General features: G+C 72.6%; 169 protein-coding genes, 2 tRNA genes, 10 pseudogenes and 1 riboswitch. Of the genes and pseudogenes, 89 read left to right on the top strand and 92 right to left on the bottom strand.

Annotation, left to right across the window (positions count from 1 at the left end):
- Nucleotides 1–255: pseudogene (locus tag ABZY57_RS01910) on the bottom strand (hypothetical protein); the annotation flags it as partial.
- Between the two features lie 435 nt (nt 256–690).
- Here ABZY57_RS01910 and ABZY57_RS01905 point away from each other — a divergent pair.
- Nucleotides 691–2,139 carry a M20/M25/M40 family metallo-hydrolase gene (locus ABZY57_RS01905; protein WP_356507134.1) on the top strand — a complete coding sequence of 483 codons (1,449 nt, stop codon included), beginning with the start codon at nt 691–693 and terminating at the stop codon, nt 2,137–2,139.
- Between the two features lie 38 nt (nt 2,140–2,177).
- A pseudogene (locus ABZY57_RS01900) lies at nt 2,178–2,402 on the top strand (YfcC family protein); the annotation flags it as partial.
- Between the two features lie 116 nt (nt 2,403–2,518).
- Here ABZY57_RS01900 and metG read toward each other — a convergent pair.
- Together metG and ABZY57_RS01890 are read right to left on the bottom strand one after the other, a co-directional pair.
- A complete protein-coding gene (gene metG, locus ABZY57_RS01895; RefSeq protein ID WP_356507132.1) occupies nt 2,519–4,234 on the bottom strand; it encodes a methionine--tRNA ligase in 1,716 nt (571 codons plus the stop codon).
- A 309-nt stretch (nt 4,235–4,543) separates the two neighbouring features.
- Complete coding sequence (locus tag ABZY57_RS01890) at nt 4,544–6,637, bottom strand: hypothetical protein (protein WP_356507130.1); 2,094 nt, start codon at nt 6,635–6,637, stop codon at nt 4,544–4,546.
- 232 nt (nt 6,638–6,869) lie between these two features.
- On the opposite strand from ABZY57_RS01890, the gene ABZY57_RS01885 reads away from it, so the two are divergent.
- Nucleotides 6,870–7,475: a sigma-70 family RNA polymerase sigma factor gene (locus ABZY57_RS01885; protein WP_356507128.1), complete on the top strand. Its 606-nt coding sequence runs from the start codon at nt 6,870–6,872 to the stop codon at nt 7,473–7,475.
- A gap of 833 nt (nt 7,476–8,308) precedes the next feature.
- Nucleotides 8,309–9,028: pseudogene (locus ABZY57_RS01880) on the top strand (IclR family transcriptional regulator C-terminal domain-containing protein); the annotation flags it as partial.
- Nucleotides 9,029–9,469: 441 nt separating this feature from the next.
- Here ABZY57_RS01880 and ABZY57_RS01875 read toward each other — a convergent pair.
- Nucleotides 9,470–11,125 (bottom strand): serine/threonine-protein kinase, encoded by a 1,656-nt coding sequence (locus tag ABZY57_RS01875; protein ID WP_356507164.1) that lies wholly within the window; start codon nt 11,123–11,125, stop codon nt 9,470–9,472.
- A 197-nt stretch (nt 11,126–11,322) separates the two neighbouring features.
- Between ABZY57_RS01875 and ABZY57_RS01870 the strand changes: the two genes are divergently transcribed.
- The 5 genes from ABZY57_RS01870 to ABZY57_RS01850 all read left to right on the top strand — a co-directional run bounded on the left by ABZY57_RS01870 (nt 11,323) and on the right by ABZY57_RS01850 (nt 19,121).
- Entirely contained in the window at nt 11,323–14,535 is a 3,213-nt protein-coding gene (locus ABZY57_RS01870) for an NACHT domain-containing protein (RefSeq protein ID WP_356507126.1), read from the top strand.
- Nucleotides 14,536–14,596: 61 nt separating this feature from the next.
- A complete protein-coding gene (locus ABZY57_RS01865) occupies nt 14,597–15,178 on the top strand; it encodes a TetR/AcrR family transcriptional regulator (RefSeq protein WP_356507124.1) in 582 nt (193 codons plus the stop codon).
- A 148-nt stretch (nt 15,179–15,326) separates the two neighbouring features.
- Nucleotides 15,327–16,502: an agmatine deiminase family protein gene (locus ABZY57_RS01860; protein WP_356507122.1), complete on the top strand. Its 1,176-nt coding sequence runs from the start codon at nt 15,327–15,329 to the stop codon at nt 16,500–16,502.
- A gap of 100 nt (nt 16,503–16,602) precedes the next feature.
- A complete protein-coding gene (locus tag ABZY57_RS01855) occupies nt 16,603–17,361 on the top strand; it encodes an urease subunit gamma (protein WP_356507120.1) in 759 nt (252 codons plus the stop codon).
- 80 nt (nt 17,362–17,441) lie between these two features.
- Nucleotides 17,442–19,121: an urease subunit alpha gene (locus tag ABZY57_RS01850; RefSeq protein WP_356507162.1), complete on the top strand. Its 1,680-nt coding sequence runs from the start codon at nt 17,442–17,444 to the stop codon at nt 19,119–19,121.
- 48 nt (nt 19,122–19,169) lie between these two features.
- Here ABZY57_RS01850 and ABZY57_RS01845 read toward each other — a convergent pair.
- Together ABZY57_RS01845 and ABZY57_RS01840 are read right to left on the bottom strand one after the other, a co-directional pair.
- A pseudogene (locus tag ABZY57_RS01845) lies at nt 19,170–19,360 on the bottom strand (GNAT family N-acetyltransferase); the annotation flags it as partial.
- 13 nt (nt 19,361–19,373) lie between these two features.
- Nucleotides 19,374–19,943, bottom strand: a complete 570-nt coding sequence (locus tag ABZY57_RS01840; RefSeq protein ID WP_356507118.1) for a TetR/AcrR family transcriptional regulator — start codon at nt 19,941–19,943, stop codon at nt 19,374–19,376.
- Nucleotides 19,944–20,195: 252 nt separating this feature from the next.
- Here ABZY57_RS01840 and ABZY57_RS01835 point away from each other — a divergent pair, with 252 nt between their 5' ends.
- The 7 genes from ABZY57_RS01835 (at nt 20,196) to ABZY57_RS01805 (ending at nt 28,012) form a co-directional block, all read left to right on the top strand.
- On the top strand, nt 20,196–21,209 hold the full coding sequence (locus ABZY57_RS01835) for an agmatine deiminase family protein (protein WP_356507116.1): 1,014 nt from the start codon (nt 20,196–20,198) through the stop codon (nt 21,207–21,209).
- A gap of 119 nt (nt 21,210–21,328) precedes the next feature.
- The gene (locus ABZY57_RS01830) at nt 21,329–23,098 is read left to right on the top strand and encodes an ABC transporter substrate-binding protein (protein ID WP_356507114.1); all 1,770 of its coding nucleotides are present in this window, start codon (nt 21,329–21,331) and stop codon (nt 23,096–23,098) included.
- Entirely contained in the window at nt 23,095–24,054 is a 960-nt protein-coding gene (locus ABZY57_RS01825; protein WP_356507111.1) for an ABC transporter permease, read from the top strand. Before ABZY57_RS01830 ends, ABZY57_RS01825 begins: the two co-directional genes overlap by 4 nt.
- Nucleotides 24,051–24,905, top strand: a complete 855-nt coding sequence (locus ABZY57_RS01820; protein ID WP_356507109.1) for an ABC transporter permease — start codon at nt 24,051–24,053, stop codon at nt 24,903–24,905. Before ABZY57_RS01825 ends, ABZY57_RS01820 begins: the two co-directional genes overlap by 4 nt.
- 5 nt (nt 24,906–24,910) lie before the next feature.
- Complete coding sequence (locus tag ABZY57_RS01815) at nt 24,911–25,942, top strand: ABC transporter ATP-binding protein (protein ID WP_356507107.1); 1,032 nt, start codon at nt 24,911–24,913, stop codon at nt 25,940–25,942.
- Nucleotides 25,939–26,778, top strand: a complete 840-nt coding sequence (locus ABZY57_RS01810) for an ABC transporter ATP-binding protein (protein ID WP_356507105.1) — start codon at nt 25,939–25,941, stop codon at nt 26,776–26,778. Before ABZY57_RS01815 ends, ABZY57_RS01810 begins: the two co-directional genes overlap by 4 nt.
- 91 nt (nt 26,779–26,869) lie before the next feature.
- Nucleotides 26,870–28,012, top strand: coding sequence for an agmatine deiminase family protein (locus ABZY57_RS01805; protein ID WP_356507103.1), 1,143 nt, complete (start codon nt 26,870–26,872; stop codon nt 28,010–28,012).
- A gap of 81 nt (nt 28,013–28,093) precedes the next feature.
- On the opposite strand, the gene ABZY57_RS01800 is transcribed toward ABZY57_RS01805, so the two are convergent.
- The gene (locus tag ABZY57_RS01800; RefSeq protein ID WP_356507160.1) at nt 28,094–28,471 is read right to left on the bottom strand and encodes a DUF4440 domain-containing protein; all 378 of its coding nucleotides are present in this window, start codon (nt 28,469–28,471) and stop codon (nt 28,094–28,096) included.
- 264 nt (nt 28,472–28,735) lie between these two features.
- On the opposite strand from ABZY57_RS01800, the gene ABZY57_RS01795 reads away from it, so the two are divergent.
- Nucleotides 28,736–29,110: an SAV_915 family protein gene (locus ABZY57_RS01795; RefSeq protein ID WP_356507102.1), complete on the top strand. Its 375-nt coding sequence runs from the start codon at nt 28,736–28,738 to the stop codon at nt 29,108–29,110.
- Nucleotides 29,111–29,250: 140 nt separating this feature from the next.
- Here the strand turns inward: ABZY57_RS01795 and ABZY57_RS01790 are convergent.
- Nucleotides 29,251–29,335: transfer RNA gene (locus tag ABZY57_RS01790), tRNA-Leu, on the bottom strand.
- A gap of 274 nt (nt 29,336–29,609) precedes the next feature.
- Here ABZY57_RS01790 and ABZY57_RS01785 point away from each other — a divergent pair.
- A complete protein-coding gene (locus tag ABZY57_RS01785; RefSeq protein WP_356507100.1) occupies nt 29,610–30,818 on the top strand; it encodes a low temperature requirement protein A in 1,209 nt (402 codons plus the stop codon).
- Here the strand turns inward: ABZY57_RS01785 and ABZY57_RS01780 are convergent.
- The gene (locus ABZY57_RS01780; protein WP_356507098.1) at nt 30,805–31,746 is read right to left on the bottom strand and encodes a beta-ketoacyl-ACP synthase III; all 942 of its coding nucleotides are present in this window, start codon (nt 31,744–31,746) and stop codon (nt 30,805–30,807) included. The two genes, ABZY57_RS01785 and ABZY57_RS01780, sit on opposite strands and share 14 nt — an antisense overlap.
- Before the next feature lie 214 nt (nt 31,747–31,960).
- On the opposite strand from ABZY57_RS01780, the gene fdhD reads away from it, so the two are divergent.
- Nucleotides 31,961–32,794, top strand: a complete 834-nt coding sequence (gene fdhD, locus ABZY57_RS01775; RefSeq protein ID WP_356507096.1) for a formate dehydrogenase accessory sulfurtransferase FdhD — start codon at nt 31,961–31,963, stop codon at nt 32,792–32,794.
- 166 nt (nt 32,795–32,960) lie between these two features.
- Here the strand turns inward: fdhD and ABZY57_RS01770 are convergent, their stop codons facing one another.
- On the bottom strand, nt 32,961–33,392 hold the full coding sequence (locus tag ABZY57_RS01770) for a (2Fe-2S) ferredoxin domain-containing protein (RefSeq protein ID WP_356507094.1): 432 nt from the start codon (nt 33,390–33,392) through the stop codon (nt 32,961–32,963).
- 9 nt (nt 33,393–33,401) lie between these two features.
- Nucleotides 33,402–34,490 (bottom strand): bile acid:sodium symporter family protein, encoded by a 1,089-nt coding sequence (locus ABZY57_RS01765; protein ID WP_356507158.1) that lies wholly within the window; start codon nt 34,488–34,490, stop codon nt 33,402–33,404.
- Between the two features lie 183 nt (nt 34,491–34,673).
- Here ABZY57_RS01765 and ABZY57_RS01760 point away from each other — a divergent pair, with 183 nt between their 5' ends.
- Nucleotides 34,674–35,525 (top strand): LysR substrate-binding domain-containing protein, encoded by an 852-nt coding sequence (locus tag ABZY57_RS01760; protein ID WP_356507156.1) that lies wholly within the window; start codon nt 34,674–34,676, stop codon nt 35,523–35,525.
- A 218-nt stretch (nt 35,526–35,743) separates the two neighbouring features.
- Here the strand turns inward: ABZY57_RS01760 and ABZY57_RS01755 are convergent.
- Nucleotides 35,744–36,151 (bottom strand): annotated as a pseudogene (locus tag ABZY57_RS01755) (MarR family transcriptional regulator); the annotation flags it as partial.
- 215 nt (nt 36,152–36,366) lie between these two features.
- Between ABZY57_RS01755 and ABZY57_RS01750 the strand changes: the two are divergent.
- The 7 genes from ABZY57_RS01750 (at nt 36,367) to ABZY57_RS01720 (ending at nt 45,882) form a co-directional block, all read left to right on the top strand.
- Nucleotides 36,367–37,497, top strand: a complete 1,131-nt coding sequence (locus ABZY57_RS01750; protein WP_356507092.1) for an NADH:flavin oxidoreductase — start codon at nt 36,367–36,369, stop codon at nt 37,495–37,497.
- 171 nt (nt 37,498–37,668) lie between these two features.
- Nucleotides 37,669–39,492 carry a long-chain fatty acid--CoA ligase gene (locus ABZY57_RS01745; RefSeq protein ID WP_356507090.1) on the top strand — a complete coding sequence of 608 codons (1,824 nt, stop codon included), beginning with the start codon at nt 37,669–37,671 and terminating at the stop codon, nt 39,490–39,492.
- Nucleotides 39,493–39,624: 132 nt separating this feature from the next.
- A complete protein-coding gene (locus ABZY57_RS01740) occupies nt 39,625–40,887 on the top strand; it encodes an ABC transporter substrate-binding protein (protein ID WP_356507088.1) in 1,263 nt (420 codons plus the stop codon).
- Between the two features lie 16 nt (nt 40,888–40,903).
- Entirely contained in the window at nt 40,904–43,612 is a 2,709-nt protein-coding gene (locus ABZY57_RS01735; RefSeq protein WP_356507086.1) for an ATP-binding cassette domain-containing protein, read from the top strand.
- A complete protein-coding gene (locus tag ABZY57_RS01730; RefSeq protein ID WP_356507084.1) occupies nt 43,609–44,424 on the top strand; it encodes an ABC transporter ATP-binding protein in 816 nt (271 codons plus the stop codon). The genes ABZY57_RS01735 and ABZY57_RS01730 overlap by 4 nt, the downstream gene beginning before the upstream one ends.
- Nucleotides 44,425–44,588: 164 nt before the next feature.
- Nucleotides 44,589–45,437 carry an aldo/keto reductase gene (locus ABZY57_RS01725; RefSeq protein ID WP_356507082.1) on the top strand — a complete coding sequence of 283 codons (849 nt, stop codon included), beginning with the start codon at nt 44,589–44,591 and terminating at the stop codon, nt 45,435–45,437.
- Nucleotides 45,438–45,444: 7 nt separating this feature from the next.
- Entirely contained in the window at nt 45,445–45,882 is a 438-nt protein-coding gene (locus ABZY57_RS01720; protein ID WP_356507080.1) for an RICIN domain-containing protein, read from the top strand.
- Nucleotides 45,883–45,934: 52 nt separating this feature from the next.
- Here ABZY57_RS01720 and ABZY57_RS01715 read toward each other — a convergent pair whose 3' ends face one another.
- The gene (locus ABZY57_RS01715; RefSeq protein WP_356507078.1) at nt 45,935–46,708 is read right to left on the bottom strand and encodes a class I SAM-dependent methyltransferase; all 774 of its coding nucleotides are present in this window, start codon (nt 46,706–46,708) and stop codon (nt 45,935–45,937) included.
- A gap of 29 nt (nt 46,709–46,737) precedes the next feature.
- On the bottom strand, nt 46,738–47,043 hold the full coding sequence (locus ABZY57_RS01710; protein WP_356507076.1) for a 4a-hydroxytetrahydrobiopterin dehydratase: 306 nt from the start codon (nt 47,041–47,043) through the stop codon (nt 46,738–46,740).
- A 260-nt stretch (nt 47,044–47,303) separates the two neighbouring features.
- Between ABZY57_RS01710 and ABZY57_RS01705 the strand changes: the two genes are divergently transcribed.
- Nucleotides 47,304–49,121 (top strand): FAD-dependent oxidoreductase, encoded by a 1,818-nt coding sequence (locus ABZY57_RS01705; protein ID WP_356507074.1) that lies wholly within the window; start codon nt 47,304–47,306, stop codon nt 49,119–49,121.
- Nucleotides 49,122–49,200: 79 nt separating this feature from the next.
- Nucleotides 49,201–50,037 (top strand): helix-turn-helix transcriptional regulator, encoded by an 837-nt coding sequence (locus ABZY57_RS01700; RefSeq protein WP_356507072.1) that lies wholly within the window; start codon nt 49,201–49,203, stop codon nt 50,035–50,037.
- Here the strand turns inward: ABZY57_RS01700 and ABZY57_RS01695 are convergent.
- On the bottom strand, nt 50,023–50,445 hold the full coding sequence (locus ABZY57_RS01695; RefSeq protein ID WP_356507069.1) for a hypothetical protein: 423 nt from the start codon (nt 50,443–50,445) through the stop codon (nt 50,023–50,025). The two genes, ABZY57_RS01700 and ABZY57_RS01695, sit on opposite strands and share 15 nt — an antisense overlap.
- A 305-nt stretch (nt 50,446–50,750) precedes the next feature.
- Here ABZY57_RS01695 and ABZY57_RS01690 point away from each other — a divergent pair, with 305 nt between their 5' ends.
- From ABZY57_RS01690 to ABZY57_RS01670, 5 genes are all read left to right on the top strand, one after another.
- Nucleotides 50,751–51,791, top strand: coding sequence for a hypothetical protein (locus ABZY57_RS01690; RefSeq protein ID WP_356507067.1), 1,041 nt, complete (start codon nt 50,751–50,753; stop codon nt 51,789–51,791).
- Complete coding sequence (locus ABZY57_RS01685) at nt 51,788–52,348, top strand: toxin-antitoxin system, toxin component (protein ID WP_356507065.1); 561 nt, start codon at nt 51,788–51,790, stop codon at nt 52,346–52,348. The genes ABZY57_RS01690 and ABZY57_RS01685 overlap by 4 nt, the downstream gene beginning before the upstream one ends.
- Before the next feature lie 103 nt (nt 52,349–52,451).
- Nucleotides 52,452–53,873 carry an FAD-dependent monooxygenase gene (locus ABZY57_RS01680; RefSeq protein ID WP_356507063.1) on the top strand — a complete coding sequence of 474 codons (1,422 nt, stop codon included), beginning with the start codon at nt 52,452–52,454 and terminating at the stop codon, nt 53,871–53,873.
- Between the two features lie 7 nt (nt 53,874–53,880).
- Nucleotides 53,881–55,059 (top strand): MAB_1171c family putative transporter, encoded by a 1,179-nt coding sequence (locus ABZY57_RS01675; protein WP_356507061.1) that lies wholly within the window; start codon nt 53,881–53,883, stop codon nt 55,057–55,059.
- Nucleotides 55,060–55,317: 258 nt separating this feature from the next.
- Entirely contained in the window at nt 55,318–55,452 is a 135-nt protein-coding gene (locus ABZY57_RS01670; protein WP_356507168.1) for a hypothetical protein, read from the top strand.
- A 278-nt stretch (nt 55,453–55,730) separates the two neighbouring features.
- On the opposite strand, the gene ABZY57_RS01665 is transcribed toward ABZY57_RS01670, so the two are convergent.
- Both ABZY57_RS01665 and ABZY57_RS01660 read right to left on the bottom strand, forming a co-directional pair.
- On the bottom strand, nt 55,731–57,263 hold the full coding sequence (locus ABZY57_RS01665) for a peptide MFS transporter (RefSeq protein WP_356507059.1): 1,533 nt from the start codon (nt 57,261–57,263) through the stop codon (nt 55,731–55,733).
- 136 nt (nt 57,264–57,399) lie between these two features.
- Nucleotides 57,400–58,245, bottom strand: a complete 846-nt coding sequence (locus tag ABZY57_RS01660) for a bifunctional 5,10-methylenetetrahydrofolate dehydrogenase/5,10-methenyltetrahydrofolate cyclohydrolase (RefSeq protein WP_356507154.1) — start codon at nt 58,243–58,245, stop codon at nt 57,400–57,402.
- 136 nt (nt 58,246–58,381) lie between these two features.
- A riboswitch (ZMP/ZTP riboswitch) is annotated at nt 58,382–58,482 on the bottom strand.
- Between the two features lie 91 nt (nt 58,483–58,573).
- On the opposite strand from ABZY57_RS01660, the gene ABZY57_RS01655 reads away from it, so the two are divergent.
- Together ABZY57_RS01655 and ABZY57_RS01650 are read left to right on the top strand one after the other, a co-directional pair.
- Nucleotides 58,574–59,335 (top strand): methyltransferase domain-containing protein, encoded by a 762-nt coding sequence (locus ABZY57_RS01655; protein ID WP_356507057.1) that lies wholly within the window; start codon nt 58,574–58,576, stop codon nt 59,333–59,335.
- 213 nt (nt 59,336–59,548) lie between these two features.
- Nucleotides 59,549–61,123, top strand: a complete 1,575-nt coding sequence (locus tag ABZY57_RS01650) for an RNA polymerase sigma factor (RefSeq protein ID WP_356507055.1) — start codon at nt 59,549–59,551, stop codon at nt 61,121–61,123.
- Between the two features lie 16 nt (nt 61,124–61,139).
- On the opposite strand, the gene ABZY57_RS01645 is transcribed toward ABZY57_RS01650, so the two are convergent.
- The 5 genes from ABZY57_RS01645 to ABZY57_RS01625 form a co-directional block, all read right to left on the bottom strand.
- A complete protein-coding gene (locus ABZY57_RS01645; protein WP_356507053.1) occupies nt 61,140–62,924 on the bottom strand; it encodes a hypothetical protein in 1,785 nt (594 codons plus the stop codon).
- Nucleotides 62,921–63,982, bottom strand: coding sequence for a MoxR family ATPase (locus ABZY57_RS01640; protein ID WP_356507051.1), 1,062 nt, complete (start codon nt 63,980–63,982; stop codon nt 62,921–62,923). The genes ABZY57_RS01645 and ABZY57_RS01640 overlap by 4 nt, the downstream gene beginning before the upstream one ends.
- Before the next feature lie 101 nt (nt 63,983–64,083).
- Nucleotides 64,084–64,533: an SRPBCC family protein gene (locus tag ABZY57_RS01635; protein ID WP_356507049.1), complete on the bottom strand. Its 450-nt coding sequence runs from the start codon at nt 64,531–64,533 to the stop codon at nt 64,084–64,086.
- Nucleotides 64,534–64,710: 177 nt separating this feature from the next.
- Nucleotides 64,711–66,801, bottom strand: coding sequence for an alkaline phosphatase family protein (locus tag ABZY57_RS01630; protein WP_356507047.1), 2,091 nt, complete (start codon nt 66,799–66,801; stop codon nt 64,711–64,713).
- A gap of 200 nt (nt 66,802–67,001) precedes the next feature.
- The gene (locus ABZY57_RS01625) at nt 67,002–68,489 is read right to left on the bottom strand and encodes an SDR family NAD(P)-dependent oxidoreductase (protein WP_356507045.1); all 1,488 of its coding nucleotides are present in this window, start codon (nt 68,487–68,489) and stop codon (nt 67,002–67,004) included.
- A 200-nt stretch (nt 68,490–68,689) separates the two neighbouring features.
- Here ABZY57_RS01625 and ABZY57_RS01620 point away from each other — a divergent pair.
- Nucleotides 68,690–69,502, top strand: a pseudogene (locus ABZY57_RS01620) (DMT family transporter); the annotation flags it as partial.
- 105 nt (nt 69,503–69,607) lie between these two features.
- Here ABZY57_RS01620 and ABZY57_RS01615 read toward each other — a convergent pair.
- Nucleotides 69,608–70,861 carry a transglycosylase family protein gene (locus ABZY57_RS01615; protein ID WP_356507043.1) on the bottom strand — a complete coding sequence of 418 codons (1,254 nt, stop codon included), beginning with the start codon at nt 70,859–70,861 and terminating at the stop codon, nt 69,608–69,610.
- A 207-nt stretch (nt 70,862–71,068) separates the two neighbouring features.
- Here ABZY57_RS01615 and gndA point away from each other — a divergent pair, with 207 nt between their 5' ends.
- Entirely contained in the window at nt 71,069–72,514 is a 1,446-nt protein-coding gene (gene gndA, locus ABZY57_RS01610) for an NADP-dependent phosphogluconate dehydrogenase (protein ID WP_356507041.1), read from the top strand.
- 288 nt (nt 72,515–72,802) lie between these two features.
- Here gndA and ABZY57_RS01605 read toward each other — a convergent pair whose 3' ends face one another.
- The 8 genes and pseudogenes from ABZY57_RS01605 to ABZY57_RS01570 all read right to left on the bottom strand — a co-directional run bounded on the left by ABZY57_RS01605 (nt 72,803) and on the right by ABZY57_RS01570 (nt 77,831).
- Nucleotides 72,803–73,438: an aspartate/glutamate racemase family protein gene (locus ABZY57_RS01605; protein WP_356507039.1), complete on the bottom strand. Its 636-nt coding sequence runs from the start codon at nt 73,436–73,438 to the stop codon at nt 72,803–72,805.
- Nucleotides 73,432–73,794 carry a GNAT family N-acetyltransferase gene (locus ABZY57_RS01600; protein WP_356507037.1) on the bottom strand — a complete coding sequence of 121 codons (363 nt, stop codon included), beginning with the start codon at nt 73,792–73,794 and terminating at the stop codon, nt 73,432–73,434. The genes ABZY57_RS01605 and ABZY57_RS01600 overlap by 7 nt, the downstream gene beginning before the upstream one ends.
- Before the next feature lie 14 nt (nt 73,795–73,808).
- Nucleotides 73,809–74,228 carry an aspartate 1-decarboxylase gene (gene panD, locus ABZY57_RS01595; protein ID WP_356507035.1) on the bottom strand — a complete coding sequence of 140 codons (420 nt, stop codon included), beginning with the start codon at nt 74,226–74,228 and terminating at the stop codon, nt 73,809–73,811.
- A 586-nt stretch (nt 74,229–74,814) separates the two neighbouring features.
- Nucleotides 74,815–75,324: a transposase family protein gene (locus ABZY57_RS01590; RefSeq protein WP_356507152.1), complete on the bottom strand. Its 510-nt coding sequence runs from the start codon at nt 75,322–75,324 to the stop codon at nt 74,815–74,817.
- 207 nt (nt 75,325–75,531) lie between these two features.
- Nucleotides 75,532–76,161: an alpha/beta hydrolase gene (locus tag ABZY57_RS01585; protein WP_356507150.1), complete on the bottom strand. Its 630-nt coding sequence runs from the start codon at nt 76,159–76,161 to the stop codon at nt 75,532–75,534.
- A complete protein-coding gene (locus tag ABZY57_RS01580) occupies nt 76,161–76,721 on the bottom strand; it encodes an alcohol dehydrogenase catalytic domain-containing protein (RefSeq protein WP_356507033.1) in 561 nt (186 codons plus the stop codon). The genes ABZY57_RS01585 and ABZY57_RS01580 overlap by 1 nt, the downstream gene beginning before the upstream one ends.
- 49 nt (nt 76,722–76,770) lie before the next feature.
- Nucleotides 76,771–77,103: pseudogene (locus tag ABZY57_RS01575) on the bottom strand (transposase); the annotation flags it as partial.
- 350 nt (nt 77,104–77,453) lie between these two features.
- Nucleotides 77,454–77,831, bottom strand: a complete 378-nt coding sequence (locus ABZY57_RS01570; RefSeq protein WP_356507166.1) for a hypothetical protein — start codon at nt 77,829–77,831, stop codon at nt 77,454–77,456.
- Between ABZY57_RS01570 and ABZY57_RS01565 the strand changes: the two are divergent.
- The 10 genes and pseudogenes from ABZY57_RS01565 to ABZY57_RS01520 all read left to right on the top strand — a co-directional run.
- Nucleotides 77,784–77,900, top strand: a pseudogene (locus ABZY57_RS01565) (SAM-dependent methyltransferase); the annotation flags it as partial. The gene ABZY57_RS01570 and the pseudogene ABZY57_RS01565 sit on opposite strands and share 48 nt — an antisense overlap.
- A 476-nt stretch (nt 77,901–78,376) precedes the next feature.
- Nucleotides 78,377–79,291 (top strand): S8 family serine peptidase, encoded by a 915-nt coding sequence (locus ABZY57_RS01560; RefSeq protein ID WP_356507031.1) that lies wholly within the window; start codon nt 78,377–78,379, stop codon nt 79,289–79,291.
- Nucleotides 79,272–79,904 (top strand): GAF domain-containing protein, encoded by a 633-nt coding sequence (locus ABZY57_RS01555; RefSeq protein WP_356507029.1) that lies wholly within the window; start codon nt 79,272–79,274, stop codon nt 79,902–79,904. The genes ABZY57_RS01560 and ABZY57_RS01555 overlap by 20 nt, the downstream gene beginning before the upstream one ends.
- 4 nt (nt 79,905–79,908) lie before the next feature.
- Nucleotides 79,909–81,009 carry a radical SAM protein gene (locus ABZY57_RS01550; RefSeq protein WP_356507027.1) on the top strand — a complete coding sequence of 367 codons (1,101 nt, stop codon included), beginning with the start codon at nt 79,909–79,911 and terminating at the stop codon, nt 81,007–81,009.
- The gene (locus ABZY57_RS01545) at nt 80,984–82,018 is read left to right on the top strand and encodes a radical SAM protein (protein WP_356507025.1); all 1,035 of its coding nucleotides are present in this window, start codon (nt 80,984–80,986) and stop codon (nt 82,016–82,018) included. The genes ABZY57_RS01550 and ABZY57_RS01545 overlap by 26 nt, the downstream gene beginning before the upstream one ends.
- A 2-nt stretch (nt 82,019–82,020) precedes the next feature.
- Entirely contained in the window at nt 82,021–82,719 is a 699-nt protein-coding gene (locus tag ABZY57_RS01540; protein WP_356507023.1) for an iron-containing redox enzyme family protein, read from the top strand.
- Complete coding sequence (locus ABZY57_RS01535) at nt 82,716–84,281, top strand: MFS transporter (RefSeq protein ID WP_356507020.1); 1,566 nt, start codon at nt 82,716–82,718, stop codon at nt 84,279–84,281. The genes ABZY57_RS01540 and ABZY57_RS01535 overlap by 4 nt, the downstream gene beginning before the upstream one ends.
- A gap of 127 nt (nt 84,282–84,408) precedes the next feature.
- Nucleotides 84,409–87,528 (top strand): AAA family ATPase, encoded by a 3,120-nt coding sequence (locus tag ABZY57_RS01530; RefSeq protein WP_356507018.1) that lies wholly within the window; start codon nt 84,409–84,411, stop codon nt 87,526–87,528.
- 241 nt (nt 87,529–87,769) lie between these two features.
- Nucleotides 87,770–89,443: a radical SAM protein gene (locus ABZY57_RS01525; RefSeq protein ID WP_356507016.1), complete on the top strand. Its 1,674-nt coding sequence runs from the start codon at nt 87,770–87,772 to the stop codon at nt 89,441–89,443.
- Nucleotides 89,444–89,514: 71 nt separating this feature from the next.
- Complete coding sequence (locus tag ABZY57_RS01520) at nt 89,515–90,201, top strand: 2OG-Fe(II) oxygenase (RefSeq protein ID WP_356507014.1); 687 nt, start codon at nt 89,515–89,517, stop codon at nt 90,199–90,201.
- Nucleotides 90,202–90,264: 63 nt separating this feature from the next.
- Here the strand turns inward: ABZY57_RS01520 and ABZY57_RS01515 are convergent, their stop codons facing one another.
- A complete protein-coding gene (locus ABZY57_RS01515; RefSeq protein WP_356507012.1) occupies nt 90,265–90,744 on the bottom strand; it encodes a helix-turn-helix domain-containing protein in 480 nt (159 codons plus the stop codon).
- A gap of 284 nt (nt 90,745–91,028) precedes the next feature.
- Here ABZY57_RS01515 and ABZY57_RS01510 point away from each other — a divergent pair, with 284 nt between their 5' ends.
- Entirely contained in the window at nt 91,029–93,341 is a 2,313-nt protein-coding gene (locus ABZY57_RS01510; RefSeq protein ID WP_356507010.1) for a LuxR C-terminal-related transcriptional regulator, read from the top strand.
- Here ABZY57_RS01510 and ABZY57_RS01505 read toward each other — a convergent pair.
- Both ABZY57_RS01505 and ABZY57_RS01500 read right to left on the bottom strand, forming a co-directional pair.
- Nucleotides 93,338–94,543, bottom strand: coding sequence for an MAB_1171c family putative transporter (locus ABZY57_RS01505; RefSeq protein ID WP_356507008.1), 1,206 nt, complete (start codon nt 94,541–94,543; stop codon nt 93,338–93,340). The genes ABZY57_RS01510 and ABZY57_RS01505 overlap by 4 nt on opposite strands.
- On the bottom strand, nt 94,536–95,066 hold the full coding sequence (locus ABZY57_RS01500; RefSeq protein ID WP_356507006.1) for a ParH-like protein: 531 nt from the start codon (nt 95,064–95,066) through the stop codon (nt 94,536–94,538). Before ABZY57_RS01500 ends, ABZY57_RS01505 begins: the two co-directional genes overlap by 8 nt.
- A gap of 452 nt (nt 95,067–95,518) precedes the next feature.
- On the opposite strand from ABZY57_RS01500, the pseudogene ABZY57_RS01495 reads away from it, so the two are divergent.
- A pseudogene (locus tag ABZY57_RS01495) lies at nt 95,519–95,641 on the top strand (IS5/IS1182 family transposase); the annotation flags it as partial.
- A 32-nt stretch (nt 95,642–95,673) separates the two neighbouring features.
- Here ABZY57_RS01495 and ABZY57_RS01490 read toward each other — a convergent pair.
- Nucleotides 95,674–96,225 (bottom strand): YciI family protein, encoded by a 552-nt coding sequence (locus ABZY57_RS01490; protein ID WP_356507148.1) that lies wholly within the window; start codon nt 96,223–96,225, stop codon nt 95,674–95,676.
- A gap of 126 nt (nt 96,226–96,351) precedes the next feature.
- Nucleotides 96,352–96,579: pseudogene (locus ABZY57_RS01485) on the bottom strand (hypothetical protein); the annotation flags it as partial.
- A 493-nt stretch (nt 96,580–97,072) separates the two neighbouring features.
- Between ABZY57_RS01485 and ABZY57_RS01480 the strand changes: the two are divergent.
- Together ABZY57_RS01480 and ABZY57_RS01475 are read left to right on the top strand one after the other, a co-directional pair.
- Nucleotides 97,073–99,775: a SpoIIE family protein phosphatase gene (locus tag ABZY57_RS01480; protein ID WP_356507004.1), complete on the top strand. Its 2,703-nt coding sequence runs from the start codon at nt 97,073–97,075 to the stop codon at nt 99,773–99,775.
- Nucleotides 99,776–99,897: 122 nt separating this feature from the next.
- On the top strand, nt 99,898–101,043 hold the full coding sequence (locus ABZY57_RS01475) for an extracellular solute-binding protein (protein WP_356507002.1): 1,146 nt from the start codon (nt 99,898–99,900) through the stop codon (nt 101,041–101,043).
- 202 nt (nt 101,044–101,245) lie between these two features.
- Here ABZY57_RS01475 and ABZY57_RS01470 read toward each other — a convergent pair whose 3' ends face one another.
- The 7 genes from ABZY57_RS01470 to ABZY57_RS01440 all read right to left on the bottom strand — a co-directional run bounded on the left by ABZY57_RS01470 (nt 101,246) and on the right by ABZY57_RS01440 (nt 108,346).
- Nucleotides 101,246–102,220, bottom strand: coding sequence for a Gfo/Idh/MocA family oxidoreductase (locus ABZY57_RS01470; RefSeq protein ID WP_356507000.1), 975 nt, complete (start codon nt 102,218–102,220; stop codon nt 101,246–101,248).
- Complete coding sequence (ligA, locus tag ABZY57_RS01465; protein ID WP_356506998.1) at nt 102,217–103,530, bottom strand: protocatechuate 4,5-dioxygenase subunit alpha; 1,314 nt, start codon at nt 103,528–103,530, stop codon at nt 102,217–102,219. Before ligA ends, ABZY57_RS01470 begins: the two co-directional genes overlap by 4 nt.
- 13 nt (nt 103,531–103,543) lie before the next feature.
- Nucleotides 103,544–104,473 (bottom strand): amidohydrolase family protein, encoded by a 930-nt coding sequence (locus tag ABZY57_RS01460; RefSeq protein ID WP_356506996.1) that lies wholly within the window; start codon nt 104,471–104,473, stop codon nt 103,544–103,546.
- A gap of 12 nt (nt 104,474–104,485) precedes the next feature.
- Nucleotides 104,486–105,175: a 4-carboxy-4-hydroxy-2-oxoadipate aldolase/oxaloacetate decarboxylase gene (ligK, locus tag ABZY57_RS01455; RefSeq protein WP_356506994.1), complete on the bottom strand. Its 690-nt coding sequence runs from the start codon at nt 105,173–105,175 to the stop codon at nt 104,486–104,488.
- Between the two features lie 17 nt (nt 105,176–105,192).
- Nucleotides 105,193–106,218: an amidohydrolase family protein gene (locus ABZY57_RS01450; protein ID WP_356506992.1), complete on the bottom strand. Its 1,026-nt coding sequence runs from the start codon at nt 106,216–106,218 to the stop codon at nt 105,193–105,195.
- Between the two features lie 26 nt (nt 106,219–106,244).
- Entirely contained in the window at nt 106,245–107,456 is a 1,212-nt protein-coding gene (locus ABZY57_RS01445) for a 4-hydroxybenzoate 3-monooxygenase (RefSeq protein WP_356506990.1), read from the bottom strand.
- Nucleotides 107,457–107,560: 104 nt separating this feature from the next.
- The gene (locus tag ABZY57_RS01440) at nt 107,561–108,346 is read right to left on the bottom strand and encodes an IclR family transcriptional regulator (RefSeq protein WP_356506988.1); all 786 of its coding nucleotides are present in this window, start codon (nt 108,344–108,346) and stop codon (nt 107,561–107,563) included.
- Between the two features lie 76 nt (nt 108,347–108,422).
- Here ABZY57_RS01440 and ABZY57_RS01435 point away from each other — a divergent pair, with 76 nt between their 5' ends.
- Nucleotides 108,423–109,118 carry a substrate-binding domain-containing protein gene (locus ABZY57_RS01435; protein ID WP_356506987.1) on the top strand — a complete coding sequence of 232 codons (696 nt, stop codon included), beginning with the start codon at nt 108,423–108,425 and terminating at the stop codon, nt 109,116–109,118.
- Between the two features lie 282 nt (nt 109,119–109,400).
- Here the strand turns inward: ABZY57_RS01435 and ABZY57_RS01430 are convergent, their stop codons facing one another.
- Entirely contained in the window at nt 109,401–110,795 is a 1,395-nt protein-coding gene (locus ABZY57_RS01430) for an FAD-dependent oxidoreductase (protein ID WP_356506985.1), read from the bottom strand.
- 138 nt (nt 110,796–110,933) lie between these two features.
- On the bottom strand, nt 110,934–111,800 hold the full coding sequence (locus tag ABZY57_RS01425) for a PaaX family transcriptional regulator C-terminal domain-containing protein (RefSeq protein ID WP_356506983.1): 867 nt from the start codon (nt 111,798–111,800) through the stop codon (nt 110,934–110,936).
- Nucleotides 111,801–111,956: 156 nt separating this feature from the next.
- On the opposite strand from ABZY57_RS01425, the gene ABZY57_RS01420 reads away from it, so the two are divergent.
- From ABZY57_RS01420 to ABZY57_RS01405, 4 genes are all read left to right on the top strand, one after another.
- Nucleotides 111,957–112,868 carry an SDR family oxidoreductase gene (locus ABZY57_RS01420; RefSeq protein WP_356506981.1) on the top strand — a complete coding sequence of 304 codons (912 nt, stop codon included), beginning with the start codon at nt 111,957–111,959 and terminating at the stop codon, nt 112,866–112,868.
- A 14-nt stretch (nt 112,869–112,882) separates the two neighbouring features.
- Entirely contained in the window at nt 112,883–113,752 is an 870-nt protein-coding gene (locus tag ABZY57_RS01415) for an amidohydrolase family protein (protein WP_356507146.1), read from the top strand.
- 9 nt (nt 113,753–113,761) lie between these two features.
- The gene (locus ABZY57_RS01410) at nt 113,762–115,282 is read left to right on the top strand and encodes a long-chain fatty acid--CoA ligase (protein WP_356506979.1); all 1,521 of its coding nucleotides are present in this window, start codon (nt 113,762–113,764) and stop codon (nt 115,280–115,282) included.
- Between the two features lie 94 nt (nt 115,283–115,376).
- A complete protein-coding gene (locus tag ABZY57_RS01405) occupies nt 115,377–115,832 on the top strand; it encodes a MaoC family dehydratase (RefSeq protein WP_356506978.1) in 456 nt (151 codons plus the stop codon).
- A 113-nt stretch (nt 115,833–115,945) separates the two neighbouring features.
- Here ABZY57_RS01405 and ABZY57_RS01400 read toward each other — a convergent pair whose 3' ends face one another.
- Nucleotides 115,946–116,656: a helix-turn-helix domain-containing protein gene (locus ABZY57_RS01400; protein ID WP_356506976.1), complete on the bottom strand. Its 711-nt coding sequence runs from the start codon at nt 116,654–116,656 to the stop codon at nt 115,946–115,948.
- 91 nt (nt 116,657–116,747) lie between these two features.
- Here ABZY57_RS01400 and ABZY57_RS01395 point away from each other — a divergent pair, with 91 nt between their 5' ends.
- Nucleotides 116,748–118,385, top strand: coding sequence for an amidohydrolase (locus ABZY57_RS01395; RefSeq protein WP_356506974.1), 1,638 nt, complete (start codon nt 116,748–116,750; stop codon nt 118,383–118,385).
- On the opposite strand, the gene ABZY57_RS01390 is transcribed toward ABZY57_RS01395, so the two are convergent.
- Complete coding sequence (locus ABZY57_RS01390; RefSeq protein WP_356506972.1) at nt 118,352–119,530, bottom strand: LacI family DNA-binding transcriptional regulator; 1,179 nt, start codon at nt 119,528–119,530, stop codon at nt 118,352–118,354. The genes ABZY57_RS01395 and ABZY57_RS01390 overlap by 34 nt on opposite strands.
- Before the next feature lie 131 nt (nt 119,531–119,661).
- On the opposite strand from ABZY57_RS01390, the gene ABZY57_RS01385 reads away from it, so the two are divergent.
- From ABZY57_RS01385 to ABZY57_RS01365, 5 genes are all read left to right on the top strand, one after another.
- Nucleotides 119,662–121,293, top strand: a complete 1,632-nt coding sequence (locus ABZY57_RS01385; RefSeq protein ID WP_356506970.1) for an ABC transporter substrate-binding protein — start codon at nt 119,662–119,664, stop codon at nt 121,291–121,293.
- Entirely contained in the window at nt 121,290–122,243 is a 954-nt protein-coding gene (locus ABZY57_RS01380; protein ID WP_356506968.1) for an ABC transporter permease, read from the top strand. The genes ABZY57_RS01385 and ABZY57_RS01380 overlap by 4 nt, the downstream gene beginning before the upstream one ends.
- Nucleotides 122,240–123,139, top strand: a complete 900-nt coding sequence (locus ABZY57_RS01375) for an ABC transporter permease (protein ID WP_356506966.1) — start codon at nt 122,240–122,242, stop codon at nt 123,137–123,139. Before ABZY57_RS01380 ends, ABZY57_RS01375 begins: the two co-directional genes overlap by 4 nt.
- Before the next feature lie 5 nt (nt 123,140–123,144).
- The gene (locus ABZY57_RS01370; RefSeq protein WP_356507144.1) at nt 123,145–124,140 is read left to right on the top strand and encodes an ABC transporter ATP-binding protein; all 996 of its coding nucleotides are present in this window, start codon (nt 123,145–123,147) and stop codon (nt 124,138–124,140) included.
- A 285-nt stretch (nt 124,141–124,425) separates the two neighbouring features.
- Entirely contained in the window at nt 124,426–125,202 is a 777-nt protein-coding gene (locus ABZY57_RS01365) for an ATP-binding cassette domain-containing protein (protein ID WP_356507142.1), read from the top strand.
- A 37-nt stretch (nt 125,203–125,239) separates the two neighbouring features.
- On the opposite strand, the gene ABZY57_RS01360 is transcribed toward ABZY57_RS01365, so the two are convergent.
- The 6 genes from ABZY57_RS01360 to ABZY57_RS01335 all read right to left on the bottom strand — a co-directional run bounded on the left by ABZY57_RS01360 (nt 125,240) and on the right by ABZY57_RS01335 (nt 130,377).
- Nucleotides 125,240–125,578 carry a hypothetical protein gene (locus ABZY57_RS01360; RefSeq protein WP_356507140.1) on the bottom strand — a complete coding sequence of 113 codons (339 nt, stop codon included), beginning with the start codon at nt 125,576–125,578 and terminating at the stop codon, nt 125,240–125,242.
- A 313-nt stretch (nt 125,579–125,891) separates the two neighbouring features.
- Entirely contained in the window at nt 125,892–126,599 is a 708-nt protein-coding gene (locus ABZY57_RS01355) for an ABC transporter ATP-binding protein (RefSeq protein WP_356506964.1), read from the bottom strand.
- Nucleotides 126,596–127,351 (bottom strand): ABC transporter ATP-binding protein, encoded by a 756-nt coding sequence (locus ABZY57_RS01350; protein WP_356506962.1) that lies wholly within the window; start codon nt 127,349–127,351, stop codon nt 126,596–126,598. The genes ABZY57_RS01355 and ABZY57_RS01350 overlap by 4 nt, the downstream gene beginning before the upstream one ends.
- Nucleotides 127,348–128,328 (bottom strand): branched-chain amino acid ABC transporter permease, encoded by a 981-nt coding sequence (locus ABZY57_RS01345; protein WP_356506960.1) that lies wholly within the window; start codon nt 128,326–128,328, stop codon nt 127,348–127,350. The genes ABZY57_RS01350 and ABZY57_RS01345 overlap by 4 nt, the downstream gene beginning before the upstream one ends.
- The gene (locus ABZY57_RS01340) at nt 128,325–129,203 is read right to left on the bottom strand and encodes a branched-chain amino acid ABC transporter permease (RefSeq protein WP_356506958.1); all 879 of its coding nucleotides are present in this window, start codon (nt 129,201–129,203) and stop codon (nt 128,325–128,327) included. The genes ABZY57_RS01345 and ABZY57_RS01340 overlap by 4 nt, the downstream gene beginning before the upstream one ends.
- A gap of 1 nt (nt 129,204) precedes the next feature.
- Entirely contained in the window at nt 129,205–130,377 is a 1,173-nt protein-coding gene (locus tag ABZY57_RS01335) for an ABC transporter substrate-binding protein (protein WP_356506956.1), read from the bottom strand.
- A 320-nt stretch (nt 130,378–130,697) separates the two neighbouring features.
- Between ABZY57_RS01335 and ABZY57_RS01330 the strand changes: the two genes are divergently transcribed.
- From ABZY57_RS01330 to ABZY57_RS01320, 3 genes are all read left to right on the top strand, one after another.
- Nucleotides 130,698–132,326 (top strand): carboxylesterase family protein, encoded by a 1,629-nt coding sequence (locus ABZY57_RS01330; RefSeq protein WP_356506954.1) that lies wholly within the window; start codon nt 130,698–130,700, stop codon nt 132,324–132,326.
- A gap of 200 nt (nt 132,327–132,526) precedes the next feature.
- Nucleotides 132,527–133,234, top strand: coding sequence for a tRNA-dependent cyclodipeptide synthase (locus ABZY57_RS01325; protein WP_356506952.1), 708 nt, complete (start codon nt 132,527–132,529; stop codon nt 133,232–133,234).
- Nucleotides 133,224–134,408, top strand: coding sequence for a cytochrome P450 (locus ABZY57_RS01320; protein ID WP_356506950.1), 1,185 nt, complete (start codon nt 133,224–133,226; stop codon nt 134,406–134,408). The genes ABZY57_RS01325 and ABZY57_RS01320 overlap by 11 nt, the downstream gene beginning before the upstream one ends.
- 116 nt (nt 134,409–134,524) lie before the next feature.
- Here the strand turns inward: ABZY57_RS01320 and ABZY57_RS01315 are convergent, their stop codons facing one another.
- The 6 genes from ABZY57_RS01315 to ABZY57_RS01290 all read right to left on the bottom strand — a co-directional run bounded on the left by ABZY57_RS01315 (nt 134,525) and on the right by ABZY57_RS01290 (nt 142,838).
- On the bottom strand, nt 134,525–136,288 hold the full coding sequence (locus tag ABZY57_RS01315; protein ID WP_356506948.1) for a beta-galactosidase family protein: 1,764 nt from the start codon (nt 136,286–136,288) through the stop codon (nt 134,525–134,527).
- A gap of 66 nt (nt 136,289–136,354) precedes the next feature.
- A complete protein-coding gene (locus tag ABZY57_RS01310) occupies nt 136,355–138,307 on the bottom strand; it encodes a cellulase family glycosylhydrolase (RefSeq protein WP_356506946.1) in 1,953 nt (650 codons plus the stop codon).
- 83 nt (nt 138,308–138,390) lie between these two features.
- Nucleotides 138,391–139,224, bottom strand: coding sequence for a carbohydrate ABC transporter permease (locus tag ABZY57_RS01305; RefSeq protein ID WP_356506944.1), 834 nt, complete (start codon nt 139,222–139,224; stop codon nt 138,391–138,393).
- A gap of 19 nt (nt 139,225–139,243) precedes the next feature.
- Nucleotides 139,244–140,236: a sugar ABC transporter permease gene (locus tag ABZY57_RS01300; protein ID WP_356506942.1), complete on the bottom strand. Its 993-nt coding sequence runs from the start codon at nt 140,234–140,236 to the stop codon at nt 139,244–139,246.
- Nucleotides 140,236–141,513 carry an extracellular solute-binding protein gene (locus ABZY57_RS01295; RefSeq protein ID WP_356506940.1) on the bottom strand — a complete coding sequence of 426 codons (1,278 nt, stop codon included), beginning with the start codon at nt 141,511–141,513 and terminating at the stop codon, nt 140,236–140,238. The genes ABZY57_RS01300 and ABZY57_RS01295 overlap by 1 nt, the downstream gene beginning before the upstream one ends.
- Before the next feature lie 140 nt (nt 141,514–141,653).
- Nucleotides 141,654–142,838, bottom strand: coding sequence for an ROK family transcriptional regulator (locus ABZY57_RS01290; protein WP_356506938.1), 1,185 nt, complete (start codon nt 142,836–142,838; stop codon nt 141,654–141,656).
- Nucleotides 142,839–142,958: 120 nt separating this feature from the next.
- Between ABZY57_RS01290 and ABZY57_RS01285 the strand changes: the two genes are divergently transcribed.
- Both ABZY57_RS01285 and ABZY57_RS01280 read left to right on the top strand, forming a co-directional pair.
- Complete coding sequence (locus tag ABZY57_RS01285; RefSeq protein ID WP_356506936.1) at nt 142,959–145,187, top strand: alpha-galactosidase; 2,229 nt, start codon at nt 142,959–142,961, stop codon at nt 145,185–145,187.
- 88 nt (nt 145,188–145,275) lie between these two features.
- Nucleotides 145,276–146,118, top strand: coding sequence for an alkaline phosphatase family protein (locus ABZY57_RS01280; protein ID WP_356506934.1), 843 nt, complete (start codon nt 145,276–145,278; stop codon nt 146,116–146,118).
- A gap of 43 nt (nt 146,119–146,161) precedes the next feature.
- Here the strand turns inward: ABZY57_RS01280 and galK are convergent, their stop codons facing one another.
- Entirely contained in the window at nt 146,162–147,337 is a 1,176-nt protein-coding gene (gene galK, locus ABZY57_RS01275; RefSeq protein WP_356506932.1) for a galactokinase, read from the bottom strand.
- The gene (gene galT / locus ABZY57_RS01270; RefSeq protein ID WP_356506930.1) at nt 147,334–148,395 is read right to left on the bottom strand and encodes a galactose-1-phosphate uridylyltransferase; all 1,062 of its coding nucleotides are present in this window, start codon (nt 148,393–148,395) and stop codon (nt 147,334–147,336) included. The genes galK and galT overlap by 4 nt, the downstream gene beginning before the upstream one ends.
- Nucleotides 148,396–148,522: 127 nt before the next feature.
- Between galT and ABZY57_RS01265 the strand changes: the two genes are divergently transcribed.
- The gene (locus ABZY57_RS01265; RefSeq protein ID WP_356506928.1) at nt 148,523–149,335 is read left to right on the top strand and encodes a DeoR/GlpR family DNA-binding transcription regulator; all 813 of its coding nucleotides are present in this window, start codon (nt 148,523–148,525) and stop codon (nt 149,333–149,335) included.
- A gap of 12 nt (nt 149,336–149,347) precedes the next feature.
- Here ABZY57_RS01265 and ABZY57_RS01260 read toward each other — a convergent pair whose 3' ends face one another.
- From ABZY57_RS01260 to ABZY57_RS01240, 5 genes are read right to left on the bottom strand one after another with little or no spacing between them, the layout of a single operon-like run.
- Nucleotides 149,348–150,355 carry a LacI family DNA-binding transcriptional regulator gene (locus tag ABZY57_RS01260; RefSeq protein ID WP_356506926.1) on the bottom strand — a complete coding sequence of 336 codons (1,008 nt, stop codon included), beginning with the start codon at nt 150,353–150,355 and terminating at the stop codon, nt 149,348–149,350.
- Nucleotides 150,352–152,232: a glycoside hydrolase family 36 protein gene (locus tag ABZY57_RS01255; RefSeq protein WP_356506924.1), complete on the bottom strand. Its 1,881-nt coding sequence runs from the start codon at nt 152,230–152,232 to the stop codon at nt 150,352–150,354. The genes ABZY57_RS01260 and ABZY57_RS01255 overlap by 4 nt, the downstream gene beginning before the upstream one ends.
- A 2-nt stretch (nt 152,233–152,234) precedes the next feature.
- Nucleotides 152,235–153,065 (bottom strand): carbohydrate ABC transporter permease, encoded by an 831-nt coding sequence (locus ABZY57_RS01250; protein ID WP_356506922.1) that lies wholly within the window; start codon nt 153,063–153,065, stop codon nt 152,235–152,237.
- The gene (locus ABZY57_RS01245) at nt 153,062–153,985 is read right to left on the bottom strand and encodes a sugar ABC transporter permease (RefSeq protein WP_356506920.1); all 924 of its coding nucleotides are present in this window, start codon (nt 153,983–153,985) and stop codon (nt 153,062–153,064) included. The genes ABZY57_RS01250 and ABZY57_RS01245 overlap by 4 nt, the downstream gene beginning before the upstream one ends.
- Entirely contained in the window at nt 153,982–155,346 is a 1,365-nt protein-coding gene (locus ABZY57_RS01240) for a sugar ABC transporter substrate-binding protein (protein ID WP_356506918.1), read from the bottom strand. Before ABZY57_RS01240 ends, ABZY57_RS01245 begins: the two co-directional genes overlap by 4 nt.
- A 243-nt stretch (nt 155,347–155,589) precedes the next feature.
- Between ABZY57_RS01240 and ABZY57_RS01235 the strand changes: the two genes are divergently transcribed.
- Entirely contained in the window at nt 155,590–157,587 is a 1,998-nt protein-coding gene (locus ABZY57_RS01235; protein WP_356506916.1) for a hypothetical protein, read from the top strand.
- A 54-nt stretch (nt 157,588–157,641) separates the two neighbouring features.
- Here ABZY57_RS01235 and ABZY57_RS01230 read toward each other — a convergent pair whose 3' ends face one another.
- Nucleotides 157,642–158,058 carry a PaaI family thioesterase gene (locus ABZY57_RS01230; RefSeq protein ID WP_356506914.1) on the bottom strand — a complete coding sequence of 139 codons (417 nt, stop codon included), beginning with the start codon at nt 158,056–158,058 and terminating at the stop codon, nt 157,642–157,644.
- Nucleotides 158,059–158,115: 57 nt separating this feature from the next.
- On the bottom strand, nt 158,116–160,149 hold the full coding sequence (locus tag ABZY57_RS01225; protein WP_356506912.1) for an NADPH-dependent 2,4-dienoyl-CoA reductase: 2,034 nt from the start codon (nt 160,147–160,149) through the stop codon (nt 158,116–158,118).
- A gap of 321 nt (nt 160,150–160,470) precedes the next feature.
- On the opposite strand from ABZY57_RS01225, the gene ABZY57_RS01220 reads away from it, so the two are divergent.
- Entirely contained in the window at nt 160,471–161,184 is a 714-nt protein-coding gene (locus ABZY57_RS01220) for an alpha/beta fold hydrolase (protein WP_356506910.1), read from the top strand.
- 31 nt (nt 161,185–161,215) lie between these two features.
- Here ABZY57_RS01220 and ABZY57_RS01215 read toward each other — a convergent pair whose 3' ends face one another.
- From ABZY57_RS01215 to ABZY57_RS01205, 3 genes are all read right to left on the bottom strand, one after another.
- A complete protein-coding gene (locus tag ABZY57_RS01215; RefSeq protein WP_356506908.1) occupies nt 161,216–161,884 on the bottom strand; it encodes a DUF4328 domain-containing protein in 669 nt (222 codons plus the stop codon).
- A 137-nt stretch (nt 161,885–162,021) separates the two neighbouring features.
- Complete coding sequence (locus ABZY57_RS01210) at nt 162,022–162,153, bottom strand: hypothetical protein (protein WP_356506906.1); 132 nt, start codon at nt 162,151–162,153, stop codon at nt 162,022–162,024.
- A 119-nt stretch (nt 162,154–162,272) separates the two neighbouring features.
- Nucleotides 162,273–162,629, bottom strand: a complete 357-nt coding sequence (locus tag ABZY57_RS01205) for a hypothetical protein (protein WP_356506904.1) — start codon at nt 162,627–162,629, stop codon at nt 162,273–162,275.
- 212 nt (nt 162,630–162,841) lie between these two features.
- Here ABZY57_RS01205 and ABZY57_RS01200 point away from each other — a divergent pair, with 212 nt between their 5' ends.
- Nucleotides 162,842–163,291, top strand: a complete 450-nt coding sequence (locus ABZY57_RS01200) for a universal stress protein (RefSeq protein ID WP_356506902.1) — start codon at nt 162,842–162,844, stop codon at nt 163,289–163,291.
- A gap of 33 nt (nt 163,292–163,324) precedes the next feature.
- Here the strand turns inward: ABZY57_RS01200 and ABZY57_RS01195 are convergent, their stop codons facing one another.
- Complete coding sequence (locus ABZY57_RS01195; RefSeq protein ID WP_356506900.1) at nt 163,325–164,275, bottom strand: serine/threonine dehydratase; 951 nt, start codon at nt 164,273–164,275, stop codon at nt 163,325–163,327.
- 137 nt (nt 164,276–164,412) lie between these two features.
- Nucleotides 164,413–165,060, bottom strand: coding sequence for a TetR/AcrR family transcriptional regulator (locus ABZY57_RS01190; protein WP_356506898.1), 648 nt, complete (start codon nt 165,058–165,060; stop codon nt 164,413–164,415).
- Between the two features lie 216 nt (nt 165,061–165,276).
- Here ABZY57_RS01190 and ABZY57_RS01185 point away from each other — a divergent pair, with 216 nt between their 5' ends.
- From ABZY57_RS01185 to ABZY57_RS01170, 4 genes are all read left to right on the top strand, one after another.
- Nucleotides 165,277–166,992 carry a ricin-type beta-trefoil lectin domain protein gene (locus ABZY57_RS01185; RefSeq protein WP_356506896.1) on the top strand — a complete coding sequence of 572 codons (1,716 nt, stop codon included), beginning with the start codon at nt 165,277–165,279 and terminating at the stop codon, nt 166,990–166,992.
- A 110-nt stretch (nt 166,993–167,102) separates the two neighbouring features.
- Nucleotides 167,103–169,430 (top strand): alpha-N-acetylglucosaminidase, encoded by a 2,328-nt coding sequence (locus ABZY57_RS01180; protein WP_356506894.1) that lies wholly within the window; start codon nt 167,103–167,105, stop codon nt 169,428–169,430.
- 221 nt (nt 169,431–169,651) lie between these two features.
- A complete protein-coding gene (locus ABZY57_RS01175; RefSeq protein WP_356506892.1) occupies nt 169,652–169,951 on the top strand; it encodes a hypothetical protein in 300 nt (99 codons plus the stop codon).
- A gap of 53 nt (nt 169,952–170,004) precedes the next feature.
- Nucleotides 170,005–171,600 carry a molybdopterin-dependent oxidoreductase gene (locus ABZY57_RS01170; protein ID WP_356506890.1) on the top strand — a complete coding sequence of 532 codons (1,596 nt, stop codon included), beginning with the start codon at nt 170,005–170,007 and terminating at the stop codon, nt 171,598–171,600.
- 65 nt (nt 171,601–171,665) lie between these two features.
- Here the strand turns inward: ABZY57_RS01170 and ABZY57_RS01165 are convergent, their stop codons facing one another.
- Both ABZY57_RS01165 and ABZY57_RS01160 read right to left on the bottom strand, forming a co-directional pair.
- Nucleotides 171,666–172,745 (bottom strand): DNA repair exonuclease, encoded by a 1,080-nt coding sequence (locus ABZY57_RS01165; protein ID WP_356506888.1) that lies wholly within the window; start codon nt 172,743–172,745, stop codon nt 171,666–171,668.
- Complete coding sequence (locus tag ABZY57_RS01160; protein ID WP_356506886.1) at nt 172,742–173,524, bottom strand: hypothetical protein; 783 nt, start codon at nt 173,522–173,524, stop codon at nt 172,742–172,744. Before ABZY57_RS01160 ends, ABZY57_RS01165 begins: the two co-directional genes overlap by 4 nt.
- 529 nt (nt 173,525–174,053) lie before the next feature.
- Here ABZY57_RS01160 and ABZY57_RS01155 point away from each other — a divergent pair.
- Complete coding sequence (locus ABZY57_RS01155) at nt 174,054–175,133, top strand: alpha/beta hydrolase-fold protein (protein ID WP_356506884.1); 1,080 nt, start codon at nt 174,054–174,056, stop codon at nt 175,131–175,133.
- Here the strand turns inward: ABZY57_RS01155 and ABZY57_RS01150 are convergent.
- Nucleotides 175,110–176,399: a cytochrome P450 gene (locus tag ABZY57_RS01150; protein ID WP_356506882.1), complete on the bottom strand. Its 1,290-nt coding sequence runs from the start codon at nt 176,397–176,399 to the stop codon at nt 175,110–175,112. The genes ABZY57_RS01155 and ABZY57_RS01150 overlap by 24 nt on opposite strands.
- Before the next feature lie 155 nt (nt 176,400–176,554).
- On the opposite strand from ABZY57_RS01150, the gene ABZY57_RS01145 reads away from it, so the two are divergent.
- On the top strand, nt 176,555–177,478 hold the full coding sequence (locus ABZY57_RS01145) for an SDR family oxidoreductase (protein ID WP_356506880.1): 924 nt from the start codon (nt 176,555–176,557) through the stop codon (nt 177,476–177,478).
- Between the two features lie 151 nt (nt 177,479–177,629).
- On the opposite strand, the gene ABZY57_RS01140 is transcribed toward ABZY57_RS01145, so the two are convergent.
- Nucleotides 177,630–178,400 (bottom strand): TetR/AcrR family transcriptional regulator, encoded by a 771-nt coding sequence (locus ABZY57_RS01140; protein ID WP_356506878.1) that lies wholly within the window; start codon nt 178,398–178,400, stop codon nt 177,630–177,632.
- 108 nt (nt 178,401–178,508) lie between these two features.
- On the opposite strand from ABZY57_RS01140, the gene ABZY57_RS01135 reads away from it, so the two are divergent.
- The gene (locus ABZY57_RS01135; RefSeq protein WP_356506876.1) at nt 178,509–178,970 is read left to right on the top strand and encodes a VOC family protein; all 462 of its coding nucleotides are present in this window, start codon (nt 178,509–178,511) and stop codon (nt 178,968–178,970) included.
- A gap of 27 nt (nt 178,971–178,997) precedes the next feature.
- Here ABZY57_RS01135 and ABZY57_RS01130 read toward each other — a convergent pair whose 3' ends face one another.
- The gene (locus tag ABZY57_RS01130; protein WP_356506874.1) at nt 178,998–180,080 is read right to left on the bottom strand and encodes an enoyl-CoA hydratase/isomerase family protein; all 1,083 of its coding nucleotides are present in this window, start codon (nt 180,078–180,080) and stop codon (nt 178,998–179,000) included.
- A gap of 36 nt (nt 180,081–180,116) precedes the next feature.
- Here ABZY57_RS01130 and ABZY57_RS01125 point away from each other — a divergent pair, with 36 nt between their 5' ends.
- Complete coding sequence (locus ABZY57_RS01125; protein WP_356506872.1) at nt 180,117–180,683, top strand: dihydrofolate reductase family protein; 567 nt, start codon at nt 180,117–180,119, stop codon at nt 180,681–180,683.
- On the opposite strand, the gene ABZY57_RS01120 is transcribed toward ABZY57_RS01125, so the two are convergent.
- Together ABZY57_RS01120 and ABZY57_RS01115 are read right to left on the bottom strand one after the other, a co-directional pair.
- The gene (locus ABZY57_RS01120) at nt 180,680–182,464 is read right to left on the bottom strand and encodes an FAD-dependent monooxygenase (RefSeq protein WP_356506870.1); all 1,785 of its coding nucleotides are present in this window, start codon (nt 182,462–182,464) and stop codon (nt 180,680–180,682) included. The two genes, ABZY57_RS01125 and ABZY57_RS01120, sit on opposite strands and share 4 nt — an antisense overlap.
- Nucleotides 182,465–182,569: 105 nt before the next feature.
- Nucleotides 182,570–183,322: a helix-turn-helix transcriptional regulator gene (locus ABZY57_RS01115; RefSeq protein WP_356507138.1), complete on the bottom strand. Its 753-nt coding sequence runs from the start codon at nt 183,320–183,322 to the stop codon at nt 182,570–182,572.
- 177 nt (nt 183,323–183,499) lie between these two features.
- On the opposite strand from ABZY57_RS01115, the gene ABZY57_RS01110 reads away from it, so the two are divergent.
- The gene (locus tag ABZY57_RS01110; RefSeq protein ID WP_356507136.1) at nt 183,500–184,633 is read left to right on the top strand and encodes an MFS transporter; all 1,134 of its coding nucleotides are present in this window, start codon (nt 183,500–183,502) and stop codon (nt 184,631–184,633) included.
- Here the strand turns inward: ABZY57_RS01110 and ABZY57_RS01105 are convergent.
- From ABZY57_RS01105 to ABZY57_RS01085, 5 genes are read right to left on the bottom strand one after another with little or no spacing between them, the layout of a single operon-like run.
- Complete coding sequence (locus tag ABZY57_RS01105) at nt 184,614–185,210, bottom strand: DUF6434 domain-containing protein (protein ID WP_356506868.1); 597 nt, start codon at nt 185,208–185,210, stop codon at nt 184,614–184,616. The two genes, ABZY57_RS01110 and ABZY57_RS01105, sit on opposite strands and share 20 nt — an antisense overlap.
- A gap of 51 nt (nt 185,211–185,261) precedes the next feature.
- A complete protein-coding gene (locus tag ABZY57_RS01100) occupies nt 185,262–186,593 on the bottom strand; it encodes a TfuA domain-containing protein (protein ID WP_356506866.1) in 1,332 nt (443 codons plus the stop codon).
- A 29-nt stretch (nt 186,594–186,622) separates the two neighbouring features.
- Entirely contained in the window at nt 186,623–187,837 is a 1,215-nt protein-coding gene (locus ABZY57_RS01095; RefSeq protein WP_356506864.1) for a YcaO-like family protein, read from the bottom strand.
- A gap of 19 nt (nt 187,838–187,856) precedes the next feature.
- On the bottom strand, nt 187,857–188,666 hold the full coding sequence (locus tag ABZY57_RS01090; protein ID WP_356506862.1) for an ABC transporter permease: 810 nt from the start codon (nt 188,664–188,666) through the stop codon (nt 187,857–187,859).
- A gap of 4 nt (nt 188,667–188,670) precedes the next feature.
- Nucleotides 188,671–189,612, bottom strand: a complete 942-nt coding sequence (locus ABZY57_RS01085) for an ABC transporter ATP-binding protein (RefSeq protein WP_356506860.1) — start codon at nt 189,610–189,612, stop codon at nt 188,671–188,673.
- A gap of 346 nt (nt 189,613–189,958) precedes the next feature.
- On the opposite strand from ABZY57_RS01085, the gene ABZY57_RS01080 reads away from it, so the two are divergent.
- The 6 genes from ABZY57_RS01080 (at nt 189,959) to ABZY57_RS01055 (ending at nt 197,228) form a co-directional block, all read left to right on the top strand.
- The gene (locus tag ABZY57_RS01080) at nt 189,959–190,801 is read left to right on the top strand and encodes a hypothetical protein (RefSeq protein WP_356506858.1); all 843 of its coding nucleotides are present in this window, start codon (nt 189,959–189,961) and stop codon (nt 190,799–190,801) included.
- 53 nt (nt 190,802–190,854) lie between these two features.
- Entirely contained in the window at nt 190,855–191,304 is a 450-nt protein-coding gene (locus ABZY57_RS01075) for a helix-turn-helix transcriptional regulator (protein ID WP_356506856.1), read from the top strand.
- 6 nt (nt 191,305–191,310) lie between these two features.
- Complete coding sequence (locus ABZY57_RS01070) at nt 191,311–194,343, top strand: adenylate/guanylate cyclase domain-containing protein (protein ID WP_356506854.1); 3,033 nt, start codon at nt 191,311–191,313, stop codon at nt 194,341–194,343.
- Nucleotides 194,334–195,227 (top strand): S8 family serine peptidase, encoded by an 894-nt coding sequence (locus tag ABZY57_RS01065; protein ID WP_356506852.1) that lies wholly within the window; start codon nt 194,334–194,336, stop codon nt 195,225–195,227. Before ABZY57_RS01070 ends, ABZY57_RS01065 begins: the two co-directional genes overlap by 10 nt.
- Nucleotides 195,224–195,862 carry a GAF domain-containing protein gene (locus ABZY57_RS01060; protein ID WP_356506850.1) on the top strand — a complete coding sequence of 213 codons (639 nt, stop codon included), beginning with the start codon at nt 195,224–195,226 and terminating at the stop codon, nt 195,860–195,862. The genes ABZY57_RS01065 and ABZY57_RS01060 overlap by 4 nt, the downstream gene beginning before the upstream one ends.
- Nucleotides 195,863–195,944: 82 nt before the next feature.
- Nucleotides 195,945–197,228 carry a helix-turn-helix domain-containing protein gene (locus ABZY57_RS01055; protein ID WP_356506848.1) on the top strand — a complete coding sequence of 428 codons (1,284 nt, stop codon included), beginning with the start codon at nt 195,945–195,947 and terminating at the stop codon, nt 197,226–197,228.
- Between the two features lie 7 nt (nt 197,229–197,235).
- On the opposite strand, the gene ABZY57_RS01050 is transcribed toward ABZY57_RS01055, so the two are convergent.
- The 5 genes from ABZY57_RS01050 to ABZY57_RS01030 all read right to left on the bottom strand — a co-directional run bounded on the left by ABZY57_RS01050 (nt 197,236) and on the right by ABZY57_RS01030 (nt 202,688).
- The gene (locus ABZY57_RS01050) at nt 197,236–199,110 is read right to left on the bottom strand and encodes a S9 family peptidase (protein WP_356506846.1); all 1,875 of its coding nucleotides are present in this window, start codon (nt 199,108–199,110) and stop codon (nt 197,236–197,238) included.
- Nucleotides 199,107–200,552 carry an FAD-dependent monooxygenase gene (locus ABZY57_RS01045; RefSeq protein ID WP_356506844.1) on the bottom strand — a complete coding sequence of 482 codons (1,446 nt, stop codon included), beginning with the start codon at nt 200,550–200,552 and terminating at the stop codon, nt 199,107–199,109. The genes ABZY57_RS01050 and ABZY57_RS01045 overlap by 4 nt, the downstream gene beginning before the upstream one ends.
- Nucleotides 200,549–200,869 (bottom strand): PqqD family protein, encoded by a 321-nt coding sequence (locus tag ABZY57_RS01040; protein ID WP_356506842.1) that lies wholly within the window; start codon nt 200,867–200,869, stop codon nt 200,549–200,551. Before ABZY57_RS01040 ends, ABZY57_RS01045 begins: the two co-directional genes overlap by 4 nt.
- Entirely contained in the window at nt 200,850–202,349 is a 1,500-nt protein-coding gene (gene stsB, locus ABZY57_RS01035) for a StsB family radical SAM/SPASM domain sactipeptide maturase (RefSeq protein ID WP_356506840.1), read from the bottom strand. Before stsB ends, ABZY57_RS01040 begins: the two co-directional genes overlap by 20 nt.
- A 72-nt stretch (nt 202,350–202,421) precedes the next feature.
- The gene (locus tag ABZY57_RS01030) at nt 202,422–202,688 is read right to left on the bottom strand and encodes a StsA-related sactipeptide RiPP (RefSeq protein ID WP_250741964.1); all 267 of its coding nucleotides are present in this window, start codon (nt 202,686–202,688) and stop codon (nt 202,422–202,424) included.
- Between the two features lie 312 nt (nt 202,689–203,000).
- Between ABZY57_RS01030 and ABZY57_RS01025 the strand changes: the two genes are divergently transcribed.
- Complete coding sequence (locus tag ABZY57_RS01025; RefSeq protein ID WP_356506837.1) at nt 203,001–203,792, top strand: BTAD domain-containing putative transcriptional regulator; 792 nt, start codon at nt 203,001–203,003, stop codon at nt 203,790–203,792.
- Nucleotides 203,793–203,870: 78 nt separating this feature from the next.
- On the opposite strand, the gene ABZY57_RS01020 is transcribed toward ABZY57_RS01025, so the two are convergent.
- Nucleotides 203,871–205,721, bottom strand: coding sequence for an ABC transporter ATP-binding protein (locus tag ABZY57_RS01020; RefSeq protein ID WP_356506835.1), 1,851 nt, complete (start codon nt 205,719–205,721; stop codon nt 203,871–203,873).
- A gap of 357 nt (nt 205,722–206,078) precedes the next feature.
- Nucleotides 206,079–206,152 (bottom strand) — tRNA-Pro (locus ABZY57_RS01015).
- A 119-nt stretch (nt 206,153–206,271) separates the two neighbouring features.
- On the opposite strand from ABZY57_RS01015, the gene ABZY57_RS01010 reads away from it, so the two are divergent.
- The coding region (locus ABZY57_RS01010) for a DUF309 domain-containing protein (protein ID WP_356506833.1) at nt 206,272–206,775 on the top strand (504 nt) is incomplete at its 3' end.

Raw genomic sequence — 206,775 nt, 5'->3', positions numbered from 1 at the left:
CGGGTGGCGCACCGTCGGCCCGGCCGGGCCGGGTAGCAGCACCCGGGCGGTCGGCCGTACGGCCGGAGCCGGAGCAGGCGTCGGCGCCGAGGGAGGCGGCGCGGGCGGCCGCGGCCGCGACCCGGCCGGAACGCACACGTCGACCCGGGCGCCGTGGCCGTGACCGTGTCCGTCTCCGGCGACCGCCACGTGACCGTGCAGCGGGCAGAGAGCCGCCACCAGGCCGGCCCCGGCGAAGTACTGCCAAGCGGTCACCGCGCGTTCTCCTGATTCCGCAGCAGGGATGAGGGCTACGCCTGAAGAAACGATCACGGCGGTGGTTCGATACGCGGCAGACAGGTCAAGATCGGCCCTTGGCCCCCCACTTCATGCCACACGGGGTCCCGGCCGGGCTCACGTCCGGCCCCGGGCCACCCGGGAGTAGACCCGAACCCACCCGGGAGCCGCCCCAGGAGCCGACCCGGAAGCCGCCCCGGACCGACGCGGGACCCCCGCCGGACCCGGCCCGGACCCGGCCCGGACCCGTGCCGGCGGGCGTGCCCACTCGCGCCGCCCCGCCTCACCGGGCCCCGCGCGCACCCATCCCCCGTACCCCGCATCCCACCCCAGCGCCCCGCGGCCGGCCTTCACCCGTCCGGCCCACTCCGCCACGGCGGGGCCCGTTCCCCCCGCCGATGATCGGAGAACCCGATGCCGCAGCTCAGCGGGGTCGCCCGGGGAGCACAGGGACGGTGGCAGGTGGACGCGGACGGCTCGCAGACCCTCGAAGCACGGGTCGACGCCCTGATGGACGGTCTCCGGGCCGACCTGGAACGGCTCGCGTCGATCGCCTCGATCGCCTTCCCCGGCTACCCGCCGGAGCCGGTCCTGGAGGCGCACGACCTGATCGTCTCCCTGCTGCGCGAGGCGGGCGTCCCCACCATCGAGCGGATCGACCTCCCCGACACCGCCCCGGTGATCTACGGCGAGATCCCTCCCCCGCACCCGGACGCCCCGACCGTCCTGCTCTACGGGCACTATGACGTCCAGCCCGCCGGCGCCGCCTCCCTCTGGCTCTCCCCGCCCTTCGAGCCGACGCCCGTCGCCGGCGTCCCCGGCGCCCTGCGGGCGCGCGGGATCGCCGACGACAAGTCGAACGTGATCGCGCACCTGGGCATGCTCCGCGTCTACGGCGGACGCCCGCCCGTCGGGATCAAGCTGGTGATCGAGGGGCAGGAAGAGTACGGCAGCCCCTTCGACGACTACCCGCCCACCGATCCGGACCGGTTCGCCTGCGACGCGATGGTCATCGCCGACATCGGCAACCTGCGGCCGGGCACCCCGACCCTGACCACCGGTCTGCGCGGGGCCTGCGAGGTCGTGGTCGAGGTGCGCACCCTCGCGGAGGCCCGGCACAGCGGGGAGTTCGGCGGGGCCGCCCCCGACGCCCTGCTGGTGCTGCTGCGGGCGTTGGCCTCCCTGCACGACGAGCACGGGGACGTGGCGGTACCCGGCCTGCGCCGCGATCCGTGGGAGGGGACGACCTACACCGAGGAGGAGTTCCGCGAGCTGGCCTCCGTCCGCGACGGGCTGCCGCTGATCGGCACCGGCCCGCTCGGCGAACGGCTGTGGAGCGGGCCCGCCGTCACCGTCATCGGGCTGGACGCCCCGGACGTGGCGGGCGCCTCCTCCGCCGTGGTCCCGTACGCGCGGGCCAAACTGAACCTGCGCTTCCATCCACTGCAGGACGCGAAGGAGGCCCGGACCGCGCTCGTGGAACACCTGCGCGCGCAGCGCCCCTTCGGGATCCCGCTCACCGTCACCCCGGGCGACACGGGCCCCGGCTTCGAGGCGCGGACGGGCGGTCCCGCGTACCGGGCGGCGCTGACCGCGCTGAAGGAGGCCTGGGGCACGCCGGCCTCGTACGTGGCCACGGGCGGCTCCATCCCGCTGGTGAACGGCCTCGCGAGGTCGGCTCCGGGCGCCGAGGTGCTGCTGTTCGGCGCGCAGGACAGCATGTGCAATCTGCACGCGCCGAACGAGCGGGTGCTGCTGTCGGAGGTGCGCAACACGGTGGTGGCCATGGCCGCCTTCGTCCGGGAGTACGCGGCGGACTTCCGCGTGCCACAGGCCCCGCCGTCCCCGGAAGGCGCACCGTGACCACGACGCCACCGCCCCGGCCACCGGCCCCGCCCCGGATCCCGACCGTGCAGGCTCCGCCGGAGGAGCCGGCACCGGCGCGGAAGTTCGCCTTCCCCAGCGCGCTGACCATCCTGGCCGTCGTCACCGTCGCGATCTGGCTGCTGGCCTTCCTCGTCCCGGCCGGCGAGTACGACCGCGACGACAGCGGCGGCCCCGTCGCCGGCACCTACCACCGGGTCGACGGCACCCAGAGCTTCACCGATCGCCTGAACGACCTGTTCCCCGACAAGTAGTACGGCCGTGGGTGACGCGCGCAGGGGCGCGACCCCAACGGGTCGCGCCCCTGCGCGGGTTGATGCCCTGACGGCTGTCCTGGCGCCCTGAAGGCCGGTCCGGCTCAGGCCTCCGGGTTGCCGCCGAAGCGCTCGCGGTACGACTCCAGGTCCTCTTCGGTGATCTTCGCGAAGAGCACCGGCGGAACCGTGAACGGCGTGCCCGCCGGCACCGCGTCGAGGGACGCGGCCTGCTCCGGGGTGACCCAGGTGGCCGTGTCGTCGGCGAGGTCGAAGGCGGAGCGCATGGCGCGCGCCGAGGCCGGGATGAACGGCTCGGAGACCACCGAGTAGAGGTGGATGAGGTTCATCGCCGTACGCAGGGTGAGTGCCGCGCCCTCCAGGTCGGTCTTGACCTCCAGCCAGGGCGCCTTCTCGTCGAGGTACGCGTTTCCGGCGGACCACAGGGCGCGCAGCGCGGCCGCGGCCTTGCGGTACTGGAGGGCGTCCATGTGGCCCTCGTACTCGGCCAGCAGTTCAGCGATCTGCGTGCCCAGCTTGGCCTCGGCCTCGCCGGCGGGGCTGCCGGCGGGGACCTCGTCGCCGAACTTCTTGCGGGAGAAGGTCAGTACGCGGTTGACGAAGTTGCCGAGGGTGCCGCCGAGGTCCTTGTTGACCGTGGTGGTGAAGTGCTCCCACGTGAAGGAGGAGTCGTCGGACTCGGGCGCGTTGGCGATGAGGAAGTAGCGCCAGAAGTCGGCCGGGAGGATCTCCAGCGCCTGGTCGGTGAAGACGCCGCGCTTCTGCGAGGTGGAGAACTTGCCGCCGTAGTACGTCAGCCAGTTGAAGGCCTTGACGTAGTCGACCTTCTTCCAGGGCTCACGGGTGCCGAGCTCGGTGGCGGGGAACATCACCGTGTGGAACGGGACGTTGTCCTTGGCCATGAACTGGGTGTACCGGACGTCCTCGGCCTCGTACCACCAGGACTTGTAGTCGCGGTTCGCCGGGTCGGCGTCCGACCACTCCTTGGTGGAGGCGATGTACTCGATCGGGGCGTCGAACCAGACGTAGAACACCTTGCCGTCGGCGGCCAGCTCGGGCCACGTGTCGGCCGGGACCGGGACGCCCCAGTCGAGGTCGCGCGTGATGGCGCGGTCGTGCAGGCCCTCGGTCAGCCACTTGCGGGCGATGGAGGACGCGAGCTGCGGCCACTCCTCCTCGTGCTCCGCGACCCAGGCCTCGACCTCGTGCTGGAGCTTGGACTGGAGGAGGAAGAGGTGCTTGGTCTCGCGGACCTCCAGCTCGGTGGAGCCGGAGATGGCCGAGCGGGGCTCGATCAGGTCCGTGGGGTCCAGGACGCGGGTGCAGTTCTCGCACTGGTCGCCGCGGGCCTTGTCGTAGCCGCAGTGCGGACAGGTGCCCTCTACGTAGCGGTCCGGCAGGAAGCGGCCGTCGACCGGCGAGTAGACCTGCCGGATCGCCCGCTCCTCGATGAAGCCGTTCTTCTCGAGCTGGCGCGCGAAGTGCTGGGTGATCTCGCGGTTCTCCGCGGAGGAGCTGCGGCCGAAGTAGTCGAAGGACAGCTCGAAGCCGTCGTAGACCGCCTTCTGGGCGTCGTGGGCCTGCGCGCAGAACTCGGCGACCGAGAGACCGGCCGACTTCGCGGCGAGTTCGGCGGGGGTGCCGTGCTCGTCGGTGGCGCAGATGTAGAGGACGTCGTGGCCGCGCTGGCGGAGGTACCGGGAGTACACATCCGCCGGAAGCATCGACCCGACCATGTTGCCCAGGTGCTTGATCCCGTTGATGTAGGGAAGCGCGCTGGTGATCAGGTGTCGAGCCATCCTCGGATGCTCCATTTCATATATGCCGGTACGACGTGACGTGCGGTTCATCGTATCGAACCGCCGAAACGCCACGCCCCGCATTTCTTCGGGGTGGACTGGGGTGCGACGCACCACTGGGGTGCAAAGCAAAAGCGAGGACTGTGACCACTCCGTCACGGCCCTCGCGCTGCGGCCATGGTACAGCGGGCCGGGGAGCCCCCGAACCGCCGTCCACCCCCCGGGGGGCGCCGTCCGCGGCGGCCGCGGACGGTGCTCCGGCGAGCGGCGCGGCCGCGGGACGGCCCGGCGGTGGGAGGTCGTGGGGGGTCAGTCGCGGCCGCCCCGGGCCCCGTCGATCGCGGTGATCCTCGCCCCGCTCGCGAGTCGGCCCGTCAGGGTGGCCGGCGAACCCTGCGGTCCGGCGACGGGGACGGTCAGGGTCCGGCCCGCGGCCTCCGCGCGGACGGCGCCGGCCGCGGTGATGCCCACGACCTCCCGGCTGCCGGCCGCCCGCGGGGACCAGCGGCCGGCCGGCGACCTCCACCGGGTGCCCGCGAGCAGGTGCTGCCCGAACCGTCCGCACGCGGCGGTCCCGCGGGACCGCGCCACGTCCTGCGGGGGTCCGGCGGGCAGGCGCAGCTGGACCAGGACGTCACCCGGGCCGGCCCAGCCCGAGGCCCGGGTGCAGGTCCAGACGGCCCGGCCCGCCCCGTCGGGGAGGTCGGAGCCGGCGAAGTCCCAGACGTTGACGGCCCGTACCCCGCCGGCCCGGTACTCGCGCAGCCTGCAGGCGACCGGCGCCCACGCCGCCCGCGCGGCCGGACCGGTGGCTTCGCGCGGCTGGCGTGCGGCGACCGCCGCGGGACCGTCGGGGAGCGGCGTGTAGGTGAGGTGTACGGGGGTCAGCGCGCCCAGGTCGGCGAGGACGAAGGCGTGCTTCTCCACGATGCGGGCGGAGGAGGTCAGCTCCAGCACGGGCCACGCCGCGCAGGCGCCGTCACCGGCGCCGTCCGTACGGGGGACCGCGGTCTCCTCGGTGACCCCGTCGGCGGAGACGGCCAGCGGCTTGGCACCCTCACCCGTCCGGAGCAGGTCGCGGGTGCCGGCCCCGGCGATCCATGGCGCGAGCAGGTATCTGGCCCGGCCCCCGTCCGTGCTGCCGTTCGCCGGGGTGCGGCTCAGGGCCAGCGCGGCGGCGGTGGTCACGTTCGCCTCGTCGGTACGGGCGAACGCGAGCTCCCTGCCGGGCGGCCCGTCGGGGCCGTCCCGGCCGTCCGTGCCGTTCGGCGGTTCGCCGTAGCGGACCACCCGGTCCCCGTCGAGCAGCAGCACGACCGCCCGTCCGGCCACGTCGCCCGCGTACAGGAGCTGCGGCGTGCGCGGCGGGGGGTCGGTGGCCGTCCCCGGCGCGGCCGTCACCGCCACGTCCCGGGGCCGGACGGCCCAGGCGGCGAGGGCGCGGGCGAGCAGGCCGCGGTCGGCGGTGCGGGCACCGCGGGCGGGCCAGGCGGTGAAGTCGACGCGCGCGGTGTCCGCCCAGGTCTCGGCGGGAACGCGGACCAGCCGGGCGGGGTCCAGCGCCCCGGCGAGGGCCGGTCCGGCGAGCGGCGTGGCCTCGAGGCGGGGCGGCGACCCGTCGGCCGCGAGGATCCCGGCGGCCAGGGCCAGCGCGGCGGCGGCGGTCCAGCCGGCACGGGTCCGGCGCCGCCGGCGCAGGAGGTCGGTGGGGCGGGCGCTGACCACGGCGGCATCGAACCCGACGCCGCCCGGCCCCCGCAGGAGCGTTTCCCCAGGCACGTCCCCGACCCGGGCACGTGAGGCGGTACCGCTGCTGCCCCACGCGTGCGGTGCCTGCGGCCCCGACCCGCGCCCTTGCCCCGGGGCCCACTCCCGCCAGGCGGCCAGCGCCTCCCGCACGGCGTCCGCCGGGTCTGCGACCCCGGCCTGCCCGAGCAGTCGGGCCACCGCCTCCTCGGGCAGGCCGTCCATGCCGTGCAGGACGAACGCGGCACGGACCGGCCCCGGAGCCGCGCCCAGCGCCCGGGCGGGCTCGTCGATCCCGCCCGCGGGGGGCCACAGCCGCAGCCCCCAGACGAAGGGCGGCACCGGCGGCCAGCCGAGCCCGGCCACGGCGAGGCGCGCCCGGCCGGACGGAGCGAGGCTCGCGCGCAGGACCCGTACGCGCACCTGGGTCAGGGGACCGCCCGGCCCGTCGGGCCCGGCCGGAGCCTGGGTACTGCCGCGCCCGCCGCGCGGGAGTGCTCGCTGGACCGCCTTGTGCGCGAGGAGTACCCGGGTATGGCGGCCCAGGGTGACCGGGAGCGTCACGTAGGCGAGCCGTACCAGTTGGGGGTAGTGCTCGACGAGGACGGCCTCGGCCTGCTCCACGGCGGTGGAGCCGAATCGCTGTGTTGTACCCACCCTCCGACAAACGAGTGAATCTTCGGATGGTCACACGCCGTGTCCTCCGACCGGAAACGAAACGGGCGCACAGGAGAACGGCATATGCGTTTGCGCTGGTTGAGCGCGCGTGCGATCGACATCGATCACCACGCGATCATCACCGAACGTAATCCTTCCAGCTTTCGTCTATGCGCCCTCCGAGTGCGCCCGCGCTGATTTCCTTGCCCCGCACACGGGATGGGGTGGAGCGGTGAGCGATGGCAGCGGTCCGGAGGAGTCCGGTGGCGGGGCCGTGGGTCTGCCGAGCCGGCGACGGCGGCCGGCGCCCATGAGCCAGTGGAACTCGACGGCGCGCCTGTCGTACTGGGCCTTCCACGCCGACCGGCGCCCGGCCTACATGCGGTTCGCGTACCTCCAGCTGGGCTCGGACGCGGCGGCCGAGGAAGCGGTCGACGCCGCCTTCGACTCGATCATGGGCGAATGGCTGCGGATGCTGCACATGGACCGGCTCGACGCCTACGCGTGGACCGTCCTCAAACAGCGGCTGATCGACCGCCAGTTGCGCCACAACCCCGGGCCGGAGCCGATGGACACCAGTGCCTTCGAGGCGGCGCTCAAGCAGGCCCACGCGGAAGCCGACCAGTACGAGGTGCTCACCGACACCATCCGCTTCTACTCCGCCGTCTCCCGGCTCGCCGAACGGCAGCGCGACGCCGTGCTGCTGCGGTACGGGCTCCAGTGCAGCCCCGGCGAAGCCGCTGCGATCATGGGTGTGGACGAGGCCACGGTCCGCTCGCAGCTCGGCCAGGCACAGCGCCGGCTCGCCCGGCTGCTCGACACGTCGGCCGAGTCATGAGCCGCAACACGAGCCGCGGAACCCGTCACGAGGGCGGCGGACTCCCCCGTTCCCTGGAACAGTTCCTGGCCCGGGCGAGCGTGCGCGACCGCTACCCGCACTACGACCTGGGCGCGGCGGAAGCCCGGCTGCTGCGGGGCGCCGACGCCCCGGCCCCGGCGTCGAAAGCGGCCTCCGCACCGGGCTCCAGGCGCGGCGGAACCCACGCCCGGCGCCGCACGTTGGGCTGGAGCGACCCCCTGCGCGACCTGCCGCTGGACTCCGAGCGGGCCGGACGCGACCTCAAGGCCGCCTGTCTGGCCTCCGTGTGCGCCACCGGGGCCCGGGAGCGGCTCGACGCCTTCGAGGGCGGCGGCCACACCGACCTGCCCGGAGCCGTGGTCTTCGGCTGTCTGCTGCACCTGGCCGGACTGCGCGAAGGGGCCCGGTTCTGGTGGCAGTTCGCCGCCGGGTCCGGGCGCAGCCGGACCACGCACGCCGCGTACTGCCTCTTCCTCGACCACTCGCGGCGCGGCGAACACCACGACGCCCGGGTCTGGGCCCGGGAGCTGGGCCGGCGCCGCTTCCGGCCGACCGGGCGCCGCGAGCTCCGCGAGGTACGGCTGTGCGCGCAGGCGGCCGTCCTGCGCTACGTCGACCAGCTCGACGACCCCGACCTGGGCCCGGTGCCGCTGCCCAGGCCGGGCGTGTCCCGGGCACTGGAGGCGTTCCGGCCGCCGGCCGCTGCCCCGTGCGCGCCGCGCCCGACCCGGCTGGGGGCGGGTCCGCTGCGCCACCCCGCGCTGACGGCGGCGGCCCGCGGGACCGTCGTCCAGCCCGGCGGGGGTGCGGCCCTGGCGGCGGCGCGGCGCGCGCTGGCCGTCGTACGGGTCCTGCAGCGGCGGCCGCTCGGCGTACGGGCCGGGCGGCTCGGGCGGGAAGCCGGCCTGGCCGAGGAGGAGCTCGGGCCGGTGCTGTCGATGCTCTGCGAGGAGGGGTACGCGTACCCCTCCGGCGTCGGGGTCTACGCCCCCGGGCCGGCCCTCGACCGGCTCGCGGCCCCGGGCGGCCGCGGTCTGGCACACCAGTTGCAGCGCACGCTGGCCCTGGCGCGGGACAGCGCGGGCGCGGCGGTGTACCTGAGCCGGTACGCGGAGGGGGAGGTCCGGATCACCCAGATGGCGGACGGGCCCGGCGCCCCGCCGGTGCGGGAGTGGGTGGACTTCCGCGACGCCGCGCACGCGAGCGCGGTGGGCAAGTGCCTGCTGAGCCAGCTCGACCACGACGGCCGCGCCGACCACGTGGCCCGGCACCGGCCCGCCCGGCTCACCGAGCGGACCATCACCGACAGCCGGGCCCTGTTCAGCGCGCTCGACGCGGTGGCCCCGGGGGCCCCCGTCTTCGACCTGCGCGAGTACGCCCCCGGCGTGGTGTGCGCGGCGGTCCCCCTCGCACTCGGCGACGCGGCGGGCAGCCTCGCGCTGTCGCTGCCCGGCGGGCACGCCCACCGGCTGGGCCGGGCCACCGGGGCGCTCCGGCTCAAGGCGGTCCCGGTGCTCCTGGCGCTGCTGCTGGCCGGGGCGATCCCGCCGGACGGCGCGGACGGTACGGAGCGTGCGGCCGGTACGGACGCCATGGACGCCGTGTTCGCGGCCGACGGCCCGGGCCCGGCCGGGCCGGACGACGGGGCAGCCGGGCCGGGGTCCGCACGGGGCCCGGCGGCGCCGCTGCCGCTGCCCGTACCGGTCACGGCGGAGACCCTGCGCCAGCTGCGCAGCCTCTTCCGCACCCCGCTCACGCGGGCCACGGCCGGCGCGGACGGGCCGCATCTGGTCAGCGACAGCGCCTCGGAGGCGGCGTACCTCTTCGACGCCCCCGAGGGCGACGGAGCCCCGGGCCTGGCACTCCCCCGCACCTTCGCCCCGCTGGTGCCCGGCAGCCTGCGGACGACCGACGGGCTCGACGGGCTGGTGGTGCTGCGCACCTGACCGGAGCCGACGGGAGGGAGACCGGGTTCAGGGGGCGACGGAGCCGGGTGCACCGGGGGCGAAGGTGGCCACGGCGGTGTCGAAGTGACCTTTGGCTTCGACGAGTTCACCTACCGGCGCGGAGACCCAGATGTCGTACATCCGGCCGTTCTGGTCCCAGCACAGGTCGAAGGTGTGCCGCGCACCCTCGGCCGGGTCGAAGCCGTTCCAGGTGAATTCCCAGAGAGCGGCCGGGAGTTCGCGATGGGTGGTCGGTACGACGGTGCCGCCGCGATAGCCCGCATTGGTGTCCGGGCCGCTCAAGTGGGCCTGCCGCATCACGCCGAGCGGACCGCCGGGCACCGGCATCTTCACCCGGATCCCGATGCGGAAGGCCCCGTCCGGGGAGACGTAGAAGACCCGTTGGTCGTCGGTGGCCCGCTGGTACCCCTCGGGCACGGCGATGGAGAAGCCCTGCGGATCGGCGAAGGTCCGGTACCCGGAGGGCGGCCCGCCCGGGGTCACGCCCACCGCACTCGGGCTGGAGCCGGCCCCGCCCGGGGTCGAGGGCGGGGTCGCGGAGCCGCCGGGGACCGCCGGCGCACTCCGCGGTCCGTGCCCCGGCTCCCCCACACCCAGCAGCGAACGCAGCGGGTCGACGCCCACCACCACCCCGGCCGCCACCAGCACGGCGGCGGCCGCGATCAGCCCGAGGCGCGGGCCCGGCCGGACGGCCACGCGCTGCCTGGCCGTCGGGCGCGGAGCCACGGCGGGAGCCGTGAGCCCCTCGGAGGCGGACGCGGAGGCGGAGGCGGACGCAGGGGCGGACGCGGGCACTGGAACGGACTCGGACGCGGGTACGGGCACGGAGGCGGACGCGGGCACGGAGCTCGGCATCCCGTCGGCGGGTACGGGTACCCGGTCGGCGGGTACGGGGATGCCGCCGCCGGGATCGGGACCGCCCCCGGCCAGGTACGCCGAGAGCAGCCGGTCCGCCTCGGCCGCCGCCATCCTCCGCTCCGGGTCGCGTTCCAGCAGGCCCCGGATGACCGGGAGGAGCGGCCCCGCCTGGGCGGGCGGGCGGATCTCCGCGGAGACGACGGCGTGCAGGACGCCTCCCAGCGAATCGCGGCGGAAGGGGGACTCCCCGGTCAGCGCGGCGCACATGAGTGTGCCGAGCGACCAGAGGTCGGCGGCCGGCCCTGCCTCGGCTCCCTGCATCCGCTCGGGAGCGGTGTACTCGGGCGACCCGACGAAGGCGCCCGTCTCGCTGATGGTGGTGGCCCCGGAGAAGCGGGCGATGCCGAAGTCGGTGAGGACCACCCGCCCGGTCCCCGACTCCATGAGGACGTTGGCCGGCTTCACGTCCCGGTGGAGCACCCCCCGGCCGTGCGCCGCGGTCAGGGCGCCGAGCAGGGCGCGTGCGGTCCTGGCCGTCTCGACCGGGGTGAGGGTCTTCCCCGCGGAGATCAGGTCGGCGAGCGACCCGCCGTCGACCAGTTCCATGACGATGCAGGGGCGCCCGTCGTGTTCGACGACGTCGTGGACCACGACGATGTGGGGGTGGCGCACGTGCGCCACGGCACGCGCCTCGCGCAGCGCCCCCGCGGCCACGCCGTCTCCGTCGCCCTCACCCGCGTGCAGTTCCTTGACGGCGACCGGACGCCCGAGCAGTTCGTCGGTGGCCCGCCAGACGGTGCCCATCCCGCCCCGGCCCAGCCGCTCTTCCAGGCGGTACCGCCCGGCCACCACGACACTGCCGCGCACCTCGTCCTGTGCCACCGCGCTCCCCCTCACCCGATCCCCCGCCATGATGCCGTAGCCCGCTCTCCCGGCGACGTGGGCGCCACGCACTCTAGAATCGGGCGGGCGGCACCGGCACTGCTCTACGGGGGGCACACGTGGAACCCACAGCCATCGGGCTGAAGTTGGCGACGGCGGTGGTCGGCCCGATCGTCAGGAAGTTCTTCGTCGCCGACGCCCCCGGGGCGGGGCTGGTCGACAAGCCGGTCCGGCTCTGCGGGTACGTCTCGTTCAAGGGCGAGAAGCGCACCCTCACCGCGTCCGACGTACGCGATCTGGCCGCCACTCTCGTCCGGCAGGCCCTGAGCACGGGCGAACGCCGGATCCCGGCGGACGAGGAGACCGCCGTCACCGACGCCCTCGCCGCGACCCTGCACGCCCTCGGCGACCTCACGATCACGGACGTCGACGCCGTCCGCCTCGGCCCGGAGGCCTTCGCCCGCACACTGCGCCGCGCGGCCGACCGCCCGGAGCGCCATCTCTCCGCGGACGCCGCGCACTTCTACGAGGCCCTGCTCGGCGTCGCCTCGCTGCACATCCTGGAGTTCTTCACCCGGCGCAAGACCTTCACGGCCCACGCGCTGGTCAGTCAGACCCGAGCCGTCGACGAACTCACGCTGAAGACCAACGAGTTGATCCGGCGCACCCCGCTGCCCGACGCGCAGGACGCCGCCTTCGAGGCGACGTACCTGCCGTACGTGGCACGGAAGCACTCCAAGCTCACCATCTACGGCATCGACCTGAGCAATTCCCCCACGCGCTGGCCGCTGGACGTGGCCTACCTCAGCCTGGAGGCGGCGCCGCTGGGGCGCACGGAGATCTCCTGGGACGCCTACGAGACCGCGGACGATTTCCTCGCGGTGCAACGGACCCGGGAGCCCCGGCCCGCGGATCAGGCACTGGCCCGCACCCACCGCGTCCTCCTGCGGGGCGAGGCCGGTTCGGGCAAGACCACGCTCGTCCAGTGGCTGGCGGTCACCGCCGCGCAGCAGGACCGCCCGGACCGGCCGGAATACCTCCGCGACCGGATCCCCTTCGTCCTCCCGCTCCGCACGCTCACCCGTCACGGCGAACGGCTGCCGGCCCCCAAGGACTTCCTCGCCGCGATCGGCTGCCCCCTCACCGGCTCCCAGCCCACCGGCTGGGAGCACCGTGTGCTCACCGCCGGGCGGGGGCTGGTCCTCGTGGACGGCATCGACGAGATTCCGGAGCCCGAGCGCGAGCGGACCCGCCGCTGGCTGCGGGATCTCATCGACACGTACGGCGGCGGCAACCGGTGGCTGGTCACCTCGCGCCCCTCGGCCGTCGGCCAGGACTGGCTCACCGAGGAAGGGTTCACCGAGCTGGCGTTGTCCGCCATGGGACGCTCCGACACCGCCACCTTCATCGAGCGCTGGCACGCGGCCGCCCGCGACGGGGCCGAATCCCCGGCCGAACTCGACGCGTACGAGGCGCAGCTCCTCACCGCGGTCGGAACGAAGACCGACCTCGGCAGGCTGGCCACCAACCCCCTGATGTGCGGCCTGATCTGCGCACTCCACCGGGACCGGCGGGGTTATCTCCCGCACGGCCGGAAGGACTTGTACGAGGCCGCGCTGTCCATGCTGATCAGTCGCCGCGACCGCGAGCGGGACATGGACGTCCCCGACCTCCGGGAGGAGCCGCAGCTCGAACTCCTCCAGCGGCTCGCCTACTGGCTGATCAAGAACGGCCGCACGGAGATGGACCGCTCCCAGGCGCAGGACATCATCGGCCGGGCCCTCCCGGCCGTCCCGGAGGCGGCCGCCCTGGGTGACGCCCCGACCGTCTTCGAGCACTTCCTCCAGCGCAGCGGCCTGCTCCGCGAACCGGCCCCGGGAACGGTGGACTTCGTCCACCGCACCTTCCAGGACTTCCTGGGCGCGCGAGCGGCGGTGGAGGAGGGCGATTTCGGACTGCTCGCGGCGCACGCCGCGGACGACCAGTGGGAGGACGTCATCCGCATGGCGGTCGCCCTGGCCCGGCCCCGCGAGCGGGTGGCCCTCTTCGAGGACATGCTGACCCTCGGCGACCGTGCCGAGGACCAGCGCGTCCGCTTCCGCGTCTACCTCCTCGCCGCGGCCTGCCTGGAGCACGCCACGACGCTGGAGCCGGCCGTCCGCGCGGCGGTGGAGGAGCGCACCGCCAGACTGATCCCGCCGAATGACGAGGACGAGGCCCGCGCACTGGCACAAGTGGGTCCCCTGATCCTGGACCTGCTCCCCGGTCCGGACGCCGTCGCAGCGGACGCGGCGCGCTGCGTGGTCATCGCGGCCTCCCACGTCGCGTCCGACGCCGCGGTTCCCTTCCTGGCACGCTACGCCGCCGAACGGGAGTCGCCCCTCGCGATCCGCAGTCAGCTCGTGTGGGCCTGGTCGCGCTTCGACACAGCGCGGTACGCGGAAGAGATCATCGCGCGGCTGAACCCGGAGGGCCTGGATTTCACCGTCACTTCCGATGCGCAGGTGCGCCTCCTGGAGCGGCTGGGAGTATCCGTGGAATCCCTGGACGTCAGGGGCGACCCGTCCTGGGAGGTGCTCACCTCGTACCTCTCCCGCCACGCGCTGACGAACTTGCAGCTCCAAGATCTCGACCTGCCGGACCTGTCGTTCCTGGTCGGCCAGACCCGGCTCGAAACGTTCACCGCTCTGCGGTGCGACCCGGTCTCGGATCTCTCCCCGCTCGTCGGGCTTCCCATCCGGAACCTGTTCATCGACATCACCACGGACGTGGACCTGCGTCCGTTGTGGGAGCTGCCCGACCTCTGCAGCCTCTCGGTCTCCGGCGTGGAGCTCCAGAGTTGGACGCCTGCGGACTTCCCACCGCACGCACCCCTCCAACACCTCCAAATGTTCAGCCACTACCCCCACCAGTTCGAACTGAAGGGAATCAGCCGCTTCCCCCTGCTCTCATCCCTCGGATTCTCCGGCTCGGCGACGGCCGAGGACTGGCGGGAGTTCTCCTCCCTGCGGGCGCTCTCCCGGCTCAGCCTGGACGCGGCCTCGTTCGACGCCCTTCCGTGCGACACCGTCCTGGCGGAACTCACCCATCTCGACGTGAGCGACATCGACGACGCACCCACCGCACAGAAGATCATCGACAAGCTGCCCCACGCCTTCCCCCGCCTCACCAAGTGCGCGTTCTGGGGAAGCGCGGCTCTGGCGGGCACCGTCGACGTCTCCCCGCTGGCAGGTGCGCACGCCTTGGGGGACTTCCGCATCAGCATGCCTTCGACGCAGATGGACGGTCTCACCACACTGCCCTCCCGGATCGTCGTTCACAACGGATTCTGACTGGACATTCGGTCACCCTGCCCGGGCGGGCGACGGGAGCCTCCCGGTAAGGTGTCGAACCGTGGCTGATCGTCGAACGGCAATCATGGAAGGCGCCGCGCGGGTCATCGCCCGGCGCGGCGTCCGCGGCCTGCGCGTGGAGGAGCTCGCCGCCGAGGCGGGCGTGTCCACGGCGTTGATCTACTACCACTTCAAGGATCGCGCGGGGATCCTCCGCGCCACCCTGGAGTTCATCAACGACCGCGCCGGCCGGTACACCACGGAGCGGGATCCCGCCGATCCCCCGCTCGACGCCGAGGGCGAGCTGGAGCAGACGCTCCTGCTGGAGTTCCAGGACGACCCGGCGGTACGGGAGAACAGCACGGCCTGGGGAGAGCTGCGGGCCAGCGCGGTGTTCGACCCCGACCTGCGGGAAGACCTCGCCGATGCCACCCGCGTCTGGATCCAGGAAGTGGGCGAGCTGCTCGGGCAGGTCCGCCCGATGGCCGGAGCCGCCGCCCTCTCCGGTGCCGCCGAGCGGCTGACCGCTCTGGTGGAGGGGCTGAGCTCGCGCTGGCTGAGCGGCAGCCTGCCCCTCGCGCACGCCCGTGAGCTGATGGTGTCGTCCATCGCCGCCGAGCTGGACCGCCTCTCCCGCCCCTGAGCCCTCACCGCCGCCGCGCCCCCTGACCCGGGAACGGTCACCTCAGGGGATCACCCACGCCTCGCATCTTGACTGAATTTTCAGTCAGTGACAGAGTCTGGCCATGGCCGCTCCCGGCCGGTCACCCATCTGATCCGGAGGCTCACCGATGTCCGACTCCCCCGGCGACAGCCGCTCCCTCTTCGGCCGGTTCTTCGGCTCCTCCCCCTCCCGCAGGATCGTCCTGGGAGCCGCCGGACTCGGAGCCGCCGGGGTCGCGCTGGGCACCGCGGCCGCCGCGGCCCCGGGGGCGCTCCGGCTCCCGGGCGCGGCGGTGCAGCGCTGGCGGGTGGACCTCGACGACGTTCCCCACGCCCGCACCTGGATGTCCTGGCCCTCGCGCTCGTCCATCTGGGGCGGTCGCGCTCTGGCCGGGGTCCAGGAGGACATCGCGCTGATCGCGAAGACGATCGCGCGCCACGAGCCCGTCGTGATGTGCGCGCCGGACTCCTCCACCGCTGCCACCGCCCGGTCCTGGTGCGGCCCGGCGGTCACCGTCACCACCGCCATCGGCACCGACGACCTCTGGATGCGCGACATCGCCCCGGTCTTCCGCCGGGACGGCCGCGGCGGGCTCGACGCGATCGGCCTGAACTTCAACGGCTGGGGCAACAAGCAGGCCCACTCCTACGACCGCCACGTCGCGGAGAGTGTCGCGTACGAGTCCCGTCTCCCCTTCAGCAAGACGGATTTCGTCGGCGAGGGCGGGTCGATCGAGACCGATGGCGACGGGACCGTGATGGCCACGGAGAGCAGCCTCGTCAACAAGAACCGCAACCGGGGATGGAGCCGGGCCGAGGTCGAGGATGCGGTCCTGCACGCGTACGGCGCCGACAAGATGATCTGGGTGCCCGGCATCAAGGGCAAGGACATCACCGACGACCACATCGACGTGACCTCGCGCTTCATCCGCCCCGGTGTGGTCATGGTCCAGGTTCCGCCGGCGGGCCGCGACGACGTCTGGGCGCGCGATGCCCGCGAGCAGTTCTCGATCCTCTCCGCGGCCACGGACGCCCGGGGCCGGCGGCTGACCGTCGTCAAGGTCGACGGTCCCGACACCACCCGCTCGAAGAACCCCGAGTTCGTCGACTCGTACATGAACTTCCACGTGGTCAACGGGGCGGTCATCACCGCCCAGTTCGGGGACTCCGCGAAGGACGCGGCGGCGAAGCGGGCCCTGGCGGCCGCCTTCCCGGGGCGGACCGTGGTGCAGCTGAACGTCGACCGGCTGATGGCCGGGGGCGGCGGCATCCACTGCTCGACGATGGCCGAGCCGCTCCCGTAGACCACCCGTACCGGCACGAGCACCGGTACGGGTACCGGACGAGCACCGGCACCCGCAGCACACCGGGGCGGCCCGCCCCGCCCTTCACAGATGAGGCCGTATGCGACTGACACCGACCGAGCGGGACCGGCTGCTGATCTTCACGGCGGCGGAACTGGCCCGCGCCCGCCGCGCGCGCGGCGTGAAGCTCAACGTCCCCGAGGCCACCGCGCTGATCACCGACACGGTGTGCGAAGCGGCGCGGGACGGCCGCCGGCTGGCCGAGGCGATCGCGGCGGGCCGCCACGTCCTCAGTGCCGAAGAGGTGCTGCCCGGGGTCCCCGACGTGGTCACCTCGATCCAGGTCGAGGCCGTTTTCGACGACGGTACGAGGCTCTGCGTCATCGACGACCCCTTCCGGCAGGAGGGTTCGCTCGGAGCCGACGCCCCGGGCGCCGGCCTGCCCGGGGACGGGGAGGGCTACGGACCCGCCGCGCCGACGGTGCGGCTGGCCGTGCGGAACACGTCGAGCGTGCCCATCAGCGTCACCTCGCACTTCCACTTCTTCGAGTCGAACCCGCGCCTCGCCTTCGACCGCGCCGCCGCCTACGGAACCCGGCTCGCCGTACCGGCGGGCTCCTCGGTCCGCTTCGACGTCGGAGCCACCGTCATGGTGGAGCTGCTGCCCATCGGCGGGGCGCGCGTGGCCATCGGATTCGCCGGTCTCGTCGACGGCCCCCTGGACGCGCCCGGCGCACGCGAGGCCGCCCTGGCCAAGGCCCGGGCCACCGGATACCTCACCGCGTACGAGGACCGGGCGCACGGCGCGGCGCGACACCGGACGCAGGATCAAGAGCAGCAGGAACAGGAGCAGGCATGAGCGGCAGCGTCTTCGACTCCGCGGGCTGCCACGGCCGCCCGGGCGCCGCCCCGGCGGACAGCACGGACCCGCACGACTACATGGCCGTGCACGGCCCCCGGGCGGGCGACCGGGTCCGGCTCGGCGACTGCGGGCTCATCGTCCGGGTGGAGTCGGACGCACAGAAGCCCGGGGACGAGTTCCTGGCCGGCTTCGGCAAGACGGCCCGCGACGGCCTGCACCTGAAGGCCGCCGCCGTCCGCGACACCTGCGACCTCGTCATCAGCAACGCCCTGGTCATCGACGCCGTCCTCGGCATCCGCAAGACCAGCATCGGCATCCGCGAAGGACGCATCCACGCCATAGGCCGGGCCGGCAACCCCGACACCCTCGACGGCGTCGACGTGGTGGTCGGCACGGGGACGACCATCGTCTCCGGCGAAGGCATGATCGTCACGGCGGGCGCCGTCGACACCCATGTGCACCTGCTCTCCCCGCGCATCATGGAGGCTTCCCTGGCGTCCGGGGTGACGACGATCATCGGGCAGGAGTTCGGCCCGGTCTGGGCGGTCGGGGTCAACTCCCCGTGGGCGCTGAAGCACGCCTTCAACGCCTTCGACGCCTGGCCCGTCAACATCGGCTTCCTGGCCCGCGGTTCATCCTCGGACCCGGCCCCGCTGGTCGAGGCCCTCGCCGAAGGAGGGGCCTGCGGCTTCAAGGTCCACGAGGACATGGGCGCGCACACCCGCGCCCTGGACACCGCCCTGCGCGTGGCCGAGGAACATGACGTCCAAGTCGCGCTGCACACGGACGGGTTGAACGAGTGCCTGTCCGTAGAGGACACCCTGCGGGTGCTGGACGGCCGGACCATCCACGCCTTCCACATCGAGGGCTGCGGCGGCGGCCACGTCCCCAACGTCCTGAAGATGGCGGGCGTACCGAACGTCATCGGCTCCTCGACGAACCCCACCCTGCCCTTCGGGCGGGACGCGGTCGCCGAGCACTACGGCATGATCGTCTCGGCCCACGACCTGAAGGTCGACCTGCCCGGCGACGCCGCCATGGCGCGCGACCGGATCCGCGCCGGGACGATGGGGGCCGAGGACCTCCTGCACGACCTCGGGGTCATCGGGATCACCTCGTCCGACGCCCAGGGCATGGGTCGCGCGGGCGAGACCGTACGCCGCACCTTCGCCATGGCCGGGAAGATGAAGGCCGAGCTCGGCCCCCTGGACGGCGAGGGCTCCTACGGCACGGCGGAGAGCGGCGACGACAACGAGCGCGTGCTGCGCTACATGGCCAAGCTGACCATCAACCCGGCCATCGCCCACGGCCTCGCGCACGAGGTCGGCTCCATCGAGGTGGGCAAGCTCGCGGACCTCGTGATGTGGTGGCCGGAGTACTTCGGCGCCAAGCCCCAACTGGTCCTGAAGGGCGGCTTCCCGGCGTACGGGGTCACCGGCGACCCGAACGCGTCGACCGACCGCTGTGAACCGCTGGTCCTCGGCCCGCAGTTCGGCGCGTACGGAGCCACCGCGGCCGACATCTCCGTGGCGTTCGTCGCGGAAGCGGCCGTCCGGAACGGCGACATGATGCCCACCCGGCGCCGCCGGGTCGCGGTCCGCGGGACCCGGGGCATCGGGCCGAAGCACATGCTCCGCAACAGCCGTACCGGCAGCGTCGACGTCCATCCCGGCACGGGCCTGGTGTCCCTCGACGGGGAGCCGCTGGTCTCCGAGCCGGCCGACTCCATCTCGCTCGGCCGCCTCTACTTCCTCTGAGCCCGGCCCTCCGGGACTCCCTCCAGGCCATGCCCCCGGAGCGTGCGGGCGGAGGTCCAGCATGCAGAACAGCTTGTCGTAGCGGCGTTCGCAGACGGCGACGGAGCGGGGCAGCCGCCCGTACCCGGTGAGGCGCGGAGCCGCAGGGCCCGGGTGTCGTCGCCCCGCGCATCCAGCGTGAGGACCTCGATCCCGGCTTTGCGGGCGTCCTCGACGAGGGCGGCGGTCAGCGCCCGGCCGCCCGGACGGTCATCAGGCCAGTTCCCCGTCGATCGCGTCCGCGAGGAGCCGGCGTGCGTGCTCCAGGGGCAGCGAGCCGCTCAGCCACCGGACGCTCAGGCCTTCGAGGAGGGCCGTGAGCCGTTCGGCGGCGGCCGCGTGCTCGGGGGCCGTGCCGGTGGGGCGGGCCTGGGCGAGGAGGTAGGAGATCTCGTGGACCCAGCTGTGCGTGGCCTTGGCCACGTCCTCGCGCAGGTCGGCATCGAATACGGCGCTGGCCCTCAACTCCCCCCAGGCGGTGCTGTTCTCCCGTACCTCCGGGGTGTCCTGGAGTTCGAGGAGCAGGGTCCGCTTCAGTTCGTCGCGGGGGCTCTCCGGATCGTCCGGGTCGTCCTCGCGCTCGGCGGTGTAGCGCTCGGCGCGGTCGCTGATGAACTCCAGCGTGCGGCGCAGGATCCCGGCGCGGTCGGTGAAGTGGTAGTAGATCAGCGAGGTGGACACGCCCGCTTCGGCGGCCAGCTCCCCCACGCGGAGTCCGCGCACGCCGCGTCGCGCGATCACTCGCGTGGCTGCTCTGAGTATTTCCGTTCGACGGTCTGACACGAAGGGTCACTCTACCCGTCGAGTCCGTCACCTGGGGCTTTTCCTGACCGTAACATCAGGCACTCGTTTCCGGCCGTAACGCCGCGATCATGCCGATTCAGGGGCCCCTCCCGAGCCTTTCGCACCGCGCCCGATACGCGGTGTGACCGATTCCGCATCAGCTTGACCAGAACCATTGACTGAATTTTCAGTTCGGTGGAGGATGCGGGCACCCCTTACACACACTGACTGAATTTTCAAACAGGAGTGATCATGACGAGTTTCCGCATGCCGGCCGAGTGGACGGACCACGAGGGCTGTCTGATGGCCTGGCCGACCCGGCAGGAGCTGTGGGGCGACGTCTTCGACGAGGTCAAGGCCGAGTACGCCCAGGTCGCCGCCGCCATCGCCGCCTTCGAGCCGGTCACCATGGTCGCCCTGCCCGGCAGCGGCGACGAGGCCCGCGCGCGGTGCGGTGAGGGGGTCGAGGTGATCGAGCTTCCGCTGGACGACTCCTGGTTCCGGGATTCCGGGCCGATCTTCGTGCTCGGGCAGGACGGCCGGCGGGCGGGCGTGGACTTCCGCTTCAACGCCTGGGGCGGCAAGCACTTCCCTTACGACACCGACGACAAGATCGCCGCGGCCCTGCTGGAGCACCTGGGCGTGGACCGCGTCGACTCGCGGATGATCCTCGAAGGCGGCGCGATCACGGTCGACGGCGAGGGCACGCTGATCACCACCGAGCAGTGCCTGCTGCACCCGAACCGCAACCCGGACATGACCAAGGAGGAGATCGAGGCCGAGCTGATCGCCCGCCTCGGTGTCGCCAAGGTGATCTGGCTGCCGTACGGCGGTCTGCTGGACACCGAGACCGACGGGCACGTGGACGGCGTCTGCGCCTTCGTCGCCCCCGGCAAGGTCGTCGTGCAACTGCCGGGCGACCCCGCCCACCCCGACTACGAGCGCATGCGCGTGAACCGCGCCGTCCTCGAGGCGTCCACCGACGCCGCGGGGCGCCCGTTCGAGATCGTCGACCTGCCGCAGAGCAACCTCGTCGAGGTCGGCGGCCGGGAGACCGAGGTCGGCTACCTGAACTTCTACATCGCCAACGGCGGGGTCGTGGTCCCGATCGCCGGCACCTCCGAGGACGAGGGCGCGCTCGCCGTCATCGCGTCCGCGCTGCCCGGCCGCAAGGTCGTCGGAGTCCGCTCGCGCGCGATCGCGTACGGCGGGGGCGGCGTGCACTGCATCACCCAGCAGATCCCCGCTGCCGACCGCACCGTCTGACCGGCTCGCCCCCTTCGCCGTGCCCGGGCCGGCGGCCCGCCTCGTAGGGCCTGTCTCCCTCCTCGCCCCGCTCGTCGCCTGCCCGTACCTCCCCGCCCCGCATGGAAGAGAGAGCACCGATGCCCAGATCCCTTCCCTGGTCCAGAGCCGCCAGGTCCGCAGGCCACGCCTCCCCCGGTCGCGCCACCACCGCTGGCGCCTCCACCGCTGGCGCCACCACCGCTGGCGCCACCACCGCTCACCGGTCCGCCCGCCGCCGGTCCGCCCGCCGCCGGTACGCGCTGCCCGTCGCCGCACTGGCCGCCCTCGGCCTGGTCGCCGCCTGTTCCGGCCCGCCCAAGGGCGACGGGAACCAGAAGGACGCGGCCTTCAAGCTGTCCGCCGGCACCCCCGCCGCCGCGGGTGAGCTCGACTCCTTCACCTGGGCCGTGTACGCGGAACCGCCGACGCTGGACTACATCTCGGCCTTCGACTACCCGGCGAACACGATCCTGTCGAACGTCTGCGAAAGCCTGATGCGGTGGACCCCGCAGCTCACGACGGCTCCGGGGCTGGCCGAGAAGGCCACCAACCCCAATGACCTGACGTGGGTCTACGACCTGCGCCCGGGCGTGCGCTTCCACGACGGGGGCACGATGACCGCCGACGACGTGGTCTTCAGCCTGGGCCGCCAGATGGACCCGGACAACGGGGCGGCCTGGAACAGCAACTTCTCCAACGTCGAGGCCGTCACCAAGACCGGACCGCTCCAGGTGACGGTCAAGCTGAAGAAGCCCGACTCGCAGTTCCCCCAGTACATGGCGACCGCCGCGGGCGTCGTGGCCTCCCGGGCCGGGGTGCGCAAGGCCGGCGAGGACTACGGCACCAGCGGCAGCCTGGACTGCACCGGACCTTTCGAACTGGGCACCTGGAACAAGGGCCAGTCGATCGAGCTCAAGCGCTTCGACGGCTACTGGGGCACCAAGGCCAAGTCCGCCAAGGCCGTCTTCACCTTCCTCACCGACCCCAACGCGCGTACGAACGCCCTGCTGAGCGGCGAGGCCGACGGCGGCTACCTGATCCCCACCGAGAGCTACGACCGGCTGCGCGCGAGCGGCGCCGGCACGCTCTACTTCGGCGAGGGCCTCAGCACCGTCAACGTCAACGTGACGAGCATGAAGGGCGCGCTCGGTGACGTCCGCGTCCGCCGGGCCCTGTCCCTGGCCCTGGACCGCCGCGGCTTCGTCAAGGCGGGCCTGGGCGGCGCGGGCACCGTCACCACCTCGCTCACCACCAAGGCGGCCTGGGCCGGAGCGCCCGACGCCATCCGCGCGTCCGCCTTCGTGGGGCTCCCCTCTCCCGAGCAGAACATCGAGGCGGCCAAGCGGATGGTCGAGGAGGCCGGCGCCACCGGCAAGACGGTGACCATGGCCACCAGCTCGATCGGCCTGGACGTCTCGCTGCTGGCCACCGCGGTCCAGGACGCGGGCACCAGGATCGGCCTCGAGGTCAAGCTGAAGACCATCGCCCCCAACGCGTTCACCTCGCTGTTCACCGACCCGGCGGCGCGCGAGGGCCTCGACATGTTCCCGTTGACGTACTACGACTCCATCACCGACCCGATGGACCTGCTGAGCAACTTCCAGACCGGGGCCTACCAGAACTACGCCGGCTACAGCGACGAGTCCTACGACGCGCTGGCCGACAAGGCCCGCTCCGAGTACGACCCGGCCAAGCGCTTCTCCGCGGCCGCCGAGCTCCAGAAGAAGGCCGCCGACCAGCTCCTGTGGATCCCGGTCGCCGAGTGGCCGACCGCGGTCTTCCTGAACAAGCGGATCACCGGCGCCCCCACCACCATCTCCTACCTCTATTCCCCGTGGGCCGCCGGCGTCGGGGCGGCCGCGCGATGACCTTCCTGCGCTTCGCCGTCCGGCGGCTGGCCGAAATGGCCGCCACCCTGCTCGGCGCCTCCTTCGTGATCTTCGGCGCTCTGTACATGGCTCCGGGCAACCCGGCGAGCTTCCTGCTGGGCGGCCGCTCGGCCTCCCCGCAGGCACTGCAGGCGATCAACGAGCACTACCACCTGGACGACCCCTTCGCGGTGCGGTACCTGAACTGGCTCGGCCAGGTGCTGCACGGGGACTTCGGCCGGTCGATCACGTACCGCACCGACGTGTCGCGGCTCCTCGCGGACCGGCTGCCCAACACCCTGATGCTGATCTCGATGGCGCTCGTACTGGTCCTCGTGTTCGGGCTGCTCCTGGGCTGGATCGGCGCCGTCCGCGGCGGGGCCGCCGACTCCGCGATCCTGGTGACGACCACCGTCGCCATCGGCACCCCGTCGTTCGTCGCGGCGGTGCTGCTGCAGGGCCTTTTCGCGGTACGGCTGCAGTGGTTCCCCACCGGCGGGACCGGCGAAGGCTTCGGGCAGATGCTGTGGCACCTGACCCTGCCCGCCGTCGCCCTGGCCCTCTACCTGATCGGCATGCTCGCCCGGGTCACTCGGGCCGCGATGCTCGAAGTCCTCGGCCAGGAGCACGTCACGGTCGCCCGGAGCCGGGGCGTGTCCACCCGCCAGGTGATCCACCGGCACGTCTTGCGCAACGCACTGGGCACCGTGCTCACCACCGGCGGGCTCATCGTCTCCACCCTGCTGGTCTGCACCGTCCTGGTGGAGTCCGCGTTCAGTGTGGGCGGCATCGGCCAGCTCCTCGAACTCTCCACCACCACCAAGGACTTCCCCACCGTGCAGGCCATCTCCCTCATCATGGTCGCGCTGTTCATGACGGTGAACCTCGTCGTCGACCTGCTCCATCCGCTGGTCGATCCCCGGGTGACCCTCGGCCCCGCGAAGAAGGCCTCGTGAGCTCCGTCCTGGTGCGCCGGCCGGGCCTCGCCCGGCTCCGGACCTCCCGCGCCCCCCTCTCCCTGTTCTGTACGGGCTTCGTCGCCGTCGTCGTCCTCGTCGCGGTGTTCGCCCCCTGGATCGCGCCCTACGATCCCAACGCCGTCGACCTCGCGGGCGCTCTCGCGGGCCCTTCGGCCGATCACCTCCTCGGCGTCGACGCCTCCGGGCGCGACACCTTCTCCCGGCTGGTCCTGGGCGCCCGCACCTCGCTCCTCGGCCCGCTCGGCGTGGTCGCCTTCTCCACCGCGGCCGGCGTGGCGATCGGCACGGCCGCCGCCTGGCGGGGCGGCTGGCTGGACTCGGTGCTCTCCCGCAGCACCGAGCTGGTCTTCGCCTTCCCCGGCATGCTGCTGGCCATCCTGATCGTCTCGGTCTACGGCGAGGGCCTGCTCGCCCCCGTCATCGCCCTGGCCATCGCCTACCTGCCCTACGTGAGCCGGCTGACCCGTTCCCTCGTGCTGGCCGAGCGCTCCCGCCCGTACGTGGAGGCGTACCGGGTGCAAGGACATTCGGGGACGCAGATCTGCCTGCGCCACGTGGTCCCCTCCGTCATGCCCGTCGTCCTCGCGCAGTCCGCGATCAACTTCGGCTACGCCCTCATCGACCTGGCCGGCCTCGCCTTCCTCGGGCTGGGCGTACCGGCCCTGACCCCCGACTGGGGCCGCATGGTCTTCGACGGCAACGCCGCCGTCCAGGCCGGCTACCCGCTCGCGTCGATCGTGCCGTGTGCGGCCGTCGTGCTGACCGTGGTCGCTTTCAACGTCGTCGGCGAGGCCTGGGCCGACAAGGTAGCCCGGAGGGCGCGATGACCCTGATGAACACCCTTGCGATCGAAGGCCTGCGGCTGCACCTGCCGGGCGCCGTACGGCCCGTCCTCGACGGCGTCGGGCTCACCGTCGGCCCCCGGGAGACCGTGGCCCTGGTCGGCGAGTCCGGTTCGGGCAAGAGCCTGACCTCGCGCAGCGTGCTGCGGCTGCTGCCCGAAGGGGCCCGCGCCGAGGGCCTGGTGCGGGTGGCCGGGGACGACGTACTGACCATGACACCGGGCCAGTTGCGGGTGCTGCGCACCAGCACGGCGGCCATGATCTTCCAGGACCCCCGGGCGGCGGTCAATCCGATGCGCCGCGTCGGCGACTTCCTCACCGAAAGCCTGCGGCTGAACGCCAGGGCGACCAAGGCGGTCGCCGAGGACCGGGCCGTGGCCATGCTGGAGGCCGTCGGACTCACGGCGGGCGCCCTGCGCAAGTACCCCGGACAGCTGTCCGGCGGCATGCTGCAACGGGTCGTGATCGCGGCCGCGTTGATGGGAGACCCGGCCCTGATCCTCGCCGACGAACCCACCACGGCACTGGACGTCACCACGCAGGCCGAGGTGATCGGCCTCCTCGGTGATCTGCGCGAACGCTTCGCAACGGGGCTGCTGTTCGTCACGCACGACCTCGGCCTCGCCGCCGCGATCAGCGACCGCGTGTACGTGATGTACGCGGGGCGGATCGTGGAAACGGGCCCCGCCGACGAGCTGTTCGCCCGGCCCCGCCACCCGTACACGGCGGCCCTGCTGAACTCCACCCCGCGCCTGGACGCGCCCCGCGGGCGGCTCGCCGCGATCGAGGGCCGGCCGCCGAGCCTGCGGGAGGAGCTGATCGGATGCCCGTTCGCCGCGCGCTGCGTGCTCGCGACGGACATCTGCACGCGTGAGGCGCCGGCCCTGCTTCCGGTCACCGGCGAGCCGGCCCGGCTCGCCTCCTGCCACCACGGCGAGCTGATCGCCGAGCAGGAGCGGGAGCGGGAGCGCGTACGTGAACCGGGACGGGCGGGGACCGAACGGAAGGAACTCCACCCATGACAAACGCTACTGACGCGAACGCCGGCGCCACGACGGGCACGGCGAAGCCCGTCCTGGAGGTCCTGGGCCTGCACCGGACCTACGGAAGCGTCCGGGCCGTGGAAGACGTGTCGTTCCGGCTGGCCAGGGGCGGCTCCCTGGGCATAGTCGGCGAGTCCGGTTCGGGCAAGACGACCACGGCCCGCATCGTCGTGGGTCTGGAACGCGCCGACGAGGGACGGGTGTTGATCCACGACCGCGACCGGGGCGAACACGCGCGCGGCAAGGCGCGCCGCCTCGCGCGGGCCCGTGAGGTCCAGATGGTCTTCCAGGACCCCTTCTTGTCCCTGGACCCGCGCACCACCGTGGGCGCGGCGCTGCGGGAGACCCTCGCCCTGCACTTCCCCGGCGCGGACCACGCGCGCCGGATCACCGAACTGCTCGACCAGGTGGGGCTCGGATCCCGCGAGGCGGACGCACTGCCCCGGCAGTTGTCGGGAGGACAGCGCCAGCGCGTCGCGATCGCCCGCGCGCTGGCGGTCGAGCCCAGCGTCCTCGTCCTCGACGAGGCAGTGGCCGCCCTGGACGTCTCGGTGCAGGCGCAGATCCTGAACCTGCTCTTCGACATCCGCGAACAGACCGGCATCGGCTACCTGTTCATCACCCACGACCTCGGCGTCGTGCGCTGCGTGACCGATGACGTGATCGTCATGCGGAGCGGCCGGATCGTCGAGGCGGGTCCGACCCGGCAGGTGCTCGCAGCCCCCCAGCACCCTTACACGCGCCTGCTCCTGGAGTCCGTACCCCGCCCGGGGTGGGACCCGAGGAGCATCGCCGCCGCGCGCCGCGCCCTGTGAGGGGGGTCGCGGGTGCGTCGGCGCCCGCGGCCCATCGGTTCACCCGTTCCACGCCATCGCGCATCCACGCTTGACTGATCGGAGATCAGAGATGAACGAGCACGTAGCAGGGAAGCTGGACAGACGAGGGTTCCTGGCCGCGGCCGGCCTGACGGCCGCGGGCGCCGCCCTGGCATCGGTGGGCGGGCAGGCCTTCGCGGCCGGCCGGCCGTCGGCCGCGGCCGCCGGGGCGTTCTCCGTACCGTGCGAGACGGTCCGCCACACCCGGACCTGGATGGCGTGGCCCGACCGGACCTCCATCTGGGGGAACAAGCTCTCGGGGGTGCAGGCGAACATCGCGCTCATCGCGAAGACCATCGCGAAGTACGAACCGGTCGTGATGCTCGCCAACCCGGCGAGCGTGTCCAAGGCGAAGAGCGCCTGCGGAACGTCGGTCGCCGTCATCAGCACGATCCCCGTCGACGACTGCTGGATCCGTGACACCGGCCCGGTGTTCCGCACCGACGGGGCGGGCGGCCTGGACGCGTTCGGCACCAACTTCAACGGCTGGGGCAACAAGCAGAGCCACGCCAAGGACGCCCTGGTGGCCGGCCGTGTCGCCGCCTACGCCGGGGTGGCGTTCAGCACCGCCGCGTTCGTCGGCGAGGGCGGCTCGGTGGAGACGGACGGCGCCGGCACGCTCATGGCCACGCGCAGCTCCCTCATCAATTCCAACCGCAACCCCAACATGAGCCAGGCGCAGCTGGAAGCGGCCATGTGCGCCGCCTACGGCGCGTCCAAGGTGATCTGGTTCAAGGGCATCTCCGGCCAGGACATCACCGACGACCACGTCGACGCCACGTCCCGGTTCCTCGAAGAGGGCACGGCCCTGGTGCAGATGCCCCTCGCGAGCGACAACGACATCTGGGCCAAGGACGCGCGAGAGCAGTACCAGATCCTGTCCACCTCCACCGACGCCCAGGGCAGCCCGATCGCGGTCACCAAGCTCCAGGGCCCCGACTACAACAAGATCCGCTCCACGAACCCCGACTTCGTGGCCTCGTACGCCAACTACTACGTGTGCAACGGTGCGGTGATCTCCTCGCAGTTCGGTGACACCAGGGCCGACGCAGCGGCCAAGGCCACCCTCCAGCAGCTCTTCCCGGGCCGGGTCGTCGTGCAGCTGAACACCGACAGCCTGGGCGCGGGCGGCGGCGGCATCCACTGCGTGACCCAGCAGCAGCCGGTCGCGTAACCGCTCTCCCGTACGTCCGGCCCCCCGCTGTCCGCGGGGGGCCGGTCGCGTCTCCCGGGCCGCGTCTCGCGGGCCGTGGCCCTACGGGGCGACGTCGTCCCAGGCCATCGCGCTCATCCGCCAGCCCTCGGGCGTCCGGACGTACTGGGTGGTCTTGTGTCCGGAGCCCTCGAACCAGGCTCCGTCGAGGTATCCGGACTTGCGGTACTCGCTGAACCGGTGCGCGACCGAACCGAAGATCTCGGTCCGCTCGGCGACCTCCCATTCGCGGAACTCCGTCAGCGTCCCGTCGGTGAGGATCTTCTCCCGCGGCTCGATGAAGCCGTCGAGGTCGTAGATCACGGGCTCGGCCCCGACGTTCTTGATGATCATCCCCTGGGGGATGAACACCTCTCGGACGGCGCCCAGATCCGGCCGCCCGCCTCCGGCGTTGGTGAACGCCCCGAGGAAGATGCTCATCAACCGGTCCAGCTCGGCCTTGACTTCGGACACGCGTACCCTCCCGAGGGCGAAGATTCCCGGCCGATCTTCGCCTACCCCCGGCACCAGGGCAATGGCCTCGGGCCGTCAGTGATCCGTATGGACTCGGCCGCCCGCCGTCAAGGTCCCGTCAGGGGTGATCACCGGCGCGGGGAAGCGGGGATAGCTTCGGTGCCGTGCCCCGGACTGCCTCCCCGCATCCGGGGCCCCACCTGCCGCTCGTGGATCCCCTGGGAGGGCCCCATGTGTTTGTTCCGGTACGACGACGACCCGGAGCCCGAAGAACGCGTCCCGTCCGGACCCCTGTACGTGCCGGTCCTGCCGGGAAGGGCGGAGGTGGTGGTGCGCCTGTTCCGCACCCCACTGGGAGCCCGTACCGCCGTGGCCTTCACGTGTGCGGATCGGCTGGTCGCCACCCTCGGGCCCGGCCGGCCCTGGATCCGGCTCTCCGAGTCCGCGCTCCGTGCGATGGCCGAGCCGCTCGGAGCGTCACTGCTGACGGTGGATCCGACGCTGACCGCTCCTGCGGTCGGCGCGACGGCTGCTGCGCAGAGGGCGACCGATCCGCTCACCGCTCCCGTGCCACAGGATCCCGACGTCGCTGCCCGCACCGCCTGAAGGGGTTCCTCTCCCCGCGCCCGGTGGGGCGGGTGCCCGCGTCCGCGCAGGCAGCTCGATCGCGTTCACGCACGACGACAGAGCCGGTCAAAGCGAAGTTCCTTCGCTTTGACCGGCTCTGTCTGGTCGATTGACCTCTGTGTCCGAGGGGGGACTTGAACCCCCACGCCCGATAAAGGGCACTAGCACCTCAAGCTAGCGCGTCTGCCATTCCGCCACCCGGACAGGTGGTCGGCCCCGGTTTCCCGCGGCGACATGGACAACAATAGCAAAGGTTCGGCGGGGTTCCGACCAGGTATTTCGCCCGGCCCGAGTCCGACGCGCCGCGCTGACCTGCGGGCATGTCCGGGACGGTTCGCGCGCCCGGCGCGGCGTCGTGGCCCGGTGGCCGTCGTGCGGCAGCGGCCCCGAGGGCTCCCGGATGCTGATACCCGCTGGACACCCGCGTGCCGAGGCGATCGGATAGCGCCGCACGTTTGAGTCCAGGGGGGAATCACGTATGGAATCCGAACATCGCGTCAGCACGCTGGAGCTCTTCTTCGACCTCGTCTTCGTCTTCACCATCACCCAGCTCACGGTGCTGCTCGCGGACGATCTCACCCTCCGCGGCGCCGGACGGGTCCTGCTGATCTTCACGGTGCTGTTCTGGATGTACGGCGGCTACGCGTACCTGACCAATCAGGTGCCTCCCGACCGGCCCGTGCGCCGTGTGCTGATCCTGCTCGCCATGGGGGCGTTCCTGGTGTGCGCCCTGGCCGTGCCGACGGCCTTCGGGGAGGGCGGGGTCGCCTTCGGGCTCGGCTACCTGGTCGTCGTGATCACGCACAGTGCGCTGTACAGCCAGGCCCACGGGCGCGGGGTGCTGTGGTTCGCGCTGCCGAACACGCTGTCCGCGCTGTCGGTGACGGCCGCCGGGCTGTTCGACGGGGCGGTGGCCCTCGGGCTGTGGGGGCTGGCGCTGCTGTTCCAGTTCGTCACTCCCGCCATCTCGCGGCGGGCGGCCGCCTCCGGGGCCGACGCCGCCGAGGGGACGACGGTCGAGGAGCAGCTCGGCGGGATCGGCGCCGCGCACTTCGTGGAACGGCACGGGCTGCTGCTGATCATCGTGTTCGGCGAGTCGATCATCGCGGTCGGCATCGGTGTGGGCTCGCTGCCCCTGACCTTCGGGATCGTCGTCGGCGCGTTCCTGACGCTGGCCGTCGGGGCCGCGCTGTGGTGGATGTACTTCGTACGCGACGAGGGGCGTGCCGAGCACGTCTTCGCGGGCTGTTCCCCGGACCGGCGTTTCAAGCTGGCGCTGCGCGCGTACTACTACTGCTTCATCCCGATGCTGCTGGGCATCGCCGCCTTCTCGGCGGGCGTGAAGAAGAGCATCGGCCACCTGGGCGAGCAGCTGCCGGCCGGGCCCGCCCTCGCGCTCGCGGGCGGGGTCGCCTGTTATCTGGCGGGGGACGTCGCCTTCCGGCTGGGCTTGCGGATCCGGCCGGTACGGTTCCGCGCGCTCGCGGTGGTGCCCGTACTGGCGACCGCCGCCGCGGGCATGCGGATCGGCGCGGTGTGGCAGCTGACCGCGCTGGTGCTGGTGCTCGTGGCCGCGCTGGCGGCGGAGTCCCGCGCCGCGGTCCCCGGGCCGGACTCGGCCGAGTCCGCGCCGGAGCCTGTGACGGGGACCGCCGCGGGCTCCGGCCCGGGTGTCACGGGCAGCTGATGACCTGGCCGGCGTAGGAGAGGTTGCCGCCGAAGCCGAAGAGGAGGACGGGCGCCCCGGAGGGGATCTCGCCGCGCTCGACCAGCTTGGACAGGGCCATCGGGATGGAGGCGGCCGAGGTGTTGCCGGAGTCGACCACATCGCGGGCGACGACGGCGTTGACGGCGCCGATCTTCGCGGCGAGCGGCTCGATGATCCGCAGGTTCGCCTGGTGGAGGACGACCGCGGCCAGGTCCTCGGGGGTGATCCCGGACTTCTCGCAGACCTTGCGGGCGAGCGGGGGGAGCTGGCTGGTGGTCCAGCGGTAGACGGACTGGCCCTCCTGGGCGAAGACCGGCGGCGAGCCCTCGATGCGGACCGCGTTGCCCATCGAGGGGACCGAGCCCCACAGGACCGGGCCGATGCCGGGCTCGTCACAGGCCTCGACCACGGCCGCACCGGCGCCGTCGCCGGTCAGGACGCAGGTGGTGCGGTCGCTCCAGTCGGTGATCTCGGTCATCTTGTCGGCCCCGATGACCAGCGCCCGGGTGGCGGCGCCGGCCCGGATCGCGTGGTCGGCGGTGGCCAGGGCGTGGGTGAAGCCCGAGCAGACGACGTTGATGTCCATCACGGCGGGGCTGGAGCCCATCCCGAGCTTGGCCGCGACGCGGGCGGCCATGTTGGGGGAACGGTCGATCGCGGTGGAGGTGGCGACGAGGACCAGATCGATGTCGTCCGGGGTCAGACCGGCGCTCGCGAGTGCCTTGCCGGCGGCCTGGTAGGCCAGCTCGTCGACCGGCTCGTCGGGGCCGGCGATGTGCCGGGTCTTGATCCCGACGCGGGACCGGATCCACTCGTCGTTGGTGTCCACCATGGTGGCGAGGTCCTCATTGGTGAGCACCTTCGAGGGCTGGTAGTGCCCTAGCGCCACCACGCGTGAACCGGTCATGGGCGGGGTCCCCCCTTGTAAGGCAGTCAGGATGTACCAGCTTTGCCTGCTACTGATGGGTACGGGGGCGCGTGACCCGACAGGATTCAGTGCCCGGAATTTGGAGCTTCCCGAGGGTCCTCCGGCCGCGGAAGGTGCCCGGAGCGGATCCGGGACAATGGGTGCTCCGGGCTTGGAACGAGCCGGTCAACGACAGAACAGGTGGACTGATCACATGGGACGGGTCACCGAACGCCGTCGCGTCGTCCGGGTCCGGAACGGCGTGGCAGGGGCCCGGGCGGACACGCTGGTGGCCGAAGAGCCGCTGGAGATACGGCTGAACGGCAAACCGCTGGCCATCACGATGCGCACCCCGGGTGACGATTTCGCGCTGGCCGTGGGATTCCTGGCCAGCGAGGGAGTGCTCGCCTCCGCCTCGGACGTCCGGGCCGTGACCTACTGCGAGGGCGCCGCCGAGGACGGAACGAACACCTACAACGTGGTGAACGTGCAGCTCGCCGCGGGAGTTCCGGTGCCGGACATCACGCTGGAGCGGAACGTCTACACCACCTCCTCGTGCGGCCTGTGCGGGAAGGCCAGCCTGGAGGCGGTGCGCACCGCGACCCGGTTCCCGGGGCTCGCGGACGATCCCGTACGGGTGGGCGCGCGGGTCCTCGGGGAGCTGCCGGACCGGCTGCGCGCGGAGCAGAAGGTCTTCGAGCGCACGGGCGCCCTGCACGGCGCCGGGCTGTTCTCGGCGGGGGGCGAGCTGATCGACGTACGGGAGGACGTCGGCCGGCACAACGCGGTGGACAAGATCGTCGGGCGGGCGCTGCAAGCCGGGCGGCTGCCGCTGGCGGGCACGGTGCTGCTGGTGTCGGGGCGGGCTTCCTTCGAGCTGGCGCAGAAGGCCGTGATGGCGGGCATCCCCGTGCTGGCGGCCGTATCCGCTCCGTCCTCGCTCGCGGTGGACCTGGCGCTGGAGTCGGGGCTGACGCTGGTCGGGTTCCTGCGGGGCGGGGACATGAACATCTACGCGGGCGAGGAACGGATCGACCTGACGGCGTGAGCCGCGCGGGCGCCGTCCTCGGACGCGATGCGCTTGTTGAGCTTCATGAGGGGCTCCCTGGTGGTTCGGGGTCGTCCGGCCGACACCCAGAACCTAGGAGAACCGGACATTTCCTCGCTCCAACGTTCTCCGCCCCCGCGCCCGCTCCTTCCTTACGCGGCCCCGATCAGCGCGTGCGGCGGCCGCGGCGGGGGGCGGGCTCCGCCGGCTTCGGATCCGGGGGGTCGATGCGGTGGAGGTCGAGGGTCGCCGGGAGCGGGACGGCTCCGGGGCCGCCCTCTTCGGCCCAGGCGATGATCTCGTCGGTGGCGGTGTCGTCCATGGCCCAGCCGAACCAGACCGCGCGGGCGCCCCGGCGGCGGGCCTCCGTGGTGGGCTGGACCACGATGACGTTGGCCTGCGCGCAGGGGCCGAGGCAGTCGCTCGTACGGACGGCCAGGCGCCCGCCGGAGGCCGCCGCGACCTCCCGCAACCGGGCGAGCTGTCCCGCGTGGTCGGTGCCGGGGTTCTTGCGGGGGTCGCCGCAGCAGCAGCCCCGGCAGACCACCAGGGTGCAGGGGCGCGGGGCGTGGGCGGAGAGCGGGCGTATCCAGGTCACCGCCGCACGTTACCGGGCCTCGGGGACCGGGTGTTGGGGGGCGTGCGAGACCTCCGCCACATGCCCGGCGGCGAGTTCGGGCAGCTCAGTGGCCTGCGGGGCCTGCGGGGCGTGGGAGTCCCGCGGAGTCTGCGGGTCCCGCGCGCGGCGGCGGGCCAGTACCGCGCAGACCATCAGCTGCATCTGGTGGAAGAGCATCAGCGGGAGCACGGCGAGGCTCGCCTGGGCGCCGAACAGCACGCTGGCCATGGGGAGTCCGGCGGCAAGGCTCTTCTTCGACCCCGCGAACTGGATGGCGATCCGGTCCTCGCGGGTGAAGCCGAGGCGCTCGGCCCCGTACCAGGTGACTGCCAGCATCACGGCGAGGATGACCGCTTCCACGGCCATCAGTCCGCCGAGGCGCGGGAGGCTGACCTGGCGCCAGATCCCGGCGGCCATGCCCGCGCTGAAGGCGGTGTAGACGACGAGCAGGATCGAGCCGCGGTCGACGTAGCCGAGGACCGATCTGTTGCGGACGAGGAAGCCGCCGGCCCAGGGGCGCAGGGCCTGGCCGAGGAGGAAGGGCAGGAGCAGCTGGAGGACGATCTTCAGCAGGGAATCGGCGGAGAAGCCGCCCGCGCCGCTGCCGAGGAGGCCGGCGGCGAGGAGGGGGGTCAGGAAGATGCCGATGAGGCTGGAGAAGGAGCCCGCGCAGATCGCGGCGGGGACGTTGCCGCGGGCGATCGAGGTGAAGGCGATGGAGGACTGGATGGTGGAGGGGACCAGGCAGAGGAAGAGCAGGCCGCTGTAGAGGGGAGGGGTGAGGACGCCGGGGACCAGGGTGTGCGCGGCGAGGCCCAGGAAGGGGAAGAGGAGGAAGGTGGAGGCGAGCACGGTGAGGTGGAGCCGCCAGTGCCGCATCCCGTCGAGGGCCTCGCGGGTGGAGAGCCGGGCGCCGTAGAGGAAGAAGAGCAGGGCCACCGCCGCGGTGGAGGCGGCCTCGGCCACGGAGGCGGCCGAGCCGCGGGCGGGCAGCAGGGCGGCGAGGCCGACGGTGGCGAGCAGACCCATGATGAACGGGTCCACGGGGAGCCAGGCGGGCAGGTGCGGGCGGCGCATGCGGGTGCTCACTTGCTGAAGTCGGCGGGAGGGCGGGACCGTGCGGGGCCGCGGTGCGGGCGGTGCGGTGCGGTGCGGGCGGGGTCTCCTTTTCATTTTCGGGGGTGAGATGGTGATCGGGAAACCCGTACACCGTTCTCACTGTCATCACGGAACGTGATGAGCAAGGGTAAGGTGGACGGCGTGTACGACCCCGTTCAGCTGCGCACCTTCCTCACCGTCGCCCAGACCCTGAGCTTCACGCAGGCCGCCGCCCGGCTCGGCGTGCGCCAGTCCACGGTCAGCCAGCACGTGCGCCGGCTGGAGGAGGCCACGGGTCGGCCCCTCTTCCTGCGCGACACGCACAGCGTGGACCTCACCGAGGACGGCGAGGCACTGCTCGGTTTCGCCCGCTCGATCCTGGAGGCGAACGAGCGCGCGGCGGCCTTCTTCGCGGGGACGCGGATCCGGGGCCGGCTGCGCTTCGGCGCCTCGGAGGACTTCGTGCTGACCCGGCTGCCGGAGATCCTGGAGGCGTTCCGGCACGAGCACCCCGAGGTGGAGCTCGAGCTGTCCGTGGAGCTGTCGGGGACCCTGCACGAGCGGCTGGACGCGGGGCGCCTGGACCTCGTACTCGCCAAGCGGCGCGGGGACGGGGACGAGCGGGGCCGGCTGGTGTGGCGGGACCGGATGGTGTGGATCGGGGCGGAGGGGCTGCGGGTGGACCCGGACCGGCCGGTGCCGCTGATCGTCTTCCCGCCGCCGGGGATCACGCGGGCGCGGGCGCTGGACGTGTTGCAGGCGGACGGGCGGCCGTGGCGGATCGCCTGTACGAGCGGCAGCCTGAGCGGCCTGATCGCGGCGGCGCGGGCGGGGCTGGGCGTGATGGCCCATACGCGGGGGCTGATCCCGCCCGGGCTGGTCCGGGTGGGCGGCCTGCCGGACCTCGGAACGGTGGAGTTCGCACTGCTGCGGGGGGCCCGCGGCTCCGCCGCCGCGGAGGCCCTGGCAGCGGCGATCCTGTCGGGCGCGGACCGACTCACACGGGCCGCGTAGCTACCTACGGACTCCCCCGGTTCCTACGGAGCGGGGTTCCTACGGAGCGGGGTTCCTACGGAGCGGGGTTCCTACGGAGCGGGCGCCGCGGGAACGGGCACCGCGGAAGCGGGCGCGGCGGGAACGGGCGCCGTGGGACCGGGCGCGGCGGGAGCGGGCGCCGCGGGAACGGGCGCCACGGGCGGGTTGCACGCGGCGCGGGTGCCGTCTTCCTCCGTGCGCGGCCAGTACCGGCCTTCGAGGGCCTCGGCGCTGCGGTTGAGCCGGACCAGGGCGTCCTCCAGCTCCCGCACCTCCTCCGGGGACCAGCCGGCGACCACCCGGGCCAGGCAGGACTGGTTGACCTCACGGTCTTCGGTGAGCCGGCGCCCGCCTTCCACCGTGATGCGCAGCTTGCGGGCCATGCCACCGTCCGGGTCCGCGACGCGCTCGGCCAGTCCGCTGCGCAGCAGGGCGGCCGTCTGGCGGTTCACGGTCGAGGTGTCGAGCCCGAAGGCTTCCGCCAACTGTCCGATGGACATGGGGCCTTGCGTATCGATCCGGCTGAGCAGCAGGTACGCCGACCGCTCCAGGCGTTCGTGGTCGCGCTCGCGCCGGGCGAGCACCTGGTGCCGCGAGAGCAGCATCAGCTCCCGCTCGAGCTTCTCCAGCACTGCGCCTCCCCTCTGTCCGGCGCCCCATTATCGCGGACCTGTGAAACCGGGGGCCGCCGGGCCCCCACGAGCGCGGCTCGGCCGTACGCGAGCCGCCGGAACACTCGATATGCATGATACATAACATGTGTACTATGCACTTCTCGTTGCCACCCCGACGAGCCACAGCCTCAATCCGGAGGACCCGCATGACCGTCACCACGCCCACCGCCTCGCGCGCGGCCGAGATCCTGTCGCGGCCCGTCCAGCTGAACGGCCTGACCGTCCCCAACCGCATCGCGATGGCGCCGATGACGCGGATGTTCTCCCCCGGCGGCGTGCCCGGGGAGGACGTGCAGGCCTACTACGCCAGCCGGGCCGCCGCGGGTGTGGGCCTGATCGTCACCGAGGGCACCTACGTCGGCCACGACTCCGCCGGGCAGAGCGACCGGGTGCCGCGGTTCCACGGCGAGGAGCAGCTGGCCGGGTGGGCGAAGGTCGCCGCGGCCGTGCACGAGGCGGGCGGCACGATCGTGCCTCAGCTGTGGCACATAGGCATGGTGCGCAAGCAGGGCGAGGCGCCGTACCCGGACGCCCCCGCCGTCGGCCCCTCCGGCATCCGCGTCGACGGCACCGAGGGGACCGGCAGGGCGATGACCCGGGCCGACCTCGACGACGTCATCGGGGCGTTCGCCGACGCCGCCGCGGAGGCCGAGAGGATCGGGTTCGACGGGGTCGAACTCCACGGCGCCCACGGCTACCTGCTGGACCAGTTCCTGTGGGAGCGGACCAACCGCCGCACCGACGCCTACGGCGGCGACGCGGTGGCCCGTACGAAGTTCGCCGCGGAGGTCGTGGCCGCGGTCCGCGAGCGCGTCGCGGCCGACTTCCCGGTGATCTTCCGCTACTCGCAGTGGAAGCAGGAGGCCTACGACGGACGGCTCGCGCAGACGCCGGAGGAGCTGGAGGCGATCCTGGCCCCGCTGACGGCGGCCGGCGTCGACGCGTTCCACGCCTCCACCCGGCGCTACTGGCTCCCGGAGTTCGAGGGCTCGGACCTGAACCTGGCGGGCTGGACGAAGAAGCTCACCGGCCGGCCGGCGATCACCGTCGGCTCGGTCGGCCTCGACGGCGACTTCCTCCGCGCCTTCGCCGGCGAGGGAGCCGCACTCGGCGACATCGACGACCTCCTGGACCGCATGGAACGCGACGAGTTCGACATGGTCGCCGTCGGCCGGGCGCTGCTCCAGGACCCGCAGTGGGCCGCGAAGGTCCTCGGGAACCGCTTCGACGAGCTGAAGCCGTACGACGCGGCGGCGCTCAGGTCCCTCAGCCGGTAGCCGCAAGCCGCCCGGACGGACGGCCCGCCCGCATCCGCCGTACGCGGGCCGTCCCACCGCGCCGGACACCCCGCCGTGGAGGTGGGGAGGTCTTGTGCAGGTCTCCTTTCGGTGATCACGTGCGGAGGGGCGTGGGATAGCGTCGCCGCGCCGTACGGAGAGGAGCGGGCCTTGCACGAGATCACCGTCCCACCGGTCGTCACGGGCTCACCCGTCGGAGGTCTGGCCGACGCCGTCTTCCTGCACGCACGCGAGGACCCCGGCCGGGTCGTGCTCGGCCGCAAGTCGGGCGGGGTCTGGGGGGACGTGACCTCGGGCGAGCTGGCCTCCGAGGTGCTCGGGCTCGCCAAGGGGCTGCTGGCGCAGGGCGTCCGCTTCGGGGACCGGGTCGCGATCATGTCCCGTACCCGCTACGAGTGGACGCTCTTCGACTTCGCCCTGTGGGCGATCGGCGCCCAGCCGGTCCCCGTCTATCCCTCGTCCTCCGCCGAGCAGGTGCACTGGATCCTCTACGACTCCGAGTGCACGGCCTGTGTGGTGGAGGACGAGGACCAGGCCATGACCGTCGGGTCGGTGATCGACCGGCTGCCGATGCTGCGCCGGCTGTGGCAGTTGGACGCGGGCGCCGTGGACGGACTCGTCGAGGACGGGCTCCAGGTCGCCGAGGACGTGGTGCACCGCCACCGGAGCGCCGTGACGCCCGATGCGACGGCCACCGTCATCTACACCTCGGGGACCACCGGACGCCCCAAGGGCTGTGTGCTGACCCACGGCAATTTCATGTTCGAGGCCGACACGATGGTGACCCGCTGGGAGTCCGTCTTCCGGGCCGGGCCCGGTGAGCAGCCGTCCACCCTGCTCTTCCTGCCGCTCGCCCACGTCTTCGGGCGGATGGTGGAGGTGGCGGCCGTCCGCGCCCGGGTCAAGCTCGGGCACCAGCCGGTGCTGGCGGCGGCCGAACTGCTGCCGGACCTGGCGGCGTTCCGGCCGACGTTCGTGCTCGGGGTGCCGTACGTCTTCGAGAAGGTCTTCGCCGCCGCCCGCCGCAAGGCCGAGACCGAGGGCCGGACGGGTCCCTTCGACCGGGCGGTGGAGACGGCCGTACGGTACGCGGAGGCGCGCGAGCAGAAGGCGTTCGGCACCGGGCCCGGGCCTTCGGCGAAGCTGCGCATGGAGCACCAGCTCTTCGAGAAGCTGGTGTACGGGAAGGTCCGCGAGGCGCTGGGCGGCCGGGTGCGGCACGCCATGTCGGGCGGCTCCGCGATGTCGCGCCGGCTGGGACTGTTCTTCGACGGCGCCGGGGTGACGGTCTTCGAGGGCTACGGGCTCACCGAGTCCTGCGCGGCGGCCACCGCGAACCCGCCCGGGGCCACCAAGTACGGCACCGTCGGGCCGCCGATCCCCGGCGGTACGGTGCACGTCGCCGACGACGGGGAGATCTGGCTGCACGGCGCCCACGTCTTCTCCGGGTACCTGGGCGACCCGCACGCCACCGAGGCCGTACTGAGGGACGGCTGGCTGGCGACCGGGGACCTGGGGCGTCTCGACGCGGACGGGTACCTCACGATCACGGGGCGCAAGAAGGAGATCCTGGTGACCTCCAACGGCAAGAGCGTCGCCCCGGCCGCCCTGGAGGAGCGGGTCCGCTCGCATCCGCTCGTCTCCCAGTGCGTCCTGGTGGGCAACGACCGGCCGTACATCGCGGCCCTGATCACCCTGGACATGGAGGGGGTCGCGCACTGGATGGCGATGCGCGGCCGCCCCCAGCTGCCGGCGGCGGACCTGGTGCTCGACCCCGATCTGACGGCGGAGGTCCGCCGGTCGGTGGTGGCGGCCAACACCCTGGTCTCGCAGGCCGAGTCGATCCGCACGTTCCGCGTCCTGGGCGAGCAGTTCACCGAGGAACGGGGCCTGCTGACGCCTTCGCTGAAGCTGAAGCGGCGGGCGATAGAGAAGCTCTACGCCGAGGAGGTGGCGGCCCTCTACCAGTCCTGACGAGCGCGCGGAGCGATCACGCCAGCGGCCCGAACCGTTACCTGACGGGTCGTCACTTTACTTGTCGTTGATATTGACGATGCGTCAGGTCGCGCACAGAATGCGGGGATTCCGACCGGAGGGGATCCACACATGTTGCGACCGATCCGCACCCTGGCCGCCGCGGCGGCTACGCTCGCGCTCGTCTCCGCCTGCAATTCCGCCTCCAACAGCGCCTCCCCCGACAAGCCGGGAGCCGCCGGCAACTCCCGCGGGGTGAGCGCCGACTCGGTCAAGGTCGGCGGCATCGTGTCGATGACCAGCGCCAGCGGTTACAGCAAGAAGGACACCGACCTCGGTGCGAAGGCCCGCTACATGAGAGCCAACTCCGAGGGCGGGATCAACGGCCGCAAGATCGACTACATCGGCGCCGAGGACGACGGGCAGGACCCCGCCAAGAACCTGGCCGCGGCCCGCAAACTCGTCCAGCAGGACAAGGTCTTCGCGGTCTCCCCCATGAGCTCGGTCACCTTCACCGGCGCCGACTTCCTGGAACAGGAGAAGGTGCCCACCTTCGGCTGGGGCACGCTCCCCTCCTTCTGCGGACCCAAGTACATCTACGGGTTCAACGGCTGCCTCGTCCCCACCCCCGGCGGCACCATCAACCAGACCTGGCCCGAGGGCATCGGCCAGGTCCTCGGCGGCGCCCAGGGCAAGTCGGTCGCGATCATCGCCAACGACAGCGACGCCGGGAAGTTCGGCGTGCGCACCTTCCAGCAGGGCTTCACCAGCGCCGGGTTCAAGGTCTCCTACGCCAAGGCTTCGGTGCCCGCAACCGCCGTGCCGAGCGACTGGTCGGCGTACGTCAAGGAGATCCTCGAAAGCAACGGCGGCAAGGCCCCGGACGCCGTCGTCTCCGTCATGCAGACCCCCAACAACATCGGGCTGTTCACCTCGCTCAAGCGCAGCGGCTACAAGGGGCTGCTCTCCGACCCGACCGACTACGACCCGGGCCTGCTCGCCAAGGACGCCACCAAGCAGGCCCTCGACGGCGTGCACGTCCTGCTGCAGTTCGAGCCCTTCGAGTCGGCGAACCCGAAGATGGCCCAGTTCAAGGCCGACATCAAGGCCGCCAACGGCGGGCAGGACATCCCCCTCAACATGCACATGATGACGGGCTACATGTCGGCCGACCTGTTCGTGTCCATCGCGCAGAAGGCCGGCAAGGACCTGACCGTCGAGTCCTTCCAGACGGCCGCGCAGAGCTTCTCCGACACCGCCACCCTCGTCGGCGACCGCGCGGAGCCCAAGGGCCAGAAGGACAGCTTCGGCTGCGGGGCACTCGTCCAGCTGAAGAACGGCGCGTACGAGGTCTCCGTGCCGTTCAAGTGCTACGAGCCCATCCCCTTCAAGTAGGGGTGCGGGAACCGCAATGGGAGATCTGCTCGCCTTCGTACTGAGCGGTCTGGTGTCCGGCGCCCTGTACGCACTGCTGGCCACCGGGCTGGTGCTGTCGTACTCGGCGTCCGGGCTGTTCAACTTCGCGCACGGGGCCACCGCCTACCTGTGCGCGCTCACCTTCTACGAACTGCACTCCGGGCTCGGCTGGCCGGCCGTCCCGGCGGCGCTGCTGGTGGTCCTCGTGCTGGCGCCCGGGCTCGGGTGGGCGCTGGACCGGCTGATGTTCCGGCGACTCGCGCAGGTCGGCGAGACGGCACAGATCGTGGCCACCATCGGGCTGCTGGTGGCCCTGCCGGCGGCCGGGCTGTGGACGGTGGAGCTCCTTCACGCCGCGGGGGCGCCGCTCAAGCCGGCGGAGAACCAGTTCGGGCTGCCGGGCGTGGGGCCGAGCCCCGCGAAGTCCTGGCAGCTCACCACCGATGTGGGCATCGACTCCGACCAGCTGATCACCTGGGTGGCCACGGCCCTGGTGGCGGTCGCCCTGTGGGTGCTGATGCGGCACACCCGGCTGGGGCTGCGGCTGCGGGCCGCCGTCGACAACCGCTCGCTCACCGAGCTGCGCGGGATCGACGCCGACCGGCTGTCCTCGGTGGCCTGGATGATCGCGTCGGGGCTGGCCGGACTGGCGGGCGTACTGGCCACACCGCTCCTCGGGCTGTCGGCGCACGACTTCACGCTGTTCCTGTTCGTGTCGGCCACGGCGGCCGTGATCGGACGGTTCGCCTCCGTCCCGCTCGCCTTCGCGGGCGGGCTGGGGCTCGGGGTCCTGCAGAACCTGGTCGTCGGCTACGCCTCCTTCGCCGACTCCGTCACCGGGTTCAGGACGGCCGTGCCCTTCCTGATCCTGTTCGGGGGGCTGCTGGTGCTCACCCGGCGGGCCCGGGCCGCCGGGACCGCCGCCGTGGACGTGGCCTCGCCGGACCATCTGGCCGGGGCCACGTGGGCGCGGCGCTGGGGGGTGTGGGCGGCGGGCGCCGTACTGCTGGGCACGGCCTTCTACACCGTGACCACCCCCTTCTGGAGCGGGCTCCTCGCCCAAGGGCTCGCACTGGCCCTGGTGTTCATGTCCTTCACCGTGGTCACCGGGCTCGGGGCGATGGTGTCCCTGGCCCAGGGCACCTTCGTGACCGGGGCCGCGCTGGTGGCCGGACTGCTCATGAGCCGCGGCTGGCCGTTCTTCGCGGCCCTGGCGGTCGGCACCTGCGTGGCCGCCGTCCTGGGAGCCCTGGTCGCACTGCCCGCGCTACGGCTCGGCGGGCGCTCCCTGGCACTGGCGACGCTGGCCCTGGCCTTCCTGGCGGACCAGGTGCTCTTCCAGATGCGGTGGCTGCGCAACGGGGACTCCGGGTGGTCGGTGCCGCGCCCGGTCATCGGGCCGGTGGACCTCTCCGACGACCGGGCGCTGGGGGTGGCCCTGGTCCTCCTGGTCGCGGCGGTCGCCGCCGGGCTGAGCGCGCTGCGGGGCTCTCCCTCGGGCCGGGCGATGCTCGCCGTACGGTCGGCTCCCGCGGCCGCGATGGCCTCCGGGGTGTCCGTACTGAGGACCAAGCTCCTGCTGTTCACGCTGTCGGCGGGGCTGGCCGGCTTCGGGGGCGTCATGTACGCCTCGTACAACACCCGCATCACCGCTACGGACTTCACCGCGATGACCGGGCTGGTGTGGCTGGCGGTGGTCGTCGCGGCGGGCGTGCGCAGGCCGCAGTACGCGGTGGTGGCGGGGCTGGTCTTCGCCGTCGCTCCGCGGGTGATGGCGGACTACGTGACGGAGTCGGCGCACCTGCCGGTGATCCTGTTCGGCTTGGCGGGCCTGGCGCTGGCCAATGACCCGGACGGGTACTGCGCGGCCGTTCCGGTCCGGCGGGCCCGGCGACGCGCGGCGGCCCCGGCCGGAGCCGCAGCCGGGGTCCCGGCGGTTCCCGCCGCCCGGGCCGGCGACGGGGGCGGGGCGGGCCCTGCCGGGCCGACCCCGGACCAGCCCGACGGGGAGCCGCACGCTCTGGAGCTGCGCGGTGTGACCGCCGGGTACGACGGGGGGCTCGTGCTGCACGGGGTGGACCTCGTCGTCCGGAAGGGCGAGATCCTCGCCGTGCTCGGGCCCAACGGGGCCGGCAAGAGCACCGCCTGCCGCGTGGCGGCCGGAGCGCTGACCGTCGTCGGCGGGACCGTCCACGTGGGCGGGCGGGACGCCACCCGCGACGGTGCCGTGGGCCGCTCCCGGGCAGGGGTGCTGCTCGCACCCGAAGGGCGGGGGATCTTCCCCTCGCTCAGCATCGAGGAGAACCTCGCCCTCTACCTGAGGGACGCGGACGAACGGGACGCCGTCTACGACCGGTTCCCCCGGCTGCGCGAGCGGCGCACGGTCCCGGCCGGGTCGTTGTCCGGGGGGGAACAGCAAATGCTGGCCCTCGCACCGCTGTTGCAGCGGCCGCCCGGGGTGCTGATCGCGGACGAACCCTCCCTCGGGCTCGCCCCGCGCGTGGTGGACGAGGTGTACGGGCTGCTCATGGAGCTCCGCGCCGCCGGGACCGCGCTGCTGCTGGTGGAGGAGAAGGCGGCCGAGATCCTCGGGATCGCCGACACCGTCGCCTACCTCTCGCAGGGCCGGGTCTCCTGGTGCGGCCCGCGCTCGGAGGTGGAGGCGGACCGGCTGACCGAGGCCTACCTGGGGATGGCGACATGAGCGCGGGCGAAGCCCCGTACAGGGGTGAGGACACGGGCGAGGACGCGGGCGAGTTCGTACTGGAGGCCCGCGGCATCAGTGTCCGGTTCGGCGGGGTCAGGGCGCTGACGGGCGTGGACCTCGGGATCCGGGCCGGCGAGGTGTGCGGGCTGATCGGGCCGAACGGGGCCGGGAAGACCACCCTGTTCGACGTGCTGTCCGGGATCCGGCGGCCCGATCAGGGCCGGATGCTGCTCGACGGGGTGGACGTCACCCGCCGCTCCCCCGTCTGGCGGGCCCGGCACGGCATGCGCCGGACCTTCCAGCGCCAGCAGCTGTTCGGGCAGCTCAGCGTGGCCGACAACGTCCTCGTCGCGCAGGAGTGGCGGGGCGGGGGCGGCGGTCTCGCCGCCGATCTGGTCGCCTCGCCCACCCGGCGCCGCCGGGAGCGGGAGCGGCGGGAGCGGGCCGCGCGGGTGCTGGCGGACTGCGGCCTCGGCGCGCTCGGGGACTCGTACGCCGGCGGGCTGCCGGTGGGGCGGGCCCGGATGGTGGAGCTGGCCCGGGCGGTGGCCGATCCGCCCCGGGTGCTGCTCCTGGACGAGCCCGCGTCGGGCATGTCCGCGCCCGAACGCGAGCAGCTCGCGGCGGTCGTGCGCCGCCTCGCCGAGGAGGAGGGCTGCGCGGTGCTGCTGGTCGAGCACAACGTGGCCTTCGTGATGGACCTCTGCACCCGGGTGGTCGTCCTGGACCTGGGCACCGTGCTCGCCGAGGGCACGGCCGCCGAGGTACGGGCCGACGCGCTGGTCCGGGAGGCGTACCTGGGGGCGTAGCCCCGGGTGCCCGGGGAGCGCCCCGTTCCCGCCGTGCGGATTCACCCGTGCGGCGGGAATAGGCCACGCCGGTGCCCGGTTGTCGCCGGTCGTACGGGCCTGCGCACCACTGTCCGTACGGCAGTCAGCACCCGCACCAGCGACGACCAGAGGGAACGACCGACGTGAACCAGGTCCCCGGCATCAAGCTCAACAACGGCACGCTCATGCCCCAGCTCGGCTACGGCGTCTGGCAGGTCCCGGACGCCGAGGCGGAGCAGGCCGTCCGGACGGCGCTGGAGGCGGGCTACCGCAGCATCGACACGGCCGCCGTCTACGGCAACGAGGAGGGCACCGGCAAGGCCATCACCTCCGCCGGGGTGCCGCGCGAGGAACTCTTCGTCACCACCAAGCTGTGGAACGGGAAGTCCGAGACCTGGGGCCGCGACAACGTGCTGCGCGAGTTCGACGCCTCGCTGGCCAAGCTGGGCCTCGACGAGATCGACCTGTACCTGATCCACTGGCCGCGCCCGATGCGCGACGACTTCCTGGCCATCTGGAAGACCTTCGAGGAGATCGCGCAGAGCGGCCGTGCCAAGGCCGTCGGCGTGTCCAACTTCCGCCCCGCCGACCTGGAACGGCTCGGCGCCGAGAGCTCCCTGGTGCCGGCCGTGAACCAGATCGAGCTGCACCCCCTGCTCCCCCAGACCGAGCTGCGCGCCCTGCACGCGCGCCTGGGCATCGCCACCGAGGCCTGGTCCCCGCTCGGCCAGGGCAAGGACCTGCTCACCCTGCCCGCCGTCACCGCGATCGCCACCAAGCACGGCCGCTCCGCCGCGCAGGTGGTCCTGCGCTGGCACCTCCAGCTGGGCAACGTCGTGATCCCGAAGTCCGTGACCCCGGCGCGGATCCGGGAGAACCTGGACGTCTTCGGCTTCGAGCTGGACGCCGAGGACGTCGCCGCGCTGGACGCGCTCGGCGCGGGCTCGGCGGGACGCCGGATCGGTCCCGACCCGGCCGAGTTCGACTACTGAGCCGCCGATGACACCGATGCCCCGGACGAAGGCGCCCGACGGCGTGTACCTGATCCGCAACGCCGGGAGCGGGCTGCTGCTCCAGGTCGAGAGCGGCAACCGGGTCTGCGTCGGGCCGGACGGCGAGCCGGCCGCGGCCCGGCGCTGGGAGATCACCCCGGTGCACAGCGGCGGCGGGATCTTCCACCTGGTCAGCGTCCACAACGGGAAGCGGCTCGATGTCGCGAACGCGTCGACCGAGAGCGGCACCCGGGTCCAGGTGTGGAAGGCGAACGCCTTCGGGGCGCAGGAGTGGGTCGTGGAGGAGCACCTCGACGACCCCGGCGTGGTCTCGCTGATCGCCGTCATCAGCGGTCTGCCGCTGGAGGCGGACGCGGAGGGCCGGGCCCGGCAGTGCGAGGACACCGATTCCCCGGCGCAGTGGTGGCGCCTGGAGCCTGCCTGAGGCGGGTCGGGGGGCGGGGCCGGCCCGTCGTCCCCGCCCCCTGACCCGCCCGTCAGGCCCGTACGAAGCCGCGCAGCCGGTACGTCGGCTCCGCGCGCGGGGTGTCCGGTCCGGGCAGGAGTTCCAGCCGGTCCGCGAGCTCGCGCGGGGTGATGCCGCGCGGGTGGACCCGGGAGGCGTACCGCCCGGCGAGCAGCGCTTCGGCGGCTCCGCGCGGGGTGCGGCCCTGGCCGTGGCCGGTGAAGAGGGTTTCGCCCGCCGGGCGCAGTCCCACCGCGGCCGCGTGGCCGGTGACGGCCTGGGCGGAGTCGGCGGGGGTGGCGGTGAGGTGCTCGGCGAGCACCTCGTCGATGTCGCTGCCCACGTCGTGGGCGGCGTCCTTGTCGACGGTGGTGACGAACACCCCGCCGGGCCGCAGCACCCGCCCGGCCTCGGCGATGACGGCGGCCACCAGGCCCGGCGAGCGCAGCAGGTGCAGCAGCCAGACCGCGCTGACCGCCCCGAGCGAGCCCGAGCGGAACGGGAGCCGGGTCCCGGAGGCGAGGACCACCGGGACCCCCCGGGAGCGGGCCATGGCGGCCATCCCGTACGAGGCGTCCGCGCCGATGACGCGCAGCTCCGGGCGGGCGGCGGCGATGCGGGTGGTGACGATGCCCGTGCCGCAGCCGAGGTCGAGCAGCGTGACGGCGCCCGGCGGGAGCAGGCCGAGTACCGCCGCGGCGGCGGCCTCGGCGCGCGGGACCCCGCCGCGGGTGGCGTCGTAGGCCTCGGCTTCGGCGTCGTAGTCGAGGAGCGGTCTGGGCGTGGGCACGAGTGGTGTGGGCACGGGCACGGGCATGGGCGGTGCCTCCGCCATCAGGCGGCGCCGTGGGAGGGGGCCAGGGATTCGACGCGCTCGGCGAGGGCGAAGTCGGCGTCGGTGACGCGACTTCCGGCGTCGTGCGTGTTCACGGAGACGCGGACGGTGTTGTAGCCGAGGGTGAGGTCGGAGTGGTGGTTCAACTCCTCCTGCACGGCGGCGATATGGCTGACCAGTGCGCTCGCCGCGACATGGCCGCCCAGCCGGTAGGTGCGGATGATCCGGTCGTCCTCGAAGGACCAGCCGGGGAGCTCCCGCAGCCGGTCCTCGATCTCCTTCTGCGAAAGCGGCTCTCTCGACATCCGCGGACTCCTTCCCCGTACACGACGCACACGACGGGCACGCGTGCCCGATTGACCTGACGTGGGGTCAAGGTTCCCACAGCCTGGGCCGGAGGGAAGGATTCGCGCCATAGTGCGTGCGGGTACTTCCGTGTCTTCCGCGGCCACCGCGCCGCGCCTATGCTCCTGCGCCGGACGTGACTGTTACCGCCGGTAATAGCCGAGCGGTACGACCCGGTGATCCGCCGGGCCATCCAGCCGGGTATCGAGGGAGCATCATCGTGACGCGCACAGGAAATTCCAGGCGCACCTTCATCGCGGGGGCCGCCGCCACCGCGGGCGCGTTATCGGCCGCCGGGAGCCTCCCGGCCTCGGCCGAGGCCGCGACCGGACCGGCCGCCGCCGGATCCGCCGCCACCGATCCCGCCGCTGCCGGGCGGGCGGGCAGCGTGGCCGTCCTCGGCGGCGGGGTCGCGGGCCTCACCGCCGCGCACGAACTGGCCGAACGCGGCTACGCCGTCACCGTGTACGAGCGGCGGGCGCTCGGCGGCAAGGCGCGCAGCATGGACGTGCCCGGCAGCGCCCGCGGCGGCCGCCGGCCGCTCCCCGCGGAGCACGGGTTCCGCTTCATCCCCGGGATCTACCACAACCTGCCGGACACCATGCGGCGCATCCCCTTCCCCGGCAACGCGAACGGCGTCTGGGACAACCTGGTCGCCCCGCGCGAGATGATGTTCGCCCGCGCGGCCGGCCGCGAGGACCTGCGCGCACCCATCCCCTGGCCGGAGCACTCCCCCGCCGAGCTCACCCCCGACGAGCTGCGCCGGGCCCTCACCGGCATCCTCCAGTCACTGGTCCGCCTCCCGCTCCACGAGACCGCGTACTTCGTCGACCGCGCCCTGGTCTTCCTCACCAGCTGCGACGAGCGGCGCGACGGGCAGTGGGAGCGCACCCCGTGGTGGGAGTTCACCCGGGCCGCACGGATGTCGAGCGAGTACCAGCGGATCCTCGCCATCGGCGTCACCCGCAACATCGTGGCCACCAAGGCCGAGGAGGCCTCGACCCGCACCGTGGGCACGCTGGGCGAGGCCTTCGTCTTCAACCTGCTGGGCCGCGGCGCCGACGGCCCGCCGGACCGGATCCTGAACCTCCCCACGAACGAGGCGTGGATCGACCCGTGGGAAGCCCATCTGCGCTCGCTGGGCGTGGAGTTCAACATCGGGTGGACGGTGCGCGAGGTCCGCTACGGGGACGGCCGGGTGAGCGGGGTCCTCGTGGAGGACCCGGCCGGAGCCGTGCGGACCGTCGCCGCCGACCACTACGTCAGCGCGCTGCCCGTCGAACACGCCCGGCGCACCTGGAGCCCGGCGCTGCGCGCGGCCGACCCGATGCTCGGGCGGTGCGACCTGCTGCGGACCGACTGGATGACCGGCATCCAGTTCTACCTCACCGAGCGCGCACCCCTCGTCCACGGCCACCTCAACTGCATCGACTCGCCCTGGTCGTTGACGGCGATCCAGCAGGCCGAGCACTGGCCGTCGCGGAACTTCCCCGCCGACTACGGGGACGGCGCGGCCGTGGACTGCCTGTCGGTGGACATCTCCGAGTGGGACAAGCCGGGGATCCTCTACGGGAAGACGGCCAAGGAGTGCACCCGCGAGGAGGTCGCCCGCGAGGTGTGGGCGCAGCTGAAGGCCTCGCTCAACGACACCGGGAAGACCCTGCTGTCGGACGGAAAGCTGCACTCGTGGTTCCTGGACCCGGGGGTGGACGGGATCGGAACGCCCCATCCGACCAACGAGGACCAGCTGTTGATCCACCCGACCGGGACCTTCCACAACCGGCCGAGCGCGGGCACCCGGATCCCGAACTTCTTCCTCAGCGGGGACTACGTCCGCGTCGACATCGACCTGGCGACGATGGAGGGGGCCAACGCATCGGCCCGGGCGGCCGTCAACTCCCTGCTGGACAGGGATGGTTCCGAGGCCACCCGGTGCACGGTGCGGCCGCTGTACCGGGTCCCGGAGGTCGAGGCGCTGAAGAGGAACGACCTGTGGCGCTACCGTCTCGGCCTGCGGAACGTATTCGACCTGGGGTGACCCGACCGCGACCTGGGGTGACCCCGCCGCGCTCCGGGGTCACCCGGCCGCGATCCTCCGGCTGGGCTAACGTCGCGGTATGACGACTGCTGCGCCATTGACGGTGGGCGCCCTGCTGCGTGACTGGCGGGAGCGGCGCGGGCTCAGCCAGCTGGAGCTGGCGGGCCGCGCCGATTCCTCCTCCCGGCACATCAGCTTCGTGGAGACGGGCCGCTCCCGGCCGAGCGAGGAGATGGTGCTGCGGCTCGCCGACCGGCTGGACGTCCCGGTGCGGGACCGCAACGCCCTTCTGGTGGCGGCCGGTTACGCACCCCGGTACGCCCACACCCCGCTGGGCGACCCCTCCATGGAGGTGCTGCGCGAGGGGCTGGAGCGGCTACTGACCGGCTACGAGCCGTATCCGGCGCTGGTGGTGGACGCCACGTACGACGTGGTGGCCGCCAACCGGGGGATCCTGATGCTGATGGAGGGGCTGCCGGAGCACCTGCTGGCCGGTCCCCTCAACGCGATGCGGCTGACCCTGCACCCGGAGGGCCTCGCCCCGCGGATCCGCAACCTGCGCGAGTGGCGCGGACACCTGCTGGCCCAGATGGAGCGGCAGATCGCACTGGCCCGTTCGGCGCCGCTGCGCGCGCTGTACGAGGAGGTGGCCGCCTATCCGCTGCCCGCGACGGCCCAGGGGCCCGGTGGGGACGGGCCGCACCAGGACTGGCCGTACCAGGACGGTCCGGTGGAGGCCGTCGCGTACCTCGCGCTCCCCCTGCGGATCGAGCACGACGGGCACCTGCTCTCCTTCGTGTCCTCCATCTCCACCTTCAACACCCCCATGGACGTGACGGTCGCCGAGCTGGCCATCGAGACCCTCCTCCCGGCCGACCCGGCGACCGTGAAGTACCTGCGGTCACTGGCGCCCTGAGCCGGCCCGCAGCGCGAGCTGCTGGAGGACGGCGAAGGAGGCGACGACGAGCGCCTGCGCCGTGATCCACACCGCCCCGGCGGTGGTGGGCGTGAACCAGAGGACGAGGGCGACGAGGCTGAACGCGGCCCAGGCGTAGTTGCCTTCGACGACGAGCCTGACGGGGAAGACCGGGGGCTGCCGGCGCGAGGCCAGCAGGCCGACGCCCGCCCCGTAGAGCAGCATGAACACTCCGAGTCCCAGCAGCAGCCCCTGCCCGATGCCGAGCAGACGGCCGAGGGGCGCGGAGAAGGCGGCGTAGGCGAGCCCGTTGCCGGCGCTGACGACGGCGTCGAGGGCGAGGACCCGGCGCAGCGCCTCCCGGGGGACGGCGGTGCGGGCTACGGCGGTGAGCAGGGTTGCGGACATGGCGGATCAGCCTCCGTCGAGGGTCGAATGCGCTGGTGGGGTACGGATGCCCGGGCCCCGGAGCCGAGTGCGCGGCCCCGGAACCCGATGGCTCCACTGTGCCGCCGCAGCTCCGCCGGGTCGATTACTTCCGAGGTAATCGGCGCAGGGCCACCGGGGCTGCGCGGCGGTGCGCCGTCCCCACCTTTTTTGAGCTGGACGGAAAGAAAGGTGGGGGGCTGCCCTGTTCCGCCACGGAACCGGGGGTTAGGCTTCACGCAGAGCAACCAGTTCGAATTTTCTCTCTACTGACGGAGAAATACCCGGTGCGAGCCGCCGACCGACCCGACCTCCGCGCGGTCCGGGCCCGTGTCGTGGCACTGGCCGAGCGGTGCGGCCAGGACCCGGCGCACGTGCTCGCCGTGGAACGGCTCAGCCGGCTGTCCGGGGTCGAACCGGCCCGAGTGCCCCGGATCCTGGACGGCACCGCCGCCGAAATGCCGCTGTGCGAGCGGGTGCACCGGCGCTTCCTGCTGCTGCGCGCCACCCGCCGCGACAAGCACGGCCGGGAGTGGTCGCTCGCGGCCATAGCCGAGGACTTCGACGCCCCCGGCGCCTCCCTCGGTCCGCTCAACGCGGGCACCGGACTGCCCCGGCTCGGCCACGCGGCCGGTGTGCAGCGGTTCTTCGGGGTGTATGCCGGCTTCCTGCTCGCCGACAGCAAGAGCGCCGTGGAACACGCCCTGGCCACCACCGGGTCCGGGGGCCGGGCGGCGGGCGCGGCCGACGACCTCGAACGCCTCTCCTTCCTCACCGGCATCACCCCGCAGGACATCCGGCTCACGCTCGACGGCAACCCGCCCCGGCTCCCTCTGAAGGAGCAGGTGCGCCGCCGCTTCGAGCACCTGCGCCGCACCCGCCCCCGGGCGGACGGGCAGGCCCACTCCCTCTCCGCCATCGCCGGCTCCTTCGACGCCTCGGGCCAGTCGCTGACCCGCCTCACCCAGGGCGAGGGACTCCCCAACCTCGCGGCGGCCGCCGGGATCCAGCGCTTCTACGGGGTCGGGAGCGGCTTCCTGCTGGCCGACGACACCGAGGCGCTGGCCGGGGCGCTGGCCGGGATCGAGCGCGAGCTGCGGTCCTCGGAACGGGACGCCGAGAACCCCATGCTCGCCGTATTGCGGGCGCACGACGTACGCAGCATCGTCACCCGCGCCGGCCGGCTCTCGCCGTCCGGCTGGAAGTCGCTGGCGGACTACCTGGACGACCTGCTGGCCCGGGAAGGGCAGTTGGGCCACTCGGCCGCCCCGCACCCGCCGGGCAGCGCCGACGACATCGACCGCAGTGCCGAAGGGGGAGCGCGATGAGGACCACACGGGCCATGCGGAAGCTCGGCGACGATCTGCTGGCGGCGGCACGCCTGACTCCGGGCACGGACGCCCCCGGCATCATCGCACGCCTGTGCGCCGCCTACGGGAGCGGCCGCGACCGGCCGGTGCTGTTCCGGTTCGCCGCCTTCCCGCCCGACACGGCCAGCGGGCTGTGGCTGGAGATGGAGGACCGCGACCTCCTCGTCATCGAGGAGCGCACCCGGCCCGAACACCAGCTCGTCATCGCCTGCCACGAGCTGTGGCACCTGGACGAGGGAACCTGCGACCAGCACGGCCAGGGCATGGCGGTGGCCGCCCGGCTGACCGGCCGGGGCGGTCGCCTGGCGGAGCTGCTGCACTCCGAGGACGGGCTGAGCACCGTGCTGCGGCAGGCGGCCGCCCGGGCCGACCGCAGCGATCCCGCGGAGGTCCGGGCGGAGACCTTCGGCCTGCACCTCGGAAAGATACTCAAGACCTTCCTGCCACCGCCCCGGGAAGAGCAGGTCCCCGAGGCGATCGAGCGCATCAAGACCTCGTTCGGCTGTGGACGTTGAGCGGGCCCCGGCCCACGCCCCCGGCGGCTGACCACCGCCTTCCCGCCGACGCACCTACTCCGCCGATGCGCATGCGCACGGCCCTGACAGAGAGCACCACACGATGACCCAGTCTTCCCCGCCCCGCCACGCAGTCGTCATCGGGGGCAGCATGGCCGGCCTCCTTGCGGCCGCCGTCCTCGCCGAGCACGCGGCGGTCACCATCATCGACGCCGACACCCTGCCCGAGCTCCCGGAGCCCCGGCGCGGACTGCCGCAGGCACGCCACGTCCACGTCATGTGGTCGGGTGGCGCCCGGGCCATCGAGGACATCCTGCCGGGCATCATGGAGGACTGGACGGCAGCGGGCGCGATCCGCCGCAGCCTGCCCACCGACCTGGTCACCAAGACCGCCCAGGGCTGGATCCCGCGGCACGGGGAGAAGCAGTTCAACATCTCCTGCAGCCGCGACCTCCTCGACTCGGTGGTCCGCGCCCGGGTGATCGCCCTGGAAGGGGTCACCACCCTCCAGCGCAGCCGGGTCCGCTCCCTGGAGGGCACCGCCGCGCGGATCACCGGCGTCCGTGTCGACACCCCGGAGGAGGAGGGCCGGCTGATCACCGCCGACCTCGTGGTCGACGCGAGCGGCCGCGGCTCCCGGGCCCGCGCCTGGCTCCAGGCGCTCGGCGTGGACGGCGTCCGGCAGGCGGAGGTCGACTCCGGCCTGGTCTACGCGACCAGGATCTTCGAAGCCCCCGCCGGAGCCCACGAGCTGGGCTTCCCCATCGTCAACGTCCAGTCCGACCCCCGGGTCCCGGTCCCCGGCCAGACCGCGACGATCGTCCCCATCGAGAACGGCCAGTGGCAGGCCACCCTCTCCGGGACCCGCGGCGGCCAGCCCACCGCCGACCCCGACGAGTTCATCCCGTTCGCCAAGGGCATCCGCGATCCGATCGTCGGCGAGCTCCTGGAGGGCAGGAAGCCGCTGACCGACGTCGCGGTCACCCAGGGCACCGCCAACCGCCGGATCTTCTTCGAGAAGGCCGAGCTCCCCGGCGGGTTCTTCGCCGTCGGCGACTCGGTCGCCACCTTCAACCCGCTCTACGGCCAGGGCATGACGGTCGCGGCCAAGGGACTGCTGGCCGTCCGCGCCCTGCTGCGCGCCAAGGGTCCGGCCCACCCCGCCATCGGCATGGAGGCCCAGCGGGCCCTGGCCCCGCAGGTGGCCACCGCCTGGGAACTCGCCACCTCGCAGGACATCCTGTACCCGGGCGCCACCGGCATGGAGCCGCGCGCCGGCGCCGGCCTGCTCAACTCCTACGTCTCCCGGCTGATGACCGGGGCCACCACCCGGGAGGAGCTGACCGCCGCCTTCCTGGAGGTCATCACCATGAGCAGCCCGCCCACCCACTGGCTCAAGCCGTCGGTGGTCTGGCAGGTCCTGCGTGCCTCGGAGCGGGGTGCGCCGGGGGGCCCGCCGCTGACCGCCGCCGAGCGGGCCGTCGCGGGACTCGACCAAGAAGCCGATCCCGTCGAAGCCCGCTAGGCGCACGATGACGGACGGGCTCATCCTCTACGTTCCGGGGTTCGTGATCGTCCTGGCACTGGTCATCAAGGCGCCGACGCTGCGCCGTGGCTGGGACCAGCCGCTGATGCGTGCCGTGTGCACGCTGCTCGTCGTCGGTTCCCTCGCCATGTTCCTGTCCGGTCCGCCGACGATCGCCGCGGTCAACCGCCTCACCGGCGTCGTCAACTTCTCCGCCCCCCTGGTCTACGCCACGCTCTCCGCGTTCTCCGCCTCGTGCATCGTGCTGATCCTGCACTGGGGCGGCGGCCCGACCCCGGGGGTCCGCCGGGCCACCCGGATCACGGTGGTCGCGTACGGCGCCGTCGCCGTGGCGATCGTCTTCCTGTTCGCGAAGGGGGACGCGCCGGTCGAGCGGCTGCGCGACCTGGACACGTACTACGCCAACACCCCGTGGATGCGCGAGATGATCGCCCTCTACCTCGCCGCGCACACCGTCGGCAGCACGGCGCTGACCCTGCTGTGCTGGAAGTGGCTGCGGCGCGTGGACCCGGCCCTGCGGGCGCTGCGCACCGGCCTGGCGCTGCTCATGTCCGGCATGGTGATGGACGTGGGCTACCTCGTGGCGAAATGGGCGGCGGTCGGCGCCCGCTGGTCCGGCCGGGACTGGGACGGCCTGTCCACCTACCTGGCGCCGCCGCTGGCTTCCGCGGCGGCCCTGCTGGTCGGAACCGGCTTCATCGTGCCCCTGGTCGGCGGATCGGCGGCCTGGCAGGAGCTCAGTCAGTACCGCCGGCTGCGTCCGCTGTGGAAGGCCCTGCACGGATTCGCCGCGTCCAGTGTGACGACGGTGCCGCTGACCTGGTGGTCCCCCGTCGGGATCCGGCTGATCCACCGCGAATCGGTGATCGACGACGGGCTGCTGGCGCTCGCCTCGTGGTTCGACCCCGCCGTTCGGAGCGAGGCCTACGAGGCCGCGCTGGCCCAGGGCCGCTGCGAGCGGGGCGCCGCCCTGGTGGCGGACGCGGCCGTACTGGCGGCCGCGTGCCGGCGCCGGGCCGCCGCCGGCCGGGTGGAACCCGACCCCGGGTCGGGTCCCGCCGAGCCCTGCCGCCTCGGCGGCCAACCGCTGACGGAGCTGGCCCGGGAGTTCCACACCTCGCCCATCGTGGCGGAGGCCCGCCGCCGGGCCGCGCCCCTCGCCTGAAACCGCCGGACGGGTCGTGACCGGGCGGCCGCCGCGCTGCGTACCGGTGCTGGCCAGGCTGTACCCGCCCGTCGTCCGTCTCGAGGCTCTGATCTCCGGCGACGACGACACGGACGCCGCCCGGTAGGGATCGTCGCGAGTGAGGGTCCATCCGGCGTCGAGCGCGACTGTCCGGATCTTCCAGCGGTTCTTACGGCGGGCCGACCCGCGCCCGATATCCTGTGCGCCATGTCCCCCACGCCTCCTCACCGTGGCCCTGTGCGCCCTCTCGCGGAGATCAATCGTGAGATCCGGGCGCTCGTCGCCGCGGGCGGTGCCGCGTCGCCGCGGTACGGGGAGCTCCTCGAGGAGTGGGCCGCGGCGATCCGGGCGACCGTCAGACCTGCCGCCTAGCATCCGGCCGTGCGCCTCGGACCGGCCGGCGACCTCGCGGCCCCGCAGCGGGCCTCGGACGCAGCTCCGCCCCGCCGGGCGCTGTCCCCATGGGGGTCCGGTGGGGCGGTTTCGCGCACTGCAGCCCTGCAGCATCCCCGCAAGTCAGGAAACTGCTCCCGGATGATGTGTCCACGCTAGGCCCACCCACTGACAGAGGGCATCACGCCGGGCAGCCGGGCCCCGGATTCTCCCTGAGCCCCGGTCCGCCCTCCGCATCGGGGCTCTGCCGTACGTGCTCAGGCGGCCACCGCGACGCGCTCGGCGGCGCCGGAGGCCGGAGCCTCGCCGGCCAGGATCCGCAGCCTCCGGGTGAAGAACAGCAGGACGAACCCCGCCGCGATCACCATGGCGCCCTGCCACAGGAAGTTCCAGCTCTGACCGATGACCGCGTCGAGCCGGGGCAGCTGCGCGCCGACCGCGTCTCCGGTGGCCGCGGCGAGGAACCAGACGCCCATCATCTGGTTGGTGAAGGCCCGCGGGGCGAGCTTCGTGGTGACCGAGAGGCCCACCGGGCTCAGGCACATCTCGCCCATCACCTGGATCACGTACACGCCCACCAGCCACATCAGCGAGACCTTGACCCCGTGGGAGGCGATGGCCGCGGCGCCCGACATGACCACGAAGGAGGCGCCGGTCAGCAGCAGGGCCAGGCCGAACTTGAACGGGGTGCTCATGTGCTTGCCCCGGCGCACCCAGAAGGCGGCGAAGACGGGGGCCAGGATGATCACGAACAGCGAGGGCAGCGACTGGGTCCAGCTCGCCGGGATGTGCCGGCCCAGCAGGGACAGGTCGGTCTTCTGGGCGGCGAACATGTTCAGCTCGTTGCCCATCTGGTCGTAGACCAGCCAGAACAGCGTGGCGGCCAGGAAGAGCCACACGTAGGCCCGCAGCCGGGTCTTCTCGACCCGGTCGATCTTGGGGCTGCGGTACATCGAGAGCAGCACGCCCGCCGGGACCACCACGGCGACGACCGTCAGCACGAAGGTGATGCTGTCGATGCTCAGCGCGTGCGCCGCGGCCAGCAGGGCGATCAGTACGGCGGTGAAGACCAGGCCGTACGCGCAGGACGTGCGCACCTTGGCCCGCTCGGCGGCGGTGAGCCGGACCACGGGCTCCGTGCGCAGCTGCTCCGACAGGCGGCGCCCGCCGAGGACGTACTGGACCAGGCCGAGGGCCATGCCGACGGCGGCGGCGCCGAAGCCGAGGTGCCAGTTGACCTCCTCGCCGAGGTAGCCGACGACGAGCGGGGCGATGACGGCGCCGAGGTTGATGCCCATGTAGAAGATCGAGTAGCCCGCGTCGCGCCGCTGGTCGTCGTCGGCGGCGTACAGCCGGCCGACCAGCGCGGAGATGTTCGGCTTGAGCAGGCCGGTGCCGATGACGATCAGGATCAGGCCGGGCCAGACGAAGACCGGGTCGGGGACGGCCATCAGGACGTGGCCGGCCATGATGACCACGCCGCCCCACAGGACGGCCCGCCGGGCCCCGAGGAACCGGTCGGCGATCCAGCCGCCGGGCAGCGCCAGCAGCGAGATCATGGCCATGTAGACGCCTTCCACGGCCTCCGCGGTGCCCTCGTGGAGCCCCATGCCCCCGTGGCCGCGGGAGGCGGCGAGGAAGTGCACGAGGATGGCGACCATGCCGTAGAGGCTGAAACGCTCCCACAGCTCGGCGAGGACGAGGGTGGCAAGCCCGCGCGGGTGGCGCTTCCCGCCCGCCACGGCCGCGTGCGGTGCTGCGTCCGACGCCGGGAGCTTGTGCATATCCATCGAAGGCTTCACATATTCAGTGGAGCCCTCCCGCCCCGGACCCGGAACGTCCTTTCGGCCCGTTACCGGGGGAAACGCGACGCCCCGGACCGAAGGGCCCGGGGCGTTCGCCGTACGGCAGGGGGTGCGGGAGGGGTCAGAGGTCCGCGAGGGCCAGGCCGGCCTGCGCGGCGGCGGCCTGGACGGTCTGCTCCAGCAGCACCGCGATGGTCATCGGGCCGACGCCGCCCGGTACCGGGGTGATCAGGGAGGCGCGGGCGGCGGCCGACTCGAAGTGGACGTCGCCGACGTTGCCCTCGTTGTAGCCGGCGTCCAGGACCACGGCGCCCGGCTTGATGTCCTCGCCGCGGATGAACTCGGCCTTGCCGACGGCGGCGACCAGCACGTCCGCCTGGCGGACGATGGACGGCAGGTCCACGGTGCGGGAGTGGCAGTAGGTGACGGTGGCGTTCTGCTCCAGCAGCAGCATCCCGGCGGGCTTGCCCAGGATCGCACTGCGGCCGACGACCACGGCGTGCTTGCCGGTCAGGTCCACGTCGTAGGCCTCCAGCAGGCGCATGATGCCGCCGGGGGTGCAGGAGACGAAGCCCGGCAGTCCGAAGCCCATGGCGGCGAAGGAGTGCATGGTGACCCCGTCGACGTCCTTGCCCGGGGCGATGGCCTCGAAGGCGGCGCGCTCGTCGATGTGGTGCGGGACGGGGTGCTGGAGCAGGATGCCGCTGATCTCCGGGTCCTCGGAGAGCGCGGTCAGGGTGGCGACGAGCTCCTCGGTGGTCGTCGCGGCCGGCAGCTCCACGTGGCGGGAGGTGATCCCGGCCTTGGCGCAGCGGTTCTGCTTCATGCGGACGTAGGTGACGGACGCGGGGTCCTCGCCGACGAGCACGGTCGCCAGACAGGGCGCGGTCCCGGTGCGCTCGGTGATCTTCGCGGCGTACTCGGCGGTCCGCTCCGAGATGCGGCGGGCGAGGGCGGTGCCGTCCATCAGCCGGGCGGTCCGCTCCGGCTGGTCGCCGTGGGCTCCAGAGGCGGCCTGGGCGCCCGGAACGGCCGGGGTGGCGGAAACGGTCGGGGCAGTCGTCTGGGGTGTCATCGGGGCTCCTGAGCGTCGCTGCGGGATCGCGGTTCGCCCAGGCGCGCGGCAGTCGGCGTACGGGATACGGGAGTACGCCGGGCCGCTCCCCGGTGGTGATCCACCCGAACGCCAGTCACGGCCCGCCGCCCAGTGTAGGCGAACCCCGGGGAGGGTCGGTGTGGGCCCCGGCCCCGGCAATCCGGTGGATGACCGGCGCCGCACCTGGGACGATCGGGGCATGACGCGCACTTTCGACCATCTCGTCGCGGAGGCGGAGTCCGTCTCCGTGGACGGCTGGGACTTCTCCTGGCTCGACGGCCGCGCCACCGAGCAGCGCCCCTCCTGGGGCTACCAGGGCCTGCTGGCGCGGCGCCTGGCGCAGGTCGGCTCCGCCCTGGACATCCAGACCGGCGGCGGGGAGGTGCTCGCCGGAGCCGGGCCCCTGCCCCCGCTGACGGTGGCCACCGAGTCGTGGCCGCCGAACATCGACAAGGCGACAAGGCTGCTGCACCCGCTCGGGGTGGTCGTGGTCGCGGACTCCGACGAGCCGCCGCTGCCGTTCGGTGCCGAGGCCTTCGAGTTCGTCGCCAGCCGGCATCCGGTGACGATCTGGTGGGAGGAGATCGCGCGCGTGCTGAAGCCCGGTGGCACGTACCTCTCCCAGCAGGTCGGCCCGGCGAGCGTCTTCGAGCTCGTGGAGTACTTCCTCGGCCCGCAGCCGGAGGAGGTCCGGCGGGCCCGGCACCCCGACGACGCGGTCGCCGAGGCCACGAAGGCGGGGCTGGAGGTGGTCGATCTGCGCTCCGAGCGGCTGCGGACGGAGTTCCACGACATCGGAGCCGTGATCTACTTTCTACGGAAGGTGATCTGGATGGTGCCGGGCTTCACGGTCGGGCAGCATCGGGACCGGTTGCGCGAGCTGCACGAACAGATCGAGCACGAAGGCCCGTTCGTCGCACACACCGCCCGATTTCTCATCGAGGCCCGCAAAACGGGCTGACAAAACGGGCGGACGCGACCACCCGCGACCGGCTCCCCGGTCGCAGCGTGGCGCAGGTCACTCAATTCAGCGCGTAACGAATCTACTCGGGCATGCGATGAAGCGACAGGTGTCCTCGTGCGGCCCGGAATACAGACCCCCCTCGGGTCTGTTTCCCGAGTTCGCGCGATGATGTCCCGCCACCCCTTATCTGTTCGCAACGAGAGGCTCCTTGTGTCGCTCAGCCCGTCCCGTACGTTCCCCACGGAGATCGCCGAATCCGAGGCCCTGGTCGCGCTTGTCGAGCGTGGCCGCGAGCAGGGTCACATCAACGGTGATGACGTGCGCCAGGCCTTCGAGGCCGGCCGCATCCCGGTGGACCAGTGGAAGCGGGTCCTGCGCAGCCTGAACCAGGTCCTGGACGAGGAGGGTGTCGCCCTGCACGTCAGCGCCGCCCCCGCCACGAAGGCTGCCGCCAAGAAGCCGCGCAAGGCGGCCGCCGCCCCGGCGCGCGCCGTCGCCAAGAAGGCTGCCGCCCCGCCGCGCCTCATCGGTGCGCGCAAGACGGCCGCCACCACCCCCGCAGCGGCGATATCCGACCCGTCGGCCTCCGGGACCGAGGAGGAGGTGGCGGCCGAGGCCGCCGCCGCGCCCAAGAAGCGGACGGTCAAGAAGGCCGCCGTGAAGAAGACCGCCGTGAAGAAGACGGCCGCCACCAAGAAGACCGCCAAGGACGGCGACGAGGGCGATGCCCCCGTGGCCGAGGGCGAGGACTGGGCTGCCGAGGACCTGGACGAGGGCGACGAGAAGGAGACGCCCAAGACGGGCGGCAGCGCCGGCTTCGTCCTGTCCGACGACGACGAGGACGACGCCCCGGCGCAGACCGTCATGGTCGCCGGCGCCACCGCCGACCCCGTCAAGGACTACCTCAAGCTCATCGGCAAGGTGCCGCTGCTCAACGCCGAGCAGGAGGTGGAGCTCGCCAAGCGCATCGAGGCCGGTCTCTTCTCCGAGTACAAGCTCGAAGAGGAGGAGGACCACAAGCCCGCGTTCAAGCGCGAGCTGGAGATCCTCGTCGAGGACGGCCGCCGGGCCAAGAACCACCTGCTGGAGGCCAACCTCCGTCTCGTGGTCTCCCTCGCCAAGCGCTACACCGGCCGCGGCATGCTCTTCCTGGACCTGATCCAGGAGGGCAACGTCGGTCTGATCCGCGCCGTGGAGAAGTTCGACTACACCAAGGGCTTCAAGTTCTCCACGTACGCGACCTGGTGGATCCGGCAGGCGATCACGCGTGCCATGGCCGACCAGTCGCGCACCATCCGCATCCCCGTCCACATGGTCGAGATCATCAACAAGCTGGCCCGGGTCCAGCGCCAGATGCTCCAGGACCTGGGCCGCGAGCCCACTCCGGAGGAGCTGGGCAAGGAACTCGACATGACCCCCGAGAAGGTCATCGAGGTCCAGAAGTACGGCCGCGAGCCGATCTCCCTGCACACCCCGCTGGGTGAGGAGGGCGACAGCGAGTTCGGTGACCTCATCGAGGACTCCGAGGCGGTCGTACCGGCCGACGCGGTCTCCTTCACCTTCCTCCAGGAGCAGCTCCAGTCCATCCTGGGCACGCTCTCGGAGCGCGAGGCGGGCGTGGTCTCCATGCGCTACGGCCTCAACGACGGCCAGCCGAAGACCCTCGACGAGATCGGCCGCGTGTACGGGGTCACCCGTGAGCGCATCCGCCAGATCGAGTCGAAGACCATGTCGAAGCTCCGTCACCCGTCGCGTTCGCAGGTGCTGCGCGACTACCTCGACTAAAAAACCGGGGAGGCCCTCAGGCCAGTCGGAAGACCGGCCCGCGGGGCGTGAACGGCAGGGAGGCGCCCTGCGGAACCAGGAAGGCGTGCTCGCGCCGGATCCGCAGGGTGTCGGTCCAGCCGTCCGTGATCACCAGGACCGGGGCCCCGGGCGGGAAGTCCTCCGCCCGCAGCAGCAGGTCGATGCCCGGCTGCAGCACGGTACCGCCCCGGCCCCGCACTTTCACCCGGCCCGCGATCTCGGTCGGGGGCAGATAGCCCGCGTCGTACGGCGCCGCGTCGCAGAACACGACGCGGGCGGCCGGCACGTCGCGGGCTTCGGCGTACGAGGCGATGGCGCCGAGCGCCTTGCCGAGCAGGGCGGTGTCCATCGACCCCGAGGTGTCGAGCACCACGCCGAAGGTGCAGCGGGCCGTCTCCCGCGGGGGGAAGTACCGGCCCGCGCGCGGGATGTCCGGGGTGGAGGCCTGCCGGCGGGCCGGGCGCGCGAAGCTGCGTACGGGCTCCGGGCGGGGCACGTACTCGTCGAACCAGCGGGCCAGGCGCGCGTCCCAGGGCACCGGCGGGTGGGCCAGCGCCCTGATCTCCTGCACCAGCCCGGCGGGCAGCAGTCCGCGCTCCCCGTACCCGTGCAGGTCGAAGCCCTGGACCAGGCCGCGCCGGTAGAACTCGTCCAGGTCGGTGTACGGGCAGCTCCCCGGGTGCGGCAGCGGCTCGCCCAGGATGTCCCCGCGGCCCTTGCCGCGCAGGGTGGCGAGCCGGCGCATCCGCCGCAGGTCGCCGGTGATCCGGTCGTAGACCTCCTCCACGGAGAGGTCCCTCAGCTCCGCGTCGTACAGCAGCCCCTCGGGCATCTCGCCGACGTCCATCTCCACGAGCCAGCCGTTGACCACGTAGTCGGCGGCCACGTTGTGGAGGTACGGGTCGCGGGCGCCGCGGCGCTCCCCGTGCCGCAGGGCGGCGTGCAGCATCTCGTGGGCCAGGATGAACCGCCATTCCCCGTCGGCGAAGGTACGCAGCGGGTTCACGTAGATCTCCCCGGCGCTCGCGCTGACGGCGGCGATGTCGATGCCCTGGGCGCGGGCCAGCTCGGCGTCGGCGACGATCTTCAGGCCCGCGGCGAGGCCGCCGAGCAGGGGGTAGGAGGAGACGAACCAGTTCAGGGCCCGCTCCCACGGCTGCGGCCGGTGGCCCTCGCGGCCGGCGGCCCGGTCCATGGTGGCGGACACGGACCGGGTGAGGGCGTGGGCGAAGCCGGTCTGCCAGTCCGGTACGGGCTTCCAGTGCCGCCAGGCCTGCAGGATCTGGTCGGGGGCGCCGGGGGCGCTCGTACCGCAGTCCGCGTACCGGGCCGGGACCCCGTCCTGGCGCCAGGCGGCGGCGAGCTGCTCCTCGTCGCCGCCCGGGTACTGCTCGGGCAGCCGGTCGGGGGCCCGGCCCACGGGGAAGGTCAGCAGGAACCGGTTGACGACCACGCAGCGGGCGGTGAGGTCGGCGCGGTCGGGCTGCGGGCGGTCGTCCTCCTTGGCGGCGGGTACGTGCCCGAAGCCGAGGTGGAGCAGGCAGTGCGCCAGGGCCCAGGCCCACTCGGCGGGCTCGGCGCGGCGGGTCGGGTGTGCGTGGATCACCCCGTTGGAGGTGACCACGGCGAGCCCGGCGGTGGTGCAGGCCGTGCACTGGCGGCTGCGGCAGTGGGTGGCGGAGACGGCGTTCAGGGCCGGGTTCTGCCGGATCGCGGCACGCCCGGCCTCGTAGGCGAGGGTGGCCGGATCGGGCCCTGGCTGTTCGGCCTTGCGGTTCACCGGCGGGCCTCGACCAGCCGGGGGAGGTCGCGGGCGGCTTCGATGAGGAACCAGGCGGGCAGCACGGGATGGCCGTCCGCGTCGTCGGCGATGACGGTCTGGGCCACCTCGACGGAGATCTCTGCGAGTTGGACGAGCAGGGACTTGGCTCGGTAGGCGGTCTGCCGGACGCCGGGCGAGACGTGTTCCTTGCGGGCCGGGAGCTCCTTGACCAGGCGGCCCCGGAAGGCCTCGGCGAGGTAGTAGAGCAGATCGCAGTCCTCCACGCGGGCGGGCCAGGACGCGTCGCCCTTGATGACCGCCTCGATGCCGAAGGTGTGGCGGACGATCTTGGCGTAGCCGCGGAAGGAGACGGCGTGCGCGGGGGTGAGGGTGCCGTGCGCGAGCACGCCGAGCGTCTGCTCGTCCAGGTCCGGGCCGAAGGAGTGCAGGGCGTCGGAGAGCATGTGCCAGGAGCGCGGCGTGGAGAACGGCTCCTCCGTCTTGGGCGGCTGCGACCACAGGTGGTCGGGCCGGTCGGTGAGGTAGTCGGTGACCCACGGGTGGATGCCGTGCTCTCCGGCCCAGACCAGCCAGTCCCCGGCGGAGACCTGCAGGTGGACGTGGGTGAGCCGGTTGACGAGTGCGGAGGCGATGGGGCGGGCCAGGGCGTTGTCGGTGGCCCGGTTGCCCGCGCCGATGACGATGGAGCCCGCGGGCAGCTCGTAGGACCCGATCCGCCGGTCGAGGATCAGGGAGTAGAAGGCCTTCTGCACGTCCGGGCTCGCGGCGTTGAGCTCGTCGAGGAACAGGCAGTACGACTCCTCACGGGCGATGGCCTCGGGCGGGCAGAACACGGAGCGCCCGTCACGGATCTGCGGGACGCCGATCAGGTCCTCGGGCGCGAGCTGGGTGCCGAGCAGGCTCACGCATTCCAGCCCCAGCGAGTCGGCGAACTTCCGTACGAGCGAGGACTTGCCGATGCCGGGCGCCCCCCAGAGGAACACGGGCCGCACGGTGGCGAGCCCGAGGAGCAGTTCGGGGAGCTGGGCGGGGGTGACGGTGACGGCAGCCTGCACGGGTGGGGATGTCCTTAGGGGTCCGGGTACGCGGTGCGCCCAGTGTGGGTGCACCGCGTGTCTCGAAGCACCCGGTTTTCCCCGGGGTGTCCTTGCGGAACTCAGGCCGCGGAGTGCTCCAGCAGGTGCTTGAGCTTCTCCTCGCTCCGCGGCATCTCCTTGCGGACCATGGGCTTGACCGCGAGGGGGACGAACGCCCGGCCCAAGCCGTGGCCCTCGAAGTCGACCGCGAGGGTGACACGGGAGCGGGTCCCGCCGTCGAGGGGTTCGATGTGCCCCCGTACGTCCGGCCGGACCGGCCCGTCGACGCCGTGGAAGTGCCAGCTCCTCGGCGGGTCGAGTTCCATGACCTGCATGGTGGTGGGCATCCTGCGCTTGCCTATCTGCCGGGTGACGATGACCTTCGACCCCACGTGGACGGGAAGGTCTCCCATCGGCACCGCGGAGACGGCACTGTCCTGCCACTCCGGGAGGTGCGTGGGGTCCGTGATGTACGAGTAGACGTCCTCGGGCCTGCGGTCTATGTCGATGCTCTTGCTGATCGCGGACATGGCGACCCCTTGGAGCCCCCCTGATGGACTCTGCTTCCAAAGTACGCCCGGCGCCGGACGGCCGCCCGGCTCCCGGGCCGCGGATCGGCCGGGCGGGCAGGATCCGGGGGCCGGGCAGGATCCGGGGGCCGGGCAGGATCCGGGGGCCGGGCAGGATCCGAGGGGGACGGCCTGGCTCTAGGCCGCCGGTGCCGGGTCCGTGCCCGGGGTCACCGAGGCCTCCGGGAGCACCGGGACCTGGGGCCCGTCCGCCTCGGTGAGCCAGCGGCGCAGGACCTCGTGCACCGCCTCCGCGCCCACCAGCTCCCCGTCCGGCCGGTACACCGGCTCGGAGAGCTCCACCGGCCACATCAGGAACGGGTGGCCCTGCTCGCCGCCCAGACCGCCGTGGGAGCCGATCTGCTCCTCGAAGGCGTGCACCGCCCCCGTCTGCGGGTCGTAGGCCGAGTTCACCATCACGTCGGCCACGTGCGGGAAGGTGTCGGTCCGCCGGACCGCCCGCGCCGCGCCCGGGCCGAAGGCGGCCAGCAGTTGCTCCGCCGCCCCCGGCTCGTCCAGCCGGGCTTCGGCCCCGTCGGCCGCCAGAACCACCCCGTCGACGAGCAGGAACCCGACCCCGGGGTGGTTCGCCAGGGTGGAGAGCAGCGCCGGGTGCGCGCGCTCGATCCGCTCCCTCGACGCACGGCCCGGCAGGTCCGGGAAGGAGATCAGCCCGAGGTTGCCCGAGGCCAGTACCACCGGGTCCGGGCCCGCCCCGGGCCGCACCTCCTCGTCCGCCTCCTCCACCGGCCGGTGCAGGGCGGCCCGTACGGCGGCCCGCGCCTCGGCGCCGCTGCGGGTCCGGCCGGCCTTCCGGGACACGGGCAGCCCGCAGCCCGCGCGGACGAGGTCCTTCAGGGTGAGCCCGTACCGGGCCAGGAAGGTCTCCCCCGCGCTCTGGCCGTGGTCGGAGAGCAGCACGATCCGGTACTCGCGGGGCGCGTGCTCGGCGACCCGGGCGATGAGCGCGAGGCTGCGGTCGAGCCGGGCGAGCACCTGCTCGGTGTCCCGGGAGCGCGGGCCCGAGTGGTGGGCAACCTCGTCGTAGGCGACCAGGTCGGCGTAGACCGCGGCGCGCCCGGCCAGCATGTCGCCGATCACCGCGGCGACCACGACGTCGCGCTCCACCACCGTCGCGAAGGCCCGGATCAGCGGGTACAGCCCGCCGCGCGCGACCCGTGGCCGGTCCCCGCGCAGGCGGCCGCGCAGCGACTGGGTGATCTCGCGGGCCACCTCGGCGACGAAGGAGAGCGCCGTGCGGACCGCGTTGGCCGGGTCGGAGAAGTACGCGAAGTAGCCCGCGCGGGAGCGGTTGTGCGGGCCCCGGCGGGCGGAGACGGACAGGACGAGCGCCAGCTGGCCGGCCCCGCCGCTGAAGAGGTTGCCGCGGCTGGCCCCGTCGAGGGTGAGCAGACCCCCGTCACCGGTGCGTTCGACGGCCCGCCGCTGGAGCTCGGCCGCGCTGGTGGGCCGGTTGCAGACCACCACCTCGCCGGTGTCCTTCTCGTACCAGCGGAAGGCCGGGACGTCGAAGTTGGAGCCGTGCAGGATGCCGAGCTGGCTGGCGCCGGTCTGGCTGGACCAGTCGGTGCGCCAGGAGGTGACGCGGTGGGTGCGGTCGAGCCAGTCGGCCACCGTCGGCATCAGTCCGCTGCCGGCCGCGCGCCGCAGCACGTCGTACCCGACCCCGTCGAGCTGCAGGAACACCACGGCGGGCGCGCGTTCGTCGGCTCCGGGCATGCCCTCGCGGTGCTGCCGGCGCCGGCGGCGGTCGGCGAGCCGGTAGAGCCGGCGCCGGTAGGCCTCGTCGTCCCGGACGGCGAGGGCGGTGGAGGTCGCGGAGGCGACGGCGGACATCACGGCGGCGACCACCACCGCCGTCTCGGGGTCCGCCTCACCGCGGCCGGCCGGGATCAGGCTGAGCGCGATCAGCAGCAGCGAGCCGTTGAGGAAGAAGACGAGCAGGCCGAGGACCAGGGCCGGCACGAGCAGCAGGGCGCGTACGAGAACCGGCCACACCAGCGCGCTCAGCAGACCGAACGCGCCCGCGCCGAGGGCGGCGGTCAGCCCTATCTGCGTGATGCTGTCGCGGTCGCCGCCCGCGCCCGCCTGGAGCCTGAAGTCGGGGAGGATTCCGGCCAGGACGAGCATGGTGAGGGTGGACACCGCCCAGACGACGACCACGCGCACCAGGGCGCCGCCCGTACTCCGCCACCGGCCTCGCAACACGCCGAACCCGCCTCACCACCGTGGCCCGCGCCGCGCCGACGAGCCCCCGTCCCCATGGTGTCCAGGCTCGCACAGCAGCGCCCGCCCGGCCGGGTGACACGGACGGCGGATGTGCGTACGGGGGGCGCTCGGATGACGCGGGGCAGGTGGCGCGGCGCGGACGACCCGGCTCGGGGCCAGGTGAACCGTGTGCGCGCGGCCTACCAGTTGGCGGGTGCGTAGTCCTTGAGGAAGACGCCGTACAGGTCCTCGCCGAGCTCGCCGCGGACGATCGGGTCGTAGACCCGGGCCGCGCCGTCGACCAGGTCGAGGGGGGCGTGGAAGCCCTCCTCGGCGAGGCGGAGCTTGTCGAAGTGCGGGCGCTCGTCCGTGATCCAGCCGGTGTCGACCGAGGTCATCAGGATCCGGTCGGTCTGGAACATCTCCTGGCCGCTGGTCCGCGTCACCATGTTCATCGCGGCCTTGGCGGCGTTGGTGTTCGGGTGCCCCGCACCCTTGTAGCCGCGGCTGAAGACGCCCTCCATCGCCGAGACGTTCACGACGTACGCCCGCCCGCCGGCGGCCTTTCGCGCGGCTTCGGCCATGGACGGCCGGAGCGCGCTGATCAGGATGAACGGCGACGTGTAGTTGCACAGCTGGGTCTCGAGCAGCTCCACCGGGGAGATCTGGTCGATGGTCTGCACCCAGGTGTTGCTGTCGACGACGTCGGGCAGCAGGCCGCCCGCGTCGATGGCGGTACCGGCGAGGTGCCGCTCCAGGCTGGCGTTGCCCGCGACCAGGGCGAGGTCGGCGACCTTCTGCGCCTCGAGCCCGCTGACGCCGACGGGCAGCGCCGCCAGGCCGTCGACCGCGCCGGAGTTGAAGGCGCCGATGACGTGGTGGGCGGGGAGCTCGCCGGCCGGCAGCGGGGCGCTCTCCCCCTCGACCAGCGCCGCGTACGCGGACGGCAGGCGGCGCACGGTCTGCGTCGCGTTGTTGATCAGGATGTCGAGCGGACCGGCCGCGGCCACCTGGTCGGCGAGCGCCACGGACTGGGCCGGGTCGCGCAGGTCGATGCCCACGACCTCCAGGCGGTGCATCCAGTCCGCAGAGTCCTCCATCGCCTTGAAACGGCGGATGGCGTCCTTGGGGAAGCGGGTGGTGATCGTGGTGTGCGCGCCGTCGCGCAGCAGCCGCAGCGCGATGTACATGCCGATCTTGGCCCGGCCGCCGGTGAGCAGCGCGCGCTTGCCGGTGAGGTCGGCACGGACTTCCCGCTTGGTCCGGTTCTCGACGGCGCAGCTCGGGCAGAGCTGGTGGTAGAAGTAGTCGACCTCGACGTACCGCGTCTTGCAGACGTAGCAGGAGCGCGGGCGCTGGAGGATCCCGGCGATCCGGCCGGTCTCCGTGACCGAGGAGGGCAGCAGGCCCTCGGTCTCGTCGTCGATGCGCTCGGCGGAGCCGGTCGCGGTCGCCTCCGTGACGGCCTTGTCGTTGGCGGTCTTGGCGGCGCGGCGGTCCTGGCGGCGGCGCTGCTTGACCGTCCGGTACAGACCGGCGGTGGCGCGGCGCACGGTGATCGCGTCCGGGTGGTCGACGTCGAGCTTGTCGAGCTCGTCGAGCACGCTCAGGCAGAGGGCAAGGCGGTCGGGGTCGATGCCGGGCCCGAAGGCGTGGCCCTGCTCCTGGCTGTCTTCGGTCACCGTCATACCGCTGTCGTTCCTTGATCAGTCGTCCGCGTCCGCCGGATGCGGAAGTCCCCAAAAGGGCTAGTGTACGGATCCCCCACGCGGGAAGACAAACGCACTCCCCCGCTCCGCGCTACTGCGTTGGGAGTACGCCCAAGGGCGTACTCGACCCCCCCTTTGGGGGGAGGAATAGCTCTCCGGACTCGGGCATTGTGATTTTTATGAGTGCCCTCGCGTTTTCGGTCCTGCTGTGCCTGGTGTCCGCCGTGGCGTATGCGGCCGGAGCAATCGTCCAGGAACGGGTCGCTTCCGGTACGCCGGACCGCCCGTACGCGCCGGTGCGCCGGCCCGCCTGGTACGCCGCGATCGCACTGAACGGCCTCGGCGCCCTGCTGCACGTGGTGGCGCTGGCCTACGGGCCGCTGAGCCTGGTGCAGCCGCTCGGGGCCCTCACCATCGTCTTCGCGCTGCCGATGGCGGCGGTCTTCGTACGCCGCCGCGCGGGCGCCGCCGCCTGGCGCGGGGCCCTCCTGGCCACGGCCGGGCTGGCCGGGCTGCTGGCCCTGACGGGCGGGGGCGGACGGGCCGAGCAGTCCCTGTCGGGCGGGGAGCAGAGCCTGCTCCTGACGGCGACCGGCGCCTTGGTGTCCGTACTGTTCCTGGCCACGCGCCGGGTGCGGCAGGCCACCGCGCGCAGCATGCTGCTGGCCACGGCGGCGGGGGCCGCCTTCGGGATGGCCTCGGTGTTCACGAAGTCGGTGGCCGAGAGCTTCGCCCCGGACGCGCTGGTCACGCTGTGGCCGGAGCTGACCGCGATCGCCGCGCTGGCCACCAGCGGACTGCTGCTGTCGCAGGCGGCCTACCGGGGCGCCGGACTGAACGTGCCGCTGGCCACCGTGACGGTGGCCAACCCGGTGGTCGCGGCGACGGTCGGCATCGCGCTCTTCGACGAGGGCTTCCGCTACGGGACGGTCGGCGCCGCCGCGGCGCTGGTGAGCGCGGCCGTGGCAGCGACCGGGCTCGTCCTGCTCACCGCCGCACCCCGGGACGCGGGGGTGCTCGCAGCGTCGGAACCGGCTCCGGCGCCGGCCGGGCCTGTGGCTCCGGCTCCGGCGCCGGCACAAGCCGCGCCCCCCGCCTCAGATGGAGACTCCGTGGGCCCGCAGGTATTTCAGCGGGTCGATGTCGGTGCCGTAGCCGGGGCCCGTGCGGATCTCGAAGTGCAGGTGCGGCCCGGTCGTGTTGCCGGTCGAGCCGGAGCGGCCGATCCGCTGTCCGCCGGAGACCGCCGAGCCGGCCTTGACCGAGAGCGCCGACAGGTGCGCGTACTGGGAGTACCGGCCGTCGGTGTGCCGGATGACGACCTGGTACCCGTACGCCCCGGCCCAGCCCGCTGAGACGACCTGCCCGCTGCTGACGGCCTTGATGGTGGTGCCGGTGGCCACCGGGAAGTCGATGCCGGTGTGGTAGCCGCTGGACCAGGCCGAGCCCGCGACGTGGTAGGCGGTGCCGAGACCCGCGTCGACCGGGGCGCTGAACGCTCCGGAGGGGGTCTGCGGCTTTTCCGCGGGCTTCTCGGCAGGCTTTTGGGCCGGCTTCCTGCCGGCCTGCTCGGCGGGTTTCGCCGGTGCCACGGGCTTGACGGGTTCGGCCGTGCGCGGCGGCTTCTCCGGGTTCGGCGCGGGCGGCGCCGCCGTGACGCGCAAGGTGAGGCGCTGTCCGGGGAAGATCAGGTCCGGATCGCCGCCCACGACGGCCCGGTTGGTCGCGTAGAGGGACTGCCAGCCGCCCTCGACGTGCTGCTCGGTGGCGATCTCCGACAGGGAGTCCCCGGGAGCGACGACGTAGGGGGCGGGCAGGACGGACGTCCCGGCCGGGCGGGGCGTCGTGCTCCGGGGAGCGGTCCGCGCAGCCGCCTCGGGAGCCTTCGGAGCGGCCTGAGCCGCCACCTTCGGCGCCGTCGCCTTCCCCGGGCCCGTCGCCTTGCCCTGCGCCCCGAGCGCGGGCGCCGGGCCGCTGCGGCTGAGTCCGGCCTGCTTCCCGCAGACGGGCCAGGCCTGCGGGCCCTGCCCCTTCAGCACCTTCTCCGCCACGGCGATCTGCTGTTCCTTGGTGGCCAGATCGGCGCGGGCGGCGTACGCGGTACCGCCGAAGGCACGCCAGGTGCTCTGGCTGAACTGGAGTCCGCCGTAATAGCCGTTGCCGGTGTTGATGTGCCAGTTGCTCGTGGATTCGCAGGCGGCGACCTTGCTCCACGTGTCCAACGAGGCGGCGTGCGCCGTGCCCGCTCCGATCAGGGGCAGCGCTATTCCGGCCCCGCCGGCGGTGACGACGAGCGAAGCACGGTTGATGCTGCTCGGCTGATACCGGCGGTGCCGGCCCCGTACACCCATGGGAGCCCCCATCGAAGACATCAGGAACCTCGCAACCTAACGCCACGTCCGGAGCATGACAAGGCGCACAACACAACGCTTTCGAGCGGAAGTTGGTTTCCCGCCGAATGCGTGACACCGGTAAGGATCTCCGCCGGGGTAGCGTCGGTGCTCCCGCATCCCTCCGCACATCGAATGCACTGTCGACGCACTCAGGAGCGCACGCACATGACCAGCAGCACGGCCCAGATCGGCGTCACCGGACTCGCGGTGATGGGCAGCAACCTGGCCCGCAACTTCGCCCGCAACGGATTCTCCGTCGCCGTCCACAACCGCACCACCGCCAAGACCACGGCGCTCGTGCAGGAGTTCGGTCACGAGGGTTCCTTCGTGGCCGCCGGGTCCGCGAAGGAGTTCGTGGACGCGCTGGAGCGCCCGCGCCGTCTGATCATCATGGTGAAGGCCGGTGAGCCGACCGACGCGGTGATCCGCGAGTTCGCGCCGCTGCTGGAGCCGGGCGACGTGATCATCGACGGCGGGAACGCCCACTTCGAGGACACCCGGCGCCGCGAGAAGGAGCTGCGCGAGCAGGACCTGCACTTCGTGGGCGCCGGCATCTCGGGCGGCGAGGAGGGCGCTCTGCTCGGCCCGAGCATCATGCCCGGCGGATCCGAGGAGTCCTACGCCGCGCTCGGCCCGATGCTGGAGAAGATCGCCGCCAAGGCCGCCGACGGCACGCCCTGCACCTCGCACGTGGGCCCCGACGGCGCCGGGCACTTCGTGAAGATGGTGCACAACGGCATCGAGTACGCCGACATGCAGCTGATCGCGGAGGCCTACCACCTGCTGCGCGAGGTGGCCGGCTACTCCCCCGCGAAGATCGCCGAGACCTTCCGCGCCTGGAACAAGGGCCGCCTGGACTCGTACCTGATCGAGATCACCGCCGAGGTGCTCGCGCACACGGACGCCGCGACCGGACGGTCGTTCGTGGACGTGGTCGCCGACGCCGCCGAGCAGAAGGGCACCGGCCGCTGGACCGTGCAGATCGCCCTCGATCTGGGCGTGCCGGTGTCCGGGATCGCCGAGGCGGTCTTCGCCCGCGCGGTTTCGGGCCACGGTGAGCTGCGTACGGCCGCGCGGGGCCTGGCCGGTCCGCGGGCCGAGCCGCTCCCCGCCGAGGCCGCGGATGCCTTCGCCGCCCAGGTGGAGCAGGCCCTGTACGCCTCGAAGATCGTCTCGTACACGCAGGGCTTCCACCAGATCCAGGCCGGCAGCGAGGAGTACGGCTGGGGCGTGGACCCGGGCGCCGTGGCCTCGCTGTGGCGCGGCGGCTGCATCATCCGGGCCGCGTTCCTGGACCGGATCCGTGCCGCGTACGACGCCCGGCCGGAGCTGCCGAGCCTGCTGGCGGACGCCGGCTTCGCCGACGAGATCGGCGCCGCGCAGCACGACTGGCGCGAGGTGCTGGTCACGGCGGTCCGCCAGGGCATTGCGGTACCGGCCTTCGCGGCCTCGCTGGCGTACTACGACGCCCTGCGCTCGGAGCGGCTCCCGGCGGCCCTGACCCAGGGCCAGCGCGACTTCTTCGGGGCGCACACCTACCGGCGCACCGACCGCGAGGGCTCGTACCACACGCTGTGGAGCGGCGACCGCTCCGAAGTCCGTACGGACTGACGCGGCGGGCCGGGCCGGCTCGGCGTCGGCTCAGCGCCGGCTCCGGGTCGGCTCCGGGTCGGCTAGTCGCCGGTCCGCGTCAGCTCCACGGATCCGGCGCGGGCTGCGGCGCGGGGCCGGGCGGCGGCGGCACCGGGTCGGGTTCGGGCACCGGGCCGGGTGTGGGCGGCTCGGGCCGGGGCAGCGGCCCCGGATCCGGGAACGGATTCGGCACCGGGGCCGGATCGGGGACGGGAGGCTGTGTCATGCCTCCAGCCTCCCGCGGTCCCGGTTCCGGCGCCCGTCGGGCTACTGCGCCAGAGCGGCCCCGAGGCCGGATGCGGGGCTGGACAGGACCGGCACCGCGGTGGTGACCAGGGCCTGCGCGCCCGCCATGGAGACCTGGGCGAGGACGATGACGTCCGCATCGGTGACGGCGTCCGCCGCGGCGGCCACGAGCCCGAGACAGCCGGCCGCGTCGCCCGCCGCGAAGCGGTCCCAGGCACCGTCGACCAGCCGGGTACGGACCGACACCGGCCGGCCGGCCCTTCCGGCCTCCTCCTCCAGCAGCTCCGCGGTCGGGGCGAGCGTCGACGCCACGGTGGCCAGTACGAGGATCCGCCGCCCGGTGCGGACCGCGGCGGCCGCCAGCGGACGGTCGACCCGGAGCACCGGGACGCCGAGCTCCCCGGTCAGCGACTCGGCGACGGCCCCGATCGAGGAGCAGGTGACCAGGACGGGCCCCTCACAGCCCGCCAGCAGCTCCCGCACGGCCGCAGTCTGCGACGCGGGCCCCAGCGCACGGGCCCGCTCCAGCAGCTCGGGCACCACCAGGTGGCGCAGGACGGCGCCGGGGTGGTGCCGGTCCCGCAGGGCGTCGAAGACCGGCACGTGCACGGGCGAGGTGTGCAGCAGGGTCAGGCTGGGCGCGGACGGCGTCACCACAGGTCGGAGTCCGCGTCGAGCTGCGCCTTGGCCGCGGCCACCACTCCGGCCGGCGCCTCGGGCGCCTGCTCGGGGTGTTTGGCCGCCCAGCTCGCGGCATACGGGCAGAGCGGCACGACGGGTACGCTCTCGTCGGCCGCGATCCCGTAGAAGGCCTTCACCAGGTTCCCGGCGATCCCGCGGCCCTCGTGCCCCGGCTCGACGATGGTGTGGACCGCCACGAGGGCGTGGGGGGCCTCGGCGAGCACGAAGTAGGCGATGTGTCCCACCACCGCCCCGTCCTCGACGGCCAGCAGCCGCCCGGCCCCGCGGTCGTCCGCGATCTTGATCGATTCACTCGGCCCGGTCTGCGCCATCGTCCCGACCCTCCTCAGACAGCCACCGCGTGGGGGCTGCGCTCCTGGTCCGTTCCCGGAACCGGGGCGGACGGATCCGCACCCAGTTCGATGATGCGGTTGTCGCCGTCGACGTGGACGACGCGCGGCTCGAACACGCGCGCCTCGGCGTCGTCCATCTGCGCGTAGCTGATGAGGATGACCAGGTCACCGGGGTGCACGAGGTGCGCGGCGGCGCCGTTGATCCCGATGACCCCGGATCCGCGCTCGCCCTTGATGACGTAGGTCTCCAGCCGGGCCCCGTTGGTGATGTCCACGATGTGCACGAGCTCGCCGGGCAGCAGATCCGCCGCGTCGAGGAGATCGGCGTCGACGGTCACGGACCCGACGTAGTGCAGGTCGGCCTGGGTGACGGTGGCCCGGTGGATCTTGGACTTGAACAGAGTGCGCAGCACTGTGGACTCCTCGAAGACGGCTCCCTGCCTGCTTTCTGCAGGTCAAAGGCGGTCGCGACTCTACACCGACACCCTCGTCCGATGTTTGTGAGGAACATCGCTCCGGTCAGGCGAGACGGCTTCCCACCTGGACTTTCGCGCCGCCACCGACGTCTGTTAAGGGAATTCTCCGGGGGGCGCCAGGCGACTCATGCTGACCGAATGCTGACCTTCCTGATGATCCGTCAGCTATGTGGAGGTCCCTCCGCCCACACCGACGAAGCGTGTCCACGCGTCACCGACCTATCCGGCACCGACATCGCTCTAGTTCATGGAGAACGGTCTCTCTGGCCATCTACCGGTCGACGCTCGACCGTCCCGGAACCCGGCTCGCGGCCTGCCGCCCACCCGAGCCCCCGCGGCCGCCTGCAACTCGCGAGCGACGGCTTCGCACCAGGCGGCCTCGCGAGCCGGATGTGCGGTACGAACCGACCCAGGCCGGCGACGCACAGGCCGCTTCAGCACTGGAGCGGAAGCGTGTACGGGCCTGGCTACTGACGTTGCTGCAAGCGCGGCCCGATGCAGCAGCACTGGGCCTTTTCCGACCTCACGCCGAGGCGTGATGAAGGACGAGGGCAGCCTGGACGATCGCGGTGATGCGGTTGGTGCTGCAACGGAGCTTTCGTAGGAGGCGCCAGCCCTTCAAGGTGGCCATGGCCAGCTCGCCGAGGCAGCGGATCTCGGCGTGTGTGCTCTTGTGCCGGCGCTGGACCTGGACGTTCATGCCGTGACGTTCGTGTTTGCCCGAGCAGTACGGGGTATCGGCGGCGATCCGGTCGATTGGCGGCAGGGTGCCGTCCAGGATCACGAACGCCTTGGTCCGCGCGATGTCCGTCGCCTTGGCCAGGGTGGGCGCGAGGGCGGCCAGCGCATCGACGGCCTCGCGTATGTAGCGGTACACGGTTGCAACGCCGATACAGAACCCGGCGGCGAACTGGGCGTAGGTGTCACCGCATCGCAGATGAGGCAGGGCGAGGAGAGCCTGACGGTTGGCGGTCAGCCGACGCCATCGGGTCCCGATCCCCCCTCGCCGGGCAGCAAGTCGTCCCGTCAGAATCCGGGGAGAACTGACGCTGCACGAGGAGCCTCACGCCTACGTCATGCAGGCCGACCGCCGTCGGATTCTCCGCCCAGGGCAGGCTCGCCAACGTCGTCGGGACACCTCACACCGAGTGACGTCGGAGAGCAGGGCATGGACCTCCTGGTCACCGAGACGCGGCACATGGTCGCGCCGTGTGTGGCCAGGTCAGCGCTTCAGAACGCCCTAGAGGAAGGCACATGCGCTGGCAAGGACCCGCTCGGCCGTCGGGACGGCTCCGGCCGAGGTGAAGATGCCGTGGGCGTGTTGCGCCAGGTGAACGTGCTGCACCTCGGCGCCCGCTCGGGTGAGCGCGGCGGCGTAGGTGAGGCCGTCGTCGCACAGCGGGTCGTGCCCTACCGTGCAGAGAAACGTGGGTATGGACCGGGGGTCGACAGCCAGATCGACGATCGCCTCGCCGGGCTCCGTACGGCCGTCGGTGTACAGGTCCATGAACCACCGCATGGTGGCCGCGGTGAGCGGGAACCCGCGGCTCAGCCGGCGGTAGGACGCCGTGTCGGTCGCCGCCGAGACCACGGGATAGAGGAGGAGTTGGCCGGCGATGTGTGGGTCCTCCCGGGCGAGGGCGGCTGCGAGGTGAGCGCCCTCGCTGTCGCCGGCGACAGCGAGGCTCTCCGGGTCCAGGCCGTGTCGGCGGCCGTTCTCGCGCAGCCAGGTGAGAGCCGCGCGGGCGTCCTCCAGGGGCGCCGGGTGGGGGTGCTCGGGAGACAGGCGGTAGTCGACCGCAAGGATCGCCGTCCTCGCCTCCGCGGCCAGGTGGCGGCACAGGGAATCGTGGGTGTCCAGGCTGCCCATCACCCAGCCGCCGCCGTGGAAGAACAGTGCCGTCGGCTGCGGCGGGCCTGGACGAGTTTCGTCTCCAGTGTGTCGACGGCGATGACCCGGCAGTCCGCGGCCGCCACGGCCACCATCGGCGCGGCCATGCCGACTCCGCCGAGTCCGATCACCGCCACGGTGTCGCCGTCACGCGGCGGGCGTACGTTGGGGACCGCGCCGCCGCCGGTCAGGACCGCGCACCCGAGCAGTGCCGCCACGCCGGCCGGTACGTCGTCGCCGACGGGCACGATCGAGCGCCGGTCGACCACCGCGTGGGTGGCAAAGGCGGACACGCCCAGGTGGTGGGCGATCCCGAGGCCGGCGCGGCCGAGCCTGCTCCCGCCGTCGAACAGGACGCCCTCGGTGTTGGCGTTCGTCCCCGGGGTACAGGGCAGGCGTCCCTCGGTCGCGCAGGCCGCGCAGCGACCGCAGCGCGGCATGAAGGTCGCGACGACGCGCGATCCCGCGGGCAGGTCCGTGACGTCGCGGCCCGTCTCCAGGACGGTCGCGGAGGCTTCGTGGCCCAGCAGCATCGGCAAAGGCCGGCGGCGGTTGCCGTTGACGACGGAGAGGTCCGAGTGGCACGCGCCTGCGGCGGCCGGTGTTCACGAACTCGGCGACGACCGAGAACAGCCGCAGGTGGAGCTTCTTGGGTTCCCAGCGGCGAGTGTCGCCGGGCCGGGCGAGCATCGGCAGCCCGGCGAGGAGGTCGAGTGCGAGGGAGACGATCTGCAGCCAGATCCGGTTCTGGGCGGTGTCGTGCAGGGGCAGGTTGCGCAGGCCGGTGTCGCGGGCGCCCCGGATGCGGTCCTCGCAGCGGGCCCGCCCTCGGTGACGCAGTTCGAGATCGGCGAGCTGGCCGCCTTTGGTATTGGTCGCAGAGCAAGCCAGCCGCAGTCCATCGAGGTCGGTGAAGCGCAGGGTTCTGGCTGGCCCACCGGACACGGCGCCGCTTCGACATCCGCAGCGTCGTGGAGCAGCTGGCAGAAGACCACACGTTGCCGATGGCCGCGGAAGGGCTCCGAATTCCGGTCGGCGCAATGCGGCTTATTACCCCAGACCGCCGCAGTGAGGCTCTGGCATCCTGGCGATGGCTCGAGCACTACTTCAGCTCCAGCGCACACAGCGCGCTGACCACCTACACCGCCCAAAGTCCCGATCGGCCCACGCGTGCCCCAGCCCGGCGCCTCCCTCAACTGGCAACCCGCGCGCGCACTTCGGCAGTGGATGGCGGCCGCCCAGGCATGGCGCGAACGGGATACGGCTGGAACTCACCGCAGCTCGGCGATGTTCACGGGCTCGATGTAGCGGCGCGGCGCGGTGGTGGACACCGAGCCACAGGCGGTGTACGTGGGATCCACGGGCTGGGTGGCCTCCGCGTAGCGCCCGCAGGTGCCGCACACGGTGTAGTGACGGCTCACCAGTTCACGGTCGGGCAGGCGGTAGACGCCCGCGGACGCCCAGAGCCCGCCGCCGGCGACGATTTCGGCACCCGGCGCGTACTCGTGGACGGCGGCGCTTGGATCGCGGGTGAGTTCGAGCTGGCCGGCGACGGCGCCGCCGTCCTGCGGGATGCGCAGTTCGACGGTGTCCACGGGGAAGCCGGGCTCGACCTGATGGCGCGGATCGCCGGGCTCGAACGCCGCCACGCGGACTGGAACGGGGCGCCGTTCACCCAGGACTCCCCGAAGCACGTCTCCGTCTGGCGCAAGCCGGCCTGGGACCGGCAGCTCTCCGCCACTCGCACGCTGAGTGCCCCCGCGCCCCCGGGTGCCCCCAGGTGCCCCCAGCAACCAACCAGTACCCCTCGAGGCGCCGCCGTTAGGTTTCAGCGGCATCCGGTCGGCCCGGTGCGCCCGCCGCGCTCGGCGGCCGAGCCCGTACCCACCGCTCGGCCCCGCGACGGCCTGCCTCTCCCCCTCTCCCCGCGCAAGCCCACGGACAACGCAGAGAACTGTCAGTTTCCGAGCCGCGAGGGGCAGGTTCGGCCGGAAAGCCCCCCAGACAACTGGGATGTCCGAGCGCCTGGAACCTCGTACAGAATCGGTCCGCCGGCACCGCTCAGCCGTTCGACAGCGGGACGGTCCGGCAAGTCCGCCGGTTCGGCATCGCGCCATACGGGAGAGCCACGAGCGACCGGAAGGCTTCATTGACCACTACAGCGTTTCGTCGAGCAACGATCCGATTCGCCCACATGAACGCCGGGGAACTCGTCGACCGGTCGTCCGTCGCGGCCTCCACGGCGGTGGACCGGGAATGGGCCTGGGGCGGGTCGCGCGGTGCGGGAGTCCGGATCTGCATCATCGACAGCGGAGTCACACCGGACCATCCCGAGATCGGCCCCCTGGAGGGGGCCTACACGGTGGAACGCATCGAACAGGACGACGCGGAAGACGGCCGGCCGAGCTACCGGATCGTCCCGGACGAGGAGGGCGACGCCGCCGGTCATGGCACCGCGTGCGCGGCGATCATCCGGCGGATCGCGCCGGACGTGAGCCTGACCAGCGTACGGATCCTGGGGCCGCGGCTCGCGGGCGACGGCAACATGCTGCTGGCCGCACTGCGTTGGGCGGTGGCGGAGCGCTTCCATGTCGTCAACCTCAGCCTCTCCTCGCGCAAGGGCGACTTCAAGGCCGCGCTGCACGACATCGCGGACGAGGCGTACTTCAACCGGGTGGCCATCGTGGCCTCGGCGCACAACAGCCCGGTCCGCAGCTATCCCTGGATCTTCCCCTCGGTGATTTCCGTCGGGTCCCACGAGATCGCCGACGCGGAGCGCATCGAGGTCAGTCCGCGGCCCCCGGTCGAATTCTTCGCGGCCGGTGTCGGAATCGAGGTCCCCTGGACGGGCGGCGGCCGTTCGATCCTCTCCGGGAACAGTTTCGCGACGCCCCATGTCGCCGGGTTCGTGGCTCGCATCCTCGGAAAGCATCCGCATCTCCCGGTGAGCGAGGTCAAGCACGTTCTCGCCTCCCTCTCGGACAACTTCACCGACGGGTCCGACCCACCCCGCACATCCGCCGTACCCGACTCATCCACCCCATCCACCCCATCCACTCCATCCGCCCCGTCCGCCGAAGGAGCCGGCCATGACGAATCCGGCGCATGACGCCCCTCTCAGCGGCTCTCCGCTGTCCCGGCGCGACGAGGTGTTGCGCTCGACCGTAAGGCTGGCCCGGCTTGTCTTCGGCGCTCCCGCCTCGTCGGTCTTCCTGCACGACGCGGCGGGCGAGGCACTCGTTCTGGAGGCGATCTCCGACCCCCAGGAGGACAGCCTGGTGGGCTGGACCATCCCCGACTACAGCGGCATAGCCGGGTGGGTCTTCCAGAGCGGGGAGGCGGTGATCGCCGACAACCTCGACAACCACCCGCAGTTCAACCGGGACTTCGCGGCCTCAACCGGCCGGATACCGAATGCCATCATCGCCGCGCCGCTGGACACCGACGGGTCCGTCTTCGGCGTTCTGGAGGTGCTCGACCCAGTGCTGGGCGCGCGCAGCGCGACCTCCGTCCTGGAGCTGGTCTCGGAGCTGGCGCGCCAGTGCGCCGCCGCCCTGGTGCTGGCGGGCCCGCCGCCCGGCCCCGCCGGACGGCACGCGGCGGCCGCCGAACGGCTGACCACGCTGGTGGCCGACCTGGCCAGGACCGACGACCCGAATGCCGCGCGGACGCTCGCCTCGCTCGAGGAGATCGCCAGCGCCCTGTCATCGAGAAGGGGGTGATCCCGTGCACCTGCTGGACATCGGCGCCATCCGCAACAAGCCCGCCGCCGGCCTCTATCTGGCCCTGACCCGCCGCTGCCCGCTGTCATGCGCCCACTGCTCCACCGACTCCTCCAGTACCAGCGAACAGCATCCCGAGACGCCGTTCCGCCGGCTCGTGGAGTCCTTCGACCGCGAGACCCGACCGGACCTGCTGCTGATGTCCGGCGGTGAGGCGCTGCTGCGTGCCGCGCTCGTCGCCGACCTCGCGCGCACCGCCCGGTCCGTGGGCTCCCGTTCGTACGTGCTGTCGGGCATGTGGTTCGCCCGGGAGAACCGGCAGTTGCCCGCCCCGGTGTCCGCGGCGATCCGCGAGGTGGACCACTTCGCGGCCAGCCTCGACGAGTTCCACGAACGCGAAGTGAGCCGGGCCGACGTGTTCCGGGCGATGCACCGCATACGCGAACTGGTGCCGCAGGTCAGCTTCCAGCTCACCGGGCGGGGGGACGACGATCCCTACCTCGAGGGCCTGGTCGACGACGTGCGCCGCGAGTTCGACGACCAAGTACCCATTCTGGTGGGCACTTTGAGTCCGATCGGCCGTGGCCGCCAGCTCGGCGGGCTGACTCCCACGCCCTCCTCCGGCGTCCCGGTCGCGCCCGTCGACCCGTGCGACCGGATCACCTGGCCGCTGGTCACCTACGACGGCACCGTCTACGCCTGCTGCAATCAGGACCTGGTGGAGCGTCGGATGCCGGAGCACCTGATCGTCGGCCACGCGTCCCACGAGTCGTGGCCCGAGCTGCGCGAGAAGTTCCTGCGCCGGGAGCTGTACCGGGCGCTGCGCGTGCTCGGACCCAGCTTCGTGGCATCCCGGTTCTCGGACGGACCGTGCGACAAGGGCATGTGCGGCAACTGCGTCGCACTGTCCGGCGACGCCGAGGCCGAGCGGCGGGTGACGGAGTACCTGCGCAGCGACTCCGGGCGGCAGGTCGAGGCCGCCGCCCGCCGCATGGTCGAGCAAGTGGACGGGACCGCCTTCTCCGACCGTCGCTCCGGCCGCTACGGCGGCCTGGTGTCCTTGGGACGGGAGGCGGACCGTGAACAGCCGGCCTGCACACGCTGAGACCGAGGCGGTCCGCGGCCGCCCCAAGCTCGCGGACACCGAGGCGATGCGCAACCGTCGCGGCGAGTCGGTCCTGTTGTACATCACCGACCAGTGCCCGGTCGGCTGCGCACACTGCTCGGTGGACGCCCGCGCGGACAGCGACAGGGTCACCGACTGGGAGGCGTTCCACGACGTCGTCGCCGGCATCGTCGCGCTGCCCGGCCTCCGGTCGGTTGCGGTCTCCGGCGGCGAGCCCTTCGCCGAGCAGCGGGCGCTGCCCTACGCGATCGGGGAGTTCGCCGACGCCGGGCTGGAGACCGTCGTCTTCACCAGCGGGTACTGGGCGCGTGAGAGCGGCTCCGCGCCCGGCTGGGTACGGCGGCTGCTGCCGCGGATCTCCACGCTCTTCCTGAGCACGGACGGCTTCCACCAGGGCGGCGTGTCGAGCCTCCGGTTCGTCGGCGCACTGCGCGCGGCCCACGAGGCGGGCTGCCACATCGTCGTCCAGGAACTCGACACCGGCGACGGCGCGCAGGTTGCCGAGGGGCTCCTCCTGGAGGCGCTCGGCCCGCGGTGGGCCGACGATGCGGAGACCAAGTTGATCACCCCCCTGCGGTACGGGCGGGGCTCGGGGGTATTCGCCCTCCAGAGCCGGCACCCGGTGGGGACGTTCTCGGCGTGCACCCTGCTCGGCTCGCCCACGGTGCGCTACGACGGGGTGGTGATCCCCTGCTGCAACGAGGGGCTGATCACCGGTCACGGCCCGTCCGCGCTGCGCGCCCCGACACGCCGACCCGAGGGCGTGGCGCAGGCGCTGACCGGGTTCCGGGACGATCCTCTGCTGACGGTGGTGGGAAGCCTCGGCCCGGGGGCGGCGGCCGACCTGCCCGGCTTCGAGGCCCTGCGCGAGGAACGCTTCGAGAACGTCTGCGGCGGTTGCTGGAAGGCGTACGACATCGCCGGCCGCCCGGGGCGGGCCGCGGACTCCGTGACGGCACTGGGCATGGCCCTGAAGGAAGGCGGTTGACGGTGGAGGAGCAGACGAGGTCGCAGGCGCTGCGCCACAAGATCGGGCTGCTGATGCCGGCCGTGGACGCCGCGTCCCGGCAGATGTGGAGCCATCCCCACAGCGACCAGGTGTACCTGGAGTGGCTCAAGACGCTGCACGGGACGATCCGGGCCACGGTGCCACTGATGCTGGCGGCCGTCGAACAGTGCACCGCCCGTCAGGGCGACCCGGTGGCCGATCTGGTGGGCCGCTACCTGGCCAAGCACATCCGTGAGGAGTACGGGCACGACCAGTGGGTGGCCGACGACTACATGGTGGCCGGGGGCGATCCCGAGACGCTGCGCACGGCGCTGCCGGGGGCGGCCATCGCCTCGCTGGTCGGCTCCCAGTACTACTGGCTGCGCCATGCGCATCCGGTGGCACTCGTGGGGCACATCGCGGTGCTGGAGGGCAACCCGCCCGGTCCCGGGCTGGCCGCAGACCTGGCGGTCCGGACCGGGCTGCCGGAGGCGTCGTTCCGCACCATCGCCCGGCACGCCCAGCTGGACGTGCAGCACCGCGACGACGTGCACCGGCTGATCGACCGGCTGCCGCTCGACCCGGCGCAGGAGGAACTGCTCGGTGTGAGCGCGCTGCACTCCCTGAGGGGGCTGATCGAGGTGATGGAGGACGTACTCGCCCGGGTCCACCGGCGCTCCCCGGTGGCCCTGGCCGGATGAGCCGCGTGCGGGTTCCGGGCCCGCTGGCGGGCCGCGACTTCCGGTTGCTGTACACCAGCACGGTGGTCTCCGGTCTGGGCGACTGGCTGGACCAGGTGGCACTGCTGGTGCTGGTCACGACGGTCTGGCACGGCGGCGCGGGCGATCTGGCGCTGGTGGTGGCCGCGAGCATGCTGCCGCTGCTGGCGACCCCGTTCCTGGCGGTGCTGGTGGACCGCCGGCCGTCGCGCCCGGTGCTGATCCTCACCGACCTCGTGCAGGCGGGGCTCACCCTGGGCCTGGTGTTCGCCCCAGGGGTGTACTGGGCGGCCGGGCTGGTGCTGGTCCGTTCGGCGCTGGGCTCGGTCGGCGGGCTCGCGGGACAGATCCAGTTGCGTGTCTCGGTGCCGCCCGACGGCATCCAGGCCGCGACCGTGCTGCTCCAGACGGCGATGCAGTCGGTCAAGATCCTCGGGCCCGCGCTCGGCGGTCTGCTGGTCGCCTTCATGTCGCCCCGGGCGGTGTTCGCGGCCAACGCGTGCACGTTCCTCGTCGGGGTGATCGCCGCGCGCGCCCTGCGCAGCACGTCCTCACCTTCCCGAAATGCGGATCTGCATTATTTCAAGGAACTGGGGGAAGGATTCCGGCACGTTTTCGGATCACGCCTTCTGCGCTCCCTCCTGTTCGTCATGTGCAGTCTGATGTTCGTCGTCTTCCTTTACGACTCCATGGCCGCCCTGATCGTGCCGGCACTTGGAATGGGCACGTCATACATCGGCTACATGGTGTCCGCCGTCGGACTGGGCGGGGTCGTGGGTTCGCTGCTCATGGGCCGTTTCGCGGGGCGCCTTCGGCCCTTCCTCACCATGGCGGGGTCGGTCCTGGCGATCGGCTGCATCATCGTCGCCATCGGATTCGCCATTTTCCGCGAAATACGTATTGACTCCAGCATATGGCTGTGTGTTATTTTCCTTCTGGGAATCGCAAGCGCCGGAATTCTCGTAACTTTTCCCAGCGTCGTACATTCCGAGACACCGGTAGAACTGACCGGCCGGGTATGGGCGCTCATGAATTCCGTGCCGGCCGTACTGAACGTACTGGCCCCCGCGCTGGCGGCAGCCCTGGTCATGTGGATCGGGCTCGGAAGCCTGTTGCTGCTGGCGGGCATCGCCCTGCTGCTCACCGCTGTCGTGGTCGCCGTCCGGCTCGGCGGCATACCACCTACCGTTCCACCGCCCGCCGCCCCGCCCTCCGGCGCGGACGACGGTGCCGGCCCGGCCGAGGAACCGACACCCGGCCCGGCCCCCCTGAACTCCGGTGCGACGCACCGGGAAACCAGAGCCCCGCACGTGAAACGCGCGGGCTCGTCAACCGAGGAGATCACCATGGCAGACAAGATCGACAAGCTTGCCGAAGCCGGTTTCGCCCTGACCGACGCCAACGACGCCCAGCAGGCGGTGCTCAAGTCCCTCACCGAGGACGAGATCGACGTCCTGCTGAGCGTCAAGTCCCGCGTCGAGGCGGCCGGTTCGGACGTGGAGGGTCACTCGGTCTCCGACCCCAGCGGCGGCTACCTCTGGTAGTACCGACCCTCGTCAGGGGATCGGTCCCGGACCCGTGACGTCTGGGCCGTAGCACAGACCGGGTGGTTCACGACGGGGCAAACGTCGTGAACCATCCGGTTGCCGCTCAGTGAACGGGGAGGACAGTATGAGCAAGCCCACCGGTCCCATCGTAACCACCGCGAGCCGTTGCAGCGGCTGCGGTGTGGACAACCCGTCGGCGGCCCGCTTCTGCATGGCCTGCGGGGCCGGGATCGGACCGTCCTCGGCCCCCGCCAGCGGTCTGCGTTTCGTCTCCGTCATCTTCTGCGACGTGGTCGGCTCCACCGGACTGGCCACCTCACTGGAACCCGACCGTTGGGCGGCCGTCCTGGACGGCTACTTCTCCCTCGTCGGCTCATTGGTGGAGCAGTACGGCGGCAAGGTGGAGAAGTTCATCGGCGACGCGGTCGTCGCCGTGTTCGGCGTCGAGGGGCACGGCGAGTCGGCCGCCGCCGCCGCAGTCTCCGCCGCCACCGCCATCGGGCACCACACCGGCGAGTACGCGCGGAGCCTGGGCGAGCTGTTGCTGGGCGACTTCCCGGTGCGCTCCGCGGTCGCCTCCGGCCATGTCGCGGTCAGCGGCCGGACGTCGAGCTTCGTCATCGGCTCGGTGCTCAACCGGGCCGCCCGGCTCCAGCAGTACGCGCCCGACGACGGGGTGATCGTGGACCTGGCCACCCGGCTCCAACTGCAGGACCACTTCCCGCTGCGGGCGATCGAACCGGTCGCTGCCAAGGGCTTCGCCCGGTCCGTCCCGGCCTGGATCGTCGGTCCGGCCGGCGCCCCGTCCCCCGGGACCGGCACCGTCGGACGCACCGGCCTGGTCGAAGAACTGACCGCCCGTATCGACGTGGCCGCCGCCGCGCCCGACCCGACCCTGATCCTGGTCGGGGGCCCCTCCGGGGTGGGCAAGTCCCGGCTGGTCGCCGAGGTACTCGATCACTGCACCGGCCTGGCCACAGCCCTCCTGCGCTGCCCACCCGCCGGGACCGGACTCGGCCTGCTGGCCTGCTGCCTGTTCCTGGAGGAGATCGAGAATGCCGCACGGCAAGGCCGCGACAGGGTGGACACGACGGTGCAGCTGACCGGCGCCTCCACCCGCGCCGAGCAGGCCCTGGCCCAGGACCGCGGCGAGCTGGGCCGTGCGCTCACCGCGGCACTGGACCGCCTGCGGGGCGCCCGTCCCCTGCTACTGGTGGTCGAGCACAGCGAATGGACCCCTGGGGCACTGGCCGACCTGCTCGACGAGCTGACCGCAGCACCGGGGCGGCCCGTCGTGGTGCTGCTGGTCGGGGTCTCCGCCCCCGAGGAACTGGCCGGCCGGGAAGACCACCGGCTCACCGTGCCGCCCCTGGGACGGCCCGACGCGCGGCGGCTTGCCCACCGGCTGCTCACCGCGCAGCAGGACCCGAGCGCCGCCGACCGCTCCCGGTCCAACGGCGGCGGAGCCCCTGGACACGACCCGGACCCCGCCGCCCTCCTCGCCACCGGCTCCGCCGCCGAGGAGATCGCCTCACGGGCCGGCGGCATCCCCCGGTACATCGAACAGATGGTCGTCCTGAGCCGCTTCGCCCAGCCCGGTGACGACTGGGCGCCGCCCAGCGCGCACGCCGCGCTCGGCGCCCGGCTGGACCAGCTGGACACCGACTCACGGGAACTCCTGACGCTGCTCGCCGCCTCCGGGCGGGACCTGTCCCTGGAGGACCTGGGAGCCCTGATCGACCCCGAGAGCGTCGCCGCGGCCGCGGCCTGCCTCCTCGAAGCCGGGCTGGTGGAGTCCGCCGACGCCCACAAGGGCCGCCTGGCCCCGGCCTTTCCGGTCGTAGCCGAGGTGGCACTGCGGCGGCTGACGCTCTCCGAGACCGCCGACGTGCACGCCAGGCTCGCGCGCTTCCTGGAACCGGTGGCCCAGCGGCGCCCCGCCGTGGCCGAGTTGCTGGCCGGGCACTGGGAGACGGCGCACACCGCGTTGCGCGGGGTGGAGCCCGGCTCCGACCGGGCGGCCCGGGCCGCCGAGTCCGCCGTGACCGCCTTCGGAGTCGCCGCCCGCTTCGCCCTCTCCCGTGGGCGGCCCGAACTGGTACTCGCGCTCACCGGACGCGCCCGCGCGCTGGCCGAGGCGAACCACCCGCAGGGCCACGACCTGGACGTCCTGGAGGCGTACGCCCTCGGCACTCAGGGAATGCCGCAGGCCGCCCTCGAACGCGTCGAGCGCGTGCTGTCGGCCCCGGACCGGGCCGCCCCGGCCGCCCGGATCCACGCCCGCCTCAATTCGCTGTACTCCCGCACCTATCTGACCGGCGACGCGCCCGCCGTACCGGACGATCCGCACTACCTCGCCGCGGTCGCCTCCCCGGAGCCCGAGGCCCGGATCGGGGCCCACCTGTACGCCGGCCTCCAGTCCCTGCGGGCCGGCGACCACCCCGCCGCCGAGCGGGCGCTGCGCTCCGCGCTGCGGTCGGCCGACGGCGCCGGGACCTGCCTGGGCCTGACCGAGGTCTACGCCAACCTGGCAATGGCCCTGGTCAACGGCGACACCCCGGTCCCCACCGCACTCGCCGACTGCGAGCGGCTGCATCACGAGGTCGCCGGCTCCCGGCTGCTGAGCTCGGCCACCGGCGTCGCGCTGGCGCTGGTGCGCCACATGTCCGGCAACAGGGCGGCGGCCGACTCCGCGATGGACGAGGCCGAGGAGGTGCTGCGCGATCTGGGCCAGGGCACCGGGGCCGCGACCATCGCGGGCTGGCGCGCCGTCCTGGCGGCCCGGTCCGGCGACTGGGGTACCGCCGCCGGCTGGTGGACCGCCCAGGGCGATCGCTGTGCCGCCCTCGGCATGGCCCGCCAGGCGTCGCTGTCCCGCCTCCAGGCCGAGCTAGCCCGGGAGGCGTCCGGTGAAGGACGGTCCGGCGGCACGGGGGGCGGGTCCTCGCTCGACACGGTGGCCGTTCCGCCACCCGAGGCCTGGGCGGAGTACACCGTCGCCCTGCAGGCGCGCGCCGTAAGGGCGTTGCGGGCCGGCGACCCGGAACCGGCCGCGACGCACCTTGACGCCGTGGTCAGCCATCTGGGCAAGGTGCGCGGCAGCGGGGCGGTGATCACACCGCTGCTCTTCAGCGCCGTCCTCGCCGGCCGTACCGGCCTCCCGGTGGCCGGGCGGGCGTTGACCGCGCTCCAGCGGGCCATCGAGGCCAAGCAGGACCTGGGCGTGCGCGCCCCGCAGGCCTAGTGCCGTGGCCGGAAAGGTTCACCGGGGCGCGTCGTCCGGTGCGGTGCGTCTCCCCCAGCTACCGCTGGGAGGGGCCCCGGGCGGAGGACCGCGGCTCGTACCGGACGTACTTGCGCGGTTCGACAACGCCGCGAGGTGCCGTGCCGGGCGGCGCGACCCGGTGGATCTTTCGGTCACGGCACTGACACAGCCCCACCGCACGACCGTCGCCCGCGAGGGAACTCTGAGAAAGCAGCCGCCCGTGCGCGTCCTCCTGCTCTACGCCAACCCCCACCAGGTCCTGCCGGTCGGCCCGTACGGACTCGAGATCCTGCGGGCCGCGGTCACCGAAAGCGGATTGCCGGTCGAGGTTTCCGTGTGCAACCCGTTCCTCGAATCGCTCGACCACACCGGCCTGTTGACCGAGGTGCTGGACCGGACCCGGCCCGACCTCGTCGCGCTGTCGATCCGCAACATCGACAACGCCGTGGTCGCCTGCGACACGGAGGCCGGCGCGGGCGGGCGGTGGATCGACGTGGTGGACTACCTGGAGCCCATCGCCGAGCTGACCGCGACGCTGCGCGCCTGGGACCCCGGACTTCCGGTGGTGGCGGGTGGCGCCGCGTTCACCTCCTGCCCGGTGGAGGTGATGAACCGGCTCGGACTGGACTTCGGCCTCGTCGGCCCCGGTGAGGCCGCGTTCACCACCCTGCTGGCGCGCGTGGTCGCCGACGGCGGCGCACGGGGCGTGCGGCGGGTGGTCACCGAAACGCTGTCCACGCTCCCCGGCGGCCTGGTGCGGACCGCCGACGGAGCCCTGGGGCCCGGTCTGCGGACGCGGCCGGACGTGGTGTCCCGGCCCACCACCGCGCTGCCGCGGATCGCACCGGAGTACGTACTGTTCGCGAAGGCCCGGGGCATCCCCACCGCGCTGCGCAGCCACGCGGGCTGCCCGCTGCGCTGTTCGTACTGCGTCGATCCGCTGAACGTCGGCAGGGTGGACGAGCGCCCCGCCCACGCCGTCGCCGCCGAGGCGGGACACTACGTCGAGCGGTACGGGCTGACCCACTTCCATCTGGCCGCGCCCGAGGTCAACCTCCCCTACGAAGGGGCGCTGATCGAGGTGTGCGAGGCACTGGCCGGAAGCCGTCACGGCGAAGCGATCAGCTGGCACGGCTACTTCAACGTCAAGCCGTTCTCCGAGCGGCTGATGGAGGCCTTGATCCGGTCCCGCTGCGTGCGTCCGAGCTTCTCGGTGGACGCCTTCGACGACCGGATGCTGCGCGGGCACCACAAGAACTACCGGATGTCCGACGTCGAGGACACCTTCGGTCTGCTGCTGCGGCGCCGGCCGGAGTGGATGGACGTTCAGATCGGGGTGCTGTTCGGCCAGCCGGGCGAGACGGCCGCCACTCTGGAGAACGCGATCCATCACATCCGCCGACTGGCCGACCGGGGCGTCTCGGTGGGCTACTCCTGCGGGCTGCGGGTCTACCCGCACACCCCACTGGCCCGCACCCCCCTCGACCCCCGGCATCTGTACCGGGCGGACGGGCCGCTCTCCGCCAACGGCTCCGCGGGCCCCCGCACCGTATCCGCGGCCGACCTGCTGACACCGCTGGTGTACTGCGAGCCGATGCCGCCCCGGGAGCTGGCGGCCCACCTCGCCGACCGGCTGTCCGACTGCCCCGGAGTGACGTTCATCGACGAGGGGCCGGTGAAGGAGGCCCGGCAGCCGGACTGGCTACGCCCCCTCAACGTGGCCACCGTGCACCTCGCGCACGGGCGTTCGCAGGCCGCGGCCGAGATGCTGCGGCTGGTGCTGGGCTCGGAAGACGCCCGGGCGGCGGGCATGACGCGGCGACTGCTCCAGGAGGTGGCCGCACGGCCACCCGTCCCGGTGGGCACCGGGAGCCTCCAGCCCGTCGTCGCCTGACCGGGCCCGCCCCGCCTTCGCACCCCGCCCCTCCCCTGCCGTACCGCCTTCCCCGTCCACGGAGGACACCCATGGAACTGACCTGGAGCACGGATGACTTCGCCGTCTTCGACGACTTCCTCGCCCCAGAGGCCGCAGCCACACTGTGGGAGCAACTGCGCACCGAGGAGTACCACTTCGTACACGGACGCCGGGACGGGGCGTGGAACAAGGTCTACGGGCTGCTGGACGGCAATCCCCTCAGCGGGCCCGCCACGCTGAACGACCCGGAAGGTCATTTCACGGGACGGTTCGCCGACCACGCCGCGCACCCGTCCGGCGGGCCGGCCGACGCCGTGGTGAAGCAACTGGCCGAGGAGGCGACCCGCATCGAGCCGTGGACCGGGCGGTTCGGAGCGGACTGGCACGCCTTCACCTGTCGCTCCTTCCTCTATCCGCAGGGCTCCGGGCTGGCCTGGCACGACGACTCCGGCGACCGGGCCGCCTCGTTCGTGCTCTACGTGCACCCCGAGTGGCAGGCGTCCTGGGGCGCCGAACTGCTCGTCTCCAGCGGAACGCCCGGGGCGCGGTCCGCCGACCAGAACGCCCACCTCACCTCGCGGGTGGGCCACTACGTCGCCCCGCACCCCAACCGGCTGGTCGTCCTGCGGTCGGGCGTACCGCACATGATCAAGAAGGTGGAGCCGCACGCCGGTGACCGGGTCCGGGGCTCCATGGCGGGCTTCTTCCTGCGCCGCACCCCCGACCGGCCGCGGTGACCGGGGCCGTCCCGGCACCCGCCCGCCGCCCGGACGGGCCCTACCGTACCGTTCTGTCAGCCCTCAGCCCCGGTCGTCGCGGGCTTCCGCCGCGGGCGGGGACTCCCCCGCGCCCCGGGCGGACCGGCCGGCCGCCGCCTCACGGACGGCGATCACGTCGATGAGGTCGCTGACGGTACCGAGCGCCTCGGAGGAGAGCCCCACCGCACGCAGCGCCACACTGCGCACCCCGGCGTCCCGCAGGGCGCCGAGGAGTTCGATCTCCGCGGCGATCTTCGCACCGTGCTCGTCGTCGAAGAAGTAGGCGACCGGGACCTCGAAGTGGTCCGCCAGGGCCTCGAGGTGGCGCTTGGTCGGGTTGTTCCTGCGCCCGGTGCGCAACTGCCAGAGGTAGGTGGTCGAAAAGGACACCCCCGTGGCCTCCCGGCACGCGGTGGCGACCTCCTCATTGCTGAACGGCAGGCCGTCGGGCCTGCGGGCGAGCCGGAAGAGTCCGTCGATCTTCCGGCTCAGTGACGACGGCGTGGGCTCCGTTTCGGCCACCGCCCGCTCCCTTCTGCCGCCGCCCTCCAGGGCGCCTACCCGCACAGGCGAATGCAACTTCGTTGATTTTTACTGTAGTTGACACCACCGGAGTCGGCAGCCATGCTGAAGTGGTAAACGGATGTGAAAACTGTGAAATGGTTGTTCATCTCAGATGAAACGCCTGGCTGTCCCCGTCCGCCTGGGTCCACCTCCCGGAGCCGTACTTGACGATCCCCGCGCCCTCGTCTGTGAAGAACCCCCGCCCGTCCGCCGCACGCCCACCCACCGCGTTCCCCGCGGACATGGTCGGACGGGACGCCGAGATCGCCGCGCTGTCGGCGCTGCTGACGGATCCGTCGACGCCCGGAGTGCTGCTGACCGGTGTCCCGGGTGCGGGCAAGACGCGGCTCGCGGCCGAGGCGGCGGCCACCTACCACGCGTCGACCGGCGCCGCCACCGTGCGCGTGGAGACCGTGGCCGAGTCGTACGCGAACAGCGTGTTCGACCTGCTCGCCGACCTCACCGCCGGCCGTGACGCGAGAGGGGCCCGGCCGCTCCTGCTCGTCGACGACCTCGACCGCTCGGACCACCACCCACTGCTGCGGGCCTGCGCGCTCGCGTCCGTGGTGGTCATCGGCACGGCCCGCCAGCCCCCCGCGGCCCACGGCCTCGTCCCCTTCCCGGTGGACCCGCTGCCCGTGCCGCTCGACTGCTCGGCGCTGGATCTCGGCGCACTGGCGCGCGTGCCCTCGGTGCAGGTGTACCTCGCCTGCCTGCGCACCATCAATCCCGCGTTCTCCCTCCAACTGCACAATCAGCAGGTCATCGCCCGGACCTGCGTCGAGGTGGGCGGCAACCCCGGCGCGCTCTGCCGCACCGCACGGGTCGCCGCACTGGAGAGCCCCGAGGTGGCGTGGGCCTCGCTCGGCGACCGGACCGTCCCGTACCCCGTCCACGTCGAGGACGGCGACCCCACCGCGGCGCCGTGTCACGATCCGCACGGCACCCCTCCCCGGACCGCCGACGGGACGCCGAGCCGGCTGCTGGCCCACTCCCAGGTGTTCAGCGGCGGCTTCGGCCCCGAGGCACTGCGCCACATCGCGGCCGTCGCGCCGGAGGAGTTCTCCTCGGCGCTGGAGACCCTGCTGCGTGGCCATCTGCTCACCGCCTCCACCCTGCCGTCCGGCCGCCTGGACGGCACGGCCCGGTTCCGGCTGCAGCTGCCTCCGGACGGAGCCGCGCTCCGGCTCCCGCCGGCCGAGGACTCCGCGGCCCGCCTGGCGCACGCCCGCTACTACGCGGCCCTGGCCCGCGCCGCGTCCGACCGGATCGTCTCGGGGCACCAGCGCTCCGGCCTGATCGCCTTCTGGAGCGAGGAACGCAACCTCCGTACGGCACTCGAGACGCTGCTCCGCCACGGGCGGACCGGCGAGGCTCTCGACCTCGTCGACGGCATCCGCGTCCACTGGCGGGCAACGGGCGGCTGGAGCACCTGGGCCGAAGGGCGCCCCGGCCCCGACTCCTCGTGGACCGCGACCGGCCACCGCGACCGGATCCGTGTCGACCTGCTGCTCGGCGAGGCAGGCATTCTGGCAGGCCAGCCCGAGGCCGCCACGGACCTGCTGGACCGGATCACGGCGGATGCCGCCCAGGCCGTGGGGCTGTCCGCGCGGGTGACGCGACTGCGGGCCCTGTGTGTCCTGGCCACGGACCCCTACCGCGGCGCCTCCTTACTCTACGAGGCCGCCGAACGGCACCGGTCCGACGGCGACCGCCACGAAGCCCGCTACGTGTCGCTGGAAGCCGCACTCGCGGGATTCCGCCTGGGCGACACGGCGGCCGCGGCGGCCACCGCACTGGAGGTGCTGGCCGCGGCCCAGCAGGGGCGCGACACGCTCGCCGCCGGTGCCGCCCTGCTTCACCTGGCCGTCTTCGCGGCCGCGGAGGGACGCGCGCAGGCCACGGCTCACTACTGCGAGCGGGCCCTGTCGGCCCTGCGCGCCCTGGGGCCGCCGGCCGTCCTGGGCGCCATCGCCACCACGCTGGGCAGTCCCGCCCTGCCCGACGTCGTCGAACGCGCTGTCGGCACCGCCCGCGGCCTGGGCGCCTTCCACACCTGGCGCGGCGCGTTCCCGGAGGAAGCGGGCACCCCCGACTTCGCCATGGCCCGGCTGGAGGATCCGGTACGGGAGCTGCTGGGCGAGGCCGCCTTCTCCCGGGCCCTGGTCGAGGGCTCCCAGGTCTCGCTCCCGGACCTGCTGGCCTCCCTCGTCCCGGCCCCCACCCCTCCCGCCGCCACGCCCGCGGATCACTTACCCCCGGACGCCCGAACCCGCATCGACCCGCTGACGCCTCGCCAGACCGAGGTCTCGCGCCTGGTAGCGGCCGGTCTGAGCAACCGGCAGATCGCCCACCGGCTGGCGATCTCGGAGTGGACGGTGGTCAACCACATCCGGGACACGATGAAGAAGCTGGGCTGTTCCTCCCGGGTGGAGATAGCGAGCTGGATGCACCACTCCGGGCTGCGCCCGTCACCGCAACCGCCCCTGTTCCTCCGTACGGCCTTTCCGCCATCCGCCACTGCCCTCTCCGGACCGACGCTCATCCCGTCCTAGGCCCGGCGGCCCACCCGGTGGCGCATGTGCTCCACCAGCCCGGCCACGGTGAACGCCTCGGCCACCTGGACCAGCCACGCCGCTTCCTCCTCGACCGAACAACCGACCGGGTAGGCGAGCGCGACGTCCTGGTCCCCGGAGGCACCGGGGCCGGTCCTGGCGGACTCCAGTGCGGCGGCGATGACCGCGGCCTCGGCCATCGCCGCGCGGCCCGACGGCGGTACGGGGAACCGGGCCAGCGCCGCGTCCGACAGTGCGCGGGCGTCGGGGGGAACGAAGGAACGGAGTTCCAGGTAGCCGTCCCGGATCTCGATCACCCGGCGATAGAGCGCGAACTCCGCCCGGTGCAGGGAGAACAGGCGCACCGACGGCCACCCCAAATCCAGGGCCGTCCCGGGGGCAACGGCCCGTAACGCCGACCACAGCGGCTCCAGGGCACGGTAGGTCCGGTAGGCCCGTAGCCACCGCCCGACCGTGGTGGTGGCGGAGACCCAGCCCCCGGCGGTGCCGCCCAGGACGCCCAGCACCAGACAGCACATACCGAGCGTCCGGCCCACCGGGTCCAGTCCGACGCTCTGCCGGTTGTCCACGGCCATGGTGACGATCGACGACACGCCCCACAGGGCCCAGGCGAGGCCCACCGTGACACTTGCCGTGATCAGCCGCAGGCCCGTGCGCAGCGCGCCGGGACCCAGCCCCCGGGCGAACCGGTGCACCGGAACCAGGAACACGGCCAGGCACCACAGGCTGTAGCCGGTGAAGACTGCGTCGCTGGAGGCGAGGAACACCGCTCCGGTCCCCTCCACGATCAGCGATCCCTGCCGGGTGCGTACGCCGGAGGAGAGGAACAGCACCGCGCACAGCACGAGGGCCGAGACGGTGACGCCGATGTGCAGCCGTCCGGCCGGCAGTCGGGGCCGGGGCAGGCCTATCTCGATGACGGTCAACGGGAGGAACGCGAGGGCAGCCATCTCCATCTCGCGGCCCAGGAGATGGGTCAGTTGCGGGAACCACGGCGACAGCCGCTCCAGGCACATGGCCGGAGCGGCCAGCAGGGCCATCGCCGCGGCCATGCAGAATCCGAAGCGGCACAGGTGGCGCACGGCGAAGGGCGAGTCGCTTCCGTCTCGCAGCAGGCGCAGTTCGTAGCAGCCCAGCCAGAACGCGGCGACGGCCGGGAGGTACGCGAGCAGGTCACCCACGCGGCCGCACGGGGCGGCGGGAGGGGACCCCGACGAGGGTTCCGGCCCGACCGTGGTCCCGTCCCGGCCCGGGGCCTTCCCTCAGCACCCGGTGCAGGATGAGGGAGGCGAGCAGCTCCGCCTCCTGCTCGGCGGGCTCGGCGTACACGGTGCGGCCCAGGACCCGGCGCACCAGGTCGGGGGAGAGCCCGGGCAGCAGCGCGCGTACGCCCGGTGTCTCGGGGGTGGGCAACCGGTCGTGCCCGCAGAGCAGATGGGCCGCCTCGTGTACGAGGATGTGCTGCCGGTGCAGTGCGCTGGCCCCCGGGGTGCACAGGATGTAGTCGGCGTGGTCGGTCGTCATCAGCAGACCGCACGGGATCGCCGCGTCCACCGCGACCGACAGGACCTCGATCGGGCGGCCGCGGCGTTCGGCCAGGAGGGCCAGGAAGGTCTCGGCGTCGAAGGGGTACGGGAGTTCGAGCTCCTCCGAAAGGGCGCGAACCTTCCGCCACAGGCGCCTGTGCGACCGAGCGGTGAGCATCGGGGCCCCCTCCCACCGGAACGTCGCGACCGCTCCGCATCTGCCGTCGTCGAGCGACCTGACATCCCCCCTGAGCGGCAAGGACATCCGCTCCGGAGGGTCAGTTCAACGATCAAAGCACGCTCCGCACCACAAGGGGAAGAGGGCCGCCGCACACCCGGGCACGGCCCGCGGGCCGTCCGTCCCGGCAAGCACGGCGGGGCGGCAATGGCCGGAACCCACCCCGCGGACACGGGGACGGCGGACGCCCGCACGCGGAGGCGGCGCCTAACCCCTGTACGTCTCCAGCAGCCGCAGCCAGATCTCGCTGATCGTCGGGAACGCCGGGGCCGCGTGCCACAGCCGGGAGATTGGCACCTGCCCCGCGACGGCGATCGTGCCAGCACTTCACGCGCCCGCTTCACCCGCGCCGAAGGACGACAGAGATCCATCTGGCTGACTTGGACCAGCTACGCGTCCCGCACCGACGTGGGCGGCCCCGAACCAGGCCAGACATGGTCCTTGCCGACAAGGCGTACTCATCGCGCGCAATCCGTAAGCACCTGCGCAGGCGCGGTATCCGGGCGGTAATCCCCGTCCCGGCGATGGCACCGGTGGGCGCCCTCGTTCATGACGGCCGCCCGCCGAACTCCCAGTTGTGCACCTCGATGTCGGCGTACAGGTCGTGTGTGAGGATGGCGCGTGCGGTGTCCGGGTCTGGGGCCCGGAGCAACGCTGCGGTGCCCAGCCAGAGAGTCTCGTCGTCGGACAGCAGCGGTCCGTAGGCGATCAGCTCGTTCTGCTCGGGCGGCAGCGCGAGGTCGGCGGCCTGCCCTGTGCCGAGTCCGAGCACCAGGTACCGGTTGCCTCCGGTCCGGCTGCCGGGGAAGTCCCACATGGTGCGCCCCAGTGTGTTGCGCCACCGTCGCACGAGTACGTCTCGGTAGGCGCCGGCCTGGTAGTTCGGCTCGTCGAAGGCGAACGCGCGGGCGGCAGCGGGATCGGGCAGGTTGAGGATGTGCACGCTGCCGGTGAGGGTGTCGCCGTCGTCCGCGAAGGTCGGCCCTCGGGCGATCATCTCCTTCGCGAATCCGTCCATGTAGGACAAGTGCGCGTCGTTCAGTTCGTAGCGCAGCGGCAGGGAGCCGTTGCGGTCGCGGTGGTAGCAGAGGAACTCCATGGCCGCAGTGTTCCCTTGAACAGGCGCCGATGGCGAGGGGGTTTCACTGCGATGACCGCTCGGCGGAGTCGCGCGAGTCGTCGAAGACGTTCCAGGGTCGAGACTACTAAGCGTGACGGAGTCCTCGCAATTGCAGCCGGTCGGCCGGTAGCCCTCGGGGCCGCCGGTTTCGCCGAGGGTGTAGGTGCCGGGGGGCACCGTCACGTTGGTGACGGCCGCGCTGCCGCTGGTGCCGGAGAGGTTCTCGGGGCCGGTGGCGGTCGGGATCCAGTCCCCGGGTGCCGCGGTTCCGCCGTGCTGGTTGATCACGCGCTTGACCAAGGTCAGCCGGGACTTGTCGCCCTCGCAGCTCACGGTGTCGCGCACGGTGAACGTGTTCGCGGTCTTGGTGAGCTGCGCCTCGTAGGGTAGGGGTTCGCCGGCCGCGCTGCCGTTGGCCGAGACGATCCGGCTGCTGTCCAGGGTGCACGCGTGGGGGACGGTGACGGTCTCGGCGATCGTCGCGGTGTCGCCGTCGCGGTCCTCGCCCCACTCCTGAGAGGTGGGGCCGTTGGTGCCGGGGGTCGTGGTGGTTGCGGTGAACTTCCCGGAGCCTCACACCGATGGTCACCCTGAGTGATGACCGTCGGCTCGCTCTGCGGGACAGAAGCGGTCTCGGGATCGCTGCCGCTCGGCAATCGTCGCCCCCCGCTGGCGATGGCCCGCAGAGGTTAGAGAATGGATTATGAGCAACGTCCCGGGACCCTTCCGGCGTTGGCTGCTCCGCTCCGCCACGCGGTCTTCCTCTCCTCCTCCGCGTCCCCGCTCAGGACACCATCAGGAGCAGCCCGTCCGGCCCCCGATGGCAATGGCGCCGCCGCACCGTCTGTCCTCCTTGCTGAGCGTGCGCAGCATGGCTGGGGAGGTGTTCCTCCTGCAGCTGGCCGTCGTGGTGCTTCTCGTGGCCGCCGCGGTGGTGGCCCTCGTGGTGCAGGCCCGACGCGACGCCATGCTGGACGCCCGGCACCGCACACTCGCCGCCGCCGGAACGTTCGCGGCATCTCCGGGAATCGTCGCCGCGCTACGCAGCCCCCATCCCAGCGCCGTGCTGCAGCCGAGCGCCCAGGCGGCCAGTGACATCGCCGGCGTCGACGGCATCAACGTGTACACGCTCGGCGGGGTCACCGTCGCCCACAGCGACCCGCAGCAGCTCGGGAAACGCGTCGTCGGCCCCTTCGCCGGGGCTGCGGCCGGCAAGTCCTTCACCGAGACGTTCGAAGGGTCCTTGGGGCGGTCCGTGGTCTCCGTGGTGCCCGTCAAGGACTCCCGCGGCACCGTCATCGCCGTCGTCTCCTCCCCGGTCACCATCCAGAACGTCCAGACCATGGTCAACCGGCAGCTGCCGGTCGTCCTCGGCAGCGCCGCCGCGGTGCTCTCCCTGTCAGCGGTCGGGACGGCCCTGGTGAGCCGCCGGCTGCTGCGCCGGACCCACGGCTTGGGCCCGGCCGAGATGACGAGGATGTACGAGCACCACGACGCGGTCCTGCACGCGGTGCGAGAGGGCGTATTGATCGTCGGCGGCGACGGACGGCTGCTGCTCGCCAACGACGAGGCGCGCCGGCTGCTGGACCTGCCCATGGACGCGGAGGGGCGCCCCGTCACGGACCTGGGTCTGGAGGAAGCGATCGCCGAGCCGATCGCATCGGGCCGTTCCGCAACCGACGAGCTGCACATGTCGGCCGATCGGCTGCTGGCGGTGAACATCCGGCCCACCACCCCCTACGGGCAGGCGGGCACCGTCGTCACGCTGCGGGACACCACCGAGCTGCGGGCACTCACCGGCAGGGCCGAGGTGGCCCGCGAGCGGCTGAAGCTGCTCTACGACGCGGGGGTGCAGGTCGGAACGACGTTGAACGTGGAGCGCACCGCGGAGGAACTGGCGGAGGTGGCGGTGCCGCGGTTCGCCGACGTGGTCACCGTCGACCTGCTGGACCCGGTGCTGCGCGGCGAGGAGCCACCCGAAGCGAACACCGAGATGCGCCGCACCGCCATCGCCGGCCTGCAGGGCGACCACCCGCTCTCCGCCGTCGGCGAGCTGATCCGGTTCGCTCCCACCGGTCCCATGGCCGCCGGGCTGGCCGGCGGCCATGCGGTCCTGGAGGCGGACCTGCGCGCCACCCACCGCTGGCGGTCCCAGGACCAGGCCAACGCCCTGCAGATCCTGGACCGCGGCATCCACTCCCTGATCGTCGTGCCCCTGCGGGCAAGGGGCGTGGTACTGGGGATGGCCGGCTATTGGCGGGGGGAGGACTCCCCGCCGTTCGACGAGGAGGACGTGTCCTTCGCCGAGGAGCTGACCGCCAGGGCGGCACTGTCCGTCGACAACGCCCGCCGCTACACCCGCGAGCACACCATGGCCGTCACCCTGCAGCGCAGCCTGCTGCCCCGGGGCGTACCGGAGCAGTCCGCCGTCGAGGTCGCGCACCGCTATCTGGCCGCCCAGGCCGGGGTGGGCGGTGACTGGTTCGACGTCATCCCGCTGCCCGGCACCCGGGTGGCCCTGGTCGTCGGCGACGTCGTCGGCCACGGTCTGCACGCCGCCGCCACCATGGGCCGCCTGCGCACCGCCGTGTACAACTTCTCCACCCTCGACCTGCCCCCGGACGAACTCCTGAGCCACCTGGACGAGCTGGTCGCCCACATCGACACCGACGAACAGGAGTGGCAAGGCATCACCGGAGCCACCTGCCTGTGCGCCATCTACGATCCCGTCTCGGGGCAGGTGACCGCCGCCACCGCCGGGCATCCGGGCCCCGCCCTGGTCGGCCCCGACGGGACCGTATCCTTCCCCGAGGTGCCGGTCTCCCCGCCGCTGGGCCTGGGCGCGGGCCTGCCCGTGGAAACCATGACGATCACACTGCCCGAAGGCTCCCGGCTGGCACTCTTCACCGACGGGCTGATCGAGAGCCGCGACCGCGATCCGGACGCGGGCCTCGCAGCGCTGCGCGCCGCCCTGGCGGGGCCCGCCCGTACCCCCGAGGAAACCTGCACCGTGGTGATCAACGCGATGCTGCCCACCAGGCCCAGCGACGACGTCGCACTGCTGGTGGCCCGCACCCGCCGACTGGATCCCGCGCGGATCGCCGAGTGGGACGTGCCCCCCGACCCGGCGGCGGTGTCCCCGGTGCGCAACGCCTGCGCCCGCCGGCTGTCGGACTGGGGCCTGGAGGACATAGCCTTCACCACGGAACTCATCCTCAGCGAGCTGATCACCAATGCCATCCGCTACGGCACCGAGCCCATCAGGGTGAGGCTGCTGTACGACCGCAGCCTGGTCTGCGAGGTCTCCGACGGGTCCAGCACCTCCCCGCACCTACGCCGGGCCGAGGCTACCGACGAGGGCGGCCGCGGCCTGTTCCTCGTCGCGCAGTTCGCCGAGCGCTGGGGCACCCGCTACACCGCCCGCGGAAAGATCATCTGGAGTGAGCAGGCCCTCCACGGCGGGGCCGCCCCTCCCGGGGTGGATCTGGGCGAGGCTCTCCTGGCCGGGTGGGACGACGAGGGGGTCTGAGAGCGCGCCGGTAGGGCAGCCGAAGGGAAGACGGCGGACACCACCGTCTGGGACTGCGCCGCCGGGGCCGCCGAACGTACGCTGGCCTCGACCAGTACGCGACCGCCCGTTATGGAGCCTTCGTGCCCGCACCTCGTGTCCGGACAGTCTCCGTCGCCGCCTGCCTGGCCCTCGCGGCGGCGCCCCTCGGTGGCTGCAGCGACGAGCCTCCCGCCCCACCGAGAGCACCCGCGGTGGCCACCTCGGCGGTGGACGCCGGCGGCATGGCGGCACTGACCGCAGCGGCCAGGAAGGAGGGCACGCTGAACACGATCGCGCTCCCGAGGGACTGGGCCGGCTACGGCGCATTGATCGACGGCTTCGAGCAGAAATACGGGATCAAGGTCACGACGGAGAACCCGGAGGGGACCAGCCAGGACGAGGTCAACGCCCTGAAGGAGCACAGGGGCGAGGGCCGCGCCCCCGACGTGATCGACGTGGGGGGCTCGTTCGCGCAGTCCGCGGCCCGGCAGGGCCTGCTCGCGCCGTACGAGGTCGCCGCGTACGACCAGATCCCCGAAGAACAGAAGGACCCGCGGGCCCGCTGGTACAACAACTACGGAGGCTACGTCTCGATCGGCTGTGACGCCCAGCGCGTCAAGACCTGCCCAGCGACCTTCGCGGACCTGCGCAAGCCCGAGTACAAGGGCCAGGTCACGCTCAACGGCGACCCCACCAAGTCCGGCTCCGCCTTCGCCGGAGTCTATGCGGCGGCCCTGGCGAACGGGGGGTCCTTCGACGACATCCAGCCCGGTATCGACTTCTTCGCCGAGCTCAGCAAGAACGGGAACTTCATCCCGGTCGAATCCACTCCGGCGACGATCGCGAACGGCCAGACCCCGATCAGCATCGACTGGGACTTCCTCAACCTCGGATACGCCGACGAATTCCGTGAGAAGGGCGCGGATGTCGACTGGCGGACCGCCATCCCCTTCGACGGCGGCTTCGCCGAGTACTACGCGCACGGAGTGAACAAGGACGCCCCGCACCCGGCGGCGGCACGTCTGTGGCAGGAGTACGTCTTCAGCCCGGAGGGCCAGAACCTCCGACTCGGCGCCTACGCACGCCCCGTCCTCATGGAAGCGATGAAGAAGGACGGCACGCTCGACAAGGCCGCCGCGGAGAAACTGCCGACGGTCGAGGGCACCCCGACGTTTCCGACGGAGGCGCAGACGGAGAAGGCGAGAGAGACCGTCAACCGCGGCTGGGCCGAGGCCGTCTCGGGCTGAGGACGGAGGCGGTCCTGGCCTGCGTGCGCGGAAGCTGATGGCGACGCTCGACCTGCACGGACTCCGAGCGGTATCGCGCGGTCGGCGCCGGCCTCCCTGCCCGCATTTCCGGGTCAAGGGCGATGACCGGAGGCTACGACCGCGCGCACGTCCGGTCAGCTCCCCCCGGGGCTTTCCGGACGTGCGTCCCGCGGCGCCCCGGTCAGGGGGCCTGGAGGGTGGCGAGCTGCGCCTCCAGAGCAGCCAGTGTCCGGTAGCAGGCCATCACCTGGGCGATCGAGGAGTTCGGCTCGCGGCCCTCGCGGATGGCGGCGACGAACTCGCGGTCCTGCAGTTCGATGCCGTCCATCGAGACGTCGACCCCGCTCACGTCGATCGGCTCGTCCTTGCCGGTGGCCAGGTCGTCGTAGCGCGCGACGTAGGTGCCGGTGTCGCCGATGTAGCGGAAGAACGTGCCGAGCGGCCCGTCGTTGTTGAAGGACAGCGACAGGGTGCACAGCGCGCCGTTCTCCGCGCGGAGCTGGATCGACATGTCCATCGCGATGCCGAGCTCGGGGTGGACCGGGCCCTGGAGCGCGTTGGCCTGCACGATCGGCGAGCCGGTCTGGTGGGCGAACAGGTCGACGGTGTGTGCGGCGTGGTGCCACAGCAGGTGGTCGGTCCAGGAGCGCGGCCGGCCCAGGGCGTTGAGGTTGGTGCGGCGGAAGAAGTAGGTCTGCACGTCCATCTGCTGGATGGCGTAGTCGCCGGCCTGGACCCGGCGCCGTACCCACTGGTGGCTCGGGTTGAAGCGCCGGGTGTGCCCCACCATCGCCACCAGTCCGGTGCGCTGCTGCGCCTCCAGGCACGCCTCGGCGTCCCCCAGGGAATCCGCCAGCGGGATCTCGACCTGGACGTGCTTGCCCGCTTCGAGGCAGGCCAGCGTCTGCTCGGCGTGCAGGGGGGTGGGCGTGGCGAGGATGACGGCGTCGATGTCGTCCATCGCCAGCACCTCCTCCAAGGTCGCGACGCCGCGGCCGATTCCCTGCTCCGCGGCGAACTTCCGGGCGCTTTCGAAGCTGCTGCTCACGACGGCGGCCACCTCGACGCCGTCGATCCGCCTGAGCGCGGCCGCGTGCTTGGCTCCGAAGGCACCGCCTCCGGCCAGGGCGATCCGGATGGTCCTGTCGTCGGTCACGGCAACTCCTTCGCGGCGGGCTCCTGGGCCCGCGGGTGGTTCTCCACAATCAGGTGGCCGACGGCGGTGTTGGACGCCGGCACATGGTAGAAGCGGTGCTTGAGCTCGATGTCCCCGGACCCGTCGAGGTCGCTCAACGCCCCGCGGGCTATCAGCCACATGACCAGCTCGATGCCCTCCGAGCCCGCCTCCTCCACGTACTCCAGGTGCGGCACCTGCGACAGCCCGACCGGGTCCGCGATCAGCCGGTCGAGGAAGGCGTTGTCCCACTCCCGGTTGATGAGGCCCGCACGCGGGCCCTGCAACTGGTGGCTCATGCCGCCGGTACCCCACACCTGCACCTTGAGCGGCCGGTCGTAGGACTCGATCGCCCTGCGCAGCGCCCGGCCGAGTTCGAAGCACCTGGCGCCCGAGGGCACGGGGTACTGCACCACGTTCACGTGGAACGGGATCACCTTGCACGGCCACTTCTCGACGTCCCCGAACATCAGCGACAGCGGGACCGTCAGGCCGTGGTCGACCGTCATCTCGTTGACCAGCGTGAGGTCGAAGTCGTCCCTGATGAGCGAGTGCGCGAGGTGCGCGGCCAGGTCGGGGTCGCCCTCGATGCCCGGGACCGGGCGGGGGCCGTAGCCCTCGTCGGCGGTGGCGTACGCCGCTCCGGTGCCCAGCGCGAAGGTCGGTATCAGCGACAGGTCGAACGTGGAGGCGTGGTCGTTGTAGACCAGGAAGATCACGTCGGGAAGGTTCTCCTTCTGCCACTGCTTGGAGAACTCGTAGCCCTCGAAGACCGGCCTCCAGTAGGGCTCGCCGGTCTTCTGGTGGTCCATCGCCGCGCCGATCGCCGGTACGTGCGAGGTGAAGACCGCGCCGGTGATCGTGGCGTGCTCGGCCGGCGCCGCCGCGTCGGCGTACGCCGAGTCGAGGACGGCGTGGTCGATCCGGTTGCCCTCGACCGGCCGGCCTCCGCCGACCATCATGGAGCGGTACTCCTGCTCGGTCATGCCGGTCATCGAGCCCGCCATCTGCTGGAACGACAGCCCCAGCGTCGCGCCCCACTTGGCCAGGAAGTAGATGTTCCCGCCCTCGTGCATCGCCGCGTTGAGGTCGCGGTCGAGCAGCGCCTGCTTCTGCTCCTCCCGCAGGGGCCACGCGTCCAGGTAGGCGCGCTCGTCGGCGAGGTAGAGCTCACGGTTCTCCGCCGTCATCAGCGACATGCAGAACTGGTTGAGCTGGTACCCCCGCGCGGACTGCTCCGTGTCGAAGATGGTCGTACCCGGAACGAGCTTGTAGGTCTTGTCCAGTGACATGGTCTGCCTCCGATCAGGCGGTGGGTCGGTCGGCGTCCGGCCAGTACAGCCGCATCGGGTTGTCGACGAGCAGCCCCCGCTGGAGCTGCGGCGTCGGCGCGATGTGCGGGACGAAGTCGACGAGCAGACCGTCGTCGGGCATGTGGCCGGTGAGGTTCGGGTGCGGCCAGTCGGTGCCCCACAGCACCCGGTCGGGGAACTCCTCGACCACGCGCCGGGCGAACGGGACGACGTCGCGGTAGGCCTGCTGCTCCCCGTCGAGGGCGGGCGGGCCGCTCACCGACAGGCGCTCCGGGCAGGTCACCTTGCACCAGATGTCCGGCCGCGCCCGCATGAAGTTCAAGAACGCCTCGAACTCCGGGCCGTGCGGGTCCTTGGTGACATCCGGCCGGCCCATGTGGTCGATGACCAGCGGTACCGGGATGGAGAGGAAGAAGTCGCGCAGGTCGGCGAGGTCGGCCGCCTCGAAGTAGACGACGACGTGCCATCCGTAGGGTGCGATGCGCTCCACGACGTCCCACAGGTCCTGCCGTGGCGCCGCGTCGACGAGCCGCTTGACGAAGTTGAACCGTACGCCGCGGACGCCGGCCTCGTGCAGTTCCCGCACCTGCGCGTCCAAGATGTCGGGCCGCACCGTCGCGACCCCCCGGGCCAGGCCTCCCGAGGCGCGCAGGGCGTCGGTCATCGCGCTGTTGTCCGCGCCGTGACAGGTCGCCTGGACCACCACGTTGCGGGCGAAGCCCAGGTGGTCGCGCAACTCGGAGAGCTGCTCCTTGGACGCGTCGCCGGGGGTGTACTTCCGCTCCGGGGCGAACGGGAACCGCTCCCCCGGGCCGAAGACGTGGCAGTGCGCGTCGACTGCGCCCTCGGGCACCTGGAACCGCGGCCGGCTCGGAGCGGCGTACCAGTCCAGCCAGCCGGGGGTCTTGCGATGGGTCGTCATCCTCGGTCCTCCTCAGTCCTCGTAGCGCAGCCCGAGCCCGGCCAGCGGGCCGCGCATGCCGTACAGGTCCAGGCCGAGCTCGCCCGCACGGAACCGCGCGCGCTTGCCCTCCTCGGCGGCCTCGCGCCGGGCCGAGGCCTCGGCGACCTCGGCGGCCCGCTCGCGCGGCACCACCACGACGCCGTCGCGGTCCGCCACGACGACATCGCCGGGCCTTACCAGGGCGTTGGCGCAGACCACCGGCACGTTGACGGACCCGAGCGTGGCCTTGACCGTGCCCTTGGCGTTGATCGCCCGGGAGAAGACCGGGAAGTCCATCTCCTCCAGGTCGGCCACGTCGCGGACACCGCCGTCGATGACGAGGCCTCGGCATCCCCGGGAGCGGAAGGAGGTGGCGAGCAGGTCGCCGAAGAAGCCGTCCTCGCTCTCGGTCGTGCAGGCCGCGACCACGACGTCGCCTTCGCGGATCTGCTCGGCGGCGACGTGGAACATCCAGTTGTCACCGGGCTGCAGCAGCACGGTCACCGCGGTCCCGCACATGCGGGCCGTGGGGTAGACGGGGCGCAGGTAGGGGCGCATGAGGCCCACCCGGCCCATGGCCTCGTGGATCGTCGCGACTCCGAAGGCCGACAGTGCGGCGACGGCCTGGGGATCGGCGCGGGTGATCGATGTGTGGACGACACCCAACTCGGTGTGTTCCATGCTTCTTCTCCTGGGATTCAGTGGCCGGCCGCGGCGAGGCGGGCGGCGAGCCGGGGGTACACGCGCAGGGCGTTGCCGCTGTAGACGGCGGCGCGTTCCCCGTCGGAGAGGTGCGCGGTGGCCTCGACGTACCGCTTCGTGTCGTCGAAGTGGTGACCGGTGCGGGGGTCGATGTCGCGGACCGCGCCGATCATCTCGCTGGCGAACAGGACGGAGCGGCTGGGCATCACCTGCGTGAGCAGGTCGATGCCGGGCTGGTGGTAGACGCAGGTGTCGAAGAAGACGTTGTCCAGCAGCGTCTCGGGGTCCGGCCGGCCCAGCGCCATCGCCAGGCCGCGGAAGCGGCCCCAGTGGTAGGGCACCGCGCCGCCGCCGTGCGGGATCACGAAGCGCAGCGTCGGGAAGTCGGCGAACAGATCGCCCTGGACGAGCTGCATGAACGCCGTGGTGTCGGCGTTGAGGTAGTGGGCGCCGGTGGTGTGGAACGCCGGGTTGCACGAGGTGCTGACGTGGATCATGGCGGGTATGTCGTACGCGGCCATCGCCTCGTACACCGGGTACCAGCTGCGGTCGGTCAGCGGCGGCGCGGTCCACTTGCCGCCCGACGGGTCGGGGTTGAGGTTGACCGCCACCGCGCCGAGTTCCTCGACCGCGCGGCGCAGTTCGGGCAGGCAGGTCGCGGGGTCGACGCCCGGCGACTGCGGCAGCATGGCGCCCATGGCGAAGCGGTCGGGGTAGAGCGTGCAGACCCGGTGGATCAGGTCGTTGCAGATCCGCGCCCACACCGAGGAGACCTCGAAGTCGCCGATGTGGTGGGCCATGAAGCTGGCGCGCGGGGAGAAGATCGTCAGGTCGCTGCCGCGTTCGTCCATGAACCGGAGCTGGTTGGACTCGATCGCGTGACGCAGGTCCTCGTCGGTGATGACCAGGTCGCCGGGATCGGGCGCCTGTCCGGCGGCGCCGATCGCGGCCACCTGCCGGTCCCGCCACCGCGCCAACTGCGGCGGCGCGGTGGTGAAGTGACCGTGACAGTCGATGATCATGTGTTCTCTCCTGCTGGTCGTCGGGGTCAGGCCCGGGAGCCGGCGGGCCAGCCGGTGTACTGCTCGGCGAGATAGGCGCGCCCGGCCCGGGTGCCCACCACGTTGTCGAGCTCGCCGAGCTGGCGCCGCAGGTCGAACGGCGTGCCGCCGGGCGCGGTGTGCAGCAACTGGGTCATCCAGGAGGAGAAGTTCTGTGCCCGCCAGACCCGCTGCAGGGCGCGCGGCTGGTACTCGTCCAGCGCGCCCTCACCCGCGCCGCCGAGGGCCCGCACCAGGACATCGGCCAGCACCTTCACGTCGTGCAGCGCGAGGTTGAGCCCTCGTGCGCCGGTCGGCGGCACCGTGTGCGCGGCATCGCCCGCGAGCACCATCGAGCCCCAGCGCATCGGCTCCTGCACGAACGAGCGGAACCGCAGCACCGTCTTCTCGAGGATCGGCCCCTCTTGGAGGCGGAACCCGTCCTCACCGGCCACCCGGGCCTGGAGCGTCTCCCAGATGCGGTCGTCCTGCCAGGCGTCGACGGACTCGTCGGGGTCGCACTGGAAGTACATCCGCTGAACGGTCTCGGTGCGCTGGCTGATCAGCGCGAACCCGTGCTCGGAGTGGGCGTAGACCAGCTCGGGCGCGCTCGTCGGCGCCTCGGCCATGATGCCGAACCAGGCGAAGGGGTACTCCTTGCCGTAGCGCACCCTGCGGTCCTCGGGCACGAGATGGCGGCACATGCTGCGCGACCCGTCGGCACCGACCACGTACCGGGCCCGGATCTCGTGGCGGGACCCGTCGGGCGCCGTGTAGCGGACCCGGGGGGCGCCGGTCGTGATGTCGAGGACCTCGGTGTCCTTGACGCCGAAGTGCACCGTGCCGCCGTCGCGGTCCCGGGCATCGGCCAGGTCGGTGAACACGTCGGTCTGCGGGTACAGCCACACCGACCGTCCCACCAGCTCCTTGAAGTCGATGCGGTGCGGGCGGCCGGCGAACCGGATCTCGACGCCCTCGTGCTCGTGGCCCTCGCGCAGAACCCGGTCGCAGACGCCGGTTTCGACCAGGTCCCGGGCCGCGTCGGCTTCGAGGATGCCGGCCCGCTGCGTGGTTTCGATCTCGCGCCGGGAGCGGGTGTCGATCACGATCGTCCCGATCCCCGCGCGCCCGAGCCGGTGGGCCAGCATCAAGCCGGCCGGACCACCGCCGACGATGGCGACGGGAACCGAGGCAACGGTGTCGACGGTGGCGTCGGCCATGTCATCTCCTGAGCAACTGCGAACGTTCCGAACACCCCGAACGTTGGCACCCGGAGCCACCGCCGGTCGCCGGTGTTTCCGTCAGGCGGAAGCCCGCTCGAAGCTCAGACCGTCGCGTGGGCCCGTCGGCCGAGCTCGTCGGAGATCCCGTGGACGGCCCGCAGAAGGGGCTCGCGCAGCCCGCGCACGTTGCTCGTGCCGCTCGTGCCGCTCGTGCCGCTCGCCGCGACGACGATCCCCAAGGCGGCGCTGACGGGCCCGGTCCGGCCGATCCGTACGGGCGCCGCCACCGCGACCGTGCCCTGCGAGAGCTGCCGGTCGCTGATGAAGACCTGCTCGCGGCGGATGCGGTCCAGTTGCGCGCGCAGCGTCTTCGGGTCGGTGACGGTGTGCGGGGTCCAGGCGCGCAGCGGCGCTTCGAGGACCTCCTCCTGGATGTCACGTGGTGCGTGCGCGAGCAGCACCCGGCCCATCCCGGTGGAGACGACGGGGAACCGGGTCCCGACCGTCGTCAGCAGCTGGACCGACCGGTGTCCGGTGATCCGTTCCACGAACACGAGCTCAGTGCCCTCGCGCACCGCGAGTTGGATGTTCTCGTGAGTCGCCTCGTAGAGGTCCTGCATGAACGGCAGGGCCGCATCGCGCAGGATCTGGGTGCGGGGGCATCCCGAGGTGATCTCCCAGAGCCTCAGTCCGACGTGCCACGCGCCGTCCTCCCCCCGCTCCAGCGCTCCCCATTCCGCCAGCTCCGCGACCACGCGGTGCGTGGTGCTCAAGGCCATGCCCGTGCGCTGGGCGATCTGCGAGAGGGTCTGCGACGGGTGTTCGCGATCGAAGGCGGAGAGGACCTTGAGGACCTTTCCAGCCGCGGTGCTCCGGGTTGTGCTCACGCGGGCAGTCTCGCAGACGGGTGCCCCGCGGCCCGACCGGGCGTCGTACGATCTGCCGGACACCAAGGGAGACGACGTGAACCAAGAGATCTCTGGGCTGTCCTCGATGGCGACGCGGCCGATAGTGGGCGAGCTCTCCGAACACTTCCGACTCGCCCACGGGATTCCGGTGCGCTTCGAGTCCGCCGGCGGCGTCGAGATCGCGCGGCGGGTGCGCGCGGGCGCCGAGGCGGACCTGCTCGTGCTCGCCGACGGAGCACTGGCCGAGCTGGAGGAGGAAGGGCACGTCCTCGGGGGTACGGTGCGTCCGCTGTGGGTATCCCAGGTCGTCGCCGCCGTTCCGGAGGGGACACCGGTTCCGGCGCTCGGCTCGGAAGCCGACCTGCGAGCCGCCCTCCTGTCCGCGAAGAAGGTCGCCTACTCCACGGGCCCCAGCGGTACGTCCCTCATCGAGCTGATCACCCGGCTGGACCTCGCCGGCACGCTCGCGGACCGGCTCGTCCAGGCCCCACCGGGGGTGCCCGCCGGCAGTCTGCTGTCGTCCGGCCGGGCCGACCTCGCCTTTCAGCAGCACAGCGAGCTGATGGACCTGCCGGGCGTCGCCGTCATCGGCCCGCTGCCGGGCGACACCGCCATCAGCTCAGTGTTCAGCGGGGGCGTGCTGACCGCCTCCGCCCGGCCGCGCCGTGCCCGCGAGGTCCTCGACCTCCTCGGCTCCGACGCGGCGTCGCGGATCGCCCGCGCCAGGGGCATGCGGACGCCCGGGGAGTAGCGGCCGGTCGCGACCCGTCCACGGCGTACGCGACGACGGACGGCACGACGAACGCCCCGGCCGGGTATTCCGGCCGGGGCAGGGCGAACAGCACGGAGGAACTGCGGAGGGGCGAACGGGCTTCCTACGCCGGGAAGTTCTCCCGCACCTCCCGCAGGGGGTCGTGCGCGGTGTGGGGGTCGGCGGCAGCGGCTCGGCGGGCGCACGTCGTGCGTAAGGAAGGGGATGCGGAAGGGAAGGGGAACGGGACCGCGCCGTGGGGCGTCGGCGCCGGCGCCGGCGTCAGCTGTCGAAGCCGAGGCCGAAGCGGTCGAGGCTGCGCAGCCAGAGGTTGCGGTGGCCCTCGTTGAGGTCGGCGCGGGCCATGGACCACTTGGTGATGCCGATGCCGAGGGAACGGACCGGCTCGGGCGGGAACGGCAGCGGCTTGCGGCGGACCATCTCCAGGTCGGTGCGCTCGGTGCGCTCGCCCGCCAGGAGGTCGAGCATCACCTCGGCGGCGAAGCGGCTGGCGCCGACGCCGAGGCCGGTGAACCCGGCGGCGTAGGAGACCTTCCCGTGGTGACTCGTGTCAAAGAACACGCAGAAGCGGGTGCTGGTGTCGATGGCTCCGCCCCAGCTGTGGGTGAAGCGCACACCCTCCAACTGCGGGAACGTCGTGAAGAAGTGGCGGGCGAGGGTGGCGAACGTCTCGGGCCGCCGGTCGTGTTCGGCACGGACGCGCCCGCCGTAGTGGTAGACGGCGTCGTATCCGCCCCACAGGATGCGGTTGTCCGCGGAGAGCCGGACGTAGTGGAACTGGTTCGCACTGTCCGCGAAGCCCTGGCGCCGCGTCCAGCCGACGGAGGCGAGCTGTTCTGCGGTCAGCGGCTCGGTCATCAGCGCGTAGTCGTACACGGGGACGGTGTACGGGCGGTGGCGCCGGACCAGCGAGGGGTAGGCGTTGGTGGCGAGCGCGACGCGCCGCGCGGTGATCCGGCCGTAGGGGGTGCCGACGCCGATCACGGCCCCGTGCTCGTCGAGCGAGGTGGCGGGGGTGTGCTCGTACATCCGGACGCCCAGGGCGAGGCAGGCCTTCTTGAGTCCCCAGGCGAGCCCGGCCGGGTTGACCATGGCCACGTCGTCCTTGTTCCACAGGCCGCCGAGGAAGGTCGGGGAGTCGATCTCGGCCCGGACGGACTCGCCGTCGAGCAGGACCGGCGCGGCTCCGTAGCGGGCGGCGGCCTCGGCCTCCTCCGCGAGGCCGGCGAGCTGGTACGGCTCGGTGGCCACGACGATGGAGCCGGTGCGCTCCCAGTCGCAGTCGATCCCGTGGCGCTCCACGGCGTCCTCGATGGCCTGGAGGTTCTCCCGCCCGAGCCGTTCCAGGAGGTCGATCTCCCCGGGCCAGCGCTGGAGACCGTTGTGCAGGCCGTGCGTGAGGCTGGACTCGCAGAAGCCGCCGTTGCGGCCGGAAGCGGCGCCGCCGGCCTCGTCCGCCTCGATGAGCACCACGTCGGCGGAGGGGTCGCGCTCCTTGGCGAGGAGGGCCGTCCACAGGCCGGTGTAGCCGCCGCCGACGACGAGCAGATCGCAGCTGGCTGCGCCGACGAGGGCGGGGGTGGCCTGCGGGCGGCGGGGGTCGTCGAGCCAGAACGGGCGGGGCTCGGCGTCCCTGAGCGAGGTGAGGTGGTCCATGGGGGTTCCTTCGGATCGCGGAGGCGCCCGAACGCACGGACCCTCCGAGGTGCCGCCCATGAGACCCTTCGCCGCACACCAAGGTCAAGGGTGTTGACATAAGGCACCCGGCGCCCGCCCGAGCCGGGTGGCCCCGGGCTACGCCTCCGGCTCCCAGCGGTCGAGGATCTCCTGCGCGATCCGCCGCGACCCCGGGGCGAAGCGGTCGGAGAGCTCGCGGAACAGCGCTTCGGCGGGCTCGGCGGGCCACCGTTCGGGCAGGTGCTCGGCGGGCAGGTGCGGGTCGCCGCGCACCAGGTCGAGCCAGTCGGTGTGCAGCAGGAGCAGGCGGCCCAGGTCGTCGTGCGCTTCGGCGGGCGCGGTACCGTCGCCCCAGCGGGCGAGGAAGGACCGGTAGCCCTCGGCGATCGCGTCGACGTCGAAGGCGCTGCGGAGCAGGGGCCCGGCCTCGGTGGGGGCGGCCGCTTCCGCGTGGAACGCCCTGATACGGTCCCCGAACCCGAGCTCCTGCGCGAGGGGCGCGACGTCCACGTGTCCGGGGGCGATCCACAGGCCGCTCTGCAGCGGGCCGAAGCCCGCCCAGACGAGCCGGGAGCGCAGGTCGTGCCGTTCGCGGCGCCAGGACTCGGGCAGTGAGAAGCCGACCAGGGTCCAGGTGCCGTCCCAGGCCCGGTTGACGGCACCCGTCCGCTGGACGCGCTCCTCCCCGTCGGCGAGCACCGCGGCCGCCCGCGCCGTGAGGGAGAAGTACATCCGGCGACCGCGCCGGTGCCGCGCGAGCAGGCCGCGGCCGACCATCCGCGTCAGGGTCGAGCGGACGGCGTCCTCGCCCACCTCGACGCGGGCGAAGGCGTCGATCACGCTCGCCGAGGACAGGGCGGTTCCGGTGCCGAGGACGTGGATGCCGAAGAAGGTCAGCATCAGGGACTGGGGGCGGGCCGGGGTGTTGGGGCCGGCCGCGCCGGGCTCGGCTTCCGGCTGCCGCTTCGGGTCGGGAGGGGTCACGGGGACAGCGTAGGCGCGGGACCCGCCCACGGCGATCTACATTCGGCACTTCATTGACCGCAGACAAAATTATGCCTAGCTTTGGCGCGACCGGTGCGTGCCCCAGGCCGCGGCTCTCCGCGTCCCGCACCCGGATCACGGGAAGGACCCCCTCTCATGGCTCACTTGGATCTCTCCGGCAAGGTCGCCGTCGTCACCGGCAGCGGCCGTGGCCTCGGCCTCGCCTACGCCCGCTCGCTCGCCACCGCGGGCGCGGCCGTCGTGATCAACGACGTGGACGCCGAAGCGGCCGACGCGGCCGTGAAGCAGATCACCGCGACCGGCGGCCGCGCCGTCGCCGAGGTGGTGCCGGTCGGCTCCACCGAGGCCGCAGAGGCCCTCGTCGCCCGCGCGGTCGACAGCTACGGCCGGCTCGACGCCATGGTCACCAACGCCGGCGTCCTGCGGGACCGGGTGCTCTGGAAGATGACGGACGAGGACTTCGACACCGTCGTCCAGGTGCACCTGCGCGGCACCTTCACCTGCGTCCGCGCCGCCGTCGAACGGATGCGGGCCCAGGGCGAGGGGGGCCGGATCGTCGTCGCCGGCTCCCCCGCCGGGCAGCGCGGCAACTTCGGCCAGACCAACTACGCGGCCGCCAAGGCCGGCATCGCCGCGATGGTGCGTACGTGGGCCATGGAGCTGGCCCGGGCCGGCATCACCGCGAACGCCGTCATCCCGGTCGCCGCGACGGCGATGACGCAGACCATCCCCGCCTTCGCCCCGCACGTCGAGGCGCTGGAGCAGGAGGGCACCGCCTTCCCCGACAGCCTGCGCAAGGGCGAGGGCTTCGGCACGCCCGAGGACGTCGCGGGCCTGGTGTCCTTCCTCGCCTCGGACGCCTCCGCCGGGATCACCGGCCAGTGCATCGGCATCGGCGGCGACAAGCTCGCCCTGTGGTCGCACCCGCAGGAGGTGTCGGTCGCGTACGCCGACGGCGGCTGGAGCGCCGAGGCCATCGCGGCGGCCTGGCCGCTGACGGTGGGCCGCACCCCCGAGACCTTCGGCATCCCCGCCCCGCAGCTGTGAGGAGCACGACCGTGCTGAATCCCGACGAGCTCGTCGCCATCGACGTCCACACCCACGCGGAGGTCTCCGCGAAGGGCTGCGCCTCGCTCTCCTCCGAGCTCGACCAGGCCGCGGGCGCCTACTTCAAAGCCGGGCACCGCCATCCCACGCTGCCGGAGATCGCCGCGTACTACCGCGAGCGCCGGATGGCGTGCGTGGTCTTCACCGTCGACGCGGAATCGGCCACCGGCACGCCGCCGGTACCGAACGAGGAGATCGCCGAGGCGGCCCTGGCGAACCCGGACGTGATCATCCCCTTCGCCGGGGTCGATCCGTACAAGGGCAAGGCGGCGGTCCGTCAGATCAAGCGCCTCGTCGAGGAGTTCGGGGTCCGCGGCTTCAAGTTCCACCCGAACCTCCAGGCGTTCCACCCCAACGACCGGATGGCGTACCCGCTGTACGAGGCGATCGAGGACGCCGGTGCCATCGCGGTCTTCCACACGGGCCAGACCGGCATCGGCGCGGGCGCTCCCGGCGGCGGCGGCGTCCGGCTGAAGTACTCCAACCCCATGGACGTGGACGACGTCGCCGCGGACTTCCCCGGGATGCGGATCATCCTCGCCCACCCGTCCTTCCCGTGGCAGGACGAGGCGCTCGCGGTGGCCACGCACAAGCCGCAGGTGTACATCGACCTCTCCGGGTGGTCCCCCAAGTACTTCCCGCCCAGCCTGGTCCAGTACGCCAACACCCTGTTGAAGGACAAGGTGCTGTTCGGCTCCGACTATCCCCTCCTCTCACCGGACCGCTGGCTGGCCGACTTCGCCGAGCTCCCGATCAAGGACGAGGTGCGTCCGAAGATCCTCAAGGAGAACGCGGCCGCGCTGCTCGGTCTCACCCGAAGCTGAGGGGCACCCATGCGAAACCAGGGCATCGGCTCCTGGCCCGCCCGCCGCAGCCGGAAGACTCCCCGGCGCACCGCCCTCCTGCACGAGGGCCGCGCGGTCCGCTACGCCGAACTCCACGACCGCTGCACCCGCCTCGCCCACGCCCTGCGCGGGGCCGGAGTCGGGCGCGGGGACCGGGTCGCCTACCTCGGCCCCAACCATCCCGCGTACCTGGAGACACTCTTCGCGACCGGGATGCTCGGGGCGGTCTTCGTCCCGCTCAACACCCGGCTCGCAGAGCCCGAGTTGCTGCACCAGCTGAACGACTCGGACAGCCGGGTCCTGGTGCACGCCAGGACACCGGAGGGGCGGGTGGCCGAACTCGCCGCGGGCTCGGGCATCTCCACGCTCCTCGCCGTCGACTCGGGTCCGGGGCTGCCGTACGAGGACCTGCTCGCGGCAGCTCCGGCGGAGCCGGTCGACGAGGAGGTGGGGCACGAGGACGTGTGCCTCATCATGTACACCTCGGGCACCACCGGCCGCTCCAAGGGCGCCGTCCTCACCCACGGCAACATCGTCTGGAACAGCCTCAACGTGCTGGTCGACACCGATCTCGCCGGGGACGAGGTGGCCCTGGTCTCCGCGCCGCTGTTCCACACCGCCGCGCTGAACATGAGCTGCCTGCCCGCCCTCCTCAAGGGCGGCACGGTCGTCCTGGAGTCCTCCTTCGACGCGGAGCGCAGCCTGCGGCTCGTCGAACAGCACCGGGTGACCTGCATGTTCGGGGTACCGACGATGTACGACGCGATCGCCGCCGCGCCCGGGTGGGCCGGCGCGGACCTGTCGAGCCTGCGCACCCTGCTGTGCGGCGGCGCCCCGGTGCCGCTCCGCACGGCGCGCGCCTATCTGGACCGCGGCCTGGCCTTCGTCCAGGGGTACGGCATGACGGAGACCGCGCCGGGAGCCCTGGTCCTCGACCGGGCCGACTCACTGGCGCACGCCGGTTCCGCGGGCGTGCCGCACTTCTTCACCGACGTACGGGTCCTGCGGCCCTCGGGCGAGGACACCGGGCCCGGCGAGGAGGGCGAGGTGGTGGTCTCGGGGCCGAACGTCACCCCCGGCTACTGGAACCTGCCGGAGGCGACGGAGGGCGCCTTCCTCGACGGGGGCCGGTTCCGCTCCGGCGACGTGGCCACCGTCGACGCCGACGGCTACGTGCGGCTCGTCGGCCGCCTGAAGGACATGATCATCTCGGGCGGGGAGAACATCTACCCGGCCGAGGTGGAGGACGCCCTCCTCGAACACCCCGACGTGGTCGAGGCGGCCGTCATCGGCGTGCCCGACCCCCGGTGGGGCGAGGTCGGGCGGGCCGTCGTCGTCCTGCGCGCGGGATCCGCCCTCACGGCCGCGGAGCTGCTCGCCCGTCTGGAGGGCCGGCTCGCCCGCTACAAGATCCCGCGGAGCGTCGTGCTCGCTCCCGAACTGCCCCGCAACGCCGCCGGAAAGCTGCTCAAGGACCCGATCCGGGCACGCTACGGCGCCGGCGCCTGAGCCCGGCCCGGCGCCCCCTCACCCCGTTCACCACCCTGCCCACGTGCCCGACGTTCACCCCGTTCACCCCGTTCACCAGTCAAGGAGCACCTCCATGCCCGTCACCGTTCACGGAATCGACGAGATCAGGAACCGGAGCGGAGCCGACCTCGGGCACAGCGCCTGGGTCGAGATCGCCCAGGCGCGGGTCGACACCTTCGCCGACGCCACCGACGACCACCAGTGGATCCACGTCGACCCGGAGCGCGCGGCCGCGGGTCCGTTCGGCGGCACCATCGCCCACGGCTATCTGACGCTCTCGCTGCTCATCCCGATGTGGAGCGAGCTGCTCGACGTCCAGGGCGTGTCGATGAAGGTCAACTACGGCCTGAACAAGGTGCGTTTCCCCTCCCCCGTGCGCGTCGGCTCGAAGATCCGTACGCACGGCCGCATCGCGTCCGTCGAGGACGTCAAGGGCGGTGTCGAGGTCGTCGCGGACCTGACGGTGGAGATCGACGGCACCGACAAGCCGGCGTGCGTCGCCCAGGCGGTGTACCGCTTCTACGCCTGACGTACCGGAGCGACGAGGGGCGGCCGCACGGAGCGGCCGCCCTCTTCCGCGTGCCGGGCGCCCGTAGGTCGCCGCCGGCCGCCGTCACGTCGTCAGGTCGCCGCCGGTCGCCGTCAGTTGCCGTCAGCGGCCGGGCGGATGGCCGCCATCGCGCCGAGCATCAGCTCCAGGGCGAAGGGGTAGCCACTGCCGCGCATGTCGGCGGCGAGCAGCGGGAAGGTCGCCGCGATGTTCGGATGGGTCTCGGGCGACAGCCTGCCGTACACCGCGTGCCAGACCTCCTCGTCCGACTCCCGCGCCGCCTCCGGCAGGGCGAGCGCGGCGGCGTCCTGGGCGGCGAAGGCCAGGGCCTGGTCGACGAAGGCGTGGTAGATCCGCACGGCGAGGGCGTCCGGGAACCCCCCGGAACGCAGGATGCCGAGGATCGCCTCGACGGCCCGGGTCTCGTGCGGGCGCCCTGTCGTGCGGTGCGCCGTGAGGAGCGCGGCCTGAGGGTTGGACTGGTAGGAGGCGTGGATGCGCAGCCCGATGGTGCGCAGGTCGGCCCGCCAGTCGCCGGTGGCCGTCCAGCCCTCCTGGGCGCGGCCGATCAGCTCGTCGGAGAGGGCGAGGAGCAGGGCGTCGGTGTTGCGGAAGTAGCGGTAGAGCGCGCTGGGATCCGCACCGAGGGCCGCGCCGAGCCGGCGGGCCGAGAGCGCCGCCGCGCCGTGCTGGGCGACCAGGCGCAGGGCGGTCTCGATGATCAGCCGCTCCGAGAGCACGGCTCCCTGCTTGGTGGGGCGTTGGCGCCGGCGGCTGCCTTCGGGAACCACGCGTTCTGACATGCCTGGACCTTACGTCAACACCATTGACGTGTAAACGGCCGCCCCGCTTCTATGACCCCACCAACCGTCGCCTCATGTACTGGAGCTCCGTATGGACAAGGCCGATCTGGTCTTCACCCGCGGCCCCGTCTTCACCGTCGATCCGGCCCGCACCCGGGCGACCTCGCTCGCCGTCGTCGGCGACCGGATCGCGGCCGTCGGCCACGACGAGGTCCGGGAGCTCATCGGCCCCCGCACCGAGGTCGTCGACCTGACGGGCAAGATGCTGGTTCCCGGGTTCCAGGATGCCCACATCCACGCCGTCTACGGTGGTACGGAACTGGCCGAATGCGATCTGACGGGGACGGTCGGCGTCGCGGAGTACCTGACCCGGATCCGGGCGTACGCGGACGCCCACCCGGACCACGCGTGGATCACCGGCGGCGGCTGGTCGATGGAGAGCTTCGACGGTGGTCTGCCCACCCGGCAGCTGCTGGACTCCGTACTCCCGGACCGGCCGGTGTTCCTCGTCAACCGGGACCACCACGGCGCCTGGGCCAACACGCGGGCGCTCGAGCTCGCCGGGATCACCGCCGCCACCCCCGACCCGGCCGACGGCCGGATCGAACGGGAACCGGACGGCCGTCCCAGTGGAGTGCTCCAGGAGGGTGCCACGGCGCTGGTCTCCCGGCTCGTGCCCGCGAGCACCCCCGCCGACCGGCTGGCAGGGCTCCTGCGCGCCCAGGAACTGCTGCACTCGCTCGGGATCACCGGCTGGCAGGACGCGCTGCTCGGCGTGTTCGGCGGCAAGCCCGATCCCTCGGACGCCTACGTGAGCGCCGCCCGCGACGGCTCGCTCACCGCCCGGGTGACCGGCGCGCTCTGGTGGGACCGGGAGCGGGGCGCCGAGCAGATCGAGGAACTGGTCGCCCTGCGGGAGAAGCTGAGCCACGGCCGCTTCCGGGCCGGCTCAGTGAAGATCATGCAGGACGGGATCGCCGAGAACTTCACGGCCGCCATGACCGCCCCGTACCTGGACGGCTGCGGCTGCGCGACGGCCAACACCGGCCTCAGCTTCGTCGAGCCGATGGCGCTGCGCGGGTACGCCGCCACACTCGACGCGCTCGGATTCCAGATCCACTTCCACGCCCTGGGCGACCGGGCCGTCCGCGAGGCCCTCGACGCCCTCGAGGCCGCCGTCGCCGCCAACGGCCCGCGCGGCAACCGCCATCACCTCGCCCACCTCCAGGTCGTGCACCCCGACGACCTCCCCCGCTTCGCCCGGCTCGGCGCCATCGCCAACATCCAGCCGCTCTGGGCCGCGCACGAACCGCAGATGGACGAGCTGACCATCCCCTTCCTCGGCCCCGAACGCACCGCCTGGCAGTACCCCTTCGGGGATCTGCTGCGGGCCGGCGCAACGCTGGCCGCCGGGAGCGACTGGCCCGTCAGCAGCCCCGACCCCCTCGCGGGCATCCACGTCGCCGTCAACCGCAGGGACCCCGAGGCCGGCACCGGCAACCCGGTCTTCCTGCCCGAACAGCGCCTCGACCTCGCGACCGCGCTGGCCGCCTACACGGCCGGCTCCGCCCATGTGAACGGCCTCGACGATGCGGGCAGCCTGCGCCCCGGCCACCTCGCCGACCTGGTCGTGCTGGACCGCGACCTCTTCGCCGCACCGCCGGAGGAGATCGCCGAAGCCCGGGTGGAGCAGACCTACGTCGGCGGCAGGCTCGTCCACTCCGCCTGAGGGTGCGGCACCGGCCGAGGGCCCGGCGCCGCCTGGGGGTCATCCCCCTGGGGGCCATCCGCCTGGGGGTCCGCCGCCGCCCGGGAGCGCCGTACCGAGGAGGCCCGTACGTCCAGCCGGGCCGGCACGAGCACGCCGCCCGACTCCCGGCGGCCGTCCTCCAGGACCGCCACGAGCAGTTCGATGCCGGCCTCCGCGACCGCCTCGGGCCGCAGGCTCAGCGTCGTCACGGGTGGTTCGGTGTGCTCCGCCGTCACGTCCTCGCTCACACAGACCAGGAGGAGGTCGCCGGGCACCTCGTAGCCCTGGCGGCGCGCCGCCTCCAGGACGAGGGGCGGGCTCGCCTCGGCCATGACGAAGAGGGCGTCGGGGCGTACGCGGCCCGGCCCCTCCCCGTCACCCGCCAGGGCGGTCTCGACCGCTCGTACGACGGGACCGTTGCCCCGCTCCGCCGCGACCACGACCCGCTCCGCCACGCCGTGCGCGGCGCACCAGTCGCCGTAGGCGGCGCGCACCCCCGCATCGAACCGGGTGGCGCTGTCGGGCAGCACCAGTGCGGGCCGCCGGGCCCCTTGTTCCAGGAGGTGGTCCATGGCCGCGCACACGGCCGGCCCCGCCTCGACGTCCACCCAGTACGCCCCCGGCCGCCCCTCGACGGAGCGGTCGCTGAACACCGGGATCCGGGCGGCGAGCAGATCGTCGACGACCGGGTCGCCGGTGAGTGGGTCGGCCACGACCACCGCGTCGAGCGGCAGGCCGGCCCACTCGCTCTGCAGGGAGCCTGCGGGCAGCAGCACCAGGGCGTAGCCGCGCTTCAGGGCGGTCGCGGCGGTGGCTCCGGTCAGCCTGGCGAAGTACGGAGATTCCAGGAAGGACCAGGGGGTGTCGGCGAGCTCCCCGACCATGTATCCGATCAGCCGGGCCCGCCCCGTGCGCAGCTGGCGCGCGGTGGCGTTGGGCCGGTAACCCATGGCGCGTGCGGTGTCGCGCGCCTTCTGCCGCACCTCGGGAGAGAGCCGTCCGGTGCCGTTGAGCGCCGCCGAGACGGTCGTCTTGGACAGTCCCGCTTCGCGGGCCACGTCGACGAGCCGGACGCGTGGGGCGGGCTGCGAGGCGGCCCCGTCATGCCCTGAAAGATCGGTCATGGGGTTGATGCTGCCACCCCCGCGACCTGCGCAAAACCGTTCCCGCAAACCCTTGTGCGGGAACGTTCCCGCATTAATACTCGCTCCATCCCCCAGCGCCCGTCACTACACCCGTAAAGGGGTGGGTCTGCATGCGCACGCCCAGGACCATCACGCTTCTCGCCTGTACCGCCGCACTCGCGGCCACCAGCGCCTGTTCCGGCGCCTCCCCCCAGCAGTCCGCCGCCGCCGGCGGCTACAAGGTCACCGCCACCTCGCCGCCCGCGCAGGGCTCCCTGGACTCCTTCACCTGGTCCCTGTACGCCGAGCCCTACACGCTCGACTACGCCCTCGCGTACGACTACCCGCCGAACACCGTGCTCGCGAACGTCTGCGAGCAGCTCCTGCGGGTCTCGCCCGACATGAAGATCGAACCCGGTCTCGCGGTCAAGTACGCCCAGCCCGACCCGCGGACGCTCGTCTACACCCTGCGGCCCGGCGTGACGTTCCACGACGGAACGACGATGACCGCCGACGACGTGGTCGCCTCCCTGGGCCGCCACATGGACCCGGAGACCGGATCGCCCTGGGGCTCGGCGTTCAAGAACGTCACCGCCATCGAGAAGACCGGCCCCCTGGAGGTGACGCTCCGGCTCTCCCGGCCGGACGTCCTCCTGCACGAGCTCATGGCCGCCTCCCCCGGCACCATCGAGAGCGCGGCCACCCTGGCCAAGGCCGGCAAGGACTACGGCACCCCCAAGGGCACGGTCAACTGCACCGGCCCGTTCGCCCTCGACCGGTGGACACAGGGCGCGAGCATCACCCTCAAGAAGAACGCCGACTACTGGGACCGGTCGCTGACCCCCAAGTCCGACCGGGTGAAGTTCATCTTCGTCGAGGACCCCGCCGCCCGGTCCAACACCTTCCTCTCGGGCACCGCCGACGGCGGGTACATGGTGCCCTCCGCCTCGCTCGCCCAACTGCGCGCCAGCGGCAAGGGGAGCGTGCTGTTCGGCCCCAACAACGCCGCGTCCAACCTGGCCGTCCTCAACTTCCAGGGCACGCTCGGCGACCTCAAGGTCCGCCGGGCCCTGTCCCTGGCCCTCGACCGGAAGAACATCGTCAAGGCCGCCGCCGGCGGCGTCGGCATACCGGCCAAGGCCCCCGCCGCACGCGGCGCCTGGGCACTGGCCCCGGAGAAGACCGCCGCGCTCTACGACACGCTGCCCGAGCCCGCGTACGACGTCGAAGCGGCGAAGAAGCTCGTCCAGGAGGCGGGAGCGACCGGCCGCACGATCACCCTGGCCACCAGCACGCTCGCGCCCGAGATCAGCGTCGTCGCCAACGCCGTCCAGGCCGCGGGGCGCCAGATCGGCCTCGACGTCCGGCTCAAGGTCATCCCCCCGGAGGCCTACAGCAGCATCTTCGTCGACCCGAACGCGCGCGCCGGCCTCGACCTGGTCATCACCAACGGATACGACAACACCCCCGACCCGCTGGAGTTCTACCAGTACCTGCGCACCGGCGACTTCGGGAACTACGGCAACTGGACGAACACCGAGTACGACACCGTCTTCGACCGCGCCAACGCCGAGCCCGACCCCGCCGCGCGTGCGGAGCGGACCGCCGAGCTCCAGCGGATCGCGCTGCGCGAACTGCCGATCATCCCCGTGTACGAGGCTCCGTACTCGGTCTTCCTCGGCAACCGGGTGACCGGCGCACCGACCGGGATCGTGCAGCTGTACTACCCGTGGGCCGCGAAGATCGGGGCCCCGAAGCGATGACCCGCTACCTCGTCGGACGGCTCCTCGGCCTGGTGACCGTGCTGTTCGTGACCTCTCTCGTGGTCTTCGGCTCGATTCACCTCGCCCCCGGCGACCCGGTGTCGTTCCTGCTCCACGGCCGCCCCGCGACCCCCGAGGCCGTGGCGGCCCTGCGCTCCCAGTACCACCTGGACGATCCGCTGCCCGTGCAGTACGCGAAGTGGCTCGGCGGTGTCCTGCAGGGCGACTTCGGCCGCTCCGGGCAGTACCACCAGGACGTCACCGAGCTCATCGGCTCCCGGCTGCCGGGCACCGCCGTGCTCGTCGGGTACGCGGCCCTGCTGGTCGCCGTCCTCGGCGTGGCGGCCGGCATCCTCGCCGCGCTGCGCCCGGGCCCGCTGGACCGCGCGGTGCTCCTCGGCACCGGCGTGGCCACGGCGACCCCCTCGTTCGTCACCGCCATCGCACTCGTGTCGCTGTTCTCCGTCTCGCTGGGCTGGTTCCCCGGACCGGGCGGCACCCCCGTGGGCTTCTCGGACCGGCTGTACCACCTGACGCTGCCGGCCTTCGCCCTGGCGCTGACCTTCGCGGGTCTGCTCGCCCGGGTGACCCGCTCGGCGATGCTCGACGAACTCGGCCGCGAGCACGTCGAGGTGGCGCACGCCCGCGGCGTGGCGGCCCGGACCGTGGTCCGCAAGCACGTCCTGCGCAATGCGCTGGGCCCGGTCGTCACCGTCGGCGGCACGATGCTCGCCGGGCTGCTCATCAGCACCTCGATCGTCGAGACCGCCTTCGACGTGCCCGGGCTCGGCTCCCTGCTCGTGCAGTCGGTGTCCGCCAAGGACTTCGCCGTCGTCCAGGCGATCACGCTGCTCAGCGTGGCGGCCTTCGTCCTGGTGAACCTCGCCGTCGACCTGCTCGCCCCCCTCATCGACCCCCGGCTGTCCCTCCGGGGGGAAGGCTCCCCATGACCCTCACCACACCCCCGGCCGCCTCCCCGGCCGACGCGGCGCCCACGCCGCTGCGCCGCCGGCCCGGCCTGCGCTTCCTGCGCGGGCTCGGCCAGGGCCCGATGTTCACGGCCTCGGTCGCGGTGCTCGCCGTACTCATCCTGGTCGCCGTACTCGCCCCCGTCCTCTCCCCGTACGACCCCGAGGTCCTCGACCTCTCCTCGCCCCTGGTCGGAACCACCGGCGAGCACCTGCTCGGCACCGACCAGTCGGGGCGGGACGTCCTGTCCCGGCTGCTGCACGGCGCCCGCACCGGTCTGCTCGGGCCGCTGCTCGTCGTCGGCGTCTCCACCCTCCTCGGCACCCTGCTCGGCGTCGTGGCGGCGTGGCGCGGCGGCTGGGCGGACTCGGTCCTGTCCCGCTCGATGGACATGGCCTTCGCGATCCCCGGCCTGCTCCTCGCGATCCTGCTCGTGTCCGTCGTCGGCTCCGGCATGACCGCGCCGGTGATCGCCATGTCGGTGGCCTACACGCCGTACGTGGGACGGCTGGTGCGCGGGATAGCGCGCCAGGAGAAGGCCCGTCCGTACATCGAGTCGTACCGGGTACAGGGCTTCTCCGGCTGGAACGTGTGCGTGCGCCACCTGCTGCCGAACATCGCCCCGACCGTCTTCGCCCAGTCCGCGATGAACTTCGGGTACGCGCTGATGGACCTGGCCGCGCTCTCCTTCCTCGGCTTCGGTGTGCAGCCGCCGACCGCCGACTGGGGAGCCATGATCAACGAGGGCCAGTCGGCCGTCCAGCAAGGGGCGATGCTGCCCGCCCTGGCCCCCTCGGCGTGCATCGTGCTCGCCGTGGTGGCGTTCGGCATCGTCGGCGAGGGGCTCGCCGACCGGATCGCGAGGCGGGAGCGGTGAACGCCATGACCGAGGAGAAGACACCGGCCGGCGGCCCGCCCGTCCTGGAGATCGACGGGCTCGGCATCCGCCTGCCGGACGACAGGGCGGCCCGGCCGATCCTGGACGGGGTCAGCCTGCGGGTGCTGCCCGGAGAAACGGTCGGCCTGGTCGGCGAGTCCGGCTCCGGCAAGTCGGTGGCCTGCCGCAGCGCTCTCGGACTGCTGCCCGCGGGCGCCCGCACCAGCGGCCGGGTCCGGGTCAAGGGCCGGGACGTACTCACCATGAACCGCGCCGAGCGTACCGAACTGCGGGCCAGGCAGGTCGCGATGGTCTTCCAGGACCCGCGGGCCTCCGTCAACCCCCTGCGCCGGGTCGGCGACTTCCTCGCCGAGGGACTGCGCGCCGCCGGAACCCCCGCCGCCGAGGCCGCCGCCCGGGCCGAGGAACTCCTCGACACGGTCGGCATCCGCGACCCGCGGGGCGCACTGCGCCGCCGTCCGCACGAGTTCTCCGGCGGCATGCTCCAGCGGGTGGTCATCGCCGCGGCGCTCGCGTCCGAACCCGCGCTGCTCGTGGCCGACGAACCGACCACGGCCCTGGACGTCACGACCCAGGCGGAGATCATCGCGATCCTCACCCGGCTGCGGGCCGAGCGCGGCACGGGGCTGCTCTTCGTCACCCACGACCTCGAACTGGCCTCCGCCATCTGCGACCGCGTGTACGTGATGTACGCGGGCCGGATCGTCGAGACGCGGGGCACGGACGAGCTGTTCGAACGGCCGCGCCATCCGTACACGGCGGGCCTGCTCGCCTCCACCCCGCGCATCGAACGGGGCTCACCGGCCCCCCGGCCGATCCCCGGCCGCCCGGTCTCCCTCGCCGAAGCGCCCCCGGGCTGCGCCTACGCCGCGCGCTGCGCCCACGCGCTGCCGCGCTGCACCGAGGAGACACCCGCACTCGCGCGGTACGGCGACGGCCTCGCCGCATGCCACCGCGCCGACGAAGGGATCACGCTTTGAATCCTCCCGGCCTCCTGGGGCGGGGATTCCTGGCCCGCGAGGTTCAGCGGCCGTCGAGCCGGGCCGGCCCGCACTTTCCTTCCTCGGCCCGGACCTTCTTCGACCGGGCGCAGCATTCGTTGCAGACCCACCGACAACGCCAGAAAGAACAGGGCACCACAGATGCGAAGAGTCCCCCGGCGCTCCGCGCCCACGACGCCAGGACCCATTCCTCCCCGAGCTGAAGCCCGGCACAGCCTGGGAGATCCGGTGACCACCGCGACGCGGGAACTCGTCGTCGAGGGGCTGTGCAAGCGGTACGGGAACCACGCCGCCGTCGAGGACGTGTCGTTCACCCTGGCACCGGGAGCCTCCCTCGCCCTCGTCGGTGAGTCCGGCAGCGGCAAGACCACGACGGTCCGCATGCTCGTCGGGCTGGAGACGCCGGACGCGGGCACCGTACGCCTGGGCGGCCGGGACCGTTCGGCGCGGGTCCGCAGCCGGGACGAACGGCTGGCCCGGGCCCGGGAGATCCAAATGGTCTTCCAGGACCCGTACCTGTCCCTGGACCCGCGGGTGACGGCGGCCGGATGCGTGGACGAGGTGCTGCGGCTCCACACCGGGCTGGACGCCGCCGCCCGCCGGGCCCGGGTCGCCGAGCTCCTGGACCAGGTCGGCCTCGGCGGACGCGAGGCCTCGGCGCTGCCGCGGCGCCTCTCGGGCGGGCAGCGCCAGCGCGTGGCCATCGCGCGCGCCCTCGCGGTGGAGCCCAGGGTCCTGGTCCTCGACGAGGCGGTCGCGGCGCTCGACGTGTCCATCCAGGCACAGATCCTCGAACTGCTCTCCACGATCCGCCGCGAGGCGGGCATCGGCTACCTCTTCGTCACCCACGATCTGGCGGTGGTCCGGCACGTCGCGGACGAGGTGCTGGTGCTCAGGTCGGGTCAGGTCGTGGAATCGGGCCCGACCGGCCGCGTACTGGACGCACCGCAGCACCCCTACACACGCCTGCTGCTCGATTCCGTACCCCGGCGCGGCTGGGATCCGGGCGCCGCCGTGTCGGGGCGCCGTGCGCTCGGCTGACGGCGCCCGGCACCGGGCACCGGGCACCCGGCGGCAGCTAGGCGTCCGCTTCCCGGTGCATACCGGTGCACAGGGCCCAGATGATGAAGATGTTGACGCCGATGAGCACCAGGGACCACCAGGGGTAGTACGGCAGCCACAGGAAGTTGGCGATGGCGCCCAGCCCGGCGATGGAGACACCGAAGAAGCGCGCCCACAGGGCTCCGGTGAAGACGGCACAGCCGGCGAAGACGAGGACGATGCCCAGGATGAGGTGGATCCATCCCCATCCCGCCAGGCTGAACTCGAACACGTAGTGGCGCGTCGCGATGAACAGGCCGTCCTTGGCGATGGCCGCGATCCCCTCGAAGACCGCCATCGCTCCACCGAAGATCATCAGGGCTGCCGCGAAGGCGGTGGTACCCGACGTGGGCGCGTGCCAGGGGCTCGGGGGTGCGCCGCCTGCTCGGGGTCTGCCGGCGTCACTGGCCATGTCGATCTCCCTGGGTTGCAGAGCGGGCCCGGTGTCCCGGGACCGGCTGGATCCCCCGTTCAGCGTGTCACGGCGACCCTCCATCGGCATTCCGGCCGCCCGGCGCCGGCGCTTCCCGGCCGGGGCTGGCCTTCCCGGGCCGGGCTGGGAAGGCCAGCACGGCCCGGGAGTACGGCTCAGCCGCGACCGGCAGGTCGACGGCCGGGACGCCGGCCGGTCAGTCGACGCCCAGGAGGCGCCGCCGGTCTTCGGGGCTGGACGCGAATTCCGCGCAGGGAGCCTGGTGGACGATGACCCCCTTCCGCATGACGGCCACGTTCCGGGCGACGGAGAGGGCCAGCGTCAGGTTCTGCTCGACGAGGACGACCGACATGCCCTGCGCGCTCACCTCGCGGATCACCTCGCCCACTTGGGCGACGATCGCCGGGGCGAGGCCGTCGGACGGCTCGTCGAGGAGCAGCAGGCGTGGATTGCCCAGGAGGGCCCGGGCGATCGCGAGCATCTGCTGTTCGCCTCCGGAGAGCTGGTCGCCGCGGTGCCCGAGCCGTTCTCCCAGCCGTGGCAGCAGGTCGAGAACGCGGGTCCTGGTCCAGGGTCCGCGCGCCGGGCGGCGCGAGGCGATCGTCAGGTGTTCGTCCACGGTCAGCGGGGCGAAGACCCTGCGCCCCTGGGGGACGACGCCGACCCCCGCCCGGGCGATCACGTCGACACGGGCTCCGGCGAGCTCCCGGCCGTCGAGGCCGACGCTGCCTTCGTAGGGGCGCAGGAGCCCCATGACGGTCGATATGAGGGTGGTCTTCCCGACTCCGTTCCGGCCGAGGAGGGCGACGGTGCCGCCCGCTTCGAGGTCCAGGTCCACACCGCCGAGGACGACGCCCCCGGCGTAGCCGGAGCGCAGTCCGCGAATGCGCAGGAGAGGATTCACGAGGTGACCTCCACGGTGCCCAGGTAGGCGCTCTGCACTTCGGGGGAGGCGCGCACCTCGTCCGGGGAGCCGGTCGTCAGGTGTCTGCCGAGGTGCATGACCGTCACCGTGTCGGCGAGTCGGAAGACCATGTCGAGGTCGTGCTCGATGAGGAGTACGGTCACCTCCGCGGGCAGGGCGGCGATCAGTTCGGTGAGCCGCGCCGTCTCCGCCGGGGACATGCCGGCGGCCGGTTCGTCCAGGAGCAGCAGCCGGGGGTCGGTTCCCAGGGCCACGGCGACCTCCAGCTGGCGCCGCTCGCCGTGCGAGAGCTCGGCCGCCGGGAGGTCGTGCCGGGTGGGCAGGCCCACCCGGTCGAGCAGGTCGCGCGCCCGCGCGATCGCCTCGCCCCGGGAGTCCGCCCGGGTGCCGGCGCGGGAACCGGCTCGGCGTACGACGGCGAGCAGCACGTTCTCCAGCACGGTCTCGCGCAGGAAGAGACTGGAGTGCTGGAAGGTCGCTGCGACGCCGAGTCCGACCCTGCGGTGTACGGGCAGCCGGGTCACGTCCTGCCCGTCGACGAGGATGGTTCCGGCGGTGGCCGCCAGGGTGCCCGAGATCAGGCCGAAGAGGGTGGACTTGCCCGCACCGTTCGGGCCGATGATCGCGTGCCGGGCGCCCGGCCGCACCGTCAGGTCGACCTCGTCCAGGGCTCGGAAGGATCCGAAGTGCCGGGAAACCCGGCGCAGTTCCAGTAGACCGTGATCTGTCACGCCGTCCTCTTCCGGGTGAGCCTGTGCGGTGTCCGTACGCCGGCCAGTCCTCGGGGCAGCGTGTAGACGGCGATGACGAAGAGCAGTCCGAGCAGCAGTGGCCCGCGTCCGGCGACGGCTTCGAGGTTTCCGAGGTAGTCGCGGGTGAGCCAGACGAGCGCGGCGCCGGCGCAGGCCCCCCACATCGAGCCGGAGCCTCCGATGACGACGGCCAGCAGGGCCAGCGCGGCGATCTCGAAGCCGGCGTCGCCGGGCGAGACGAACCGCTGGACCGAGATCCACAGGGCGCCGGCGGCCCCAGCCAGCGCCCCGGCGCCGCAGTAGACGGTCAGGGCGTACCGCTGGGTGGGGTAGCCGATCGCCCGCATGCGGGGTTCGTTGTCGCGGATGCCGCGCAGGGCGAGGGCGAACGATGTCGAGCCCAGGCGGGAGACCGCCGCGAAGAGCAGCACGAACACGGCCAGGACGTAGAAGTAGACCAGCCCGTCGAGCTCCAGGGCCGGCAGGCCGGGCAGGGGGACGACGGGCGGGATGCCCGACATCCCGTCGGTGCCGTTCGTCAGGGACTTCCAGTTGACGGCGGCGCTGTGGACGATCTCGCCGATGGCCAGCGTGAGCATCAGGAACACCACGCCCCGGGCTCTGACGGCGAGCCATCCCGTCGGCGCCGCCACGAGCGCGGAGACGCCCGCGGCGATGAGGAGTTGGAGCACGCCGATGTCGGTGATGCGCGTCGCCACGATCGCCGCCGTGTAGGCGCCGACGCCGAAGTAGGCGGACTGGCCGAGGGTCGGCAGCCCGGTCAGGCCGGTGAGCAGGTTCACGCTCAGCACGAGGAGGGCGAACACCAGGATCCGCGACAGGGTGCCGATCGCGTACGGGCCGAGCACGAAGGGGGCCAGGGCGAGGGCGCCGGCCACGGCGGTCGCCGACAGCCGCCGCCGTGTCGCGGTGCCCGCGGTGGAGAGCGGGCTCATGCGCGCACCGCCGGTGCGACGAGGCCGTGCGGGCGGACCACGAGGACGAGCAGCATGGTGCCGAAGAGGAGGAAGGGGGCGTACTCCGGGAGCAGCGCCACCCCGAGGGTCTGCACCTGGCCGATCAGGAGCGCTCCGGCGAGTGCGCCGCGCACCGATCCGAGGCCCCCCACGACCACGACGACGAGGGAGAGGACGAGCACGGTCTCGTCGACGCCCGGCCCGGGGCCGAGGATCGGCGCCCCGAGGACTCCGCCGACGGCCGCCAGGGCGGCGCCGGCCGCGAAGACTCCGTAGAGCACCTTGCGGATGTCGACACCGAGCGCGCGGACCATGTCCCGGTCGGCGACGGTGGCCCGGACGAGGGCTCCGAGCGAGCTGCGCTCGAAGACGAGGTACACGAGGAGTGCCAGTCCGGCCGCGACGGCGATGAACACCAGCCGGTAGACCGGATAGGCGTGGCCGAGGAGGCCGACCGTCCCGCGCAGCACCTCGGGCGGGTCCGTGGGCAGTACGTCGCCGCCGAAGGCCGCGGCGAGGAGGTCGGCCACGATGAAGGTGATGCCGAGCGTCAGCACGGCTTGGTCCAGGTGCCCGCGGCGGGCCAGGGGCTGGGTGAGGAAGGTCAGCGCGGCGCCGCCCATGGTGCCCACCAGGGCGCCGGCCAGCAGCGCGAGGAGGAGGCCCGGCAGGCTCCCGTCGGACAGGGCGTAGGCGACGTAGGCCCCGGCCAGGTAGAGCGTGCCGTGCGCGAGGTTGAGCACGTCCATCATGCCGAAGACCAGGGAGAGTCCGACCGCGATCGTGAACAGCAGCAGACCGAAGGCGACTCCGTCGATGACGCTGACGAAGTTGCCGTCCAACCATCCGGACATGTCAGCCGCCCAGTCTGCCGAGCTCGGAACCGACCGTGTTGGCGCCCTGCTTGACCTCGCGCAGGTACCAGGGCTGGACGGGCGTTCCGGCGCTGTTGAACCGCCAGGTGCCGCGCGGGCTGTCGATGTCCCCCACGTGCGCGATGGCCGCGTTGACCGTCTGGGGGGTCACCGTCGAGCCGGCCGCCTCGATCGCCTTGTCGAGGACCTGCGCCGCGTCCCATGACGCCATCGCGTACGTGGTCGGGGCCGAACCGTAGGCGGCCTCGTACGCCGGCGCGAACTGCTTGTTGGCGGCATTGTCCAGGTCGGCGCTGTAGTTGAGCGCCGTGAGGATGCCCTCGGCCGCTTCTCCCTGCCCCTTGAGCACGCCTCCTTCGGTGAGGAAGCCGGGCGCGTAGAGCGGGACCCTGCCGGCCAGTCCGAAGTCCCGGTACTGCTTGACGAAGTCGACGGCCGCACCGCCGGCGTAGAAGCAGAAGACGGCCTTCGCACCGGACTTCTCGATCTGTGCGAGGTACGGCTGGAAGTTCTTGGTCCCCGGGAACGGCGTGTAGACCTCCTCCCCCGCCATCGTTCCGCCCGCCGGAAGGAAGGTGGATTTGAAGCCCTCCACCTCGTCCTTGCCCGCCTGGTATCCCGCGGCGATCAGGAAGACGGGTCCGCCCGCCCGCTCGGCCACGTGCTTGCCGAGCGCCTTGCCCGGTTCGTCGTTGACGTAGGAGGTGCGCCAGATGTAGGTGGTCCCGGTCAGTGTCGTGGGCGAGGCGTTCGAGCCGACGAGCGGGACCTTGCCGGTCTCGAACAGGTCCTTGACCCCGTTGATGGTGGCCGAGCTCACCACGCCGCTCACGGCGAGCACCCGGTCCTGCTTGACCAGCTTCTCGGCTGCCGCCTTGCCCGAGTCGGCGGTCTCCCCCTCGTCCGCGACGACGATCTCCACCTCGCGGCCGCCGAGCTTGCCCCCGTGCTGCGCGACGTAGAGCTCGAAGCCCTGCTTCATGTCGTCGCCCAGCGCCTTGTAGGTCCCCGACCGCGGGACGAGGAGCCCGATCTTCACGGGCCCGCTCCGCTCGTCCTCGCCGGTCCCGAGGCTCGCACCACCACATGCCGTGGTCAGGAGGAGCGCCGTCGATGCGGCGACCAGACCAACGGGACGAAACCGACCTGCCATGGGAACTCCGTACGTAGTCAACCGACCCTGGAGGGCGGGATGTTGCCGATGGGGTTGCCTCGGGGAGCTGACGTCCCGGGCGTGGAGGATCCGGCTCTCAGGAAGACCTGCCGCCGGTCGTGGTGACACGTGTCTATCGCGTTATTTCGACGGCCGTCAAGACTTCGCAAGATATCCGACCGCACCCACCCCGCACCCCTTGACCCGCGCCCCACGAATGGAGGAATACTGACCCTCGTCAAATTTTCGCTATACACCTTTCGGCAACGGGCGACGGGTGACGGGCGACGGGCCCCCGATCAGTCAGGGAGTGAAGAACCATGACCGACGATCCATCACGGCGCAAAGTCCTCAAGAACGGCGGGGTGTTGGCCGGCAGCGCACTGCTCTCCGGGGCCGCCGGCGGGCGGTCGGCACAGGCCGCGTCCCGCGCGGCCGAGTCCTCGCCCGTCGTGGAACTGCCCTCGGGGCGACTGCGCGGAAGCACGGAAGGAGGTCTCGCCGTGTTCAAGGGCGTGCCCTACGCGGCACCGCCGGTCGGCGCCCTGCGGTGGCGGCCGGCCCAGCCCCACCCCGGCTGGCAGGGCACGCGCGACGCGGTCGCCTTCGGCCCGAGCGCCCCGCAGCCCTACCGGGAGGGAGGCGACCAGGTGCTCGGCACCCACGGCTCACCCCCCTTCGACGAGGACTGCCTCACGCTCAACGTCTGGACGCCCGGGACCGACGACGCCAAGCGGCCGGTCATGGTGTGGATCCACGGCGGCGGCTTCATCTCCGGATCCGGCTCGATGCCCCAGTACTCCGGCGATACCTTCGCTCGCGACGGCGACCTCGTCGTTGTGACCGTCAACTACCGTCTGGGGCCACTCGGTTACCTCTACTTCGGCGAGGACGGTGCCGGGGGGAACTTCTGGCTCACCGACCAGCTCGCCGCGCTGCGCTGGGTACGGGACAACATCGCCGCGTTCGGCGGCGACCCCGACGACATCACCCTCGCCGGCCAGTCCGGCGGCGCGCTGTCGGTCGCGGCGCTGGCCGGCGTCCGGCCCAAGGGCCGCCCGCTGTTCCGGCGCGCCATCCTGCAGAGCCCGCCGCTCGGGCTGGAGATCCCCACGCGCGGCGAATCCCTTGAGCGCACCGCCTCCTTCCTCGACATCCTCAAGGCCACGAACGTGACGGAGCTGCGGGCCGTGCCCTGGCCGCGCCTGATCGCGGCCACGTTCGAGATGTTCGGGCGCACCGGACGGTGGGGCTACTGGTCGACCCCGTTCCTGCCGGTGCTCGACGGGGTCACGCTGGACCGCGACCCCGCCGACCTGCTGCTCGGCGGAGCCGGGGCGGACATCGACATCCTGATCGGCTGGACCAGGGAGGAGGCCAACTTCGCCTTCGCGCTGAGCGAGCCGTACGCCGCCGCGACCAGGGAGCAGGTGGTCGCCAGGGCGCGGGACACCTTCGGACACCGGGCGGAGCAGGCGTACACCGCGTACGAAGAGGCCCGGCCGGGCGCCCGTCCCGTGGACGTCCTGATGGACCTGATCACCGACGACCTGTTCCGCATGCCCGCCGTGGCACTGGCCGAGCGGCGAGCGGCCCGCGGCCGTCCGGTCTGGGCGTACCAGTTCAACCTTCCCACGCCCGCGCACGGCGGTCGGCTCGGGGCCGCACACTGCCTGGACCTGCCCTTCGCGTTCGACAACTTCGACAAGTGGTCGCAGGCGCCCTTCCTGGCGGGGCTGGACCCCCGGGTCCGCGACGGTCTCGCCTCGACGATGCACACGGCCTGGATCTCCTTCATCCGCACCGGGGACCCCAACCACCGCCCCGTGCCGCAATGGGGTCGCTACGACCAGGACACCCGCACGACGATGGCCCTCGACTCGGTCACCACCGCCGTCGGCGACCTCGCGGGCTACTGGCGGCGCCTGCGCCATCCGGCAGGGCGGTAGCCGCCGGACTGCGGGGGTCACCGCCGCCAGACCGGTGGCCCCCTGCTCGTAGCCCCGGGCAACGGTGCTGTCCAGCAGATGAGTTACTGGCCGGAAGGCATAGGACGGTGCACACCGTTCCGGTACCTTTCCGTCACGTCGCCGCCACACCCGGGGCACAGGGCCCCACGGGACTTGCGGCGCGAAGGACCCGACACCTGTTGACGACACTGACCGAAGTCTTCACAGTCCGGCCGTACACCCCGCACTGCCAGGTGATTCACGCCGAGGGCGATCATGCCGTGATCGGCATCTCGCCCGGAAACAGCTACTTCTCCGCCCAGCGCGTCATCGACCTCGCTCACTGGGGCATGCGCAACTTCGCGCAGGTCGATCTCATCTACACCGACCTGTACGTGGCCGAGATGTACGAGGCCCTCGGCTACGACGCCGACGAAGCCCGGCGCAAGGCGGTCAAGAACCTGCGGGGCGTCCGCGCCAAGGTCAACAACGCCGCATCCGAGGCCGACCCCACCGGCACCCGCTTACGCGCCCGGCCCATGTCGGCCCTCACCGACATCCCCGCGTACGGCGCGCTCCACAGCCACTTGTACCGCCTGCTCGACAGCGACCCGGAGTTCCGCAGCACCTGCGAGTCCCTGGTCGACGCGTTCCTCTCCTCCAAGGTGCTGGGCGGCCAGACCGCCACCACCCGGCAGCGCGAAGTCTGCCTGCAGTACGTCTGCGCGGAAGCGCCGCTCTTCCTCGACACTCCCGCGATCCTCGGGGTGCCGTCCTCCCTGAACTGCTACCACCAGCTCCTGCCGATGGCGGAACTGCTCTACTCGCGCGGCTCCGGCCTGCGCGCCTCCCGCAACCAGGGCCACGCCGTCATCACCCCCGCCGAAGGAGCACCCGATGTCCACTGAGACCCTCCTCGACTTCCCGTTCTCCGCGCGCGGCGACCAGCTCCCGCACCAGGTGGAGGAGTTGCGTGACGAGCCGGTCAAGCGGGTCCGCACGATCGCCGGGGACGAAGCCTGGCTCGTCTCCTCCTACGAGCTGTGCAAGCAGGTCCTCGAGGATCCCAGATTCAGCCTGAAGGACACCTCCGCTCCCGGGGTGCCCCGCCAGTACGCGCTGACGATCCCGCCCGAGGTCGTCAACAACATGGGCAACATCACCGGCGCCGGGCTGCGCAAGGCCGTCCTCAAGGCGATCAATCCCAAGACCGACGGTCTCACCGACTGGATGCGCGGCCACGCCTCCACCCTCGTCGACGGCCTCCTCACCCACGGAGCTCCGGTCGACCTGCGCGGCCAGTTCACCAACCCGTACGCCGAGAACCTGCACTGCCGCATCCTCGGCATCCCGCAGGCCGACGCCCCGCGCCTGGCGTCGAGCCTCGACATCGCGTTCATGAACTCGGCCTGCCCCGTCACCGGCGCCAAGCTCAACTGGGACCGGGACATCGCCTACATGATCGAGCGCCTCGACGACCCCGCCACCACCGGGCTCGTCGGCGAGCTGGCGGCCCTGCGTCCGGACCCCGAATACGCCCACCTCACCGACGAGATGCTCGCCACGGTCGGGGTCACCCTGTTCGGCGCCGGTGTCATCTCCACCATGGGCTTCCTGACGATGGCGGTCTTCTCCCTCCTCCAGAACCCGGACGTGTGGGAGCAGTTGCGCAAGTCGCCGGAGAAGATCCCCGGCGCCGTGGACGAACTCCTGCGGGTCAACCTCTCGATCGGTGACGGCCTGCCCCGGCTCGCCCTCGAGGACGTCACCCTCGGGGACGTCGAGGTGAAGAAGGGGGAGCTCCTCCTCGTCCTGGTGGAGGCCGCCAACACCGACCCGGCCGTGTTCGGCGACCCCCACGTCGTCGACATCGACCGGCAGAACGCGGCCACCCACCTCTCCTTCGGCGGCGGCCAGCACTACTGCCCCGCCACCGCCCTCGGCAAGCGGCACACCGAGATCGCCATCGAGGTGCTCCTGGAGAAGATGCCCCGCCTCCAGCTCGCCGTGCCGGTCGACCAGCTCGTCTGGCGCACCCGGTTCATGAAGCGACTGCCGGAGCGGCTGCCCGTCCTCTGGTAGCAGGGCGGTGGGACGTGTGGCCCCGCCCGGAGCCTCCGGGCGGGGCCACACGGCGCTCGGCGTGATCCCCCGGCCTGATCCGGCGGCCTACTCCCGGCGGCCTGGCGTGCGGACGGTCAGTCCTCGGTGGCGCCCAGGTCGGGGCGAGCGCGGAGCTCCACCGTGCGGGTGGCCGACGCGTGCAGTTCGAGGACGGTGATCTCGTTGCGGCCCGCCCGGAGCACCGGGGCGGGGACGTACAGGGTCGCCTGGGCGCCGCGGGACCAGTACCGGCCCAGGGCGAAGCCGTTGATCCAGACACTGCCCTTGGTCCAGCCGGGCAGGGCGAGGAAGCTGTCCGCCGGCCGTCGGATGTCGGCGTACCCGCGGTGGAAGGCGGGGCCCACCGGCGGCGCCGCCGGATCGAAGGCCCCGAAGGGCAGGCCCGCGAGCCCGCCCGGATCGTCCAGGGGCAGGGGCCGGCTGGTCCACTGCTCCGGGGCCAGGCCGTTGACGAGGACGCGGCCGAGGAGTCCCTTGCGGTCGTGGATGCCCGGCCCGTAGTTGACCCGCCCCTGGTTCTCCACGAGTACGGACAGCCGCGCTCCGGGGTGGGGGACGGTGAAGGCGAGGGCGTGCTCGTGGCCCTCGCGTTCGAGCACGCCGACGGGCTGTCCGTCCACGAAGACCTGCGCGCGGTCGCGCACGTCCTCGGCGTACAGGACGGCCGGGCCGCGGGCTGCCAGCCGGGTTTCGTACAGGACGAAGCCGAAGCCCTGGCCGAGTTGTTCCATCGTGAGCGGCAGGCCGGCCTCCACCGGCCGGCCGAGGCGATCGGCGCACTCCAACAAGGGCACCGATTCGGTGAGTTCGAGCGTGCCGTGGTCGAGCTTCGGTCCCGGGGCGGGCACCGGTCCGTCGGGGGCGGGACCGTACTTCGCGAGGACCTCCCGGAAGGCGGTGTACTTGGCCGTGGGATCACCGGCCTCGTCCAGGAGCGCGTCGTAGTCGTACGAGGTGACCGTGGGCCGGTACGTTCCCTTGTCGTTCGCGCCGTTGGTGAAGCCGAAGTTCGTTCCGCCGTGGAACATGTAGATGTTCACGGAGGCACCTGCGGCGAGCAGCCGGTCGAGGTCGGCCGCCGCGTCCTCGGCGCCGCGCACGGTGTGGGGTCCGCCCCACCGGTCGAACCAGCCGATCCAGAACTCCGAGCACATCAGGGGGCCTTCGGGCCGGTGTGCGCGCAGCTCCGCGAGCCCGGCCTCGACCCGGCTGCCGAGGTTGACGGTGCTCAGCACTCCTTCCATGCTGCCGCGCGCCAGGTCCGCCGGCTGGTCGCAGGTGAACAGGGGGACGTCCACGCCGTGCCGGCGCAGCAGCCCGGCCAGTTCGGCGAGGTAGCCGGGGTCCTGCCCGTAGGCCCCGTACTCGTTCTCGAGCTGGACGGCGAGGACCGGGCCGCCCCCGCTGCCCAGTCGGGACAGCAGGGGCGCCGCGAGCCCGCCGAGGTACTCGTCCACGGCCCGCAGGAAGCGCGGGTCGCGGCTGCGCAGTGCGATGCCCTCCTCGGCGAGGAGCCACGGGGGCAGGCCGCCCCCCTCCCATTCCGCGCAGATGTACGGGCCCGGGCGCAGCAGGACGTACAGGCCTTCGGCGGCGGCGAGGTCGAGGAACCGGGCCAGGTCCAGGCCCCCGTCGAGCCTGAACTCGCCGCGCCTCGGGGCGTGGAGGTTCCACGGGACGTAGGTCTCGACCGTGTTGAGGCCCAGCAGGCGTGCCTTGTGGAGCCGGTCGGCCCATTGCTCCGGATGGACGCGGAAGTAGTGCAGTGCACCGGAGACGATGCGAAACGGCCGGTCGTCGAGACGGAAGCCGTCTGCGGCGATCTCCAGTCGGGGCATGCCGTGCGCTCCTCGGGAGGGGACGGGACAGGACGGTGAAGGGGCGGACCCGGTTCGGTGGGACGGCTACTTCAGCGGGCGGCACAGCAGGGCGTCGGGGGCCCCGCGGTGGTTCCACTGCCACGTGGAGGCGACGCCCGCGAGGTACTCGGTGTCGGCGCACTGGCCCTTGTAAGAGCCGGGTGCCCAGTCGCTGGCGCGGGAGCCGCCGGTGGCGGGGCGGTTGTCCCCGCGGTCGAACCAGAGCGTGCGGCCGGCGGTGGGCAGGGAGGCGGCGGCGGGAGCGCACAGCAGGGCGGACATGGCGTTGCTGCGGACGCTGTAGCCGACGGCGAAGGTCTGATCGGGACACTGGAGCTTGTCGTAGCCGCCGGCCCAGTCGCCCCTGGTGACGTACCGCTCGTCCGTGACCACGGTCCAGGATCCGGAGGCCTTCGCCGGTCCCCCCGCGTCGGTGCACAGGCCCCGGCTGCTGCCGCGGCCGAGGCCGGCCAGCCGCTGGGAGTCGGGGCAGTTGCCCTTGCGGTTGCCCGGGGACCAGTCGGGCTTGGCGAGCATGGTGGCGGAGACGTCGTAGTCGGTGTGGTCGAGGTCGAGCATGTTCCAATGGCTGACCCGGGCCACCGGTCCGGTGCGGCCGGGGGTGGAGACCAGCCGGTTCCAGTCGTCGGCGCGCCAGTCCCCGCCGTCTCCGATTCCCTGGCGGACGCCGGTGGCCCCGTAGGACAGCAGCGCCCAGTTGTCCATCGGGGCTCCGGCGGCGTCGGTCCAGCCGACGAGCGGCCAGATCGCGAAGTCGGTGTCGTTGGCCACGAGGATGTCGGTGAAGCGGTGCAGCCAGGCCCGCTCCTTGGGGTTCTCGGGGCCGCGGCCGCCGGCGCCGAACTCGCTGATCCACACCGGGGCGGTGAAGTGCTGCCCTTCCTGGGTGACGAACAGGGCCTGATCGTGCACCACTTGGGCGAGCTGTTCGGGGGTGAAGTCCTGGTAGCGGGGATCGTTCGTGGAGCCGGGTCCGCTGCCGGCGCCGGTGTTGGCCGGGCCGGTGTAGGCGTAGAAGTGGGCGGCGTAGACGAGCTTGCCCGATTCGATCAGCGTGTGGGACAGGTTGGCCACGGGCGTCAGCATGGGCCGTCCGTGCGGAAGTCCGGCGAGCGGGATCCCGTACCAGTTGATGCCCTCCATGACGACCAGCATGTCGGGGGCGGCGCGCAGGATCCGGTTCCCGGCCTCCTCGAAGGCGGCGTAGAGGTCGTGGTCGTCGTACCAGCCCCAGTTGGGGTCGTCCCAGGTGTCGCGTCGCACCTCGTTGCGCAGGTCGGCGCCGACCACCCGCGGGTCGGCCTTGTAGCGGTTCACCATGAACACCCAGTCGTCCACCCACTGCTGGGTGCTCTGGCCGCTGTTCCAGCGCTCGTTGCCGTCCAGGCCGCAGCAGAAGCGGGCGGTGGTGGTGTGGTTGTTGAGGATGACCGCGAACCCGTCGGCGGTGAGCGCCGCGACGACCGCGTCGAGGACCTGGAGCGGGGTCTTGCCCTTCAGCTGCGGGTTGGCGGCGACCGCGGTGTCCGGGACGGGGACGGTGTCGTGGACGAGGGCGTTGGAGAACGGCAGCCGGATGCTGTTGAGGCCCAGTCCGTGGAAGTCGGCGAGGAGGGCGGCGATGGGGGCCCGGTCCAGCCCGAGGGGCATGCTGTGGGCCGGTATGCCCTGGTGGTGGCTGGCGGGATCGTTGATGTCCCCGCTTCCGGTCCATGTGCCCTGGGCGCCCGCCCAGTTGCCCGCCTTGAGCTTGAAGCGGTTCCCCGCGGCGTCGACGATCCAGCGGCCCCGGGTGCTCAGCGGTGCGGTCCAGGAGGCGGCCAGCTCGGGGCCGGTCAGGACGGTGGGCGAGGCCGGGGCGCCGGCCGCGGCGGGAGCGGCGGCCGTCGCGCCGGCCGCCGTGGTGGTGCCGAGGAGCAGCGCGGACAGCACGGCGAGTGCCGAGGCCGCGCGTCGCAGCAGTGGTGTGCCTGTCACGTTGGATCCTTCGGAGAGGGAGGATGTGCCGTGGTCTGCCGTGCTGTGCTGTGCCGTTTCGTGCTGTTCGGGGCTCGTGGCGATCAGCCCTTGAGGCCGCTGCTGGCGATGCCCGCGACGATGTAGCGCTGGGCGATGAGGAACATGACGACCAGCGGGACGATCGTCACGACGGCTCCGGCGAACAGGCCGGGCAGGTTGATGGTCTGCGAGGTGAGGAACGTCGACAGGGCGATCTGGGCCGTCCAGGCCGACGGGTCCTGTCCGATGACCAGCGGCCACAGGAAGGAGTTCCAGCTGTCGATGAACGCCAGTGCGCCGAGGGAGGCGAGCATCGCCCCCGAGTTGGGCAGGGCGATCCGGCGGTAGAGGCCGAACCAGCCGAGCCCGTCCAGCCGTCCGGCTTCCTCGATCTCGGCCGGGAACTGGAGGTAGAAGTTGCGGAACAGCAGGACGGCGAAGGGGTTGAACAGGCCGGGCGCGATGATGCCCCACAGCGTGTTCACCCCGCCGAGGGAGCCGACCACGACGAAGGTCGGTACGAAGGTCACCGAGCCGGGGATCATCAGCGTGGCGACCACCAGGGCCAGCAGGACTCCGCGTCCCCGGACCGGGATCCGCGCGAAGGCGTAGCCGGCGGCGGAGGCCAGCAGCGTGGAGACGGGGGCCGTGACGAGGGCGATCACGGTGGAGTTCGCCAGCGCCCGGCCCATGGACAGGGTCGGATCGTCGAAGAGCGCGGAGAAGTTCTCGAAGTGCATCGTCGACGGCCACCAGGTCCAGTGCGGCGACGTGATGCCCCGGGCGTCCATCAAGGAGCCCCGCAGCATCAGGTAGAAGGGCGTCAGGAAGGCCGTCGTCAGCAGGCCCACCAGCAGTCCGCGCACGCCGAGGCGCACCGCTCCGGGTAGTCTCACCGCGGTCCTCACGGGCGGCTCACCCCTCGCTCCTGCCGAATCCGGTGAAGCGCCCCTGGATCAGGGTCACCCCGACGATGAGCGCGGTGAGTACGAAGGCCCCGGCCGATCCGAGCCCGTAGTCCTGGCTGCCCATCGCGGTGTTGTACAGGTAGACCAGCGGGGTCTGGACGGGGGCGGCACCGGTCCCGGAGAGCCCGCTGTTGAAGAGGTTGTAGAACTCGTCGAAGGCCTGGAAGGCGGCGATGAAGAGCAGCATCAGCACCGCGACCGAGGTGCCCCGCAGCATCGGCATCGTGATCCTGCGCAGCAGCCGCAGGCCGGTCGCGCCGTCGAGGGCGGCGGCCTCGTAGAGCTCCTTGGGGATGCTCTGGAGTCCGGCCAGGAAGAGCACCATGTAGAAGCCGACCTGGAGCCAGAGCCGGAGGGTGACCAGCACGATCCAGTACAGCGGTGGTGAGGTGGTCTGCAGCCAGGGGACCGGGTCCATGCCGAACCAGCCGCCGAGGGTGTTGGCGATGCCGGCCGGGAGCCCGTTGAACAGGCACATCTTCCACAGGAGCGAGGCGGCTACGTAGGACACGGCCGCCGGGATCAGGAAGACGGTGCGGAGCACCGCCCGCCCCCGCCGGATCCGGTGCACGAGCAGGGCGAGCCCGAGGGAGGCGGCGAAGGTGACCGGCACGATGAAGGCGGTGAACAACAGGATCTGGGTCAGGGAGCCGCGGAAGGCCGCGTCGGAGAGCAGGGCACGGTAGTTGTCCAGTCCCACCCACCGGCTGGGAGCGATGGTGCCGCGCGCGTCGCTCAGGCTGAGCAGGAAGCTCCAGCCGATGGCGACGTACTTGAAGACGCCGAGGCCGATCAGCATCGGAGCGGTGAGCAGCGCGAAGGCGATCCAGCCGGAGCGGCCCGCGCGGGGACGGCCGGCGCGGGCCGCTCCCGCACGGGACCGCCCGGACGGGGCCGGCCGCCGCCCGGACCGCCCTGTGGAGTGCGGTGCGCAGAGCATCAGGCGCGCTGCTTGTCGATGGCGCCCTGGGCCTGCCTCACCGCGTCCGCCAGGAGCCCGGCGGGGTCCCCCTGCCCGCCGACGATCTTCGCGGCGGCTGCCGTGAAGGCGGAGCTGACGGCGGTGTCCCAGGTGCCCGGGTTGGACTTGCCGTACTTGGCGGCCAGTTCCACGGCCTCCTTGGCGGCTCCGTCGGCGAGTTTCGCGGCCCCCGCCGCCACGGACGTGCGGGGCGGGACGTGGAACCCGTAGCCCTCGGCCCAGTCCTTCTGCAGGTCCGCCTGCTGGATCCACAGCCACTGGACGAACTTCTTCGCGGCGTCCACGTTCTTGCCCTTGGCGTTGACGCAGCTGGTCCAGCCACCGACGCGCACGACGGGGGTACCCCCGGCCTTGAAGGCGGGCCACGGAAGGACGCCGAAGTCCTCGCCGAGCGCGGTCTTGACGGCGGGCATCGCCCACAGGCCGCACCACTGCATGGGGACGGCGTTCTGGGTGAATGCGGACGGGTCCCACCAGTCGGTGGTGAAGCCGAGGAGCAGTGACTTGTCCTCGTGCAGGCGCCCCAGGCCGGTCAGGGCCTCCAGTGCCTGCGGGGAGCCGAAGGCAACCTTGCCGTCGGTCACCAGGTCGCTGCCGTTCGAGCGGACGGCGAGGATCGGGCTGTCGCCCAGGCCGTCGTTGCCGAGGAACAGGCCCTTGCCGGACTTCGTGGTGAGGGCCTTGGCCGCCGCGGCCAGCTCGTCGAAGGTGGTGGGCGGGGCGATTGAGGCCTGGGACAGCACGCTCTTGCGGAAGTACAGCATCATGACGTCGTCGATCATCTTGACGCCGTAGAGCTTGCCGTCGACGCCCACACCGCCGATGGCGTTGTCGTTGAAATCCGGCCTGGCGCTGCCGTAGAGCTCGTCGAGGGCGGCGATCTGACCCCGGCGGGCCAGGCTCTCGCTGAAGTCGCCGATCTCGAAGACGTCCGGGGCCGCGTCGGTGAGCAGGGTCGCGTTGAGCTTGCCGGAATAGTCGCCCGGGACCCAGGTGACCTTGACGGCGATGTCCGGGTGGGCCTTGGTGAAGGCGGTCGCGTAGCGCAGTGCGGCCTGTTGCGTGCCGGCCTCGCCGTATGCGTGGAACCAGACGTTCAGGGTGGTCCTCGCCGGGGAGGAGGAACCCGTGTTCGGGTCGGTGGAGCAGGCGGTGGTCACCACCGCTCCGGCGGCTATCACCAGCGATCCGCCGAGAAATCGCCGTCGGCTAAGCTCGGTTCTGTGCGCGCTCATGTCGCATCCTTCCGTGAGGGTAGGCGGGATGTGGGTGTGTCCGGCCCGACCGGTGCCCTCCATCAGTGCTTGCCGGCAGTGAGGGGCACCGGCCGGGTGAGCCGGGTGGGGTACGAGCCGTGGGGGCGAGCCGGGTGCTCCTACGGGAGAGCCGCCGCCGCGGCGCTCGGCGGGAACAGTGCCTGGACCGCCACCGCGGCGGCTCCGCGGGCCCACTCCTCCCAGGGGAGCGGGCGCAGGGACAGGGGGCATTTGACCGCGGCCCCGAAGGTGTGCGCCGCGTAGGCGTCCTTGATGTGCTGTCCGAACAGGTCGTAGGTGCCGGCCCCCTCGCCGCTGACCACGACGCGCTCCGGGCCCACGAGGTTGACCAGGGTGGCGATGCCGACGCCGATCGCGCGGCCCGCCCGGGCGAAGGCCTCGCGTGCCACGGGATCCCCGTCGCGGGCCCGCTCCACGGCGCGATCGAAGGCGAGGTCGGCCACGCCGGTCCCGCGGCGGACCGCTTCGAGGATCGCGCCGGTCGAGGCGATGGCCTCGACACAGCCGACCGCGCCGCAGCGGCAGCGCGGGCCGGCCGGGTCCACGCAGACGTGCCCCAGTTCCCCGGCCACACCGTAGGCGCCGGTCACCAGTTGTCCGTTGACGACGAGCGCGGAGCCGATCCCCGCGCCGATCGTGACCAGCGCGAAGTAGCCGGTTCCGATCCCCTCCCCGAACCAGTGCTCGGCAATGGTCAGTGCTTTGACGTCGTTCTCGACGGTGACCGTCAGGCCGGTGGTGCCGGCCAGGGTCTCCGCGAGCGGTACGTCGCGCCAGCCGAGGCGGCCGGAGAAGCGGACCCGGCCGCCGCCGCGGTCCACGTCCCCCGAGACCGCGATGCCGAGATGCCGGGTGCGGGCCCGGAACGCCGGCCCGGCGTCGAGCAGTTCGTCGACCAGTTCGGTCAACAACCCTGACATGGCTTCGGGTTCGTGGCTGTCGAGGGTGCGCTCGGCCGTGGCCCGGACGCGGGCCCGCAGATCGCACACCACGCCGAACAGCCGGTCGTCACTGATCTTCACTCCGACGAAGAACTCCCGGTCCGGGGTGACCGCCAGCGGGTTGACCGGCCGGCCGGCCCCGGGAGCGGTGCGCTCCGGCGGGAGTTCGTGCAGGTACCCGTCGTCGATGAGCGGCCTCGCGGCCTTGGTGATGGCCGTCGAGGAGAGCCCGGTCCGGCGGGCGAGCTCCACCCGGCTGAGGGGACCCTCGGCCAAGAGCAGGGCGAGGACCGCGGTTTCGGCCGGCGCGGAGACCAGCGGCAGCTGTTGGTTTCGAAACACGGGTGCAACGTAGAGCAAATAAATAACTTCGTCCAGTATTGATTTCGGCCCCGCCTCAGCCCTAGCCTCTGGGCCAACTCCTTGCCCGTACAAGGGCCTTCGACCTCAGGGGACCCCTTCGTGCCTGCCGCGCTCCCGCCCGTCACCTTCGATCCCGGCTCCGGCCTCGCCGTGCTCCGCACGCCGAACAGCGTGTACGCCCTGCGCACCGGACCCGACGGCAGCCCGCGGCACCTGTACTGGGGTGCGCCGCTCGACACCGCCGCCCTGCTCCTGCTGCCGGAGGCCGCCTCCCCCGCCGCGAGCAGCTTCGAGGCCGGGGCCGCGGCGGACGAGCTGGCTCCGCAGACGGGGGCGCGGTTCGGTCCGGCCGGCCTCCAGGTCCGCTTCCCCGACGGAACCAGCGGCGCCCAGTGGGAGTTCGCCGGACACCGCGTCGACGGCGGCGAGCTGCGGCTGATCCTCACCGACCGCCGGTACCCCCTGCGCGCGGAGCTCTGCTACCGCGTCCGGCCGGGCAGTGACGTCGTCGAACGCTGGGTGGAGCTCACGCACACGGCCGCGCCGCCGGACGGGGGCGGCTCCGGTGCCGATGCCGATGCCGGATCCGGAGTCGAAGGACGAGCCGGAGGCGAAGCACGAGCCGGAGGCGGGGCCGGAGGTGAAGCCGGAGCTGAAGCCGGTCCGATCACCGTCGACCGCCTCGACTCCGCCTCCTGGACGGCCCCGGCACTCGCCGACTACCGGCTCAGCCACCTCACGGGCGGCTGGAACAGCGAGTTCCAGCTGCACCGCGACCGGCTGCCCGTCGCCGAGACCGTCCTCACCAGCCGCCGCGGGCTCACCGGCCACCACGCCAGCCCCTGGCTCGCCCTCGACGACGGCACCGCGACCGAGGAGCGGGGTGAGGTGTGGAGCACCGCCCTTGCCTGGAGCGGCAGTTGGCGCATCACGGTGCATCGCGACGCGGTGGGCCGCACCATCTGGACGGGCGGGTTCGGCCACGAGGGAGTGCGCTGGACCCTGGCGCCGGGCGAGAGCCTGCGCACCCCCGTGTTCGCCGGGCTCTACACACCTGGCGGCTTCGGCGCGGCCAGCCGGGCCTGGCACGGCTACGTCGCGGACCACGTACTGCCACAGCCCGGACGGGAGCGGCCCGTCCTCTACAACTCCTGGGAGGCCACCGGCTTCGACGTCGACCAGGCCGGCCAGATCAAGCTGGCCCACCTGGCCGCCCGGCTCGGCGCCGAGCTGTTCGTCCTGGACGACGGCTGGTTCGGCGCACGGCGCGACGACCGGGCCGGGCTGGGCGACTGGACACCGCGCCCCGAAGCCTTTCCCGAGGGGCTCCGACCCCTCGCCGACGAGGTCCACCGCCTCGGCATGACGTTCGGCCTGTGGGTGGAGCCGGAAATGGTCAACCGGGACAGCGAGTTGTACCGCGCCCATCCGGACTGGGTCGTCCACTCCCCCACCCGGGAGGCGACCGAACTGCGCCATCAGCTGGTCCTGAACTTCGCCCGGCCCGAGGTCGAGGCCTGGGCCCTGCGCACCCTGGACCGCCTCGTGCGCGACCACCGGGTGGACTGGCTCAAATGGGACGCCAACCGCGCCTTCACCGAGGCCGGATGGGCGGGGAACCCCGATCCCGACCGGCTGTGGATCGACCACACCCGGGCCGTCTACCGCGTCATGGACCGGCTGCGCGCCGACCACCCGGGCCTGCGCATCGAGGCGTGCGCGGGCGGTGGCGGGCGCGCCGATCTCGGCATCCTGGCCCGCACGGATCAGGCGTGGACCTCCGACAACACCGACCCCGTCGACCGGATCGCGATCCAGGACGGCTTCAGCCAGCTCCTTCCCGCCCGGACCATGGCCGCGTGGGTCACGGACAGCCCCAACACGGCCACCGGCCGGCACACCCCGCTCCGCTTCCGCTTCCACGTCGCCATGTCCGGCGCGCTCGGCCTCGGCGGGGACCTGACGGGCTGGTCCGCCGAGGAGCTCGACGAAGCCGCCGCGCTCGTGGCGCAGTACAAGCAGATCCGCCCCCTGGTCCAGTACGGGATCCAGCACCGCATCAAGGCCGGGGGCGGGGTGACGGCCGTCCACTACGCCGCAGGGGACGGCGGCGAGCACGCCGTGCTCGCCTGGCGGCCCACGACCCGGTTCGGCCACCGGGCCGCCCCCCTCAAGCTGCCCGCGCTCGACCCCGGCGCCCACTACCTGGACCCCGGTCGGGACCAGGTGCTCAGCGGCGCCGTCCTGGTCCACCGCGGCATCGAGCTCTCCCTGCCCGCCGGGGACTACGCGAGCCGGCTGATCCGGCTGCGCCGGATCACCCTCTGAACCACCCTCCGCATCACTCTCCGACTCCTGCGTACCGGCACCCGTACGCAGGGACCCGCACCCCCTCACAGACACCTTGGACCGGACTATGCACACTCACCACGTTCTGGTCGTCGGCATCGACGGCGTACGGCTCGACCTGCTGCCCGGGCTGGACACCCCCCACCTCGACGAGATAGCCGACGCGGGTTTCCTCGCTCCCGTCGAGATCGACGAGGCCACCCCGACGATGTCCGGGCCCTGCTGGTCCACCATCGCCACCGGGGTCACCGTCGCCAAGCACGGGGTGTGGGGCAACCGCCTCGACGGCAACCGGCTCGACGTCTTCCCCGACTTCACCACCCGCCTGGCACTCGAATGCGGGCGGCGGACCTTCGCGGCCGGCGGCTGGGCCCCCTTGTTCCTCGCCCAGCAGGGCGGCCCGCTCTTCACCGCCCCCAGCCGGCTGAGCTACATCGCGCCCCGCGCGGACACGCCGGAGGCCTGGGAGGAGGCCGACGAGGCCGTGACCGCCGAGGCGGCGCACGTGCTGGGCTCCGGAGAGGAGCTCCACGCCTCCTTCGTCTACCTCGGCGCCGTCGACGAGACCGCCCACTTCCTCGGCTGCGGCGAGGAGTACCGCCGGTCGATCGAGACGGCGGACCAGCGCCTGGGCCGCCTCGTCAAGGCCGTGCGCGACCGCCCGGGCCACCCCGGGGAGCGGTGGACGGTCATCGTGGTGACCGACCACGGGCATCGTGACGAGGGAGGTCACGGGGGACGCAGCGCGCTGGAGCGCACCGCCTGGGTGGCCGCGTGCGGCCCCGGCCTGGCCGCCGGCGTGACGCCGCCGACGGTCCGGCACACCGATGTAGCCGCCCACGTGTACGCCGCGCTGGGCATCGGCCCGGACCCCCACTGGACCCTGGACGGCGCCCCCTTCACCGCCTGAACGGGCGGCCGTCGGGGCGGGGCCGGGGCGACGGCCGGCCGGCCTACTCCCCCGGCCCCGGCCCCGGCTCAAGCCGCCGGGCGCCCGCCGCCGGGGTGACGGTGAGGAGCCGCGGGAGCCGGTGGCCGGCCGCGCCGAAGGCCGCCGTGACGGAGCCGCCGACCGCTTCCTCGCGCCCCGCCTCCACCAGCGCGATGACGGAGCCGCCGAAGCCGCCGCCCGTCATCCGGGCGCCGAGGGCCCCGGCGCCCAGTGCGGCGCTCACCGCGAGGTCGGTCTCCGGGCAGGAGACCCGGTAGTCGTCGCGGAGCGACGCGTGACCGGCGGTGAGGATCGGGCCGAGGGCGGCCGCGTCGTCCGCCCGGAGCCGGGCGACGGCCTCGGAGACCCGGCCGTTCTCGGTCACCACGTGGCGGACCAGCGGTACGAGTTCCGCCGGGAGGTCGCGCAGCGCCCCCGCGAGGTCCCCGGCGGGCAGGTCCCGCAGGGCGCGCAGGCCGAGCAGCCCCGCCGCCCGTTCACAGCCCGCGCGCAGGGCCGCGTACGCCCCGTCGCCCAGGTCGTGGGAGACCCGGGTGTCGATCACGAGCAGTCCGAGCCCCTGCCCCGGGAGGTCGAGGGGCACCTGCCGGTGGAGCTCCGGGGTGCGGGCGTCGAGGTGGAGGGCGGACCCCGTGGTGCAGCACACGGAGGCCATCTGGTCCATGATCCCGCAGGGGACGCCGGCGAAGGCGTTCTCCGCCCGCTGGGCGATCCGGGCCAGTTCGGGCCCGGGCAGCCGCAGTCCGTACAGCTCGTCGTAGGCGACGGCCACCGCGCATTCCAGCGCGGCGGAGGAGGAGAGGCCCGCGCCGGTGGGCACCGTGCTGTCGAAGTGGAGGTCCGCACCCCCGACCGGGTGTCCGGCCCCGGCGAGGGCCCAGACCACTCCGGCCGGGTACGCGGCCCAGCCCGGCACGGTGCCGGGGGCCAGGGCGGCCACGGCCAGTTCGGTGATCCGGCCGTCGCCCTGCGCGCTGTGCAGGAGCAGCCGGCCGTCCGTACGGGCGCGGGCGGCGAGCAGGGTGGTCTGCGGGAGGGCGATGGGGAGGGCGAACCCGTCGTTGTAGTCGGTGTGTTCACCGATCAGGTTGACCCGGCCGGGCGCCGCCCAGATCCCGTCGGGGGAGCCACCGAAGTGCTTCGCGAAGGTGCCCGCGGCCTGCTCGGTCCGGTTCACGCGAGGGCCTCCCGCAGGCGTCGGGCGGCCGTCTCGGGTGCCACGTCGTTGATGAAGGCCTCCGTCCCGGACTCCGTCCCGGCGAGGAACTTGAGCTTGTCGGGGGTCCTGCGGACGGTGAACAGCTCCACGTGCAGGGCCAGTTCCTCCCCGCGGGTGCGGGGCGCCTGGTGCCACGCGGAGATGTACGGGGTGGGCGGCGGCCCTTGCGGCCGCTCCGCCTTCGACTCCGGTACGGGGAACAGCCGGTCGAAGCGGCGCAGCAGGTCGAGGTAGATGCCGGGGAACTCGGCCCGCTCGGCTTCGGTGAGGCAGGTCAGGTCGGGGACCCGGCGGTGCGGGTAGAGGTGGACCTCGTACGGCCAGCGGGCCGCGTAGGGGACGAAGGCGGTCCAGTGCTCCCCGGCCGTCACCACCCGCTCGGTGGCGGCACGGGCCCCGGAGAGGAGGTCCTCGAAGAGGTTGCTGCCGGTGGCGGCGCGGTGCGCCTCGGCGGCGGCCGTCATCTTGGCGGTGCGCGGCGTGACGAAGGGGAAGGCGTAGATCTGGCCGTGCGGGTGGGCGAGGGTCACTCCGATCTCGGCTCCCCGGTTCTCGAAGCAGTACACCTGCTCGACACCGGGGAGGGCGGAGAGTTCCGCGGTGCGGTCGGTCCACGCGTCCAGGACCAGCCGGGCGGCGGCCGGGGTGAGGTCGGCGAAGCCGGCTTCGTGGTCGGGGGTGAAGCAGACGACTTCGCAGCGTCCGGCCTCGCCCGCGAGGGAGGGGAAGCGGTTCTCGAAGACGGCCACCTCGTAGTCGGCGGCGGGGATCTCGCTGAGCCGGCCGTCCCGGGAGGGGCAGAGCGGGCATTCGCCGGCGGGCGGGTGGTAGATCCGGTTCTGGCGGTGGGAGGCGATGGTGATCCAGTCACCGGTGGCCTCGTCCCGCCGCAGTTCCGGCCGGCTGTCCACCGGATCGAGCGGGCGCAGGTCGGGCGCGTCGCGCACGGCATCTTCGTCGGTGTCGAAGTAGATCAGTTCGCGGCCGTCCGCGAGTTTCGCGAGGGTCTTCTTCACCCACCGAGAATAAACACTCTCGAACATTTTCCACCACCCCACGCTGGACTTTCCCCCAGACTTCAACAACATTGCCGTGTTATCTTGCTGCCTTCTGACCCGATTCGCCGATTCCCGGGAGCGACCCGTGGCCGAACAGGCTGCCCAACTGGCCCACCAGCGACGCGCTCTCATCCTGGACGCGGTCCGGCGCGAGGGCGCTGTGCGGGTGGCGGACCTGGTCGGGCAGTTCGGCGTCTCGGACATGACCGTCCGCCGGGACCTGGACGCCCTCGCCCGGCGCGGCGTCGTGGAGAAGGTCCACGGCGGAGCCGTCGCCCCGGCCGGGGCGAGCGGGCACGAGCCCGGGTTCGAGGCCAAGTCGGATCTGGAGGGAGACGCCAAGGCGGCCATCGCGGACACGGCCGCGACCCTGGTGGAACCGGGCAGCGTCGTCGCGATCTCGGGGGGCACCACCGCGCACGCCGTCGCCGCCCGGCTGCTCGGGGTCCCGCGGCTCACGATCGTCACCAACTCCCTGCCGGTGGCGGAACTGGTGTGGGCCGACGGCCGCGAACGCGGAGCCGGCGCCCCCGCCCTGCTGCTCACCGGCGGCTCTCCCACGCCCTCGGCCGCCCTGGTCGGACCGCTCGCCGACCTGGCGATCGCCTCGCTCCACGTGGACCTGCTCTTCCTCGGCGCGCACGGAGTGGCGCAGGGCGCCGGGCTGACCACCCCGAACCTCATGGAGGCCCAGACCAACCGGGCCCTGGTCGCCTCCGCGCGCCGGGTCGCCGTCGTGGCGGACCACAGCAAATGGGGCGTGGTCGGCCTCAGCGGCTTCGCCGCACTCCACCAGGCCGACTGGTTCGTCACCGACGCCGGCCTGCCCGCCCCCGCCCGCGCCGCCCTCACGGAAGAAGTGGGCGAACTCCTCATCGCGGGCGAGGAACGGCCCTGAGTCCGGACCGGATCAAACCCCGGGCTCCGCGGGGGCCGGCCCGGTGGTCGCCCGGATGACCAGTTCGGGGTCGAACAGCAGCTCCCCCGTGGGCACGTCCCGGTTGCTGACCAGGGCCAGTACGCTGCGCCCGACCTCCAGGGCCAGCCGGTCCGCGGGCTGGCGCACCGTGGTCAGGGGCGGGTCGGTGAACTCGGTGATGGACGAGCCGTCGTAGCCCACGACCGATACGTCCCCGGGCACGGTGCGCCCCTGCCGCCGGATGCCCCGGATCGCCCCGAGGGCCATGTAGTCGCTGGCGGCCACGATCGCGGTGGCGCCCAGGGCGAGGAGCGGGCCGACGGCGGCCTGGCCGCCCTCCACCGTGTAGGACTGCCGGATCACCCAGCGCTCCGGCTCCTCGATGCCCCGCTTGGCCATGGCCTCGACGAAGCCCCGCACCCGGCGGTCGGCGGGCTGGTTGCCGGCCGGGCCCGAGGCCATCCCGATCCTGCGGTGACCCAGCCGGTGGAGGTGGTCGACCGCCAGCTCCGCGGCGAGCGCGTCGTCGGTGGAGAAGACCGGGGTCGCCACCCCGTCCGCGAACTCCCCGTTGATGCCGACGTACGGGACCCGGCGCTGGCGCAGCAGTTCGTACGTCTCGGTGTCGGCGCCCTCGACGGTGTTGGAGGCGGAGAGGAAGACGACGGCCGCGACGCCCTTGTCGACGAGCGCGGAGATGAAGTCCCGCTCCTGGACCCCGCCCGGGAAGGCCGGGCACAGAATGGTCTTGAGTCCGTGCGGGGCGAGCGCCGACTCGATGCGCTCGGCGACGTCGGCGAAGAACGGGTTCGATACGAACTCGGTGATGACCGCGACCAGTTGGCCTTGGGTCTGCCGTTCGTACCCGACGTCCGCCATGGCTTGTTCGACCGCGTCCCGGGTCTTCTTCGACACGCCCTGGCGTCGGTTGATCACCCGGCTGACGGTCGCCTCGCTGACCTGGGCGCGAGCGGCGACCTCGGTGATCCCGACCTTCATCGCGGTCCTTCCGTGATCGTGAGCGATACCAGACCGCCGCGCGGCACCGCCAGCGAGCGTGCTCCCTCCGGCAGGTACGACGGCGGACCGTCCATGATACGGCCGTCAGGGCCGTGGACCACTCCCCGGATCCGGCCGCCGCCGCCCAGCACCTCGACCATCAGCCGGTCCCGGTCCGAGCCGTTGACCAGGTCGAAACGGCTGTACGCGGAGAAGTCCAGCGGGACGACGCGATCGCCGTGCACGCTCAGCAGGCAGTGGTCCCCGGCGCTCGCCCGCACCAGCGGGTAGAGCTCGTCGGGCCGGCCCGGCTCCACTTCTCCGTCGAGCAGCAGCTCCCGGTGGAGGCGCCAGCGCCCCAGCCAGAACCCGACCGCCTCCCGGTGCGCCGCCGGCAGCCCGTCCAGCCGTACGGAGATCTGCGGCACCGCGTGCAGGGCCCCGATGAGCTGCCGGGCCACCACCTCCACGGGCGCCTCGGGCGACCACAGGAGCATGTCGGAGTGGACGGCCCCGCCGACGGCGAGCAGTGCGGTGTCGAGGGTGCGGACCCGGTTCGCGGTGGCGTCCGCCGGGCAGTCGAAGGAGCGCAGCATGTTGCCGAAGGGGGCCATGCCGGGACCGGTGTAGGGCTGGCGCAGCTCCAGCAGCACGCCCGGGCGTACGGCTTCCAGGGCCGCGCGCAGTTCCGTCAGCAGGGCCACCATCGCCACGCCGACGTCTCCCGCGCCGTCGCCCGCGTACGCCATGGCCTGGTCGAGGAAGTCGAGCTTGAGTCCGTCGAGCCCGTACGCCCGGACCAGCCGGACGCAGAGCCCGACGACGTGCGCGCGGACCTCGGGGCGGCGGGGGTCGAGCACGTGCGCGCCGGGCACGGTGGCGGGGGCGGGCGCGCAGGCGGCCCAGCGGTCGTGGCAGGCGGCGTCGGCGCCGAGCAGCAGGGGCGCGACCCAGGCGAGGTAGCTCAGCCCGTGGGCCCGGACCCGGGCCACGTGTCCGGCGAAATCGGGGAACTTGGCCCGGTCCGGCTCCCAGTCCCCGCAGCCGGCGTAGCCGCGTCCGTGGCCCTGCTCCTGCCAGCCGTCGTCGAGGATCAGCGCTCCGCAGCCGAGTCCGGCCGCCAGTTCGGCCTGGGTTTCGACGGCGGCGGCACTGACGTCCTGGTTGAAGGCGTACCAGGTGGAGTAGACGGGGGTACGGGCCGCGTCGGGCACCGGCGCGGGGGCGAGCTCGGCGTCGAACCAGGTCCGCAGGGCCCGCATGGCCCGTGCCACCGAGGGCGAGCGGGGGACGAGCAGGATCCGGTGGGCCTGCCGTGCGGCGGGCAGGCGGAGGTGGACGACGTGGGTGTCGTTCTCCTCGGAGACCCCGAAGCGGAGCACCGCCTCGGGTACCGGGTCGGCGGCGGCGAAGGTGAGCAGGGTGGCGCCGCCGTGGTCGTAGAGGCATCCGGCGGCGTGTCCGTCGACCAGCGAGACCCGGGAGCGGCCCTCCCAGTCGGCGAGGAGGGTGCGCCGCCAGCCGCCCTGCGGGTGCCAGTACCCGGCGGCGTCGCCGAGGGGCACGGAGAAGCGGATCTCGACGGGGGCGCCGTCGGCCCGCACCTCCAGCATCCTCAGCCCGCCGGGGAGTTCGGCCAGGGTCCAGCCCGGGTGGACGCCGGGCGCATGGGCGAGGACGGCGAGCGAGACCCCGTCGAGCAGCGCCTCCTCGACGGCGGGAGCCAGCCCCGCGGTGGTGACGGGCTCGGCGTGGGCCACTGGCTCGGCGGAGGTCGCAGGCCCGGCGGAGGTCGCAGACTCGACGGCGGTCACCGGCTCGGCGGCGGTCGCGGGCTCGGCGGCCTCCGCGGGGGCGGCGGGGGTGTGCGCGGTCACGGTCACTCCTTCACGGCGCCGGCGAGCAGGCCGGACACGAACTGGCGCTGGAGCGCGAGGAATACGAGGGCCATCGGGATCGCGGCGGCCGCGGTTCCGGCGAGGATCGCTCCGTAGTCGGTCTCGTCGAGGCCCTGGAGGGAGGCGAGGGCCACCGGGACGGTGAAGGTGGCGCTGTCGCGCAGGACGATCAGCGGCCAGATGAAGTCGTTCCACTGGAACAGGAAGAGGAAGATCGCCAGGGCGGCCAGCGCTGGCCTCATGGGCGGGAGCACCACCCGCCAGAACAGCCGCAGTTCGCCGCAGCCGTCCATGCGCCCCGAGTCGAGGAGTTCGTCGGGGAGCGCGGCCATCGACTGGCGCATCAGGAAGATGCCGAAGGGCAGGGCCAGGTTCGGCATGATCACGGCCTGGTACGTGCCGAGCCAGCGCAGTTCGGCCATCAGCTGGAACAGGGGAACGAGGGTGACCTGGGCCGGGACCACGAGCCCGAGCATGAGCAGTCCGAACAGCGCCTCGCGGCCACGGAAGCGGTACTTGGCGAAGCCGTAGCCCGCCAGCGTGCACACGGCGCCCGCGCACAGGGTGTAGATCACCGCGATGAGAAGGGAGTTGAGGACCACCCGGCCGAACTGGGCGGTGTCCTGGAGGGTGTGGAGGTTCTCCACCAGGTGGTCGCCGGGCAGCAGCGGTGGCGGGCTGTCGAAGATCTCCCCGGAGCTGTGGGTGGCGGCGACCACGAGCCAGTAGAAGGGGATGAGGACGGCGGCCAGTGCGATGGCGAGTCCGGAGGTGAGCAGGATGCTCCTGCCGCGGTGGCGGGCGGCTGTCATGACTTCTCCCCCAGGAAGCGGAACTGGATCACGCCGAGGATGCCGATGAGGACGGCGAGGGCGTAGGCGATGGCGGAGGCGTATCCGAAGTCGAAGTACTTGAAGGCGTTCTGGTAGAGGTACACGCCGATGGTCAGGGTGGCGTTGTCCGGGCCGCCTCCGGTGAGCACGTAGGGCTCGTCGAAGATCTGCAGGGTGCCGATGGTGGACAGCACCGTGGTGAGCAGCAGCGCGGGCCGCAGGCCCGGCAGGGTGACGTGACGGAAGGAGTTCCAGGCGCCGGCCCCGTCCACGGCCGCGGCGTCGTAGAGCTCGGCGGGCACGGACTGCAGGCGGGCGAGCAGGATCACCGCGTTGTAGCCGGTGTAGTGCCAGGTCAGTGCCAGACCCAAGGAGATTTTCGCCCACAGGGGGTCGGTCAGCCAGGGCACCGGGTCCAGGCCGACGAGCCCGGTCAGCCAGTTGACCAGGCCGTAGTCCTTGTTCAGCAGGACGGAGAAGACGATCCCGTAGGCGACCAGGCCGGTGACCATCGGGAGGAAGAAACCGAGCCGGAAGACGGCGCGGGCGCGCAGCGCGGTGGAGTTGAGGGCCACGGCGAGTCCGGTGGCGAGGGCCAGCATGACCGGCACCTGGACGGCGAGGATCACCGCGGTGTTCTTCAGGGCGGTCCAGAACAGCGGATCGTCGAGCAGCCGCGTGTAGTTGTCGGCGCCGACGAACTGCTCGGTCCCGCCGGCGGTCCTGTGGAGGCTGATCACGAAGGACCGGCCGATGGGGTAGAGCTTGAAGGCGGCGAAGAGGAGCAGTGCGGGCAGGACGAAGAGGTACGGGGCCACGCGCCGGCGTGCCCGGGGCCGCCGGGCCGTCCCGCGTGCGGGGACGGCCCGGGACGCGCGGCCGGTGAGCGCTGCCGTCACCGGGAGACCTTGCGTCCGGTCTGCCGGCCGAGCTGGTCGGCGGCCTCCTTGAGCACCTTCGCCGGGTCGGCTCCGCTCAGCAGCACCTTGGACTGGGCGTCGGTGACCAGCTTGAGGGCGCGGGCGTAGTCGGCGGTGTAATTGAAGGCGGACGAGGGGGCCTTGAGCGCCTGGAGGAACACCTCGCCCTTCTTCTGGCCGCTGAAGAAGGCGGACGGCTCGTGGAAGACCGCGTCCTCGTAGGCCTTCAGCAGGGCGGGGGCGATGCCCTTGCCCCGGTAGATCTTCACCTGGGAGGCCGGACGGGTGAGGACGAACTCGATGAAGGACCAGGCCGCGGCCTGCTGCTTGCTGCTGCCCGCCACCGCGAGGTGGGTGGAGTTGACCGTGGCCCCGGTGGAGCCGCCCCGGCGCACGGCCGGGGGCAGCCGGACCTTCCACCGGCCGGCTTCCTGGGGGACCTGCTCCTCGATGATGCCGCCGAACCAGGTGGGCATCGGCAGGACGGCGGCGGTCCCCTGCTTCAGCGAGCTCATCAGGGCGTTCCAGCCTCCGGCGAGGTCGCTGACCAGGCCGGCGTCGTTCATCGTCTTGATGAGCGTCATGGCCTTCACGGCTTCCGGGGAGTCGAGGGTGATGTTCCCGGCGAGGTCGAAGTAGAAGGCGCCCTGGAGTTGGAGCAGCATCTGGAAGAAGTTGGCGGCATCGGCCTGGGAGGCGGGCTTGTCGATGCCCAGGAGGTGGGCACCGGTCTTCGCTTTGATCTCCTTGCCGGCCTCGATGGTCTCCTCCCAGGTCTGCAGGGCGCCGGCGTCGACTCCTGCCTTCTCGAAGAGGTCGGCGCGGTAGTAGAAGCCCGCCGAATTCGCCTCCCAGGGAAGGGCGTTGACGCGCTTGCCGTCGGGGGACACGGTCTGCCACATCCCCTGGGCGAACGCGTCCCGGTGGATGTTCGCGCCGAGCGGGCCGAGGTCGGCGAGGCCGCCGGGGAACTTCTCCACGTAGCCGGGCAGGTAGTCGACGCCGATGTGCAGGACGTCGGCGAGTCCCTGGCCCCCGGCCGCGAGCCCGGTGGTGATCTTGTCCCAGATGGCCGGGTTCCCGATGTCCTCGACCCTCACCTCGATGCCGGGGTACGTCTTGTTGAACTCCGGTACGAGGGCCTTCATTTCGGCGGCGGGCCCCTGCCAGGACCAGACCGTGATCCGGCCCTTGTCCTTCTCGCCCGCGGCCCCGCCGCGACCGCCCGCGCTATCGGTGCCCGCGCCCGTGCCCGAACAGGCGGTCAGGCCGGCGAGGGATCCGGCCCCCGCGGCGATGGCCCCAACCGTCCGCAGCACTCTTCGACGTTCCAGTTCCATACCTGACCCACCCCTGTTCGCGCACCGTTGCGGAAGCCGACTGGCCAGGACTGTAGCCACGCCGTCTTCTGACTTGCAAGAGTTCGATGAAATCTTTCAGTTAGATCCCGCAGCTCATTCTGGCGAATCCATTGCAAACTCTCATCAGCCGTTGCTAGCGTGCCGCCCGCGCCGCCCTGCCCGTCCAGCCCCGCGCCGCCCGGCGCAATTCCGGACCGGCCCACCCACACCAGGGAGAACCCGATGACGCGTTCCCGCGTGCCACTCCTGTCCGCCCTCGCCCTGCTCCTCCCGCTCGCCCCGCTCACCCTCGGCGGCGCGGCCGCGGCGGCGGAGCCGACGGGCACGACCGCCGGCTCCGCGCCGGCCCCCGCCCCCGCTCTGCTGACCGTCACCAACCCGGGCTTCGAACAGGGGCGTACCGGATGGCAGTTCACTTCCGGTACCGGCGTCGCCACGAACTACCCGCACGGCGCGGCGCGGCTCGCGTACCTCGACGGCGGGGCGGGGAAGAAGGTGTCCCAGACGGTGACGGCCACGGGCCGGGGGGCGTACGACATATCCGCCTGGATCGCGACGGGCGGGCCGAACGGCCGCTACACCGCCCGGGTGAACGGCGCGGTCGCCGCCACGCTCACCCTGCCGAGCGCCACGAACTACCGGCGCTACACGCTCAGCCGGATCGCTCTCGCCCCCGGCGACACCTTGGAGATCGCCTTCGAGTCCGGGGACGCCTGGGTCAACGCCGACGACGTGATGCTCTCACCGGCCTCGCCCGCGGACCCCCGGGTCAGCTCCTCCGACCCGAAGATCGTCGAGATGTTCGACTGGTCCAAGCGCAAGGCCAACAGCTGGGTCCACCTGCCGGGCACCAAGGGCCCGCTCAACGTGGACGAGAACCGCACGGGCGGCAGCGGCAACGGCACCTACGCCGCCTCCTACTGGGCCGGATACGCCAACCGCAGCGGCTACTACTCGCGCGACATGGCCCACCAGCTGTCCGGCGCGGGGGTCCTCGCCCTGCACGCGGAGAACAAGTCGATGCTCCGCTCCTTCGCCGCGTCCGCCACCCCCGCGCACAAGTACTACCCGGCGTGGGCCTTCAACTTCGACACCTCCACGTACCTCTCGATCGACTACAAGAGCCCGACGAACTTCGTCCGCGAGGTGCCCGCCACCTTCGAGCTGGTGCAGAAGGCCGAGGAGGCGTACCGCTGGAGCGGGGACCGCGCCTACCTCGACGATCCGACGCTGTGGAACTTCTACCGCCGTGCCACCGAGGAGTTCGTCACCCTGCACGACGGACTCAAGGACAACGGCGCGATCGAGGTGGCCGAGGGCACGGGCCAGGGCATCTTCCAGGGCACCGCCAGCTACAACGAGCAGAGCGGCGAGCCGCTCGCCGAGGCGGGCGACGCGATCGGCTCCCAGTACCAGGCGTACCGGGCCATGGCCTCCCTCGCCCGTTCCAAGGGAGAGGGCACGCTCGCCGACCAGTACGAATCCAAGGCCCAGGACCTGAAGGCGTACTTCAACTCCATCTGGAGCGGCTCGGGTTCGGGAGCGGGCATGGTGCGCGGTTACACCACGGACGGGCGCGCCCTGACGGGCTGGGGCAAGGAGAACAGCTGGTTCATGCCGATGAAGCAGATCATCGACCCCGGTCCCCGCCGGGAGGCCTACCTGGACTACATCGACCAGCAGGCCTCGGGCCCGGGCCGGCCCTCCAACATCGAGGCCCTCACCTACCTGCCGGACACCTTCTTCCGCAACAACCGCAATGACACGGGCTGGAAGTGGATGAACGACGTCTACGACCACAAGGACGTCCAGCACGTGAACACCAAGCAGGGCACGAACGGGGACTATCCCGAGGTCTCCTTCACCCTGCTCGGCCAGACCGTCGAAGGCCTGCTGGGCGTCACCCCCGACGCACCCGCACTCACCCTGAGCACCGGGTCCCGGCTGCCCTCGGGCATGCAGTGGCTGCGCATCGACGACCTCCGGATCGGCGGCTCGACGTTCTCCCTGCGCCACGACGGGGCGACGAAGTCCACCCTCACGCACACCTCGGGCGCCTCCCCCTACACCTGGGAGGCCCGCTTCCCCGGCACCTACGCCACCCTCACGGTCGACGGGGTGCCCCAGCCTGCGCGCACCAAGGTCCTGGACGGAGTGACCTACACCTACGCGACCCCGACCGTCGCCCCGGGCCGCACGGTCACCGTGGAGGCGGGCTGAACCGGCTCTTCGGACGAGAGGCCCTGCCCTGCCCGGCTTCGCTCCGCGGGCCGGTCACCCCAGCAGGGCGTAGACCGTCGATGCCTTCGCGGCCGGTTCCCCGGCGCCCTCGGGCGTCATGGTGATGTCGGCGAAGGCCATCCGCTTGCCGAGTTTGGTGATCGTCACCTCGATCAGCACGTCAGTGCCGACCACCGGCCGCTGGAAGCTGGTGGACTGCTGGACGGTGGTCATCGGACCGTAGGCCCCGCGCGCGGCGGAGATCGCGATGACGGTGGCCGTGTCCGCGGCGGCCATCAGGGCCTGGCCGCTGAGGCCCCCGCCGTCGCGGGCGAGGGTGTCGGACCAGGGCAGCCGCAGTACGGCGTGCCGTGGGCCGGTCTCCTGGACGGTGAGTCCGAGGGCTAGCACCCAGGGGGCGAAGTTGTCGTGGAGGATCTTGTCCGCGTCTGCCGGTGTCAGCGTCGTCACCGGGTGATTGTGGCGGCCCGGCCGGGCCGCCACAACTCCCCTTGCGTCAGCCGGTCCTCAGAGGGCGGCGGCCAGTTCCGTGCCCTGGCGGATGGCCCGCTTGGCGTCCAGTTCGGCGGCCACGTCGGCGCCGCCGATCAGGTGGGCCTCGATGCCGGCCGCGCGCAGGGCCTCGTACAGGTCGCGGCGCGGTTCCTGGCCGGTGCACAGGACCACCGTGTCGGCGGGTACGAGGCGCTGCTCGCCCTCCACCGTGATGTGCAGGCCCTCGCCGTCGATCCGGTCGTACGCTGCCCCCGCGACGGAGACGACACCGCGGTGCTTGAGCTCCGCGCGGTGGATCCAGCCGGTGGTGGTGCCGAGCCCGGCGCCGACCTTGGTGGTCTTGCGCTGGAGCAGGTGGACCTGGCGCGGCGGGGCGGGACGCTCGGGGGCGGTGAGGCCGCCGGGGCCGGTGTAGGCGGTGTCCACGCCCCAGTGGCGGAAATAGACCTCGGGGTCCTGGGAGGCGCCTTCACCGCTGTCGGTGAGGAACTCGGCGACGTCGAAGCCGATTCCGCCGGCGCCGAGGACGGCGACGCGCTGCCCGACGGGGGCGCCGTCGCGCAGGACGTCGAGGTAGCTGACGACGTTCGGGCCGTCGACGCCCTCGATGTCGGGGGTGCGGGGGGTGACGCCGGTGGCGACGACGACCTCGTCGTAGCCGCGCAGGGTCTCGACGTCGGCGCGGGTGTTCAGCTTGACCTCGACCGCGTGCTCGGCGAGTTGGGTGCCGTAGTAGCGGATGGTCTCCTCGAACTCCTCCTTGCCGGGGATGCGGCGGGCGATGTCGAGCTGGCCGCCGATGTGGCCGGAGGCTTCGTACAGGGTGACGGCGTGGCCGCGTCCGGCGGCGGAGACGGCGCAGGCGAGGCCGGCCGGGCCGGCTCCGACGACGGCGACGCGCTTCTTCAACTGCGTGGGAGACAGAACGAGTTCCGTCTCGTTGCAGGCGCGCGGGTTGACCAGGCAGGTGGTGAGCTTGCCGCTGAAGGTGTGGTCCAGGCAGGCCTGGTTGCAGCCGATGCAGGTGTTGATGGTCTCGGAGCGCCCGGCGGCGGCCTTGGCGACGAAATCGGCGTCGGCGAGGAAGGGGCGGGCGAGCGAGACCAGGTCGGCGCGGCCGTCGGCGAGCAACTCCTCCGCGATCTCGGGGGTGTTGATGCGGTTGCTGGTGACGAGGGGGACGGAGACCGCACCCATCAGCCGCTTGGTGACCCAGGTGTAGGCGCCGCGCGGGACGGAGGTGGCGATGGTGGGGATGCGGGCCTCGTGCCAGCCGATGCCGGTGTTGATGATGGTGGCGCCGGCCGCCTCGACCTCCTTGGCGAGGCGGACGACCTCGTCGAGGGTGGAGCCGCCGGGGATGAGGTCGAGCATCGAGAGGCGGTAGACGAGGATGAACTCCTCGCCGACGGCCGCGCGGGTGCGCCGGACGATCTCCAGCGGGAAGCGCACGCGGTTCTCGTAGGCGCCGCCCCAGCGGTCGGTGCGCTTGTTGGTGGCGGCGGCGATGAACTCGTTGACCAGGTAGCCCTCGGAGCCCATGATCTCGACGCCGTCGTAGCCGGCCAGCTTGGCGAGGCGGGCGGCGCGCACGAAGTCCTCGATGGTGCGCTCGACTTCGGCGTCGCTGAGGGCGTTCGGGACGAAGGGGCTGATGGGGGCCTGGAGGGCGCTGGGGGCGACCAGGTCCTTGTGGTAGGCGTAGCGGCCGAAGTGGAGGATCTGCATCGCGATCTTCCCGCCCTCGGCGTGCACCGCGTCGGTGATCACCCGGTGCTCGGCGGCCTCCTCCTCGGTGGTGAGGCGGGCACCCCCCTCGAAGGGGCGGCCGGCGTCGTTCGGGGCTATGCCGCCGGTGACGATCAGGCCGGCGCCGCCGCGGGCACGCTCGGCGTAGAAGGCGGCGAGCCGCTCGAAGCCCCGCTCGTGCTCTTCGAGGCCCGTGTGCATGGAGCCCATGATCACGCGGTTCGGCAGGGTGGTGAAGCCGAGGTCCAGGGGGCTCAGCAGGTGCGGGTACCGGCTCTGGGAACTCTGCGGACTCATCGGGGTGTGCCTCCTCGCGCGGGGGTGATGGATCTGTTCTAGCTGAGCAAGCGCTTATTGTGCAACTAGGTGCATAAGCGAGCGTCGGGCCCCGCCTCCCGGAAATCCGGGGATCCCCCCGGCCACGGGCCCTCTCCGCCGACGCCTGTGGCGCAGTTCACGGGGCCCGGGTGATCGCCGAGGGCGGAGCCCCGCCCGCATGCCCCTCACCCGGGGCCCCGGCTCCCGCCGATCAGCCCGTCTTCCCGCCCCGCCGATCAGCCCGCCGGTCCGCCCGCCCCATCCCGCCCGCCCGCCCGCCCGCCGGGTAGCCTCTGGCGGATGACGCGGAAGCCCAGCACCACCCGGACGACCGAGCAGCGCACCGTGACGGTGAACGGCGGAGTGCGCCTCGCCTACGAGGTCACCGGCCCGCCGTCCGCACCGCCGGTCCTCCTCCTCCCCGCGCTGGGGAAGACCGCCGCCGACTGGGCGCACGTACGGGACGAACTCGCGCGGGAGCGGCGGGTGTTCGCGCTGGACCTGCGCGGCCACGGAGCCAGCGCGCGGCCGTCCGCGTACTCGCTCCCGCTCATGCGGGACGACGTACTGGATTTCCTGGACGCCCTCGGGCTGGACCGGGTGGACCTGGTGGGCCACTCGATGGGCGGCGTCGTCGCGTACCTGGCCGCCTCCGCGCAGCCGCACCGCATCGGGCGCCTCGTCCTGGAGGACGCCCCCGCGCCGCTCCCCCGCGAGGCCGTGGCCCCCGTACGCCCCGGGGGCGAGCTCGCCTTCGACTGGGCGATGGTGCTCGCGGTCCGCCCCCAGCTCGACCGTCCGGACCCGGCCTGGCTGGCGGGCCTGTCCCGCATCACGTCCCCCACCCTGGTCGTGTACGGCGGCCCCGCCAGCCACCTGCCGGCCGCCTCCTTCGACGAAGTGACCCGCCGCATCCCGGACGCCCGCCTGATCACCCTCCCGTACGGCCACTTGATCCACCAGGCGGCGCCCTGCGAGTTCACGGCGGCCGTCTCGGCCTTCCTCGCGGAATGATCCCGGCCCGCACCCGCGGCCGGGGCGTCGCTCAGCCCGCCGACTGCATGGCCGACAGGCGGCGTACGAAGAGGCCGGCGGCCACCGCCGCCACGGCGTAGAGCAGGTCCGCGGCCACGCCGAGCAGGACGGCGTCGCGCAGGGAGTCATCGCTCGTGGCCCTGCCCGCGAACCAGCTCGCGCCACCGGACGCCAGCATCGCCGCTCCGAAGGTTCCGGCCCAGGCGAAGACGGGGGCGGGCGAGGTCAGCGCCGCCCGGCCGGGCAGCCTCGCCGCACTGGTCGCCCATACCTTCGCGGCGATCAGGCAGGGCAGGACGGTCCAGCCTACGACCGGGACGAACCAGATCCCGATCGCCCATCCGGCACCGGTCCGGAAGGCCCCCCGCGCGTACACCCCGGCATTCACCCGGACCCGGTGGAACCAGACGATGAAGACCACCGCCGTGGGGAGCATCGCCGTCATGACCAGGCTCATCGCCATGGAGAGCAGTGTTCCCGAGGAGCCCGGGCCCACGGGCTCCGCGAAGTCGTCGATCGCCGCGTACCGGTTGACCCCGGCGGCCACGGCGAGCAGCCGGGTCAGAACGCACAGACCGAACAGCACGGTCAGCGCGGTCGCCAGTGCCGTGGGCGAGCGGAGCAGCGTGCGCGCCGGCGGCGCGCCGAGCGGTGACAGTCCTGCGGTACCGGCGGACATGACGGGGACCCCCCACGGGTGCATTGACATGCGGCTGCCCGCCGCGGAGGCGGGCAGCCGAAACATACGGCACCGCCGGGCCCGCATCGCGGAGCGCCCCGCTCTCCGGCCCCTCCAAGTCCGTTGCGGGACAGCACTCAGGCCTGGGCCCGTACGCGGACCACCGCCACCGGGCACAGTGCGTGCGGCAGTACCGCGTTGGATTCGGTGGCGCGGCCGGCGGCCGTGCCCGGCCGGCCGGCGAGGCCGTCGAGTGTGCGCGCGTCCATGACCAGGAGCTGCGCTCCCGCCGCGAGTTCGGTCAGGACCGCGTGGGTCCGGTCGCCGCGGGGCGCCCGGCCGTGCGGGCGCCACGTGGGGCGGACGCGGCGGGCAGGGGCCGACGGCCCTACTTCACGCGGTAGTCGGTCTTCTCGGCGAGCTTGCCGTCCTTGAAGCAGAAGCGCAGCACTGTGTCGCCCTTCCCGGAGTCCGACAGGTACCAGGAGCACTGGCTGCCCTCGGGCACGGCCGGGCCGCCGTCCTTGAGGGACGAGGTGACGAAGCTTTCGCCGGACGGCAGCTTCGCGCGGACCTCGGTCTCGGAGTCGCCGACCTTGACGGCCTCGTACACCTTTTGATCGACGAGGGTCTTGTCGGCCACGTCGATGACCTTGCCCACCCCGAACAGCAGCGCCACGAGCAGTCCGATCCCCAGCACCCCGGCCACCGCACAGCCGATCAGACAACCATTGCGTCGCGCCACGTCGAACTCCTCGTTCTTCCGCCCCGGGCCATGACCCGGCGCCCATCCGTCGGACGGCTCCCGCCCGTCCTGCGACTCTCGCAAACGGGGTCGCCCCCCTGCTGTTCTCCAAAGTCGTCGGTCCGCGCAACGATCGTCGTTCGAGGTCGGACCGGGTGCGGCGTGTATACAGGGATGAGAACGATCATTCGGACGAACCGTGAGGAACCATCGTGAGCCAGAACACCGAGCCTCTGATCGTCGTCGGCGTGGACGGTTCGAACCACTCGAAGCAGGCCCTGCGCTGGGCCGCGGCCCAGGCGAAGGTCATCGGCGGCCGCGTGCACGCCGTGATGAGCTGGGAGTGGAACACCAACCCCTTCGGCGTCAGCCCGGTCGAGCAGACCGAGCTGGTGCACGCCGAGGAAGCCGCCCGGCAGAAGCTCGCGGACACCGTGGCGGAGGCGGTCGGCACCTCGCCGGGCATTCCGGTCTTCCGCCGGGTGGAGCACGGCTCGCCCGCGCAGGTGCTGGTGGAGGCATCGAAGGAAGCGGCGCTGACGGTCGTCGGCACCCGCGGCTACGGCGGCATCAAGGGCGCACTGCTGGGCTCGGTGAGCCAGCAGGTGGTGCAGTACGCGGCCAGCACGGTCGTCGTCGTCCGCGAGGACGGCTCCGCCTGAGGGCAGGGGGACCGGGGAGCGGGCGGCAGCCGCTCAGGACGGTGTGGCGCCCAGGTCCGCCGGGTCGGTGTTGGCCCCGCAGAGCAGCACGGCGACCCGCTCGCCGAGCGGCCCGGGCGCGGTGCGTACGGCCGCCAGGGCGGTGGCCGCGCCCGCTTCGACCACGATGCGGTGCTCGTCCCAGAGCGCGCGCCGGGCAGCGGTGATCGCCGTGTCCGGTACCAGGACCGATACGGCGTTCGACTCCCGCACGGCGGCCAGCGCGTCGGCGGAGACCCTGGTGGCTCCGAGCGAGTCGGAGGCCACGGAGTCCACCGGAACGTCCACCGGGCGGCCCGCTTCGAAGGCTGCGTTCAGGGCCCGGCAGTTCTCCGGCTCGGCCGCGACGACCCGTACGCCGTGTTCGCGCGCGGCGGTCGCGATGCCGGCGAACAGCCCTCCTCCACCGACCGCGACGACGACCGTGTCCAGGCCGGGCAGGGCGGTGCGGATCTCGTCGAGCAGGGTCCCGGCGCCGGCGGCGATGAGCGGGTGGTCGTAGGCGTGGCTGCTCAGCGCCCCGCTGCCGGCGGCGAACTCCCGGCAGGCGGCGAGCGCTTCGGCGTACCGGTCGCCGACGAGCCGTACGTCGGCCCCGTAGCCGCGCAGCCGCTCCACCTTCACGCGCGGGGCCGTGGCCGGCAGGAACACGGTGGCGCGTACGCCCTCGGCGCGGGCCGCCCAGGCGCAGGCGAGGCCGGCGTTGCCGCCGGAGGCGATGGTGACCCCGGCGTCGGGGAGGGAGTCGGCGGCGCGGTGGGCGGCGAGGAAGTTGCGGGCGCCGCGCGCCTTGAAGGAGCCGGTGTGCTGGAGGTACTCCAGGGCGTACGAGATCCCCTCGCCCGCCGGTATCACCGCGACGGGCCGCACGGCCCCGGCGATCCGGCCGGCGGCGGCGCGCACGGCGCCGTAGTCGAGCGGCACCGCGTCGAGCTGCTGTTCCATGAACCCGCACTCCTGTCGTTCGAAACTCTCGGAACCCTCGGTACTTCCGGGACGATCAGCACTCCCGGGACGATCAGCACTCCCGGGACGATCGGTGCTCCCGGGACGATCGGGACCCGCCCACCACCACCGCGCCCTCAGGCTCCGGCCGCGGGCCTGTTCGCCTCGATCAGCTGGCGCAGGGCGCCGTAGTACACCTCGTGGTCGGTCAGGGCGGGCAGTACGTCGGCCAGCCCGCCCGAGAGCACGGGGAACTCGGCGGGATCCAGGGCGGCCAGCGCCGCGCGCGAGGCGGCGGTGGCGGCGGCCGGGTCCCGGTGGTCGACGAAGGCCGCGCTGCCCAGGGTCAGCAGGTACATCCGCCGGTACGCGGTCATCGCCTCGGCGGGGGTCATCCCGGCGGCCACGCTGTCGGCGAGCGCCGGTTCCACCAGCCGGGCGAGCAGCTGCCGGCCGAGCCAGGGGCGGCCGCCGCGCAGGATCATCAGCCCGGGGTGGGCGGCGAGGAGCCGGTAGAGGGCGGTGAACCGCTGCTCGGTGGCCTCGGCCCAGCCCACCGCGGCCGGGATCTCCGGCAACTGGGCGGCGAGGTGTTCGGTGCACAGGTCGAGCAGGCCGGCGAGGTCGGTGCAGCGGCGCTGGACGGTGGCGTGCGAGACGTCGAGCCGCTCGGCGAGCGCGCGGAAGCTGAGCGCGGCGGGCCCCTCCTCGTCGAGGATCCGCAGGGCGGCGGCGGCGATCGTCTCGGGTGTGGCGCGGTCCAGGGCCGCTGATCTTCTCGGCATGAGATACACCGTATCAGCCATCGTATGGAACGTCGTAAGGAACGTCGTAAGGAACGGTGTACGGAACGTCGTACCGTACGGTGGATCATCCCCTTCACGCGTGCGCGACTACACCCATATTGCTGGTCATTGATCAATAACCCCCGACTTATGTTGACAGCGGGTAGTCACACCGCTGCACTGAGCCCTCGACAGCCCCCACGTCAAGGAGACTCCGTGCCGCCTCGCCTGCGTGCGTCGCTCCCCTGCCTGACCGCGGCCGCTCTGCTCGCCCTCGCGCTCTGCCCCGCCCCGGCGGCGGCCGAACCCACCGCGACCTCGGACACCCCGCTCGCACTCACCCCGCCCATGGGCTGGAACAACTGGGCGCACTACATGTGCGATATCGACGAGGCCAAGGTCGTGGCGAACGCGGACGCGCTCGTGGCCACCGGTCTGGCCGCCAAGGGCTATGACACCGTCACCATCGACGACTGCTGGATGACCAAGAGCCGCGACGCGGACGGCAATCTGGTCGTCGACACGCAGAAGTTCCCGCACGGCATGGCCTGGCTCGGCGCCTACCTGCACGCCAGGAAGCTGAAGTTCGGCATCTACCAGGACGCGGGCTCCCTCACCTGCGAGCGCTACCCCGGCAGCGGCTCGCCCGAGGGCGGCGGTCCCGACCACTACGCCCGTGACGCCCGGCAGTTCGCCTCCTGGAAGGTGGACTACGTCAAGATGGACGGCTGCAACCTCTGGGTGCCGGAGGGCAAGACCAAGGAACAGGCCTACCGGGACGCCTACAACTCGGTCGCCAAGGCACTGCGCGACAGCGGCCGGGACATGGTGCTGTCCGCCTCGGCGCCCGCCTACTTCCAGCAGGGCGAGTGGGGCGGTTCCGACTGGCACAAGGTGATCGACTGGGTCGGCGAGACCGGCCAGCTGTGGCGCGAGGGCCGCGACATCAAGGTCTACAAGCCGGCCGCCCCGGACACCTCGCGCTGGAGCTCGGTCATGGGCAACTACGGGTACAACCGCTGGCTGGGCCGGTACGCCGGCCCCGGCAACTGGAACGACCCCGACTTCCTGATCGCGGGCGCCCCCGGCCTCACCGCCGCGGAGAGCCGCAGCCAGGTCGGCCTGTGGGCCATGATGGCCGCGCCCTTCATCCTGTCCTCGCAGGTCTCCGAGCTCACCCCGGACGGGCTCGCCGCCCTCGGCAACACCGATCTGATCGCGCTGGACCAGGATCCGATGGGCGTCCAGGGCGCGGTGGTCTCCTCGAACGCCACCTTCGACATCCTGGTGCGGCCGTTGGCGAACGGGGACCGCGCGGTCGCCGTGCTCAACCGGTCCGGCGCCGCCCGCGACATCCGCGTACCGCTCGACGAGCTCGGGCTGGACTCTTGCACCGTCGACGCGAAGGACCTGTGGACCGGTGGAACCCGCGAGCTGTCCGACACGTTGACCGGAACGCTGGCCGCGCACGACACGGGGGTCTGGCGGCTCACCCCGCGCCCCGGCTGCGCCGAGGCCGTGCCCACCGGGCAGATCGCCGGCCGGGGCTCCGGCACCAACGCCGCCTGCGCCGACGGGGCGAACACCACCGGCGTCGGCGCCGTCGTGATGGCCGCCTGTACGGGCGGACCCGACCAGCGCTGGACCGTGGGCCGGTACGGCACCCTGCGCCTGGCCGGCGCCTGCCTGTCGGCGGGCGAGGAGGGCAGCGTGGAGCTGGCCGACTGCTCGCGCGATCAGCGGCGCCGCGAGCCGGGGCAGAGCTGGACCGCCCGCCGCGACGGGGCCCTGGTCGAGGACACGAGCGGGCTCTGCCTGACGGCGCCGGCGCCCGCGGCGGCCCCGGCCGAGCCGGGCACCCCCGCCGAGCGGCTGCGGCTGACGCCCTGCGGCGACCACCAGGTCGACCAGGCGTGGGCCCTGCCGGTCTGACGGCCCGCCCCATGGGGACGCCGACGAGGCATCAGACGAGGAAGCACCCACCCACCGAGCCGACCGGGCCGGCCGCAGCGCCGGAGCCGGCCGAGACGAGGACGACGCGCATGCCGGTCCCCCTCCCCCCACGCGGCCGGGCCGCCCGGCGGGTGCGCCGCCGGATCACCCTGGCCGCGCTGCCCGCGGTCCTCCTCACCCTGGCGGCCGCCGGAGCCGCCCCCGGAGCGACGGATCCCGCCGCGGGGGCGACGGCTCCCACAGCCCAGGCCCCCGCCCGGACCCCGGCCCGGTCGGCCGTGGTACGCACCGCGACGCCGCCCGCGCCCCGGCCGCGGGTCTTCGACGCCACCCCCGCGCGAGCCTCCCTGCAGCGGCTGCTGCCGCGCCACGCCGGGCAGTTCACGCTGGTGGCCGACGCCGGAGCCGGGCCCGACACCTTCACGGTGTCCGGCACGGCCGGCGCGATCACCGTCCGGGGCTCCACCGGCGCCACCCTGCTCACCGGGGTCGGCTGGTACCTCCAGCACGTCGCCGGAGCCGACATCGGCTGGCCCGGCGACAGCATCGGACTGCTGCCCGCCGAACTGCCGGCGGTGCCCGCCCCCGTCACCCGCAGCGCGCGGGTGGAGCACCGGTACGCGCTGAACGACACCGACGACGGGTACAGCGGCCCGTACCGCACCTTCGAGGAGCACCAGCGGCAGATCGACCTGCTCGCGCTGCACGGCATCAACGAGGTGTTCGTCCAGGTCGGCGCCGAGTACCCGTACTACCGGGCGCTCCAGCGGTTCGGCTACACCGCCGAGGAGCTCCGGCAGTGGATCCCGGGTCCCGGTCACCAGAGCTGGTGGCTGCTGCAGAACCTGAGCGGCTTCGGCGGCCCGGTGTCCGAGGACCTGATGCGCGGACGGGCCGAGTTGGGCGGAAGGATCGCCGCCCAGCTGCGCGGCCTCGGCATGACCCCGGTCCTGCCGGGCTACTTCGGGACGGTGCCGCCGGCCTTCGCCGGGCACAACCCGGGCGCGATCACGGTTCCGCAGGGCGACTGGGCGGGCTTCGACCGGCCCGACTGGCTGGACCCGGTCTCGCCGCCCTTCGCCAAACTGGCCGCCGCGTACTACGCCGAGCAGCGCGCGGTCTTCGGGGACAGCACGATGTACCGGATGAGCCCGCTGCACGAGGGCGGACTGACCGGTTCGGTGGACGTGAAGGCGGCCGCCGGGGCGGTGCAGCAGGCCCTGTGGGCGGCGCATCCGGGCGCGCTGTGGGCGGTGCTGGGCTGGCAGGACGATCCGACCAAGGAGCTGCTGGACGGGGTGGACACCTCGAAGCTGCTGATCCTGGACGGGCTCTCCGACCGGTACAACCGGCTGGACCGCGAGACCCGTTGGGGCGGGACCTCGTACGCCATCGGCTCGATCTACAACTTCGGCGGGCACACGACGGTCGGCGCCAACACCTCGGTGTGGATCGACCGGTTCGAGTCCTGGCGGGCGAAGCCCGACAGCGCGCTCGCCGGCATCGCCTACCTGCCCGAGGCCACCGGGACGAACCCGGCGGCCTTCGACCTCTTCACCGACCTGGCGTGGGAGCCCGGCCCCATCGACCAGCGGAAGTGGTTCGCGGACTTCGCGGGCCGCCGGTACGGGGCGCCGGACGCCGCGGCCGCCGCGGCCTGGGAGGAGCTGCGCACGGGCCCGTACAGCACCTCCTCGGGGCTGTGGTCGGAGTCCCAGGACAGCCTGTTCACCGCCCGGCCGAGCCTGACGGCGGCGGGCTCGGCCTACTGGAGCCCCAAGGCGATGCGGTATCCGGCGGGTTCGGTGCGCCGGGCCCTGGACCACCTGCTCAAGGTGGACCCCCGGCTGCGCGGCTCCAGCGCCTACCGCTTCGACCTGGTGGACACCACCCGGCAGGCCCTCGCCAACCACTCCCGGGTCCTGCTGCCCAGGATCAAGGCGGCCTACGACGCCAAGGACCTGGCCCTGTTCCGGGAACTGACCGCCGACTGGGAGCGACGGGAGAAGCAGTTGGACGCGCTCGTCGGCTCCGATCCGAACTTCCTGCTCGGCTCCTGGCTGTCGGCGGCCCGCTCGCACGGCGCGGACGAGGCCGAACAGGACCGGTACGAGTACGACGCCCGCACGATCCTCAGCGTGTGGGGGCGGCAGAGCACCAGCGAGGGCGGCTTCCTGCACGACTACGCGAACCGCGAATGGAGCGGCCTGATCAGCGAGTTGTACGCCCGGCGCTGGTCCGCCTACTTCGCCTCGCTGGAGGAGGCTCTGGTGCGGCGGGCCGCACCGAGGGCGATCGACTGGCACGCCTTCGAGGACGCATGGGCGCGGCTCACCACCCGCCACCCGGCGCGTCCCAGCGGTGACCCGTACGTCTTGGCGACCGGCATCGCGGCCACCCTTCCCGAGGTCAACTGACCTACATCACACAGGCGGTGGGGACCTCCCGACGGAGCACGGCTCACCCTTCGGTGGGAAGCTCCCCACCCGCGCGGGGGACAACCGGGCCGACCGGCCGCCGCCGAGGCCCGGTCCTGGGTTCACTGGGGAGAACCGACGGAACAGATCAGGGCGGTCACCGGAACCACCATCCGGCGACCGCCCTTTCCGACGCCGCCATCGCCGGAAGGACGCCCGCCATGCCCGAGACCGACCCGCACCGCACCTCGGCGACGCCGGAGCTGCTGACCCTCCTCACCGGCGCGGACACCGCGCCCGTGCCCGCGCCCACTGCCCTGCAAGCCCTGCCCGCCGTGCCCGCCGTGCCCGCCGTGCCCGCCACCGGCCGGTTACGGCCGCCCGCCGACGGGGAGCAGCAGCTGCGCCGCCGCTCCGACGTGCTGGAACGGCTCACCGACGGGATCGTGGAACTGCGCAAGCGGCGGCAGATCGCCGCCTCGCCCGAGGTGCGTTCCCCTGGTGCGGAGGCACCCTGGTAGGTGCGGGCCCATCCTGGGGCCCCATCCCACCGAGCGGGCGGACGTGACTCCGCATGATCCGTACGAGAGCGGGGCGGGACGGCCCCGGAAGGCCGGGCAGGTCCGCGCTCGGCGCCGTCAGCGGGCTGCTCGCCGCCTTCGCCGGGCTCGCTCTGGCCCAGCTGGCCGCCGCGGCCGTGCGGCCCGAGGCGGCCCCGGTCACCGCCGTCGGCGGTGCCGTGGTCGACCACACCCCGGCCGCCGTCAAGGAGTGGGCGATCCGCCGGTTCGGTACGGACGACAAGCTGGTCCTGACCCTGGGCATCGGCGCCGTGCTGGCCGCCGTGGCGATCGGGGCCGGGCTGCTGGCCGTACGCCGTCCGGCCGCGGGCACGGCTCTCGCGGCCGCCTTCGGCGTGCTCGGCGCGGCGGCCGCGCTCGGCCGGCCGGAGGCCGCCTGGCAGGACGCGCTGCCCTCGCTGGCGGGCGGGTTCACGGCCGCCGGAGTGCTGTACCTGCTCGTCAGGGCCATCCCCCGGCCCCCACCGCGGCCCTCCGGAGCCGGGCCGCCCGGCGGCATGGACCGGCGTGGCTTCGGCCGCCTCGCGCTCGCCACCCTGACCCTCTCGGCCGTGGCCGGGTACGCCGGGCGGCGGCTCGGCGCCTTCGGCGACGCGGGAGCCACGGCCTCGCGGGCCGGGCTCGTCCTGCCGCCGCCCGCCGTGCCGGCCCCGCCCGTACCGGCCGGATCGGACCTGCGGATCCCGGGGAGCACCCGCTTCATCACCCCCAACCAGGCGTTCTACCGGGTGGACACCGCGCTGGTCGTCCCGCGCGTGGACGCGGACACCTGGCGGCTGCGCGTGCACGGGGACGGGGTCTCCAGACCCCTCACCCTCAGCCTGCGGGAGCTGCTGGCCCGCCCCCTGGTCGAGCACGACGCCACCCTCACCTGCGTGTCGAACGAGGTCGGCGGCCCGTACGCGGGCAACGCCCGCTGGCTGGGCGTGCGCCTCGCCGATCTGCTCCGCGAGGCGGGGGTGCGACCCCCGTCGCAGGGCGGCCGGGCCGACCAGCTCGTGGCGCGCTCGGTGGACGGGATGACCCTCGGCACCCCCGTCGAGGCCGTGATGGACGGGCGGGAGGCGCTGCTGGCCGTGGGGATGAACGGCGAGCCCCTCCCCTTCCGGCACGGCTTCCCCGTCCGGATGATCGTGCCGGGCCTGTACGGGTACGTCTCCGCGTGCAAGTGGCTGCGCGAGCTGCGGCTGACCACCTTCGCCGCGTACGACGCCTACTGGGTGCGCCGCTCCTGGGCGCAGCAGGCTCCGGTCAAGACCCAGTCGCGCATCGACACCCCGCGCCCCTTCGCCGAGGTCGCGGCGGGCCGGGTGGCCGTGGCCGGGGTGGCGTGGGCGCCGCACCGGGGCGTCGCGCGGGTCGAGGTACGGGTGGACGCGGGGCCGTGGCGGGAGGCCCTGCTGGGTGCGGCGGACGGGGACGACACCTGGCGCCAGTGGGTGTGGCTCTGGGAGGCGGCCCCGGGCGGGCACACGCTGGAGGTCCGTGCCACGGACCGCACGGGCGCCGTACAGACGGGAGAACGCACGGGAACCGTCCCCGACGGAGCCACCGGATGGCACGCGGTGACGGTCCGGGTGCGGGGCTAGGGCGTGTCCTGCGGATCGGCCGGGGCAGGCCGTGGACGGCCGGGGGCCGGCCGGAGCGGGCCGGGTCAGCGAGCGCGGGGCGCGCCCTCCGCGGCCGTGGCCGGGCCCTCGGCCGGGCAGACCATGGCGGCCGGGCCGGCCAGGGCGCGGGCCTCGTGGAGGAGGCCGGGCGGGGTGGCGGCGCTGAGGGTCCAGACGACCGCGCCGCGCCCGGACGGCTCGGGGACGGCCGCGAAGCGGTCGCGCAGGTCGGCCTCGGCGGTCTGGGGGTACGGGAGGTGGAGCGTCTCGTAGCGCACCGGGGCGGTGTCCACCGGGAGGATCCCGATCGGGGGGCGGCGGCCCGGGATCGGGCTCGCGTCCGTGCCGGGGATCGGGTCCGTGCAGGGGATCGGGTCCGTGTCCAGGATCGGGTCCGCGGCGGGGCCTTCGATCAGCAGCTCGGTGAAACCGCGGCCGCCCGGTTCTCCGGGGCCGCGGGCGTGCGTGTTGCCCGGGTAGACGGCGAAGGCGCCGGCGCCGGGGACCAGCCGGTGGTGGACGTGGCCCAGCGCCCAGTAGTCGTACCCGGCGCGGGCCAGGGTCCGCGGGTCGGCCGGTGCGCAGACCCGGCGGCTCCAGGCACCGTGCAGGCTGGTGTGCAGCAGCCCGATGTTGACGGCGCCGGGTATCGCGCGGGGGAAGCCGGCGGCGAGGTCGCGGCGCTCGTCGGGCACCGCCACCGACTGGCCGTGGACGGTGATCCCCAGGTCGTGCCAGGTCACCGACTCGGGGGCGTCGGCGCCGAGCCAGCGCACCGAGGGCGGGAGGTTGAGTTTGTGCGGCAGCGGGGATTCGGCGTCGTGGTTGCCCGAGACGACCACCGTGCGCAGGCCCGCCTCGTGGAAGGTGCCGAGCGCGTCCTGGCAGGCGACCAGCGCCCGGGCGTCGGCGTGGCGGCGGTCGAAGACATCCCCGGCGACGAGCACCGCGTCGTAGCCGCCCTCGACGATGCGGTGCACGGCCGCGGTCAGGGCCTCGTACGGGGCTTCGCGCGGGTCTATCGCGGGCGCCCCGGGGTAGTCCGCCAGACCGCGGAGGGCCGAGCCTATGTGCAGGTCGGCCAGGTGGGCCACGCGTATCGGCGCGGGCGCGGAGGTGTTCACCGGCCGAGGATGAGGTCGGTCTTGAAGGCGTCCCGCTCCAGCAGCCAGCCCTCGGCGCGGAGCTTGCCCATCAGGTCGGAGCGCAGCTCGACCGCGTCGCGCAGGGTGCGTCCCTTGGCGGTGATCTCGGCGAACCAGGTCAGCTCGCCGGAGGCGGTCCGCAGCCGGCTGACTTGCGTCTCCATCGCGTGATCGAGCATCCGGCCAGGATAGTTGGCCTGGTTGACGGGACCGTGGAGTCGGGATGAAGCGGTGACCGACTCAGCCCAACCGGAAGGTTTCGCGCCCCACTTGGCGAGCTTTCCGGGGAGGCGGTCCAGGACGAGGGCGCGGGAGGCGTCGAGCCCGGGGAGCTCGCCCGGCGCCAGCCCCGGCACCGGCCGGCACTTCTTGTTGGTGAAGTCGAGGGTGGCGCGGGTGTGGCTCAGGTTGACCTGGACGGTGTAATTGCCGTCTGCCGCACAGAAATTGTGCCCGGAGGCCCGGTCCATGACGCGCCGCACGGCGGCCGGGTCCGTACCGTCGCCGTCGATGTCGAAGCGGGCCTTGTAGGCGAGGCGGATCCGGTTCTCGTCGTCGTGGCGCCGGATGCGGACGATCCAGCCCTGCCCGTTCAGGCTGCGCCCGGCGTCGTCCACGTACTGGGCGACCTCCAAGCGGCCGGGTGCGCCGAGCGACAGTGCGGCGGCCGCGGCGGCCGTGGGCCGGCCGTCGGTGTCGAGCACCCGGTCCGGGTCGACGAGCAGCTTGACCTGGTAGCCCGCGCGCGACGGCGCCACCGGCGACATCCCGGCCCGCACTCCGGAACGAATCCGACGGCTCGTCGTTTTGTGCATCTTCTGCACTTTCTGCGTTTTCCGCATATCCCCGTCGATCATTCCTCATACGGCACCAGCGCGCCCGAAAGCCCCGGAACCGCGCGGGTGAACAGGCGGTGAATCTACCCCAGGACCGAGGTCCCGACCTGTGAGGTCTCACGACCCCCTCGGGTCGGGATCGTCGCGGCGCGTTCGCACCGGATGAAGATCACGACGCGTGAACGCATTCACAACGTCCCGCCACCGGACGAAGGTGCACGTCATGGCCGCCCCGGCGGTCGGCGAGCCGCCGCCCGCCGGGCTCCTGCCACACGGAACGGAGGGCCGCTGCGCTCATACCTTCGACTCGGTAGCCGGTACAGGCCGGCTTGACCTGGTCGCCGCGGCCGGTCGCGATGCGCGCCGTCCCTCCCCCGGGCGGTGCGCATCGTAGATTTGGCGCAATGTCCCGAATTCTCCGTCATTCCGTCGTACGTCAGGAGCCGACGCAGTGGAGCTGACCAGTACGTCGTTCCTCGTCACGCTGATCGTCGTCACCGCACTGGCGATGCTCGCCGCGCTGCTCCTGTGGAACCGGATCCCCGGGCCCGGCTGGGTGCGCTGGCCGGCCCGGCTGGTGATGATCGGCTTGTGCCAGCTCACCGCCATCTGCGTGGTGGCCACCTGGATCAACGGGAGCTACGGCCTCTACTCCTCCTGGGACGACCTGCTGGGCACGGACGCCGGACAGAACGACTCCGCCATGACCGGGCCGCCGCTCGGCCGGGCCACATTCGCCCCCGGCGGCGACGGCACCCGCACCACGTACTTCCGCGGCTCCCACTCGAAGCTCGCCGGGCAGGTCATCGTGTGGACTCCCCCGGAGTACGACGCACCGGGCGCGGACAAGACCCGGTTCCCCGTGCTGATGCTGCTGCACGGCTATCCGGGCTCGCCCCGCTCCTGGATCGACGTCGGCGACATGCCCGGCGCGCTGGAGCAGCTCGTCCAGCTCGGTGCGGCGCACCCCTTCATCCTGGTGATCCCCGACCTGTACCCCGGAGGGGTGAACACCGACTGCACGGACACCCCGCAGCGGAAGGTGGCGAGCTGGCTCGCGCGGGACGTGCCGGATCTGGTCGCCAAGAACTTCCGCACGCTCCCCGAGCCCCGTGGCTGGGGGCTGATGGGCATTTCCACCGGGGCGTTCTGCGCGGCCAAGCTGCCCCTCCAGTACCCGAAGGCTTTCCGGGCGGGCGCCGCCCTGGACCCGGATCCACTGACCGGCGACCCGGAGGTGCTGTCCGATCCCGTGCTGCGCGAGCGCAACAGCCCGATGTGGCTCGTCCGGCAGGCGAAGCACGACAAGAACACGGACGTCGGGCTGTTCCTGGCCACGTCCGCGCAGGACAAGGACAGCCCGCCGCAGCAGCTGACCGACTTCACCGAGGCGGCCCAGAACTCCGGGGTCCGGATCAAGACCCTGGTCCGCCCGCAGGGCGGGCACAACTTCCAGACCTGGATCGCCATGTACCCCGACGCACTGGGGTGGCTGAGCACGGAGATCTCACCGCCGAGCGCTGCCCCGTAGGCGGACGGGCAGCGACTCCACGCTGTTGCCGATGAAGCTGCGCTGGTGCGGGAGTTCGGCTTCGGGGACGGCCAGGTCCAGGTCCGGGAAACGGGTGAAGAGGGCCTCCAGGGCGATCGTGGCTTCCAGCCGGGCGAGCGGCGCTCCGACGCAGTAGTGGGCGCCGTGTCCGAAGGAGAGGTGACGGGCCGCGGTGGGGCGGGTCCGGTCGAAGCGGTCGGAGTCCGGGCCGTGGAAGGCCTCGTCGCGGCCGGCCGCCGTGTAGCCGGCGAGGACCGGGGTGCCCTGCGGGATCAGGGTCGCGCCGATGGTCAGATCGCGGGTCGGGTAGCGGAAGGGGAACCAGCTGACCGGACCGTCGAAGCGCAGGGTCTCGTCGACCACGTCGGACCAGGTCGCCTTTCCCTCCAGGACCAGCGCGAGCTGGTCGCGGTGGGTGCACAGGGCGCGGACGGCGTTGCTGATCAGGTTGAGCGTGGTCTCGTGGCCCGCGACCAGCATCAGCCTCATGGTGCCGGTGAGTTCGGCCTCGCTGAGCCGGTCGCCGTCGCCGTCGCGGGCGGCGATCAGCGCACTCGTCAGGTCCTCGCCCGGATCGGCCCGGCGGGTGGCGGCGATGGCGCCGATCAGCTCGACGAGCTCGCGCACGGCCGCCATGACCTCGGCGGGGGTGGTGTCGGTGGCGACGATGACGGTGTTGGACAGCTCGTGCAGCCGCCCCCGGTGTTCGGGCTCCACGCCGAGGAGTTCGCAGATCACGCTCATCGGGAGCGGGAGCGCGACGTGCGTGCGCAGGTCCGCCACCCCGTCGGGGGACGCCTCCGCGGCCCTGTCCAGGTCGTCGAGCAGCCCTGCCGTGAGTTCCTCGATCCGGGGGCGCAGCCGCTCCACCTGGCGGACGGTGAAGGCGTTGCCCACCAGGGAGCGCAGCCTGCGGTGGTCGGCGTCGTCGGCCGTGTGCATGCCCTGGGCGTTGGCGAAGACGCGCAGCGGCCAGTCCGGGGCGATGGTGCCGTCGTGCAGGGCGGGGAAGTGCCGGGCGTCCTTGGCCACATCGGGGTGGGCGAGGAACTCCTTCAGCGCCTCGTGGCCGAGGACGACCGCGCCGGGCACACCACCGGGAAGCACCACGCCCGCCACGGCGCCCTGGGCGCGCAGCCGGGCGTTGAGGGCGTGCGGGCAGCCGCCGGCGGGGTCGATGACGTGCGGGAGCGCGGGAGCGGACGGGGGCGTCGGCTCGGATGCCTGCGCGGGGTCGGTGGACAAGCCTGTCTCCTGACAATACGAACGGATCTCGGCCAACAGTGCGGCCTCGGGGGCCGGTTGTTCAAGGCCGCATCCCTCCGCACCCGTCCCGTCCGGGGAATCCGCAGGCGCGCCGCACCGCCCCCGCCGCACGCGGGCGTCGTAGGGTCGCGGTCATGGCGCAGGCACAGCGGACTCTCGAAGGCAAGGTCGCCCTGGTGGCCGGGGCGACCCGGGGCGCGGGCAGGGGCATCGCGGTCGAGTTGGGGGCGCGGGGCGCGACCGTGTACGTGAGCGGGCGCAGCACGCGGGGCAGGCGCTCCGAGTACGACCGGCCGGAGACGATCGAGGAGACGGCCGAACTGGTCACGGCGGCGGGCGGCCGCGGTATCGCGGTGGTCGCGGACCACCTGGTGCCCGAACAGGTCGAGGCTCTGGTCGGGCGGATCGACGCCGAGCAGGGCCGCCTCCACGTGCTGGTGAACGACATCTGGGGCGGCGAGCGGCTCTTCGAGTGGGAGAGCACGGTCTGGGAACACGACCTGGACAAGGGACTGCGGCTGCTGCGGCTGGCCGTCGAGACCCACGCGGTGACCAGCCACTACGCGCTGCCCCTGCTGCTGCGCGAGCCGGGCGGGCTGGTGGTGGAGATGACCGACGGCACGGCGGAGTACAACGCGAGCCGCTACCGGGTCTCCTTCTTCTACGACATCGCCAAGTCGGCGGTACTGCGGATGGCGTTCGCCCTCGGCCACGAGGTGGGCCCGCGCGGAGCGACGGCGGTGGCCCTGACTCCAGGGTGGCTCCGTTCGGAGATGATGCTCGACAACTTCGGTGTGAGCGAGTCGAATTGGCGGGACGCGCTGACGACGGTCCCGCACTTCGGCATCTCGGAGACGCCGTTCTACGTCGGCCGGGCGGTCGCGGCCCTGGCCGCCGACCCGGAACTGTCCCGCTGGAACGGGCAGTCGCTCTCCAGCGGGCAGCTCGCGCAGGTCTACGGCTTCACGGACGTGGACGGCAGCCGGCCCGACGCCTGGCGGTACATGGTCGAGGTGCAGGACCCCGACCTCCCGGCGGACCCCACCGGCTACCGGTAGGGCGCGCCCTTCGGACAAGGCCCGACCGGGCGGACCCGCGCCGATCCGTCGGGGTCAGGCCGGTCGGCACGGGGCAGTCCGGGTCGGCATGGGGCAGTCCCGGCCGGCACGGGCAGTCCCGGCCGGCACGGGCAGTCCGGGTCGATCCGCGTCAGCCGCGCTCCAGCAGCCGGGCGATCCCGTCGAGCACGCAGCGCAGGCCGAAGTCCCACACCGTCTCGGGGCTGTACCCGCCGACCGTGCTGCCGACCCGCCCGGCGAGGGGGTAGCGCTCCGGGTCCATGGCCCGCTCCAGCAAGGGGGCGCTGAGCTCCCACCACTCCTGGTCGCTCTGGCGGGCTTGGTGTGCCGCGGTGTCGGCGGCGGCCAGGGCCTGCGCGTGGACGAAGCCGAGGAGGTGGGTCAGGGCCGCGTCCATCTCCACGTCGGTGAGGCCGATGCCGTCGAAGGCCGCGAGCTCGTGCTCGTACTTGCCGATCACTCCGGGGCCCAGCGGGGGGCGGGTGACGGACAGCTCGCCGATCCACGGGTGCCGCAGGAACAGCGCGCGGTTGTCCTCGGCGACGCGGGTGACCTTCTCCCGCCAGGTGCCGTCCGGGACCGGCTCGCCGCGCTCCATGGCCAGGTAGACGGCGTCGAGCATCAGGTCGAGCAGCTCGGCCTTGCCGGGGACGTAGGTGTAGAGGGTCATGGGGGTGACTCCCAGCCGCTGGGCCAGGGCCCGCATCGTCAGGGCGGCCAGTCCCGACCGCCCCTCACCCGCCGCCTCGTCGGCGAGCGCGATCGCGGCGTCGACGACGGAATCGACGGTCAGCCCTTGCCGGGGTCCGCGCCGCCCGCTGGGCGCCCCCTGTCCCGGCTCGCGCCACAGCAGCTCCAACGTGCGGACGGGGTCGCCCGCGCCGCTCCGGTCCGTGGTCACTTCCGACCCCTTCCCGCCGCCCTCCGGCAGCCGCTCGCTTAATCTTATACGCCGTACACAATACTGTGTATAATAAAACTCCGAGCCCACGACACCCAGGAGGAACCCATGCGGATCACCGACACCGCCATCTGCCTCACCGTCGAGGACGTCACCTCGTCCTCCGCGTTCCTGGCCAGGCATTTCGGATACGGGGAAACGATGGCCGCCGACGGCTTCGCCTCCCTCTCCCACCCCGACGGCCCGAACGTGATCTTCGTGCGGCGCGGCCTGGAGGTGCTCCCCGAGGGGCTGCGCGAGCAGCGCGCCGCCGGGGTGCTGCTCGCGTTCACCGTGGCCGACCTGCCCGCCGAGTACGAGCGGCTGCGCGCCGAGGGCGTCCCGATCGTCATGGAGCCGCGGGTGGAGCCCTGGGGCGAGCGGGTGTTCCTGGTGTCCGACCCCAACGGCGTGATCATCGAAGTGGTCGACTGGGTGGAGACCCCTGGGGCCACGGCGGACACCGCGGGCTCGGCGGAGGCGGCGGGCTCGGCAGAGGCGGCGGGCACCGCCACCGCCACCGCCCCCTGACGCGCCACCCCCGCGCCGCGCACGGGTTCACCCCGCGGCGATCCCGGGGCCGTCCCCGGTGAGCGGGGCGAAGAAGCGGGCCACGTCCTGCTCGGTGACCTCGCCGAGGGTGGCCGGGGACCAGCGCGGATTGCGGTCCTTGTCGACGACCTGCGCCCGGATGCCCTCCACCAGGTCGGGCGAGGTCAGCGCATGGCAGGAGACCCGGAACTCCTGTTCCAGCACCGGCTCCAGCGCGCCGAGCGCGGCGGCCCGGCGCACGGCTTCCAGGGTCACCTTCAGGGCGGTGGGGGATTTGGCGAGGATGGTCTCGGCGGCCTCCTTGGCCTCGGGGTCCCCGTATCCGAGCAGCCGGTCCACGATCTCCTCGACGGTGGCGGCCGCGTAGCAGTGGTCGATCCAGCCCCGCGCCTCGGCCAGCGCCCCGGGCCCGGGCTCGGCGGCGTACCGCCCCAGCACTTCCCCGGCCGGGGCCGCGGCGAGCTCGGCGGTCAGCGCGGGCAGTCGGTCGGCGGGTACGAAGTGGTCGGCGAGCCCGCACAGCACCGCGTCGGCGGCGCCCACCGCGGAGCCGGTGAGGGCGAGATGGGTGCCGAGCAGGCCGGGGGCGCGGGCCAGCAGGTGGGTGCCGCCGACGTCCGGGACGAAGCCGATGCCGGTCTCGGGCATGGCGACGCGGGACCGCTCGGTGACCACGCGGAGGCTGCCGTGGGCGGACACGCCGACTCCGCCGCCCATCACGATGCCGTCCATGACGGCCACGTAGGGCTTGGGGTAGCGCGCGATGTGCGCGTTGAGCCGGTACTCGTCGCGCCAGAAGGCGGCCGAGGCCCGCGTCCCGGCCTTGGCGTCGTCGTGGATGGCCCGGATGTCCCCGCCGGCGCACAGCCCCCGCTCGCCCGCGCCGCGCAGGAGCACCTGCTCCACGGCCGGATCCCGCTCCCAACCGGTCAGGGCCTCGGCCATGCGGAGCACCATGGGGTGGGTGAGGGCGTTGAGGGCCCTGGGGCGGTTGAGGGTGATCACCCCGGTGCGGCCTTCGACGGCGCACAGGACGGTGTCCGGACTGTCTGCGCTGTCGGCAGCGGCGGTGTCGGCTTCGGTCTTCACGCCGTCCAGTATGGAGGGCGCGTAGCCTGGTCCGTTATGCGAAAGATCATCCTGATGTCGCAGGTCTCCCTGGACGGCTACTACGAGGGTCCGGAGCGGCAGATCGACTGGCACCGCGTCGACGCGGAGCTGCACCAGCACATGAACGACGAACTCCGGTCGGTCGGCGGCATGCTGATGGGCCGGGTCACCTACGAGCTGATGGACGCCTACTGGCCCGATGCCGACGCCGATCCGGACGCTTCCCCGCAGGAGGTGGAGTTCGCGGGCATCTGGCGCTCCGCGCGGAAGTACGTGTATTCGCGCACCCTGGACGGCGCGCAGACCGACCCGAACGCCACCGTGCTCCGCAAGGTCGTACCGGAGGAGGTCGCCGCCCTCAAGGCCGCCCCCGGAGGCGACCTGACGCTGAGCGGGGCCGACCTCGCCGCCTCGTTCCTGCGCCACGGCCTGGTGGACGAGTACCGGATCTACGTGCAACCCGTACGCATCGGCCGCGGCCACCGCCTCTTCCCACCCTCCGACGGCCAGGTCCCGCTGCGGCTGGAGGGGACCCGTACGTTCGGCAACGGGGTGGTGCTGCTGCGGTACGCCCGCGCCTAGGACGTCCTTCCGCCTCGGGACTCGTCCCGGCCGGACAGGGAGGCGAGGTAGCCCGCCAGGGCCGCTGCCGTGCCGGACAGCGGGAAGCGGGCACCGAGGTACCCGTCCGGGCGTACGAGGAAACCGGTCGGGGCGTCGGCGCCGTACAGCCGGGCGAACTCCCCGGCGGCGTCCCGGTATCCGGGGACGGAAACGGGCAGGCCGGCGGAGGCGTCGGGTGCCGCGTCCCGGGCGAGGACGGCCACGGCCCGCAGGCCGGTGGCGTCGCCGTCGGCGCCCTTCGCGCCGTCCGGACCGATCGCGCCGCCCTCCGCCAGGGGCCGACCCGCGGACCGGGCCTGCTCGGCGGCCTCGGCCAGGGCCGCGCCGTCGGCCCCGTACAGGAGCACCACGTGGCCGGCGTGGCCGCGCAGGACGTCGAGCAGCCGCGAGGGGTAGGCGGCGAGGGGGAGGGCCAACCCGGAGCAGTCCGGGGCCCGTTCGCCGGGCTGCGGGGCATCGGCAGGGCCGAAGGGGCTGCCGGCGAGCGGCCCGTCGCGGTAGCCGACGAGCAACTGGGCCTCGCGGAGCAGCACGGTGCGCGGATCGTCCGGTTCGTTCTCCATGCCCTCGGTCGCGTGCCGCACGGTCCGGCCGACGACTTCCTCCCCCACGGGGCGGCGCTCGGCGTCGTAGCTCGCGAGCAGGGCGGGCCCGGCCGTCTCCCGGAGGGCGAGCGCGAGCTTCCAGGCCAGGTTGCAGGCGTCCTGGATCCCGGTGTTCATGCCCTGGGCGCCCGTGGGCGGGTGGATGTGGGCGGCGTCGCCCGCGACGAAGACGCGGCCGTCGCCGTAGCGGTCGACGATGCGGTGGCTGATGCGGAACACGGAGGACCAGCGCAGGCCGGAGACCGTGGCCGGGGCCGGGGCGAGGCGGTCGACGACGGCCTGGATGTGGGACAGCTCGGGGACCGGGCCGCCCTCCAGCCCGTGCACCACGCCGTCGCCCGCTCCGGGGCCCCCGGCCGACCCTCCCGCCGTCCCTCCCGCCGACCCGCCGTTCGGCTGCGCGGAGAGTTCGGGCGGGACCAGCATCGACATGCGGTAGCGGCCCCGGCCGGGCAGCGGGATGCACACCAGCACGTCGTCCGTGGCCCCGTCGGCGCCCTGGTGCATGGACCGCAGGCCGTATCCGTCGGGCAGGTCCCAGTCGCTCACGACGTCCGCCAGCATGTACTCCTCGGCGAAGGCCCCGCCCTCGTAGGAGAGTCCCAGCCCTTTGCGCACGGTGCTGTGCGCTCCGTCGCAGCCGATGAGGTAGCGGGTGCGCAGCTCCTCCTCGCCGCCGGAAGCGGTGCGCAGGAGGCTGGTGACCCCGCCGCCGAGGCCCTCCCCCTCCTGGGTGAACGACAGCAGTTCGGTGCCGCGTTCGATGACCGTGCCCAGTGCCGCGAGGTGCTCCTCGAGGATGCGCTCGGTCTCGTACTGCGGCAACGCGGCGAACCGATACGGCACTTCGGGCGGCAGCATGAGCTCGATCCGGGCGCGTTCGGCGCCGTTGACGTAGATCAGCTGGCCGCGCAGGGAGACGGCGGTCTCCATGACCGTGCGGGCCAGGCCCATCCGGTCCCAGACCTCCAGCGTGCGTGGCTGGATGCCGACCGCCTTCGCGTACGGGAGGCGGGCCGGCAGCCGGTCGACGAGGCGGCAGCGCACGCCGTGCCGGCGCAGTTCCACGGCCGCGCTCAGGCCGACCGGGCCCGCGCCCGCGATCAGTACGTCGGTCGTCGGCGTGTGCGCCATGGGTCCTCCCAACCGCCCGGCCCCGAACCGTCACCTCCTCCATGCTGAACCGGTGGGGCGCGGACGGCCAGGCGAACGGGCCGGGCGTACAGGCCGGACCTACGGTCAGCTCCCCTTGGCGTGCGCCCCCGGCGTGTGTCCGAAGGCCCGCCGGAACACGTCGATGAACGCGCTCGTCGAGGACCAGCCGCAGCGGTGCGCGACCACCGTCACGGGGGTGTCCACCGCCAGCAGCCGCAGTGCGTGGTGCAGCCGCAGCTGCGTCCGCCACTGGGGGAACGTCATGCCCAGCTCGGCACGGAACAGCCGGCTCAGGGTCCGCTCCCCCGCCCCGGCCCCGGCCCGCGCGGAGAGCTCCGCCAGCCCGCGCCGGTCCGCCGGATCGGCGTGCAGCAGCGCGCACACCGCGGCCAGCCGGGGATCCGCGGGAGCGGGCAGGTGCAGCGGCTGGAGCGGCGAGGCCCGCAGCTGGTCGAGCAGCACCGCCAGCATCCGGCGCCGCTCGGCACTGTCGTCCTGCGGTGCCCGGGTGTAGGCCAGGATCAGCTCGCGCAGCAGGGGGCCGACCGCGAGCACGGCGGGGGCGGAGAGGGAGAGCGGGTTGAGGTGGGTGGGCAGGCCCACGCAGTGCAGGTCGACGCGGCCGAAGGCGCGGTGCTCGTGCACGGTCCCGGCCGGGATCCACAGGGCGCGGGTGGTCGGGGCCACCCAGGTGCCGGCGTCCGTGGTCACGGCCAGGACCCCGGAACCCGCGTAGCAGATCTGGTGGTCGTCGTGGCGGTGCGGATCGATGCCGTGGTGGGTGTCGAGCTCGCGCACGCTCGTCGCCGCGCGCGGGGTGTGGCGGATTTTCTGCATCATCCGGCAATTTATCGGAAGCGGGCCGCCCCCGGCGAGAGCGATTCTCGACGAGTGACCTCCATCAGACCGATCCAGACCCCGACCGCTGCGCCTGGAGCCACGCCGGCCTCTGCGGCTCCCGGGACGGCCCCGACCCGGCTCCGCACGGCTGCCTTCGCCGCGGGCCACTCCTGCGTGGACGTCTACCAGGGCGCCGTCGCCGCGCTCGTCCCGTTCCTCGTCTCCGAGCGCTTGTACGGATACGCCGCCGCGTCCGGCATCGTGCTGGCCGCCTCGCTGCTGTCCTCCGTGGTCCAGCCGCTGTTCGGAGCGCTCGCCGACCGGTGGCCGATGCCCCGGCTCATCCCGCTCGCCACCGCCGCCGCGGGGCTGGGCGTGGCGCTGGTCGGACTCGACGCCGGGTACGCGGCCACGCTCGCCGCCGTCGCCCTGTCCGGGCTGGGCGTCGCCGCCTACCACCCGGCGGCCGCCCGGCTGGTCCGTACGGCTGGCGGCCCCGGGCACGGCGCGATGAGCTGGTTCGCGCTCGGCGGCAACATCGGCTTCGCGTGCGCCCCGCTGCTGGTCGTCGGCGCGCTGGCACTGCCGGGCCCGGCGGGATGGTGGCTGCTGGCCGCCCCGGCGGCGCTGGGCGTCTTCCTCAACCAGCCGCCGTCCGACGGGCGTTCGGCCGCCACCCGGGCAGCGGACACCGTGTCCCCGGCCCCGCCCCGGCGCCCCCGCGACGACTGGCGGGCCTTCCTGCGGCTCACCCTGGTGGTCGTCGTGCGCTCCGTGGTCTTCACGGGCCTGAGCACCTTCATCGCGCTGTACGTCCGCGAGCGCGGCGGCGGCGAGACCGCCGGCGCCGTCGCCCTGTTCGCCCTCTTCGCCGGGAGCGCCGGCGGCACCCTCCTGGGCGGCCGGCTGGCCGCCCGCTGGGGGCGGGTCACCACCATCCACCGCGCCTACGCGGCGGTGGCGCCCGCCGTCGCGGGCATCCTCTTCCTGCCGCTGCCGCTGGTGTACGTCTGCTCGGCGCTGGCCGCGGCCGCGCTGTACGTGCCCTTCTCCCTCCAGGTCACCCTGGGGCAGGACTACCTGCCGCAGCGCATGGGCACCGCGAGCGGGGTCACCCTGGGCCTGACCGTCAGCGTGGGCGGTCTCGCGAGCCCCCTCATCGGCAAGGCGGCCGACACCGCCTCGCTGCACACGGCCCTGCTCCCGCTGGCCGCGCTCCCCCTGCTGGCCTGGGCCCTGGCCCGGCGCCTGCCGGAGCCCCCCGAGGCGGGGCCCCCGGAGCCGGAGCTCACTGCGTCCCGGGAGTGAGGGCGGCGGCCTTCCGGGGGCTGGAGCGGTGGGCCCGCCAGGCGGCCAGGGCCTGCGGGCGGGTGCCCTCGGGATGGCGGGTGTGCCAGTCCCTGAGGAACCGGTTCAGCTCGAACTGTGCCCCGATCTCACGGGGTTGCGCCGCCCGCGCCCGGGTGGCGTGCCAGTGGGCGACCGCCTCGGCGAGGGTGTGTCCCGCGCCCTGGGCGACGTAATCCCGCATGAAGGCGTCGAAGTGGAAGCCGGGCCCGATCTCCCGGACGAAGTACTCCCGCAGCACCTGGCTGCACCGCTGCCCCGGCGGGATCACGCTCGCACCGTCCACGGGCGCGGCGAGCTGCCGGCCCGCACCGCGTGCGGACCGACCGCGATCGGACCGACCGGGGGCCGGGGCCGGGAGCCCGTCCAGCGCGGCGGCGATCCGCGCCGTGACCGCCGCCTTCCCGCCTCCGGCGGGCAGGCCCATCCGGCGTGCCAGCACGGTGAGTTCGGCCAGCGTCCAGTACCAGCGGGCCAGCTCCGCCCCGCTCAGCTCCGGACTCGGGGCGGGCCGCACTTCAGTTTCATTCGTACTCACGTTCCCATCCTAGAGTGCTCACCGCCCGTGCCCTCCCGCGCCCTCCCGTGTTCAACGGGCCGCGGACTCGCGGCGTTCACGGCCTCGCAGGACGTCCAGGGCGAAGAACCTCGGGACGGCCCCGCCGAGCCCGTCGAGGCCGGTGAACCCGCGGCGGGCCATCTCGACGTCTGGTGAGGTGCCGCGCCCCTGCCAGTGGCGCAGGAAGAGCTTCGCGCACATCGGCGGGGGCGGGACCACGAGCTTGGGCCGGGTCTCCTCCGCGGCCTCGTCGGCCCGGACGACGAGAGCGCACCACTCCTCCCAGCGCGCGGAGTCCCGCAGGCGGGCCAGGACCGCCGGCCGCCAGTCCACCGACTGCCACACGGGCCACACCCGCACCATGAGGAGCCGGATCCGGTCGCTGACGGGGAGCTCTTCCCGTTCCTGCTCCGTGAACCAGCGGGCCAGGGAGTCCGGCAGCCGCGACCGGCCGTCGAGCCCGAGCTTCGCTCGCGCGTACGTTTCGAGCGTCATGCCCCTGGCGCCTGCGAGCTCCTCCAGCAGACCGGTCAGCACCTCCTCGTGCAGCGCGGGGTAGCCCTCGTCGAACAGCCGGACGGCGTCCAGGACGTCGAGGTCCGACATCCACCGGCCGGGCGAGCGCTCCCGTCGGGTCCGGCGGGCCAGGGACTGGGTCCGGCTGATGCCGGTGAAGGGAACCTCGGGCGCGACCGGACCGGGGGTCACGGTGCCCCGGCTCGCGATCGTGCGCAGCGCCGCCATGGCGTCGAGCCGTTTGAGGTCCCAGACGCCCGAGGCGATCATCTCCTCCAGGGTCCTCAGGGAGTCGTGGTCGTCCTCGTCCAGCGCCTGTTCGATGTCCTTCCAACCGCGGTGGGTGAAGGGCAGCGCCGCGGCCGCAGCCACGATCCGGCGGCCCGCGTCCGGTGGGATCAGGTCGGTCTCGGCGCCCTCCTTGCAGCCGTAGCGGAGGTTCACCAGGGCCACGGTCTGCGCCGGGTACCCCATCTCGGCCGGGCCGTGCAGGACCCCCACCTCGTCGTCCCCGTCGATCTCGCCCGAGGCGTACATGGTGAAGACCGTGCCGAGGCCCCGCATGCCGCACGGGGCGAGTTCCGCGGCCCGCAGTGCGCCCATGCTCGCGGCGCCGATCACCTCCGCCCCCTCGGTGAGCACCTGGAGGATCTCCTTGTGGCCGACGGAGCGCCGTTCCCGGAAGTAGCCGTCGACGACCACGACCACGTCTCCCGGGTGCCACTGCTCCGCGAGGAGGTCGCCCCGGCCCGCGGGCGGTCGTACGTCCGCGTCCGGGAGCACCGCGTGGACGTCGGCTGCCGAGATCGTCGGCCCCGCGTAGACGATCACCCTGGACCTGCTCACGCCGGACCCGTTCACGTTGGACCCCTTCACTACAGCACCTCCGGGCATACGCGGCTCCCCGGAGCCACGACCTTGACGACCGGGACCCCGATCTCCTCGCGCGTCAGGTCGACGAGGAGGGGCGGATGGCAGAAGGCGGCGGCCGCCCGGCGCACCACGTGCGCGAGGGCGCCGGCCAGGCTGTCGTGCGGGACGGGGTCCTCTACGAGGCCCTTGAGGTCGGCGGCCGCCGGGCCGGACCGCGCGCTCCGCAGCCGGCCGGCGTCCACCTGCCCGAAGTCCTCCCGGAGGTCGTCGCGGGCCCCCGAGATGTACGCGAGCCTGGCCTGGGCCGCCTCGGAGACGGCGCGGGTGAGCGCGATCTCCGGGCTGAGGTGGCAGCCGAAGCCGAACATCGGCGCCGGATACTCCTCGCTGGCGACCCAGGACAGGAAGCACGGCAGGCCGGTGGGCGACGGGACGAGGCGGACCTCCAGGGTGACGTCGGCCCGTTCGATCAGCGTGCACAGCTCGTCGGCCACCGCCGACCCGAGGGAGCGGGGGTCGACGCGTACGCCCATCTCCCCGCCCCCGGTGACCGCGGCCGTCATCGCGTCGCGCTCGATGACCTCGCAGAGTGCGTGCAGAGCGGCTTCGATCCGGGTGTTCCCACTGGCCAGGCCGTTCGTCGACTCGAAGAACACCGGCGGGTTCCAGTCGGTGTGCTCCTCCAGGGTCAGGCGGACGACGTTCACGGGGACGAGGGTGCGCGCTCCGTCGACCAGGGAGCTGGCCGCCACCCAGTCCAGCGGCAGCCCCTCGTGCAGCAGGCTCGGCGCGGAGGGTGCCAACGCGGAGATCTCGTAGCCCAGTTGCGTGTGCAGCGTGCGGGGGGTGGCGGTCAGTGCGGGCAGGGCCGGCTGTTCCACGTGCCAGGTCTCGACCGACTCCATCACCGCCGAGAGCCTGGCCAGTTCGGGGGTCATCCCCTTGCCCTGGGAGACGGCGAGCGTCTTGGAGAGCGGCCGGATCGCCTGGAACGTCGGGATGCCGATGGAGTCGAGCCGGGTGATGTCGGCGACCCGGGTGACGCCGACCTTCGTCGCGGCGCGGGTCGCCATCTCCCAGGTGGCCTTGGGTGGTTGGGCCCGGTCCGTGCCCGGCAGGCGGTGTACGGAGCGGTCTTGCGGTGTGGCGAGCCAGGCCAGGGGGGCATGGTCGGCCCGCGCGGTGTCGCCGTTCTGCGCGCTGCGGTCGGTCTGCACGGTGGGGAGCTCCTGCGGGTCAGAGGTTCCGGGTGCGCCGCAACAGCGCCCGGCCGGCGATGAAGTTGGCGACGATCGCGACGACGGCGAGCACCACCAGGGAGGGCCAGGCCTTGCCCAGGCCGAAGATCGCGGCGTCGCGCATCCCGGTGACGGCGTACGACACGGGGTTCACCGTCGAGATCCACCGCAGCACGGTGGGCAGTTGCTGCGAGGTGGACAGCGACGGCGCGGCGAAGACGAGGACGGGCACCGACACGCTGGTGAGCACCATGAAGGTGCGGTAGTCGCTGATGAGGACGGCCGCCGCGAGGTACAGGCCGTTGAACGCCACCGACGACAGCACCAGGGCCAGGAGCAGCCAGATCCAGTGGGAGGCGTGGAAGGGGTAGTCGAAGATGAGCGCGGCGACGGCCAGGGCCAGCAGGCTCTGGGCCAGGACGAGCGAGACCCCGGCCAGCAGCTTGCCGGCCAGGAAGCGCGACCGGCGCAGCGGCCAGCTCCAGAGCTGGGTCGACACCCCGCTCATCTCCTCCTGGAACATGGCCATGCCCGTGGTCCCGGAGGCGCTGACCACGGACATGGCCAGCACCATGGGGAGCAGGAACACCGCGAAGGGGAGGGTCTCGCCGCGGTAGGTGATGTTCCCGACGACGTTGCCCAGCGAGGTGTTCACCAGGAGCAGGTACACGAGCATCGGGGTCAGGCCGAGGATGAGGTTGACCCTGTTGCGGGCGAGGAGCGCGTACTCGCGGTAGAACACGGCGGTGAAGTCGGCCGGCTTGCCCGACGCGACCGGTGCGGTGGTCTTGAATCCCAGGTCGGCCACGGTGTCAGCCCTCGTTCCCGGTCATGCGCAGGAAGACCTGCTCCAGCGAGTCGGTGACGGTGGAGATCCCGGCGATCTCGACCCCGGCGTCGTGGCAGTGCCGGGAGAGTTGCGGCAGCACGTCCCGGACCTGCGCGTTCTCGATGCGCACCTCGGCGTCCTGGGCCGTCGCGGCCAGTCCGGCGGTGGCCGCCCATTCCTTGACGACCTTGGCGGCGACCGCGTCGTCGACACTGACCAGCAGGTGCGCTCCCCCGAACTCCCTCAGGAGTTCGCTCGGTTGGGCGAAGCGGACCACCTTGCCCTTGTTGATGACCAGGACCCGCTGGGCGTTGCGCTCGAGCTCCTGGATGATGTGGCTGGTCCAGATCACGGTCATGCCGTACTCCTCGCGGAGCCACCGGACGAACCGCTCGATCTGGTGCCGGCCGGCCACGTCCAGTCCGGCCGAGGGCTCGTCGAGGATGAGGAGTTCGGGGATGGTCAGCAGGGCCCGTACGAGCTGCAGCCGCTGACGCTGGCCGCCGGACAGCTGGAACACGAGCTGGGACAGGGCGTCCTTCAGACCGAGATACTCCGCCACCTCCATCGCCCAGGGACGGGTGGTGCGCCAGGACAGTCCCTTGAAGCGGGTGGCGATCAGCAGGTTGTCCAGGGCCGAGAGCATCTCGTCGTAGGGGGCGGACTGGTGCATCGCGCCGATGCCGCTCTTGGCGGCGACCGGGTCGCGGGCCGGGTCCACGCCGAACACCCGGATCCGCCCGGTGGTGGGAGGGGTGACGCCGCAGATCATCTTCATCAGGGTGGTCTTTCCGGCACCGTTGGGTCCCAGCAGCCCGATGGTCTCGCCTTTGGCGATGTCGAATGAAATACGGTCGACTGCCGGCGTCTCTTTACCGCGGTAACACTTGGTCAGTTCCTCGGCGTTCACCACACCATTCGCCACGGTCCGCCCTCCACAATGTGATCGATGTTCCGCTTGGTGTTTCTCCGGACGGTGTTCTCCGGCTTGGCCGATCGGGTTGCTGCGGCTGGACGTTACGCCCGCGCGACCGCACGGGAGCGGCCGCCGCCCAAGCTGCCGGGTAACTGCCTCCGTTCTGCCGCCTTCCGCACGGCCCCCGTTGGCTAGCATTCGCTGCATGAGCCGTTCACGACAGGCGGAAGACCGCGACGGCAGATCCGTTGTGGTTCTGGTGAATTGCGCGGGCGGCCGTGAATTGGAGGTCGTTCGCGATGCCTTGACGGGTCCTTTGGAAACTCCGGCGATACTGATCCGGCAGGACGAACTCATGTCGACGTCGATGGCTCTGGACGTGGACACCGGTCTGCTGGAGATCTCCGGGCGCCGGGTCAGGCCGGCCGTGGTCTGGGTGCGGCACGGTTCGGCCTGCGCGCTGCTGGCGCAGGCGAGGCCGGCGGGTTCGATGACTCCGCTGCGGGCGGAGTCCTGGTCCGGGTTCCTCCGGCAGGTGTCGGCCGCGGCGGGCACGGCGCTGCCCGGCGGCACGGTCGTCGGGCCGGGTCAGCTGGTGGAGGCGCGCGGGCTGGGCATACGGACGCCCCGCACGGTCGTCACCAACGACGTGGCGGCGGGCGCGCGCGACGTGGGGGCGGCCACCCTCGTGGTCAAGACTCCGGACTTCCGGCTGTTCGAGCCGGACCGGCTGGCCTGGAAGGCCTGCCTGCCCGCGGTCGTGGGCCGGGAGGCGGTCGAACGGGGCTCGGGACCGGCCCCGGGCGGCGCCCCGGGAGAGCGTCCGGTCGTGGTCCAGGAGTACGTGGCACACGCGCGTGAGCTGCGCGTCTATCACCTCGACGGCGGAATCTGCGCCTTCGAGGTCCGCAAGCCCGATCCGTCGAGCCCGATGACGGACCCCGACAGCGTCGCCGTGACGCGCGTCGACTGCCCGCACCCCGCGGCCGAGGCCGTACGCACCCTGTGCGCCGCGTGGAACCTGCGCTACGGGGCGTTCGACCTGCTCGTGTCCGACACCGGTGAGGCGGTGTTCCTGGAGGCCAACCCGGACGGGGACTGGCTCTGGTTCGAACGCAAGGCGCGCTGGCACGGCGTCTCGTTCATGGCGGCCGTCATGGTCCGTGAGTTGTTCGTACGCAGTACCGGTACGTCGTGAGGAGTGCGTCGTGGAGTGCGTCGTTGGGAGTGCGTCGTGAGGAGCCCGCGCCGGTGACGGCGATACGGGGTGCCGAGATCTCCAGCCGGGGCCTGGTGCTCGTGGCCCTGGTGGCGCGGGGTCATACGACCGACCGCGTGGCCCGTGCGCTGCGCCTGAGCAGGCACACGGTGGGCGAGGAGATCAGTGTCCTGCTCGACCGGTTCAACTGCAGGAACAGGGCGGAGCTGGTGGCCTACTGCTACGTCCACCGGCTCCTGCCGATCGATGTGTGGCCGCCGCCGTGCGGCCCCGTGAAAGGGGTGGGTGACGTGTTCGATCCTCTGACCGCTCTGCGTGCGGCCGGACTTCCGGTCGACCAGTTGAGCACCGCGCAGCGCGAGGTGCTCGCGGGCCTGACCGAGGAGGAGACGTCGGTCGTCGTATCGGTCCAGCTGCGGCTGGTCGAGGCGGATTCCGGTGCGGATGCCGAGGTGTGGGCGCACGACCTGAAGCTGCTCTGAGCGCGCATGAGCCGAAGACTGGTGGTCGTACTCTTCCTCGATCTGGTCGGGTGGACCCGGCTCGCCGAGCGTGTGGACCCGGAGCCGCTGCAACGGCTGCTCGACGAGTACTACGAGATCTGCTCGGCCGCGGTGGAGGAACACGGCGGGGTCGTCGAGAAGTTCATCGGCGACGCCGTCATGGCGGTCTTCGGGGCCGACACCTCGCAGGAGGACGACGCGACGCGGGCGCTGCGTGCGGCCACGCGGATCCGCGCCGAGGTCCGTGACCTGCGCACGCCCGCCACCGACGCGGCTCCGGTCGAGGTCCATTGCGGGATCGCGGCCGGCGAGGCGCTGGTGACGCGTTCGGCCCGGGCCGGCATCCGGGTCGTCGGCGACGTGGTCAACCTGGCCGCGCGCCTCCAGGCGCTGGCGGTCGCCGGGGAGATCATCGTGAACGAGACGGTGGCGCACCTGGCCCGTCCGCACTACACGATGGTGCCGGTGCCGCCGGTGGCGCTGAAGGGCAAGGCCGAGCCGGTACCGGTCCTGGTGGTCACCGGCGAGGCCGCCGCCGACGGGGCCGACGGCGCCGACGCGGGGTCCCTCATGGTGGACCGCGGCGCCGAACGCCACCGGCTGCGCCGGGTGTACCACCGGGTGGCCCGGGAGCGCCGCGCCCAGCTGGTGACCGTGCTCGGACCGCCGGGCATCGGCAAGACCCGCCTGGTCCGGGAGGCCGTGGACGACCTCGTCGCGGCCGGGGCCAGGCCCGTCGTCGTGTTCGGGAACTGCCAGTCCTACGGAACGGACGGGAACTACGGGGCGCTCGTGGAGATGCTGGACGCGCTGATCCGGCGGGCACCGTCCTGCGCGGAGTTGCTGCGCGGCGACCCCCGGATCGGCGGAGTCCTCGCGGCTCTGCGCGACGCCTCGCTCCCCCGGCGGGCCGGGGCGGTGCCGGGCCCGGGTGTGGAGGAGGTGTCCTGGGCGACCCGCGAACTGCTCGGCGCGGCGGCCCGCGACCCCCTCGTCGTGGTGTGGGACAACCTCGCGTGGGCCGGGCAGTCGCTCCTGCGGCTCATCGGCGAGCTCATGGACGGGCTGCGGGACCTCCCGCTCCTGATGGTCTGCGTGTCCCGACCGGAGCTCACGGGCCGGAAGGGCCCCTGGTCGCGGGAGGGATCCGGGTCGCAGGAGGGCTCCGGGCCGCAGGGGAGCCCCGGGTCGCAGGAGGGCGCCGCGTCGCGGAAGGCGGACGTGATCGAGGTCGGGGCGCTGCTCCCGGCCGACAGCGCACGGCTGGCGTTCTCGCTGGCCGGGCTCGGGAGCGGTGACGAGGTCGAGCTGCACGGGCTCGACCTGGCCGAACAGGTCGACCGGGTCTCGCTGTACAGCGCGGGCAATCCGCTGTACATCCGGCTGATGATGGACTGGCTGAGGAACGGCCGGACCGTGGAAGAGGTGCCCCCGACCATCACGGCCATGGTGGGGGCGATGATCGACCGGCTGCCCGCGCCGGGCCGGCGGCTGCTGGGCGCGGCTTCGGTGATCGGCCCCTCGTTCACCCTGGAGCAGCTCGCGCTGCTGGGTGAGCCGGCGCCGGCCGCGTCGGTCGCGGAGCTCGCGGGGCAGCGGCTGTTCCAGGCCACGGAGGAGGAGGGCGGCTACCGCTTCGTCCAGCAACCGGTGCACGAAGTGGCGTACGGCAGGCTGGAGAAGGAGCAGCGCGTCTCCTGGCACCGGCGGCTGGCCGAGCACGGTTTCAGTCCCGGCTTCCACCTCGAAGCCGCGACCCGGCTCCTCGGGGAGCTGCGCCCGGACGATGCGGAGCTGCCGGAACTGGCCTGGCAGGCGGCCGGGGCCCTGCTGGGCGAGGGCACCGTGGCGCTGCGGCAGCGTGATCTGCCGACGGCGATCGGGCTGCTCGGACGGTCCGTCGTACTGGCGCGGGGCGGGCCGGGCCGGTGCCGGTCGGTCGCGGCCGTCCGCCTCAGCGACGCCCTCATGCTCTCCGGGGACACCCGGGGCGCGCTGGAGGTGGTGGAGGAGGGCGCGTGGCCCGGCACCGGGTCCGGTCCCGCCCTGGTGCGGGCGCAGCGGCTTCTGCTGGCCGCCCGGCTCGGCAAGGTCACCGCGGCCGACGTGGAGGCGCTGCGGGCCGCGCTCGACGGCGAGGAGCCCGACCGGCCCGACCGGTCCGCCCGGTGCCGCTTCGAGCAGGTGCGGATGCTGATCCATCTGGACCACGGCCGGTTCGGGGCGGCCGAGGAAGCGGCGTGCGCGGCGCTCGCCCACGCCCGGGACGTCGGTGACGCGTACGAGGAGGACCGCCTGCTGGTGGCCCTGTGCGAGATCCGGCAGTGGTCGCCGAGCCCGATGGCGCAGAAGCTCGCGGGGTGCGCGGAGCTCCTGGAGCGGTTCGCAGCCGACCGGTTCCTGGCCCTGCCCGCGCTGGCCGCCCGCGCCCGCTGCCTGGCGCTGATCGGGGACCGGGCCGGTGCGCGCACTGCGTTGGCCGAGGCCGAGTCCGTGGTGGGACAGCTCCGGCTGACCCTGGGGCGGGTCCTGGTCGATCAGGTGGCCGCGCTGGCCGCCTCGCTGGAGGGTGAGCACGCGGAGGCCGAGCGGCGCTTCCGCGGGGCGGCGGACGCTCTCGAACAAGCCGGCTACGTACCGGTCGCGCTGACCATGCGGGTGCAGGCGGCCCGCGAGTGCGCCCGCCGTGACCGGACGGACGAGGCGGCCCGCCGGATCGCGGAACTGCTCGCGCGGCGCGCGGAGATGGACGTCCGGGGCCGGATCCTGTGCCTGTCGGCCGCCGTACTGGGCGCCGCCGCGCAGGGCCGCGCCGAGCCGATGCGCGCCGAGGTGATGCGGTTGCTCCGGGACCTCGACGACCCGTGTCTGCGGGGCGAGGTCTGCTTCGACCTGGCCCGGGCCCACCGGTGTCTGGGCGAGGGGGCCGCGGCCGTGGCCATGGCGGCGCTGGCCGTCGACAGCTACGCGGCCGTCGGCGCGGTGAAGCCGCTGGAGGCGGTACGGGCATGGAGGTGAACGGCGCGCCCTGGCGGCGCGAGCGGCGGCCGCACGCGTCGGGGATGCCCGCGTGGAGCATGTCGGCCGGCGGGGACCCCGGCGAACCCCTGCCGACGGCCCTGTTCGAAGGGATCGGCCCGCGCTGGGCCTGGGAGGGCGCGAGCGGCGAGGGCGTACGGGTCTGCGTGCTCGACAGCGGTGTCCAGGCGGCGCATCCGCTGGTCGGCACGGTCGAGCGGGCCTGGCAGGTGGTGAGCGCCGAGGGCCGGGCTCCGCGCGTGGAGGAGTGCGAGCCGCTCGACACCGCCGGGCACGGGACCGCCTGTGCGGGGATCATCCGCTCCATCGCGCCCCGGGTGTCGCTCAGTTCGCTCAAGGTGCTCGGTGACGGGAGGGCCGGGAGCGCCTCCGCGCTGATCGCCGGGCTCGCCTTCGCGATCGAGGAGGGGTTCGACGTGGTCAGCATGAGCCTGTCGACGAGCAGGGTCGAATTCCGTGACCGGCTGAGCGAGTTGTGCGACCGGGCCTACTTCCGCCGGACCGCGGTGGTCGCTGCGGCCCACAACCTGCCGATCGAAAGCTTCCCTTGGAACTTCGCCTCGGTGATCTCGGTCGCCAGCCACGCCGAGCCGGACGGCATGCGCTTCTACTACAACGCCGCGCCCCCGGTCGAGTTCCGCGCGCGGGGGGTGCGCGTACCGGTGGCGAGCCTGGGCGGCGGCACGGTCCGCAACACCGGCAACAGCTTCGCGGCGCCTCACATGGCCGGGATCGCGGCCCTCGTCCTGAGCAAGCATCCGTGGCTCACGCCGTTCCAGCTCAAGAGCGTCCTGTACCACTGCGCCGCGAACGTAACGGTCCCCAGCACGTCGGTCCGAGGAGAAGGAGGCGGAGAAGAATGAAACCCTGGCCACACGATCTGATGGCCACCGAACGTCAGCTCCTGCAGTCTGTCGTCACGGTGGCCCGCTACATCTACGGGGCCGCCGCGTCCTCGGTGTTCATGGTGAGCCCCGACACCGGTGAGCTGATCTTCGCGGCGGTCGCGGGCGAGGGCGAGCAGGGGCTGGTCGGCAGGCGCTTCGAGCCCGGCACCGGCATCGCCGGCTGGGTGGCGGCCAGCGGACAGCCGCTGATCACGGACGACGTCGGAGCGACCGACCGGTTCGCGCGCGATGCCGCGGCCTCCACCGGGTACGTCCCCGCGAGCATCATGGCCGCCCCGCTCATCGCGGACGGGGAGTGCATCGGCGTGATCGAGGTGCTGGACCGCCGCGCCCACGACGCGAACGCCCCCGGCCGGGAGCTCGACGACATCGAACTGCTGGGGCTGCTCGCCACGCAGGCCGCCCTGAGCCTCGCGCTGCTGCGGCGCAGCGAACAGGCCGCGAGGGGGGCGCCGCGCATGGGAGAGCTGGTGGCCCGGTTGTCGGAGCATGCGGTGATGGACGCGTCCGACCCGTTGGCCGTCTCGCTGCTGAGCATCTCGCTGGACCTGCTGGACCGGGGTGCGCACCCCAGTTCGAAGGTGGTCTGACGGCCGACGGAGACGGAGCGCAGACGTGCCGGGGACGCACCCGAGACGCGTACGGAACGGGCCCCTCCTACCCTCCTGGGCTATGGTCCACAGTGCCGAGGCGAAGGCTCCGTCGTTTCCCGAACTGCTCCGCTTCAAGCGCGTGCAGGCCGGGCTCACCCAGCGCACGCTGGCCGACCGGTCCACGATCAGCCCGCGGACGATCCGCGCCCTGGAGTCGGGCCGGGTGAACGCCCGGATGCAGACCGTCCGGCTGCTCGCCGACGCCCTGGAGCTGGACGGCCTGGCGCGGGAGCTCTTCGTCAGCGCGGGCCTGGGCAGCGGCGGGCCCGCTCCGGCCGGAGCCGATCCCTGCCCGGCGGTACCCACGTCCGTCACCGCCCTCCTCGGCCGGGACGTCGAGGTCCGGGCGCTGGTGGGCGCCCTGGAGTCTGATCACCGCCGGCTGGTCTCCCTCTCGGGGCTCGCGGGCGTGGGGAAGTCGCGGGTGGCCGCGGAGACCGCGGCTCGGCTGAGCTCCCGGCGCGGCTGGCCGGTACTGTGGATCGGGGCGGGAGCGGTGGCGCTCGACGGTCACGGCACGGCCTTCGGCCCCCTGCTGAGGTCCTTGCGCCTGCTCGTCGAATCGGGTGCGCAGGACGTGGCCGCGGTCTGCCGCCTCATCGGCCGGCACGAGGTCCTGCTCGTGCTCGACGGGGTCGCCGATGCCCGGGATCCGGTCGGAGTGGAGGAGCTGTTGGCGTACTGCCCCGGGATCCGGGTGGTCAGTACGTCACGGGCGCCGTGGAACGTCGCCGGGATCCACGGGACGGTGCTCGCGCCGCTGGCCGTCCCCGGGCCGGACTGGGAGGCCGCGAGCTCCCTGGACGTCCTGGCCGGCGTACCGTCGGTGCGGCTGCTCGTGGACCGGCTCTCGGAGATCCGGCCGGGATTCGCACTCGGCCGGGCGGACGTGGGGGCGGCGGTGCGGCTGTGCCGGACCCTGGACGGTCTGCCGGCCGCACTGGAGGCGGCGGCCGCGCGGTGCGGGGTACTGAGCCTGCGCCGGCTCGCGGACATGCCCGCGGCCCAGTTGCTCGAACTGCCGGTGGCCGCCCGGCCCGCCGGTGTTCCCGGGACGATCGGCTGCCCGATCCGGTCGGGGGTCGAGCGCCTGGCCCCCGATCCTCGCGCGCTCCTCGGAGAACTGGCCCTCTTCGACCGGCCGTTGACGGCCTGCGAGGCCGCCGAAGCCCTCCAGCGTCCCATGAACCAGGTGGTGGAGGGCTTGAGCGCGCTGACGGGCGGAGGGTTCGTCCGGGCCGTCCACGAGGAGGCGGAGACCCGCCTGCACCTGCCGAACCTGGTGCGGGCGGCCCTTGCCTGATGCGGGTTCAGGCCAGGTGCTCCGCGAGGAACCGCTCGACCGCCGCGTAGTAGGCCTGCCGGTTGGCGGGCCGGGCCAGCCCGTGCCCCTCGTCGGGGAACAGCAGGTATTCGTACGGGAGTTCCTTGGCCTTCAGTGCCGCGACGATCTGCTCGGCCTCCGCCTGGGGCACGCGGACGTCGTTCGCGCCCTGGACGACCAGGACGGGGATGCGGATCTCCTCGACCCGCGACAGCGGAGAGCGTTCCCACAGCATGGCGCGCTCCGTTTCCGGATCCCCCACCTGGGCGTGCATGAAGGCGCGCAGCGCGGTGCGGTACGGCGCGCCGGCCGCCAGCAGGGTCAGCAGGTTCGACGGACCGCAGAGGTCTATCGCGCAGGTGAACACCTCCGGGGTGAAGGCCGCGCCGACCAGGGCGGCGTAACCCCCGTACGAGCAGCCCATGATGGCGATCCGCGCGGGGTCGATCCCGCCGCCCTCGACCAGGTGGCCGACCGCGTCGAGCAGGTCGGTCTGCATCGCGGCGCCCCACTGTTTGGCGCCCAGGTTGCGGAAGTGCTTGCCGTAGCCCGTCGAACCGCGGAAGTTGACCTGGACGCAGGCGTAGCCGCGATTGGCCAGGAGCTGCGCCTCCTCGTCGAACGCGAAGGTGTGGCGGGCCCAGGGCCCGCCGTGCACGTTCACCACCGCGGGCAGGCCCGTGCGCTGCGCGCCGGGAGGCCAGGTGACGTAACCGTGAAGGGTGACGCCGTCGCGCGCGGCGAAGGAGAAGGGCTCCATCCGGGCGAGCGTGTAGGCCTCCAGCTCCCGCTGGTGGCTGAAGAGGTAGCGCAGCGCCCCGTCCTGCCGGTCGTAGACGTAGTAGAGGACGGGGCCGGCTCCGGTCACCACCGAGACCGTCCACAGCCGTTCGGCGCGGTCGGTGCGGTCCACGTAGACCTCGCCGTCGACCGACAGAAGGGCGAGCTCGCCGCGGATCCGGTCGAGGTCCTTGCCGAACTCCTCGTCGAGGAAGACCCACGTGTCGCGGTCCTTCACGAACAGCACGGCTTGCGGCCGGCGGGTCACGGGGTCGAACTCGACCTGTTTGACGTCGTACACCGGATCCTCCGCGAGCAGCGTCCGCCGCCCGGTCGCGAGGTCGACGGCGAACAGGCGGGTGGCGTTGGCCCCGATGGAGGACAGGAGGTGGCAGGTGGATCCGTCGCGCGAGAAGCCGATGACGCGCGTGCCCATCGCGTCCTCGTAGGGCACGTCGAGCCAGGGCGTGGCACCGTCCGGGCCGCCGGCGCCGCCGGGACCGGCCGGTCCGTCCGGCGGGTCGAGGAAGACGGACAGCCCGCCGTCGGGCTTCATCACCGTGCCGCCGCGCACCCGCAGGTCGGTGTCGACGATCCAGCTCAGGTACCCGGGGTTCTCCGCGACCTTGGTGAGCCGGTCCGTCACGAGATCGAGGGCGTAGACGTCGTGCAGCCCCGGCCGGTCCTTGTTCAGCCCGATCAGCACGGTCGTCGGGTGCCACCGGTTGTGCGCCAGCACCCGTGCCTGGACACCGTCGAAGGGGGTGGCGCAGCGCTCCCGGCCGGTGACCAGGTCGACGAGGTGGACCCGCCAGCTCTCGTCGCCGTCCCGGTCCCGCAGGTAGAAGAGGGTCCGGTCGTCGTGGCAGAGGCCGTACGTCCGGATGCCGCGGCCCCGGTCGTGCGTGACGGGCTTCGCCTCCCCGGGCCGGTCCACCGGCGCCGTCCATACGTTCAGCACGCCGTCGTCCGGGGCCAGGTACACGAGCCGGGTGCCGTCCGGGGAGATCTCCGGTACGAGGTACGACGGGTTGCCGAACAGGACGGAGTGCGGGATCAGCGGTACGGCTCGTGCGGTCACGGTTCCCTTCCCGGGGTGGGTTGTGGGACGCCGCGCTGCGAGAACCACCAGTCGCGGAGCCCGGGGAACTGCGCGACGGCCTCGTCGGTGTCCAGAGGCGGGGCCGCGCAGGGCCCGGCGGAGGGCACCGCGGAACCGGCCGGGGACGGGACCAGCGTCTGGGCGCGGAACAGCCGGGTCATCAACGCCGGGCTGCTGAGCACCGCTTGGGACACCCTGGCCCTCATCCGCTGCCCGGCGGCGGACACGGGACGCCCGGCGGATCCGGAGCCGGAGCCGAGCCCGGAGCCGGAGGCGGAGACGGGGCTCTCCGCGGCGGCCCGTACCCGGTCCTGTTCGGTCGCCATCCGCCAGGACTCCGAGGCCACTTCCGCCACCGCAACCTGGACCGCGGGCAGCACGCGGGGCCCGGCGCCGCGCTCCGTCAGCTCCCGGTCCAGCCGCAGGGCGCCGAGCAGCGCGACCGACATCCCGTGGGAGTAGACGGGGTTCACCGCCGTCAGCGCGTCGCCGACCACGAGGAAGCCTTCGGGCAGGGGCAGCCGCTCGAAGAACCTCCTGCGGTTCGCGGTGGCGCGGAACGGCCGTACGCCGCCGAGGGGTTCGGCTGCGGCCAGCAGTTCCGCCGCGATCGGCGAGCGCAGCGAGCGTACGCAGTCGGTGAAGCCCGGCTCGTCCACCGGCGGCCGGGCGGCGCGGGTGCCGGTGAGGGTGAAGATCCACCGGCCGTCCTCGATGGGGAACAGCGTGGCTCCGTACCCGGGACGGCCGCTCGAAGGCCGCGGGTGCACCATGATCGCCGGGAGGTCGGCGGCGAGGCCGGGCGGTGCCCGGTAGATCCGGGTGGAATACGCCAGCCCCGGGTCGACCACCTCCTCCTCGACCTCGGGTCCGCCGATCGCGGTCAGCCATCGTCCGGCCCGCGAACGCCGGCCCGTCGCGTCGACCACGAGGTCGGCGCGGAGGGTCTCGCCCGAGCCGTCCTCGCCCGCGACCAGGACACCCCTCACGCGCGACGCGTCCCCCGCGAGTCCCAGGACCCGGGTGCGCTCCCGCACCGTGACCGCTCCGTCGGCCAAGGCCCGCTGCCGGATGACGTGGTCCATCAGCCATCGGCTGCACGAGACCATGAAGGCTCCGGTCTCGTGGCGGCGGAACCAGCCGTCCGCGCTCAGGATCAGCGCCCCGTCCGGGAGGCCCCGGCGGTGCGCGCCCCGGGCGAGGAGCGCGTCCAGCGTTCCCGGGAGCAACGTGTCCAGCGCCTCGGCGCCGGCGGTCACCAGCACGTGGCTGTGGAACGCCTGCGGCAGCCCCGGCCGGACCCCGGGGCCGGCCGGGTACCGGCCGCCCTCGACGACGGTGACCTCGTCGACGTGCCGGGAGAGCACCTTGGCCACCAGCACGCCCGCGAAGCCCCCGCCGAGGACGACGGCCCTGGTCATGACCGCGCGGCCGGCTCGCTCCGCGTCCGGTCTTCCGCCCCGGTCTCCGTCTCCTGAAGGAGATCGGCCTCGACCATGGAGCTGATGAAGGAGTCCACTTCCTCGCGGATGCGGGCCGCCATCACCGGGTGGTGCCCGGCGAACAGCAGGGACAGGTTCCTGATGACCGTCTCCCGGTCCCCGTCGCTCTCCACGAGCGCCCAGATCTGGGCGGCCGTCGCGTTCAGGGTGCGGAAGTCGCCGGACTCGCTGTGGTAGAGCGAGATGCCGTCCGGGGTCTCCTGCCAGATCACCGCGTCACTGATGTGCAGGGACATCTCCCAGCCTCCTGTTCACCGGCATGATCGGAATCAGTTCTCCCACCTTGATCGCGGGCACGGGCGCCGGCGGGCGGACGTAGGTCTTCCACTGGTCGTGGGCCTCGTGCACCTCCCCGGTGGCGACCAGCCGCGGGACCGTCATCTCCAGGCCGTTCACAGCGAGTTCGGCGCGGGTCACCCCGGTCTCCTGCCACAGTTGCGTGGTGACTCCGTGCCGCAGGATCCGGCACAGGTGACGGCTGTTGCGCCGCAGGTCCCCGGACTCCGACATGTGCGCGGCCCGGCAGCCGCCGCCGCAGTTCGCCTTGATGTAGCACTTCTCGCAGTCGGCGTGGAACTCTCCGCCGTACACCGTGCTCTTGCGCATCGAGGTCAGGACCGGGCTCGCGAAGATCTCCGACAGCCGCTGCTTCCTGATGTTCCCGGCGAACTCCCCCTTGCCCGTGATGAGTTTGCACGGGTAGACGTCCCCGAGGGAGTTGACGTAGATCTCGTTCCCGCCCATGCCGCAGTTGCCCTTGACGGAGCACGCGGTGACCGGCCTCGGCCCGTCCGGCTTGAGCTTGCCGGCGACCGGCGAGGTCCAGACGAGCTGCTGCACCTTCAGGTGGTCCTGCCAGCCGAAGTCGTACTCGTCACCGACGCCGCGGCCCAGGTCGTTGTGGTTCATCAGGCGGACGCTGTGGATCTCGATCCCGTCGAGGAACGAGGCGAAGTCCTCGAGCTCGTGGACGTTGTCCGAGGTGACGATGTGGTTGATGGCCGGCGCCACCCCGGCCTCGTTGAGGAGCTGGATCGCCCGGTGGGTCTTGGCGAAGGCGCCCTTGCCGCGGGTGCGGTCGTGGGTCTCGGCCGTACCCCCGTCGAGGCTCACGGTGACGGCGTCGAAGAGCTCGGCGAACCGCTTGGCCTTCGCCTCGGTGCGGATCATCGTCGCGTTGGTGATGACGTTGGCCTTCAGGCCGCTGTTCTTGGCGTGCTCCACGACCTGGAACAGGTCCTTGCGGAGCATCGGCTCGCCGCCGGTGAAGATGATGGTCCCGGCGCCGAAGTCGGCGATCTGCGAGACCAGGTCCAGGGACTCGGCGGTGTCGAGCTCGCCCGGAAGGCACTTCTCGGAGGAGGCGTAGCAGTAGGGACAGCGCAGGTTGCAGCCGTCGGTGATGGCGTAGTACGCGACGCCCAGGGGCGGTTCGCCCAGCCTGACCTTGGGTTTGTTGCCGTTGAAGTACACGATCCAGTTCAGGATGAGCTTGGCGAGGACGCGCTCCGTCTCGTCGCTGGGCTCCAGCCCCGGCTGCTCCCCGCGGGCCCGGGCGGATGCCAGGGCTTCGAGGACCCGGAACTCACGTCCGGAGAGGACGCACCGGGCGGCCACCTCCGGGTTGACCACGAGGTGGTCCTCGCCGTGCACGAAGTACGTCAGGTCGCCCGGCACCTCGAACAACGACAGGTTCCGAACCAGCTTTCCGCGCATCCCGCCTCCTCTCTCTGGGCTGGCACAGGCGCGGCCCGACGCGAGTGGCCGCCGGACCCCGCCTGTGAACGGTCAGTTCTCGGCCTGGCCCGATCCCGACCAGAGGCCGCAGGCACACAGCATCGCGGCGTCGAAGCCCTCCTTCGTGGCCTCGGGGGAGGTCCAGTCCTGGGAGTGCGCCACCACGTCGGGCAGGATCGCCGCGAGGCGGGTCTTCGTCGAGATGAGGACCTTGGTCTCCTCCGGGGTCAGGCTGGCGTAGAACTCTTCGAGAGCGGGCGCCATCGTGCCGCCGATGACACCGGCCGCACGCAGGGACTCCAGGGCGTTGAAGGTCATGCTTCCACCTTTCGCTGTCGCGTTCGATCGGGGACGCAACCGAGACTGCGCGCGGCGGACCCGTGAAACAACCCCACGAATGTGGGTTGTGCCGGAGCGACGAAGGGGACATACGCAACGCGGGCGGGGCGTCTTGCGACGCCGGGTCGGGACGGCCGGAACGCGCCGCGCACGGGTGTTGACGATCTCCAGGCCTTGCCTCACGCTCATACCACAGCCGTTGTGAAGCTCATGTGAAGCGACGTGGAAATCGGGATCAATGGAGCGCCCCACCCGGCGGCCGGCGGCCCGTCGGACGACCCGAGAGGTGCGATGAATCCCACCGGCTTAGGCATCGTGCACATATCGCTGCTGCCAGGCTTCGTCTGCCGCACCGACCAGCGGGTCACCGATCTCAGCGACATCCAGCAACGGCTCGTCGCGGCCCTGGTGCTGAGCGACCGCCCGCTCCGGCGCGGCGATCTGGCCGCCCGACTGTGGCCCGATGCCCCGCCGGAGCGGGCGGGGGCCCGGTTGCGCCAGACCGTGTGGCGGTTAAATCAGGCCACGGCCGGGGGGCTGTTGCGGGCTTCGCACACCACCATCACCCTCACCGATCACGTCGAGGTGGACTACCGGGCCGCGGCCCGGCTGGTAGCGGCGGTGTCCGGGGCCGTCGGGGCGGCCGGGACGGCGGGTGCGGCGGCCGGGCCAGTCGGGGCGGCGGCCGCCGAGGACCGGCTGCCGCAGGCGTGGAGCCTCCTGCGGCACCCTCTGCTGAACGACTGGGACGACGACTGGCTCGTCCCGTTCCAGGAGAAGTGGAGGCTCCAGCGCGTGCAGACCCTGGAGCGCCTCGCCGAGAGGCTCCTCCAGCGCCGGCAGCACTCCGCGGTGCTCGAACTGGCCGACGCCGCCACCCAGGCCGACCCGCTGCGGGAGGGGCCCCGGCGGATAGCCGTGCAATCGTGCCTGTTCGTCGGCGAGGTCGCCGACGCGCACCGCCGCTACCGCGGCTATCAGGAGTTGCTGTCCGCGGAACTGGGCGTGGCGCCGAGCGGGGCCATCCCGCAGCTCCTCAGACAGGACCGCGAGCGGCAGCTCGCCCTCGCTGCGGAGTTCTGACCGGGCGCCCGTGCCGTCGCACCGCCGCCGCCACCACGGCAGCAGCCGCTGCTACGACGGCACCCGCCCCTCCCCCGGTCAGCGCAGGTCGGCCCGCGCGGCGGTGTCGTCGATGAAACCGCCCGACTGGTGCTGCCACAGCTTGGCGTACGCACCGTCCGCGTCGAGCAGTTGGTGGTGCGTGCCCTGCTCGACGATCTGTCCGTGGTCGAGGACGACGAGCTGGTCCATCGTGGCGACCGTGCTCAGCCGGTGCGCGACCACGAGCGCCGTCCGTCCGTCCATCAACCGCCACAGCGCGTCCTGGACCAGGATCTCGCTCTCGGAGTCCAGGGCGCTGGTCGCCTCGTCGAGGAGCAGGATCGGTGCGTCGCGAAGGATCGCCCGGGCGAGGGCGACCCGCTGGCGCTGCCCGCCGGACAGCTTCACCCCGCGCTCGCCCACCATGGTGTCGAAGCCGTCCGCCAGCCCGTCGGCGAACTCGGTGACGTGCGCCGCCTCGGCCGCGCGGCGGATCTCCGCGTCGGTGGCGTCCGGGCGGGCGAAGGCGATGTTGTCGCGCAGCGTGCGGTGGAACATCGCCGGGTCCTGGGGGACGTAGGCGATCAGGCTGCGCAGGTCGGCCTGGCTCAGCCGGCTGATGTCCTGGCCGCCGATCAGGATCCGGCCCGCGTCGATGTCCGTCATCCGCAGCAGCAGCCGGGTGAGCGTGGTCTTGCCCCCGCCGGACCGGCCGACGAGACCGAGCTTCGACCCGCCGGGCACGACCAGGTCCAGGCCGTCGAAGAGGGGCTGCCCGCCCTCGTGGCCGAAGGTCACCCGCTCGAACCGCACATCGGCCGTGGGCGGGCGCCGCAGCGGTTCCGGATCCACCGGGTCGAGGACGGTCGGCGGCGTCAGCAACAGTTCGGTGAACTGCGCGGCCTCCGTCATCGAGCTCTCCAGGCGGCGGTAGATCTGGTTGAACTCGAACATGATCCGCGTCGCGCCGGCGTAGTAGGTGAAGGCGACGATGACCGCCTCCACCCCGTGCGCTCCCCCGCCGAGCACGATGGCGAGCATCAGCCCCAGCACGTTGGTCGCCACGGACAGGGGCGCGACCAGCGTGTCGATGCGCAGGTTGCCGTAGTCCCACGAGCGCAGGGTGAGCTTCCTCGACTCCGCGACCCGGGTGCGGTGTTCGGCGGCCTCGCGCGATTCGGCGGCGAACGCCCGGACGGTGTCCATGTTCATCAGGCTGTCCGCCACGTGGCCGGACACCCGGGCGATCGCCTCCTCCCGCCGGGCGACGAGCACTTGGCGGCGGCGGATCAGGGGCGCCACGCCCAGGCCCGTGATCGTGATCATCGTCAGCAGACCGACGACGAGCAGCGGGTCGTACTGCCACAGGACGACCGAGGCGAACAGCAGGGGAACGAAGCTGCCCATGACCGAGAAGGTCAGCGTGTCGACGAACTCCTCGAAGCGGGAGGCGAAGCTCAGGATCCGCTTCGTCAGCGATCCGGCGAAGTTGTCGTGGAAGAACGCCGCGTCCTTGGCGAACAGTTCGTCCATGCCGGTGACGTAGAGCTGCTCGATCCCGCGGGCGTCGAGGCGGTTCAGGCAGTGCAGCCCGATGCGCCAGAACGCCTCCGAGAGCAGCAGGACCCCGGCGAAGCCGAGGACGTAGGGCATGGCCCAGCCGAGAGCGCCCCCGGCACCCGCGGCGCCTCCCTCCCCACCCGCGATCCGGCCGACGAGCTTGGCGACGACCAGGGGCGCGATGTAGTGGATGCCGATGTTGCCCAGCGCCGGGAGCAGCATCGCGGGCGCCGTCAGCCATCGCAGGCGGACCAGCTCCCGCCCGTAGTAACGAAGTGCGAGGAGCACCGGACTCCTGCGCGATGGACTCGTGTTCGGTGAACTTCCGTGCGATTCGGGCGATCCCATCCCAACCCTGCCTTCTCGGACCGTCTGGTCGGAAAGCGGAGTGTCCCGCACGGGCGCCCGCACGGTCCAAGGCTTTTCTTCCGCTAGCCCAAAACCGGCCGACCGGGAGCGAAAGCCTCCCGCCTGGCGTGCGCCCCGGCGGTCCTGACGGAGCAGTCCTCCTGACCGGATGAACCCCCCGGAAGGGCCGGGCTCGACACCGGCAGGGGCAGGGGCAGGGGCGATGTGGCCGTCCTCGCCGCGCGCGGGAACTCGACCGAGGGGCGGGTCCCTGTAGCGCCCGCAACGGGCCCCGAACGCACGAAAGGCCGCCTTCTCATTTCTGAGAAGACGACCTCCGACCTGCATAAAGCAAAGTCGGGACGACAGGATTTGAACCTGCGACCCCTTGACCCCCAGTCAAGTGCGCTACCAAGCTGCGCCACGTCCCGATGTGCTTCTGATCTGGGGTTTCCCCCGTCTCGGCGGCACATGCAGAACATTACCCCACAGCGAGGGGTGTCCATGCACCGGTTGCCGGCGGGAGGGGGGAGGAAGAGAGGATGAGGGGGTGAACGCACGGGATCGGGACGGTGAGGGGCGGGCGCGGAACGCGCGGCCCAGGGACGGGCTGGGGCGGCCGCTGCCCTACGGGACGCAGGGGGTGGAGCGGCAGCCGGAGGGGGTGGTGCGGGCGCCCGGGGAGACGGTGCGCGAGGCGCAGCGACTGCTGGACGCCGGGATGCCCTTCCACGCGCACGAGGTGTTCGAGGACGCCTGGAAGTCCGGGCCCGGGGCCGAGGCTCCGCTGTGGCGGGCGCTGGCGCAGTTGGCGGTCGGGCTCACGCACTCCGCGCGCGGGAACTCGGTCGGCGGGGCCCGGCTGCTGCGCCGCGGCGCTTCCGCCCTGGCCGGGCTGTACGCGGCCGGGGGCGAGGCCGCCTCCGAGGCCGGTCCCCCCTACGGGATGGACCTGGGCGGGATGGTGCGCTGGGCGCAGGAGCTGGCGGCACGGGTGGAGGCCGGAGCGGCCGTCGACGCGGCGGCCGAGGCGCCGCGTCTCACCGGCGGGGCC

The sequence above is a fragment of the Streptomyces sp. NPDC006450 genome, assembly GCF_040612195.1.
Lineage (GTDB): Bacteria > Actinomycetota > Actinomycetes > Streptomycetales > Streptomycetaceae > Streptomyces.
This window is presented reverse-complemented; position numbering and strand designations above follow the sequence as displayed.

What these genes read in the sequence shown, in the direction of transcription:
- ABZY57_RS01560 (WP_356507031.1), top strand. Translation starts at nt 78,377, where the DNA reads ATGAACGCCGGGGAACTCGTCGACCGGTCGTCCGTCGCGGCCTCCACG.
- ABZY57_RS01850 (WP_356507162.1), top strand. Translation starts at nt 17,442, where the DNA reads ATGGCCGTGCACGGCCCCCGGGCGGGCGACCGGGTCCGGCTCGGCGAC.
- stsB (WP_356506840.1), bottom strand. Translation starts at nt 202,349, where the DNA reads ATGCGCGGAAAGCTGGTTCGGAACCTGTCGTTGTTCGAGGTGCCGGGC.
- ABZY57_RS01115 (WP_356507138.1), bottom strand. Translation starts at nt 183,322, where the DNA reads ATGCAGAAAATCCGCCACACCCCGCGCGCGGCGACGAGCGTGCGCGAG.
- ABZY57_RS01855 (WP_356507120.1), top strand. Translation starts at nt 16,603, where the DNA reads ATGCGACTGACACCGACCGAGCGGGACCGGCTGCTGATCTTCACGGCG.
- ABZY57_RS01250 (WP_356506922.1), bottom strand. Translation starts at nt 153,065, where the DNA reads ATGACAGCCGCCCGCCACCGCGGCAGGAGCATCCTGCTCACCTCCGGA.
- ABZY57_RS01685 (WP_356507065.1), top strand. Translation starts at nt 51,788, where the DNA reads ATGAGGACCACACGGGCCATGCGGAAGCTCGGCGACGATCTGCTGGCG.
- ABZY57_RS01860 (WP_356507122.1), top strand. Translation starts at nt 15,327, where the DNA reads ATGTCCGACTCCCCCGGCGACAGCCGCTCCCTCTTCGGCCGGTTCTTC.
- ABZY57_RS01795 (WP_356507102.1), top strand. Translation starts at nt 28,736, where the DNA reads ATGTGTTTGTTCCGGTACGACGACGACCCGGAGCCCGAAGAACGCGTC.
- metG (WP_356507132.1), bottom strand. Translation starts at nt 4,234, where the DNA reads ATGGCTCGACACCTGATCACCAGCGCGCTTCCCTACATCAACGGGATC.
- ABZY57_RS01360 (WP_356507140.1), bottom strand. Translation starts at nt 125,578, where the DNA reads ATGATCTTCGGTGGAGCGATGGCGGTCTTCGAGGGGATCGCGGCCATC.
- ABZY57_RS01385 (WP_356506970.1), top strand. Translation starts at nt 119,662, where the DNA reads ATGCGCACGCCCAGGACCATCACGCTTCTCGCCTGTACCGCCGCACTC.
- ABZY57_RS01720 (WP_356507080.1), top strand. Translation starts at nt 45,445, where the DNA reads ATGACACCGATGCCCCGGACGAAGGCGCCCGACGGCGTGTACCTGATC.
- ABZY57_RS01055 (WP_356506848.1), top strand. Translation starts at nt 195,945, where the DNA reads ATGGTCCACAGTGCCGAGGCGAAGGCTCCGTCGTTTCCCGAACTGCTC.
- ABZY57_RS01655 (WP_356507057.1), top strand. Translation starts at nt 58,574, where the DNA reads ATGACGCGCACTTTCGACCATCTCGTCGCGGAGGCGGAGTCCGTCTCC.
- ABZY57_RS01675 (WP_356507061.1), top strand. Translation starts at nt 53,881, where the DNA reads ATGACGGACGGGCTCATCCTCTACGTTCCGGGGTTCGTGATCGTCCTG.
- ABZY57_RS01180 (WP_356506894.1), top strand. Translation starts at nt 167,103, where the DNA reads ATGCCGGTCCCCCTCCCCCCACGCGGCCGGGCCGCCCGGCGGGTGCGC.
- ABZY57_RS01810 (WP_356507105.1), top strand. Translation starts at nt 25,939, where the DNA reads ATGACAAACGCTACTGACGCGAACGCCGGCGCCACGACGGGCACGGCG.
- ABZY57_RS01730 (WP_356507084.1), top strand. Translation starts at nt 43,609, where the DNA reads ATGAGCGCGGGCGAAGCCCCGTACAGGGGTGAGGACACGGGCGAGGAC.
- ABZY57_RS01190 (WP_356506898.1), bottom strand. Translation starts at nt 165,060, where the DNA reads ATGCCGAGAAGATCAGCGGCCCTGGACCGCGCCACACCCGAGACGATC.
- ABZY57_RS01585 (WP_356507150.1), bottom strand. Translation starts at nt 76,161, where the DNA reads ATGGGCAGCCTGGACACCCACGATTCCCTGTGCCGCCACCTGGCCGCG.
- ABZY57_RS01460 (WP_356506996.1), bottom strand. Translation starts at nt 104,473, where the DNA reads ATGACGACCCATCGCAAGACCCCCGGCTGGCTGGACTGGTACGCCGCT.
- ABZY57_RS01370 (WP_356507144.1), top strand. Translation starts at nt 123,145, where the DNA reads ATGACCGAGGAGAAGACACCGGCCGGCGGCCCGCCCGTCCTGGAGATC.
- ABZY57_RS01735 (WP_356507086.1), top strand. Translation starts at nt 40,904, where the DNA reads ATGGGAGATCTGCTCGCCTTCGTACTGAGCGGTCTGGTGTCCGGCGCC.
- ABZY57_RS01500 (WP_356507006.1), bottom strand. Translation starts at nt 95,066, where the DNA reads ATGCTCACCGCTCGGTCGCACAGGCGCCTGTGGCGGAAGGTTCGCGCC.
- ABZY57_RS01635 (WP_356507049.1), bottom strand. Translation starts at nt 64,533, where the DNA reads ATGTCCGCGATCAGCAAGAGCATCGACATAGACCGCAGGCCCGAGGAC.
- ABZY57_RS01520 (WP_356507014.1), top strand. Translation starts at nt 89,515, where the DNA reads ATGGAACTGACCTGGAGCACGGATGACTTCGCCGTCTTCGACGACTTC.
- ABZY57_RS01555 (WP_356507029.1), top strand. Translation starts at nt 79,272, where the DNA reads ATGACGAATCCGGCGCATGACGCCCCTCTCAGCGGCTCTCCGCTGTCC.
- ABZY57_RS01225 (WP_356506912.1), bottom strand. Translation starts at nt 160,149, where the DNA reads ATGAGTCCGCAGAGTTCCCAGAGCCGGTACCCGCACCTGCTGAGCCCC.
- ABZY57_RS01065 (WP_356506852.1), top strand. Translation starts at nt 194,334, where the DNA reads ATGGAGGTGAACGGCGCGCCCTGGCGGCGCGAGCGGCGGCCGCACGCG.
- gndA (WP_356507041.1), top strand. Translation starts at nt 71,069, where the DNA reads ATGACCAGCAGCACGGCCCAGATCGGCGTCACCGGACTCGCGGTGATG.
- ABZY57_RS01660 (WP_356507154.1), bottom strand. Translation starts at nt 58,245, where the DNA reads ATGGACGGCACCGCCCTCGCCCGCCGCATCTCGGAGCGGACCGCCGAG.
- ABZY57_RS01410 (WP_356506979.1), top strand. Translation starts at nt 113,762, where the DNA reads ATGCGAAACCAGGGCATCGGCTCCTGGCCCGCCCGCCGCAGCCGGAAG.
- ABZY57_RS01135 (WP_356506876.1), top strand. Translation starts at nt 178,509, where the DNA reads ATGCGGATCACCGACACCGCCATCTGCCTCACCGTCGAGGACGTCACC.
- ABZY57_RS01020 (WP_356506835.1), bottom strand. Translation starts at nt 205,721, where the DNA reads ATGGGATCGCCCGAATCGCACGGAAGTTCACCGAACACGAGTCCATCG.
- ABZY57_RS01340 (WP_356506958.1), bottom strand. Translation starts at nt 129,203, where the DNA reads ATGTCCGGATGGTTGGACGGCAACTTCGTCAGCGTCATCGACGGAGTC.
- ABZY57_RS01680 (WP_356507063.1), top strand. Translation starts at nt 52,452, where the DNA reads ATGACCCAGTCTTCCCCGCCCCGCCACGCAGTCGTCATCGGGGGCAGC.
- ABZY57_RS01060 (WP_356506850.1), top strand. Translation starts at nt 195,224, where the DNA reads ATGAAACCCTGGCCACACGATCTGATGGCCACCGAACGTCAGCTCCTG.
- ABZY57_RS01480 (WP_356507004.1), top strand. Translation starts at nt 97,073, where the DNA reads ATGGCGCCGCCGCACCGTCTGTCCTCCTTGCTGAGCGTGCGCAGCATG.
- ABZY57_RS01125 (WP_356506872.1), top strand. Translation starts at nt 180,117, where the DNA reads ATGCGAAAGATCATCCTGATGTCGCAGGTCTCCCTGGACGGCTACTAC.
- ABZY57_RS01295 (WP_356506940.1), bottom strand. Translation starts at nt 141,513, where the DNA reads ATGAGCGCGCACAGAACCGAGCTTAGCCGACGGCGATTTCTCGGCGGA.
- ABZY57_RS01450 (WP_356506992.1), bottom strand. Translation starts at nt 106,218, where the DNA reads ATGATCATCGACTGTCACGGTCACTTCACCACCGCGCCGCCGCAGTTG.
- ABZY57_RS01805 (WP_356507103.1), top strand. Translation starts at nt 26,870, where the DNA reads ATGAACGAGCACGTAGCAGGGAAGCTGGACAGACGAGGGTTCCTGGCC.
- ABZY57_RS01070 (WP_356506854.1), top strand. Translation starts at nt 191,311, where the DNA reads ATGAGCCGAAGACTGGTGGTCGTACTCTTCCTCGATCTGGTCGGGTGG.
- ABZY57_RS01040 (WP_356506842.1), bottom strand. Translation starts at nt 200,869, where the DNA reads ATGTCCCTGCACATCAGTGACGCGGTGATCTGGCAGGAGACCCCGGAC.
- ABZY57_RS01380 (WP_356506968.1), top strand. Translation starts at nt 121,290, where the DNA reads ATGACCCGCTACCTCGTCGGACGGCTCCTCGGCCTGGTGACCGTGCTG.
- ABZY57_RS01710 (WP_356507076.1), bottom strand. Translation starts at nt 47,043, where the DNA reads ATGTCGAGAGAGCCGCTTTCGCAGAAGGAGATCGAGGACCGGCTGCGG.
- ligK (WP_356506994.1), bottom strand. Translation starts at nt 105,175, where the DNA reads ATGGAACACACCGAGTTGGGTGTCGTCCACACATCGATCACCCGCGCC.
- ABZY57_RS01215 (WP_356506908.1), bottom strand. Translation starts at nt 161,884, where the DNA reads ATGTCCGCCGGTACCGCAGGACTGTCACCGCTCGGCGCGCCGCCGGCG.
- ABZY57_RS01765 (WP_356507158.1), bottom strand. Translation starts at nt 34,490, where the DNA reads ATGCGCCGCCCGCACCTGCCCGCCTGGCTCCCCGTGGACCCGTTCATC.
- ABZY57_RS01430 (WP_356506985.1), bottom strand. Translation starts at nt 110,795, where the DNA reads ATGGACCACCTCACCTCGCTCAGGGACGCCGAGCCCCGCCCGTTCTGG.
- ABZY57_RS01825 (WP_356507111.1), top strand. Translation starts at nt 23,095, where the DNA reads ATGACCTTCCTGCGCTTCGCCGTCCGGCGGCTGGCCGAAATGGCCGCC.
- ABZY57_RS01195 (WP_356506900.1), bottom strand. Translation starts at nt 164,275, where the DNA reads ATGGAACAGCAGCTCGACGCGGTGCCGCTCGACTACGGCGCCGTGCGC.
- ABZY57_RS01400 (WP_356506976.1), bottom strand. Translation starts at nt 116,656, where the DNA reads ATGTCAGAACGCGTGGTTCCCGAAGGCAGCCGCCGGCGCCAACGCCCC.
- ABZY57_RS01740 (WP_356507088.1), top strand. Translation starts at nt 39,625, where the DNA reads ATGTTGCGACCGATCCGCACCCTGGCCGCCGCGGCGGCTACGCTCGCG.
- ABZY57_RS01120 (WP_356506870.1), bottom strand. Translation starts at nt 182,464, where the DNA reads ATGGCGCACACGCCGACGACCGACGTACTGATCGCGGGCGCGGGCCCG.
- ABZY57_RS01665 (WP_356507059.1), bottom strand. Translation starts at nt 57,263, where the DNA reads ATGGATATGCACAAGCTCCCGGCGTCGGACGCAGCACCGCACGCGGCC.
- ABZY57_RS01330 (WP_356506954.1), top strand. Translation starts at nt 130,698, where the DNA reads ATGACCGACGATCCATCACGGCGCAAAGTCCTCAAGAACGGCGGGGTG.
- ABZY57_RS01695 (WP_356507069.1), bottom strand. Translation starts at nt 50,445, where the DNA reads ATGTCCGCAACCCTGCTCACCGCCGTAGCCCGCACCGCCGTCCCCCGG.
- ABZY57_RS01535 (WP_356507020.1), top strand. Translation starts at nt 82,716, where the DNA reads ATGAGCCGCGTGCGGGTTCCGGGCCCGCTGGCGGGCCGCGACTTCCGG.
- ABZY57_RS01315 (WP_356506948.1), bottom strand. Translation starts at nt 136,288, where the DNA reads ATGCCCCGACTGGAGATCGCCGCAGACGGCTTCCGTCTCGACGACCGG.
- ABZY57_RS01395 (WP_356506974.1), top strand. Translation starts at nt 116,748, where the DNA reads ATGGACAAGGCCGATCTGGTCTTCACCCGCGGCCCCGTCTTCACCGTC.
- ABZY57_RS01240 (WP_356506918.1), bottom strand. Translation starts at nt 155,346, where the DNA reads ATGGAACTGGAACGTCGAAGAGTGCTGCGGACGGTTGGGGCCATCGCC.
- ABZY57_RS01260 (WP_356506926.1), bottom strand. Translation starts at nt 150,355, where the DNA reads ATGAAGGTCGGGATCACCGAGGTCGCCGCTCGCGCCCAGGTCAGCGAG.
- ABZY57_RS01530 (WP_356507018.1), top strand. Translation starts at nt 84,409, where the DNA reads ATGAGCAAGCCCACCGGTCCCATCGTAACCACCGCGAGCCGTTGCAGC.
- ABZY57_RS01420 (WP_356506981.1), top strand. Translation starts at nt 111,957, where the DNA reads ATGGCTCACTTGGATCTCTCCGGCAAGGTCGCCGTCGTCACCGGCAGC.
- ABZY57_RS01905 (WP_356507134.1), top strand. Translation starts at nt 691, where the DNA reads ATGCCGCAGCTCAGCGGGGTCGCCCGGGGAGCACAGGGACGGTGGCAG.
- ABZY57_RS01445 (WP_356506990.1), bottom strand. Translation starts at nt 107,456, where the DNA reads ATGGCCGACGCCACCGTCGACACCGTTGCCTCGGTTCCCGTCGCCATC.
- ABZY57_RS01390 (WP_356506972.1), bottom strand. Translation starts at nt 119,530, where the DNA reads ATGACCGATCTTTCAGGGCATGACGGGGCCGCCTCGCAGCCCGCCCCA.
- ABZY57_RS01045 (WP_356506844.1), bottom strand. Translation starts at nt 200,552, where the DNA reads ATGACCAGGGCCGTCGTCCTCGGCGGGGGCTTCGCGGGCGTGCTGGTG.
- ABZY57_RS01875 (WP_356507164.1), bottom strand. Translation starts at nt 11,125, where the DNA reads ATGGGCACCGTCTGGCGGGCCACCGACGAACTGCTCGGGCGTCCGGTC.
- ABZY57_RS01175 (WP_356506892.1), top strand. Translation starts at nt 169,652, where the DNA reads ATGCCCGAGACCGACCCGCACCGCACCTCGGCGACGCCGGAGCTGCTG.
- ABZY57_RS01750 (WP_356507092.1), top strand. Translation starts at nt 36,367, where the DNA reads ATGACCGTCACCACGCCCACCGCCTCGCGCGCGGCCGAGATCCTGTCG.
- ABZY57_RS01300 (WP_356506942.1), bottom strand. Translation starts at nt 140,236, where the DNA reads ATGCTCTGCGCACCGCACTCCACAGGGCGGTCCGGGCGGCGGCCGGCC.
- ABZY57_RS01145 (WP_356506880.1), top strand. Translation starts at nt 176,555, where the DNA reads ATGGCGCAGGCACAGCGGACTCTCGAAGGCAAGGTCGCCCTGGTGGCC.
- ABZY57_RS01830 (WP_356507114.1), top strand. Translation starts at nt 21,329, where the DNA reads ATGCCCAGATCCCTTCCCTGGTCCAGAGCCGCCAGGTCCGCAGGCCAC.
- ABZY57_RS01510 (WP_356507010.1), top strand. Translation starts at nt 91,029, where the DNA reads ATGGTCGGACGGGACGCCGAGATCGCCGCGCTGTCGGCGCTGCTGACG.
- ABZY57_RS01345 (WP_356506960.1), bottom strand. Translation starts at nt 128,328, where the DNA reads ATGAGCCCGCTCTCCACCGCGGGCACCGCGACACGGCGGCGGCTGTCG.
- ABZY57_RS01405 (WP_356506978.1), top strand. Translation starts at nt 115,377, where the DNA reads ATGCCCGTCACCGTTCACGGAATCGACGAGATCAGGAACCGGAGCGGA.
- ABZY57_RS01280 (WP_356506934.1), top strand. Translation starts at nt 145,276, where the DNA reads ATGCACACTCACCACGTTCTGGTCGTCGGCATCGACGGCGTACGGCTC.
- ABZY57_RS01835 (WP_356507116.1), top strand. Translation starts at nt 20,196, where the DNA reads ATGACGAGTTTCCGCATGCCGGCCGAGTGGACGGACCACGAGGGCTGT.
- ABZY57_RS01375 (WP_356506966.1), top strand. Translation starts at nt 122,240, where the DNA reads ATGACCCTCACCACACCCCCGGCCGCCTCCCCGGCCGACGCGGCGCCC.
- ABZY57_RS01700 (WP_356507072.1), top strand. Translation starts at nt 49,201, where the DNA reads ATGACGACTGCTGCGCCATTGACGGTGGGCGCCCTGCTGCGTGACTGG.
- ABZY57_RS01320 (WP_356506950.1), top strand. Translation starts at nt 133,224, where the DNA reads ATGTCCACTGAGACCCTCCTCGACTTCCCGTTCTCCGCGCGCGGCGAC.
- ABZY57_RS01235 (WP_356506916.1), top strand. Translation starts at nt 155,590, where the DNA reads ATGACGCGTTCCCGCGTGCCACTCCTGTCCGCCCTCGCCCTGCTCCTC.
- ABZY57_RS01335 (WP_356506956.1), bottom strand. Translation starts at nt 130,377, where the DNA reads ATGGCAGGTCGGTTTCGTCCCGTTGGTCTGGTCGCCGCATCGACGGCG.
- ABZY57_RS01780 (WP_356507098.1), bottom strand. Translation starts at nt 31,746, where the DNA reads ATGACCGGTTCACGCGTGGTGGCGCTAGGGCACTACCAGCCCTCGAAG.
- ABZY57_RS01030 (WP_250741964.1), bottom strand. Translation starts at nt 202,688, where the DNA reads ATGACCTTCAACGCCCTGGAGTCCCTGCGTGCGGCCGGTGTCATCGGC.
- ABZY57_RS01170 (WP_356506890.1), top strand. Translation starts at nt 170,005, where the DNA reads ATGATCCGTACGAGAGCGGGGCGGGACGGCCCCGGAAGGCCGGGCAGG.
- ABZY57_RS01220 (WP_356506910.1), top strand. Translation starts at nt 160,471, where the DNA reads ATGACGCGGAAGCCCAGCACCACCCGGACGACCGAGCAGCGCACCGTG.
- ABZY57_RS01800 (WP_356507160.1), bottom strand. Translation starts at nt 28,471, where the DNA reads ATGAGCATCTTCCTCGGGGCGTTCACCAACGCCGGAGGCGGGCGGCCG.
- ABZY57_RS01490 (WP_356507148.1), bottom strand. Translation starts at nt 96,225, where the DNA reads ATGGAGTTCCTCTGCTACCACCGCGACCGCAACGGCTCCCTGCCGCTG.
- ABZY57_RS01815 (WP_356507107.1), top strand. Translation starts at nt 24,911, where the DNA reads ATGAACACCCTTGCGATCGAAGGCCTGCGGCTGCACCTGCCGGGCGCC.
- ABZY57_RS01785 (WP_356507100.1), top strand. Translation starts at nt 29,610, where the DNA reads ATGGAATCCGAACATCGCGTCAGCACGCTGGAGCTCTTCTTCGACCTC.
- ABZY57_RS01600 (WP_356507037.1), bottom strand. Translation starts at nt 73,794, where the DNA reads ATGGCGCAGACCGGGCCGAGTGAATCGATCAAGATCGCGGACGACCGC.
- ABZY57_RS01615 (WP_356507043.1), bottom strand. Translation starts at nt 70,861, where the DNA reads ATGGGTGTACGGGGCCGGCACCGCCGGTATCAGCCGAGCAGCATCAAC.
- ABZY57_RS01080 (WP_356506858.1), top strand. Translation starts at nt 189,959, where the DNA reads ATGTCGACGTCGATGGCTCTGGACGTGGACACCGGTCTGCTGGAGATC.
- ABZY57_RS01625 (WP_356507045.1), bottom strand. Translation starts at nt 68,489, where the DNA reads ATGACGGTGACCGAAGACAGCCAGGAGCAGGGCCACGCCTTCGGGCCC.
- ABZY57_RS01210 (WP_356506906.1), bottom strand. Translation starts at nt 162,153, where the DNA reads ATGGACGCGCGCACACTCGACGGCCTCGCCGGCCGGCCGGGCACGGCC.
- fdhD (WP_356507096.1), top strand. Translation starts at nt 31,961, where the DNA reads ATGGGACGGGTCACCGAACGCCGTCGCGTCGTCCGGGTCCGGAACGGC.
- ligA (WP_356506998.1), bottom strand. Translation starts at nt 103,530, where the DNA reads ATGTCACTGGACAAGACCTACAAGCTCGTTCCGGGTACGACCATCTTC.
- ABZY57_RS01025 (WP_356506837.1), top strand. Translation starts at nt 203,001, where the DNA reads ATGAATCCCACCGGCTTAGGCATCGTGCACATATCGCTGCTGCCAGGC.